This window comes from Sphingobacterium sp. UBA2480 (genome assembly GCF_002341965.1).
GTDB classification, from domain to species: Bacteria; Bacteroidota; Bacteroidia; order Sphingobacteriales; family Sphingobacteriaceae; genus Sphingobacterium; species Sphingobacterium multivorum.
In genome coordinates this window covers 576,716-807,401 of record NZ_DDPA01000007.1, presented here as the reverse complement: position 1 = coordinate 807,401, position 230,686 = coordinate 576,716, and the positions used below count along the sequence as shown (strand labels likewise).

Genomic DNA, 230,686 nt, shown 5'->3' with positions numbered 1-230,686 from the left:
TTACTTGGTGAAAAACGAGAAAATGAAGCCCGTCCCGTCAGAATAACATCAACAACGCTAAAAGGAAATGTGGTCTGATGGAACTGGTTCAGAAAACCCAATTTCAATGAATTAGCCCGACCAACCTTCCAATCGCGACGCTCCGTTTCATTAATAAGAACCGATCCATCATATTTTTTTTCCAGCCCTGCAATAATATTAAATAGCGTGGATTTACCACTTCCATTCCGACCGAGAATAACAGAAAGCTTTCCTTTTGGGAATGACATGGTTACATCATTTAAAATGATATCCTTACCGTAGGCAAAAGAAAGGTTGTTGATATGAATCGAATTACTCATGAATTCCAGTTGATTTCATTACGACGCATCAGGTAAATAAACAAGGGAGCGCCAATAATCATTGTAAATACACCGATCGGAATTTCAAATGGCATGACCGCCCTAGAAAAATCATCGATCAGTAGAAGAAAAGTACCACCAATACTGATATTTGCCCACACAACAATATTGTTATTGGGGCCAAAGATCATCCGGCTGATGTGTGGAACAATTAATCCAAATAGACTTATTACCCCTACAGCTGCAACGGCTGATGCTGTAATTAGTGTAGCTACAGCAATAAATCCCAGTTTCAATATTTTCGGATTGACGCCAACAGCAATTGCTTCTTGATCGCCCAAGGCTAAAAGATTCAGCTTCCAACGAAACAGGATCAGGATAGCCAATCCTATCGTTATCGGCAGAAAAGCATGCTGTACTTTCGACCAGGAGGCCGTATGCAGATTCCCCATTGTCCATTGTACAATAGCTTGTAATTTATAGGGATCACTGATGTATTGCAACAAGGTTAACATGGCTGTAAATACACCGGAAATAACCATTCCTGCCAATACCATCCCAATAATCGAGGTTTTCAAACCAGCATTTGAAACAAAATAAGTCAACCCCACAGCACATACACCAAACAAAAATGCGGATATATTGACCGGCAATAGCGGAAACAACATAGCCAATGCAGCCCCAAAAGCAGATCCCGAAGAAATACCCAATGTAAAGGGATCAACGATTGGATTCCTAAAAATGGCCTGCAAGATTCCGCCAGAAGACGCTAGAGCAGCTCCGACCATAAAGGTCAGCAGAATCCGTGGTAAACGTACCTGCCACAATATCGTATCCATATTATCCTTCAATACCGCAGTAGGGTGACCTAAATATCCCCCCACTTCCGATCCAATGCGTTGGCAGAGCTCAACAAAACCAATGTTCTGGCTTGAGCCCACCAATAGGGAAAACAATAAAACCAACAATGGCAGAACAACGAGCAATAACAGCTTTTTTAATTGATGCATCATTGAAGTAATCCTGCTTTACCGTAAAGTTTTTCAAAAGCGATAGCCATATCCTGGTCAAGTTGCTGTTTCGTATAATCCGAAAAACACCAATGCCTTATCTGTTTGGCAAAAAGCATAAATTTGACGGTATGTGGGTCGAATGGAAACGACGGTGACATCACAAATACCTGTTTATTTCGCACTGCAGGTAAGGCCGCGAGTTCCTTTAAGTTATAGACGTCTGCCAATGTAGAATTCCAAAGAATAATGAGGTCCGGATTCCATTTATAAATTGTCTCTGCGCCGACATTTGGGGCTTCCATTTCCAACGGACAGGCGTTAGCTGCGCCCGAAAGGCGGATCGCCATATCAATCAAACTACCACGACCGGATGTCGAAAGTACCCGACCTTTAGACCAAGCGTAATAAACCTTCTTCTGTATTTGATCCTTGGGAGCAGTCATTTTTTTGATCTCCGCCGAAACAAACTGAACAATTTCTTCCGCTCGCGCTTTCTTTCCGAGTAATGCTCCCATCCCTGTCAGTTCATTAAAAATACTTTTTTCATCCTGCGAAGAAAAAGTGAACACTGGAATTCCAAGATCTTCTAGTTGGGAAATATTATCCTGATCGGTATTGAATGTCAAAACAAGGTCAGGGTTTAAGCTCACTATGCTTTCCACATTATTTGCCTGGCCTGTGAAAGTAGGTGTCGCCAGTGTTTTTTGTGCGATCCTATCATCCAATTTGGATAAAAACTTATAGGTATCTTCGACCTGATAAACCTGTTCAGGAATACCAACAAGGCTATTTTCAGCACCCAACATGTAGACTTCATCAACAAGGGACGGAAATAATACAACCACACGTTGTGCCGTATGCGCTAATACCACTTCTTTTCCACGGCTGTCGACAGCTTTCACTTGATTGCTGACCGCACCTGCTTGCCGATTTTGGCAGGCGCTCACCAAACACAAACATGCCAAAAGCAATACAGATATAATACGATTCACTTTCATCTACTTATTTTTTAGGACTTGCTTACGCGGATCAACATGTTCATCTGTTCCGCTTAAATCTGCTTTCTTTTTATTTCTCGCCTGCAGTCGAATCAAATTCTCGGATAACAGTAAGGCTTCCTCCAATTGAATCGAGGTTCCATACTTTGCCAGGACCTGCTCATAGAGCCGTCCATCGTAAGGAAGACGAAGTGATTGGGCATCTGTTACGTTGAATATGGGCAGATGTCTGTTTCCAATAAAATAACCAAAATCTGCAAGCTGCACCAAATCTATTGGATTGAATCTTATGGTCAACGTAGGCTTGACAACCAGGATCGCCTGTAGCGTTTCCTGATGAAATAAAGCATCGCCATGACGCCATTCCGCACCTTGCTCCAATTGCGTAAAGATTGTCTTTCCGCCCGTTGTATTGCGTGTTAGGCGCCTTTTGTGGACTTCATACCATTCAAGATACACTTGATCGACTTCACTAAGAGCAAACTCATGCTTTGCTACAATTTTATCTATTGGTACAGGTAGCTCATTCATATTGTAAACCTATCTTCTTCATTTCGTTAACGGCACTGACACAGTTTCGTTCTCCGTCAAATCTATTTCCTCTAAACACAAATAACATGTCAACATATACAGTATAACAATGAAGCGCGGATCATTGCTATACCACTCTTTTATCAATTGGCCGTTATTTTACTTCAAGCGCCTTATATTGATCTTTTTTCGCCTGAACTCTTTCTTTCAACCAATCACACCAGGTATCAAGACCGTCACCATTTAATGTACTGATTGTAATAACTTCCAAATTGGGGTTCACCTCGCGCGCATCTTTCGTTACCGCATCTACCGAAAAAGGTACATATGGCAATAAATCAGCTTTGGAAACCAACATCAATTCGCTTGTTAAAAACATACGTGGGTATTTTTTCGGTTTATCGTCCCCTTCTGTGGTCGCCAATAAGGTCACGCGGTAATCTTCACCCAAATCAAACGCTGATGGACACAATAAATTCCCGACGTTCTCAATAAACAACAGGTCTATTCCTTCGATATCGATATGATCCAGGGCTTGTAAGATCATTTGTGCCTCAATATGACACATTCCACCAGTGACAATCTGCAATGCATTAATGCCTACCTCACGCATACGAACCGCATCACGTTCGGTTTCCGGATCACCCACCAAAACAGCAATATTCAGATCTTTGGCCAAACGTTTTCCCGTTTCTTGCATCAAGGTAGTTTTACCCGAACCCGGAGAAGAACATACATTGATCACACAAACGTCTTTCAGTCTATCGCGGATGGCTTTTGCGACAAAATCATTTGCTTTTAATAAATGTAGCGTTGTATTTTCACATTGAACCGAACCTACACGGTTACCTAAACTTTTAGGATTTGAAGTATTGTCTGACATGATAAACGATATTAGTCTTGTTTAAAAATTACTTTTGATATATAGAGTTCATTCCCTTGAACAATTGTACTAGAAGCCTGTCCGCAATCACAGACAAATCGATGAAAATGAACCGGAAAATTTTTCTGACAATGTTCACAATATGCAATGATATCGTTTACAACGACTTCCATTTCCATATCTTGGTATTGCGTATTTTCAGCAATAAAAGCATCAAATGCATTTTGGATCAATACAGGCTGGACGTTGGATAACAATCCTGCTGTGACCTGAATTTTTTGAATATCATCTACCCTAGCCTCATAATGCGAGGTCAACGTATCAAAAATATCCTTTACTATACTTAGCTCGTGCATTGGTATATTTTAAGAAATAAATAAATTTAGAAAAGAAATGACAGTTCTCTTTGCCTGTATGATGTAAAGAAAAGCGTACGCTTTAGCATGGAATTTTGATTTGCTCAAACAGCAAAAATCGAGCGATGGGTATATGCTCTAGATCAAGGGTATGTTCATACCGATAATCTTTCTGTTTTGGGGATGGCAGTAGTTCATGCCATAGCAAATCAACCGTAACCAACCAACGCTCCATCAACCAATCTTGTGCCACTTCGGCGTCCAATTCCGCAACAATGGATTGAAGCGATGGGTAAAGCGAACAAAATTGACTATGATCTTTATGAAAATGGACGATGTGTGTATGGTCCGCATTGTTGGAAGGATTTTTTGCAGATAAAAACTGGGATTCGACACTTTCACTTTTCAGTACAAGACTGTTTGCATTTAAATTCTTAAATGATAACAACAGTGCTGCAAACAGAAAAATAAAGTGCTTCCACATAGCTTTAACCTAACAATGTATCAAAGATTCCTTTGAAACCATTACAAAGTTACTACCGATCAAAGAAGAAAAAGTAGCACAAATCTTGAATTTTATTTCACAAAATAGGAAACACCCAAAGAAAATTCCATAATTCTTCATATATTAAATTAAAATTTGGTTAAAGTGAGATTAAAATGATATTAGAGGCAAAAATTGGTTCTTTTTTGGCTGCTATTCTCATTAAATAAATTGGTCCATGTCGTAGACCATAGCGATAAATATTGGTCAGGTACATCATAAAAAATCTGAGCCAATCTTAGCGCCGGAGCAAAAGGTTAATTTCAGGGTTATCTGGATAAATCTAAAATAACAAGAAGCCAGGTTCGCGTCGGACCTGGCTTCTTGAAAAACTGATATTCTTAACAATTAGCGATGCAGATCAAAACGGTCTAACTCCATCACTTTAGTCCATGCCTTCACAAAATCTTGTACGAATTTATCTTTTGCATCGGCACTGCCATATATTTCAGCAACAGCTCTCAGTTCAGCGTTGGAACCAAAAACAAGATCTGCACGTCCGGCTTCCCATTTTTTAACACCAGATTTACGATCTGATCCTTCAAAAACTTCCCGGTCCGGAGAGATTGCTTTCCAAGCTGTTCCCATATCCAATAGATTGACAAAAAAATCATTCGTCAATTGGCCTGGCCTATCTGTCATCACTCCTAATGCAGAACCATCAAAATTTGCCTGAAGAACACGAAGTCCGCCGATCAATACCGTTAATTCCGGAACAGATAGCGTAAGTGATTGTGCTTTGTCGATCAATAATGATTCCGTAGACACGGTGTAAGCACCTTTACGGTAATTTCTAAATCCATCCGCAATTGGCTCAAGATAGCCCATGGATTCTACATCCGTCTGTTCCTGTGATGCATCCATACGCCCCGGATGGAACGGTACGTTGACAGCATGTCCAGCTGCACGAGCGGCCTGCTCTATCGCAGCAACACCACCTAAGACAATTAAGTCTGCCAAGGAAATCTTCTTTCCGCCCTGTTGCTTTCCATTAAAGTCCTGTTGAATTTGCTCAAGCGCAGTAAGAACTTTTTGCAATTGTGTTGGATTATTGACTTGCCAATAACGCTGCGGAGCCAACCGTATCCGCGCACCGTTTGCACCACCTCTCTTGTCAGACCCACGAAAAGTAGAAGCTGAAGCCCAAGCGGTCGTTACGAGCTCTGCAGTGCTGAGCCCCGCGCTCAATAGGGTAGATTTCAATGTGTTAATATCATTAGCATCGACCAAAGCATGATCGACAGCAGGAATAGGATCTTGCCACAATAATTCCTCAGCAGGAACTTCGGCACCTAAATAACGCTCTCGTGGTCCCAAATCACGGTGCGTCAATTTAAACCAGGCGCGAGCGAATGCATCGGCAAATGCGTCTTGATTTTCGTAAAATTTACGCGAGATCTTTTCATAAATTGGATCAAAACGCAAGGACAAATCTGTCGTCAGCATCGTTGGCCTACGTTTTTTAGTTGGATCAAAAGGATCTGGAATAGTCGAATCAGCTCCTTTGGCTACCCATTGATGCGCTCCTGCAGGACTCTTTGTTAATTCCCATTCATTTTCGAAGAGATTTTTAAAAAAGAGATTGGTCCATTCTGTCGGTTTCTGTGTCCAAATAACCTCCAAGCCACTCGTGATCGCATCTGCTCCTACTCCACTGCCATAGGTACTTTTCCAACCAAGCCCTTGTTGTTCTATGCCGGCTGCTTCAGGTTCTTTTCCGACATTGTCGGCAGGACCTGCTCCGTGTGTTTTTCCAAACGTATGTCCTCCAGCAATCAAAGCGACAGTTTCCTCATCGTCCATCGCCATCCGACCAAAAGTATCCCGTATATCTTTTGCAGCCGCGATAGGATCTGGATTTCCATCTGGTCCTTCCGGATTAACATAAATTAATCCCATCTGTACCGCTGCCAACGGTTTTTCAAGATTGCGCGAATGTTGTTTACCATCTGCATCATCATCGGCAGATAATACACCGTGTGATTCCACTACGCCTTCTGAACCATGAGCATAGCGTACATCACCGCCCAACCATGTTTTTTCAGAACCCCAATAGACATCCAATTCAGGTTCAAAAGCATCCACACGTCCACCAGAATAACCAAAAGTCTTGAAGCCCATAGACTCTAAAGCAACATTACCTGTTAAAATCAATAAATCTGCCCAGGAGATATTTTTACCATATTTTTGTTTGATAGGCCACAACAGGCGACGTGCTTTATCCAAACTCACATTATCAGGCCAGCTATTCAGTGGTGCAAAACGTTGTTGCCCAGACCCAGCTCCGCCTCGACCATCGCTTACCCGATAGGTTCCTGCACTATGCCAAGCCATGCGGATGAATAATGGTCCATAATGTCCAAAGTCAGCAGGCCACCAGTCCTGCGAATCGGTCATCAAGGCATGCAAATCTCTTTTTACGGCTTCTAAATCCAATTGTTTAAATGCTTCCGCATAATCAAAGCCCTCGTCCATCGGATTTGACTTGCTCGCGTGTTGTCTCAAAAGATCTACACGAAGTCTATTTGGCCACCAGTCCTGATTTTGAGTTCCCCCTCCCGCAACGGCGTTGCGCATTGTACCATTATGAAATGGGCATTTGCTAATGTCTTTTTCGTTGTTGTCCATATGAAAAGAAAGTTTATTTATATAATATCTTAAGTGATCAAATTGTTTGACTCCCACTTTCATAAAATTACACAAATGAGATCCCACTTGTACATCGAATGATTCGATACACTATAATCAAAATCTATATACACAATATATAATTATATAAAATACTAAAAATCATCTTTTAATGAGCAGCTAGAATATGACGATTTTTGGAAGTCTGAAAAACAAAAGCGATTCTTTTACTATTCTATAATTAGGTTGTATCAAAAATATTGGCCATGAGTGAACTATCCACATTTTTGGTAAGTGCTTTTATAGGCTTGAGTCTGGCGGCAGCCACCGGCTTCCGGGTTTTCATGCCCTTATTTTTATTGAGCCTTGGCTGTCGGCTTGAACTGTTCCAGGTTGGCAATGAATTGGCCTGGGCGGGCTCACCTATTGTTTTGGCAGCGACAAGCATAGCCATGATCCTAGAAATAGCGGGATATTACATTCCTTTTATTGACAATATATTGGACAGCCTTTCAATTCCTCTCGCGACGATAGCAGGCACCTTACTTTTTGCCATACAGTTTGCAGATATTTCACCCTTTTTCCGCTGGGCTATGGCAATCATCGCTGGTGGCGGTACCGCGGCAACCATTAGCACAGCGCTAGCTGGCACCCGGGCAGTCTCGTCTGTTGGAACGGCAGGTTTTGGCAATTTTATGATCTCGACCATGGAAACCATCGGTTCAACCATTTTGACCATACTCGCCATATTTGTGCCCTTTATGGCAATTATAGTTGTTATAGGCCTATTCTATTTCTTTTGGCGATTTGGCAAAGAACAACTCAATAAAAAACTTAAAAGAACGGAGTAGCTTTCACAACATAACATCTAAATAAACTTCACACAGTGCCATACAAGCTACAATAAAGCCAAGCCTCACCAGCACAGACGTAAGCCAATTTAGCCAGACAAACCAACTAGGGATATTGTAAACATCTTATAGCCCTAGCTGATCTATAGCTGCGTAAACTCCAAATCCCTAATCTTTATACCTTTCAATCAAGCGAATACCTGGCAGGTATCATGTTATGCCTTTCGACAGTATTTGTTCAGTGCTCGTTCAGTGCTCGTTCAGTGCTTGTTCAGTGCTTGTTCAGTGCTTGTTCAGTGATCGCTCAGTGCATACTGAATAAACAATGATTGAATACTGTTTAAAAATTGATTAAAAATTGTTGTTACCTATAATCTGGTGTTAGTTCATTTCCGTTTTGAGATTATCTTGATCTAAGACCAAATAGGTTATTATGGCAATGATCAAAAATCGAGACAAATTCTGGGAATACTTAGAAAAGCAGTACGGATATAAGGACCATAGCGCCAAACAGCTATTCGAAATTCGTTTACTGTTCACTGCTTTTGGGCACCGGTTGGCGGTAAATTAAGAGACAGAAAAAGGACAGCAAAATTCGATGCTGTCCTTTTTCAACATCAGCTCTTACGCTGATTTAAGTCTACGCACATCAGCAGCCTTGATGTGCGCCCAGATCTAAAACTGGTTTTTACTAATCAATAACAACCTCTTGTGGCCGTTTCACTTTTTCAAGATCTTTTGGAAGGATAACCGTCAATACCCCATCCTCGAAACTTGCATGCACATTATCTGTAAGTACTTGTTCATTTAATTGAAATTCACGTTCAAATGCCAATCCATCCTGCTCTTTATAGATATAATCTATGGCATTGTCCTGGGTGTTTTCTGTACATGAAATCTTCAGTATCCCGTCATTTATGCTGACTTGGAATTGTTCTTTCTTACGTCCAGCGGCAAAAAGCTGCACTTCATAGAACTCTTGATTTTCGGCAATATTTACAGGAACAGCTTGCTGTACGCCAGCATTGTGCCCGGCTTCACTATCAAAAAACTGTTGTTGGAATTTTTCAAAGCGGTCTTTGAAATGTTGTCCGCAAAATTTATTATGATTTGAATATCCGTTGGTATAATGATTTCTTTTAAACATGTCTTTAATTTTTAATATTGAATAATACGTGTAAACTGATGTGGGATGAATTTCCTCGTCTTGCAATTTTTAACCTTAGTAAACTGGAACTATTGTTGCTTTCTTAGCACGTTTTTGCCCTTGTAATGGAACAATTGCAACCACAGTGTTATAATGACCGTGAACGTTCGGATATACCGGAGCCCTATCCATTTTGAATGCTTGTCTATCTCTTCTACGCATTCTTGCCGCGGCAAAGCTTCCTATACCAAAGAGAATTGTCCCAAACAACAAGAGCTTAAAGATCGTCCCAATAATCAATGTTGCTAATCCTGCTATTGCCGTAAGCACAATAAGGCGTGGCAATATAAATCGAAGTTTATTTTTCATTTGAATACATTTTTTTAAAAATGATTGCGGATTATATCTATTTTCAGCACATTGCACATAGAATTTTCCTAGATCATTTGGTATTTGTAATTAACTATTTGTTTTATCCAACATCCCTGCTGACAGATCCTCGCGTTCTGTTACTTGTTTACCATCAGGATATCGGCATAAAAAAAGGCGCCTTTATAGAAGAAGACGCCCAACAACAGTTTTTACTTTAAAATTTTTATTCTTTTTTTCAGAACCCGCATCGCCCTCCAAAACGACGCTTCCATTCCTCCCGCAAACGTTCCCTTTCCTCATCGGAAAGATCTTCTCCTTTTTCCATCTGAGGCGGAACATCCCGTCGGAATCGGCCACCTCCCGGTTTACCGAAGCCCCTGCCGAACAAGATTTTCGACAAGACAAAGAGTCCCAGCGCCTGCCAATAGGTAATTGCTTTCAGATTGAAAATATCAACCATTACTGTATTCCACAAATATTGTAGTAATGCTACCAACAAAAAAACACCAACGATGATAGCGACAACCATAAAAGCGAATTTACCCTTCCGCTGTCTTTTCATTCTTCCATTCATAGCTTAATCCTTTTAAAATTTTAATTCTTCATACAAACTTCGCAACCGTATTCTCAGGTGCTTCACTGCATACCCTTTTCGGCTGATAATCGTCTTTAGGTTCTCATTTTCCATGACTGCAATTTCCTGAAGAGTTTTCTCTTCCAGTTCATTGAGCACAAAAACCCGACGTTGTTTTTCCGGCAATTCCTCCAATGCTTTCATCAGCTCATCCCAAAAAATATCCTTAAATAATTTTAGCTCAGGATTATTGGAGTCATCAGCTAAAAGGAGCTGACGAATAGGAAACGTACTTTCGCTATCCTCGTCACCCGCTATAAGCTCATCAAGCGATTCACTTTTCTTTTTCCGGTAGCTGTCTGTAATCTTATTTCGTGTGACAGCATAGAGCCATGCTCCCGCATTCTCCAATTCGTCCATATTGGTCAAACGGCTAAATTGATACCAGACTTCCTGTAAGATATCTTCTGCATCCTCCGTTTTCTTTACCCTTCCCTTAACAAAACGTAGCAGCTGACTTCCATAAGTCTTAACGATATCCGTAAATGATCTGGAATTTTTTTCTGCCATATGATTTTGGTATGCAATGTCCATAGCAGCATAGACGAACTAGTCAAACTTTTACTTTAAATTATTTTCATGAATCTTTCTTCTTGCTGACTTCAACTTTCTGACCAATAAGCACACGTTCTCTACCGTCTTCTTTCGTATACGCTTTGTTAGGATAAAGATACGAGATAATCAGCTAATAGCTGATGCATTCAACCTACTTTATCGGGAATAAAACAAAACCTTCATGACTTCGCAGACACCAACAGCAATGAAAGCAAACTGAAGGTTCTTTCTGGCCAATAAGATTAGACACTTTCAGAAAAAAAATGATGCTGTGTGGTCTATTACTTCCACCGCTGCTGAATGACTTTACCTTTATCGGTAATAAAAATATAACGGTATGCTGGGAAACGCTGAATTAATTTTTTTCCTTCTTTCTCACCAAGTACCATGATTGAGGTACTGAGGGCATTTGCAATCTCGGCGGAAGGTCCATAAATCGTCACTGAAGTTAATCCCGTAGCTGGATAACCTGTCACTGGATTTATAATATGTGAATACCGTTTCCCATTGATCTCCGCGTATTTCTCATAGCTGCCTGAAGTTGCTACGGCCATTTCATTCAAATGAAGAACTTTGACCATTTGATGGGGTTTGAACGGATTGTTTACACCCACTTTCCAGGCGTCCCCCCGGGGTGGGTTTCCCCAAGCCGAAAGATCTCCGGAAGCATTAACTATACCTGCTTCAATTCCCTTTGCCTTCATCATGTCCCTGCCACGATCAGCAGCATAGCCCTTCCCGATCGAGCCGAAACCGATCTTCATACCGGGCAATTCCAGAAAAATTGTCGAAGATGCACTGTCGAGACGGATGTGTTGATAGCCCACCTTGGCGACAGACCTTTTAACCAGATCTTCCGTAGGCATCGTGGTCATACTACCATCAAATACCCAAACTTTATCCAAGGCAACAATACTAATATCAAAGGCTCCGCCTGAATTTTGAGCATACTGGATCGCTCGCTTTGTTAATTCAAAAACTTCCCTATCCACCTTAACGGGCTTAATCCCTGCATTGCGGTTCACCGCTGCTATTTGGGTTTGCGGACGCCATTCTGAAATCAGGTTTTCTATTCGATCTATTTCGGAGATGACTTCATCGATATGCTGATTTGTAATCGCGCTATCCCGATCTACCAAGCTGATTTCAAAAACAGAGCCCATAAGGGTAACCTGCCGCTTGACCAAGACCTGCGCAATCCCCGAAGTAATGGACACAAAGCAGAGCATTAAAAGCAGGACACATTGTTTATTGTTCTTCATGAGATTGATCCAAAAAGGAATTATAAAGTCGATCTATACCAAAAGTAGTCTTCGTGACGGGATTTACCATTGTACCATCAATTTACTAATAACAATCCGTTAAGATTTGTCCACTTTCTTTGTAGTCGGCAATAGTTTTGCCGACATGCGCCAGGAGAAGTTCATTTAAAGTATGTTCAACATCATGCTGCATACGCAATGCACCACAAAGCAATACACAACCTCCTTTTTCAAGCAATTCGACAAAATATAGCGCATCCCGACGGATCAGGTCCATGACATATTGTGGATTTTCCTCGCGCGAAAAAGCCAGTTCAAGCTGCTGCAGATGTCCCAGCTTTATCTGCTCATCAGCAAAATCCACATAGTGCGCAGTCATTTCATTTCGATGGCGAAAACCAGCATACAGACGCAAAGGCGTCCTACTTTCATTTTCTGAAATCATGCCAAGAAAGGGTGCTACCCCTGTACCATTCGCAATTAAAGCGACTGCATTTGCTGCTTTCGGGAAATGAAAACTTGGATTAACCATGACACGTGCCTGGAGGGTTTGATTCGGTTCCAATCGATAGAGGAAGCTAGAACCAAATCCATCAGGAAACAATTTCACCACGAGCTGCACCATTCCATCTTTGTAGCCGATCGAATAAAAACGTTCACGTTGATCTTGCGCGGGATAGATTGCCAATAAATCGCCCGATTGCATGTTAATTTTACTTGCAGGCTTCAGCACTAAAGTAAAGGTCGTGTTAGTCGCTGAAACAGCAGACTTCGCTACCACCTTAAATTTCGTCAGTCCGACAACTTTAGCACTATAAATAGCTGGTGCAGAAGCGAGTGCAATAGTGGCCTGCGAAGACCAGTCATGTATCCATGAAATAAGTTCATCAACATCCTTATCATTAACGGTATGTAAGTCTGTTAAACGCGAAGCCCAACCTTGTTTTTCTAGTAAACTATCAATTTCGCGCGCATAAGCACAAAAATCGGGATAGGCTTTTGAACCAAAGCCGAGAACCGAAAATTGTACATCTTGTTTTTGTGGATGGCTATTGAGCTTTTGTTCAAATTGAAGTGCATTGGAGGGTGCTGTTCCTAGCCCGTATGTCGAAGTAAACACAAGCAAGTGTTTTGCCTTTGGAAAGCACTGATATTGGTTCATTCCGAGCAGCAACGATTTTTGCCCATCCGCCAAGAGCTGTTTATGGATCTGATTGGCGAAAAACAGCGTACTTCCATTTTCCGTTCCGAAAAGAATAACAATCTCCGCTTCTTCAGGTTTATATTTATTCTTGATTTTTGTACGCGTGCGCTTGAATGTAATGACGAACCCTGTATAAATAAAGAACACAATATTCAACGATGCGAGCCCCAGTACAATAGCCCATATAATATTGGTCTTACCCGTATGAAGGTCCAAAGACAACTCTTCGGCCAATGCAGTAAAGGGGTACTTGACTTCTTTATGCAAGCTTCCATTCAACTGGTTGATGGTCAATTCCCGATCGCGAAGCTTCAATACAAAATATTCGTCAGGATCGCCTTCCATAAACGGAAACTCCAAGGTCTTCAAATCAACAAGTTTTGTATTTTGGAATATTGAAAATTTTGCCACCTCCAATTCGATATCTTCCTTCATCTTATTGGGATATTCGATGGTTTGATTCGGCTTTTTTAAGATTTCAATACGTACCAGGAATAAATAGGTACCAGTTAGGGCCAATATCAAAATTGGTATCAAAAATAAACGTCCTGAAACAACGTGGAAATACTGGGCAAAAAAGTCCCGATTGATTTTGGCAAAGAAGTGTCGAACGCCCTGTTGACGCTTAACAATCAGAACAATTCCTGAAATAGTAATAAGAAACAACAGAAATGAAACCACACCAATAATCACCCGGCCGGTCACTTTCAGAAAGAGCGAGCGGTGTAAAGCTGTAACCCATTGAATAAATTGGGACTTATTCAATTGGGGACCAAGCAGACGCCCGGTATTCGGATCAATATAACCCTTCACGGTATTGCCATCAGCGTCTATGGCATCAATACTCACAAATTGATTGTGATCTACCGAAATCGCTATGATTTCGGGATAAACCTTGCGCAAGGCTGTTACGGACTGCGCAAGGTTTAAAGTTTCAATATGTTCAACCCGATAAGGTGGAATTTTTTCGTTGACAGCGTCAACGGCCAATATTACGCCAGTTATCGATAATAAAAGTAAAAAGACAGAAGAAACAATAGCTAAGGCTAAATGTGCATACCTCCAAATAGATACCAGCATTTTTACCCCTCTTTTATTGTATTTTATTTAACTTGACAAGTTTGATGTATCCCTTGCCGTTCGCTTTTTCGGTAATGGCTTCTTTTGTTAAAGGGATTTCAACATCGGCAGTATGATATTTTTGTTCCTCTACAGCAGATTCAAAACGGAGTTTATACCCTTTGTTGAACTTCGATTCGTCAATATCCAATGTACGCATGGCACGGTCACCGCCACCAACTGACGCACCCGTCACCGCATTTAGCTTCTCTTTGGTCTTATTTTGAAACTTGTACCATTCCTTGATCGTATTATACCATTGCTTATCAGATCCCAATACGGCGAGTGTTTTTTCGTAAGCTCCACTAGGATTAATCAGTGAAATCACGACGTAGGCTTTCTCACCTTCGTAGGCATTCATTTGGATCATGCACTTATATTTAGCTGCCTGTGCGAAAGAGCTTAGGGCTGCCATTGAAAATAAAAGAGTGGCTATCGTTGTTTTAAATATGTTATTCATCTTCAATTGTATCTAATTTTAAGGTATCCGTAGTCCGTTCAGCGTTACCAATATTTCTATTATTTATCGGGATATTTCATCGATATGATTAGAAATACCACTGAAATACGATGTTGTCTTATTTCAAAAAGTCAAGCTGCACATTGGACTTAGCTAAGAAATCGTTCTCTTTCGCCAGGTCATAAGCTGTTTCATCGAATTCTGTTTTCAATTCCTTTTTTGCACCAAGCGAAACCAATGTTTTTAATATGGAATCGTCTTTAGCTAGGAGAGCTGCCTTATGTAGTGCCGTCGTTCCTTCTTTATCTTGTGCGTTAATGTCTACTCCAAGTTCGCTAGCTTTCTGGATAAGCTTCACATTCTCTTTGGCTACTGCCAAATGATACAATGTACTACCATTTTTTTGCGGAGCAATAACGTCCAATCCGTTCGTCTTAAGGATCGCTAATTTTTCTTTAAACTCATCCCCTTGTGACACATTTCCCTGACCACCTGGTCTGCCCCCCTGTGGCAATTCCTTGTAAGAATTAAACCAATAGAACGCTAAGTTATTGCCCTCCTTATCCAATACCTTGGTATCGGCTCCATTTTTAACCAATGCCGCAGCTACTTCAGGAGTTCCATTTGCTATTGCTTTAGTCAATGCAGATTCTCCTTTTTCATTTACAGCATTCACATTTTTCGCTTTAGTAAGCAGCAACTCGACCAATTTAGCATCTTTACCACTAGCAGCCACCATAAGTGCCGTATTTCCTTCGTTGTCAGCTTTTGCGACATCTACACCTTTATCCAAAAAATAATTGATCACATCCATATCTGGCCTACGAACCAAAGCATGCAGTACCGTAGCACCTTCCTTATTTACCGCCTTAGGATCCAATTTGAACTTTTCAACCAAATAGGTATAAACCGCCAAACCGTTAGAAGCTTGTCTAGAACCTTGAGTCGCAAAAAACAACGCATTGTTGGTTGGCTTTACACCACGGGCGATGAATTTCTCCATAAGCGCGGTATTTCCAAGTTTAGCAGCATAATCCGTTACCGTACGGCCCGACTCATCTTTATCTTGAATAGATAATCCTTTTTTTATGAAATAATCCGTCAATGCCAGGTCCTTGTCTGCAGACGCTGCAAGCATCATCAAAGTTGCACCACCTTCATATTTCTGTTTGGGATTCACACCTGCTTTAAACAAGGCATCATACACAGCAGTATTTGTATTTCCTGTTGAAGCTGCATAAGCGACAATTGGGTAACCATGGCTATCTTGGTAATTGACATCAGATCCCTTCGCTATTAAAAAATCGACCAATTCAGCATTTCCACTTGACGCTGCCCAGTGTAAATAACTACGGCTGTGATGTGTCTTCTTGGTTACACTATTCCCTTCTTGTTCGATCATGAATTTGACGACATCAGTCGGAGCACCATTTAATATAGCCATAGTGACCGGATCAAAGGATGCCGCATTCGGCTGAGAAGGGCTATTTCCTTTGCTGATTTCTGCTTTAACAACGGTCAATGTAGGTTTGCCCTTCCAGAACTCGCCGTTCATCAACGAGTTTGTCTGCGCCTGTGCGTAAGATGCAGCGAATAATAAAGCTGCCAAAAGTGTCTTTTTCATTCTTTTATTTGTCTTTTGAAGGTGATGGAGCAACATAACCTATTCATTCCCTACTCAATTATTCTGCAAATTGAGCTTTAATTATACGATAACACGGGTCGGAATATATCGTGTTGGTTTCATCAGAATATGTGTAAACGCGTATATTTTTAGAACATGGATGCGTTCCGAATTCGATGTTTGCAACAATTTCTGCATACAGACAAGCCCATGTTTAAAATAGACCAACTACTTTATTTAAATTAATTCTAAATTAATGCAAATCTAAAAAATATTCCCAAACCACAAAAATTAATCGTGCTAATTTTTATTGATCAATTGCCCTGAAAGGCTTTCGGCTTCATCCGAACAACATCTGAAAGAAGATTGTTAAACTTGCAAATGCACTAAAATTATCTTACTTTACTTAAAATAAAGTGGTATAATGAGCAAGGTAGTTTCCAATTTTTATACAATCAGCGCAACGACTGAACCTGAACATAAAATTTTCTATCGTCTGTATGTACCCGACGACAATCAAATAGTGGCAACATTACTCTTGGTTCATGGCATGCAGGAACATAGTGGTCGGTACGAAGAATTGGCCAGTTATCTGACTACACAGAATTTTGCGGTTTTAACCTACGATCAATTGGGCCATGGAAAAACGGCGCTACAGGTCGATCAATTGGGTTATTTTAAAAAGCATGGGGCTAAAAAACAACTTATTGATGACGCCATTACAATGAGTAACTTCTTACGTGAAACCTATCCGCAACTGCCTCAATTTATTTTAGGGCATTCCATGGGATCCTTTGTCACACGTTGTGTTTTACAAAAAATTGGTCGGCAATTTAAGGGGGCCATTATCGTGGGGACAGGCCAACGTCAAAAAGGATCCATAGCCTTTCGCCTTTTACTCACTCTTCTCAATAGTATTGCCCCTAAAGGAAGAAGTAAATTGATCAATCGCATTTTTGACAGACGTAATAATGCTCGGTTTAAGAACGAGCCTAACCAAAATAACAGCAATTGGTTAAGCATAAGCAAGACAAACCGTATTTCATTTTTGGAAGATCCTCTTTGTGGGGGATTGTTTACCAACAATGGGTTTCATACCGTATTAGACCTTTCCTTGCAAGCGACAGCTATCGAGGCTACCAAGAATATCCCAAAAAACCTACCAATTGTATTTATCAGCGGACAGGATGATCCAATTGGAGATTTTGGCATAGGCGTTGAAAAAAGTGCGGCACAGTTAAGGGCACAGGGACAGACCGATATAACCCTTAAATTATATGCAGGCATGCGGCATGAAATTCTTAATGAAGACTGCAAAATGGAGGTATTCCAGTTCATCAGTAGCTGGCTTCATCGCCATTTACTTTAGTTTTCGACCGTAATATTTCCGAATAGGCTCATCTAAATAGTTAAAGACTAATAAAGATAAAAAAATCAACAACAGCATTCCAATAACAATAATCACAGCCATTTGCTTATTCGATGGGTGATTGAGTTCTACATAGCTCATAAAAATCCAGATAAATGGATAATGAATGATATAGAGCGGATAGGAGATATCACCTAAAAACTTGCATAACTTCTTGACCCCTCCAAACACAGGCTGCCCTCCTATCCCCATTAGGAGTAGTAAAGGAAAATAGAAGATAACGACAATAGGATCAAAGTATTTACCATAAGCTTCAGAAAATGGAATAAAAAATACGGCGGCAAGTAGACCTAGAACACTGAAAAAAGGAAGCTTGTTGGAAATGGTCCAGTTCGATCTAAAAATAAGTAGTCCCATTGAAAACGAAAACCATAAACGAATTCCACCAGCCCAAAAGTTGTCTGCTCCAAAACCGACAGCTAAATAGCCCGAACGAAATGATTCGGCGCATAGCGCTGCTGCACCAAGGAGCACTATCCCCCAAAGAAACTTTTTTGGAATCCGTACCAGTACCAAAGCATAGGCTATATTAGCGATATACTCCCAAAATAGCGACCATGTAGGTGGGTTTAAATGAAAAAGATTAAAATAGCGTTCTGGTACAACCGGGTATGGAATCAACGTTATCCCACTGATGAACATCCCCATCTTTTGCAAAACAGAAAATGAGCCAGCCAAACTGCTGAATGGATCGTAAATAAATGCGAATAAACCAATCAACGTACCGATGATAACCAATGGGTGCAATCGCAGCAAACGCAAGAGAAAGAATCGTTTTAGACCGATTGTGGCCAGCTTCTGATCGTAGGCATAGGCAATGACAAAACCCGATAAACAAAAGAAAAAATCAACGGCTAAATAGCTATGTGGAATAAAACTATTGCGATAATCCGGTTGTGCAATTTCCATAAAGTGAAACAGGACGACTGCGATTGCGGCTACCCCACGCATGGCGTCAAGAAGTTCAAAATGTTTCTTCGTTTGATGTACCATATTTTTTATCGGCAGCGAAAATTAAGACCGACGAAGATCGAAGATCCGCTGCTAGCTATTGAAAATTCTATTTAATATTAAACGTTGGTGCTGGTTGTGGCGCAACACTGCTGGTTGTCCCTTCAATTTTTGGCCAGTCCTTATCCCAGACAATCTGATCCAAAAATAGCATCCGGCGATTTCCTCCCGTAGCCACACGAGGCTGTTTTGGATCTATACCATGATAGAGTATCCAATCTTTTCCCTTGTCGTCTGTAATAATGCGCGAAGTATGGCCCGTCCCCACAAATTTATCATTTCCTTTTAACAACAGTGTTCCACTCCCCCGCTGTGTAAGGTTGCGGCCTTCTTGATCCACATAGGGCCCTTTCAGATGGCGAGAGCGCCCCACAAGAACATGGTAGCTGCTTTTTTCTCCTTCACAACAGGAGCCTTTGGACCCGACAAAGTAATAGTACCCTTTCCGTTTATGAATCACAACGGCTTCAAAATCTCCTGCGGCAACTTTAAATTTTTTATTTAAATCGGGTACCGCTGTCCCATTTTTATCCAGTTCAACACCATATGTACCCTGCGTACTCGCATCGCTAAAACTGCCCCAGAATAGATAGTTCTGCCCATTTTCAGTAAAAAAATAAGGGTCTATTGAATTAGGCACATCGATTTCCTTGCTATCAAAAAGTTTACCTTGATCAATGAATGGTCCCGCTGGTTTTTCGGCAAGCGCTACACCTATACCGGGGTTGGGATCACCCCATGTGGAATAGGCATAATATAAAAGATACTTACCATTTAACTGCACCACATCGGGGGCCCAGATTCCGCCTTCTGCTTTCCAACCCGGTTTAGTTGGGAAAGCGGTTCCGATCCATGTCCAGTTTACAAGATCGGTGGATTGTAGAATAGACACCAGACGTTGTCCCTTTCCGTCGCCCCAATTGTCGGCTGTCCCATATGCATAGAACATTTTGCGCTGTGGATCTCTAACGACTGTAGGATCAGCAAGTATGGGCTCAAAAACCGGATTGCTATAGGTTTTATGCTGAGCCGTGGCATTTGCTATTTGTTCCGACGGCTTCACTGAACCTGTAGCGCTTCCACAGGAGCTCAACAGGTTCAGTACGACAACTCCGCCAATCCAATATCTGAACAACATTGCATTCAACATCTTATTATTCTATTTATATTATTTTCTATATCATAGGAAAAGCTATTTTGCTTTTCCCAATTTCTCTTCCAACATTTTGATAAAATACCCGCCAACAACAGATCGTGCTTTAAATCCTGCTCTTTTAGGACGGTCTGTATAAGTCCAATCCGACATGGGAACGCGATCGGTTGTTTCGTTCATAAAACGGTAGACTGGCTTCAAAAATGCCTCAAAGGTAGGCTTATCATCTGCCATAGTCGCCGTCCAAATAATCCAATCGGTTTTGGTATAAGGCTGACGGTTGTCCAGGGGAAGTCCGTATTTATTTTGTTTGCCGAGATAGTATTTAATTTCAGTTTCACGGATAGAAGGGTCGAAAATATCCATCTTAAGCAATTTATCCCAGACCATATTATACTTTTGACTCCAGGTTCCACTTTTATCAAAAGTTAACTTGTAGTGATCCCCATCTTCGGCCATCTTTTTCCATTTCATCGCCATTGCTTTTGCTTCGGTCAAATACTTTTTCGCCGTAGCCTCTTCACCAAGCATTTGGGCCAGATAACCGTAAGATGCAATACCCAAAATAGCTTTAATGGATAAATTGGCATTATGCGCAAAATGGCCTGCAAAATCATCTGTACACAACTGATTTTCGGGGTCAAGACCTTTATCGACTAGATAATCTACCCAGGTAGACAACACTTTCCAATGTTTTTTGGCATAAGCGGCATTGCCTTCCACCTTCGCTAAAGCATAAGTTAATAGCAGCATATTTCCCGATTCTTCGACAGGCATATCTCCACCGTAAGTTTGGCCATTCGCTAAAGGATAGGTCCCAACATCATGCGCAGCAAAAGGTTTTGTCCACTTATTGCTTTCACTATAATAAAAAATGGCGTTCATTAGTGCTTTTGCCAGTTCTGGATTATAGTAAAGGAAAATCGGAGCCGAAGGATAGGTTACATCAACAGTTCCTATTGACCCATTGCTATCATTTTCCTTGGACAGTAAAAGCAGATCGCCATTGGGTGCTTTTACAAGTTTATGAGCGGCGATTGCCTGTCTATAGGCCAAGGCACATAATGCAGCATAGTCCTCACCTCCGTTGCGCAAAGCTGTACCCCATAATTCGGCATCAAATTTATCAGCAGCCTTTTTGAGAACAGTATACTCTTTGTCGGCCAGTTCAAATTGTTTCTCAATGGAACTATTTCCATTGGTATTCCAATAAGGTCGTAAATTTTGTCCAAAATATTGGATCGAGTACAGGTCATCATAGCCCAACAAGATCTTATCCTGGTAGCTTGATGAGACATCAAAAGTTTGCATCAGTGCCAATTGTTGCCCTCCATTTGGAGAAGAGCTATTTTCACTCTTCAGAAAATTAGAGCGTAATTGATGGCTACTTCCGACCGCTGACTTTGTCTTTGATTTTGCACCTGCCATATAGAAATACCCCCAATCTATCCGTAGGTCGTCACCTTTCTTTCCTAGAACCTGCTGGCTTTTGCTTCCTGTCTTTACAAATTGGAGATTTCCGGAAATAAAGGAACTGCTTGTCGCATCTTGAAGAGGAGAATTCAGTGCCCAATTTGGTGCCGCCTCCAAATAAAGTTGTACCTGGTGTTTCTTGCCATCCTTCGCATGGACTGTATAGGAAAGATAATTTACGGGTCTAGCCATTAAGTCCAATTTATCCAAAAACATCGGCGCAGTAAATGTAATATTTAAGTCCACGGGCCCGCAGTTAAACGAATAATGTGTTTGTGTTGCCTGCACATTGGAAGTGATCTGATTCGCTTCATTGTCGAATTGAATACTACCTTCTTTTTCTGTAAAGAGTCCAAAATCAAAATATCCATTCGCTACCCTATTATAGCAATAACCCGCGAGTATATTTTTTCCTTTCTTCAATGTTTTTACGACATGTTCGGGCAGCTTGACCCGACTATTTTTACCTGTCGAATTGCCTGTATTAGCAACCTCAATACCGTTGACGTACAAAATAGCGTCATCGTCATGTGTAAATTCGATATATACGGATTTGCCCGTAAGATCCTCAGTCAGTTCAACTTCCCTTCTAACCCAAATTTTAGGTTCCTGCCAATCAGTCTCCACATTGGGTTCTTTGTCCTTGGTACCGAATGGCGCTGCCCCCATTTTCCATTGCCGTGCATCAAATGAAGGTTTCATCCAGTCTGAGGCAGGTTCGCTGACAACGTAACTTCCCGTCCAAGCCGCATGTTCGCCCATCCGGGCCAAAGGCAAGAGTTCAGCCTCTTCTTTGCCCAGGAAGCGATAGGGTTTTCCATCCACTTTAAGGACGCCCAATAAGGGAAAGGATTTTCCGGTCCAATGGCGTACAACATCTGCATTCAATTCGTTGCTATAGGACCAGGCACTTGTATTCGGGTCAATTGTTACTAAAGGATAGGCAGGCGCGCGAAGATCATTCTTAAGGACTTGTTTTTGTGCAAACGACGATACCGATTGACATACAATAGCCGTTGCAATTAGTAATTTTAATTTCATTGATTTCGTATAAAATAGGTTTAGGTTGACCGGTATATTTTCAGCGATAAATTTAGGCCGCAACCCGTGTTGCGGCCATATCGCTATCAATTATTTGGTAGGTGCATTATAAAGCGCCTGATGTGCAGCCTTCAATTCTGCTTCAGGCATTTTTACAACTTTACGATCATAAGTCATCAAACCATTTGTTTCTACTTCCACATCTGTTGTCTGTGTATAAACAGCGGCCGACAATCCCATCGGAATTAGACGTGTCAAATCATGGATAAGACGTTTGTAACGCTCCAATAATTCCGTTTTATTCTTGAAACTTTGGTATCCCCAGTTGTCTTTCTGTTGCCAAGAATGTCCGTCTATCGGTAATCCCAGACCACCGAATTCACCCAATGCAAGCACTTGTTTAGCACCAAACAAATTTGGATCAGGCATGGCTGCATCCGGATAATTATGGATATCCAAGATATGTCCAGTTTCCATAAAGTTACCACCACTGGCGCTATTTACGAGTCTTGACGGGTCATTAGCCACGGTCCATTCCGTAATTTCCTTCGTTTTGAATTGCCCCCAAGCCTCATTGAAAGGCACCCAGATGACAATACTTGGATAGTTGTGCAACACCTCCATAATGGTTTTCCACTCTTTCCGGTAGTAATTCTCAGATTCCTGTGAACGTACTTTATCCCGATTGCCACCTGAAATCTTTCCCGGTTGCATATCCCAATGATTTCCACCAAGATCGCCGCTAGGCATATCTTGCCAGACAAGCATACCTATACTATCACAGTACCGATACCAACGTGCCGGTTCTACCTTGATATGCTTACGGATCATATTGAATCCCATTTCCTTTGTTTTGACGACATCAAACTTCAGCGCTTCATCCGTTGGTGCAGTATGTAGACCATCTGGCCACCAACCTTGATCCAATGGACCGTATTGGAAGGTAAACTTATTGTTTAACATTAAACGTTGAACACCATTTTCGTCTTTCTGCATGGCTATTTTCCGCATGGCAAAATAGCTTTTCGCCTGGTCTACGACTTTTCCTTTTCGAATCAGCTGAATTTCCAGATCATAGAGTTTAGGGTTACTCGGCGACCAGGGCTCCAGATTGGGTACCGAAAGATCAAAGGATGTATTGGGTTGTCCTATTTGTTCTTTAATAAGCTTTCCGCCATCCAATGCACGCACCTTTATTTCGTCGCCGGCTTGGCTTCCCTCTACGGAAGCTTGAAAGGCCAAGACAGCATCGTCCAATCGCGGCGTCTGTTTGGTACTTACAATGTAAGCTTGTGGAACACTTTCTAACCAAACGGTCTGCCAAATTCCCGTCACTGGTGTATACCATATTCCATTCGGCTTGTTCACCTGTTTACCCCGTGGTTGTGGACCATCATCAGTCGGATCCCATACCCGAATGGCTATTTCCTGTTTCGCTCCTTTCTTTAGGAAGCTTGTCACATCCATCGAAAATGGATCAAAACCACCTTCATGTCTTCCGACCAATTGATTATTTACATACACATCACATTGCCAATCTACGGCACCGAAATGCAACAGGACCTTATTTTTATGGACAGACTTGTCCAATGTTATGGTATTGTTATACCATAAGGCTTTATCTTTTCCAACCTCTTTACCAACACCGGACAATGCCGATTCAATAGCAAAAGGAACAAGGATGTTGCCGTCCCATTGCCGAGGAATCTCTTTAGTACCTACCGGAGTGACAGCATATTTCCATAGTCCATTTAAATTCTGCCAGTTATTGGTTCTGATTAATTGTGGCCTAGGGTATTCAGGATGTGGCTTTTGGGCCGTTACTTTCTCGCCCCAGGGGGTTAATATATGTGATCCGGCGGGTTTCCAATCCTGAGCAAAGTTCAATTGTGCTGCCATCATCAAACTGGCAAAAAATAAGGTTTTCTTCATCATAAAAAATCGTTAAGTCATTTATTTATATCGTATTTATATTATTTCACCGTGGGAAAAGCAGCAATGCGCAAACGTGCTGCTCCCATTGGAATTAGTTCAACTTCCTGTACCTCGCTTTTGCTTTCCACGGGGCTCAGAGGCAATACCCCCGTTAACCCGTTTTCATCAATTTTCCACCCATCGATACGTTTCGCTTTCACAAGAATCGAAATAGGTACTGCTTCTGCGTCGAAAGGAAATGCATCTTTAGGCCATGGTCGTTTGACCACTTTTAGGTGGTCAACAGCTTGCAATTGATTTTGTACAAGTCCGTAATTCCAATCACTTGCAGGAAGGATTTCATAGGATGGCCACTTGGATGGATCTGCAGTCTCCTGCCATTTGGAATCTCCTATTGCCGAAGCCTTACTATCTTTTTTTACATAATTCTCTTTGATTTTAAGGGCATAGGTCAATGGTCCACGCTGGATACTCACTGAATTTTTATTGGCTGTCCATGTTTTCAGATCTATGGTCATTGGTAAGGAAAGTTCGACCTTGTCGCCGTCTTTCCACTGCCGTTGAATCCGAATATATTTTGCACCAGCTTCCACAGCTTGGCTTTTACCATTAACCGTTACTTTCGCTTGTTTCGCCCAGGCTGGAATACGGAGATAAAAGGGAAAATCAACCGTTTTACCCTGTGTTCCTATTTCAAATCGTAGCGATTCTTCAAAAGGATAATTGGACTCTTGCCGGATCTGAATAGCCTGCTTGTTTCCGACGTTGATTTCAGCCTTTGATGCGGCATAGAGTACTGCCGCAACACCATTATCATTCGTTGCCATATACAAATGCTCAGCATAATATGGCCAGCCCTGACTGTGATTATGCTGACAACAGCGTGAACTGAAGGGATTCATCATTAAAAATGGCCCGTTATTATCAATTCCAGGAGCATGATTATGGCTGTCGCTGATGGTCATATTTGGACTTGTAATATACCTTAAGGCCTTGAAATCTGCTGTTACGGCTGCTGGATAGGTATTGAAAGCGACTTCCTCCGCATGATCTGCCCAAAATGGGTCGCCTGTTATCCCAAGAAGGATTTCATTGGACGCCATCTGTTCGACCATACCACAGGTTTCCACCCCTTGACGGGGATCGGTATATCCTGGACGTGCATTTTCATCGGCACCGAACATACCGCCTGGAACCTGACCAAATACCTGCCTGACAAAATGAAAATTAGCGTAGGTCGCATTCAGGTCTTCACTCGATTGGCTTTTCAGATAATAGGTTGCCGGCTCTCTGAAACACTGCGCTACATTAACATTATGCCAATTCGGCAAATCATCTTTCTGGCACCAATTGGCGGTATTCCGATGGATTTTATCTGCTAAATCCATCAGCCATTCATTCCCCTGTGTTCTATTATAGAGCCAATAAACCGAGAGCAGATTGTCACCACCCCGACTATTTTCCCAATAGTCTTTAAGAAAAAAACTATCCGGCAAATTGGCCTGCCATTTAAAATAATTGGTCATCAAGGTTAAGACACGTTGGTCACCGCTATATTCATAATAAGATTGCAGGCACCACAACATCAACATATTCCCCCAAAGATCTGGTTTGTTGTTACGCAGAATCAATGGCCCAAAGTATCCATCAGGACGCTGGCTTTTTAGTGCGGCTTCCAACCATATCTTTGACTCCGCTAGGATTGTAGGATCTTTTAAGATGTAGCCCAGATTAGCATAACCTTTTAGCCAATAAGGAACTTCTTCCCAGCCATAATCTCCTTTCCCATCCGTACTTAACCAAGCATTATTTTTTTTGGATAGCCAAGCGCTAATTTCGCCCAAATGACCTGTGAGACCATCTTTTTGCAACGCTAGGTACTTCCCTAACCAGCCTTCAGGCACTATACTGCCTACCGGCAATTTCAGCAAGGCATTTTGTCTCAGCGGAGCCCTATTGTTCACGTATTGTGTATTCTTACCTGTCAACGGCAATTGGTTTACGGAAGTTGCTATTCTTGATTGAGCCGACGTAGCTAAGCCAAACCCCAACAATAAGCTTAAAAAGCCAATTCTTTTAATCATTTTTATTTTAGTTTCTTTGGTTCACTATCGTACAGCGCCTCGGTAATCCCATTTACCCGTAACCCTACGCGCGCATACACCGCTGCACTCTTGGTCAAAATATCTTTGATATCCAGTTCCAATTCGACATGGCCGGCATTTAATCCAGTTTTTTCCATCTTATATGTATATTGGCCCAAATCCACAAATTTTGTATCATTGACCAATAAGGTGACTAAATCAATCGTTCTTGAAGCATCTATCGTTTCGATATCAAAAGATGCTTTAAGGATATTTCCTTGTGTGTTATAGGTTATATTACTCATCATGTAGTAGGGTTTCACCTGATAATCCACTGTGGTATTGCCCTTCACATCAACTAGCAACGTATCGGCGCTGCTCACCCATGGTCCATTTCCACTGGTTGTCACCAATTTGTACTTTCCATCGAAAAGTTTCGTAGAAAACGAACCATCTTGAGTTAAATAAACATTAATAGGAGACCGAAATTGATAACCATCCTGCCAGAGTTGAAGATAGACCGATTGATTGGATCCTCTCAGCCCCAAAGGTTTGGAATTATAGGTTACATGTCCGCTTAATGTGCTTTGTGGTGCATCATAATTATCTTTGCCACAAGCAAAAACACCCAAGAGTAAACACAAACCGACTATTAATTTACAAAAAAAAGTTTTCATAAGAATAATGCTATTGATAAGGATTTCGGACTAGCTTCGGATTGTTGTTAATCCAATTTTGGTCAATGAAATTATAATAGTTCTGATATTTAAAATTTCGCGGATAGAGCGTATGGCTAGATTTCTGTTTCTCGAAAACCCACTTGCCATTGTTAGGATCCCCAGGAGCATATATTTTATACGGAAATAGGGCATAGTGCACCGCATTGTAATTATCAGCACTTCCGTTCCAGATTTCATGGGCGATGCGCAAACGTTTCAAATCCCAATAACGATGATCTTCGAAAGCAAATTCAACGCGACGTTCCTGAATGATATCATTTAAAGAAATAGTCGTCAATGCTTGTATTCCCGCGCGCTCCCTGATCTTATTGATATATCCAGTCAACTCAGCTTGCGGTTTACCAAGTTCAAGCCCCGACTCTGCAGCGATCAACAGAAATTCAGCATAACGAAAACGGACAAACCAAATATCCGAACCGCGCCCGCGTGTAGAGGCATCTTTATTTTCGTCAATAAACTTCCGGATATTAAATCCAGTTTTATTGACATACATATCGTTGGAAGTCGTAGGGCCATCCTCACTCGTAACAAGTCCGCCAAATTTATCATTTGAGGAACCAGGCGAACCTGTTACTGTCTTCCATGTACCATTTTCTTTATACCGAACCCCCGCCTGATAAGTTATTTTCGTTCCAGCAAAATCTGCTCCGGAGTAAATTACCGTACCATACAAGCGTGCATCCTTATTGGCAAAAAGATCTTCGGGATTTGTATAATAAACATAGTCACCAGCAGCAGTCTTCGTTTTCAGATCCCCTTTTCGATCATTTGTATATTCAAATGCTTCCACCAAATTGAGTACTGGAGTTACGAAATTGGCATCAATATCACCGCGGACAGATGAGGCTATATTATTATTGGTAAAAGAATGGGTCTCACCAGGATAAGCATAGTCTTTTGCCCAAATTACTTCATTGCTTGATTTTGAGGTTACGGCAAGATAAAAGTTCTTGCCCTTATCCGGATTTGCATTATACAGCGCATAAGGACTATTATTTATAATATCCAAAGCAGTTTCATAAGCTATTTGATAATATTTAGTTGCTTCAGACGCAGGGATCCCCACCTCATTCCCCGCTGTTTTCACGTCGGGAGTTTTGTAGTTATACTTTGCAATAGAGGCAGCATATAAACTTGCTCGAGCTTTTAACGCTAAAGCCGTCCATTTGTTAGCTCTCGCCGAATTCACAGTTTTGTCAGATCCTAACATTTTAGCTGCTTCAGTACATTCACTGATGACATAATTATAACTTTCAGCCTCGGTTGCACGCGACAACTGTAATTCTGCTGGATCCATTCCACTTGTATAATCATATACTTTATCACCCACCATTGGCACTCCCCCCAAACGCTTGATCATATTAAAATAAGTCCAGGCACGGATAAAGCGGGCCTCACCTTCAATGCTCTTTTTATTGTTGTCATCTAATGTTGATTGTCGGACACCTACAATAAATTGGTTTAGATTTCGGATCAATTCATAATCATACATCCGCCAAAAATCATTTGGAAACTCCTGCATATTGTTGGGAGAACCACTGGAAAATCCTGCTTCATCTAGCATCGCAAAGGAGCCGTTGTCGCCAAATTGCTGGCCCCAGCTGACTCTTCCATAGTAATTGGCCAACACTGACTTCACCATATTTTGATCTGAAAATATCTGATCATCGGTAAAAATAGCCTGTGATTCCCGGTCCAAAAACTTATTACAGCTTGAGAATGCACATACTAAACATACACCCCATAAAATAACCTTCCTCTTTATCATTTTCATTAAAAAGTTAAATTAACACCCACATTTATAACCCGGTTTGTTGGGTATTGAACACCCGAATCACTTGTGATTTCCGGATCGATCTTCATATCACCCAAATTATCTATACTGAAGAGATTCTGCATCATCGTATATATTCGTAATTTTTGGATTCCACGAGCTTTCATCCACTTGTCTGGCAAGGTATATCCAATCTGAAGATTTCTTAGTTTTATATAATTTACATTGGTGAGCCAAAAATCGCTATGCCAATAATTACTATGGTTTTGATTTCCGCGAATCAATGTTGGATACTTGCCGGGAATCAATGTACTATTCGGGTTGGTAATATCACTGAGCATCCATTGATTCTCCATGTAATATTGCGGATTATTTCCACCATCGTGGAAAGGGTTCATCGCTTCGTAATTGGGACGATAGGATGCAAATGCTGCTCCTGTCAAATCCATGGCCAGATCAAATCCCTTGAATTGTCCGCCCAGATTAATTCCAAAATTGAAATAAGGAAGTCCGCCTTGCCGATATCCTATTGGCCGCTGATCCAGCTCATTGATCACTTTATCCCCATTGATGTCTTCATATTTTATATCTCCTGGTCTCAAGGTAGAATTACCTTGACGGTCATTGTCTACATCGTAATTGGCAATTTCTTCCCAGGACTGAAACTGTCCAGTAGCATGTAAGCCCCAATTTAGATAGGCGTAGCGGTCAAAAATGGAGTTCCGATACTGATCCCAGGAATTCCCAAACCGGGGTTTATATTGTTCACCATCAATCTGACGGGCAAATGTAAAATTACCACCGACAAAGTAATTGAAATCGCCAGCCTTACTCCGCCACATAATTGAGCCATCGATACCCTTATGCATATCGGAGTTTAGGTTTTCATAAGGCAGACTAAAACCAACCTCATTTGGTATCAATACATCATTTCTGGAAGCCGGTAGACCACTTCTTTTCCTTCGAAAGAAATCCAAGCTACCCGTCAATCTTCCCTTTAATGTGCTAAAATCAAGCCCCACATTCAACATGTGCGCCTCAATCCAGGAAAGCGTTTTAACAGGAAGTCCACGGGGTTGGGTGCCAATAACATATTTTCCGTCAATCGTCGAACCTTTGGAATTATAGGTATATCCGCTCAGGTAACCAAAAGCATAATATTTCCAATCATCCAAATTGTCATCCCCCAATATCCCGTAAGATCCCCGAAGCTTAACATCATCAAGTATCTTCCGCATGCCATCTGTCCAAAACTTTTCAGAAGAGATCCGCCATCCCGCGGATGCTGAAGGAAAAAATCCCCATCGACTTCCAGGAGCAAACTTCCAGGATCCATCATAACGCGATGAAAGTTCTAAAAGATATTTTTGATCGTAGTCATAATTGACCCGACCTGCAAAGCCGGCTCTTGCTTGCGTATTTACTCCAGTATCATTATAGGTATCCATCGTTTGAAAATAGATCAAACTCAATGCATTCGATGCTGGTCTGTCGTGGACATAAATATCGGGGTTATCTCGTTTTATTGACTCCGCGGCTAATACAGCATTTACACCATGCTTTCCAAAACGTTTGTTATAATTTAAAGTGAATTGTGTTGAAATTTCTTCGATTTGAGCGATAGACCGCTCCCGCCAAGGGTTATCCATGCTAAATATGACTGGATAGGTATCCGTTTTTTCATCATAGCCATACAATTTGTAAGTGAACTCCTGATTATCCATCCACTTATTAGCCAAATAGTACCCTACCGTTCCTTTGGCAACCAAATCATCTGTAATCTTATACTCGGCATTAAAATTTAGTTGCATCACCCGCCATTTTTCCTGATATGTACCCGATAGATCATAATTCAGCATCGCAAAATTCGTCTCGGTATTGGCGGCAGTTTGTGTTGGATAGAGCGGATTGTCGTTGGCAAATGGCCGCGCAGTAGGTAAGTTGCGGTAAATGGCAAATAAGGCTTGCCAAGTATCGTCAGCACCGGGTACCCCAGGTTGTTTGCGCTGTTCGATCCGCCCGTTCAAATTAGCCCCTATTTTTAATCGTTTAGATACGCTCGCATCAATGTTCATCTGAACATTAGTACGTTTGAAACCACCATAATTACGGATAATGGATTGTTGGTCGAGATGCCCGGCACTTAAGTAATAATTGATTTTTTCGGACCCACCGCTCACATTTCCAGAAACATAGGTTTGCGGACTAGTTTTTAAGATATAATCGTACCAATCAAATGGGCGGTAACCTTTTTCCATCCCCTGCTGCCATTTTTCAAGATCGCTTAATGAATACTTGGGATCCTTCACACCAAGAATAGCATCCGATTGAATGTAGCTCTTTACATAGGTACTTGCATCTGCAGGCTTAGGAAAACGAAACATACTTTGCCAGCCGTAATAGGAATTGATATTAAAGGTATTGTTATCGCCACGCTTTCCTTTCTTTGTCGTTACAACCACCACTCCGTTGGCTGCGCGTACACCATAAATCGCTGCGGACGCATCCTTCAAAACCGAAACAGATTCGATGTCATTGAAGTCCAAATTATTGAATTGGCCTTCATCTTTTTGAACACCGTCGATCACATACAAGGGAGTTCCCATATTCCGGATGCTGATCCCCGTCCATGCGCCAGGGCGTCCATCCGACATCCGGCTATTGACCCCTGCAATCTTCCCGACCAAAGCTCCCGAGGTTGTAGTCGCAACAGATCTGGAAATATCCTGCGAAGAAATTGCCGTGATTGCACCAGTAACAGATTCCTTCTTTTGTGTACCGTACCCGACCACAACCACTTCGCCGATACGTGAATTTTCATCGTCCAATGTAATAGCTAAATCCGCGCTCGCGGCCACTTCTTTTGAGAGATACCCAACTGAACTTACAGTCAGTAGATCCCCAGCATTCACACCTGTTAGACTAAAATTACCTTTTGCATCCGTTGAAACGGCAGTGCTTGATTTGGATTTTAAAGCGACTGTCGCTCCTACGATCGGATTGCCACTTTTATCTTTAACCACACCCTTGATTGATTTTTGCAAAGCAATGCTTTCTGCAGGAACTGGAAATAAATCTGCTCCCTTTGCTAAAGGAATAAAACTGCTCGCATAGCAGAGTAAAGTAGCAGAAATTGGCAGACATTTAAGACCCTTAAACATACCTAGATTGATTAGTTTGTATAATTGATTTGTCCAAAATTAAGGTATATTCAATCGGACAGGCTTTCGTTTTTTCTCAAAAAACTGCCTATTTGTATCAAATAATTAATACAACCTAAAACGTTTTAAAGTCTATTAAACAGAGAAAGTACACCTCTTTTCAGTGGTATACTTTCAAACCAATCATTATTAAATATGTATTATTTTACTGAAAAACGATACAGGGATTTCGTTTGATATACTTGCCCCGGGTTCAGGACTGTTGTTGGAAAAGCTGGCTGATTCGGAGCGTCCGGAAAATGCTGCGGTTCAAGGCAAAAAGCCGTACGGAAGGAATCTTTTTTACCATTCTTCAATTGTACTTGTTCGTTCATAAAGTTGCCGCTATAAAATTGAATACCAGGTTCGGTTGTCAGAATATCCATGACCACCCCTGATTTATCACCGATCACATGTGCCGCTTTAAACCAGTCGCCATCTTTCTCTTTACTTAAGACAAAATTGTGGTCATAGCCCTTTCCAAAACTAAGCTGCTGGTCATTGGCATTAATATCTTTTCCTATCGGTTTCAAGGTTGTAAAATCAAAAGCTGTTCCCTTTACCAGTGCTAATTGCCCTGTGGGTATTAGTGTACTATCTACTGGTGTGTATTCATTGGCAAACAATTGAAGTTGATGATCCAGAATGGTACCACTTCCTTCACCGTTTAAATTAAAGTAAGCATGGTTGGTCAAATTGATCACCGTCTTTTTATCGGAAGTAGCACGATAAGCTATCATCAATTCATTATTATCGTTCAGCGTATAAGTCACCTCCATTTGGATGTTTCCTGGAAAACCCTCGTGTCCGTCAGGTAAGGTGTAAGCAAATGTAAGGGATGATTTATCTGACGATTTTAATGTCCAATTGGCAAAATGCACACCTTTAAAACCGCCATGCAGGGTATTAGGACCGTTATTTACCGCCAATGTATAGGTTTTATCATCCAACTTAAATTTGCCTTTGGCGATCCGATTACCAAAAGGCCCTACAATAGTACCAAAAAATGGTTCTTTGGGATTATTATAATCAGCCGCTTTAGAAAAACCCAAAACCACATCGCATAACTCACCCTTATTGTCAGGCACCCATAATCCCACTAAACGTGCACCAAAATTGGTAAAATAAGCTTGTACGCCATTTTTATTGCTCAGTTCATATAGATACGCCTGTTTTTGATCAATAGTTCCGCTGAACTGCGCGGTATCCATGAAGGCCGATAAAGAATCTGCTTTGGGAGTTTTAGAACCAGTCGGTTGCTGGCAAGACACACTAAAAGCAAGTATTGCAGAAAGACCCAGCAAGGTCAATTTTCCTCTCATTCGTAATATTTTAAAGGGTTTATAATCTTTGTTTAGATAGAACTTACGTCCTTTTCTAGATTTTTTATAATTTTAACGATTACAATCTATAAGCTAAAGTCTTAAATTTTTTAGAAATTTTAAGATTAAATTGTTTCATTTTAGCTCTATTTTGTATCAATAACCAAAAAATGATCATGATCAACCTGAAGCCTTTACGATTGCTATTTATCCTGTTACTCCCTTCCTTGCTATATGCGCAGCCCTACTATTTCAATCATTATCAAATCAATGAAGGTTTGTCAAACAATGCTGTCATTTGTAGCATGCAAGATAGTCAGGGTTTTCTTTGGTTCGGAACAAAGGATGGATTAAATCGCTTTGACGGTAACAATTTCAAACATTTTGATGCCACCCAATCTGGGAAAAACAGCTTGGGTGGTAATAATATCATCTCCTTGAAAGAGGACTTTCGAAAAAGAATTTGGATTGGAACAGATCAGGGAATCTATTGCTACGACCCCGTCGACGAGCAATTTAGACTACTGAGCAAACAATTTGAAAATGCGGACGTACCCGTCATTGTTACCGATCAACGCAAAAGGATCTGGTTTATATCCAATGGAATGCTCTATTGCCATGATTTGGTTAGTCACGCAATTCAACAATTTACAAAATCGGACCTCTATATTACGTCTATCAGCTGCACAAAAAATGGAACTGTATTTTTTGGAACTCCTGAAGGTAAGATCTTCCAGATAGGTTCTTCTGGAAAACCCGCACTCATGCTTGACTTTCAAGCAAAATATGGTCCTAAAGACTGGTTTAGTATTGAGAAAATAATGGAAAACCGCGATGGAGACTTATTGATTGGCACGTCGAAAACTGGGGTTTATAGCTACAATTTTAAAAACAAGTCCCTCAAGTCAATTCTTGGTCCGGACAAGCTGCATCAATTTCTCTATGTAAGAGATATTATACAGCCAAACGATCATGAATATTGGTTTGCAACGGAATCTGGCCTCTTCATTTACCAAATAGCGAGCGGAAATTACATCAACATTCAGAAAGAACAAGAAAACCCTTGGGGGATATCTGACAATGCCATTTATAATATCCTACAAGATAAGGATGAGGGTATTTGGCTGGGAACCTACTTTGGTGGGATTAACTATTATCACAAGAATAATAGTATAATCGAAAAATTTCTCCCACAAGATCGCCCGGGGAGCTTAAAAGGCTCTGTCGTTCGGATTATCAAAAAAGACATCAACCACGATATATGGATAGGCACCGAAAACGGAGGTCTATCTAAATTGGATCCTAAATCGGGTTATATCCAGAACTTCTCCGATAAACAGGGGAATCTGGCAAATAACAATATTCACGGTATTCTCCCTATTGGCGACAAACTATTGATTGGTACTTTCGTCAATGGTCTGGACATTTTTTCGCCAAAGCTTCAAAAAGTTATCTATCACATCGATCGTAACAGCAATGTATCAAGATCCGATCTCCAAAGTAATTTTCTTTTTTATCTCTATAAAACTCGAAAAGGAGAAATCATGGCTGCATCCACACGCGGCCTATACCGCTTTGATCTAGAAAAAAAATCTTTCCACCTTATTGATAATGTCCCAGAATACATGTTTTATACAAGCATTTTGGAAGATAAAAAGGGGAATATCTGGGTCGGAACGTGGCGTGATGGACTATTCTGTTATCATCCGACCACACGTTATTTCAAACACTATACGCATCATCAGAACGATCTCAATTCCTTGCCCAACAATAGGGTCAACAGTATATTTGAGGACTCAAAAAATCAAATTTGGATAGCTACCGAAGGTGGGATGGCTAAAAAGAAATCAAATCAGGATGGCTTTGAAAACATTGGCCTGGAAGAAGGAATGCCCAGTAATGTGACACTCGCCTTTTTAGAAGATAAACAAAATAACCTTTGGGTGAGTACTTCCAAGGGCCTGGTACGCTACCATCTTCCCAGTGGGAAAAAACGCATCTTCAACTTGGAGTCTGGCCTACCGACGATTCAGTTCAATTACAATTCATCCTTTAATGATGACAATGGAAACTTTTATTTCGGCACCATCAATGGACTGATACGTTTCAATCCCGAAAGGCTCAACCAAATCAACTACAAGAATCAAATTCCGATTTACATCACTAATTTTTACATCAACAATAGGGCGATCAATCAGTACACCGATACAAATATTCTGTCCAAATCAATTCTGTTCACGGATAAAATCAAACTGAAACACGACGAGTCATCCTTCAGTCTTGATTTTGCGGCATTACACTACCAAGCCCCCCATTCCATTCACTATAGCTACAAAATGGATGGTCTCGACGACAATTGGATAGACATTACAAGCAATCAACGGGCTTACTTCACCAAGCTAGCGCCCGGAAACTATGTTTTTACTGTAAAAGCAGAAGATCCAAATGGCAATACAATCCCCACTTTTGCTAGTCTTAAAATCACTATTCTTCCTCCGATCTGGGCAAGTATACCGGCCTTTGTTTGCTATGCTCTAATCCTTGTGGGGCTGATTATATTTGTTATTCATCATTTCAATGAAAAGATCAAACAACGCAATCGACAACATCTTTTAACCGTACAAAATCTACGCGAGCAAGAACTCTATCGCTCAAAAATCAATTTTTACACCGATGTTGCGCACGAAATACGCACACCGTTGACATTGATCAAGGCCCCCTTAGAGAAGCTTATGGACAAAGTCGATCACAATCCTGTAACCGACAAGCTACTATTGACCATGCAAAACAACACGGAGAAGTTGATTGCCCTTAGCAATCAGCTATTGGATTTTAGACAGGTCGAAACGGAAGGATTCAAATTACACTTTGAATCAGAAAACATAAGCCAAACGGTCCAGGAAATTATCAACAATTTTACAGTCACACTGCAGGCGCAGGACAAGCAGATGGTATCGCACATTATGCCAGATATCATAGGTCAAGTCGATATCGACGCATTCGACAAGATATGTTACAACCTATTGAATAATGCCCTGAAATATTCTTCATCCTATATTGAAGTGAATTTGAATATGGATAAACAGAAAAATATCTTTATATTGACCGTGAAAAACGACGGAGCTTTAATTCCTTCAGAAGAAAGGGAAAGAATTTTTGAACCATTCAATCGCTTAAAACAAAATAAGAATGTTCCTGGAAGCGGCCTAGGCTTGGCATTGACAAGGTCCTTAACGTTAAAACACCAAGGTACCCTGTTATACAGTACAAACGACCTCCAATTGAACGTATTTAGTTTGACATTGCCTTTGAATCACAATACAAACCCATAATTATGAATGCCAAATCCAATTTATTATTAGTAGATGATCATACTGAACTACTTGAATTCATTGCGGATGATCTCAATGAGGATTATCAGATAACAACGAGTTCCAATGGTAGGGAAGCGCTGGATTTATTAGCCACTGAATATTTTGATCTGATCGTCAGCGATGTGATGATGCCAGAAATGGATGGTTTTGAACTCTGTCAAAAAATTAAAGAAGATATCGCATATGCACACATTCCAGTTATACTCTTAACGGCAAAAAATAGTATTGAATCAAAAATTCAGGGTTTGGAGTATGGTGCCGACGCTTATATTGAAAAACCTTTTTCACCTGCCTTTTTAAGAGCACAAATCGCGAGTTTATTAAAGAATAGAGTTAAAGTCAAGGAATTTTTTATTAAAAATCCGATGTCGCAAATACAGCAAATCGGTCAAAATCAAAGTGAACAAGAGTTTTTGTTGAAGATTGAAGAAATCATCATGCAACACCTCGATGACCCACAGTTTAATGTCGATCGGATGGCCGATATTCTCTGCATGAGTAGACCTACCCTCTATCGCAAAATTAATGTGGTATCGAGCCTATCGCCCAATGAACTGATTAATTTAACGCGGCTCCGAAAAGCAGCAGAACTGCTCATCCAAAAGCAGCATAAAGTCTACGAAATTTCTAATTTACTAGGCTATAGCTCCGCGACTCATTTCTCTCGTAATTTTCAGAAGCAGTTTGGACAGAGCCCTACTGAATTTCAAGACGCCCAAACTGCTTTATCTAAATCATAACGATGCAGACAATTCTATCCCAACCAAAATAAGTGCCTCATTAGGGGAGCATCTATTTTGGTTGTTCAACTTGCGCAAGTGTAGCATATTGTGCCGCAAAAGTGAACATAAACATTCCCTCCAGATCATTCTTGCTTTTATCTTTTGCCCAACCTCCGAGCAAATCATTTGGCAAAAATCCTTCGTTCAAGAAATGCGTATAGCCATAATCCAAGTTTTCCTGAAAAGACTTCACATACATCCCAGCCTTACTATAATTCGGTAATATAGTGGTATAGCCTCTTAACAAAACACCGTTAAACCAGTTATTAAAACCGTCTGTCGCATACGTATAATGCTCAGGAATCTGCTGCCCTAACTTTCCAAAATAAGTAAAAGTCGCATCGGCCAGTTTCTTGCCATCTTCTAAATAGCTTTTAGCTTTCGTAACACGATATAAGTCTGCTGCTCCGGAAATCATCGTTCCACTATTATAGGAAAATGCAGTTCCGACGGCTTTTCTGAGTTCGGTATTTTTTCGGTATCGCACACCGTTGACCGTTTCATAAGCTATCGAACAATCTGGATAACAATCACCCATCATATCCGCATAGACACCTTTTTCATTAAGAAGATTTGCCTTTTGCCAGTCGTAAATCCTTTTAGCAAAACGGAGATAAAAATCGGCCTTCCGCTCTTTTTTAGCAATACGGGTTAGTTTATCTTTCTGATCGATCGAATGTGCAATTATTTGGTCTCCTTTGTTTTTATAGATTTCATACAATGTAACAAGCGGACTAATGATCGGTGCATTACTACAGGCATGCTTCGTTACATATCCTGGTCCCCATGGAATTCCGCCATGCTCTTTCCCTTTCTCATCCAAAGTACAATCCCAACCATCAAGAACATAAGCCGTAAGGTACTCCGCTTCTTGCAAATAGCGATCTTGCCCGGTCAAATGATAAGCTTCCAATAATTCCCGTACCAACCACATCTGATCATCATAGACGTTCAATACGCCCGTTACATTTGCTTTTCCTTTTTCTCGAACGCGATCGACAGCATACACTGTCCATTCTTTATGCTGCGTAAACGACGTTAGCGTAAAGGTCCCTAAATAATAGGCTGCATTTGCATGAAGCTTAGCCAATAAATCTACATAGCGGGAATAATACATTTTATAAAGCTTGCCGTTATCTACCTTCTGTTGCTTTTTCAAGCCACTCAACACAGCGTTTACAGCTTCTATGGCAGCAGAATACATCCATACACTAGCTGTTTCTTCGGATCGAACCTTCGTAAATGGGTTATAAAAACGATGCATTTTGAAATCTTCACCGGAAAAATAGACGTCCATTGATCGATCAATCAATTGGATTGCCCGTAAAAGATTCTGCTGGCTTTTATTTTGATCATGTACTGATCTTGGGGTTTGCATTTCTTGCGCATAAGCCTGTTTTACGCAGAGGGGTGATACTGACAGCGAAATTAGAGAAAGTGCCCAAAAAGGCCGGTTGGAAAAGAATTTGATCATGATACGGTTTTAAATTGATTAAGTAGTCTTTCATTCGCTTCGGTAGAGCGTGATAACTGTGTATGAAGATAAGCATTTTTTGGACAAAAAAAATCGCATTTTTTGAAATGCGATTAAACTATTTGCCCTTTTGCTTAGCTAACCAAGAACTTGCTCAGTCAACTAAGCTGCCACTGGTTGACGATGACGATTCACAAATTGCTTTTTCAACAGATACAATTTGTAGTGATCGTATAAACCGATGACTAAAAGAACAAAACAAACCACGTAAAATGTTTTATTTGATAGGTAAGTGAATGAAATACCGCTCACAAGTCCGCCAACGACATACGCGCTCACGATGCTCAATAGCAAATGGAATTTGTCGACCAATGCCTTATTGCTCCGGTTAGACTCCTTAGTGAACATCGAAATCAATATGGCCAAATCTGTCGTTAGCCCGGTCAAATGTGTTGTTTTCACAACAGAATTCGATATGCTCGCAGTCAAACCGTTTTGTAGCCCCATCGCAAAGAGCAATGCACCGACAAGTATCTCAGTTTCTTTCAAAGAATCCTCATAAAATACATCAAGATATATCCCAACAAATAATATACTCAATATTTCCAATACCAAGGGAATGGAATGTGTCAAATAGGAGCTAAAACGTCCTTTACCATGAATGATGATCAGATTAGAAAGCATACTCCCTACTAGAAAAAGTAAAATCCAAAAAAGCACCACAGCACCTTGGTACCAATTCCCTTTCGCTATCTCCTGTGCAAAAACAGCATAATAACCCGTTACATTCGAGGTAAACGAGAAAAAGACAATGACAGATGCGACATTGACCATTCCTGCAGAAAACGCGGTAATTCCCCCCAGCCTAATGTTATCTTGAATCGTCCTATGGTTACTATATTTTCTCAGCATACTTTTCCTTTCCTCCTTTTTTCAGCACGATACGTGCAATTCCTTTCGTCTGCATATCCAAATTAAGATGCAGCACCAACTGGTTTTTATTCAACTTTTGGATAACGAAACTCTCTATTAGCTCGTCATTCTTACGAAGCTCAAGAATATGGCCTCGTCCCTTCAAAAACCAATTGTATTGTTTGTCCTCATGATGGGCAATAAAATTTTTATCACCCATTTTTTCAAAATGCCATAATCCATCCTGCAGGGGTGGAAGGTGCGCGATTGCAGCATCTTTTATTCCTTCATGGATAACCGCCTGTTTTTTGAATGTTGGAGACTTCTCCACTTTCTCAAAGTACCAACCCTGCTCTTCCCACTCCCCTTCTAAAAGCCGCTCAGGGTTTTCATAAAACATAACCATTGAACTAGCCCCTAAAAGCAAAAAGGACAACAAGACAAAGTTGAATTGTGCCAATATTTTTCTCTTAATAATTAACATCCCATTTCTTGTTAAAAAATAAATCCGCCAAGACATTTCTGCCGGTTTTGTTTGTCCCGGGTTTTTCTACGATCGAGACATTCTTCTGCTTACTTTTACTCAAGTGAAGCAAAGCCCGTCCGACGTCAAAAAAATGCCTTGTTCTTTTTTCAAATTCATAATCTGTGGGAACCTTGACTTCATCAATCCGAGCTCCGCGCAAATAATGTTGTAAATAATTGAGATTGTCAGAGCCGATAATATCTGTATAGATATTTAGCTTACGATTTTCATAACGATGACAGATCATCTGGCAGGCTTTCAAAAAATCTTCTGATTGCAGCTTATTAAGCTGATCTTCCAGTGTAATCCCTAATAACTCACTAATCGAAGTACTGCTCTTATTGCCATAGACCAAAATAATGTCTAGCTCTTCAGCTGACGATTGTTCTATACTATGAATCACAAAAAAGAGCGAATCAATCGTAAAATCACTTGGAATCAATACACGCGTTGCCTTTGCCATATCCAATTATTTTTATACAAAATTAACAGGTCATCATGGCAACCGAATGAATCTGAAATTAACTTTCTATTAGAATTTTAGGACTTGTATTAAAATGAGATTAAAAATAAAATGTAGATTAAAATGAGATTAAAATTTAGTTCCGGCCTTGTAGTATAACTCTGCCAGTGCCTTCCGATAGTCCGTAAAAAGCTTCTCTTGCTTGATACGCATTTCAATCAGCTTGTTTTCCCTGCTATTGACAACAAACAAGGTTGATTCACCCAGCTCAAACTTATTTAATTCACCCTTAAGGAGCAATTCCTGGTTACTTATATTGATCGATTGAAGTTCAATCTGTTTACTGTAAGCATTTAAATCATTGTACTTTTTAACGACGTCATTGTAAATATTTCTTTCAGTCGCTACCTGCTCAAATCGTAGTTGATCTTGCTTAATCCGTACCTCTTTGAGCTTCCCACGTTCGGCGCGAATAAAAAGTGGAAATGCAAATTCAAAACCTAGCTTATAGTTCTGCCAATTAAAATCATACTGCGGTGGTACAAAATCATTTAAACCGCGACGGCTAGAAATGAGCGTACCAGACACATTCAATTTAGGTTTAAGCATTTCTTTTCGATAACGTTCTTCAAATAGCAGTTGCTGATTTTTACTAGCCAACTTGATCATTTCGGGATGAGCAATTTTTGCCGAATCCAGTAGTGCCTCGATCACACGATTATCCGGCAAAATAACTTGGTCTTCGAGCTTATGTGGTATGGCGTGATCGGGAAGTTCAACCGGAAATTGTTGATCATTCCACAAATGATTGGACAATACAATTTTCGCATTTTTAAGTTCTACTTCATACTTTGAAAGTTCTATCCGTCGTTCTTTTACGACGACCGAAGCTTCGATAGAATCGATTGCAGGTTTGTCCCCCAGCATAGTCTGCTCACTGATTGCGCTAAACCGCTGATCCGCTAATTTAACGCCCTCTAATAAAAGTTGGTATTGCTGGTAAGCAAAATACCAGTTCCAATAATCTGAAAGTGCCTGAAACCAAATGGCATTAATTTGCTTGATCTTTTCGCCTTCCAGATAGCTGATCATCGCCTTTGCCTGCTGTAACGTATTCCTTCGGCTATCGACGATTAAACCTTGCCCCAAAGGAATACTTAAACCGATTGCAGAGAGCCCCGCATTATTCGTTCGGGATTGTGGGTTTGTATATTCACCTACATTTCGATCATAAGCTATTTTCAGATCAGCTCCTGCTAACCAAAGTGGGATTTTCAACTCGCTATTCCACTGATTGTAATAATCCGTATGACCGAAATGCTTATTTTTAAAGCTCGAATTTAGTGTTGGATCAAACTTCCCTAACGCTTGTGTTACTTGGGCTTTTGCAGTTTCACTCAGTAGATTTACTTGTTTAACAATGGGATGATTAGCCATTAAAAGCTCTTCCATGTCATCAACTGTAAAAGTCTTCGGTGCTCCATATTCCTTTTCCTGAGCCAAAAGATGAGAATAGAAAAAAAAGCAGAACACGATAAAAATAAAATTCAATTTATTCATATAACAATTACTTTTTCTCACTTTCTTTTGGTTCTCGTTCCAAACTCGGGGGAAAACCATTCAACTGTCGCCATATCTCATACCACAAAGGAACTTTGTTTAAAATAACCCTTCCATAAGCACCTGAACCTTGGTTTAACTGGATTGGCCAAGGCTCGTCACCCTCAGGAACCGGATCGGTCGCGCGTATTAAAATCCTAAATCGACCATTCGTACTGCTCACTTTATCGATGACTGAAACTTTTCCGGCAAAGGTACCCACCGCGACAGAAGGCCATCCGGAAAATTGGATTGATGGCCAGCCATCAAATTGTAGCCTTACATCACTCTCCGGCTCAATCAATGGTACATCCATCGCGTTTACATAAAGCTCTACGGCCAGCAGTGGTTTTTTAGGTTGCAATGTCGCAACGGACTCCCCTTCCTTCATATTTTCACCGATTCCAGCTTTAAAGGTTTTTACTATAAAACCATCTTGTGGGGCCCTCACGACATATAATCCTCGTCGGACATCGATATTGGAGATCTCATTTCTCAGTTTAGCGATATCGCCCTGTACTGAGGCCTTGGAAGAAAAAGCGGAACTTAAATCAGACTGCGCTTTCGCTAATGATTCATTATACTTTGCACGAATGTTGTTTAATTCGATGCTCGCATTTGTTAGTGATTGTCTTGAATTTGATAATTTGTTATCTGCACTTACTACTTTAGCTCGATCATTTTGTAGATTTAAGCGTCTTGTTTCAATATCCGTCAATGAAAATAAACCGTCACGATACCCCTCTTCGTACCGTTTAAGCCGCTTTTCACTGGTCTCAAAAAAGCTCATGACAGCGACAAGTTCTGCACTATCTATTTTTACCACATTTTGTGCTTGAACCACCTTATTTTTAGCTGATGCAAGCTGAAAATCCAGCCCATTTTTCAATGCTTCAATCTGTGCTTGGGTAGCTTGCATCTTTTGATTAGCGGCATCTTCTCCACTCCTTTTGGCATGCAATTGTTCTTCTAATCTTACAGGTAGCATGGGATCAAAATAGGATTGTGCAGTCTCCGAAAGGACCAAAATTGTGTCACCTTTCTTCACTTCCTGCCCTTCGGTAACTGCCCAATACTCGATGCGGCCACCAATCTGATTTTGGATAGTCTGCGGTCTATCTTGTGGACGTAAAGCGGTAACCGTTCCTACTCCAAGAATTGTTTGCCGCCAGGGGAGAAAAAGTGCCAGTACAAAAACAATCCCAGATAACACAAGGATCCGCCCCAAAACTAAGGATCCCCGCTCTTTCAATAAGCTATCAACAGCATCATGAGAAAGATCTCTCCAAGAGAGCGTTGTTCGATTCGAATGATCCTTATTAATCAACATAAACCGCAGCGTCCTCCTCCAACGCAAGATCGGTTACAGCCGCCAGTTTGACAACTCCCGTAAGCATATCAAAAATCGTATTTAAGTTAGTCATCAGTTTTTCAATGGCATAACCAATTTGAACGATCACAACTTCAGCAGCTACAAATTGACCAAAAGTCATTTGCCGCTCGACAACAAAATAGGATCCAAGCAGGAGCATCGCTCCAAACAATAGCGTCCGAAGCAGGGCAGAACCTAGAAAAAAACGCTTTAAAACCTTAAAATGATCGTTTCGAGCCGATAAATATTTACTGACAATGGAATCTGTTGTTCTCGTCACTTCGTTCATTTTCATCTCATCTCCACGATAATGGTCGATTTGTCCGGCAACAGCTTCCAAATAGGCTACCGTCTCATATTTGTATTCAGACTCTTCAATACTTGTTTTCAAGCCTCTTTTATAGTATAAAACAAGTATCGTAATGACAGAAAAAATGACAATAAGGCCAAAGGCCAAAAATGCGGGATGATAAAAAGATAATAAAACCACACTGAAGAAAATTGTCACGACCGCGGCGATGATATCGATCAAAAGTTTGATAATTCCCTTTTGGATAATGATAACATCAAAAAATCGGTTGACCAACTCCACTAGGTTTTTTCCAAGTAACTCTTTAGGTTTAATTCTTGGCAGTCGATACGAAAATTCAATCGCCGATTTTAGAAAGATTTTCTGCTCCAAATACTCGACCAAGGTCAATTGTCCGATCAATAATACTCCACCCACGATCACGCCAAATAACACAAAAGCAATTAAGATATAGGTAGAGCTATACATCGCTCCATTGCTTAAAAAATTAAATATTGCTGTTATCCCTATTGGAATAGTCAAACTAAAAATACCGATCACAATAGCATAAATAAATATATAATTGATCGTTTTCCGTTCAGTATGTAATAGGCTTGCCAACCGCTGTAAGGGGGATGGTCCGCCTTGTATATGCCCCATAAAAATAGATAGAAGATAAGTTAGAAATGATGAATTTCGGCTAAAACAATAGTAAAACTCCGAGCGATCATTCAACTAGTCCGGTTGCTCTGTTTCCGATACTTGATTGCTCTTTAAATATAATCGTAGAACAAATTTGCCCCTCAACCTTACGGAGTGCATTAGCGACATTAAAAAAATTGCGTGTTTTCTTTTTATAGGTATAATCTCGCGGTATTATGATCTCATCAACAGACTGTCCCCTAAGATAATGCTGCAAATAATGACTGTTATCGGTACCCAAGATATCTGCAAAAATACTGAGCCCACGGTTTTTATAGCGCTGATAGATTACGCTGCAGCCTTTTAAAAAAGAATCCGATTGAAGTGTTTCCAGTTGATCTTCCAATCCAATTCCGAGTAATTCACTCGCAGAAGTACTGCTTTTATTGCCATACACAAGGATAATATCGATACAATCAGCCGTTGACTCTTCAATACTTTGACGCACAAAATGAAGGGAGTCGACTGTAAAATCACTGGGTATTAATATACGCGTTGTTTTAGCCATGCTTTTTTTTTAGCAAAGTTAAAACGCACATATGGCAACGGAATGAATCTAAAATTAGCTTTCCATTAGAAAGCTCGCAACTGTATTAAAATGAGATTAGAAATGCCATCTAAATTAAAACTACATTAGAATCGAAGGTAAGTGGGTAGTTCAATTTCTACAGTGGTGCCTTCACTCACAACAGAATTGACCTTCAATGTACCACCATGCAACTTAATAATATTTCTGGCCAAAGGAAGTCCAATACCATAACCGTCAATGCCACTCGTATTGGAAGCTCTAAAATAGGGATCGTAAATATGGTCCAATTCACGGGAAGGTATTCCGATACCTTTGTCTTTTATTAGAATAAAGACTTTATTGTCCAATGCACCCAAAGCAATGTATGCTGTTCTATCCGATGAATACTTACATGCATTGCTGATAATATTGGATAGCGCAAGCTGTAGCAAAATTGCGTTTCCATTCACCTTAAGTCGCATACTATCATCTGGTAACAGACTGAAATCTGTTATAATCTTAAATTTATCATTGATGGCCTTAACAGTCAGCTCGGCGTCCATCACGATCTGATCAATACGAACGGGGCTAAATGCAGTCGCATTATTAACAAAACCTGTACGCGCCAACAGTAAAAGTGCTTTTGTTTTCTTTTCCAAATGCTCTGCCGACTCAATGATCTTAAATAATGTTCGTTGGTACTCCGCTGTTGTTCGCTCTTTGGATAAAGCAAGATCTGCCTGTCCTATGATGGATGTCAAGGGTGTATTTAGCTCATGTGACGCATTGCTGATAAAGTTCTTTTGTGTTTCGAAAGAAGTTTCCAAGCGCGTCAACATCCGATTAAATGTGAGTGCCAGGCCATGAAGCTCACCTTTATATTTATCCTCATCCAATCGTTTATAGAGATTTTCAGAACCAATCTCCTGCACCTCTTTCATCATGGTCAATATGGGCTTTAAAAACGAGCGCTTCATAAAAACCGAAACAACGAATATAAAGAGAATTCCCAAAATCAGACTTATAATAAGGAGATTACGAAGATAGGCCAAATGGTGTGTATAAAAGTAATTTTCAGCAGAAGCGCCCACGATATACTTTCGACCATTTTGCGAGAAATATTTGGTTGAATAGAATTGATTGCCCGACTTGAAATTTGAGCTTCCGTTTTTATTGATTTTATCCCAAAGCTCTTTATGGAATCCCTGGCTTCTTACAATAGCACCATTGCTATCAAATTCCACCAAAAATTCATGCTGATTATTGAGATTTTCAATAAAATCAAGGCTCCACTGATCAGTTTGGGAGGCAGATTTACTATTCAGAAATTTCTCTGCAGCAATATTTCGCCGCAGGTCCAGCCGCTTATAAAAATCTGTAAAAGCAAAATTCGTAATGGAATAAAAAATAAAGCCAACAAAACAACTCACATAAATGACTAGAATTGCAATGAGATAAGTAAGCTTTCGGTTATAATTGTGCATGTTTAAATATTCAGTCTTCTATTTTTAAAACATATCCCATACCAATAACCGTATGGATCGCTTTTTTGCTCGTTACTTTTTCAATCTTTTTTCTCAGATAATTCACATAAACATCGACAACATTTGATCCGATATCGAAATTTATACCCCATATTTTGTCCAAAAGCTCCGTGCGCTCAAATACCTTTTTGGGGCTCTGAATAAACAACAAAAGCAAACGATACTCGGTACTTGTCAAATTGAGTTCCTGCCCGTCACAATAGGCTATTTTTTTATAATCATCGATACGCAGAAAACCATAACTAAATGTATCTTTCGAAGGTAGCAATTCACGTTGCGTTGCCTGTACGATAGACTGTTGTCTGCGGATCAATGAACGTATCCGAGCCTTCAATTCAATGAGCTTAAAGGGTTTGGAAAGATAATCATCAGCACCATTATCGAGTCCGAGCACCACATTCTCTGGAGTTCCAAGTGCAGTCAGCATCATAACAGGTAAATCTGTATAGCCCCACTGCCTGATCTGCTTACAAATATCCAGTCCATTAGTTCCTGGCAAAAGAATGTCCAGTAGCACAAGGGAGACATCTTGCTTCGCCAAGAGCTGTTCCAGACCTTCCGAACGCCCCAGATGAATAACCCTATAACCATCTTCGCCTAAGCCTTGTACGATCAAATCGGCAACATCCTGCTCATCTTCAACCAAAATAATTTTTTGCTCCTCCATATTCGTCATGATGTGTAGTTCGCAGTAAGGAACTACGATCCAAACCATAAAAATAACGTTTTGACTCAAGAGACACAAATCCCATTTTTGCCAAAATCCACACGAAAAGAATCTTGCGCTATTTTGCAAAAGCAAAAGCGCTGTGTTCATCGATCGTGAAACAGCGCTTTCGTCCTAGTATTTAATTGGTTCAGTTATAATTTTACTTTACCCATCAACGGATCCGTCTTACTTGATTTACCAGTCTCTATATGTCCAGCATAGCAGAATTTGACCGCATGATCTTCTGAACACGTTATTTCGATATCATACCAACCTTCACTCTTGCTGCAATCGATTTCAACCAAAGCAGGATCATCCTTGCGCATTGCCTTCGCATGGAAAAGATCATAGGAACAGTCTTTAAGATGTAAATCCCAATTTAGCGACTCTGATTGTACACAAAGAATAGGCTTTCCAGCAACTACTTTCGTATACACATCAATAGCTGGAATATGTGACTTTGCGCCTTCAATCGCACGATAGAAACCATTAGGGCCATGCAATGCAAATGATATGTACTCTCCTACAATTTTATCGAGTTCCCATTCATACGCTAATTGATCCCCTTCCCGTACCGTAAAATTCCAAACTTTACCCGCCGGATGGCCATCATACGCCACATAGGAAATAACATAATAAGGCATGCCCGCTCCCGCTTTAGCTGTATTGAGCCTTCTTTCCAAGGTTGAGCTGATGGAAAGCATCGTTGGTGTATGTTGTACTTTTAGCTGCAATTCATAAGGTAAAGCACAAGCATCCTTCCATCCCTGCTCTTGCATCTGCATAGCTACATGATACTGACCTGTCGATTTGATTTCCTCCAGTTTTTGGCTGTCGATTTTCACAAAATCTGTTGGGAGTTTTTTATTCCTGGCGGAGAATATACGTTCAACATACCCGTCTCTGTCTACCGGATTAAGCCTTGTTTTGGAAATGTTATCTACAGGACGAAAAGAAGTTGTTAAGTCGCCACAGACCATTCTTCGCCATTGACTGATGTTTTCTTCCCGTATCACCTTACCCGTTTTCTTCTCCAAAAAATATTCTAAAAATTGAAGACAGGAGGTGTGGTCAAAAACTTCGGAATTGACCCAACCACCCTTAGACCAGGGTGAAGCTATCACCATTGGTACGCGATAGCCCAAACCAATAGGACTTTCAAAACTTACATTATTACTATTTCTCCTTTTTCGCTCCTGTTCTAGCGTAACATATTCATCCGAAGTGTCGATTTCTGACACGGCACCCTGATCTTTGTTCGTGCTCAATGGCGGAACAAAAGGAGCGATATGATCAAAATATCCATCATTTTCGTCATAAGTTAAGATGAAAATCGTCTTTTTCCAAACCTCAGGGTCTTTGGTCAATATATCGAGGACTTCGGATACGTACCATGCCCCATACCAAGGTGAGCCCGGATGATCCGAAAAACGACAAGGTGCCACTAACCACGACACTGTAGGTAATTGGCGATCTTCAACATCTTTTCTAAACTGATAAAAAACATCTCCGGCTGGCACCTCAACTTCCTGCCGCTTTCCACCTTCTTTATAACTTAATTTATCAAGTTTGTGAAAGTTGGGATCAGCTAGATTAGTCACAAATGCATTGTGATGGATATCTTTTTCGAACTGGGATAGCTTTTCAAAATTCTCGGGCGTATAATGAATGACATCCCTTTTCAAATCCTCCAATTCCGCTTTGGCTTTGTGCAGCAATTCTTCTTTTGGATTTGTTTCCAAAAATTTATGCAGCTCTTTTACCCGTTCTTTCATCCACTGATAATGTGCCAAATGATATCTTACACCATATTGTTGGTGAAACTCCAGGTTGTTATCTGTAAAATTGGCCAACCAATCTTCCTCTTCTCCTTTAAAGCCTACTGGTAAACTTAGTTCATTTTGATAAACTTTCCACGAGACCCCTGCTTTTTGCAGTCGTTCAGGATAGGTTTTCCATTTGACATCCTTGTAGTTGATCTGACCATTGTCTACATGCGCAACAGATTCGGGATTACGGGGTTCTTCGCGCACTGTACCAGTCCAAAAATACGATCGATTAGCGCTCGTTCCCGTCAGTGAAGAACAAAAATGCTGGTCACAAATTGTAAATGCATCTGCAAAAGCATAATAAAAAGGAATATCCGCACGGTTATAATAACCCATTGTTAAAGGCATAGCCTTATATTCTGAATTGCCAGAGCTCTTTGCTTCCAACCAATTATCCATTTTCCCGTCATGACGAGCAGCAACCATATCACGCCAACCATGCGGAAGCGACCCCATCCAAGTCGATTTACTATTGACGATATCTAAATGGAAAGGTGCAAAATATGCACCTTCCTTATTTCCTTGTATCCATACAGGTAGACCATTCGGCAATTTCATCGCGCGGGGATCGTTAAAGCCACGTACACCCTTCAAAGTTCCAAAACAGTGGTCAAACGATCTGTTTTCCTGCATCAAAAAGACAACATGTTCGGCATCCAAAAAAGTTGATCCTTTTGGAGCTTCAATCGCCAAGGCTTTTTGTATTGATTCAGGCAGCCAGTTTATGGCGACTGTACTCCCTGCCAGCATGGCTGCTTTTTTTAAAAATACCCTCCTTGAATCCATTATTTTAACCACCAAGTCTGTAAATTAATATTGTCATTTCCGCCAAATTGTGATTTGATCGCATCAGATACATTCGCCGTATTATTATTGTACTCATCTTGAGGATACATCCAGCGATAGGCTGTTTTCACATTCGCCGATTTACGGAAACTCGGATATCCCGTGCGCAAATGATCAAAATAAGCCGAGTATCCCCCCTGATGAAATGAGCGCAGGTATTTCTGCATCAAGATACGTTCGAGCTTTTTCTCATTGGAGCTAGCCCCGTCAAGACTTACCGAATTTTGTTCAAGATATTTGGCAGCTTGTGCTTCATTTGTATAAGTTCCTATATTTTTCGCATACTTTTCATAAAATTTGAACGATGCCTGTACTCCTTTGGTATACGTTGCATTGAGATCGCCCGTTATCCAACCTTTCAAAATGGCTTCAGCCAAAATAAACTGCATCTCCGAACAGCCCAATAAGACCAATGGCTCAGCTGTGGGATCTTGATAAAATCGTTCGTGGACTTTCGATAATTTACCTAATACAGCTTTTGCATTCACCTGTGCATAAGGAACAATCGGATCTCCGCCTTCATAAGCCGTAAAGTCATTAATCGCTTTACCCGCTTCTTTACCCAGTCTTGTTTGTGTAGCGACGGCAAATAACCGCGGATCTTTCAGGTCCTGCAATCGTTGGATAAAAGTGGAATCCATATACATTCCCGATCCATAACCGCTAGAGTTAAATTCAGGATAGCGATTACCCTCTTGATTCAAAAAGATGAGTTGCCCATCTTCACCACCACCAACATCAGTGATTCTAGACTCATTGGTAAATATTTTTGAAAATTCTGTTGCTGCATTAAATGGAAGATCAGTCGTTTTCTTCGAAAGCGTCAATAGTACTTTTAGGCGAAATGAATTGACTAACTTGTTCCAATTGCCACTATTTCCACCATAAATAATATCCCCATTTATGGTGTTATTGTTCTTCTTCAGAATAATACTTGCTTCCTCGAGCTCCTTCAATACACCCACCAAAACGTCTTTCTGTGTATCGTATTTCGGCGCAAAAATTGCTAAATTTTCACCCTTTGCTGCTTCTGAATAAGGGACATCACCAAACGTTAAAGTAAGATTATAAAAATAATACGCACGGAAAAATTTTGCTAATGCCAAATAACTTTCAGCGCCAATACGTTCAGCTTCTTCGGTCATCTTGGTAATATTGCGAAGATTACCATATTGCTCAAAGCTTCCCCTTTGCCAATTATAAATTTGATTCGCATTTTCACCATCTGTTTGCACAATCATTTTCAAGGCATATAGTGGTGAGGTACCGTGCCAGGTCCGAAAAGCATCCCATTCTACCTTCGTCAATAAAGCTTGCGGGTGGGTTGTTGTCGCTTCATTTGGATTAACATTTACTTCCGTCAATTTCTGACAAGAAGTCATGATTGAAAGAGAAAAGAATCCAAGAAATATATGTTTATTAAATAATTTCATCGTACTACTTTATTAAAACTTAAAATCTAGAGAAAAACCAATATATCGCGTGGAAGGATCTTGTAAGTTTCCATCGTTTCCAACACCAAAATCAGGATCGATATAAGGTACTTTCTTCCACATAGCCAAATTATAGCCAAATAGTGATGCATTTAAGGCCGTAAGCTGTTTTAATTTAAACACCTTATTGACATCATAACCTACCGACAGTCTACGTAGTTTTACAAATGATCGATCAAATACATTGGCAAACAGTTTACTTTCAGACTCTGTAACTCTGGCCTGATAAGGATAATTTTGACTCCAAGCCTGCCAATCAACAGCTTTTGTATTACTTGTATACGTTCGGGTATCTGAAGTAATATTACCGTTCACGTCGCGGGTAAGCTCACCTCCTGTTACGATCACCCCATCTGGCACAAAAACTGGTTTCCCTGCATCGTATTGTTCCTGACGATATAAGACCGAAGAAGGATGCTTTCCACCCCACCACATTTTTTCTATGGTTGTCGAGTTCATCACGCCGCCAATAGATCCGTCGAAATCAAGATTTACCTGAAATCCCTTAAATTTAAACTGGTTTGCAAAACCAAATTGCCAGTCCGGTTGAAAGTAACCTAAATACTGTGGAAATGGATTTTTGGTCGGCATACCCGTATTCGGATTCAAGATAACCTTACCATCAGCCGATTTTTCCCAGACAGTACCATAATAGCTGTCTGCACGATCGCCTTTTTTAAGATTACCGTATTTCGCTTGGTTATTGTAAATTTCTTCCAAACGCTGAATTGCACGGGACCAGTTTACAGTCGACGTCCACGAAAATTGTTCATTTTTAATTATATTTCCTGTCAAAGAAATTTCCAGTCCTTTTGTACGGTATTTATTTCCATTCACCTTGCGCGAAGTAAAAGCGGATGCTTGGGAAATACTCAAATCGATAATCTGATTTTTATCAACAACATTATAGTACGTTACATCAGCCGAAAGCCTATTTTTAAAGAAAGCCATAGAAGCACCAATTTCTAAAGAAATGGACTGCTGTGGAAGGATATCAGGATTAATAATACCTGCAGGATAGGTTACTGATGGCGTCGAACCATAGGTAACATCTTTTTTATAAGTCGCAGCAATGCTATAAGGATCCAGATCAGAAGATACCGATGCCCAGGAACTGTACAATTTAACAAAGTCAATTTGCGCTGGCAGTTTAAAATAATCGGAGATAACACTACTTAGCGAAACCGATGGATAAAAGAATGACTGATTTGCTTTTGATAATGTGGAAGACCAGTCATTTCTTCCCGAAAAATTCAGATAGGTGGACTTAAACACATTTAAGTTTACCGACGCATAAGCACTTCGGATTATTTTCTCAGTTGTTGTATTTGTTGCCTTAACTGGACCTTGGGTATTGCCTAAGTTGTAGACAAATGGTACAACTAAACCATCAGTAGTTTGATAAAGCTCACGATAATCTCTTTTGAAAGTGGAAGATCCCGCATTAACGGTTACACCGAAATTATCAGACAACTGCTTAATATAGGTTGCTAAGACGTCCGCATCAAAATTGAGCTGCTTGCTATCCCAGTTTTTATAATCCCCATTCCGTGAATCGCCATAATTCATGTAAGACTTGGGACTCTGCATGTCCTGGAATAGATTTTTTTGTCTTGCTGCAGCACGACCTTTGATGGTAAATTCAGGTGAAATACGCCAAGTTAAAGCAGTCTGCCCGGCCAAAATATCCTGATCGTATACTTGGTTCAGCTCATTAGCTGCAAAATAAGGGTTGTTGTACCAAGCATAGTTATAGTTTGCTTGACGATAGCCTTCCTGTCCCGGAATATAGAGGTGATCCTTTAATTCCTGTCCATTTACATCATTTCCCATCCACAACAGAATCGTATACATATGATTTTTAGGTCCATATCCATACCTTGGATAATTTGGAGATTTCACTTTGTTATAGGATAAGTTAAGATCTAATTGTACCTCAGGAGTAAAACGGTAAGAGGTATTCAAATTTAATCCACCTGTAGAAAGCTTTGTATTGGGCACCTGACCTTTTTGATAGGCATATTTTCCTGTTCCAAATATGCTTACCTTTTCCGAACGATACGATAATGTCGCATTATTCTCGGTAATCAGTCCAGTTCCAAGGAAATCCTCTAAATTGTTATGTGCGACCCAATCAATCGGCACTCTTTCGTAACGTGACTTATCATTATACTTGGTTCCACTCACATCGCCCCACCAAGGAATCACTTCACCAGTTTGCTTATCACGAATCGGACTGTTCCATTGTGCCACCTTTATTCCGGAGTTCAATTTGGGTCCCCATGTCATATCTCCATCTGAAATCCCCCCATCAGCACCATCCCAAAACTCATATTTACCGTTGGATCCACTTCCGAACTCCTTTTGCGACTCAGGAAAAACTGTAAATCCAGCAGAAAACATATTACTGGTTCCAACCGAAAACTCCAGCCTATCACTTTTTGCACTTTTGGTTGTAATTAAGATCGCGCCATTTTTACCGCGCGATCCATATAAAGATGAAGCAGCTGTTCCTTTCAGCACATTGATATTTTCTATGTTTTGACTGGACATGTCGTAAAAATCAGATTCTACAGGAATACCATCTACGACAATAAGTGGGCTCTTACCACGCAATTGAAAAGATGGTGCCTGAAAAATCCCCGTTGGATTATTAACGATAAGACCAGATACTTGTCCCGTTAGCGCTGTACCAATGTTCATTGTTTTAGACTCTTTAAGTACGTCTAATTTGACTTCTTGGGTAGCGTAACCAATTTGCTTCTTTTGTTGCTTGATACCAATTGCCGTGACAACAACCTCATCCAACTTTGAATCATCCTTTTCCAAAACCACCACAAGATCCCCATCTGTAGCAGTTATTGTAGCTGTTTTATATCCTAAAGAAGAAACACGGATTTGGTCGCCAACCTGACCTTTCAGATTGAATTTACCATTAAACTCTGTACGCGTACTCTGTTTGCTGGTTTCATTGATGATCGTGCCGCCGTCAATAGGTTTGCCGTCCTGATCCTTAACAATCCCTTTAATAATAGCTTGATCGGCAATTTCGAGCTTGGTAGTTTCATTCGCAAAGTTTGCCCATACGCTATCGACATGTGCCGCATTCAGCAATGCAATAGCTAAGGTCACCTGAGCTGTTTTCCTAAATTGAGGTAGTTTAATAGGTTTCATTATTTTGAATTTTGCCCAAAAAAATGAAACCTATATTACTAGAAGATGAGTAGTATATTAACAATGCAATCTTAAAGATTGCTTAACTTAACATTAACATCGTTCGCGCTGCAATGTCTTATACATCAGTTTGCATATTGAGCTTCCGCGTGATTCGTCGAACCGCATAGATGACTATAATGAAAATAATCCAGTCTATCGCCGCGCTCGCTACATAAATGCTGTGTACACCAAAATATTTTGGCGCAATAATTAAGATAGGAATATAAAATACAACCTGTCGCAATACACTAATAAAAGTCGCAGGCTTGGCATGATCAATGGAAGGAAACCACACCATCGCCATAAAAATAAATGGAAGAACCAATAAAACACTCATGTAAATTCTGAAATCCATTAGCTGCTGTATTGAAAAAATCGCTCCTGGGATCATGATCGATATCACAGCAACGGGATGCAGCATCACCAGCAACCAGAACGGGAGCAGAATCAGCAGCCCAGTAATGGCAAATAAACGGTACGAATTGATACTTCTCGTATACTGCCCAGCACCATAATTCATCCCCGTTACAGGCTGCAAAGCCCGCATAAGCCCCCATAGTGGGGTATTTAATAAAATATAAAGCCGATTGATCGCCGTAAAAAACGTAATATCCATATTATTTCCGTAATTGGCCAATGCGTTGAAGACAACAATATTCTGGATTACAATCATGACCATCATGACAAAGCCGGGCATTCCTAATGAAAGCGTTTCTTTTAAAATCGATAAATCCCAAGATAAAGACCAAAACTTTGTTTTGAACGAAGCCTTTCCCCCGGCGTAATACCATACACCTAAAAATGTGTAGATGATCATCGATATATTGGTTGCCCAAGCTGCTCCTGAAACACCCCAACCAAAGTGTTCTATAAAAACCGGTTTAAGTAGGACATCAACAAGCAATCCTATTGCAATCATCCAGGCCGCAGTTTTCATACGACCCTCTGCACGAATAATCATGTTGAGGGACAAACCATAAATCCAGAAAAAACTACCCAATATGGTTGCTCGAAAGTAATCCACCCCAAGAGCCAATAAATCACCTCTACCCCCCATCATGTAGACTAATTTGTCGGCAAATGCATAGCAAGGGAGCGTAATTATAAGAGAGAAAATAATAGCCAAAAAATGCACCGTACCAAATGACCTATGTAATTTCTCCTGTTGATCCCCACCTATCCAAATACTAATTGCTGCCCCCATACCTGTTCCGATCAGGGTACCAAAACCTTGTGCAAATTGGGCTAAAGGATAGGTTACACCGACAGCTGCCAACGCTGTATTGTTAATCAGATGACCAACAAAAATACCATCCAGAAAATTGTTCAGACCATACAGGACCATTGCAATCACGGCAGGCCACGACATCTGCCACATCACCCTACTTAACTTACCGTTTAAGATCAGTTGTTTCTGTTTCTCCATAACCTATCGTAAACGTTAGGCCTGGATTTCTTCACTCTCACTACGGCGATCTGTAGCAGATTTATCTTCAGCAACTCCAGCTTTCCAATACGAATAAGCATAAAGCTCCTCTCTTCCCCAACCGAGATCCTTACGCAAATAATTGCGAATCTCCTTAACTGTCGAAAATTCAGCAGCTACATAGGCAAATTTATCCGCTACAGGCAAGGATCTGATCTTCACCAAATCCGCCAAAAGGCTACCTTCCTGTGGCGTATCATTATGTAACCAAATAAAATCAATAGCAGCCTTAGTCTTCAATTGCTGTATATCTTCGCTACCATGTACTTCAATCATACAGATTCCCTTTGCCAAAGGTGGCAAATCTTCTAAGATTGCCCCCAGAACAGGAATTGCAGTTGCATCCCCAACAAGGAGATAGTTAGCTGCAACTTCATATAGAGACGTCTTACCTGCTTTCATCAGAATCCCAAGCACGTCGCCAGGTTTTGCAGCCATAGCCCAAGCTGAAGCTGGCCCCTCATCACCATGGGCAACGAAATCAATCCATACTTCATTTCTATCAAGGTTGATACCGCGATGTGTATAAGTTCGAACTGTTGGCCTAATCGCCTCATCCATCGGCTTCCACTGCCCTCGTTCATAATCAAATTCTGGAAAATAAATGCGATCTACATGCTTTGGCGGAATCAAGATCTTGTTATTGACTCCGACGGTCGTATTAGCGATTTGATCTACACCATCACCAGTCAAATAAACACGAATATAATGTGGCGTCAGGTATTCTTTTCTACTTACAGTCAGGGCGAGCTGTATTACTTTCATTTCAGTTTTTCCCATGATTTTCTAATTACGTACATATTTGATCAAAAGACCATTATTAAGAATCTTTCTAAACAAAGGTAATTATTCGACTTTTATCAAACCCGATTCATGCGCTATTAAAACTTCCGTAAGAAGGAATAAAAGGTCCGTAAAGTGTAAAAAAAACTATTCCACATTACAAGGTATTTTTTAGCTTACTCGGTGGGATTCCAAATTTACGTTTAAAGGCATCCGAAAAATGGCGTTGATTTTTGTAACCAACCAAATCAGAAACTTCACCGATTGTTCGATCTTCATCTAAGATCAGTTTCTTGGCATGTTCCATTTTTGCGTCATGCCAAAAACCAAAAACAGTCGTACCAAATAGCTCCTTAAAACCTTTTTTCAATGTGAATTCATTGGTACCCACCAAATGCGCGAGATTGACTAGTGTACTATTGGTATCCATATTTTTTAGTAGAAACTCACGAACGGCATATATCTTATCGATATCGGCTTTTTTTAACGAAACTGCTACAAAATCCTCTTCCTGAAACTGTTCCAATTGAAGAAGCAAGAGCTCCATAATCTTTGCTTCCAGGAAAATTTTCTTAAAAATTCCCTTTCGTTGACAATTGATTACATCGTCGATAATTTCATACATATCGTGGGTAATCCGTCTATGCATATTGGTCAGCAATCCCGATTTACCACGGTCAATAGCATTCCGAAAATCTGCAAAGAATTTAGAATCTTCGGGCAGGAATCTTTTAAAAAATTCGGGCGATAAGTTTATTTCACATAACTGAAACTCCTGATTCCCCCACTCCATTTGACCACACATTGAATTTCCGTAAATAATATTATGCTGGTATGTCTCAAAATTTACACCTAAGGGCATCATTTCGCCACTCGCCTGACTATTGCCTTTTAAGGCAAAGTGCATTTCAACTGTTTCAAAATCACTTTCAAAACGAAACCGCATCCGTTTAAATAACTGTGCATGACCGTAACCAATATGAATACCATCGAAGAAAACCTCCTTATAAAAACCTTTTCCAAATGTAGTATCTAAATGTGTTACAGATTCATAAATTCCAGTGTCGACAGAAAAGTAGGTACTTGGGTAAGTCCGCTCCAATAATAAATTGGGTGAATCAATATCATATAATCTTAGTGCCATTTTTAATTCCTTTTAGGATTCAAATAGTCTTACGCACATTAGGCAATATACCTTAACAGAAATATTCCCTTCGACGGACATTTTACTCCTTTATGCAGACCCCATAACAATAGAATGCCTGCTATCTTTGACTAAAGTATAAAATTATTTAGAATCATTCTTAATTATTTGAAAAATAATTCACTATGGATACAAATAGAAATCAGGATATGGCAGACAACTTTCCACTCATCCAGGATAGCATTTATAATAACATCAAGATTGCCAATCCAAATGCAACGAAACATGACATTATTTTAGCCGCAGAAAAAGCGAAAGTCTTAGATTTCGCCTGGGAATTTCCAAAGGGGCTCGACACATGGATTGATGATAGCAGATATCCTTTATCCAGCATACAACAACAACAAATTCAACTGGCCCGTAAATTTTTAAGGGCATTGTCGTAATGACAATGCCCTCCTTATGCTATGCCGGGTAGCGTACTGGGGGAGCATAACTATTTATCACCTCAGTTTACAATAACCAGCCCTTTACGAGATCGTTATGTTTCTTGACCCATTCTTTTGCCGTAAATGCTTTGTCCTGGCTTCCCTGCATTTTTGACAACAAATCAGCCATTGTTGATTCATCGAAGTAGACTTTGGAGAAAAATCGGGCTAGCTCAGGCTGCTCAATGTTAAAGTTTCCCCGTGCAAAAATTTTAATTTGCTCGGCATCACCCAATGTCTTTTTGGGGTCATCCAAAAACTTCAATTTCATTTTAGCAAACATCCAATGCGGCTGCCAGCCAGCTACCACAATCCAACGTTTTGCTTTGATTGCATTTTGCAATTCCGTGATCATAGCTACGGTAGATGAGTTCACATGCTTATAATCGAGGCTATAATCTTTGATCACCTGATCCACGGCACGTGTTATTCCAGCCCCTTTTTCTATTCCAATGATCCGTTTATCAAACTCTTTTTCATGTTTTTTCAACTCTTCAATTCCATCAATTGTTACGTAATCCGGTACAACAAGTCCATTTCGCGCATGGTTATAACTCGTTCCAAGCTCTTCAATATTGGGGAATTTAGCCACTTTACTTCCATGGGTCAATGGCAGCCAGACATCCATATATAGATCTGTATCGCCATTGTTCATGGAGGCTAAGATCATATCTGGCGTAGCCCGCTGGACAACAACATGATATCCCTTTTCTTCCATAATAACTTTTGCGACCTCTGTCATTGCGACCCCTTCGGCCCAGCCATCGACCATACCGATATGAATAATATTTTTATTCCGACCTGTGCTGCATGACGCAAGCAACAACACCATCAGACACAATACCATACTTTTTATTTTCCTCATACTATGCTTTCTTTTTTACAAAGCCCTGCGTGATTCGATCCAAAATAATAGCGAGAATCACAACGGACAAACCACTTTCAAAACCAAGACCAATATCCAAGTTATTAATACCCTCAAGCACTTTTTCTCCCAAGCCACCAGCAGCAATCATTCCGGCAATAACAACCATCGATAAAGACAGTAATATGGTCTGATTGATCCCTGCTAAGATTGTTTTTGTAGCCAAGGGCAGTTCTACTTTAAATAAGATCTGACTATTGGTCGCGCCAAATGAACGTGCAGCTTCAACGATATCTTTTGGAACCGCATCAATCCCTAAAGTCGTCAAACGGACGGCAGGTGGCATAGCGAAAATAATGGTCGCAAAAGCTCCCGGGACTTTACCGATACTAAAAAATAACACCGCTGGAATCAAGTAAACAAAGGCAGGCATCGTCTGCATTAAATCAAGTAAGGGCCGAATGATTTTCGCTGCTAGTTTATTCTTCGCGGCCCACACACCCAAAGGAACTGATATAACCAAGGCTGTCAAGGTAGCGACCAATACCAGCGCCAAAGTCTCCATCGTTGCAATCCAAAATCCCATCAGATAGATCAATGTTAATCCCAACAATGTCGTCAGTGCGACCCCTTTCCCAGATTTCCACCAGGCTAATGCTGTAAATAATGCGATGATAATAAAAAAAGGTATCGTTGTTAACACCCATTCCAGTCCAATAATGGATGCATTCCCTGTATTTTTTATCAGGTTAAAAAATGGCTCTAAATGATCTGTCAGCCAATTGACGGCTACAGCGATGTATTGTCCTATATCGATTACTTTATTCATTTCTACTGATTATTTGCTTTCTCTTTTAATTCAATAATTTCTTCTTCATTATACTTTGTCGCTTCGATAATCAACGATGTCTGTGTTACGATCCCCAACAAACGATTATGTTCATTCACCACAGCGATTGGCGACCGGATCTCCGATATCAGGGGCAACATTTCTTCAACGGTCACCTCTTTTGATACGGTTGGAACGTTGGCATGTATAATGGATTCTACGGTGGGTTCCCTACGCTTTGCCGATTGAATGACTTCACTCATATGAACAAAACCAAGGAAAGTATCATGCGCATCGACTACGGGGAGAATTTCAATTCCTGTCGCCCGCATTTTCCGCAGCGCCCCCTCAGGGCCATCTTTTTTGAAACGTACAACAGTAGGTTTCTCAAACATCAGTGAACCTGCCGAAATGATCGACTTGCGATCCACTTTTTCAACAAAGGCTTTAACATACTCACTTGCTGGATTTGTCAAGATATCTTCCGCAGTACCGATCTGTTCGATGACACCATCTTTCATAATAGCAATACGATCGCCCAATTTGATCGCTTCATCGAGATCATGGGTAATAAATACGATTGTTTTTTGTAGATTATCCTGCAACTCCAGTAACTGATCTTGCATTTCTGTTTTAATCAGGGGATCCAGAGCTGAAAATGCCTCATCCATCAGTAGTACTTCAGGATCATTTGCAAGTGCCCGAGCCAGTCCAACCCGCTGTTGCATACCACCCGATAACTGAGAAGGTAGCTGTTGTTCAAATCCACTGAGCCCGACGACATCAAGCGCTTGCTGCGCTTTAGATTCCCGTTTGTCCCGTTCTTCCCCTCGTAGTTCTAAACCGAAAGCAGCATTGCTCAACACGGTATGATGTGGCAACAGACCAAACTTTTGAAAGACCATACTCATTTCTGTTCGACGGACTTCAAGAAGATCTTTATTATTTTTCCCTGTTATATCCTCACCATTGATATAAACCTTTCCTGATGTCGGTTCGTTCAATCGATTCAGACAACGGAGCAGGGTAGATTTCCCACTTCCCGAAAGCCCCATTATAACGAAAAATTCCCCCTCGAAGATTTCAAAATTAGCTTTGTTAATCCCAATAGTACAGCCCGTTTTCGCTAAAATATCCTTCTTCGAGAAACCCTCGTTCAGTAAGTGCAGAGCTTGTTTCTTTTGCTTTCCGAAAACAAGTACCAAGTCTTCAACTTTTACTTTTACCTTGCTTGTTTTATCCATTCTTTAATTTTTTTAAACATAAATAAACCAAAAGGGCATAAGTGATCCACTAAGGCCATACGCCTACGCTATTTTCTTACAAATAAAAAATATCCCTACAGTTGAGTCCGTTTGATCGAAATCTTACTCGTACAGTTCAATCAACTTATTAACTAACATACTTTACTCTCGGTTCGGTAAGAGCAATGATGAAAAAGAAACTAATCTTTTAAAGACGAAATGCTCCATTTATAAAGCATCTCCAAAATATACTTCAACAAGTATAACGAACAACCTAGGCTGTGCCAAAGGCACAAAGCCATAGCGGAATAAACTCACGCCATTCTGTCTTTTGACGATACAAAGGTACGAAAAATAAATTAAACGCATTTTTCACAACCTATATAGTTAAAATACAGCTAGTTAAAAAAACATATCGTAATATTAAAAATACGATCAGCGGGAGAAGCACTCGACCACTGATCGCATTTTTTAAGGTGTATTATTCTCCCCAGTTTGGATTTTGGGTAAGATTAGGATTTAATTGTCGTTCTTGGACAGGAATTGGATATAAATAGTCTTTCTTTTCATCGAAAACTTTTTTGATATGCGCATTAATAATCACATTTCCTTTATTCCCATTTTCCAATAAGATTTCCGAGCCCAATTTCAATAGCTGAATTCCCGAGGCACTCGGCTTGTCACCTTCATAAATCCAAACGTCATCTTTACCATCATTATCTAAATCAAACTTGCCTGTACCCGGAAAATACATCCCTTTAAATTGTCTCGTGACCAACTGGCCGCTTTTCCATCTTAAGATATCATCCCAACGAAAAGATTCCATCACCAATTCAATACGGCGTTCTCTTCTTATTTCCAATAGTACCCCCTTCATATCACCAACTACATTCGGATAGTCTTTCGCTAAAAATGCATCTGGATTTGATTTAGCCGCCTGCAGATTTAGATTTGGCATGCCTACACGATCGCGCAATAACTTAATTGATTTGTCCAAATCGGCCTGGCTCAATGTGCCTAACTCTGCTTTCGCTTCAGCATAATTTAATAAAACCTCGGCATACCTAAAAATCGGCATATCATTTTCAGAACGATTGAAGTTATCATACTTTACATCTCCCACAAATTTGATCAATTGATATCCCGTCACTGAATTCCCAAAGTTCGGAGCAACAGCAGCGGCACCTCCAATACGCTTATAGCCCGGCGTACGAATCGTCTGGCTTAGACGTGGATCGCGATTTAGGACCTCCTCCTTAAACGTCATTGTTTGGTAATTTGATTTATCGGTAAATCTCGTTCCATCTTTCATCAGGTAAGAATCCACCAAATTTTTATCCAATCCGGGTTTTCCGTAGGAAGCTGTAATCGTATAATAATTTACATTGTGCCAGATTTGCAAAGCATCCGAGAATTTCCGCGCTAAAATAACCTCTTGTGGCAAACTATTAACACTATAAAACAATGCACCATAAGAGTCTGTTCCCGCGGCATTGTATACGCTGTATTGCGCTCCCTCCATAAGCTTGCTGGCTGCATCGGCCGCCTTCTCCAACAGGCCGTTTGCATCGGGTAAATTAAATTCTGTATGATATTTACGAAATGTTCCTTCAAAAAGTGCGACCCGGGACTTTAAGGCCAATGCAGTCCATTTGGTCACTTTTTCATCACTTTTGGTAGCCGGTAGATTGGCAATCGCATAGTCCAGATCAGCGAGAATGTTTGATACAACCAAAGTTCTCGGATCCCTCGCCTTCTTAAGTTGTTCTTCGTCATTTTGATCAATGACCTTGTCATACCAGGGCACATCTCCAAAACGTTTCAGTTTATCGAAATAAAAATATGCCCTAAAAAAGCGCGCCTCGGCAGCATAGGGCGCAGCAGTCGTTTCTGAAACTGTATTAAAGCAATTCGCCAAAAAGTAATTGATATTACGAAGATTTGCCCAAGTCCATCCACCGCCACTTATCGGAACCTGTCTTTTTCCGGTCAATTCATCATCCAATGTTGTCTTAACGATATTATCGACCGATTCGTTATAAACTCCTTCGGCCGAAGGTAGTGCGGCATCGTAAAATGACTTTGTAAATAACGCCAAATCCTTTTCTGTTTTAAAGGAAGCCTCAGGAGTAACTGACGATTCAGGCAAACGTTCCAAATAATCTTTGCTACAAGCCATCATGCCACAGCTCAACAATGCATATATATATACTATCTTTTTCATACTATTAAAATGTTAAATCTAGACCAAATGAAAATGTTTTAGAGATTGGATATGATCTTCCGTTGACCTCTTGAGCCGACTGTTCGGGATCAATATATTTGGAACGGAGCTTAGTCGCAGTCCAAATATTTTCACCAGACACATAAATCCGCGCATTGGCCAATTTCACGCGCTTTAGCCAGGCCTGAGGAACCGTATAGCCTACGGTTAGATTTTTTAGTCGTATATAGGCCAAATCCTGTAAGTAACGATCCGATTTGACGTTCAAAGATCCACGATCATTCAAGGCAATATAGCCTCTTAACAATGGATAATAGGCATCTGTATTTTCAGGCGTCCAAATATCCTGTTCAAAATCCTTCGGCACAAACGAATAGTACGGTCTTGAGTATGGTCCCCAAAACTTATCTGCATTTGCTCCAGGCCACCAATGTTGTCGACCTATCCCCTGAAAGAAGGCCGAAATATCGAATCCTTGCCAATTTGCCCCCAAATTAAAACCAAATGTATAACGGGCTCTGTTGTTCCCAATGATCACTTGATCCCCAGGGTTCATCAATGTATTGTCTCCAGCATCAACCTTTCCATCCGGAACGCCATCCTTTCCACCAATATCAACAAATTTCAAATCTCCAGGATGAAGCTTGGACCAGTCTCCCGGTGCTGCCAATCGTTGTTTATCCACATAATCCTGGTTAACTTTCCAATTGTCGATTTCCGCCTGAGACTGAAAAAAACCATCAGCCTTATACCCCCAAATTTCGCCCAAAGTCTGGCCGACATAATAGTTACTTAGCAGCATTTCCTTATTGTCAAAACGTGTGATCTTCGCTTTAGAATCCGACAATCCCAACCCAATATTATAGCCAAAAGATTTTCCATCCAAGTCAAATTGATCACGCCAAGCCACAGAAACCTCCCAGCCTTTATTTCTTAGGTCTCCAGCGTTTGTCCGAGGCGACGCCGAACCAAAAACCGCTGGCAATGTTTTGCCCGGGATCAACATATCGAGCGTATTTCGAATAAAATAGTCAGCAGATACACTCAGTCGAGTTCTAAAAAATTCGAGATCCGTTCCGAAATTTAATGTATTCGTTCTCTCCCAGGTTAAATCAGCCGAAATTGGAGTTGGTGCACTCAGATATTGTGTTTTTGTACCATTGGTTATGTAATTGGACAATCCCGCATTCAACAATTGGATATAACCATACTCAGTAGCTTCCTGTGCGTTACCCAACGCCCCATAGGAGACTCTAAATTTAGCTTCATTCAAAACAGGCTTCAGATTAGCCATAAACGACTCTTCCGAAATCCGCCATCCGCCCGAGAAAGAGGGAAAAAAACCATATCGCTGACTGGATGGAAATTTAGACGTTCCATCGTAGCGACCATTCACCTCCAACAGGTACTTCCCTTTATAATTGTAATTCAACCTTCCAAAATAGCCTCGTAATGCCCAGGTATTTGCATTCCCGAGTAACTGCATTTGACCAGTCCCCAGCGCAAAATCATTCAAATCCTCCGACAGCAAATTAGTATGCGTACCGCCGATTCGTTTGTATCCTGTGGTTTCCTGGTTAAAGCCTACCGTGGCGGCAAACTGATGATCTCCAAATTGCTTGCTATAATTGGCGAATAGGTTGAGTGAATGTTTTGGCCTATTGATGATCGTTTCGGTATATGTATCATTTCCCAAGTAATTGATCACACCAGGAAAAACAGACCAAGGAGCGGACGTTCTTCTATTCCAGTTATGGATCGGATTATAAGTAAAGGTATAATTACCCGTTAAGGTCAAGTTTGGCGCCAACTGAAATACAGTCTCAAACATATTGATAAACTCATATTTATCCTCGCCACCTTTTGACTTTCCATGCAACAAATCTGCATATATACCATCGCCAATATTATAATTGTTCAGTTCCGTCCTATAGGTTGCGGTACCATCGGGATTCATGGGCACATAAGATGGTAAAGCGTGTACCGTTGTTGAAATAAAATTATTGTTATTATCTGGACTTGTCGCCCATCCTGGATAGGTGTAGTTTTGGTAATTCAGCTGGGTATTTGCACTTACCTTCAACCAAGGGGTAACCTGCGCATTTATGCGCGATCGAACATTATAAGCATCGAATTTATCTTGGTTAATTTTCATTAGCCCCCCTTTTTCATAAAGTCGCCCCGACACATAGTAATCAATTTTTTCACTACCGCCAGAGAAATTTAACGAATGTTCCATTGAGGTCTGTGTTTTTCGATACATCTCATTCCACCAATCTGTATTGCCATAATATACATATTGATCTTTTCCATTTCTATTCTGAACCACTACGGAAGGCAGACTAGGATCTGTTTTTCGTTTCAATAGTTCAGCATAGTCATCTTCTGTATATCCCGTATAACTATTACCGGTGGCACGAATAAAAGCTTCATCATTTAGTTTAGCAGCATCATAACCGCTCGTCATAAAATCTGTCCGCACCGTCAGTCCAGACCAACCAAAATTATTACTGTAATTAATGTTCATTTTTCCGGCCTTTCCTTTTTTGGTTGTTACGAGCATAACACCAAATGCCCCCCGAGCGCCATAAATCGCTGCTGCCGAAGCATCCTTTAAAACGGATATCGATTCAATATCACGGGGATTGATCGTATTGATATTTCCTGGAACTCCATCTATGAGAATAAGAGGTTGTGCATTAGCTGAGTTTATCGAAGCGAAACCCCGGATATTAACGTTTCCTTCCCCTCCTGGCCTGCCATTGGTAAAAGTAATATTCAAATTTGGTATTGCTCCCTGCAAAGCTTGAGTTGCATTGGCAACTGGGCGATTTTCAAGTATCTTCGCATCAATCTGAGTAACAGCACCTGTTAAGTTTACCTTTTTTTGCTTACCATACCCGACAACAATTACTTCATCAAGGGATTGATCTGTCGAAAGTAACTGAATGGTTAAAGGTATTGCCTCTACTTTTACGTGCTGTGTTTCAAAACCGATCATCGACAAGCGCAATGTATGCCCAGTTTTCCCTTCGATGACAAAAGCACCTTGTTGGTCAGTTTGCGTAGTTTTGCCAGTAGTTGAATTAAAAATTGACACACCCGAGATAGGTTCACCGGTTGCTGTTTTTACAATGCCTCGAATAGGCCCCTGAAATTTGGCGGAAATTTCAACATCCGGAATAGATGTCAGAAAGACAGGTTTGCTCTTGGCCCACGCGCCGAGAGACATCCCGATCATTACAGGAAGTAATACGTGTTTCGTTTTCATGAATTTGGTTTTGTTTTTCTTCGGTTACAAAGAAAGGTTATTTAATATTTGTAAATTATTAACAAAGCATTACTAAACAATTAAACGACAATTGGTTAAATTAATATTAAGATAATACAATTTTAACACGAAACAGAATGTCTTTTTTAATTTTTTAATAAAACAAAGAACCAATCAGTTTGACATAATGAATCAAAACACTATCAATCAACATGTTAAATAATATTAAACAAATAATATTCACAAAAACCTTATACGAAATAAAATGTAACATATTTGAAACAATACAATACAAAAAACAACAAAGCGAGGGATCACTTATTTCACAAAACACTTAAACAATTAGGTTAATTATTTTCTTCGTTTTAACGTAAAACTTCGTCATAAAAAATCCTTTATCCAATACATCTGTTTTCTATCGGTTTTAGTCAGGGCGAAAACATACAATTAAAAGCTAAAATTCAAACAGTTAGCATACCTAAAAACCTGTATTTACTACGGAATAAGATTGCTTTTTAAAAAGATTAAAATCAAGACCGTCACATTCAACTTAAATGGCCTATCAATAAGGAAAAAATGCAAAAGGCTCAACTTAACACACATCACAGAGAAGGAGAAAAAGCTACTTTGGTATTGATCAACCGCCAAAAATACCCAGGAATTTATAAGGGATCATTATTCGTCAGCCGGTCCCTAAGTCCATATTGCAGACATAGTCCCTTAACCTTTTCCGCAAATGCCTGTCGATAATAGCTAGGAAGTTTGCCGTCCGCACCAAACAATCGTTGATATTTTTCCACGAGTTGTGGATAGTGTTTTTCAACCGCACGCATAACCAACGTCCGATTGTCACCAGGATCAGAACCATACAAGGCCAAGGTTGCTGGAAAAATATAATTTGCATCAATGGATCGAAAAGTCCCAAACATCTGATCAAGATGAGTTCCGGTATCCGAAATAAAGGGCAACAAAGGCATTAAACTTACGCCACTACACAATCCCATCTTACGTGCTTCACTCAATGTATTCAAACGAAGCTCAGGCGATGGTGCACCTGGTTCAAATATGCTGGCAATTTCCATATCGATGGTTGAAAAGGAAAAAGTAATAAAAGCGCGATGTGTCAATTTACCCTGCAGATCCAATGGGAGTATCGCTTCAGCATCGATCTGCTTCAACAAATCAAAATCCCGACTTACTAGATCCGATTTGGTGATAATATGCACTGGAAAACGATAATGTAGTATAATTTCCAATAATTGCCGCGTCAGTAGCTCGGTTTGCTCAAATTGCAAATAAGGATCCGTTGCAGACGACAATACAATTATTCCATATTGTTTTTTACGGGCACGAAGCGCTAGGGCTCGGTCCAACAAATCCACCGCATTGCGCTTTACACTTAGCTTTTCGGCCATATTAATACCATATTTACTACCTCTGATATAACAATATAAACAATTGAACGAGCATCCGCTATAAGGGTTAACGGTGTAATCGTCAAGAAACCAAGGATCTCTTTGTTTTGTTTTATTGAGAATAGATTTGACAATTACAGACTGCATAGGATACGTTATATTATTGAACGATTTTATAGAACAGATTTCAACAGACTAAGTTAGCTCAAAATTACGCCTAGGCGACAAAAAATGCTATGAAATTATTCTCTCAATCGATTTTTCAAAACGCCTTTTGACTCCTGTCCAATTCCGTCCCACTAATTTGATTGTCGCTTTCTATTGAAATTACGAACATTTTGGCTGTTTAGAAAGCGTTCTTAACCATGTAGACTAAGAATCCATCGGATCCGTTAAAAGTCTTTCACGGCAAATAATTACAAATATTTCATTTTCAATGCATAATAAATGCATTTATTCATTACCTTTATGCTATTGAAACAAAACTCAACTCCAGCCATGTTTATCGGCGCTGTCAAATGGTTCGACAATAACAAAGGATTTGGTACTCTTGCGTTACCTTCCGGAGAAGAACTCTTTGTGCATATACGCAGGTTTAAAGTTCCTCCAGAACATGTTATTCAACCTGGAGAAGTTATTGTCGGAGACAAGAAACCTGACCCAAAAAGAAGCGGTTATCTCGCTCAGAACTGCAGGATTCTCAAAAGGCCCGAAGACTGGAAATTCGTCATCTCGCTCCTCGACAAAGAACACACCGTGCTCCTCCCCGATAGCCACGGTCGAGAACAAAAGCACAACTTAACCTCATTAACAGCAAGACAACTTCTAAGAATCCAGCCCAAAGAACATATATTGGCTATGCTTACCGCTAATTTTGATGTTCATTTCGATAGCTCGATTTTCATTCCTTATGCTGAATTGATTGACAAAAGCATTACCGGTGTTTTTGAGAAGGAGGCAGCTTGTGATCTACTTTCCAAGGTGTTCGAATACTTTGGAAAACATGTCTCGCATCAAATTCTATTTCGTGTATGGAAGGAAAGCATGTTTAGGTATATCGGCTATCCGGCAGAAGGCGACTACGAAATACCTGAACTTGTATTTAATCTGAATGCCACGGAAATCGATTGTGATGATCTTGCGAGAATCATCACGTATAGCTTTGGCAAATCTTTTTGCAGTGATTTTGTAAATGCTTTATTTGAAGACATAGAAACAATGGACAAAAAAGATATCGAACCTTTGTTACCGTATCTTGAGTTTTTGGAGAATGAGGATTCTATTGAGAAAATACAGACTCTTATGCAAGACTAGCTGAATCGAATGCCTGCCTAAAAATCCCTGTTTGATTTTTTTGGGAATATCATCAATTAAAGCAGAAAGCACAGAAATTGATGACTGAAAAACCTGTAAAATAGACAGCAGCAGCCTATTCTACAGGTTTAAATCGAAGTGCACTGAGACTGACCTTGTCACCATCACCTTCAAGAAATGAAACAGTAACGCTGTATCTTCCTGGGGCTTTAAATTTCATCCATCCCCATGGGTACCAATTATACCCAGAAGCAGCGGCTTGTTGATTCTGCACGATCTCTCCAGTCGAGTTTTCAATCTTCCACACCACTCTCCCCTGCCCCGTATAATTTAGATCAACTTGATAATAGCCTGGCTTAACAATGTCTATAGCATACGTTAGTTTACTTTGACCAGTCCATTGCCCTACTTGAACCACATGTTTCCATTCACCGAATTTCTCCATCCAGGATTTCCCGGTTTTATGGCATCCTTCAACTTCGGCAAAGTCTACAGGAAGAATTGTCTCCATCGCCGGATCGACACCCAACATTTTATCAATAAGAGGTGTCCCCTGCATAACGACCTCAATCACAGAAACCAGTGGATCTGGAGCTACCGATGGGATATTGATCTCCAACCATTTTCCATCGGTCGTATAATTTAACTTTTTCTTCCCATCTGCGTTTAAAAGATTGATCGACGTTATCCCCTTTGTTAGGCCCGGAACAAACAACTTTCCATTAGTTGGCCAGTGATAGACCAATAATGAAATTTTACGTCCTTGTACAGTAGCATCCCCCCAAGGCAAAGCGTGCCCCCAAGGTGAAGCTTGCGCACCATAAACGGCCGCTGGATACTTTCGGATCCACGCACCAGCACCACGCAAAGCTAAGCTCGCTGGCTCAGGAATAGTCCCATCTGGTTTAGGCCCAACATTTAACATGTAAGTCCCGCCCCGGCTAATAGTCGACAATGTACGAGACAAGATTTCACGGGCACTCTTCCAATTATTGTCGTACCAAGCATACCCCCAAGAGTCATTGGTTACATCGACTGCCTCCCAAAGACCTGGAACATTCTGCCGTGGTACTTCCATATCCCCCAAAGTAGAATAATCACCAAGTCCGTGTCCAACACGTCCCGACACGTAAGCCCCAGGTTGATTTTTATGAACCAATTCGACAAGTTTTTGGGCGTATTTCTTATCCATCCCACCAGGCGTATCGAACCAGACCAGTTCTATCGGCCCATACTGCGTCGTAATCTGGTTCACCTCAGGATAGCATTTCTCCCAAAAATAATCGTCAAATGTTTTCGGCTGACCAGCAGCATCTACCTTCGGACCTCCGTTTCCACCGGGATAAGTCCAATCCTGATTTTGCGAATAATAGAAGCCAAAACCGATCCCCGCTTCCTTACAGGCTTTCGCGAGCTCAATCATCGGATCACGTTTAAAATCGGTCGCCTCAACAATATTAAACGAATTCACTTTCGAATGAAACATCGAAAATCCATCGTGATGTTTGCTCGTAATCACGATATAGCGCATCCCCGCATCTTTTGCAAGCTGTACGATCGCCTTAGCGTCAAAATGATCTGGATGAAATGACGCCGCCGCGGCCATGTAGTCAGCGACGGGGATATTGGCCATGCTCTTGTTCATGAGCCATTCCCCTATGCCATAAAACGTTTTCCCCTTCCAGGTATTTGCCAGCTGCGAATAGATTCCCCAATGGATAAACATCGCATATTTGCCGTCACGGAACAGTTTCCCTCTATTTTGGGAAATGGAATTTTTTCCTCCTTGACCATCCCACATTTTTTCCATCTGTTGCGCCGAAACTTGCTTTGCAGACAATGTCGCCAGAGCGAGCCCCAATACGATACCTTTCATACCCATATTTCCCTAGACTTTGGGCAGATTATAGCCATTATGATAAACTTTCGCTAAGTACCCGTCCGCATCTTTATCATTGAAACTGCGCTTTTGTTTGTCCCAAAACAATTTCTTTTTAGAACGGTATGCAATATTTCCCATCTGTGAGAATATCGCAATATGAGCCCCCGCTTCTATCGGAGCATGAAGACCTTCTACTGATTTCTTTCTAACAGCTTCAACGAAATTAACCATATGCTTGTCCAGTCCATTGTCCTGCGAACGTTGGAAAGAGACAGCGTCCATTCGTCCTTTCTCGGGAATAACTTCCCAGCCTTCACGATTAACGACCAAGGTACCATTATTACCAATGAAAGCAACGCCGTGAGTCTTCTGATAAGGGCCCAAATCTATACCTGTCGCCTGCTCCCATTGAACATTAAATCCATCAAACTCATACACCGTTGTTAGACTATCTGGTGTTTCAGCGGCGTCGTCGGGATAAGCAAATTTACCGCCAGCAGCCATTACCGAAACAGGATCTGACACTTTCATTCCGATCAGCGCATAATCCAACATATGTACACCCCAATCGGTCATTAGGCCACCCGCATAATCCCAATACCACCTGAAATTGAAGTGAAAACGATTGGGATTAAATGCACGTTTTGGGGCTGGCCCCAACCATTTATCATAATGTACTCCAGTAGGAACATTAGCGTCTGCCTGAACCGGAATACTCTTCATCCAACCTTGATAAGCCCAAGCCTTAACAAGGCGTATCTTTCCCAATTTTCCGCTATGAACAAAATCCATCGCATCTCTAAAATGTTGTTGGCTTCGTTGCCACTGCCCTACCTGTACAACACGTTTATACTTTTTAGCAGCTGCAACCATAATTTCACATTCCCGAATGGAGTTGCCAATCGGTTTTTCGACATATACATCTTTTCCTGCCGCAACAGCATCAACCATTTGCATGCAATGCCAATGATCGGGCGTAGCGACAATAACAACATCAACGTCATTTGCTTTCAGAAGATCTTTATAATCGATGTAAGTCTTCACATCAATATTGCGTTTCTTTAGTTCCTCAGCGCGATTCTTCAAAACATTTTCATCGACATCACATAATGCCGTACACTGCACGCCTGGTACTTTCAAGATAGCGTTCAGATTAGACCAACCCATACCGTTGGTACCGATCAGCCCCACACGGACCGTATCAGCTTGAAAACCGAATACTTTCGTCTGTGCAAAAAGTGCCGATGCCGCCAACAGACTCGTATTTCGAATAAATTCTTTCCTCTTCATTGTTTAGTTTGGTTTATATTGATATTGCATATTCAATACTAGGAAGACGATTATCTTGGGCATCCCCCTAGTGAGATCACTAATATAAGATTTAGTCTTTAGGATGAAGAATATTAATCCAACAAAATGGCTGAAATAAAGGACTTTGAATACCGTAGATAATTTCTATATTTGTTAAAAACTAGCATAAAACCATGGACCGAAGAACTTGTCTTTCTCCACCAGCAAAATAACATAGCGCAATGTCAAACGAATAATGATATCTGATCAGGAGCAAATTCGGATGATACAAGGATTAACTATTTATTTAGCTTTTAAATTTCCCTTTATGGGAAAGACATTTTTTTTATGAAAAAATCATATTTAGTACTTCATACCGCGGTACTGCTCGCAGGCTTCACCGGAGTTTTCGGCAAACTCATTACCCTCAATCAGATACCACTCGTGTGGTTTAGGGTTTTACTTTCAACACTTATTCTTTTCGTTGTCCTCAAATTATTCAAGATTGAGCGATTAAAATCGACAAAAGATATACTGAATATTGCAAGAGGTGGATTATTGCTCACCATCCATTGGATATTTTTCTATGGAAGTATCAAGTTTTCCAATATTTCCATTGGCGTAGTGTGCTATTGCCTGACCAGTTTTTTCACAGCCATTCTAGAACCTATCATCAATAAAAAAAGATTTAGTGCGGCGCAGCTGATGTTAAGCATGTTGACCTTGATCGGAATCAGTTTAATCTTTCATTTTGATAGCTCTTATCAAGTGGGCATTATTTTGGGTGTAATTTCAACTATTTTCGCGGCCCTATATACCATCTACAATGAGCGATTGGTCAAACAATATGATAGTAAATTACTCAACTATTATCAAATGCTTAGTGGAACCATTGTATTGGGACTTGGACTGCCTATTTTCTATTATTTATTTCCCACCGAACGTTTTATACCAAGCTTTTCTGATGGGATCTATTTAATCTTGCTGTCTTTATTTTGTACGGTTGGTCTTTATGTTCTTTTTGCCGAATCACTCAAGAAGCTATCTGCATTTACGGTCAATTTGAGTTTCAATCTTGAGCCCATCTATTCGATTATCATTGCTTTTTTATTCTTCAACGAAGGCAAACAAGTCAATGCTTCTTTCTATGTGGGGCTCGCTTTTGTACTTGTTTCTGTTCTTCTTCAAACGCTGCGCTCTATCCAGAAAAAAACTTAATAATTTCTTACTCTGATCTGAATAGGCAAACATCGCATTGATTGCCTACTAGAAATGTTGTTTTAACGTTAAATGTAACCACCGATGGCCTGGGCCGACGCTATCCGGCAACAACATCGGATGGAAAAGCTGGCATTATAAAGAAAAGGATCGACTTTCATAAACATTTTTTAGGTAAATGCTGCCTTTGGCAAACGCGCAATATGTTGTCCGGCTTTCATGCCTGAGAATATACAACCGCCCAAGAAAGTACCTTCTAACGCTCGATAACCATGCATGCCGCCACCACCAAATCCAGCCACCTCGCCTGCTGCATACAAACCCGCTATCACCTTGTTATCCTTTGTTAGTACCTGCGAATGGAGATTCGTTTTGAGACCGCCTAAGGTTTTACGCGTCAACACATGGAGACGTACCGCAATGAGCGGTCCATTTTCCGGCGCCAGGATTTTATGGAGGGCTGCCACCCGACCTAATTTATCACCAAGGTAGTTTCGTGTATTTCGAATGTAATTTACTTGCGTATCCTTTGAAAACTTATTATCGACCTCCCGGTCACGCGCTTCAATTTGCGTTTTAATCGTTTCATAATCCAAAAGATCTTCGCCTGTCAAACGATTCATACGAGCGACCAGATCCTTTAGATTGTCCGAAACAATAAAATCAGGTCCCTTTTCCTTAAAAGCCTCAACTGGTCCAGGTGCATTTTTCCCAAAAATGCGTTTCAAAAATAACCTATAATCCTTGTTGGTGATATCCGGATTCTGTTCTGAACCTGAAAGAGCAAACTCCTTTTTGATAATCTTCTGTGTCAGGATAAACCAGGAATAAGAAAAGCCTGTCTCTTGCAGGTGCCTGAGTGTACCCAAGGTATCAAATCCAGGTAAATAAGGAGCTGGAAGCCTATTACCGCGGGCATCAAACCACAATGAAGACGGCCCAGGTAAAATACGGATGCCGTGCATAGGCCATATTGGATTCCAATTTTCAATCCCTTCCGTATAATGCCACATGCGATCGCGGTTTATCATATGAGCCCCAACCTCTTCGGCAATTCCAATCATTTTTCCATCGACATAGGCGGGAACACCTGAAATCATTTGCACTGGTGCTTTCCCTAATTGTTCAGGCCAATTTTCGCGTACCAATTGATGATTTGCTCCAATCCCTCCCGAAGCAATAACGACCTGATCTGCATAATATTCAAACGCTGCAAGAATATTTCTGTTGGTAGCAACACCCCTTGCTTTGTTATCATCTTCCAAAACATCGCCCGCAATTCCGAAGACCGCGCCATCTTGCGTTAGCAATTTTGTCACGCGATGTCGAAAGCAAAACCGCAGCAGACCTTTTTCCTCCGCAGCAAAAGCTTTATCCACAAAAGGTTTCACAACGCCAGTTCCAGTCCCCCAACTAACATGAAATCTAGGAACGGAATTACCATGCCCCGAGGCCGATCCGTCACCGCGCTCAGCCCAACCGACCATAAACATCAGCTTAATACCGAGCTTAGCGACGTAAGCAGCCTTCTCTTCCGTCGCAAATTTCAGGTAGGCCTCTGCCCATTGTCGCGGCCAATAATCCTCCTCGCGGTCAAATCCTGCAGTTCCCATCCAGTCCTGCCGAGCCAGTTCAAAAGAATCCTTGATGCCCATACGACGTTGTTGAGATGAATTGACAAGAAAAAGCCCACCAAAGGACCAATAGGCCTGACCACCAAGATTTTCAGCTGTCTCCTGATCCACAAGAAGCACTTTCTTACCAGCATTGGTAACCTCCATTGCTGCTGTAAGCCCTGCTAAACCCGCTCCGATAATAATCACATCAGGTTTAAATTGTTCAACTGTTTGCATAGATATTCTTTTACTGAACGGTTATCCCAATAAAAATGTAAGTACTAACAGGACCTACCACACTATATAAATCTACTAGTTTGTGTAGGAATGTACAAGAAAAAGTTAACAGAAATCTGCTGGCGCTTTTCAAAAAAAGGATCTAGCACTATATCATAAAAATAATAGAATAACCTAATTTAAATTATTTTAATAATAAAAAATACCGTTATAACTTTGTGCCATCAATCATTCAGATAATAGTAAGCATCCTTTCGAACAGATTTATTTAGTAAAAAAAGGCGCATCAGAACGACAAATAAAATTTAACAAGAGACATAAAAAATAAAAAATGGAATACAGAAAATTAGGAAAAACAGATTTAGAATTATCAGCAATTACGTACGGAGCTTTTGCAATTGGCGGCAACATGTGGGGCGGCAATGAAAAGAAAGATTCTATTGATTCTGTGAAAGCATCGATCGACAACGGTGTCACTACATTAGATACAGCCCCGTTTTATGGCTTTGGTTTGAGTGAAGAAATGATCGGTGCGGCAATTCAAGGTTATGATCGGACCAAAATACAAGTATTGACCAAATTTGGTTTGGTATGGGACGGTAGTAACCAAGGAAAAGGTGAATTTTTCTTTGACGCAGAAGAAGCTGGTAAAACTATTCCAGTTTATAAATATGCATCAAAAGCTAGTGTAATTCAGGAAGTAGAGAATAGCCTAAAACGCTTACGCACCGACTATATCGATCTACTACAGATTCACTGGCCAGATAGTACAACTCCGATTTCCGAAACGATGGAAGCCTTGGATCTTCTTTTACAACAAGGTAAGATCCGTGCTGCCGGCGTCAGCAATTATAGCGTTGATCAAGTTTCAGAAGCACGAAAAACCCTCAATATAGCGAGTAATCAAGTTGGTTACAGCATGCTGAACCGAGGTATCGAACAGGACCTTGTTCCTTACGCAAAGGAAAATGATCTGGGTATCATTGTATATAGCCCTATGGAGCGTGGTTTGTTAACCGGTAAATATTTCAATACTGGTAAATTAAAAGAAAACGATCACCGCAATGGTTATTTCCAACAATTTGATCTGGCCAAAGTAAAGACCTTCTTGGATACCATCAGTCCAATTGCCGCAAACAAAGGTGTCACGCTTTCCCAATTGGTATTACGCTGGACTAGTTTGCAGCCGGCGATCACTGTGGTCTTGGCAGGTGCCCGAAATGCAGAGCAGGCCATCGCAAATGCGCAGGCCATCGACATCACGCTTACCGCAGAAGAACTATCCTTTATCAATCTTGCATTAGCAAAAATTTAATATTCAACGATGAAAAAATTCAATCAGTTGACAGTACTCCTCATGGGGGTACTGTCACTCACAGCATTGCAAAGCAATGCGCAAAATAAAACACTGTTGGTAGACCCAACAGATAGTACATGGCATCATGCTGCTTATGGTAAGAACGACGAGATCGGAGCTGCCAATTTAATATCACCAAAATTGGTGCTACAGTCATTAAAACTTGTCAAAAAGGGAAAAACTGTCCCTCTTGCTGTCCCTGTAAACAAACAGCTCCCAGCTTTCCGCCACCGTAGTTTTAACTTGTATAATATACAACCCGGAGAACAGGCTGGTGCAACACTTGGTCCCAATAAATTCACTTTCAACGACGAATTGGTAAATGCCTGGACCGGTGTCGGCACCCAATTGAACGGTATTGGACATATCGGAATCAACAATATCTACTACAATGGCAACAAAGCGCAGGATTTCGTTACGGTAGAAGGCGTTAAAAAACTTGGAATAGAAAAAGTCCCACCACTGGTAACCCGTGCTATTGTCTTGGATATGACAGCCTATTATGGAAAAGATATCGTTCCCGGTGGTACAGAATTTACCGTTGAAGCCATTCAATCGGTGTTAAAAAAACAAGGGATCACGATCAAAAAAGGTGACATCGTCTTATTCAACACGGGCTGGTTGGAATTGATCGGCAACAACAACCAACAGTTCCTGGAAACTGAACCCGGTATCGGCATGGATGCAGCAAAATGGCTAGCAGATCAAGGTATCGTTGCTTTTGGTGGAGACACATGGGCATCCGAAGTATATCCAAACCCCAATACCAACGAGGAATTTCCAATCAATCAGTTTTTATTGGCCAAACGTGGCATATACAATCTTGAATTAATCGATACACGCCCCTTGGTAAAAGAAAAAGTCTGGGAATTTCTATTTGTCCTTGGACAGCCCTTATATGTAGGATCCACACAGGTCAATGTCAATCCAGTAGCGATCTATTAATTGCTTTTAAGATCAGTTCGGTGCACCTCTTTATGGCACCAACTTAGAACTCATTGCTCCAATGGGTCCATTCAAAAGAAAGAATACTTAATAAAACCTTCTTAACTTCGCAGACACCAACAGTAATGAAAGCAAACTGAAGGTTCTTTGTGGCTAATAAGATCAGACACTGTCAGAAAAATTAAGCCTATTTGGAAGACCGAAATCATACCTATCTTCCAAATAGGCTTTCCATTATACCTGCTTCATCCTTAAAGACTACAGCTTATCAGCAAAGCAAAATATTATTGCCTTATTGTCGAAAAGTTATCGATGATCTGCATCAGGACCAAGGCTTCCTCAATCGGAGATGGATTTGGCCCGATGCCGCTGAAATACTCTACCGCACGCGAAATCATCGGCAATTGAATATTTTCGGGATGGTCAAATCTGAATTCCTGCTCTCCATCCCCTGTTTCGATAACAACTGAATTTCCAAAAATGGAAAAACAAATACGACCAAGGCTTCCAACAATTTCACAACTGTCTACCTGATTTTCTTTGGCAACATTAAAACACCAACTTCCATGAAAAACAAGCTGATTATTAAATAAAATGGTCCCTGTGGTCTGATCGGCAACAGCACTGTCCCTATCCTGAATTAAGCTAAAACCATCGTATGAAATCGGCATTCCAAAAAAGTAAAGCATCAAATCCAATTGATGAGGGGCTAAATCAAAAAAGTAGCCGCCGCCCGAAACAGCAGGATCAGTACGCCAATCTCCGCCACTTTTAGTTACCAGGTCGGGCGTTCTGCTTTGCCATAAACGGAGTTGCACCGTCCTTAGCTGGCCAATTTCACCGTTTTCAACAAGCTCTTTAACCTTTAGAAACAAAGGCAATTGTCTACGGTAATGCGCAACAACCAATTTCCCGTTACTGCTTTTTACTTCCGCCAATAATGATTCAGCCTCTATCGCATTTAACGTAACGGGCTTTTCAACGTAAACAGATTTCCCTTTACGCAGGGCAGATAGTGCATACGCGAGATGAGAGGACGGTGGCGTTGCGACATAAATCGCATTGAGATCGATATTATCAAGTAAATCGTCAGCGTCTGAATACCATAGGGGTACCTGATGTCGCTTAGCATAATCAGCAGCTTTCGCCGCATCCCTTCGCATGACAGCCATTAGCTGACTATTATTTATCTGATTAAACGCAGGTCCACTTTTTTTTTCTGTGACATCACCACAGCCGATGATACCCCATACTATTTTAGGATTGTCCATAAGTATATTCAAATTATCACTAAAATTCTTACCAATTCTCCCTATATCTGGCCGTAATTACAGGACATACATGGAAGTACTGGTCTGAGTTCTTAGGGCTTTTCACGCCCCACAAATCGATTTTTACCCAATAGAAAACCGATCGCCCTTTCGATGTTTTTTCTTCGACTATCCGCAGTTTTTAAGTTAGAAATATAACGGATAATTTCCTTTTGCTTTGATGGAGACAATCCATCAAACACCTTTAGTGCATCATTATTTAGCGCAAATGCTGCTTCGAGTTCTGGATGAGGCAAAATAGTCCGGTCTTCCGGATCAAAAGCGATTGTTATGGTTAAGGTCTCGCCGATTCGTTTCGGCGAGTTCGCCAATATAACCGTGTTAATGTACAGTCTCCATTCCCCCTGAAATCGCAGCAAGGTCTGAACATAATCTTTTTCATTAACTTTTCCCTTCACAGGAATATAACCTTTGTTCATTCCCGCATCCTTAAATACGTTTTCCAGAATATCAGCAGGAACAAAAACAAAAGGATTGATACCGATAATTTCCAATTGTGCTTCAAAAGCAAACATGACACGATCAATTAGGTGATTAATTATACTTCAGAATAGCATCAATAAGTGCCAATTCATCCGCCGTAAAGTCTAGCCTGTCCAGGGCCTTGAGTGAATCAACCAGTTGCTCACTATTTCTCGCCCCTACCAAAACGGAGCTTACACGTTCATCTTTCAACAACCATGCAATTGCCATTTGAGCCAATGTTTGGCCTCTTTGTATCGCCAGATTATTCAACCGGTCTATCTTCTCCATCAATTCAGCAGTGATCATGTCACTTTTCAAAAAATGCTCTTTCGAAGCGCGCGAATCTGCCGGAATGCCACCTAAGTATTTATTGGTCAACAGTCCCTGTGCCAAAGGAGAGAAAGCGATCGCTCCGATTCCTTCTGCCTGCAGCACATCCAAAAGCCCCTCCTCAGGTGTCCGCACCAACATCGAATATTTAGGCTGATGAATAAGGCATGGTGTCCCCATTGCACGCAATAACGCAGCAGCTTTCTGAGCAAGATCAGGAGGATAATTGGACAAACCCACATAGCAGGCCTTTCCTTGATGAACAATATCTCGCAATGCGACCATCGTCTCTTCCAACGGTGTATTCGGATCCGGTCGATGATGGTAAAATATATCCACATAATCGAGCTTCATCCGTTTTAAGCTCTGGTGTAAGCTGGCCATCAAATATTTACGACTTCCCCAGTCACCATACGGACCCGGCCACATGGTATATCCCGCTTTAGTGGAAATTAAAAGTTCATCACGATAGCCCACAAAATCGCTACGCAATATATGTCCAAAGTTCTCTTCTGCACTTCCCGGAGGCGGACCATAATTATTGGCAAGGTCAAAATGGGTAATCCCGTGATCAAAAGCGGTCACCAAAGTTTTGCGGAACACCGCTTGAATATCGGTTTCACCAAAATTTTGCCAAAGCCCCAATGAAATGGCTGGCAAGAGAATGCCACTCTTCCCACAGCGTCTGTAGGGCATATGCTGATATCGGTTTGGATTGAACGTCACGTTACAAAGTTTATACCTGCAAAATACAAAACTATTTCCAACAGTCCAGCCTATTTCCCGTTTTCGTGTTCTTTCCTGAACCTCTTTTTAACATCATTTCATTTAATAGCTGCTCATGTTTATAACACCATATCGATTGACAACAGATCATGATAACCTTCGGAGAACAGCTTTGATGAATAATTGTTTTTACCTATAAACGTATTTATATTGCATATAAAAAGCAATTTATCTAAGTTTGGTCTTATCCAAAAGTAAGGGGATTAATTAGATATAACATGATCGGCAGATTCTTCAGAAAATTCTATTTACATATTGTCATCTGGACCATATTACTGCTTTTGCCCTTTATTACGTACCTCTACCAGCCGGATAAAATCGCGGATTTCAAGCCTTATTCGGCATTATCGCATTTAGTAAATATTGTGTTCCTGGCTACTCATTTTTACTTGCACTGCTACGTTGTTGCACCTACCTATTTTTTTGGTCGCAGAAAGATCTTTGTACTATTAATGGCACTTGGATTCGCCACCTATGTAGCACTGAACTACTGTATAGTCTATTTTAATCCAGATGGGGAGCTCGCTCATCTGAGCAAGGAAAATATTCTTTTCGTACGATTGGTCATCGGCCCGGGCATTATTTACTCACTCTGTATGATCACCTCTTCGATGATCTTTCTCTACGATGAGCAAGCCCGACAAAAGGAGCTCAACAAACAGATTGCGCTTGAAAAAACAACGGCAGAACTAACGATGTTAAAACTTCAGATCAGCCCACATTTCCTATTCAATACGCTCAATAATATCCGTTGGCTTATTCGTAAACAATCATCAGATTCCGAAGACACTATTGTTAAGTTGTCCGAAATGCTACGCTACATACTTTACGAAGTAGACGGCCCCAAAGTCGAACTTTTTAAAGAGATCGACCATATGCGCAATTTTATCGCCTTACAGACCCTTCGTCTTCCTATTCAAGGAAATGTGGCACTAGATATCGAAGACAGAGTCAAAAATAGAATGATCCCCCCATTACTCTTCATCCATTTTGTGGAAAATGCATTCAAGTATGGTGTGGATAGCAAAACTGAACCACAGATACAGTTTCAATTTCAGGAGACTCCAGGTGGCATTATCTTTATATCTCGCAATAGCATTTTACAACATACGGAACCGCGTCCAAACGAAGGGATAGGACTGACCAATGTACGCAGACGATTACAATTACTGTATCCCAACCGACATGACCTCAGGATCGGAAAAACCGATGCTGGAGATTTCGAAGTGACTTTAAAACTGATGACCGATGAAGATTAAATGTATACTAATCGATGATGAACCCTTCGCGCTCAACATTTTAGAAGACGACTTATTGAATTTTGAGCAAATCGAAGTCGCCCGTAAATTTAATGCGACGGCCGAAGCTGAAGACTATTTAAAAGATCACGCTATCGATCTGATTTTTCTGGATATTGAAATGCCCGATCAATTGGGTACGCAGTTTATTCGCGAACTCACCCCACGCCCCTTAGTTATCTTCACCACGGCCTATCACCAATATGCTGTTGAAGGTTTCGAGCTAAATGCCGTAGATTATCTGCTTAAACCCATTTCAAAAGAACGACTCGCAGCCGCAGTCCGAAAAGTGGAAGAAAGTATGCTGCTCCGTGCAAAACAGCTACCCGAACAGGATCATATTATCGTCAATGTAGAATACAAAAAGACGAAAATTTTCCTCCATGAAATCAGCTACATCGAAGGCTTGAAAGACTATGTGAAAATATACCTGGTCGACCGTGAATCGCCACTTCTTACGCGCAGCAACCTCCGAGGGATGGAAAAAATATTACCTACAGTCGATTTTCTACGCATACATAATTCTTTTATTGTCAACAAAAATCGTATTGAACAGATCGGTCAAAGCAAACTCACCTTACCCGAAACTGCCCTTCCTATCGGTAAAAAATATATTAAAAATATCGAACAGTTTATCTAATGCTACAGGTACAAATTGAATCGATACAATTATCCGTTCGTCTACACATTCGACGCTTTGGTCTACAGATGATTGCATAGCTAAAAAATCCTTTTCAAATTTGCGTACTGTCGAACAGCCTAATCCGCGTAGCCGATAGCATAGCAAAGAAAAAATGAAAAGATTTATAGCAATAGCACTAATGGCAACTGCGGTTGCTTCTGTACACGCTCAAGCCCCTGCAGGCGGTCGTCCTGCTTTCGCCATGTCCGAAGGCCAGCTCTCCGGCCAAATTGTGGACGACAACGGGAAACCGATCGCACAAGCTTCCGTGAATTTATTGAAGGTCATCAAGGATCAAGCTACAGGTAAAGAAAGGGAAATTCTCGTAAAAAGTACCAGTTCTTCAGAAAATGGAAAATTCAATTTCGCAGCCATTTCACCAAAAGAAAAATGGAAGTTAAAAATTAGCTCTGTAGGCTATGCACCGATTGATCTAGCTGTAGACTATACCGATGGAAAAACAACCAAAGATATCGGCGCGATCAAACTGGAAAATGACAACCGTAAGCTCGATGAAGTCACCGTGACTGGCCGCAAGGCATTACTCGAAATGGATATCGACAAAAAAGTCTTCAACGTAGAGAAAAATATCGTCGCGGCTGGCGGTACAGCAATCGATGTACTCCGCAATATGCCTTCTGTACAAGTAGATATCGACGGTAATGTAAAATTGAGAAATGCAGCGCCAACGATTTTTGTTGACGGAAAACCGACCACGCTTACACCGGATCAAATTCCGGCTGATGTCATTGATAAAATCGAGATCATCACAAATCCATCTGCCAAATACGACGCTTCTGGAAGTATGGCCGGTATCCTCAATATTATTCTGAAAAAAAATAAGAAAGCTGGATACAATGGTATGGTCACCTTAGGTGGCGACCGCTTTGGCGGGACCAACTTTATGGGTAGTTTAAATCTGCGTCAGAATAAATTCAACATCTCACTGACGGGAATGAATATGCGCATGCGGACCAACACCGAGGGCGACAGCCACCGTACCAGTACAATTAATGGCATAGAATCGACAGTAGATCAAGATATCGAGGGAAAAACAAAAGGTATGATTACCTTTGGCCGGCTTGGCGTAGATTACGACTTAAGTCCCAAAACAACGCTATCTGTCGCCGGAGTGTTGGTTCAGGGTAAATTTAAGCCTAATGAAAATTCAGCAATTTCCACCACTTCAGGGGGCAGTACTTCAATGAGCGATCGCATTTCCGAATCTGAAAGAAGCTTTAAACCACGTGGCCTGCAAGCTGGTCTCGTCCAAAAATTCAAAACTGAAGGCGAAGAATTGTCTGTCGATTTCAATTACTTTGGCGGTAATAACACCTCAAATGGTCTATATACGACCAATTATCGCAATGCCAGCGATGAGGTCAGCGGAACGCAGATCCAAAAAAACAACGGCTCCGGCAACAATAAATTTATGACTGTGCAGGCAGATTATGTCAAACCGTTCAAAAATGGCATGAAACTCGAGACCGGTGTGCGTGCCCAGATCAATAAACTCAAAAACCTCAACACGAATTCCTTAAAAGCAGTGGATAAGGAGGATTTTGAAAATATCACCGCAGCTTCAGCCAACTATAACAATAAAAACAGTGTCTATGCAGCTTATGCCTCACTTGGAGGAAATCTCAAAGACTGGGTATCCTATAAAGTTGGGTTGCGCGCAGAAAGCTCAACGTACGACGGCGAACTTTTGAACACAAATGAAAAGTTTCACAACAAGTACCCCCTTAGCTTATTTCCTTCTTTGTTCCTGAGCAAAAAGCTAACCGAAAAAGACCAAATACAGATGAGCGTAACCCGTCGTGTCAACCGTCCGAACTTCTTTCAGCTTATCCCTTTTGTTGACTACACAGACAGCTTAAATATTACACGTGGTAACCCCGATCTTGTACCAGAATTCACCACTTCGGGCGAACTTTCTTACAGTCGTACACATGGAAAAGGTACATTTTTGGCAACGGTATACTATAAATCTACAAACAACCTAATTACACGTTACCTGACACAGGAACTCAATCCGGTGACGAACAAAATGGATTTCATTAATACCTATATCAATGCCAATTCCAGCAAAAATTATGGGGCCGAATTCACGTATACCAATAATCTCAAAAAATGGTGGGATCTGACAGCAGACCTCAACTTCTACAATTCTAAAATTGAAGTTGATGAGAAAACACCGTCGGAAGGTATGTGGACAGTATTTGGAAAATTGAACAATACATTCAACTTACAGAAAAACTGGAACCTACAGCTTGCTTTTGAATATCAAGGCAAAACAAATATGCCAGTTACACAGGGCCAGACATTCGGCCCACCAATGAACCAGGCACAAAGCTCTTCCCAAGGCTATATCAAACCATTCTATGGTATCGACTTTGCCATCAAGAAAAGCTTCTTGAAAAATCAGGCTGCCTCCGCAACATTGGCCATCAATGATATCTTCAGAACACGTGGCAATACCATTGTTTCATCGGGTGAAGGATTCTCTCAAACCTATTATCGACTTTCCAATCCGCAGTTGATCAAATTGAATCTTTCCTACCGTTTCGGAAAAATGGATATGAACATGTTTAAGAAAAACAAAAACCAGAATTCAATGGAAGGCATACAAATGCAATAGCATGTGGATCATATCGCAATCAAAAGCGGGTATTTCCTACAAGAAATACCCGCTTTTTTATTCAACAGTGTCAAAGAACTAGACAACTGTATTGGAGATATTCTTCTTTTCAAGTATTGGAACAATTTCCAGTAGATCATCAATCACATAATCGGGATTTGCGGATTTGAGTTGAGCCACATTATGTGCACCGGTTGTGATACCGATACTTAAACCACAGCCTGCTTGCTGCCCCTCCTGTATATCGATAATAGAATCTCCAATCTTTACGACAACACCTGGATCAGCAATTTCAAATTTTTGCATCGCTAATTCAATCATATCTGGATAGGGTCTGTTTCGAGGCACATCAGACGCTGTAATTAATGCATCTACATCCTTTCCTACTTTCCAGTTAAGCTTTTCTAAAAGCGACTCCGCAGTTTTTCGGTCATATCCCGTATTCAACACACGTAAGATATCACGGTCTTTCAATATGGCAAAAAGCTCCTCAGCATTCGTATTTGGATAAATTTCTTCTACTTCATAAGCATGCTCCAGCTCCCCTAAAAACAACGTAAACATGCGTTGTGCCAATTCATCATCAACAAGATTCAGGCTATTTTTAAGTACTGTTTTGATCGCTTGTAACTTTTCCTTACCTGCGCCATGCGCCAATACTTCCGTTAATGTAAGTTCATAGCCTCCTACCGTATTTATTGCATTTCTAAGCGTCTTATACACAATATTATTTTCGTTCACTGTCGTACCTGCCATGTCAAATACGATCATCTTAATTGCTTCTTTCATTTGATTAAACCTAAAAGTTTAGCAAAAATAAAAAATTGTTAAATAAAACTAAACAATCCCGTATTAATTTAATGCTATATTTTAGTTAAGAAACTTGATTTAACGAATCGCAAAATAATAAGTCCAAGCGATAAGCAAGATTTGAAACGGAATACGAAACCACAAATAGTTTGGACCAGGTCCATCGAAAGTAGCCGTCTCATAATTTATATGCTTCAAGTTTGCCCGGATATTTGTGGGTAATACCAACAGAAAAAAAACCAGCAAAAGTATCCCAGTCATACGGCTTACCTGTGGAACAAATAGCCCAATAGCAGCAAGGGCTTCCAACAGTCCGGTTGCATAGATCATTTCCTTTTTAAATGGAATAAATTCGGGCAGCATCAAGGTCATTCCCTCCGTATATAATAAATGCCCCAATGATGTAAACAGCAACATAACGGCTAGTGCTATTTTGCCAGAAAAAAAATAATCCACCGTGCCTTTCAACAACAGGGTACTTAAATTGGAGACAACAAAGACAACGATCAATACAAAAAATGGTTTCATCTTTTTTATAACAAAAATAGGTACCCTTCTTTTTGTTATCAATGAACATTTGTTAATAAATGCCTTTTCTGATTCGGCTCAATGATTGCGGTCTAATACCAATATAAGAAGCCAGATATTTTAAGGGAATATTGCGAATCAGCTCGGGCTGCTCACGCAACAAATTGATATACCTGGTTTTTGCCGAATCTTCGAGTAGCGTCAGTTCCCGTTTCATTTTTTTTAGAAAAATGTCCTCAACCGCTTTCCGACCAATTAGATTCCCAACCGTTGTTGTTTGATATACCGCATGGAGATCCTCAAACGATATCCGCCATAAAATACAATCCGTTATTGCCTCGAGATGATACGATGAAGGCTGCTGTGTCAAGAAGGAATCGTACCCACTTACAAAAGAGTTTTCAAAAGCGAATCCAAAAGTAAAATCATAGTCCAGTTTTGGGATATTGAAACGTACAATTCCTTTTTCAATAAAAGATAAATACTGTTCAGTTTTTCCGATTTCCAAAATCAGTGATTTTTTTGGAAACTCCATCTTAACAAGCTTAGAAGAAAACACCTCCCAGTCCGTATCATTCATGACAACGAGCGATTCGAAATATTCTCTGATCTTGTCCATGATTCTTATTTTTTAGGAGCAAGATAAAAACTTCTGTCCAAATATAGCGTAATGATTATTTACTATTTAATCGATTATTTATTCCAACAAACATACGGTCTATTTTACCAAAAAATATTAACTTAAATACTATAAACTTTAATCATGCTTATTCTTAACGAAAACGGTTCAGAACGTTGGCCTGCCTTTAGAAAATTAGGTTTTCGATTTTCTTTTATTTTCATTTTGTCGTTTATTCTTGTTTTCAACAACGGCACTTATCCATTATATGGCTATATCAGCTCTCCCCTCAACCATTTTATGCAAAAGTTGACTCCCTGGTTTGCAGAAAATATATTGGGCTATTCTTACGACCACAGCATCTTCATCAACGGAAGTGGGGATACCTCCTATGCCTGGATATCCTTATTGATCTTATTCCTACTAGCATTAGTCGGGGCAGCTTTATGGTCCATATTAGATCGAAAAAGAGCGAACTATAGGATCCTTTTTTACTGGTTAACCACAGCAATACGTTATTATGTTGCTTTTATGCTCATCAACTATGGTCTCATCAAAGTCTTCTATATGCAAATGCAGCCGCCGAGGTTAACACAACTCCTGCAGCCATTGGGCGAGTATTCCCCCATGGGCCTCGCATGGACTTATATCGGTTATTCTCAAGGCTACAATATACTCATCGGTTCAATTGAAATATTATCTGGCCTATTGCTTTTCAGAAAAATGATGGTTTTGGGTGCACTTATTACGGTTGCGACAAGTATCAATATTATGGCTGTTAATTATTTTTATGATGTTCCTGTCAAAATGGTCTCCACAGCACTCCTGCTATTTTCCATATTTCTACTGCTTCCCTACTTAAAAGCATTGTGCGAAATTTTTATTTCAGGAAAACCTGTACAGTTACTTCCTATTCAACAACCCCTATTCAATAAAAGCTGGAAAAGAAAAAGTTTGTTTATCATCAAATTGGCCGTGTTACTTCTCTTTATAGTGCAACAGGGCATGGGCATATTAAGTACAAAAAAAATGATCGCTGAGTACCTAACGAAGTCACCACTATATGGAATCTACCGTATTGATCAAGCGGGAACACCACGCAAAACAATCCCCGAAAATTGGCGACTTATTGTTTTCGAAATTGATAACAATAAGGTCTTAATACGCAACACAGACTATAGCCCGCAAAGAGAGAGCGTTGTAATTGATGCTGCGGGGAAGAAAATCACCTTAAACAATTATCAATTTGATTATCAAATCAACCAAGATGGAAATATTCTTCTGACAAAAGCCTTCGATGACCATACAGCGCAAATTAAACTGATTAAACAAGACGTGCAAACTTTCGAATTAAAGCAGCGCAAGTTCCATTGGGTACAGGAATATCCCTATAATCGTTAGATAAGAATCGCAAAATTGAATAAACAAATCGTGCATTTAACGCCTCTCAGACCAAAATAACTATGTTTAATACTGCAAACATAACAACATGCGACGAACAGGTAGAGCATCTCGGTTTTTTATATCGAATGCGGAATATCAGAGTACACACCTGCCATATGCTCAAAAGCAAAGAGGTGCTGACCCTTATCTTAATACACTCGGGAGGAGGTATCCGTCAGATTGATCAGGGGCAACTTAATATAATGGGTTATCAAATTCATTTAATGTTCCCTGGTCAGTCAAGTTCTTTCTATTTTTTCAAAGAAACCGCTGTTTATCATTTTAGAATTCCCTGGCAAAATTTTGAAAAATTATGTCATACGCTTTCAATCAACATAAAACTTCTTAAAGATTATCCGATACTTCAGATCGCAGCATATGAATTTGAGAGGCTTCGCTATGAATTCGATAAGATCCGTGAGGAACTCTCTCGTTATCAGCCACTATTATCACTCATTTTATCACGTTTGGGTACTAGCTTACTAGAGATTAACCGCTCCTTAACCAAACACATCGATAATTTAGCACCATACACTTATCCAGCCATCCTCAATCGCTTTCTTGAATTAATAGAACTTCATTATAAAAAAGAACACCATGTCGCTTATTACGCAAATTTATTGAATATAACTGCAACAACTCTTTGGATACAAACACAGCAATACATGGAGACTACCCCCCTCAAACTGATTCATAATCGTTTGTTAAAGGAAGCTATGCACCTGCTGCGTTTGGGGGCCAATCCAATCAAGACTACGCTAATTGAATTGGGTTTTGAGGACTCCGCTACGTTCTCTCATTTCTTCAAAAAACAGACAAATATGTCACCTTCAGCATATCAAAAGAAACATTTACCACATAAAAAAACATAAAAATGGCTCCTACATGATATACATAGAGCCGTTATTTACTAAGAAAACAACACTATAACTATCTTTTTTTCAACGTGATATTATCCAATAATGCGTTTTCCGTTCCTATATTGATAAATCCGATCCGAACTATTTTTTTATTCGGATTGATCTCCTTGCCAGTAACAAAATCAACGGCCTGTTTTCCACCTCTCTTTCCTGAATCAGCTATTAAAGTCTTTAAAGTCGATAACTTTCCTGTTACGACAGCAACATCATCCACTTCCGCCTGAACTTTACCTCCTTTACTCCAATAGCCAAGCTTGAAGTCTTGTTGAGGATCCAAATAAACATATTGCTCTATTTTTTGACCCGGCGCAAGTACGACCGCTTTACTGCCTTTTTCTCCACGCCCTTCTTCGATGACCGCTGCTCCTTCCCAAGGTGCAAGACCAGCCTTGCCCTCAAAATCTGGATTCGGCAGTTCATTACCATCCTTTAAAGGCCAATTATAAGCCCGAATATAATCGACCTCCATATTGACTCCGCCTTCAGAACCATAGGCTCCAAGAAATACATTCAAAAAGTGGTTGGGTGAATAAATCTGATTTTTATTCGTATACTCCTTGATCAGGTCTCCATTGATATAATGTTTAATACTGGTAGGTGTCCATAATACCCCATGTGTTACCCATTGTCCCACATGTTCATACCCCTCCGCAATATGTGTAGCAAGATTACGTTGAAATACCCCTTTTTGATCGACATGTCCATGTATCACAAATTGAGCTGTAATATACTCGAAAACGTCTATTTCAAAAAGCTGTCCCTTGGGACGAATGCCTTTAATTCCGTCCACTTCAGATCCTTCTTGAAGATAATAACGAATATCTGGTCCTGGTGAATCAAACCAAAAAGCTGTATTTGTTCCCTTTGGATTACCCTGGCGGTTGCGTCTCACCTTAACTTCAAAGTACCCACCTTTGCTGTTGTCCAATAGATTTTCATTGGACTTCCAATCGTAGGTTTGGATGGATGAAATCTTTTGGTTGCCACCCTCCGTAAAAATCCGCTTGGGAATGGTATCATTGACATACAGATTGATCGCTGATCCATTTAACGTATAAGCCGGTTGTGGCAAACGATCATGCAACATTTCATCCTTGGATTTTTCATTCAGATAGTTCAGGGACGAGAAATAGTTGGTCGTCCATTTATTCCGATTAAGTAACTGATCGTTAAATTCATCCTGCCAATAGACTTCCATACCAATAGGAACAGCTCTTGAGCTTGGATTCCTTTGCTCCTCATCGAGTTCAGTATCATCCAGCTGCCACTTCTTGCTCGTATACACTTTTCCATTCGCCAAGGATTTTCCTGTAGCAGATTCTATCCAGATATAATAGGTCCTTTCAGGCTCCACCTGCTGAATATAATAACGTTTGGCACCTTCTGCTAATATCGCATTGGCTGTTTGCGGTTTCTTATTCGTTTTTGCCCAAAAGACTTTCGCTCCGGACATGCTCGGTTGATTATCCTTCGTGTCTACACGGATCCAACTCCGGGTACCCAATAGCTGTAATGGCACAGTTGACCTTGTCGTTTGGGCTGATAACCCTAGCACTGACATTACCTGAATACCCGCAAGAAATAGATATTTTTTCACAATTTTCTTATTTTATAAACGAACAAACTATAGTCAATCTGCTTACGAACAGACTATAACCTTACGATAATAACGAGAATTATCAGCATTGACAACTCTGATCAAAACGCAACCGTTTGTTCAATTTAGCGATTCCAACAAATTGTGGGTCAATAACGGTTTATCCATCCTTACGGCAGATAAAACAGTTAAATTATGTATATTGCTTTAAGCGGTTTGGTTTGACAATTCCGTCAGATACATCGATTAATTTTTAATACAACATGAATACACTAGATAATTTTAATCAGCCTGCAGATCTTGCGCAACATTGGGTTGATGCCTGGAATCAACACGATCTGGATACAATTATGCGACACTATAGTGAAGACATTGACTTTCGCTCCCCCATTATTCAGAAAATGGGTGTGAATACGGCGGGAAATATAAACAACAAAGAAGAATTAAAAGCTTATTTTAAAAGCGCACTGGAAAAATATCCAGAACTTCATTTTGAGCTTTACCACATACTTACGGGCGTAAACTCCATGGTAATTTTCTATAAAAGCGTCAACGATTCGCTTTCCGCGGAATATATGGAATTAGATGTACATGGAAAAATATGCAAAGTTTCAGCGCACTATAAGGGACTATAGTGAAAAATCTCCACAGGACGATCACTTGTGGAGATTTTTAGGTTAATTTAAGGTGATACTGATTGCCTGCTGGCTCAAAATTGGTTTCTGAATGAGCCGACCATCTTGCTGTTTCACGATAAGAAACTCTTGCTTACCTTTCCGGGATACTTCAATATCAAACACTCGGTCAAAGGCTTTTATTCGTCTAAGCCGCATATAGTTCCACTCCTTTGGCAGACTGGGACTTATACTAAACTTTCGAAAACCAGTGGGTACAATATGAAATAATCCTTCCGTTATAACCCGGCAATACAAGGCACTTTCGGCACTTAAATGCCGTTGTCCACCTTCAGGCCAGGCCTCAACCGGATAGGGTACATGATCCCCCAAAAGACGCATCGAAGAGTAATACTTAAAATAAGGCAGCGCCCTTTCGGTTGCTCCCGTCATAAAAAATCCCTTAAAGGCATATAAGGTTGCCCGATCCCAAAATACCTTATCTCCGGATTGTGTGAGGACACCATTGTTTGTCCAGAGATATTTTGATAATAAGGCGTCAATTGTTCCAGCACTCCGCTCGGTTATCCCCATGGTCATTGGCAAACATACCCAAGCCCTTAAGATGGTATTACCGTCGTAATAACGGTAGGTGGAATAGCCTTGCACATCAGCACCAAAATAACGCACAATCGAACGACGGAGTTCTTCGGCCCGCTTTCTGTATTGTTGAGAAAGATCCTCCTTCCCCAATTCATGAGCAAGGTCTGCCGCACTCTGATAAGCGCCATAGGCAATACTGTTTGTCGACAGATTAATTTTACCTGCCGGTGCTCTCCCTTCCAGTTCATCACTATCCGATCGATAAACACCTTCACTTGTCTTCTGACGCTCCAAATACTCAAAACACCAATGAATTAATGGCCATAATTCGACGGCAATATCTTTCTTTCCCAAGGCCAACGCATACCGGGATGCTCCATAGGCAATCATGGCCATGTCCCCTCTATCTTTAGCACCATTCCAATAACTATCGCCCTCTGCCACTATTGAGCTCGGAATTGGTTTATAATCCGAATTCATAAAACGGGCAAAATGACGAAAGGAATTGATGGCACTTTCATTCCCGTTACGATTGCCCAAGAAAGGAAAGAAAGGATTGGCATATTCAGCCTGATCATTTGCCCAAATAGCAGCGTAGTAGCTTAAACCTCCGGGACCGTGCATCAATCCACCCTTTGTATCATAAATACTTTCAGTTGCACGAATCTTAGCAAAAGCAAATGCTGTATTGATCGTATCATTGGGTGTTTCCAGCATGAGATCGTCGGCTAAACTTTTCACGAAATCCTCTCTTTTCTGCAATTCATAGGATGGAGAATACTGATAAACAGGCGTTGATATTTTCTTTCCCTCATACACAATATCAAACAGGTAACTTTGCTTTGGTTCGAGATTTGGCACTAGCGTATCGCGTAATAAGGCCTGTACAACATACGGCCCATAAACACTTTTCGCAGGATCGGACAGGAATTTCGAATACTTGTTCATCAGATCGATTCGCAGGGGTTTATTCCCTGTATTCACCAACTTAACGCGTTCAATCAAAACAGGTTTATCGACGGATGGGAATAACGTCCGCTGTACTTCCAATGGTGAGTTCGTCGTTGAATAAACAGCTAATTTTCCGTCAAGTACAAAACGTAGCGGATACTCATCGACCGCTACGCCATCTACTTTTATCAATAAGGACTTATTATCCTGAAAGGGTACGGTTAAACTTGCATGGGTATTGTTGGGAATTGTTCGTAACATCGGAAATACAACCTTCTTGTCCAATAATAGCCGGCCGTCGCGAACACCATAGTAAACGACAGCAGCCGATTGTAAACCTGCCATCTCCATATGATCTTCGTGATTCTCTCCTTGCTTAACCTTCCATTCAATTCTATTATCCTTTAATAGTGACCATTTTTTTGAATTTTGAGCTACCGTCAAATTGCACTGCAGTATTAAGCCAACGGCAATGATGCCCCAATAATATAATTTAATTTTCATAACGATCTATAGTTGAGTTGCTACGGTATATTTCATATCGCGGTCAATCTTCACCTCGATATAGCTGTAAGTAAAACCATTTTTCTGATCAATAAGACTTTTCTTCTTGATGCCATTACAATAAAGATAAGGGTGACTTCCCGGAAAACCAGCCTGCCAGTACTGTATCGCCTCGCCTCCACTGTACGACAAGGCAGTCTCCGATAGGCCACGTTGCGCTACCGTATACATTGCGCCACCAATCTTGACATTCGACACTTTAAGCCGGTCAATATCCTGAGGAAGATGGGAGCAAGTTTCTAAAGAATTACCTTTTACACCAGGGTTGATCCCCATCATATCCTGCACAACGTTACTGATCAGCACAAAGGAAACTTCGGGGTAATCACCATTGGTGCCAGTTAACGTAGCCATGGCATGCACCGTATTAATTTTGGATATAATATATTTCAGCCATTTCCAACCTCGTTCGTTCTGACCATATTTGAAAAACAATTCTGGAACATATGTGATTGATTCAATATTTTCGGGCAGCCCTTCTTTTGAGCCAAGTTGTGCATCGATATAATCCAAATATTTCAGATGCCTATGTGATCGCTGGTCGGTAATTTCTTTTAAGGGCAGAAACCAAGAATTTTCTTTTCCCCAACCAGACACCGGGAGATTATTTTTATCGTAGCCTCGGTTATACAGTTCCTTATTGTCTTTTATGCCCCATACTGTATTGAAATAGTTCCACAAGGTCTGGGCTTTTTTAGCGTAGTTCCTAGCCTGCTTTTTCTTGCCACCCCATGCAGAAAGTTTAGCGAAGGCCAAATAGGCTTGATACTGGCTACCAATACCGTCACCGGCTTCAATTAAGGTTTGGTCACGGTGTTCATTGTAGGTGGCCGTGCCTTTGAAAATATTACCCGAACCATCGCTTTCGGGCACACCATTTGGCGCTTTAACATCATGCAATGCCACAAAATCACTCACTGCTTTTGTGTTGAATAACAACAAAGCCGGATCGTTAAGATAGCGTTGATCTTTGGTCCAGTCATAGAGCTGGGCATTCTTTTCAACCAACTCAAACACTGCCGGTATCTCGCGGACAAAGTCATCGTCATTTCTGTAGTCCAACGTATAAGGGCTACCATCAAAATTGATCGCCCACAAAGGAAACCACTTTCGTTCCTTTGTAGCACTTGCCGCGAAGGAACGAAGCATCGTAAAATTCTCTTCTTCCAAACCCAACAGATGCGCTCCTATCGCTTGATGACAAAAATCACGCGAATAGAAGGCCGTTCGCAAAGGATATCCCGCCCAATAGGCCGGTTGATATAAAGCGCTGTCTGCGGATTGATTTTTCTTGTAAACATTCACCGGCCCCCGCGTTCCCGTAACAACAAAAGATCGTGCTTTTTGCTTAGCCCAGTCGAAGACCTCTTGGAGTTCCTTTTGGTCCGTATCGATTGAAATATCTTGCTTCTGAGCAAACACACTGACAGAAAGCACAGTCTGTACCGCAAATAATAAAAAGGTTTTCATAAGGAGTAGCAATTTAATAAACCAAGGATCTGCATTGGGCAGACCCTTGGAGGTTGGTTGATTAGTCGTAACTTGGATTCTGTTTCAACAATGCATTTCGTTGAATCTCACTGCGTGGAATTGGAAGTAAGTAATGCTGCGGAAAGAACTTCCGTTCCTGAAGCACCTCAATTTTATAACTTTTCTTCTTCGTTTGGTCATCCCGCACAATCGTAATTTTTCGCGCCGGTTTGTTTTCAGTCTGTTCAGCTATTTTCCAACGTCTTACATCAAAAAAACGATGATCTTCAAAGGCAAGTTCTATACGTCGTTCCTGCTGTATTTTTCCCAGAAGCGCGGCACCCGTGCTCGTAATCGCAGGAAGCACACCTGCCTTCCCACCACGTGCACGTTCTCTAATCTTATTGATGTACGTGCGAGCCACCTCTTCATTGCCCAATTGATACTGCGTTTCCGCATAATTTAGATATATCTCGCCCAGACGCATATAAATCCACGGTTGAGCACTTTTATCATTCCAGGGATTACGCAAACTTTCATCCATAAATTTACGGATCGTATAATGGGTCTTCGATGCATTCCAATCATCGATACCAAATTCGCTATCCTTACCACTATTCGCCCGGTTTCCTGTTGAGGATATATAAAACTCAATCTCTCTACCCCTAAACTGCTGACCGTCACACACAATGGAGGCATAGAATCTAGGTTCACGATTTTCCCAAGGTTTACCGTCCGCATAGGCCTGTGCAGAAGGCATAGAACCATCTTCCATCTCATAGGCATCGACCATGTCCTGAAGCACGCAGGTTCTTGACCAACCTGTAAAACCATTCGGAGAATCGGTCCAATCAAAAGAATGTCCAAATTCAGTATTGAACTGCTTCATGAAGATGATCTCTTTACTTTTGTTGCTCGTAAAAAGCTGTTTGTAATTTGGATCAAGCTGGTATTGGTTGAGGTCCAAGACAGCCTTTGCCGCATCAGCAGCTTTTTGCCATTTCGCCTTATCATTGGATGGATTCCAATATGAACTTGCAGCATACAATGTTACCCGCGACTTTAGTGCCAATGCTGCACCTTTAGTTGCCCTACCAAAATCCTTTCCTTCATAACTGAGGGGGAGCAACCCAGCCGCTTTATCCAATTCTTTCACAATAAAGTCTATACATTCATCGTAGGAATTACGTGGCACCATCATATCGCTGTTCAGATCGAAAGTTTTTGTGATCAACGGAACACCACCAAAACGCGAGACTAGATCCGCATAAAAGAATGCGCGAAGAAAGATCATCTCACCGTTCAACCGATCAACTTGCCCCTTGTCGGCTTTCAACTTATCAATATTATCAAAGAAAATATTGCAATTCTTAATCGCTTCATAATAAGCATTCCATGTGGAATAGTCCCCGAATTGGTCTGCCGTCACTTCTCCCCTGTTGTATAAATAAGGATTTCCCGAATTGAAATTGTGATATGCCTCGTCCGAAATATACCTCAAACCAAGATTTCCAAAACCGTCCCGTATTTCTGTATAACGCTTATTTACATACGTTTCGGTCAATTTCAGATCCGAGAATATAGCATCTCCAGTAAAAGAATCCAACGGTTTAACATCCAAATAATTTGAACAGGATGTCAAACAGCTTGCAAAAAAGATCGTTATATATAATTTTATCTTTGTATTCATCTGTCAATAAATTTTCTTTAAAAACTCAAATTCACCCCTGCACTATAAATCCGCTGTTGTGGATAGTACATACCACCTGCATTTGTTCCTTCAGGATCCTGTATCTTGATCTGATCGATCGAAAACAAATTAAATCCACTAATGAATACCCGTAAGTTTTTCATTTTGATTTTTTCCAGCACTTTAGGCGACAATGAATACGCCAACTCCACATTTTTCAGTCTTAAAAAAGAGGCATTCTTTAACCAGAATGTCGAATTCATGCTATTGAATGTATCGTCACGGTCGAAGGCTCTTGGATACAGGGCATTGGGTGTCTCCGTTTCAGAAATCCATCTGTTCTCAAAATAAGTTACATCTCTGTTGTAACTTCCCGGTTTAATGATCTGTTTTGCACGTCCCTGTCCTGACCACAAAATATTTAAATCAAAATTTTTCCATTTGGCTCCCATGGTGATACCATAGGTAATTTCAGGAATAGGACTTTCATAGATACGAACCATATCATTGCTGGTAATTTTTCCATCACCATCCACATCCATATACTTAATATCCCCTGGCATTGTATTCAGCAAATGTGGTGACGCATCAATCTCCGTCTGGTTCTGATAAATACCATCTGTCTTATACACTAACCAGGAGTCTATGCTGTGATCAGTCCTACGCTGCCATTCCGGCGTATTTTGTGCTTCGTCAAAAAAATGAATCTTATTACGTACAAAAGTGAAATTTCCACCCACTGAGTAGCTAAAGTCATTAACTCTATTGCGGTAAAGCAAACTACTTTCCACCCCTCTGTTTGAAATTTCACCAATATTTTGATCAGGTAGCGTTAATCCTGTATAGCGTGGTACAGAAGCTTGTTTGGGTGTTAAGATGTCCGTACGCATCGAATAAAAATACTGCAAGTCAAAACTCAAGGTATTCTTGAAGAAAACAGACTCAAAGCCTACGTTTTTCGTATCCACTTTTTCCCAGGTAATATTTGGATTAGCCAATCTTCCGACAGTAAAACCCTTTGTTCTTTTTGGGTCAAGACCAAACATGGCACCATCTCCAAGAACATAGGTACTGATATATTGAAAAGGGTCCACACGGTCGTTTCCTAGCTTGCCCCAGGAAGCCTTGATTTTCAACTCATTGACAAAAGGCACATTTTCCTTGAAAAAATTCTCCTGAGAAATACGCCAGCCTGCCGATACCCCCGGGAACCAACCCCAACGTGCATTGCTGATAAAGTTTTGTGAGCCATCTCTTCGCACTGTAATATCAGCCAGATACTTATCCTTAAAGCCGTAACTTACACGACCAAAATAATTCTGACGTGCCGAGATTGTTGCTTTTCCGTCATTATTTTTTTGATTGTCACTTCCCGCAAATAGGTAATCTACGGCATCGCTTAAAAAGTCTCTCCGATACGCCGAAAACCAATCACCTCTGTTCTTGCTCTGCTCATAAGCAATGAAAGCATTGACACTATGTGAGCCAAATTTCTTGTCGTATCCGACTTTAAAATTCCAGGTCTCAGTGCGTATATCATCGTTTCTTTCAGTGAGGTTGATATTTGCATCGCCCGTTGTTTCACGGATATTATCGTAATTCTTTGTTGCAGGATTATAACGATAAGCATCCCACATATCATTGAGCTTCTTTTCATGTCTATATTGTGAATCGAATGCTGCGTAACCAGAAAAACTTAATCCATCTAATAACCAAGGTGTTTTGAGATCAAAACCTGCTTTTGTATTGACAAAATTATCCTTTACACGCTGATAGCCGGTCTTACCCGAAGCCAGAATCGTCAAATTATTACCCCACGAAAGACCTGGACCGGGCAATCCATTCGGATAATAGTCAGGCAAAAAAGGATAGGCATGGAACGCTTCCCAAAAGAAGGTTCCCATATCGTAATTTGAATTATTCCGATTTTCCTGTCTGGTGGCTACCTCAACTAATACCGAAAGGTCTTTGGTTACCTTAGCATCCAAGTTGGTGCGAAATTGAACTGTCCTAAAATTTAGATCCGTATTTCTAAACCCTGGTTTCTGATAGAGGTATCCTCCCGAAACATAATAACGCACTTTTTCGTCTCCACCGCGAAGAGACAGAGAATGTTGCGTCTGTGGAGAAGATTTAAATACGGACTTCATCCAATCGGTGTTGGCATACAATAAGGGATCAATCGTTCCATCCAGGTACTTTCCTTTGATATCTTTATACTTTTCAGCACGCCCAAAATGTGCATTGATTTCATCATCATAAACCATAAACTGATAAGAATCCATCAGCTTTGGTGTCCTTGTATGTTCGGAAAAACCGTAATTACCATCGTAGGTGATGGTCGGTTTATCACCGTTACCGCGTTTCGTCGTAACCAAAATAACACCATTTGCTGCTTGGGCACCATATATGGCAGCCGACGCATCTTTTAAGACCGAAATTGTCTCTATATCACTTGGATTAAGCCGCTCTATTCCACCGCGATTGGCCACTCCATCAATGACATACAAAGGACTGTTGTTCCCCAAAGATCCCTTGCCACGGATATAGATTTGCGATTGATCATTTCCAGGTTCACCAGAGCGATTATTAGCTACTACACCCGGCATTCTTCCTGCTAGGGAATTGGACAGATTCGGTGCTGGAGATCGCTGCAGCTCGCTCCCCGAAACCTGGCTCACCGACCCCGTCAATGTTGCTTTCTTCTGTGTTCCGTACCCAATGACCACAACCTCTTCAAGCTGCGCGAGATCTTCCTGGAGAACGACATCAATAGCCTGTCGCTGATAGGCAATCTCTTGAGAAAGGTATCCCAAATAAGAAAATTGTAAAATACTATTTTCTTTTTCAACGACCAGCGAAAATTGACCATCGCTATTTGACTGCGTCATTTTATCCGTACCTTTTATGCGTACAGATACCCCTGCCAAAGGCTTTCCTTGCTGATCTTTGATTACACCCGAAGCTATTCTATCCTGAATCTTTGCTGTCGAACGTATAATAATGCGGTTTTCGCTGACCATATCCATTTCCAAGGATTCCTTGGCTAAAATTGGCAACAAAAGATCAGTCCATTTTTTATTGCGGACGTCAACATGCTTGATTTTAATCGCATTGATCGTGTTATCGTTGTAGATAAAATTGATCTTGGTCTGCTCTTCAATTGAAGTCAATAGATTTTTGAGTCGGATCTCTTCAAACCGTAAAGAAACTGTTTTCTGCGCTTTCGATTCTTTTGCAAATCCGGTGGCGACACATGCAAATAAGAAAATGATTAAAAATTTGGCCATTAACAACCATTTTAGATAATACGAGATAGGCACATGATAAAGAACATGTGATTTTTTTTTCATAATTTTGGTATTTAAGAAATAATCGATTGGCATCCTACTTTCCTAGGGTCCGATGCCATTGGTTAAAACATTTGGGTATTGCTCACTATGAGGGATACCCTTTTTTTTATATTACTTTACATAAAGTGTATCATTTTGGGTATAATAATTTAGTTTAGTACCTGTGCGCTTGATGACATTCAAGACTTCTTCACAGGTTGTTTCGTCAAATATGCCGGTGATGGGCTCTTTTGCGAGCCGCTCATCTTCGACGACAATAGGTTTACCGAACCAACGCTCCATTTTCTTTGCAACCATATCAAAACCTTCGCCATTGAAAACCAATCTATTTTTCATCCAGAGTGTTTCAGTAACTTCGGCATCAACGAGGTCAAGCTTTGCAAAGGTCACTTTTGGTTGCTGAACAACAGACTTACTCCGATGATCATTCGTTGATACAGGTTGATTGATCACAGACACTTTATTACCCGGCAGGAGTTCATACAGCTTCTCCTGCTGATTATCCATGACCTTTAGACGCACTTTCCCTTCGATCAGGGAGGTTGTCGTGGTGTTCTCATCAGGAAGCGCCCGGAGGTTAAATTTTGTACCTAAGACCTGTACCTCCGCATACGCCGTTTTGATTTTCAAGGGTAAATTGGGGTTCTTGGCTATAGCGAAATAACCTTCACCAACCAATTCCAGCACACGGTCAGTCTTACCAAATCCAGCCTTCAACCGCAATACACTTTCATTGTTCAGCCATACTTCCGAGCCATCGCTCAATTTGATCGATTTACGTTCCCCTTTGCCAGTAACAATGGTCTGCCATTCCGCATCTCCAGCGACCTTTTTATCATTTTTGATAAACCAAAAGGACCATACCCCAAAAACGATAAATAGGCTAGCGGCAATGGATAGTAACTTAACTTTACGACGACCTATAAACGGACGGACGGTTACATCCTCGACAGTGGTAAGCTCTATTGGTCTTGACTTTTCATAGCTTATTTCAGCTTCTAGATCTTCTTCTTCCTCATGCTTCTCCGCTAAATAGGCCAATAACTCCCTTTTATTTTTGTCGACACGTAGCAAGTCATCCAGCGCGATTCTCTCCTCGGATGTGAGCTCTCCTGCTAGCAACTTAGCCGCTAAAAATAAAAAGTATTGTTCCTCAGATGAAAACATGTGCATTCGGTCTATTTGGAGTAGAGACACCCGAAGAAACCAAAATCCCCAATAGAAAAATTATTTTTTTTCTTTAATACAGGACCACAGCTTTTCTAAAGCAATTTGAATATGTCGGTCTACCGTTTTCTTGGATATGCCCATCATTTCCGCAGTTTCCAAATACGTTTTCCTTTCCTCTTTCACCAGTTTAAAAGCCTCTTTCGTTTTCGGCGGAAGCCCCTCGACAGCCTGTTGAATACGTTGTATACTCTCTGTTGATATTAAAATTTGCTCCGGGGTATTTTTATCGATCAACGTATCCTGATATTCTGTTCCGTCAGTGAGTATGACCTGGCGGATGCGCAGGAGGTTAAGGCATTTGTTTTTTATCGCCCGAAGCAAATAGCCCTCGACATTTGCGATGTTCATGAGATCTGGACCCAGGTACCAAATTTTCCATAGGACTTCGGAAACCACATCTTCGGCTAGCTGCTTATCCTTGATAAAAGAAATCGCATTGGTTTTCAAAACTCCATAATTGGCCACGAAATAAGCCTTAAACGAGCTTTCATCTCGATCAATGGCAATATTCTTCTTATTTTCCGCAGATAAAGGTTTCAAATACATTGGTTACGTTGCAATTCGCAGCACAAGTTAAACAAATTCATTCCAAGAATGCAAAAAAAAATCGAAAGCTCAGTGCCCAGGTTTTCTCATGAGGTCAAGGCAATACATTGACCAGTCGTGTATAAACTATGGATCAGACAACTCAAATTTTTTCCACAAAGGTGTTCTGCAGCATGGGGCAAGGCAAGAAAAAAGCCGCTTGGAAAATCCAAAACGGCTTGATATATAGCGTAAAAAGTTTCGACATAGACTATTCATGCAACACCAAAATCGCTTTAACCGATCGGTTCAGAACTTCATTCACCGTACTACTTGCAAATAAACGATAAATCATATTATGGTTGCGTTTGACCAAACATAGAATATCGGTCTGATTGTTTTCCACAAAATCAACGATCGCATACGATGGGCGTGTATCATCCTCATCCACATAGTTAAAGTTGATAGTTACGTTAGGAAGCAACTGACGCATTTTTTTCTCCCCATTACGCACCAGCTTTTCGTCCAAATCCCTTTCTGAAACATGTAGAATTTCCAACTTCTTGGGGTCCGAAAGTTTTAAAATACGATTGAGCGCTTTGACATCACGCACAGACAATTTTGTGGTTTTGTAATCCGTTGCCAATGTAATGACCGGAATAGCGGACAGATTACTTTCAGGAGGTACAATCAAGGTCGGAATACGCAATTTTGTCACAGCCATACTTGCATTACTACCGACAATTTCTTTAATGCCCGTCGCCCCAGTGATTCCCATCACCAAAAAAGAAACATCGGTATATTCAACATACTTTGTGACTACATTACGCAGATAACCTACTTCGACAACAGATCTCACTTTAAGGCCATTGTATTTATTTTCCTGAACCACCTGATCAGTCCATTCTTGCAAAGCAGCTCGTTTTCTAGCGTAATAATCTTCTATAAAGATCGCGTTATAAGTACTGTTGTTGATCCCTTCTGTCGGGTGTATGGCGTGTACAACAGCAATTTCCATATGCAAACGAGAAGCCAAAGACAAGGCATAACGCAAAGCATGACTTGCATTGATTGAAAAATCAGAGGCAACGAGAATTTGTTTCATTTTTTAAGTTTTAATATTAAACTGCCAATAGCCATGTGTACAAAGTCAGTGGATGACAAAAACATTCAGGTAACAATCAACTAAATAAAAAGATGGAAGAATACAAATAGTATTAAAGCCAAGCCAATCGACACAGGTAAAGTAAGTACCCAAGCAAGACCGATACTTTTGAGTGTTCCTTTATTTAAATTGCTCTTTCCTCCAGAAGCTACCATTGAACCAGCAATACCACTTGAGAGCACATGCGTTGTGCTAACGGGCAAACCCAATACGGTACTAATACCAATTGTCGAAGCTGCGACAATCTCGCTTGAGGCCCCCTGAGCATAACTCAAATGTTCATTTCCTATTTTTTCACCTATTGTTATTACAATACGTTTCCAACCGATCATTGTTCCCAAACCTAGTGCTACCGAAATCGTTAAGATCACCCAAATCGGTGCAAAGTCCGTAAGATGTTTCAATTCACCCAACTTACGATTGAGCTCCAAACGATTTTCAGCATTGATATTGATCCGTTTATTGCTCTCCAATGTAGCAATCGATTTGACCAAACCTTCAACCTCTTTTCTGAATTTAAACGTCCCAGCTTTATCCGTTACACTTTTATCCATCAAATGCAACTTGACTTGCTCAATCTCTTCATGGACATGTGCAAACATCGTTCCTTGAACAACATTACTGGAAGCAATTGTCTGCAACACGATTTCCGTTTGATCGAGCGTTTTAATGACAGCCGCATCTGGTACGGAATGGTTTATTGCAAAACGGGCAGGAAGAAATGCAATTAAGATCAACATAAACAGCCCTACTCCTTTTTGTCCATCATTGCTACCGTGAAAAAAACTGACCAATGTACAGGTCAGTATAAGAATACCCCGTACTAAAAATGGGGGTCTGTCATCTTCTCCTTGTGGGATGTGAAAAAGTGCTTTATAACGGACGACATGCTTCAAAAAGAGCATCAGTAATACCGCTAGACCAAAGCCAATCAAAGGTGACAGAATCAAAGAAAGACCAATTTCTTCAGCCTTATGCCAATTGACACCGCTGCCACCGTAATACCAGGTGAAGCCTATACCAGCCCCGATAAGGGCACCAATCAAGGTATGTGAACTCGAACAAGGAATACCAAAATACCAAGTCCCCAAATTCCAGATAATAGCAGCCAATAATACAGAAAGGACCAGACAAGCGCCTACGGAAACCGGGAGTGCCATTAAGGTATCCAGCGGCACCAATTTAAGGATTCCCATAGCCACGGCTATTCCGCCTGCAAAAACACCTAGAAAATTCCAAAAACCAGACCAAGGAATGGCTACAATTGGTTTAAGTGCTTTGGTATAAATGACCGTTGCAACAGCATTCGCGGTATCATGAAAGCCATTGACAAATTCAAAGGCCACAACGGCAAATAAACAAAGGGCAAAAACAATAAGGAGTCCAGTACTAAGATCGGTTTCCCCTAAGAGAGGAATCATGTTGCAGAAAATGTGCATAGTATTCTTTCATAAGATTTATGGTTGTCCTTGCTGAGTTTTTCTTACTTGCTGAGTTTTCCTTAAGGAAAACTACCGCAGGAACAATCGCTTCATTCAGCTCAAAAATAATTTTCAGATGTTAACTTTTGATAAAGGATATATTACGTTATACAACAAGAAAGAAAAACTTAAAACACTGTTAACGAATCTTATTCCGTCGCTATTTTATTTCTCACAAATTTCTTAATTTTCAGGGAGCTAATACGGACTTTATAGGGACCTCATTCGGACTTCATTCGGATGAAAGCGAATAAAGACCGAATAAGTTCCGTAGAAATAACGATTATAAAACGGAATAAAATCAAATTTGACCACTAGTTTTTACCCAAATAAATATAGACAAATCAAAACCCCGTAAAAGACCAGCTGTGAAGTGAGAGTCGTATTAGACCAACCGTAAAGTAAAAGCCGTGTTAAACCTTTTGTAAACCTTTTTCAAGAATGGACATGGCTATCTGCAAAAAACCAAGCAGACGATTCAAGGGAATTTTGATCCGCCATTTACAGCAAAAACAGGACGATTTACCGATTCAAACCTACAGTCCACCGAAAAGCACAAACTTTTTAAATTTAAACTCGTTACTTTAGACAAAAATAAATTTAACACCGAATTAATTATGCCTAAATCCTCCTCATTAAACTGTTCCCTGACGAACTATGCTCCCTTACAGCGGATTACACTTCGTACGCTACCTTTTCTCGTCGCCATGTATTGCCTACTCTTCGCGCAACATGCAAAAGCTCAATCTTTAGACTGGTCTACAAAAGATATTGTATTTAAAAGTGAGGGTATTAAGTTAACAGGAACCATACTTCAGCCTCGCCGTGCCCATGCGGCCATTGTCCTTATCCATGGTTCTGGACAAGAGAAAAGGATGATGGAGTTTGCCTCATATTTGGCTCAAAACGGTATTGCTGTATTTACTTATGACAAGCGCGGAGTTGGTAAATCTGAGGGAACCTATGCTGGCCCTGAGGTCGGTACAAATAATATCGACTCTGCCAACCTCCACCTGCTGGCCAAAGATGCACAAGCAGCGGTAAAAGCATTCCATCAGCAACTCGGGAAGGCGAACATTCCAATGGGACTACTTGGATTCAGCCAAGCGGGATGGATCATTCCCTTAGCGACTAACCAAAATCCTTTGATCGACTTTTTTGTTTTGTACAGTGGAGCAGTTATCCCTGCCCGTGAGCAGCTCCGCTTCCAGTTCTTTACGAATGGAAAAAAAGATTTTTGGGATAAACATACGGAAGCCGATGCCCGACAACATGTGGCGAATGATCCGGATCGCTATCAATTTACAAATACCGATCCCATGACACCACTTAAAACGATAACAACTCCAGGGCTCTGGCTTTTTGGATCCAAAGATATCCAAATACCTGTAGGTTTATCCATTGAACATCTCAATGCACTTAAAGTACAAGGAAAGCCTTTCGAATATTGCCTATTTCCTTTATTAGATCACAATACAAGCCTTTCGGCATCTAGCGAACCTAGCACTATTGCATTGAACTGGATCAAAAGTAGGAGTAAAAAAAAGTCATAAAAAACCTCTTGACAAGGGTTCATGAACATAAGATTAAGCATTAAAAAAGGCCTAAATAAAAAACTTAGGCCTTTTTTCAATCAATTCAAATGTTTAACTCGCTGGATTAATGCAAATCCGCACGAAGCACTTTATTTTTGTTCAATGCTCTATTGGAATAGATGATATACAAGGTGCCGATGATGGTTGGCGTAATCCAAACCAGCGTTGAACCAAGCTGAATCCCGGCAACTAAAAAGGCAGTCACCGACGCAATCAATGCACCTACCATACGACCCAAGTGACTGACCAGCCAGCCATTTTTCTTTTCTTTGAAACTTTTAAACAGCTGAAAATCCCGAATACTCATAAATGCACCAAAACCACCAAAAAAGACATATAAAACAGAATTTGCCACCTGCTGTATTAATCCAATTAAACCAAGACATAACATACCAACCGATGCAAGCAGCATCGTAGCCGAAATAAGTTTGTCTTTCCAATCGGCCTGTTGTTTAATCTTACTGCGTAAAGTCAACGCGCGATTACCCGCCAGAATGAGATAGATGGTAAAGATACCGATCAAAAATAAAAATGTGTTTTCGTGGCCCGGCATTCTCGCAATAACGAGTGAAATTAAAGAACTAATCACCATCGCATAGGAAAATATGATCCCCATTTTCTTATGCCCTGCTCCTCCCTTTTTTACAGCCACACTGATCAGGCCGGTAATCAATCCTACCCCACCAAAAAACGCGTGAATGTAGATCAATGTCTTAATTGTTTCTTCCATAGTTCTTCTTTAATTGTTTTTAGCTAATAATGGTATTGAAGCAAAAAGGCTAATTAATGGTTATGCCATGTTTAAAATAGATAGACAGGAAACTGCGCTATGATGCCGTTTGCGACAATAGCCCAAATGTAAAAAATATCCTTTTAATTATCCAAATGTTTAAATAAAAATCATTCTTTTTCCTCACGGACGAGAAAATCATAAGAGTACCAGAATTTCAGGTCCCCATAGGAATTAAGGTTTCCTAGACTATAGCTAATGGGGTAGTCAAAGCTATTCTGTTGCAGTTCAAGTTCATTTTTATAATCAATGACAAGTTTTTTAATAGCGTCCAAACCTGTTGCGCGTCTAATAAAACTAGTTTGACGTCCACCACGCAAATAAACCAGCACATCGGAACGATTTAACACCGTTTCGTCGGTTTTTGTCAGAAATTGATTGTACAGCAATTTTTCCAATACGTTTTTAAGATCACCACGTGGAAAATCACTTTCTCCCATCATAATCGAGTGGGTACCATAGTTGACTGACGAAACATAGTAGGGATTATATCCTGATTTTTTTAACTTCCCTAGTGCATCCTTACTAAAAGCCTGTTCATAGTCTTTCAGATCCGCATGGAGACTAAATGTAATATGTTCTCGACGCAATAACAGGCTATTAGCTCTTTTTATCGTGGTAGAATCATGGTGACGGACCAATTTGAGTACACTATCTACGTCAGGGCTATTATTAAGATGGTAGCGTATCGCTCTATAATCGAAAAATGCCCCTACAGACGACTGCCTCAAAACAGCCGGTTCCCCCTTGCTTTTCTTAGCGAAAGCTCGCACAGCATCAAATCCAGGAATGATACGGATTGGAGCTAAAGTTGGCTGTGTAGAAGAAATTGTGCTCTTGAAAGGTTTATAATTGCGAAGGGAAGTTAGTTTTAGTTGCGGCGTAGTATCTTTTAATCCCCAAACTGTCCCCAAATAGAAGTTTTTATCTGTAGTGCCATCCACGTAGATCTGGCTAACCGAAAACCCGACGGAACGCCCTACAAATTGATACCTTTTAGCCATTGTTCCATCACCGATCTCCCTAGCGTCAAAATCACTATCTTCTTTGTCACAACTGGACAAAAAACAAATGCTTAATAACAACAGGAAAAGATATTTCATAATTTAAAAAATTAATCGTCAGCTCTGGTGCAGCACTTCGATCTCATCTACCCGTCGGACAATGGCCTTTAGATTCTTCTCAAAGATAGACAAAATTCCTAATCCAATATACATAAAAATAAGAATTACAACACGATACAAAGCTAAAGAAACATAATTAACGATCCATTCCGAAGAAACCAACCCGATGATCAAAACCATAATCGGTATTGTTAAACCAAGATAATTGCGATAAACGCAGTATTTGTTCCCTCGAGGCCGATGCCGCAATAGGTATACTGGAATATAAAAAACTAGTGTACCAATCATCCCTAATTTTAATCCCGTCCAAAAAGCATCTGCATCGAGCGGCACAAAATAATAGAACAATGTGAAGTACACGATATAAATTGCACTATGCCAATGCTTGACGAACTGTAAAAAATCAGCAGGAAATTTATTGATCTGTTTTCGTTGCAGATTCAATTCATAACTAGCTGCAATGCTTCCAAACCCTGCCTCTCCAAAACTGGCATAAGCGAGATCAATGGCTCGATTAAAATACATGCCGGCATCTGAAGACATCAGTTCCTCTACCTTACAGGCGAAGTGATCCAAAATTTCAAGTTGAACATCAACATAATGATATCCTTTAGAACGGATAAAATCCATCAGAATACCTAACTCCGCTTTGGTCAATTTCTTTTCTGTCATGATACAATTGGTTTCGTGTTCAAAATAACCTGCAACTTCTCCACAAAGGTCAACGCATCTTTCATTTTACTTATCTGCGCTTTTTTTCCTTTCACTGTCAGGGAGTAATACTTTCTTGCTCTTCCATCGACAACTTCTATTGCTGTATCCAGAAGTCCTTCCGCTTCTAGCTTATGTAATGCAGGATAGAGCGCTCCCTCAGTGAGGATAAACTCCCCATCTGTTAAGAGTTTTACCTGCTGGGTCATTTCATAGCCATACATTCTTTCCGTTCCAGACAATAGCTTCAGAATAATCGTTTGTAAAGTGCCTTTTAATAACTTCGTATCTTTCATTCGTTCATCTTAAAAAAGTAATTAAATATACCTAATTTTCTTATATATACAAAAACATAAAAAAACTATGATACAGCAGGTTGCATTTTAACTTCCATCATCAGATTTGGCCTTTGCACGGCCTTTTGACTGCACTGCTTCTACCCTGCTTTTGCCTTGCTTTTGGAATTCACCTAGCAAATCCCTATGAATCGCCCAGTCTTAACCTAGTTCACTAGGTAAACACAAGGTTTCAGCTAAGTGCTTACTAGGGACAAGAGCGAACAAAGGTAATGACAGGAGCGAATAAAGGCATAAGCAGGTCGGGAGCGAAAAAGCCGCTAGAGCTGGGAACTCCAAACGGCTTTGCACTAACAATTATATATAGAATGATATGATTATCCTGCTTTTAATAGATCAACAATAAGACGATCTCTATTTTCATTCAATGAGGGGTAAAACTGATTTAGATCAACCAATATAATTGGCATCCCCCTATTTTCGGGCTTATACAAGACATTATCCACCAAGTCCCGACAGAAAACCAACGATTCATTATCCGTAAACACTTCTCTTGACCTTTTGAGGAAACTATCAAAAAAACGTCTGGGATTATTGATGATTTTAAGATGCTCTTGGTTTGGAAAAACTGTACTGGAGAGATCTAGCCCTCGAGAAAATATAACGTCCTTTAATTCTGCATGACCAAAATTTACCAAGGGAGTCTTTAATGGTTTGGCTTTTTTGAGAATAAAAAGATTGGTGGAATATAAATCTTCTGTAAAAGGAATTCCATAAAACCATGAAGAACTGATCTTTCCTTTAAATACCACATGAATCAAATTCGTCCCGTCGAAAGTTGTTTTGTCAAATGTATTGTAAAGGAAGGACGACTTTTCAATTTTTAGATTTCCAATAATGGCTTTCGAAAAATCATTCGCTTCGAATGTACTTTCCATCCAAAGCCCAGATTCCTGAAAAACAACAGACTGAAAGTTACAGTCTACAAAGGTACAGCGAATGAACTTACAATCACGAAACATGGAGTTCATGAAGCTTTTCCCTTTTATCTTGCAATCGATAAAAGAACAGTTTTTTAAGACTTTGTGATTGAATTCAAAACTTTCAATCTCACTTTGCTGGAATATTTTATTAGTCAGTGCCATGCTAAAAATGATTAATAGGCTAAAATTTCATAGTAGTTGCATTTCAAATGGATATTTAACGGCCAAAATCTCCATTTATACATTGATGACAACGGGAAAGACAAAACGTCCTAAAGGAATTTTGACTTTTTTTATTTTTTTTATCCCAGCCTAAAACAGCCAAGACATAAAACATGTCGTTGCAAACTAACGATAGGAATATATTAGCCAGCCATTCTTCAACTGAACAATAAGCACAAAAAAAGCCGCAAGGACGGGGAGTCCTTTACGGCTTACTACCTATGAAAAACATTTACCTTACGTGTAAGGCACTATCTACTATGACAATTAAAATTAAAATGTCGCACATAAATCTGCAGCACAATAAATTAACAAATTAAGATCGGCTCATTTCTTACTCTACAAAAGTGTCAGAATTTGTTTCGGCATTTCTTGGATCCAAATATAAAGTCCTCGGTCAGCGATTCAAGCCTCCGTTTACAATTCGCCAAAAATGATTTACGATTCGTTTATTGTATTATTTTAATCGGCTGGTTAATTAGCCCTTTACTGCTATAAGAAAAAAAAGTATATTGGTGGACGCAATTAAAACTGTTTATGAAATTGATAAAAAATATCTTGGTAGTGCTTGTACCGCTTACCTTATTCAGCGGCATAACCTTTTCCCAAAGCAAAGAGGAGCTTAAAAAAAATATGAAAACAGCAGTATAGATGAAGAGCTCAAGAAGAAGATGGCTACGGAATAAGTCTTTCCCGATAGCCTCATCTTACCCCCTTTACACTATACCAATTCCTATTATGTCTTGGACTCTGCAGTTAATGATTTCCATTCTATTTCCATTGATGTTATTGTACAGGATGACATTCCCGACCATTATTCATTTTATATTTCACCTTTTAATATATCCCTAAACAATATGCCTTTATATTGTGGTATTCAATCTTCTGGTGGCGGTATAAGTGTTAAGACTGGCAAAGAAGAGGATATTAAATTTAATGCCATCTTTTCGCGCTGGTTTGAACGGACAAAAAAGCCTTAAAAACTACAGGATATTATGCTAGTTCGGATGCGGAGGGTGATTTTATCAGTGTCCGGAATATCGTAGGCTGGCACAAAGGCTCCTATCGCATCACACTAAAAAAGGAAGGTTATATCGCGGGTAAGGCTATCCCAGATACTATTAAGCCTAAAGAAATCTATTTCAGCTGGGGCGATTATGAACATTCCTGGGTCACTATGTATGTCGAAGATTTAAGCACAAAAAAAGTGGTCAATGTAGGCTCACTGGCCTTCCCGGGTAAAAAGATTCGGATGAAAGGGCATATTACATCGTTCTTGGAGCAATACAAGTATTTCATCGATTTTGCCCAAAGGTCGAGGGATCTTGAGGGACTGAATGTCATCCGATACGACAAATTACCTAAAGTAACCATTGTTCAAAAAAATCTACGCATTAATGGTAAATTGGTCAAGCTTGAAAAAGTGCCGACTTACCATAACCGTACACACAACCCCGAACAAAGTAAAGTTGCCGGTGAAATCCCTATTCTATCCAAGGATAGTTATAACCCTACGACCGGTGAACTGACACTCGAAACGGGCGTGTTTGTAAAATGGCCAGAGAAAAAAGATGTTAATTAAAGGGAATGCTTTTAATTCAGTCCAAAATTGACAATAAAGGAGTTTTCTTCTTTCGGGATCTTATCGGACTTATTTTTAAAAGGATCTCCGATCGAAGCAGCAGCATATAATGCCTGTGGTCGTCCTTTTTTATCGAATAATATAAACGGACGTTCCAAATGGGCCAGCACTGTTTTGTGTTGTCCGGTTACCTTCAATTCGCGTTGTGATACCAAAGGGTGGCGGGCAGCATGCCAGTGCAGGCCATCTGCTGAGGTAATCAGTGCCAAAGCACCAAACTGCGCGACCAATTTACCTGAATGCGCATAGTACTTGACAACTGCATAAAATTGCTTTCGCTGTTTATCATACCATAAAAATGGGTCTTCACAGGCCATGTCCGGCTCCGTGAATACTTGTGAAAGGAGTTTAAATGGTTTATCCGGTCTATCGCTTACCGCGATCCACATCGTCATATTGCCCACGTTGGGTTTTCGCGACTTAAAGATCATATAATATCGTCCGTCGGGTCCTTCTGTCACCGATGGATTTGTCGTCACCTCAAAAGTTTGTATCCCATCTGGCTCAATCAGCGGTTCTTTTACTTCCTGAAAATTACCCTGCGCAAAGTCGCTCAATTTATTAGCGACAAGTACACCGATCTTCTGCGTACAATTGTATTTAAGCCAATGTCCCCAGTCTGAATTGGGATCGACATTTTTGGCTCTAAAGGTCGAATCGAAGGCATTACTCATATAATAGAGGTAATATTTCTGACCAAATCTGCGTATTTGTGGATTGTGCATGGTATAGCGGTTCCATTTATGTTGATCTCCATTTCCTTTTAAAATGGTCTTCACATAATGGAAAGACCCAGTTGGCTTGTCGGCGGTTGCATAGGCGATTTCCGAATATTTTAACCAACCACTGAAACCATCAAAAATTCCATTCGCAGGATCATCATCCAATGTCCGTTTGCCATGTGGCCAACGCGCGTAAAACATATGGTATTTACCGTCCTCCCCCTGAATTATACTATTGCACCAGTGATAATATTGGCCGTCGATAAAAACTTGACTGGTATCAATCGTCTGTTGGAGCTTTGCCCCAAGATTAAGATTATCCTGTGCTTTAGCAACATAAACAGTTCCGGTACATAATACCCGCAATAGCAAGGTTAAAAAGAAAGTTAGTCTTTTCATCACATAATTTCGGCTAAATGCATTGTAGCATCTGTTTTATAACTGAAGGCAAATTAGCAAGACTTTACAACAAACTAGTCATCTCTATTGATTATTTATGAATCAGTATTAACATGATTTCGTCAACAACGGCTAAAAAACTATTAAAGACTTAATTTTACTTATCTTACCTCAGTTTACATCATCAAAACCTTTTGGCCATTTTAGGGACGAAAAGGTTTCGATCGTCTTTATTAGAAAGCGAAAACTATGCAAAAACCAATCGGTAAACCCATAAAACAGCAAACTATAACAGCAAACAAAAATAGGTTCACAAAGATTTTCATAACTGTTTTTTTCGGTACAGGCTCTCTTTCTGGGCTTGTTTACGGACAACAGACCACAAAAATTATTGCCAATCCTTTGGCATTGGAATATCGTTTTATGCCCGAAAGTCCCAGTAGACGGGAAGCAGCAGATCCCGTCATCGAGCTTTTCAACGGCCAGTATTATTTATTTGCATCGAAATCCGGAGGATATTGGCGCTCCTCAGATTTAAAGGATTGGCTGTATATCCCTTGCAAAAGTATTGGTAGTATTGAAGCTTATGCACCTACTGTATTAAATTACAACGGTACGCTTTACTTTTTGGCTTCCGGTGGAAAACCCCAAATTTATAAAACAACCAATCCTGATCAGGATCAGTGGGAACCCATACCGACCAAATTTACCATCGGCATGACGGATCCAGCCTTCTTCAAGGACGATACTGGTAAAGTTTATCTGTATTGGGGATGTTCAAACGTTGATCCCATCATGGGAGTGGAAGTAGATCCTAACGATGGTTTCAAACCCATTGGCGCCCCACAATTATTGATTCAACATCATGAAAAACAATATGGCTGGGAAGTGCAGGGCGAGCATAACGAACTGGGAACCCCCGGTTGGAACGAAGGGGCAACAATGATTAAACACAAGGGTGTATATTACCTCCAATACGCATCTCCGGGCACGCAATTCAGAAGTTATGCCGATGGTGTTTACACCGCCGATTCACCCTTGGGACCGTTTCGCTATGAAGCCAATAGCCCTTTTTCTTATAAACCCGGCGGGTTTATTGCAGGCGCAGGTCATGGACATACTTTTCAGGACAAGCTGGGCAACTATTGGCATGTTGCAACCATGAAAATTTCGGTGCGAGACTGGTTTGAACGACGTATTGGTCTTTTTCCTGCATTTTTTGACAAGAAAGGCCAGCTTTATGCACAAACAGTGTATACTGATCTCCCCTTTCAGCTCCCCAGTACCAAAGTTGACCTCGAGAAGAAGGATCTTTCTTTACCGTACAATCTTTTGTCTCGAAACAAACCCATTCAAGTATCCAGTGAGCTGGATAAATTCCCAAAAATTTACGCTAATGACGAACGGGTAGAAAGCTGGTGGTCGGCAGCTTCGGGCGCTATCGGTGAATATATTCAGATTGACCTTGAAAAAAACATGTCCATCAGTTCCCTACAAGTGAATTTCGCTGATCAAGATTTCCAGCTTAAAGCGCCCCAGTCTTACTGCTATCAATATTTGATCGAATACTCCAGCGATGGCAAAAAATGGTCACCGCTGATAGATCAAAGCAAAAACACAAAAGATCACCCGCATGAATTATTTAGCCTAGATCGCAAAGTCAACGCACGTTATGTCCGCCTGACCAATAAGAAAGATATTCCTGGTAAGTTCTCGCTTTATGATTTTCGAATTTTTGGTCATGGCCTGGGGCAAAAACCCAGAGGAATCAACAGCTTGACAGGACAACGTAATACGGAAGACCGTCGCCAGATCACACTGCATTGGCCAGCATCGCCAAACACCAAAGGTTATATTCTCCGTTGGGGTATTAAATCCGACAAATTATACAATGCAATCGTGGTCTACGACAACAACTTTGATGGTCGTAGTTTCAACAGCGATCAGGGCTACTATTTTTCGGTGGAAGCTTTTAATGAAAACGGCCATTCAGAACGGAGCAAAAAATTGCTCCATATTGAATAGCATCTAAAACGGCCTATCCCGTTGGATAAACGGAGAAACGCAATCCAGGAAATTACATTGGGTGAACTCTTGTCAATCGGATAAGGTCGAACACAAAATAGCATATAAGCCAAGTCTAAAAAAAGAGTCTTCTCATCGATGTGATGAGAAGACTCCTTAAAAATGTGAAATCTCGATCCGAAACGTTCACCGACGGCTTACTTAATCACAAACCAAGTTTGACTTTTTGCTGGTATATTGACCTCAAAGATCGCTTCCGAGGCTGCATTTAATGGTATTGTCCTACTGTTTTGATCTTGCTCAACCACTTGCACATTTCCTTTCAGTCCGGTATAGTATAAGTTGACCTTAATTTTTCGTGTTATCGCTTCGTCCAATGGATTATAGATCATTAGTAATCCCTTTTCTTTTCCCGCTGGATTTACGTGCAAAATAGCATCATAATCCATCCCGTCAGGACGTCTCACATGGATGATATCACTGTCCAAAACTTCACGGTGTTTCTTGTAAAAATTCACCCATTTGGTTACTACATTTTTCGTCTCTGGGGAGTCATAAAGCTGTGGTCCACGATAACAAGCCTGTACACCTGCGCCAAATAGATTGGCCAAGCGTTGCTCGTAATGCGGTAGGTGATCCTTCAAAGGCTCTATCGTTGCCTCTTTGCCGCCACCTTGGTATTCTACCAAAGGAACAAACATCCAGCCCATGGATGGAGCTTTAGCCCAGGTACCATCGAAGATATTTTGTCTTTCAACAATTTCCTGTTGTGCTCTCGGTAATGACCAATTCGCTTCGCGGTAGCCCATTCCTACTTTGTTGCCACCGTTCAAGAAATACATATCCGGAATATTCAGGTAGATTCCTTTTTCACGGCACCATTTGTAAAAGTCAGTGATCCGTTTAAATTGATTCCATTGCGAGTCTTTTTCATTATGATGTCCCGGATGGTCGGTGGCATAACACCAATCCCCTGGATAAGAGCCATCATGCTCAAATACACCCAGTCCCGAACTTTCATACAGGTTATACAGCTTTTTGAAGTAAGCCTGCCCCCATTCACTTTCAATACAGGGTGAACTTCCAAAGCGCGGATGCATCCCTTCGGGTAATACAACATCATTTTTAGCATCAATATGACGACTGGCAAGGAGCGAATAGCCCCCAAGTTCAATCCCTTTGCTATGTGCATAGCCAGCGAGCTCCTTCATGCGCTTAACATTCTCGGGAGAATCATCTTCGGCATTGAATCCAGACCAAAAGGTCATGATCACCATTTCAAAACCAACTTCCGCTGCTTGATCAATTGCCTTTTTAACCGACTCGTTATCCGAGCTCCGTACATGCATCAATATCGGATTTTCAGTTGCCCATGGCGCCATGGAACGCATCATTTTTCGGTATCCAAGGCTCTTACGTTCACGTTCCCAGCTATCGTTCAACAGTTCCCAAACGCGATAACTCGCAAACGCAGCACCAGAAGATACCCTCTGCTCAGGTCCCATTTTAGGTGCAACCTCCAACAGACAGGGCGTCTCCCGGTCATAGTGTACCTGTGTTGTATATAGGGGGTCTTTTTTCCATTCCACACTCGACGAATAAATATACTCTTCGCTCATCCCGCCAAAGTTATAATCCGTTTCCAACGTGATGTTTGGCAACAGCCATCGATTGCGTTGATCTACCGAACTTTCGGGTTCAAAAACCGCAAGCTGCTCACTTTTGAATTTATTGACAACGATGTCTTGCCCAGACTGGTTCTCCACCGTAATCCACTTGCTAAAGATTGGCATATCGTCATAAAGGTCATAATGCACCTGTACCGTGACATCTTTCATATAGGCAAGTTTACTGGACAAATCGCCGGCAAATTGGGATGGGAAATCACCGTATGCCCAAAAGCCTTCAACTTTCGAGCGACCTTCCTTTGTAGAAGCCTTACCATCTTTATTTCCGCCATTTGGATCCATTTTTCCGACACGGACCAACTGTATCTTGTCACCTGACTTTAGCGAAAGATGGCCGACGGTATGCCATTGTTGTCCATCCAAAGAGGCTTGTGCCAATAATTCTTTATCCGCTATTTCATATCTAAACCATAGCTGATCTGCTTTACCAACTTCGAAGGTTCCGTTATCGCGTTTGCCATCAAAAAAGACTACTTTGCCTTCGCTTGCTCGCCAATAAAGTCTGGGGCTACTATTCGTTAGTGTTAGCCCAAAACCCAATCCCCAATCGTTGGATTGATCAGTGCCTTTATTCATCTTGGCGACGAGTACCTTTGCTTCTTGAGGAACCGCTCTTTCAGCAAATACTGCCGCATTCTCCAGTGCCATAATCTCGCCCACTTTTCCTTCATTGACAAAGGAATTACGTGCATGTGATTTTGACACCATCAACTTCCAGTCGGACGCTAAACGCTGAAATTTATCTTCCAACAGCAATGATCTGTTTTGGTCACTTTTGCTCTTTGCGGCAAGAGCATCGATCGCCTGTTGATCCAATTTATAGTTAAATGTCAGCTCTTTGCCCGGCACTGGCCAGGGCATATCTTTAGGCATCCAGTTTGGTCTTTTTTTCCAGCCAAAACGGGGTTTTGTCTCTTCAATTTTATAGTCATGGAACTTAAAAGCCATGGGATTAGCCTTTAAACTCGGTATCCATTCTTTTAGTAAGTAATTATGTACTTTCTGTCCTTCCAATCCACCGACATCAAAGGTAAACCCATCGATTGTTACACTGGCTTCAGGTCGAATCGATCTTAGAAATGCTATATTTCCAGTCAATTCGTCCAAACCAATACTGGCTACATTTGGAAAAGTCGTAAATGTACGGCTGACCAAGCCATTGGAAAACACCAAATGACCTTCTTTCGTTTTGAAAAGTCCCGCTTTCGCTCGGGGAGTTCCAATTAACCAGTCTCCAGACAGGCTGTTCCTTTCTTTGTTAAACAGTGGCAGCTGCTGACTATAGCTCTGCGTTGCCTGCCCCAAGCATCCCAATAGACACAGGATATAGAGTTGTTTTTTTAAATATTTCATCTTTTTATTTAGCCAATACTTGTACCGTAGCTACTTTCAAGCCCTTACTCGATGCGTTGATTCGAATTGCACCCTGCTCTCCTTTTTTTGCTTTTACGATGACCAATGCCATTCCGTTATAGGCTTTACGCGAATGACTTTGGAACGAAGTAAAATCAATTGCGTTTCCATTATCGGTAGATACAATTTCACCTGCACCTTCGACCGAAAAATCAATCAGCGCATCCGATTGCGGCACCAGGGTTCCTTTTTTGTCAGTCACTTTTACCGATACAAAAACAAGCTCAGAGCGTCCACCATCTATTGTAGCACGATCTGCTTCCATCTGGAGCTTTTCAGCTTTTCCAGCGGTTTGGATTTCTGCTTTGGACCATTCCTTGCCGTCTTTATAAGCAATTACCTTAACCGTTCCCGGTTCGTAACAAACGCTATCCCATTGCAATCGGAAATCCTGTCCCGCAACCTTCTTCTTACGTCCTTGACTTTTTCCATTGACAAAAAGTTCTGCTTCTGTGCCAGAGGTATACACATGCACCGGTGTAATCTCTCCTTTTCTGCTTGCCCAAGTCCAATGTGGCAGGATATGCGTCACTGGCAGGTCTGGCCGCCAATGAGATTGATATAAGTAAAACCGATCTTTTGGAAAACCTGCAAGGTCTATAATACCAAAATAGCTGCTTCTCGAAGGAGGATTTTTCTTTTTCAATTCTTCCAATGCAGCTTCCAATTCAGCACGTTTTGCGGGATCCGTTCTAAAATTCAACAAATTGGTCTCCGCCGAATTATAAGGTGTCGGTTCGCCCAGATAATCAAAACCTGTCCAAACGTATTCTCCCAACAAGTTTGGATACTGCGCCAATATCCGGAACTGTGCATCCGGTGAACAGCCCCATCCCGGAGCGGCACGATCGTAAGAAGTGACCTGCCAGCCATCGTAATCGGTTCCAAAAAAATATTCTCCGCGGGAAGAAACACAGGAAGAAGTTTCACTGCCCAACGTCGGCATATGCTGATACCGCGCATCTTTATCCCAACGCCCCTGTTGACTAAAGAAGTAATTCACACCCATGATATCCAAAGCCGTTGCAGCGCCCGATTCACGGCCACCATCCGGGTCATTATAACCATTGGAAACTGGTCGTGTTGGATCTGCCCGACGAATAATATCGGCCAAATGCCGAGTCATGTTGACATCCTGTTGTTCAAGCACCTCATTACCAATGGACCATATAAATACCGAAGGATGGTTCCGGTCGCGATGTACCATGGCCAATAGATCGCGCTCATGCCACTCATCGTATAATTTATTATAATCTTTTGCGCGCTTACCTGTACGCCAAGCGTCAAAAGCTTCGTCCCAAATCAAAATCCCCATTTTATCAGCCAATTCCAATAATTCTGGTGCTGGTGGATTATGAGATGTGCGCAGGGAATTCATACCCATGGCCTGTAACATGTTGAGCTGACGTTCCAACGCACTTTTATTAAAGGCCGCCCCCAATGATCCCAAATCATGATGGTTGCATACCCCTTTTATGTCTACACGACGGCCGTTTAACTTGAAGCCTTCATTTGCTGTAAATGCGATTGTCCGTACCCCAAAAGGACTATAATAGGTATCACTAAGTTGACCGTCGACGATTACCTCAATCTTTTCTACATAACGATTTGGCGATAGAATATCCCAACGTTTCGGCTGACTGATACGCGTTTCAAGATTCAGTTTGCCACTTGCATTGGCATGAAGGTCTACAGATCCACTGGCGGTGGCCACCTGTTTTCCAGGTTTATCTTGAGCATCCAACTGGAAATAAGTCGCCTTGACCTCAGCATGTACTGGAAAAAAACGGAAGTTATCCAATGTTACTTCATTCTTGACCGTTGCATATTGATCGCTAACAACAGGGGTGGTGATTGAGGTTCCCCAATGTGCCACATGCACGGCGGAAGTACGTACCATCCATACATGGCGATAGATTCCTGCTCCGCTATACCATCTTGATTCCCAATTTTCCGTATCCAAACGTACTGCCAAAACGTTCTCACCATCTTTTTTTAGATAGGGCGTTAAATCCATACGAAAGGAACTATAACCATAAGGCCAAGTTCCTACATAACGGCCATTTAACCAGATTTTAGCATTCGCCATGGCCCCATCAAAATCCAGATAGACACGCTCTCCGGCTTGAAGGTTCTCGACTTTAAAATGTTTTCTATACCAGCCTATTCCTTTATAAGGCAGCTTTCCGGATTCACTGGCCAGTTCAATACGGAATGGACCCTCAATAGCCCAATCATGCGGTAAATCCAAGCTACGCCAAGTATCATCATTGCACTCGGTCTTATACAAATCATTAGGTTCAGCCAATTGATTGCCATCAGCCTGCAAACCAAAGCGGGAAAACTTCCAGTCCCGATCAAAAAGCTCCACGCGCGCGTTTCCCATGCGTGTTATTTCCTGCTGTTGTCCAAATAAGGAAAAGGATAACATTGCGAGGATCATTCCGAAAATTACTTTCATTTATTTTTGTTTATTCGTTGATTATTTAACAGTAAGGTCTATACAAACCTACTTCTTTTTTGCCTTAATAGGGTCGATACGCGGTTCCTTGCATTGTAATTTCGGTCTCGACGCCTACAGATTTTCCCGGCTGACCGCCACCAACATATATTTTGACAGCGCCACCTTTTTGTATCAACTCGCCTTTTTCGCTCACCAGAGCCAAATCTTCTGGTGTCAGGGTGAACGTTATTTTCTGCGAATGCCCCTTTTTGAAAAACACGCGCTGAAAGCCCTTTAAAGCACAATTAGGTACTTTATAGTTTCCTTCTTTCGGATGAACAACATATAATTGAACAACCTCATCACCGTCACGTTCGCCGCTATTTGTAACTTGTACGGTGACCTGAACATCAGTTCCTGTTTCGACTATTCTAGGCGTCTGTAATTGCTTATATTCAAAGTTCGTATAGCTCAGTCCATAACCAAATGGATAACGGACCTCACCTGTAAAATAACGATAAGTTCGGTTTGCCATGGAATAATCCTCAAAATCAGGTAAGTCCGCATCACGTTTATATGTTGTCAAAGGCATACGTCCGGCAGGATTATAACGACCAATCAGCACATCCGTAATAGCATCTCCGGCTGCCTGTCCGCCGTACCATGCCTGCAATAGGGCGTCTACATGCTGTGATTCCCAATCGAAGCTCATCACTGATCCCGACATATTGACCAATACAAGTGGTTTCCCTGTTTTTTTCAGCTCTTTTAAAAGGGCAGTCTGTACTTCAGGAGAAGCCATCGTCGATCGGTCGCCATTCACAAAAGCACCATACCCCGCTGCACCAGCATCGCCAGCTTCACCTTCGTAGTCTGCAGTTATACCACCAACGAAAACAATAACATCTGCCGCTGCAGCCTTTTTAACAATTTCTTCAAATGAAGGACCGCCATCAATTTTTTTCATGATTTCGGTTCCCGCAAGATAGTCTATGGCGATTTGCTTTCCATAACGTTTTTGTAGGCTGCTCAGCGGTGTGACAATTTCCGAAGGCGTACCAAAATAATTTGCTAACTGTGCGTGTCCGTTATTGGCGTTGGGGCCGATCAAAGCAATTCTTTTTATTTTATTGGGGTTAAGGGGTAGCAAGTTATGCTCATTTTTCAAGAGCACCATCGACTCCTGCGCCATTTTATATGCATGTGCCTTATGCGATTTACTTTCGATAACTTCGCGACCAATCTTTGCATAAGGTACCAGTGCTTGTGGATCGAACATCCCCAATTGAAACCAGATCTGCAGAAGTCGGGCTAATGAAACATCAATATCCTTTTCGGATAATGCGCCTTGTTTTACCCCCTGTTCTAACAATTGATAGAGATTACCACATTCGAGATCTGTTCCGGCCAAAACTGCAGCACTGACAGCCGCTGTATTATCCGGATGTGTCTTATGTCCACTTGCAAAATCATTGATACCGCCACAGTCCGAAGTTACGTAACCTTTAAAGCCCCACTGATGCCGCAAAATTGTATTGAGCAACACATTATTGCCACAGCAGGGCATTCCATCCAGTCGATTATAAGCGCACATGATTCCGTGTACTTTTGCTTTCATTACCAACTGACGAAATGCTGGCAGATAGGTATCCCAAAGGTCATAAGCGGAGACTTCTGCGTTAAAAGAATGTCGATTATGTTCGGGGCCGCTATGCACAGCAAAATGCTTAGCTGCCGCAACCGCTTTCAAATACTGTGGATCATCACCTTCCAATCCGCGCACGATAGCCGTTCCGATCTGCCCTGTCAAATAAGGATCTTCACCATAAGTCTCCTGGCCCCTCCCCCAGCGTGGATCACGAAAAATATTGATATTTGGAGTCCAATAGGTCAGTCCGCGATAGCGTTTACCTGTTTTTCCAGCTTTGAGATCTTCATTGAATAATGCGCGACCTTCTGTCGCCGTATAATCCCCCATCTGTTTGACTGCTGCCGTGTTGAAGGTAGCTGCCATGCCTATAGCCTGCGGATATACAGTTACTTTTTCTTCTGTCCGTGCAACACCGTGTAGCGCCTCATTCCACCAATCGTATGCCGGAATGCCCAATCGTGGAATGCCCTTAAACTCGTGCTTCATCATCTGCACTTTTTCCGATAGGCTCATTCGCGCAATCAGATCCTGAATACGTTCCTCGCGACTTCTTTTTACATCAAGAAAAGCGTAACTTTTGCTTTGTGCCATTGTCGCTTGCTTTCCCCCAGCAATAAGCAACAAAAAAAGGACATTCAGTCTCAAAAAACAACGGTTAAATTTCATTTTTATAGTTTTATTTTCTCAGGTATACCTTTCTAATTTCTCAAACAGCAACAGTTCCCCTCTGCATATCTAGACCGCAACTATCAAGTAAATACGATCTCCTTTTTTCGTTGCTATACGTAAGCGATCGCCCTCCAAAGGCTGCATTATTTTTCCGTTTTTGCGCCAGGAAATTTTACGTCCGGGCCAAGGGTTGTCAAGAATCAAGTTCCGTCCTTGCTCACTTAAGATCTCGACGTAGGTGACAACTCCATTTTCAAGTTTTGATGACACAAGGAAGGCGCCTTCCACACGTAAGTTGCCAAATTGCCCATGCTGTTGTTTGGGCCATACAGGAAATAATTTTAGCACCTGCTGATGGACGCCACACAACATCTGATTAATGGTTGTCGGTACAGTACTACAATTTTCTATACCATGCGGGTTGTTCAGTTGAAACCCATTGGGATAAGTATGTTGGCTATATCGGTGCAAATGATACAGTATACTATCCGCACTGTAGCCTACCCGAACTGCCGCAGGGAAAAAACTATTGGTACCATTATTATCTGTCCAACGCCCCATTTTTTTGATCGTATTACGCGCAATGGTAATCCAACGCGGATCACTTTCCAGATCAATCTGCATGGCCGGAAAAATATGCTGTATGCCCAATGTATTATCATTCCACCATGCAGGGCCCTTTTCGGTATAACGAAATACAGGTTGACCATCTCTTTCCTGAACCGGAAAAGTAGCAAGATTCTCCCTGACCTGCGTCCAATTTGCCGCCAGCTGGCGGTCCAAGTCCAAATAGGCCCTCAGATCGGCAGCCAGCTGCAGTGTTTGCCTGACCAGTCCAAGGCTTAGAATTGGATTGCTATCCCCGACTGTCCCTTCGTGAATTGCGTCGTTAAAAATCACATAACGACCATTTTCATCTTTCTTTACATAGTTGCTCCAAAACACAGCTGCACCACGCACATAAGGATATATTCTTTCCGCATACTTACGATCGTAAGTCGTATAAAACGCTGTAGCCATATTGGTTACACCATAGGACACATTGCTTTTCTGACCAAAGAATAAGCCTTTACGCTCTACCTGCCCCCCTTGGATATATCCACCGAATACGCTTTCCATGATTGCATTCTGACGAGTTGTTTCCATCCCTTTCGGGCCTATTCCCACCGGATATAGCAATCCATCCGAAATCCCGGTTATTTCTTTTGAGTAGAACTTACCCCGTTCCATAAAGTCGAGCAGCGGTTGCTCATACGAACCAGCAGCACCAAGATGGTTGGAAGAATAAAGTCCATAGTAAGGGGCCATATAGTTATAATTCAAATGGTAATCACCATTCCAATTGGGAATCTCGCGGGTAATCCATGTTCCAAAGATGGGCGGGGCAAATTGAGGATCGCGGCTACGGGATCCCATCACATAGTGAGATAGGTAATACTGTTTTTCGATCACTTTATCGGGAATTTCAACATAAGACTCGGACCAAAAGTCTGCCCACCACTTTTTATGTTCACGTTCGAGCTGCTTTACATTTTTTAGATCTAAACCATCCACGGTCTTAAGCCCCTTTTCCACACAATTCTTACTTTTGAAATTGGAAGATAAGGCACATACATAGGTTAGCGACTCGCCTGCAAGTAAGTTGAAAGCAGGTTGCTGCTGTGTGATTATTCTTCCAGCAGCTGCAGCCTTTGTCGGAATATCGACCAGCTCCTCAAAGCCCCTGCTGATCAATTTTGTTCCATTTCCTCTCGTCTCCTGCTGTGTGACAGCAGGGAAAAGTGATTCAGCTGGTGGATTGTTTTTAAATTGGTCTTCGGCAGGGAGAAGCAGATTGATCTGCCCCTTGATTTGTTTTTTACCTTTGTTTTGAAATTGTAAAATCAAGCAGTCATCTTTCGTTGAAACAAAGGATCTGATCTCCAGCAACGTATCTCCTGCCTGAAAGGTTGAGGTTGCAATTGCTGTATACAGATCCACATTAACCTCATAACTCGCTTTCTTTAACATTGGAACGGCAACTTCTACTTTACCCAATACGGCCGGGTAGGATTCGTTAAATGCAGATTTTAACCGCCAAAAATCATTTCTTGCCAGGTAATAGGTCTGCTTATCGGGCGTACCTGCAATTGCTACTCCTGTACTGCCATTACCCAACAATGGGGCATCCACGGCAACTTGGGATGGTATCCGTACCGCTGGTCGATCGAAATTGGCTACATATTGTGATACAGCAGCTTTACTTTTTTGCAATAGTCCTTGTTGTACAGCGTTTTGCTGCGCCTGACCTGGCGCGTAAAAACTAAAACCAAGGAAACAGGTTAAAAAAACGAGCTTAAGATTTGGCGATTTCATGATAATGCTTTAGTTAAAAGACGACTCACTCCCACCGTTCCCTAGAACAATTGTAACAAAATCATTCGGCAAGCTTTCTAAAAGGAATAGCAGGTAATTCGACTTATCTTAGTAACCAACTTTATAATCTTTTTTAAACGCCTGACCTTGCCAGGCTTTCTTTGTTGTCCAGTCTTCCGATTTACTTGTCCAGAATGGATCATTTGCCGGCAATCCCAACGGTAAAAAACTAAGGGTGGTCATATATAAACTTCCCGTGGAAGTATAGGTATCCGCAACTTCCGGCTGTGCGCCGCAGAATCCCAGCAATAACCATCCATTTGGACCAAAGTTTGAACAGGAATCGAACATTCGGCGATGCATAGCCGTCATCGCGCTTCTAATCTGTCCCGGAGACAGTCCTTCGGGATACTTACCCATTAGCGCCACCTGTGCCAAAGCCTGAAAAGCACCAGTTCGATAGGTTATCGAACGACCAAATGGCGGAAAACTTCCATCGACACCAATCATCCGTTCCTGAAAAGTGGCATAGCGTTGCATACGTTTTAGCACTAAATCATATTCCTTGCTACCCGTCTCCTTTACATCCACGAGCGTACGATAGATATCGACCAGCATCGGCTGAATGACAAAGCTATTATAATAATCCATGGCAAAATGAGGTCCATCACTATACCAGCCATCGCCCAAGTACCACTCCTCCATTTTCTTCAGTGCTATATCGATACGCATGGGATCAGCATCTTCACCTATCCGTAACAAAAAGGCTTCTGTCAATGCCGAAAATAACAACCAATTGTTATAGTAGGCGGCGCGATTGCGCAGACTTTTAAAACCTTGATTTTGTAGTTGCGTCCAAAGGTTCCCAAAGTGCTTGAGGCGCTCTTAAAAAGCCTTCTGCCATAAATGCCGCATCGACAATCGGCTGTTGCTCCTCGCTGAAATCCAAGCAGTCGGGATTCGTTGGATTCACGGCATTGGCAATTCCCTTTAACAATGCCAGGCGCAATTCTTTACGCTGTTTCCCCTCTTGCGTATTGTCATCAGGAAGCGACAACCAAGGCGCAACACCGGCCATGGTACGCCCCACAGCTTCCAGGTAGGTAACCTGCTCAGCCTTTAACATATACCCTGGAGCCTTTTCCAGCGGCATATTCTTTTTCAGTGTTCCCGAAGCGAGGTTATGGATCACCGGAGATACAATTTTGTAAAGTAGTCCTGTCCAATATTCACGATCTTGATTTCCTTGTTCAATTGTTGCAGGAAGAGTAGTAGTCTGCTGAGCGACTACGTGTTGAGCTATCAGGGCATAGAACACGGAGGTTATGCAGGCAAGCAATCTAACATATTTCATTCGTCTGGGTTTGATCTAAGCGATTGGTTATCAATTCTGTTTAGATTTACATCATGTTTACAGTACATAAATCTAAACAAAATACTAGACTCCTCCCAAAGCAATCTTTTTCTTCTTCCCAGTGTATTCAAATGGACCTGGAGCTGGATTTGTGTGTTTTCGGGCTTTACCGAGAAAGTCCCGGTCAATCTGCAAATGCTGTCCATTACGATCATCAAATGGTAAGTTTGAAATTACGGTAGGCTGCAATGATCTTGAAGTGACCAAAGCCCTCTTTTGCTGCAGCCATTTTGTCCGGAATGGGAAATCCAAATAGACCCGGCCCTGTTTTTCGACTAGATTGACAGCAGTAACTTCATTGGTATCGATCAACGCATTTATTTCAACCGCACCTTTACTGGTATATGCTTTCATGCGTTGCTGGGCATCAGTATGCACCTCGCCCATGCGCGCATTGTTTTTATGGGTTGAAATTCCTACACTGCCTTTTAGGTAAACATTTCCATTGAGCAATACGGGTAGATAGGCATTACTATAGTCACTGATATCAGCTCCTTTCACAAAAATATTGTTGACAAACTGTACGTCACCACCGGGATTATCCTTTAATGCAGCAATTCCAGTCGCATGAGGTTTCAGATACGGCGTCAATCGACTATCATAAGCAACTACATCTATTTTTCCTGCAAAGAGATTATGGGCAAAAGCAGCCCCTTGTGCGTTCATTAACAGACTCTTTTTGGAAAGCATGATATTATTAGCCACTAATGCCGGGCCATGTGTTACTTCCAAGAATACATCAAGATCATTCTGATAAAGCAAATTGTTCATAATTTGTGCACCTTGGGCCATCCAGTCCAGCCAGATTCCTTTGTCTGTACGAAAGATACGGTTATTTCTGATACTGACATCAACAGCGCCATGAAACTTAATTCCTGCCATCTCTGCTCCCGTAAACAATCGTTCGATGTGTATATCATGAATTGTATTTTTTTCGATCGTACTAAAAGAGCAGCCCATACTCCCCACAATTCCTGCCTGTTCGCAATAGGCTATCTTATTATTCCCTACATAATGACCACCTACATTATCTTTATCCCAACCAAAAGCCAAGGCTCGTTTTATGGTCCCAACGTAACCTTCAGCTGATTCGGTATCCTTATTGTCGAATGCATCACCGTATTTCCCTAAGGCTATCCCTACACATTTCGAGTACTGTATGGTATTGTTGACAATACGCCATCCCTTACTCCAATGTGTTCCCAGAAGTCCTTCCTGTTCGGCCGTTGGGGGTGCCCAATTGGTCGCCGCCTGTTCCATCACAAATCCATCCACAGTGATATAATTGACAAATGGGCGATCGGGATAGAAGACCCGAGGCCGTACATTGATTTCTACCTGTTCCTGATTCGGATCAACCTGTGGAAACCGCGCCCATATAGACGTCTTTTCGCCATCAACCGAAGCCCACCATCCCCCTTTTTGGGAATGATCGGCGAATAACTGCTCCTTGGAAGATGCTTCCATCAGCCAATGACCATGGAGATAGACAGCACCTCGGTGATATTTCCGCTCCTTGGGTGTCGGCCAAAACCAGTCGCCACGAATTTCCTCCGCATAGGGATTGAAGGTACCAAAGAAAGCATTAGGCAGCTCCAACTGCCAAATATCGTCATGCAATAGCTTCCAGCCCTTTACTTCTTCCGACCCTTTGATAACGACCTTTTCACCTTTTGCGGCGCGATAGGTAATGGGCTGTTGTGCCGAGAGGCCAGCGCGCGGTGGAATGATACTTTCGCGGTATACCCCCTTGTGAACGGTAATGATATCACCTGGCATAGCAAGCTTCGCAGCAGCCATAATGGTACGGAGTGGTTTCGTCTGCGTACCGGTCTGCCCATCATCTCCCACCACAGCAACATGATATTCTGTTGGCTTTGCTTTGGTTTGTGCTGACAGAGTCATTGTCCCTAAAAGGAAAACACATGTTAAGAAAGAGGTCACTTTCATTTTATTCAGTTTAGTGCTATTTAAGCTTAATATCCTTTAGCTCTTCTCAATGTTGTTAAGAGTTTCTTATCCGAGCCATCTTTATTTAAACGATACAAATTCCAGCGATCTTTATCCAATTCCTCCAGTCTGAAGCTTTGTGTAGGATCAACCAATTGTTTTTTCACCCAGCTTGGGAAAGCACTCGCTGCACGGGCATTTTCCCAGGTACGAATCACCTTGAAAATAGCGTCTTTCTGTGGACAGCTCTCTACCTGTTTTTGATTCAGCTTTAGGCTATAGGTCGATCCGGTACCTACGGACATTGCCTGGATATGTTCGTACTCTTCTACAGTGGACTTTTCAGTAATCGGAAAATTTCCGCCCATTCCTACGGGGAAGAAATTGGCCTGACAGACATCTCTTAAATCTTTCCCCTGACTTGTTGCGCTACCCCACTCCCGTGTCTCGGCATCATATAGATTTTTACCGCCACCTACATTCCATATACTTTGGTAATGCCATGAGCCTTCAGACAAAGTTGCACCTGTAAAACGAATGTCAGCTAGCCCATGCTGTTTCGCCCGATCAAACATTTTACGGAAAAAACGTTTTGCCGAATAATAGCCATGCCCATTGTTAAACAAGAATTCCTGTCCATCAAAATCGTAATATCCCAAACCATTTATGGCACAGACATCGGCATAGTAAGCCGCAATTTCATCCTGCAACTGCATATTCGGAATTAAGCCATCATAACCGTAGTTGATGGTTACCTGCAATTTATAGAGTGTATCTAAAGCCTGATGAGCTGCCGCCTTGCTATCCCAGTAACCACGTTTTACATTCAGCAGACGATACGGCTTCGTATCACTCACCCCGAGATAATGAATCAGTTCCTTACCAATTTTAATTATATTTAAACTCTTGACGTGCCCTTCCCAGCTGCCGATTTCCTCCAAATGCGTCGGGTCATCAACATAAATTAGTGTATCCGTTGAATTGATTGCCTTAGCTAGCAAACGTTTTTGCTGATACCAAATACTGTCACTCGGAACGGGACTCGCATCTTTTGTACCCGGAGCCAAGGCATTTGTGATCGGTGTACGACCAATAACCAAATTGTGCTTGGCTGCCAACGCCGCATATTCCTTATGAGAAAGCGCTTTCCCATCGGAGAACTTCAGGGGTTTACGTTCGAAGTTTTTACCGTCAATATAACCCGCATTACCGCGATCAGGCCTTAAAAATCCTTGATCGTATAAACTGATTGCCTTGAATCCAAGTCGGTTTGCATAAGCGATCATATTGTCGTATAGATTTCCTTCTGTCAGCACATCCGGTACAAAAGCCGCTGGATCTTTAATCCATTTTCCATTAACGGTTGGATGTGGTAAACCTTCTTTCAGGACAATATCCTGTACCACATCTAGCAAGGCCGTACTATCTGGGCTACCCCAAAATGCAATGGAAGAGCCGATGTAGTCAACTCCAGGTAAGGGTTGAACCTGCAGATGGTTGGGTTTATTAGAAGGCATATTGGGAATTAACGAATAATAAACTTCCCGCGGGCTTCTGCGATCCCGAGATTGATAAGTAATTGAAATTCGTCCATTTTTATCGACCTCAGCTGCATTCCCATACATAATCCTGTAGTAGGGTTCTTTGTGCGCATAAAAAGCGACATCGCTGATACCGTTGCCCCCCAATGTGAAAACCTGTCCTTCATGCAGATCATTTGGTAAGGGAAAACGTGACGCATCTGGTGAGTGGATAATATATTGGAAAGGAGCCGCGTCACCTTGAATATCTGCGGTACCGCCCAACGTATTGTCGTTTAACGCCAGCATGCCTATTGCATAATTGACAGCTTTACTTGTATCACGGCTCACACCAATGATCTCACCCAATAAATTCGTGATGTTTGTATGATACGAACCCCACTGTATGGCTTCAATTTCCTTCGAATTTGTCAGTGAAAGGAGCTTCATCTTAAAGTACTTTGCCTGCGGCAAGATACTGATGCGTGCTGTAGAACCGTTGGGATAGCGCAAGGTCATGATTTTATCCGTAGCGGAATAATTTGCTTGTTCTGGATAGCTGTATACCCTTTTCTTCGCATTATACAGAACCATCAAAGGAGAAGGTTTATCTGCCGGGCTAAATTCCCGGTTCGATTTCTTTGTAATATTCTGCATGCTCGTGATATAACCTTTTTGGTCAATAACGATCTTAAAATAATTGGTTTTTAATGTTGTTTGGCTATACCCCATTGTTGACAAAGCTGTCAACCCAAGAAATAACAAGCTAGTTTTTAAAAATTTCATTTGTTTTAGATTTTAACATAGTATACCTTTTGCATCCGCACTATAACGCAACTACGACTGTATCGCCTGCTTTAATATTGACCTTTTTATTCCAGTCCCAAAAGGCATTCTCACCTAAAGGTCGAGCTGCTTCAGCGGCATCTTCCGCCAGTATGCTCACATTTGCATCGTAAGCGGTTGGATTATGAAGTGTTACAGCGAGTCCCTGACTGGTTTTCTTGACAGTTTTAACTAGAATATGATCAAAAGCATAGGCTGTTGCTTTGTCCTTGCGGACATAAACGCCCGGTATTTCCAAGGCCATCAGCGCTCCATTTGTTTCATTCCAGCCGGTTTTACCTCCATCCCCGCGTGAGCCTCGGCTATCAGCATCGCAATAGGTCAGACGCTCAGTGATCTTACCATTGGGTTGAATGCCTTCGGCATGTGCGTGGATCACATCGCGAATCAGATCAGCATACAAGCTTGTACCGGTTTCCCGAAAGAGTTTAAATAAAACATCACCCGACTGCGTACAGAACCCGGGTGCACCATGTTTATTTTGTGTACTCGCCCAAACCGCCCCCGTTAGATTAGCCCCCAATTTTGCTAAGGCTGTATTTTCGGGCAGCTGATAAGGAAAAGACACTGTCCATGAAGCTGTATAATTAGCTACGTTTTTTGCTTGCTCGAGATATTTGCGATCGCCAGTTTGTTCAAAAAGAGTCATCAGCGAAGTCGTTAACGCTATTGCGGTCTCTGAGTCTGCATTTTGCAAAATATCACCACAGGCACCTGAAGTAAAACCTACTAGCGCAAACTCGTCATAATACTTTTTGGCGGCCTCTTTTGCCACAGCAAGGTAATGATCATGATGAAAATAAGAAGCTGCCAAAGTCAGCCCTGCAACGGCCATGGCCCCACCTGTCGTGTTATAAGCAGCAATTTTACCCGATTCAATCGCTAGGTAATTCCCCCACGTTCCCTCTTCCTGCCAGGTTTTCACGAAGGCATCCGCAAGTTGTTTGACTTTATTTTCCCATGTACTATCGATCAGAGCAGACTTACCCTGCTTTTTCAAGAGCATAAACTGCTTAACCATCCAGTATAGTACATCGGCATTTTTACGGGTCAAACCGATCCCTGGATTTAGCTTTGCTCCATCACGATAAATGACCTGACCGTCTGCGCCAAGCACATCGTAATAATAGCTACTTGCTCCACGGCCTCGCGGTAAAGCAAAATTGAAGGTATGACTTACCCTGTCAAAATGCACTTTATCCGCCATAGCAAGCATAGGATACGTATTGATCAATCCGCCAACCCAGCCATAGGACATCCAATCGGCATTTTCGGGACAGTAAAACCCAATATTGTCTTTTGTATAATAACGTTCGTCAATATTTTTTGCCATACGTGTAAAAACCTCACTCATGGGCATCAGATTGCGGGGCGCAGTTTCTTTGACATGAAGTTTGCGTTCTTGCATAAAGTGTGCATAGAGTTGCGGAACATCCATTGCTGGAAACACAATTCTTGTCACACGGATCTGTAATTCATCACCTGGAGCTACACTTATCCCACGATCAGGACTTTCACTAAAGCCAATAAATTCAGGTTTCCGAGACCGTACACCAGGAGCACTGACGACAAAACTGGCCAAGCTCCGATCTCTACTTTCTTCGATAATGAGTGCATGATCTTTTACCTCATTTTTCCAGGTTATTCCCTGATCGGTAAACAGGAAAACACCCTGCTGTTGCTTTCTGTCCAAGTAAGCCATCAAGGGTGTACTGGTATTGCTGATATTAACTTCCAGCTGGGAATTGGCCCCAAATTCGGGTGAAAGCTGTGGAATCGGATTGGAGGTAAGCGCTAAATCTTTTCGATAATAATCCGTTTTGTCCAAACCCGTTGCATATTCCCGGTTAACGATGCGTTGACGATTGCCATTATAAACAACCGCAGGAATCATCACAAAATTGTCACTCGACCAATTATAAGCATCAAAAGCGACTGCTACCCCAGCATCCTTCATCGCTCTTTTCGCCTTAAAGGTAAATAGGTAGGTCACCTCATTCGCTCCCTTTTTCTGCAAAACCTCCTGCTTGACATCCCAATTATCCGAACGCCCTCTTATTGTCGAACTATGTACCAATTTTGCTCCTTCATATTGGCAATCCAGCAATCTGAACAGCACATTTTTATCCCGCTTTTGGGGGAGCCAGTCTTGCGAAAAACTATTTAGCGCTAATGCACAGAGTAGAAAACTTCCTACTATCTTTTTCATTCGTCTATTATTTTTACTTTTCTTTCAATCTTACCGAAGAGTTGGACCGTATACACGGCCCAACTTTCACCACTTTAACACTAAATTACACTATGAATAAACCAACTTATTATTTTAAAGGATCAAAGTTCCACCTTACACCGAATTCTGTTCGATTTTTGAATTTCCTTTCATTCTGCTTTCTAACGGTTCCCACATTTACAAAGGTAAACTTGATTATTATGCATCTCTATTCGTCATAATTGATGGCAGGAATAAATTTCAATATAATAAATAGGGATAACCACCAATAATTTGCCCTATTGTGATGTTTTTTTGCATTCAATATTTTACAAGCAAGATTTTCAAATTTTACACTTTCATATTTTTTTTCTTATCTTTAACTGAGCAATGCAACCGGTTGCTATTATACATTAATTTTCACCATCATTATCCTAATACTATGATGCAGCATATTTATGAAAACTTTACTTTCCCACCAGATCAATCATTTACGGTCCGTAGTGAAGAACTGGAGATCAAAAAATACACTTCTTTAAAGTCGCATCTTAACTTTGAGATTGCTTTATTGGAAAACTGCATGGGAAAACGGTTTATAGGAGACCATATTGAAGATTTTGAAGGTGACGAATTGGTTTTATTGGGTAGTTACCTACCGCATTGCTGGCAATATTACAATACCATTGATAGAGATAAACCAGCTAAAGCCTCCATCGTCCACTTTTATCCTGATTTTCTAGGGAAAGATCTGCTAACCAAGCCTGAAGCGATCCTGCTCAATCAATTGTTTATCAATGCTGCAAAAGGTGTCTTATTTTCTGGTCCCATTGTTATAGAGGCGAAAGAAATCCTTAACCAGATGTTGTCTACTTCAGGGTTGTCTCGCGCTGTATTGATGTTACAACTTTTGGATAAATTGGCCTTATCCAGTTCATATAGGACTTTATCTTCACCATCGTTCAATATTATTGAAAATTCAAATGATGCTAATCGGATCAACCGGGTTTTCGACTACATATTCAAACATTTTAGAGAGGATATTACACTACAGGATGTCGCTTCAATTGTACCCATGTCTTCATCTGCCTTTTGCCGATTCTTCAAAATGCAAACCAATAGAACCTTGGTGGATTTTATCAAGGAAATACGTATTGGTCATGCAGCCAAATTATTGTTGGAAGGAAAATACAATATCACAGAAACCTGTTTCAAAAGCGGTTACAATAACATTTCCAATTTCAACAAGCATTTTAAAGACGTAAAAGGCAGTTCTCCCCGTGACTTTCTAAAGCAGTATCGGACACCCGAGGCTAGTTGTGTTTAAACTCGTAAAAAAGCTTCGTTTCGGCCCATTTTTGTCCTGCTTCCGTTCCGCGCACACCTTGTTGGTAGGCATTCATACGTACATTCCATTCTGCACATTTTGGACTGTAAGCCTCAGCTTCTTTACCCATTTTATTGAGATCGGCTCCTATCGGAACCCTAACCGTCATAACAATTAATTTATCAAACCGATACAATGCAATCTGCTGATAACCTGCTTTTTTAAACCCGGCCTCAACCTCAGGCCATACCCGATCGTGATAGGCCAGGTATTCCTTTAGTTTTTTTGGATTGTCTACAATATTGACCACAAATACATGCTCTTCATAATCTGGTAAATGGGACGGTGCTTTCTCCCCTTTACACATCACAAATAGCACCGAACTACATAGTATTAGCAGGCGAACAAGCAATTTCATCTTTATTTTCGTTTAATTTTTCATTAAATGAGCTATATGCTATTGAATCATCCCATCGCTATGCCTAATCATTGACTGATGAAATTATTGATGGATGACGTCAATTAAAATAAATATAGATCATGATCATAACGATCGCCAATCCTATCCAGGTCAGCCAAACTGATCGAGATTGACCAGACTCGCGATTAGGCGTTCGGTCAAACAGGGTCGGTATTTCCGAATGCTCCTTGGATTTGGTCGAGAAAGACACGGCGACAATGACCACGCTCAAAGCTACAAAAATATAAAAAGAAAGCATTAAAAAATGAGGCCAGTACCCTTGATAAGGATAATTCATTACATGGCAAATACCCAGTATCAAACAGATCAAACCGCCACCATATAGCACAACCTCTGCGGCCGTACTATTGATTCCGCGCCAGATGACTCCCCACAGAAAGACCACCGCCAATGGTGGAGCAAGAATCGAAACTAAACCCTGTGTGAGATCAAAAAATCCTTTTCCGGAATAAGAAAACAGCATCGCGATCGCAATACCTGCCAATGCGACTAAGACAGTCACCCATTTTCCCATACGTCTTTGCTGATTACTATCCAGTACTTTAAACTGCTGGACAACATCCAATGTAAACACCGTACAGAATGAGTTTAAACTCGATGATACGGTATCTACGAGCGACGCAATCAATGCCGCAATACTTAATCCCAGTAGACCATGAGGCATCAATTGTTTGATCATGGTAATATAGGCATTGTCCGGTGCGGTATCTTTGAACAATACAAAGCACATGATGCCGGGCAGAATAAATATAATCGGCATAATAATCTTAAGTGCCCCAATAAATAAGGCACCATATTGTCCTTCTTTTAAATCTTTCGCTGCCAGCACCTTCTGTACGATCGTCTGATCGGCACACCAATAATATATTGCCACTACAGGGTATCCCAAAACAATACCTACCCACGAATATTCGGGATTGGAAGCCGGCAAAAATAACTTCCAGTACGACGCTGGTGTCTGACTGATCAACGTTTCGAGCTGGCCGATCTTTTGAAAGCCCAAGAAGGTCAGTATAATCGACGATATGATAATGATTACAGACTGGAAAACCCCGGTACGAACCACAGCCTTCAATCCTCCAATTGCCGTAAAACTGGTTGCGATGGCACCGATTATTAAGATCGCTGTAAACAACTGACAACCAAATATCCCTGATATAAGCAATCCTCCGGCATACAAGGCACTCCCCAGCCAAACAACCAAAATGGAAATAAGGCTATACACGATCAGGAAATTGTATGATCTTTTACCGAAGCGAATCAATAGAAACTGGGGAATTGTACTAATCTTGGCTTTCAGATAATAAGGCAAGAACACCATAGCCAACAGCATCAAAAAGATCCAAGCCAACAATTCGAAGTTGCTGGCGACTATCCCATGAGAAAAACCAATACTTGCAAATCCGATCAACATCGTGGGTCCAGCATTGGCACCAAAAATGGAAAAACCAATCTGCCACCATTTCAGAGAACGCCCACCAAGAAATATGTCCTGCTGATTTTTCTCTCTCCTAGAAAAACGAAACCCCACATACAAAAGAACCAACGCGTATGCTATTAAAACCAAATAGTCAATGTAATTAAATGTTAAGTTCATGATCAGGTTTGTTTTTTCTGTATTACATACTAACCAGCGGATTATATCCAGGAACATCTGCTTTCATCCAGACCTGTTCCCTTATTATTTTATTTTCTTTCAAACAATACTCCCAATTGATCCGAACAGGTAATCCTTCTGATTCAGGTAAATGAAAATGTCCTTTTTCCAATGATGGTTTAATCAAGAAATACTTTTCTAAACCATACATCAAGGAATATAGGTACTCGATCATCCCACTTTCACTGGCCGTAGTCATTAAAAAGCTCGAATATAAAGAATAACCACCAGAAGAAAGCTGCAAATTGCGACTGGTACATAAATCTCGTACTTCCATCCATTCCTTTATTCCCCCGAATTGTGTCGGAACAGGCTGTAAATGTTTTACCCCACAGTTGGCCAACATGGGAAATATCTTGGATGTGCGCTCGGATTCACCATAAGCAACTGGAACGGTTGTCCGCTTACAAAGCTCTTCAATCTGATCATATGCCGCAGAATGTATCGGTTCCTCGAGCCAGACTAATTCTTTTTCACCAATGGCATCCAGAAATCTAAACACTTGTTCGCAAGACCAGATCTGATTGACATCCACAGCGATCTGCATATCTTTTCCCGCCAGTTTGCGTACATGTTTCACACGTTCAATATCGGTAGCTATATTTGTTCCAAAATCTTTTCCGATCTTCATCTTATAGCAGTCCACTCCAGCATTCAAAAAGAGTGCGACTTCCTTTTCCAATTCTTGCAGCGTATAATTGGTGCCACCACCACTTCCATAAATCTTCACGGTGTTGCGATTTCCGCCAATATAACGGTACAAAGGCAGTCCACTTCGTTTAGCCGCCAAATCGTGTAAGGCCATATCGACCTGCCCTAGTAGCGCCGATGCCGCCCCCTTGAAGCCTTCATTTCGAATGGACCAATACAGCTTAGGAAAAAATTCCTGATAAGACATGCCTTCGCAATGAAATAATATCGGAAATAGGCAGGTCTCCAAAATATTGGTGTAACTATTATACACGGGTGCTTCACCGACAAAACCCTCGGTATCTTCAATACGGATGATCGATAGACCAAAGCTCGGAAAAGGCCCCATTGTTGCGTCCTGGAAAGGAGTTATGTTGGCTACAGGTTCCAAAACTCGAATACTGACTTTTTGGATATTAAAGGTTTCCAGATCTATACTATTCATCTATTATTATTAAACGTTTGGAGGATTTCGTTATAAATATCTTTTGGCAATATGCCTTGGTTGATTGCATTGAGGGAACGATGCAGTTCACGCCGATTGGCAGCTCCTATTACCATTTTAAAGGAGGCATTAATATTCAATAAAAATCGTAAAGCCAATTCATCCAGCGATAGGTTATATCGTTCAGCAATAGTCTGTATCCTTTTTGCCTGTTCAACCCTCAGCACATCCAACCACTCGGGCACTAGCAGGGAAAAATCTTGAAATTTACGTCCCAATAGCCCCATATTTAGCGGGCTCGCGGCATAGTATTCCATTCCCTTCTGCTCACAGATTGGGATGGAGCTATGAAGTGCATCTATGTTACATGCGTTTAATGTATTGTATTCCATGAGTACATCGAATTGTCCTTCGATCAGGTATGGCATAAACCAGCTTGGAGGGTTCCCTCCTATTCCAATCTTTTTGGCCATCCCCTGCTCCTTAAAACACTGCATATCCGAGACTACTCGATCCGCACTATCGGCCGTCAAGACAGCAGGTTCGTGCAGAAACAGCACATCTACTTGCGCCACCCCCAATGTCTTTAAACTGTCCTCCACACTTCGCTGCATAACAGCAGTGGAATAATCATACCGCGCTTCGGTTGCCACATAGCTTTTTAATCGTCCTACTTTTGTACTAATAGCAGGTTTTGGACCTTTCCATTGCAATAAAGCCTGTCCCACAAAGTATTCCGCGTCGCCGTAAGCTGCGGCCGTATCTAATGCACAAATTCCATAGGATAAAGCCTCATGTATAGCTTGAATGGACTCCTCGGGTTCTACGGCTCCCCAAACACCGCCCAAGCCTGCAGTGCCCAATATTATTTTATCTATTCCCGGATTGTGCATTTTATTTCAGTCAAAATTTATAGCATCTAAATTACTAAGAAGCAACCATATAATCTTTAAGATTAATGGTCAATACCTTGAGTGCTTTTGTGATATGATACTCCACACCTTTAAGCGAAATCCCCAGTTGCTGGGCGATATCTTTACCACTGATATATTGCTGTCGACTCAGTTCGAACACGGCCCTCGTCTTTAAGGGCATTGCATCGAGTGTTTGTTGCGTTATTGTCTTAATTTCCTGGAGGAAAACCCGCTCTTCATTGATTTCGTTTAAACTGTCTATGCGAAGCTGCAATTCCCACTCATCCCAGTTATCCAGGGGTTCTATCAATTGTCGATGAATCCGCTGGTGTTTCAGGTAATCCAGCGCCTTATTTTTTATAACCCGTAAAAGAAAGCACTTGGGAGACAAGAGCGTCTCCGCTTGCATCCGTTCCCAAGTTGCCAATAACGCATCGGCAGTGATATCTTCCGCTACCGCATCAATATGGACAAAAGACTTTGCGAATAGAAAAGACTGCTGGTGATATTCTTTAAATAATTGATCAAAATGTTGTGCTATCTGCTTCATTACATAACTAAGGCCATAGGAAATATCAAATCCCATTTATTTATGTAAAGTTTCAAATATGCCGGCTATACAACTAGGTCAAATTTGACCATTATCAGTGTTTTATTTGCAGATGTTTCATTTTTGTCGTTCTAATTGTTATAGGGTCCCAACTACGATGTTAGCGTTAAAATTGGAGTGGTGAAACAAAAATAGCTGCGCACAAAGAAGTCCACAGCTGTTTTGAATTGTTAAGGTTGTAAGCTTTTACTTTATTTTATCCAGGATCAATACTGCACCCGCATTAGGTTCAAGTGTCAGATTGAACGAATTGTTTTTTAATGTAAATTCCGTTCTTTCGACTATATTTTTAGCCAATCCCTGCTCATCTTGGCTCCACAACTGCGCTTTGAAACGATTAGGTGTTCCAAGAAAGGAAAGATCAATTTTGATATCCTGTTTTACCTTTGCTCCAAGCATCGCAACGTACCAGCGATTACCCGAGCGACGTGCGATAATACCGCATTCACCAATAGCCGATTTTAGTACTTTAGTTTCATCCCATGTGACGGGAAGGCTACGATAGAACGCTACTGCGTTTTCGGATTCATCGATCAACGTTTCGTGTTCTCCTCCTGCTCCCCCCGCCTTATGTGGCGCATCTGCCGGGCGATCGTACCAATAGATAAACTGCCATGGGCTGTACAACATCACCGCTTTAGCCATTTGAGCAGCCTTTCCCCCCATTTTGGTCATTACGCGAACAGCATGGTAACAGTTGGTATAATCACCAGCGCCCGCAATAGAGCGTGTAAACATCGTAATTAGACTTTGCTCGGTGCTCGGTGATTCTTCGTCACCACGGATACCTTCTTGGGTAATGAGATTGGGAAAAGTCCGTGAATATCCAGTAGGCCGGTATTCATCGTGTACATCTACCATTAACTTATATTTGGCGGCCTTACGGATCGCTTCATGTAACCAAGCTGTCGCTTCCTGGCTGCCAACGTTAACAAAACCAAATTTAAGTCCTTTAATACCCCATTTCTGATAAATAGGCAGGATCTGATCCAATTGTGTTTCCAAGGCCTTTTTATTGACATAAAGTAAAATGCCTATATTTTTCTTACGCGCATAATCAATTATCGATTGTAAATCCAATGGACCTTTAGAACGTGCGGGATCGACATCTACACGAGAAGCATCTGACGCCTTAGATTCTTCTGGGCCATACCATCCCGCATCAAACTCAACATAGTCAATCCGGTTGCGCACTGCGAAGTCCACTGCAGCAATTCCACCAGCTGTCGTTAATGTCACTTCCCGTAATACTTTACCTGGCTTTATCCAGGAGCTATCCGTTATCTCATTCGGCTTATTTAAATTGAGGACGAAATAGTTATTCTCGACCAATTCTCCCGCTGTCTTTCCAACCATCACGTAGCGCCACGGACTTTCATAGGCTGCTTTATCAAGGTCTACAGGTCCAGACAATGCAGATTGAACGATATAACTTTTCGCGTCAGCCTTATAAGTAAACTTCATGCGTGCAAAATCAACCAACGCAGCCTCCCCAATCGCCATAAATAATTGCGGCGCGGGATTAACCACCAAAGGTCTTTCAAACTCACCCTTTAGCTGGCTCAATGTCGTTCTTGTATAGGCACTTTGTGCCGCTCCCGCGACCCAGGTTGTAGCATCGCTACTAAAATGGAAAGCCGTAGATTCGGATTTTATGGTTAATCCAGAAAAGTCATTATTGTCAAATCCATATTTTAACGCTATTCCTTCATCGTAAAGCCTCACATAGAGACGCATTTTTTTATGATTTCCGCTGGACTGTAATTGTAACTCAAGTTCATTATAGTCGTCTTTGATGTTTTTACGTTCACCAAAAAGAGGCTTCCATGTCTGACGCACTGTCTTCCTGTCGCTCTTTATCAGCTGCCAGTTACCTTGGACTATAGTTTCGGTCCAGTCAAAATCTAAGATCTTGATGTCCGTCAACGTTTGGGAAGCTGATGATAAATGTATCGTATTGTTACCCGAAGCAAGGTGGAGCTCGCCCAAAAGAACCTTATTCGGGCTTTCCAATTTTAATTTTTGCCCTTGCACAATTATAGCACACGACATAAATAAGGTTATTAAAACTGATCTAAACATAAATTAGCGTTAAATATATTGAAAAAGAGAGTTTATAGTAGAGCCCCCCGCTATAAGTCGAATTACACATACTTCACCCTAGTAAATATTAGAAAAATTGATCAATATAGGTATCGCATTAAACACATAACCCGCTACTCGATACTGTATAAAATATATTTATTTTTATAACTAGGGTAAAAACGTTAGAAATGCTCGCTAAATTTAAAAACCAATAAAACAGGTATTAAGTGTGCTATTGCACGTGCCTATGATAAACGTTATTTTGCATTAAAACCAAAAAGATGATAACCCTTAAAAAATTAACAAGTCTCTGCTTCTTGGCAATTGTCCTCATGACAAATGCCAATGCCCAAAAGAAAACCAAAATCAAGGAACAGCTCCCTTCGGGTTTACAGGACCGTCAGTATTGGTCCAATCTGCTCTATAAGATGGCTTCACCGGTGATTCTTAATTTAGCCAACGGAACACTTAAACAGAACATGCCTGTGGAAGTGCCGCCTGGCAATAAACCAGATTTTTATAAAAAAGTCACCTATCTGGAAGCTGTTGGCCGTACAATGGCCGGGGTCGCACCTTGGTTGGCACTGCCTGATGACAATAGCGAGGAGTCGAAATTACGTAAAAAACTACGTGATGCTTTATTGATTGGAATTCGTAATGCGGTAGATCCACAGAACCCAGATTACCTTAATTTTAGAGCAGAAAGCCAACCCATCGTAGATGCAGCCTATATGGCACAAGCTTTCCTGCGCGCACCAAAAGCACTTTGGGAACCTTTAGATGAAGTAACGAAACAACGTATCCGAGAGGAATTCAAGGCATTACGGACACGCACTGGAGCATACAACAATTGGCTATTATTTGCAGGTATCAATGAAGCATTCCTTTCCACAATCGGCGAACAGGCAGACCCTGTGCGTGTGGAGTTTGCGAAAAGAAAAATCCTGGAATGGTACCAAGGCGATGGTTGGTATAGCGATGGTCCTAGTTTTAGTATGGATTATTATAATTCTTACGTTATCCACCCGATGCTTGTTGATTTTTTTCAAATATTAACACGGTCCAAAAAAGTAACCCAAGACGATTATAATCTTGCGGTGAAACGCATGGTCAGGTACGCAGAATTTTCGGAACGATTCATCGCACCTGACGGCAGCTACCCGCCCTTCGGAAGATCCATTACCTATCGTACTGCAGCATTCCAAGCTTTAGGTCAAGTTGCACTTATGCACAAGTTACCCGAATACATAGATCCAGCACAAGTAAGATGTGCGGTCTCGGCCGTAATGCACCATATGTACGATCAACAAAATAATTTTGATAGCGATGGATGGCTTGTCCTGGGCTTCTGTGGATCGCAACCGGACATTGCTGATAGCTACACTTCTACAGGAAGTTTGTATATGGCAACATTAGGTTTTCTCCCTTTAGGCTTACCTACAGACGATCCTTTTTGGGCCAATCCTCCTGCAGATTGGACAGCAAAGAAAGCCTGGTCAGGACAAGCATTCAAAAAAGACTACCATGTGGAATACTAATATAAAGTAACTACGTAGTGTTCCGTTCCGAACAATTAGAACCAGCTCCGGATCAGGAATAGAGCCTGATTCCTACAAAAATATTGATCAATCTAAAAATAGAAAAAATCTGTTTTGGGATTGATCAATATCTAAAGTAAATAACTCTACTTACTAAACTGATACGAACACAATCCAAATACGATCCAAAGGATTCAATTTTGTCCTGTCTCCAAATTGACTTTCCGAAGTATCTCAAATACCCGTTCCTTACGTAATAACCACATACCTAACTTTTCTTCGGCAACACCATCCAAAAGTCGGTATGTAAAGACAATCCCCTTCCGTTCATCCAACTGAACCCCCAAATATTTCAGCGCAATACCATCTTTATACAGTATAGGACAAATTTCTGTAATATGTGAGGACAATAAGAATACACTGTTCTTGTATCCTTTCAAACAGTTGACTAACTCCAGGGTTGCTTCACTGGCATCACTATGGTTTGTCCCCTTGAATAGTTCATCCATGAGAACAAACATTTGTTTACCGGATGCCAATAATTCCGCCAAATGTTTAACCCGTAATACTTCGTTAAAAAAGTGACTTGCACCTGCATTTATATTATCACCTAAATTTATGGTCGCCGATATTCCATCAAAAAGTACCGTCTTCATCGCATCCGCTGGAACCGGAAAACCAAGATGTGCCAGATAAACGCAGCTTCCAATTGTCTTCAACAAGGTAGATTTGCCCGTCATATTTGCTCCGGTCAGATACCAAAGGTTGTTTTCTTTTTTTATTTCGACATCATTTTTAATGGCATCTTCAATAAATAAATTATAAGCTCCACGTATGGTGATTATATCCTCTCCCCCTGTCTTTTCCTCAATTTGAGGAAAAACAAGATTCTTTCCTTTGATACTTTTCGCAACACTGAATAAGGCGTCCAAATGATACAAAACACCAAAAATCTCACGTATCGCATTTCGTCTTATATTTCTAAAAAGATAATCGTATTTGATCATCAGCTCCTTAGAAAATTTGTTACTCAGCAACTGCTTAAACTCATCCCGATCGATATCTTCCAAAACACAATCTACGTGCTTACGATATTCTTTGAGAATAGCTAAACTATGACCATCTGATTTTGCAGATGCTAAAAAAATAGCAAGACCATGCGCGATCTTTGCTATTTCGTGAATAGATCGCTTAACAAGTATCTCGCGTTTTTTAAAATCCAAAGACAAAAAATTCGTTGACACCATTTCCAGATAATAAGTAGCCCGAGAAGGTGAATAGGGTTCTCGCGGCAGAGACAAATATTGCTCAAGATCCTGCATCATATACTTATCCAGTAGATCCGAAATCTCAACTTCTTGCATAAAAAGAATTAAATGCTGTCTGCATTCTATTTCCCATTTAGAGGAAAGAGGTTCAAGAAAATAACTATACAACATATCCCGCCCACCTAGTGTAACTGTACAATCGAAGAAATCGACCATATCCTTATACCTATTGTTGGTAACATTTAAATCCGTTAAAGTTTGCTTGTCAACGATCGACATAATTTATTTATTGTGGCTCTTTCCTTAAACTTACTCAAAGTCATTGTCATTAACAAAACTGTATCAGGATAATTATGTAGTTTACAAAAGACAAAACCTTCACGATTTCGCAGACTTCAGCAACTATGATAGCGAACTGAAGATTCTCTTTGGCCAATAACATCAGACACTTTCTTAAAGAAAGCCTAGTATCGTCAAATGATACTAGACTCTCTTAGAATTAGCATTTACTACACAGTAGGCTTGGCCCTACTTATTGGTAAACCTAAACCAATTAAAGTCAGCAAAACCGTGTACCCCTTCCGATGTTTTGCTATAATTGAATAATGCAAAACGGTTTGCTGTCCAAGGTAAGCCTAGTTGCATCGTTAAATCATTTCCAATGACATAAAAATTATCACCATCAGTACTATAATAAAATTTCGCAATGCCCCCCCTGTCAGTGACGCGTGCCCGCACCCATAGTTTATCACCAACGAAATTTTCTTTGCTTTCAATAATCTTGTCATCATTGCTCATGATAATTTTCCGTTTGCCATTGACCTGCTCCACAGCCACAAAAGCATATGGGAATTCAAAGATGCCAAAGCCAGCCACGTTGCCATTTTTCAATCCTTTCACATCGATTTCTACAGTACCTTCTGAACTTGGTCCCTGCACCCGCTGTGTTAAGGTATTACGGGCAGTCTTTAAAGAATCCGCACGAGAGGCATGTAAGCGCATATATCCCTTACGTTCTTGAAGCGACCATTTGCTATTGTCAGGGTTATGATTCCATTGCCATTGCAATCCTAACTTTGTCCCATTAAACTCATCAGTCGTAGCCGGAGTTTTTATTGGATAAGTCTTTCCGACATTGGGCTTTTTGTAGGTAATCACGTCCTTGTTACCGGTTCCCAGCATAGGCCATCCATCCTCCCATTTTACAGGTAAAAGATGAGGGACCCGACCTATGGCTCCACGATCCTGCATAATAATAAACCACCAGTCCCCATTTTTCAGCTGTACCATACCACCCTGATGTAGACCGTTGTCAGGATAAGAACTGTTATCATTGAGAATCAATTTATGCTCATAGGGCCCATAAATATTGTCTGAGCGCAAGCAGATCTGCCAGCCCTGTGTTCCACCTGCCGGACAAGTGATATAGTACTTGCCGTTAATCTTGTACATATGCGCTCCTTCCATTCCAAAATGTCCGCCGAGTTCGTTCGCATTCTTGAAGCTGCCCTGCCAAATTTTGACTTTATCACTCTTGACCGATTTAACATCCGCATTCAACTCTGTTAAATATAATGTACCTTGACCATGTACGACATAGACTTTACCATTGTCATCAAAGAACAAACCCGGGTCATACAGGTACTCGGGGAAAATTGTCCGCTTCCAAGGTCCCTCAGGCTTGTCCGCTTCGCAGATGGAAAAATTTCCTTTTTCACGTCCCCAACCATATGGCGTACAGAATCCAGCATAAAATTTCCCATTATGATACTTCAATGTTGCCGCCCATGAACCATTCAAATACAATGTACCGCCTTCCATATTGTAGCGCGGATCTTCGGTATAGTGATCCAAAGCATAGCCTACCATTTCCCAGTTGACCAAATCCTTCGACTTCACTATTGGAGCTCCTGGCACATAGTGCATACTTGTCGAGATCATATAAAAATCATCCCCTACACGAATCACATCAGGATCGGGCCAATCGCCCCAAAACAACGGATTGGTGAATGTACCATTGCCATTGTCAGGACTCCAAACCTGCTGTGCCGACGCTTGTCCAAAGAGTGACAGTGTCAAAGCCAAAGCAAGCCCCAACTTTGTGGATGACTTAACATAGCGCTTCGTTATAATCGTATTCATATTTATTTTTAATTCCTTGTTATAAATTATTGAAATAGGGTCACTTCAGCCAATCCTGCCCGTCCTTCGGAGACCTCCAAAATACTGACCCGTATAAATTTCAGCACCTTATCCAATTTGACCGGTTTAAAATCCCAGCCCGTACATTCTTTTTCATACAACTCTTCCCATGTCGTTCCATCTAACGACCCTTCAACTTTATAGCGATATTTCGAGCTATCTTTTTGCAAACGTACACGAGTACCGACCACCTTGGTTGCTTGATCCAATTCAAAGGTGACAACCTGAGGGAATTTATCCTGATCCGCAATCCACCACGAATAGTCGTCGCCGTCGGTCACCTGAGTGACCGGAAAATCAGGATGTGCTGACGTTGCTGTTAACTTTTTGAATTTTACTTTTGGTCGGGCCAACAGTTCTTTATCCCATTTCGTGGGTTTAATAACCGCATGATCTTCTTCATTTCCGCAAAAGACCGCGTGATCACCATCAGGGATTTCGTTGGATACAGGCCGGATCGATCTGATAGCTTTACTTCCACTTTCCAAGCCTGCAGCTGATGCGCTGATATGAATTGTCCCACTTTTTTTGCTGGTACGCACAAAAGCAAATCCAATACCGCCTTCTACCACCTGTGGGTTCACTGCGATACGCGCCGAACCATCCCCGATTAAGTGTCCTTCACCTGTCACCTGAATACGGATCGCTGTCTGTGCATCATGCAGCAGATTCCCCTGTTTGTCACAGATTTTAAAATATACCGGAATCATATCTGACCCATCCGCAACTGGCTGAATGCCATATTCCGGTAGCAGGACTTCAATATGATGCGCGGCACCGGCTGTTTGCACCGCATGTTGCGCCACCACTTTTCCTTTTACATAGGCTAATGCCTTCAATTCTCCGGCTTCATAGCCACCTGCATCGAAAACAAAACTTGGACTTCCGCCTTTTTCCACGATGTACGGGTAGGCCTTGGCCCGTTCATCACGGGTTTGCCGTCCGATAAGTTTTCCATTCCGATAGAGTTCGACAGCTTCACAATTTGAGTACACCGTAATCTCCGTACTTGATGTTTTCAGTTTTTCTGGCGAATTATAGGAGGCTATAAATACCATGGGGCCTTTGAAAATCCCCTTTTGAGCCAGCTGATAAGGACGCATACTTTGCATCATGTAATAAGCAAACTTAGGATATCGGTTTACATCAACCACACCGGAATACATCGTCTCTTCCTCGGCACCACGTGTATAATCGTTATAACTCCACATAAAGTGCCCACCCATACGTGGGTTGGCATCCAACATACACCAATCGAAATAGCCATTTCCATTCAGTTGATGTAATCGGCTACGCCCCTGCCGCATTTGTTCATATTCATTTTCAGTCATACTCACCCTTGGCTTTTCCCCTACACCATCACCCCATTCCCTTGTCAATAAGGGTTTGACTGCGATTTGGTCCTCCAGATAATTACTCATCACATTGCCATCTTTGGGGTATTTGGAAACCTGTTTGTAGAAAACATCATAATAAGGTTCTGTTTCTTCGTGACTAAAATAATCACCGGCAGTATAAAACTGATCACCAGGGTATTCAGCATGTGCAGCTTCCGCAATGCGCTTCACCACCGACAGGGGGTAACTGGTTTCATTTAATGCGGTCTCCCAAAGAACAACAGAAGGTCGATTTCGGTCACGGCGGATCATACTACGCGTGATGGCTTCCAAACGATCTGCAAATTCGGGAGCCTTATTAAAATATTGCCATCCCGGTACACATTCGACAACCAAGAGCCCATGACGGTCGCAAGCTTCCAAAAATGCAGGGTCGTGTGGATAATGTGCTGCCCGAACGGCATTATATCCACCGCGTTTCATATCGATCACTTCCCGTTCCTGGACAGAATTAGATGCTGCATCACCGACATAAGGATAAGCTTGATGCCGATTGGCCCCAACCATATAAAGATGTTCGCCATTAATAAAGAACCCGCCATCTTTGGTATACCGAATCTGGCGGATACCTATTTGCTCGGTACGGCGATCCACTTCGACTCCATCGGCTAGGTACACCCGATTTTCCAAGTTATAGCAGATCGGACGATAGGGATGCCACAATTGAGGATTTTTGACTTCTATCTGTTGGTCTATCCGCCGACGTTCTTGCGGTTTCAGCTCAAATGGTAGCTGCTGCTGGCCCACAACCTTTCCTTTGGTATCTTTCAGTACGGTCAAGAGATACCCCTTCTTGGCCACTTTATCATCATTTTTTAGCTCAGTATTTACAGCAACAGTAGCGCTGCTCTTATCCACCTTCGGATAATGCACAAAAACACCCGAATTTTGAGTCGCATCAGGCTCCAGTTCATCGGTAATGCGCAAGGGATCGGAAACAATCAATTTGGCATCCCGATAGATTCCGCTATAATAATAGAAGTCAAGTCTATCCTGCGGCTTACCCGGAGGTGTCAATGGATCGTACTCAGCTGACACCCGAACTGCAATCACATTGCTTGTATGATCAAAATGAAGCTGATCCGTGATATCCAATGTAAAGCCAACATATCCACCACGGTGCTTACCAACGCTTTTACCATTGACAAACACCTCACAGCTGTTCATCACCCCTTCAAACTGCACAAAGATCTTCTTGCCACGATACTGATCTGATAGTTTGAAATAGCGCCGATACCAGCCTATCCCATCGTAAATAGCATCTCCACCATTATGTTTCTTTTCAAGCTGCATGACATGCGGCAACACGGCGGGGATCCATTTGGAGTCATCCAGACCAATTCCCTCTCCACCTTTGAGGTCGCCGCGATAGAATGCCCAATTCGTGTTCAGTTGATATTCGATACGGCTTGCAGGCTTTTTCCCGAAACTCTGAAAAAAAAGTCCCAGCAACAGAAAAAGCGCGACAGCTAATTTTTTTAAAAGCTTATTCATTCTTTACAAGTGTTGATTATTTATTTTTTCTTACCTCAGCAGTATTAGGATAAGGTACGATCTCCAATGCGTGTAAAAGTGCTCCGTTTTCCGTCTGTCTCAGCCCAAAAGTGAGTACATTTTTCTTCGAACCAAAGTTCAGCCAACATTCTGGAAGAAAAAATTCACGTTGAGGTCCTGCCTCCCAATGACGTCCGATATTGTGCCCATTGAGCCACATATAGCCGTTGCCCGAAGCATTGACCTTAGCCATCCAGGGTACCCATAGGTCTTTCGGGAGTTTGTCCAGATTAAATTCAACACGGTACCAGGTAACAAGTCCGTCCTGTTTACCTTTGGGCTGTACTTGATTACCTTTGCGTGGAATTTCATTCTTTGCATCCAGAGACACTGTCGTCCAGCTTGTATCATCAAAATCGGGTAAATTCCAGCCTTGCTGTATGCCGGCAAGATCCGTCGAAAACTCCCATTCCAAGGGATGCGTAAGTGCTGTTTCACTGAGCGAAAGTCCCGCTTGATGAATACCTGCCAGCTCTTCCATCGGTACATAACCATGTGCGTGACCAAGGTTTTCATAAGCTACAACAATCTCATTTTCTCCAGCTTTCAATAGGCCGGCAACATCAAAACGGTTGTCGTATTCGTCCGCGCGAATACGCTCAAAGGCATTGCGTGTTGTCCAGCTTTGCGCATCCGCACGGTCCGGAAAAAGCCGCTTAGCGGGCTTTCCATTAACAAGTACCGATACAATATCCCGTGTATACATATTGAACAGTAAATAATGTTCGCGTTCAGCTTGTTTTGGCGTCAGGACCACATGGCTGCGATAGCTACTGTATCTAAAATCGTTGTTGTCCATATCAGAAAGACTGACCAACTGTGGCACCGTGTTCCAATCGGCCTGCCCTATAGCGTCCTCAGCCTTACGGGCTGTACTGACACGGATTCCTGTCGGCACTTTGGAAGGTCGTTCAATGGCATCAGCCTTCTTTGGCCACCAATCACCCTTATTCGCCGATTGCCCCTTTGCAACAACCAATATTTTTGATTCCAAACCTGCAAGATCATAATCTACTTCAATTTTCTCCATGTGCTGAACCTGATTGACCAGCTGATCATCAGTTTTAATCAGTACTTTTTCTCCATTTTGATTGATATTATAGATCGGATCTTTCACAAGATTGACACTGTTTGGCAATAGGGTCACTTTTCCCTTGATTGCTTGTTTCGGATCCGTATTATGCAGAAATATAAACTTTGTACCATCGCTGGCTACTCTCACTCCGCCAAATAGTGATTTTGGAGCGCCTTGCAGTTCACAAGGTCCTCCTTCCGTGCGGACCAGTTTGGATTCAAACTGTTGAATGAACGCACCGATTTCTTTAGCAGCAAGGTATTTCGGTCCAATGGCGCCATTTTCATGGATGGCAGCGTTATAGTCATAACTTGTGGTCATGCCCCGTGCTCCCCAGCCATCAAAATGTGTACCGCCAAAAAACATATAGTAATTGATGCCTGTTCCGCCACCTAACATAGTCATTAAACCGATAGCCTTGAAATGTCGGTCGTCGGAATAATGCTCTTCACTTAATCTCCCCGTGACCAGCGAAAACCATCCACCTTGTAACTCGGTCACAAACCCCGGAGCGTCAGGTTGCTTTTTGCGCAGATCCATCATCCGATAAGCGCAGCTTGGCGCATCCGATGGACCGCTTACATAGTAATTATCACAATCAAAGACCTGAGATAATTCGGGATCTTTGCTTCCCCTGGTTTCATTGGTCAGACAGGTGAAGACCGGAATATCCATCCCACTTTTATGCACCGATTCATTAAGGGCCTTCAGCACTTTATCTTTTCCGGGACTCCAATGCGCATCGTATTCATTTTCAATCTGGATCATGATAATCCCTTTTTTACCCTTTTCCTTACGCGTGATCTGTTCAGGCACCAACTCTTTGCATACAGCATTAAACCAATGCTGGGACCAGGCAATATGCTGTTCGTCGTTGCCTCGCAACCAAAAACCTTCCAGATTATCGGGGCGGTATTTGGCTAGCCATCTTGGGTAACCACCGCCAGAAAATTCAGCGCAAATAAAAGGACCGGGACGAACAATAGTATAAAGACCAAACTCTTCCTGCGCCATTTTTAGCCACCTTTTGAGGTCGGAAAAATCAAATTTGGATTGATCCTGCATATCTCTTGGAATATGGCGTTCATGCCAATTCCAAGGTACATACGTTTCTACCGTATTGAAACCTGCTTCCTTTATTTTTTTAAAACGATCACGCCACAATTCTTCGGGACAACGAAAGTAATGGAAAGCCGCACTATAGATATAAACGTCTTTTCCCTCAATGGTCATACAGGATCCATCGTAACGGATCCGCTCTGGCTGGGCAAATTTTTTGGTCGGACGCATCTGGTCACCATTTTGTCCAAATGCCATCGAAGCATAAAAAATAATCGAGCAGAAAGTCAAACGCAACACCAATAAGAGCGTTTTCTTTCTACTACAAGTTAATTTAAACATATTCATAATTGATTTAATACTAAGGGCTTGTTACGGCTTATTTTTACTTTTTTTATCTGATCCTTATAGCGAAGTGTAATTGCGACATCTTGATCAGCCGCTAATGTGACGGAGGTTAATGTCCCCTTACTCCATTTCAGATCAACAGTTAATCCCTGACGGGCACGCAAACCTTTAATTTCACCATCGGACCAAAATGACGGCAATGCAGGCAATATATGAACCTCTTTATTATGGCTTTGGATGAGCATCTCGGCAATTCCGGCAGTACCGCCAAAGTTTCCGTCAATCTGAAAAGGTGGATGTGTATTGAATAGGTTGTTTAATGTTGTCTTGGCGAGCAATGCCTGTACATTTTTACCTGCTTCTTCGCCGTCGAGCAGTCGCGCATAAAAGTTAATCATCCAAGCCCTGCTCCATCCTGTGTAGGAGCCATTGCGGTTACTTTCGTTTTCATTATAAAACCGACGACGGGCAATCGTTTTTCGCGCGGCTTCAAACAGCTCCTTCTTATCTGAAGTAATCGACTTCCCCGGATAAAGTCCAAAAAGATGGGACATATGACGGTGCCCTGGTTCGACCTCTTCGTAATCTTCAATCCACTCCTGGATTGTCTGATATCGTGGGCTGATTCGGATTGGGGGCAATTTAGCTAACACATGTTTCAGTTTTTTAGTAAAATCCGTTTCCTCTCCAACCATTGTCCCTGCAGTTAGGCAGGCCTCAAATAACTCACGAATAATCTCGATATCCATGGTAGCACCGTAGGTCAATTGAAATTCTTTTCCATCGGCCATGCGATACCTATTCTCGGGAGAATTGGATGGCGCTGTAACAAGGTAACCCTTATGATCTTCCACGAGATAACCCAAAATAAATTCAGCAGCTTCTCTCATGGAGGGATAAGCCTCCTGTTTTAGGTAGTTCTTATCGTTGGTAAATAAATAGTGATCCCATTGATGAAGCACCAGCCATGCTGCGGCAATAGGAAATGTTCCCCAGCCGACACCATCTGCAATTGCTGTACGCCCAAATGGGTCCGTTAGGTGGTTCATCGTCCAGCCTGAGGAGTTGTAGGTTTTACGGGCTGTTACCCGTCCCGGTTCACGCAAAGCTGTTATCAGATTTGAGAATGGGACAACAGTCTCTGAGAGGTTACATACTTCGGCCGGCCAATAGTTCATTTGGATGTTGATATTCGTATGAAAATCGGAACTCCAAGCTGCATTCATGTCTTTATTCCATATACCTTGTAAATTGGCCGGGAGAACACCTGGGCTACGCGAAGACCCCATCAACAAATAGCGTCCATACTGAAAATAAAGACTGATCAAAGAAAGATCCTGACCGCCCTCTTTTATTTTTTTTAGTCGTTGGTCCGTTGGCAAATCCGAAGGTTGTCCAATATTAAAGACCACACGGTCAAAAAATTGACGATGATCGGCAATATGTCTGGAAAGAATCTGTTCATAATGCTGCTTTTGAGCCTGATCCAATAATGCTCGACAACGGGCCAAAGGATCAATACGATGATCAAAGTCCAATTTTGACACATCATAATCTGTGGCTGCCGTAAAGTAAAAAAGGACCTCATCCGCATCCTTGACAAAAAAAGAATTTGCATTGGTTATCATGCTTCCGCCTTTGTGACTCCCCTGGACTAGTCCTGCAAATTTCATATGTGCGCCTACCTCACCACCATCTTCCATTGGCAGATCCACCACCTGCCCCTGAATTTTCAGCTCATGGTCAGATAAAGGTGTAGCAACCGCATCCTGTTCACGTGAATAGGAAAACCGGAAGGTCAGCTTTCCAGGCTTGTCTGCCGATAGACGAATCACAATCATATTATCGGGCGCTGAGGCAAATACTTCTCTGGTGTACTTTACGCCATTGATACAATAGCTCGTTGTTGCAACCCCGGTCTGTAAATCAAGATCGCGACGGTAGTTCGTGACCTGTTCCCGCCAAAAGCCTTCCGTTCCAAAATCAATGCGAAAATTCCCGAATGATTGATAGGATCGTATACGCAGGGGACTGCTCTTGAGCTCCTTTTCAGACAGCGCAGCGGCTTTTTCGATCTCTCCGGCGACAAGTAAACGTTGAATTTCGGGAATTTTGCCCGCAGCAGCGGCATTGGCATCCATCTTGGAACCACCCCACAGGCTTTCTTCATTGATCTGGATATTTTCCTTATTCCAATCCCCATAAACCATCGCACCCAAACGTCCATTGCCTACAGGAAGGGCGTCCTCCCAAACTTTAGCCGGTTCACGGTACCATAAAACGTGATCCTGATGCTGTGCTTTTAGCTGCATGCCAGAGAGCATCACTATGCAGCCCCATAAATATACTTTCATTTAAAATCTATTCAATGAGCATATACTGCTCGTTTTATATGTTATTTGTCTGCTTAAACTTTCCCACTAGAACATCAAGTATAGCAGGAAAATTCGTTTTTATTGTAGCTATTGAAGTCTTAGCGTTGTCCATACACCAGTGTCCGTTGTCCGTCCCATGCTACAGCTTCAATGCGTGTTGCACCAGTAGGATAGCGCACCAAAGTCGTACTTCGATCTTCGGAATCTGTCCCCACCATGGCAACTTTAATCAGATCTGGCCCTTGATAGGTTTCAAAAACCGTTACATTCTTCCATACGCTATGGCTAATTTCCCCAGTCCCTTTCACTGGGTCGACTGAAACCCCCTGATTATAATTACCAGCAACAGGCAAACGTTTTTGAAAAGCATCCACGCTATTGGAAGTCATATAATAAATAACGGGACTTGCCGGCTTCTTATAGCGCTTAGCATATTGTTTCAATTGATCACAGTCCGCTTGAGAGATTGTTAATTGTGCACGAGCATAGTCATCCATATCCTTATCAATAGGTTTTAACATCCCAACCTTCACAAAAAAATCACTTAGATCCTCTTGAACAATATCGCAGACATTCTTCATAAAATTAAGCTGCAATTGTCCATCACTCATCCCGGATTCATTTGTATTTCGCACAATTTCGGCAATGTCAGCGTACCAGTCGGGCTTACGCCAAGGTGTACCTTCTGTAACACGATAGTAGAGCAACAATTGCCAGAGAGGACAAAGCTTCACAAAATGATCGCCACCATTTTCATAACCTTCCATCTTATCCTGACCCCGTTGGCAAAGCCACTGTTCCCCTTTGACAACACCATAATTTAAAAAAGAATTGAAACGTCCACCCAATACATTATTATTGTCACCATCATTGACACGTTCATGTTCCAGAGGCATGTTATTCGGCGTAAAATGATAACGCACCAAAGCAGAATAAATATTGTTGGTAACCTCTGTCGTGCTTACCCATTTCAATCCTGGCCGTATTTGATTAACGTGGCCCAGTTCATGTGCAATAGCCCAGGATCCACCGGTTTTTGCTTTCTCAGGATTCGCTAGCTCATTCATAAAATCACGCGCAAATCCCGCGCCCCAGCCATCTGCAAATAACCCCGATTCAACAGTACGAGCAAACATGTGGTTTTTGGGAATTCTATTGTACTTGGTCAGCCCCATAATATCATACTCCATTTTGGTTATTTCGTCATAGACATTGATCAGCTCAAGACCATCAGTACAATACTGTTTTAGTTCAGCCGTTGTATAAGCCAGATTAATGTAATTTCCTTTGATATCGAAAAAGCCCGAAATTGACGCATTTAGCAATCTATTCCAATCTGCCGCAGTATGCATTGCCTTATCAAAATAACCATTCACCTTTGCGCTCGGAATATGTATTTTCAACGACTGAATATTCTTGTAGTTATCTGTAAAAAAATTGATATACCCCAATCCGCTATTGGTTAGTTTAATCTTATTCAATCCAGTCTGTAAAGGATAATACCCATCTGTATTAGTCGTAAAATCATGGACACGAAGAGAGATAGGTTCACCTTTCGTATCACCAACAAGGATCACAACATCCGATCCCGAGGAAAAATAGATTCCTGTTGGATTCTCAAATGGGTTATAACCGCTGGTTTTCAATGACCGAGCTGTTGTTTCAATCGTCGGATAGGCTTGATACTCCTGAACACGAAATTCCCTCGGATAATTATCATGTAACATACTTTGCGCTATCGCCTTGAAGAAAGGATTTTGCATCGCCTTAATCTGTTCGGCTGTTACCCCTTTTTTCAGTTCACTACAGATTTTATCGGCGAAGATATTAGCCAGTTCTTCCAGATCCTCGCCTTTTCTATAAAATTCCATTTCTGAGCAACTAACAAAGTTGTTTTTACCAGATTTGACCGCAAATTTAAATGCGAAAACATCTTTCAATTGTTTTTTAAATACGATTGTAGAGAGTTTATTTTCCTCTTTAAAATCATATTCGTCTATCTTTTGATACTCCGTATTCCCCTTTGGAAGATACCAAAGTTCAAACTGGCCAAACAGACCATTATCTCCACTCGGCCTAGGTTTATAAACTAGATAATCGACATTTTGGGCATTAGCGAATTGGTAGGTCAACGTTATTGGAAATTCAGTATTACTCCACGGAGAGTGATAAATCGTTGACTGATCACCATCAAACGAGTTCTCTATCCCCTCGCCAGGCTGTCCTGCAGATGCTTCCCCTTTAACCACCTTCAACTGTGTATCGCCTGCAATACCATCAGGGTTTTCTGGTTCGTAACGTGATGGAACAGGGTCTTCTGTTAATGGTAATTTACTCTTACACTGCAGCAGAGCAGCAGACAACAATAAGAGTAAGAATATTATTTTTTTGTTCATACAATGCAAAATTTAAGGTTTACAGCTATAATTAAGCACTCCAGTTTTCACTAGAGTGCCCAATTACAATCTTATTTGCTTTCAGGGTCCTCTATAACAAACCAAGCTTTATGCAACTCGATTTCAGCCATATTGAACCAAGTATTCCCGCCTCTACCACGAACTGCATTATAGCGAATTTTGGTAAAAGTTTTACCTTCCTTGGAAAAGATAGGCGATTCAAATTTGGCCCCACTAGCACTAGGCAGTTTATCGGGAAGGACGCGTCCAAGCTCAACCCATTCTTTTCCATCATTACTTCCGGTTATAGATACCTCGTCCGCATTTCCTCCACTTCCTCCATTACGATTCCAGGAAATATACTTGACCCCTTCAACGGGCTCCTTGAGATTAAATTGAATCCATTGCGGGAAAGGAATGTCCTCATGCCAATTGGTATGATAGAATGTTTTAAGGTTTCCATCAATGAGATTAGCCAATTTCCCCTCTTCTGGATCAGAAGCATTGGCCGAAAGATCACCGACTTCAAGCTCAATTTTTTCGGAATATTCTGTTACAACCGGAGGTTTTCGCAATGCCGTGCAACTGACTTGAAGTCCACTAGAGTTAACCATACCTCCATCGGCCACAGTATTTAATGTAAAAGCATATTCACCATCTTTTGCCAATAAGTTTTCAATAAGTAGGGAGTCTGCGAAATGGCTTACATTTGTTTTTACTAGTTTCCCTGTTTTTGGTGATTTATAGCTAATGGTTACGTATAGAAAATTTCCATCCTGAGGATTTTCCCAGTGCAACATGATACTGCCAACTCGAGCTTCTGCCTTTAGATTTTTTGCATCCGAAGGGAGAGCTATCTCTCTTTTTTTACTACAAGAAGCCAATGTTAACAACATCAATGCTGATAATATTATCGTATGTATCGTTTTCATTTGTTGATCGTTATTTATTACACTATCTACCTAATATCCTGGATTTTGAACAAGCTTCGGATTGATATTCATTTCCTTATCTTGTATGGGTAGAAGGTAGTTTTTAGGTCCAACGAACTTCCATGCCAATTCAATTTCCGTTTCTTTAAAAAAGGCTTCATCTGTAGCTCCGTTTAGATTCATGCCTTTCGGATTCTTACCCATATATTGTTCGGCAACTTTCCAACGTTTAATATCCCAGCCAAACTGCCCCTCCATAAACAATTCGATACTTCTTTCTTGATGGACGATTTGACGAAGCTTATCCCTAGTCAAAGTTGCAACATTCGCCCAGGACTCATCCACTGTTGGAATACCCGCTCTTTTACGGATTTTATTTAAATACTCCTTTCCAATATCAAGTTTATTGCTCTCAATAGCTGCTTCGGCAAGATTTAAATAGAGTTCGCCAAGACGAATCAAGGGCCATGGATAATTTGTAAATCCATTTCTGGTATCATAAGAAAGTCCCACTCCTTTTTTGATCAGATAACCAGACATACTATAGTTGCGCGAACGATTTCCTTTGCCGTGTGGATCTTCATTTCTATATTTAGTCACGATTCTTTTCTCGCCATCACGTGACATTTCATACCAACCGTTATGGAAAGAAATCCATGAATAGAATCGAGGTTCACGCTTCAAATGCAAATTGGCCGTTAATCTTCCATCATAAAGTCCTGTCGAATAATATTGTTTCGTCGTAAAATATTGTGGGTCCTCATCAATGGGCAGCCCATTCTCCGAATAAAACATTTTCACTGAAGCCAATGTTGGTGCGAGATTATTCCATGAGGCACCATCATCTGTCGGATGACGTGGTGTGGCATTGTTCTGATAATCATAAAAACCCTCGGCCCGAGTATCCGCCCAGATCATCTCATTTGAATTACGGTCGATAAAGGTCATCCTTAAGCTCCATTGTGTTGCGTCTGACGGATAAGGAAATTCTTCTGTAGGCGTTCCTTTGTAAAGCGTATAACCGTTCTTTTCTGCATAATTAACAGCGTCTAGGCAAGCAGTGTACGCTCTTTCCCATTTGGCAGGATCCTTTTTCAAATTCATCAATGATTCATTGCTTTCGGGATCCTTAAGGCTATTGCCATAAAACTCCTCGTTTCCATTGAAAAGTGGAGATGCAGCATACAGCAGTAAGCGGCCTTTCAATGCTTTAGCCGCAGTTTTTGTTGCACGCCCATAGTAAGTCGTGGCCTGCTTTTCTAAGAGATCATTAAATGCTTCATCATAAAGAGAGGCAATCCAGTTGACACATTCATCAAAAGAACTGCGCTTCGGATATTCACCCTCACGAATATCCAGCGCATATTCATTTTTGGCCAAAATAATAGGGCCGTATGCTTTCAATAGGATAAAGTGATAATAGGCAATCAAAAATTTCGCTTCAGCTTTATAGATTACTTTAAGTTCTTCATCCATATGAGCGACTTTGTCCACATTGTTGATCAGAGTATAACAGCGTCTTATCCCACCATACATTCTGCTCCAGAAAGTAAAATTCCCCAAATTTGAAGCAGAATACGTCCCTAAGAGATACTCTAGGTCGTTGGTCGTGGCAATCTCCGAAGTCTGATATATGTTAGCCCCCTGCCGCTCTTTTGGCATAAAAGAATAACAGGAATATAAATAACGCTCGGCAGCATTTTTATCTTTAAATGCATCTTCCTCAGTCGGACGTTCATCGGGCACGACATCCAAATAATTACAGCCCGAAAAACCCAAGACCAATAGCAACAATAGTATAATTTTATAGTTCATTTCAATCAAAATTTAGAAGGTATCATTTATTAAAATTCACCTGTATGCCCACATTGGCTACGCGCTGTGTTGGATACCCCAACCCATTGCCTCCCCCCTGCTCTGGATCCCAATATTTAAATTCGGAAAACGTCAATAGATTCGATCCACGAAGGTAGATGCGGAACATCCGGTGGTTGTATCCGATCTCGGCATTTTTTAGCTTGATAAAAGCTCCATCACGCAACCAGTAAGTAGAGGCTACCGTATTGTTGCGGTTATCCATCTTGCTTAAACGTGGATATTTCGCATAAATATTGGGATTAGCACCTTCACTCCAGTAATCATCAGCAATAAACTGTAACACATTTCTCGTACCGTCCGTACCAAAGGGATGGAATCCGCTCATCACGATAGAAGCGTTCGCAACTCCTTGAAAGAAAAAAGAAAAATCAAATTTCTTATACCGGAAAGACGGACCAAAACCGTAGACAATCTCTGGAATTTCTGGACTTCCTACATATTGACGGTCATTCGCATCGATTACGTTGTCAAATTCTCCATTGACATCAGCCACATTATGGTATTTGATATCCCCTCCACGAATGAATCCGCCGATATTCTGCGTTGGACTATTTTTAACTTCCGTATCATCAATAAATAAACGGTCAGCAAGGTATAATAATGGAGTCGAAGTGGAATGGCCTACACGCGATAAATTAGGGTACTTGGCAAACGACGGCTCATCATATTCAAGAATTACGTTCTTGGCATAGGTAAACGTACCTTTGATACTTGCCGAAAAATCACTTGAAATTTGCTTTGCATAGTCAATCGAAAGATCAAATCCCTTGTTTTTGACACGCCCCAAGTTACCATATACCTTTGTTGTCAGATCTATCCATTTATCTTTGGGACTAATTCCCACAAATTCTGGAATACTCCTTCTTTCCATAAAGATATTTCGACGAATTTCACGGAAAAAGTCAACCGTAACGTTTAGGCTATTTTTGATACTTAAATCCATCCCTAAATTGATCTTTTCACCTATCTCCCAGGTGATATTAGGATTAGCAAAACGCAAATATTTGGGTCCATTTTTAGTGATATTCTGGTCTCTTCCTGTTGTATACCCTAAGTCTCCATTTTCCAAAGCGATGTCGGATAGGTACAAATAACGATCACCACTGATCTGATCATTCCCGACCAAGCCCCAAGATCCTCTAATTTTCAAATTGGTCACTGTCTCCGCCCATCGCTTGAAATAATCTTCCTTACTAATGACATATCCCAATCCGACCGATGGAAAAAATCCAAAACGGTGACCTTTGGCAAAATTCTCCGTTCCATTGTAACCAAAGTTTACTTCCCCTAAGTATTTGCTATCGTAACCATAAGTCACCCTTCCCGCAATTCCCTGTTTACGTTTTGGTAGGGATTGAATAAGCCCCGAAGGACTATTTACATTGTACTCTTCTTGATTATAGAGAAGCATACCTGTCACATTGTGGTATGTACCAAAAGTACGATCATAGTTCAACATACCTTGGATATAGATTTGTCGATCTCCTGTTGAACTATTGTCTGTATTCAGTGTGGTGACCTGCTCGGCCCCTACGCGACGTAATTCATACTGTGTTATAGCTGACCTATCAGGATTCCAGCTATATTTAGCAAGTTCAAATTGATTATATCCTCCGGAACGGGACGTATTTGTCGAGCTCCAGTTTTTGAAGGAAAATAATGCACTGGCAGAGAGTCCTTCCGTAAAAAAGTTAAGCTTCTGATTCAGTTCAACTTGTCCAGTCACTGTACTTTGGAAATTGTCACTGTATCCACGTACCATTTCCGCATAGGGGTTACGGTAGCCATTATTATATGCACCACCACTTTTCCCGCCCCATTTGATGTAACTATATTCGGGATCATTGGGATAGCGAATCGGAAAATCAACGGGGTTGGCTTCCATGACCAAACCAAATACATCACTTGCACCCATGTGCGGGCCATGATAGTCGCGTAGTTGCGCATTCAATTTGACGGTAGCTTTCGTCGTTGGTGTCAGATAAACATTGATATTATTCTGTAGGACATAACGGCTTATTTTAAGGTTATTATCATAAGAAAAGTCCTTCACATCTCGCAACATTCCTGTCTCCCTATTATAGGATACGTTGCTAAAATAGTCCATTTTCTTACCACCACCGCGCACGCTGAAATTTACGTTTTGATTTATTGCTCCTTTTCTAAATAATTCATCATACCAGTTGACATCGGGAAAAACATAAGGATCTATTTTCCGTGCTGTACCATCAATTTTATCTTCTGGGTATAAAATTTCGCCTGTTTTTCTTGTTGTAACGGCCTCATTAAACATTTCCATGTATTTGACTCCATTCACAAACTGGGGTACCGTCGTTGGGGAGGTAAACGATGTCTCAAATCGACCATTGATAATTGGCTTATCAAGATCCCGACCTGATTTGGTCGTGACGATCATCACCCCATTAGCCCCACGAGTTCCATATAGTGCTGTAGCCGTTGCATCCTTTAAAATGGAGAAACTTTCAATTACTTCTGGATCTAATACATTTAAATCTGTCGCAGATGCCTGTACACCATCAATAACGATTAATGGCGACGTCATTCCACTAAAGGTAGAGATTCCCCTGATCCAAAAATCCGCTCCATCTGCCCCTGGTTCACCAGAACGTTGCACAGCAACAACACCAGCCAATCGTCCTGCAAATCCCGTAGAAAGATTCGAACTCGGAACGCGCAGGTCATCTACTTTCACTGTTTGCACAGCACCGACAATACTCGCTTTTTTCTGCGTTCCGTAACCAACAACGACAACTTCGCCGAGGTCCCCTACCTTTTCATTAAGCGTAATGGTATAATTATTGTTTTTTCCAACTGTCAATACGTATTGTGCATAACCGATAAGGTCAAACTGAATTTGGTCTCCCTCCTTAGCCTGAATTTCAAATTCCCCTTTTCCATTTGTAGCCGTAGCAGAACCATTGTGTACTTTAACCGTAACTCCGATGAGTTTATTACCTTTTGCATCGACAACATTACCCGTTACTTTCCGCTGTTGTTCTTCCAGCTTTTCGACAATGGGGCGAACAGGGATGATATGATCACCTTTTTCGACAATAACCCGAGTTCCGCGAATGACATAACGTAAACCATTTGCAGCCAACACCCGTTCTAGCGCCTGCTCCAATGAAGCATTCTCCAACTGAACAGTGACCCGTTCGTTCGGCTTAAGGTCTTTTTCTAAATACAAAAAATGATAGCCCGACTGCTTGCTGATCTTGGCAATAATTTCTTTCAAGGTAGATGTCTTTGAATTAATGCTGATCCGTTGCCCAAACACATTGGCATTCACCTGACTACTCATTAATAGAATAATAAGAAAGGTAAATTTGGTCATAATGAAATACTTAATTAGGGCATAATCATACCAATAGAAATATGCCGTATATTTTTTATACATTTGATTTAGATTTAAATAGTAATTAATTGGTATTTAATGCATTTAGATCGATGCTTAGGCATTCCGACCAGAAGTGCTTCCAACACTTCTGGTTTACCTGATTTTGATCGATCTGAGGTCTAGGGTTTAGTTTTTATATCAATTGATAATCTGTACCTCCTTTCTGTTTATTTTGAATTTAACACCGCTCAGTATTGTCAGATCTTTCAAAAAATCAATTAGGGGGACATTTTTAGGGAATGTACCACCTATCTTTTTGTTCCTAACTGGCGAATTAGATACTACAGATATATTGTACCAGCGAGATACGGTCTTCATCACATCCACAAGTTCCATGTTATCAAATACGAAATATCCTTCTTTCCAAGCCAGCAAATTGTCCGTATCAAACGCTTGCGATCTTACTTCTTTTCCTTTAGTATCAGCTATGACTTCAAGCCCAGGAGTCAATTTATAGGCATTATGATCCATATAAAAAGTCACGACTCCTTCCATCAGGGAGGTTTTTACCAGATTTTCTTCAGCAAAAGCCTGCACATTAAATTTTGTTCCCGTGACTTTCACTTCCGTACCGCCCGCGATCACACGGAATGGGTGTTTTTTATCCGAGCTAACTTCAAAGTATCCCTCGCCATCCAAGGCCACCGTCCTTACAGTTTGCTTTGTAAATGTCGTTGGGAATTTAAAGGTCGCACCAGCATTCAGCCATACTTTTGTGCCGTCTTCAAGGGTTAAGTCAAACTGTTTTTGACTTGGCACTTTAATAGTCACGCTATCGGCAATCAGGTCTGCCGTATTTTGTAATGCTAATTTTTCCTTTACATCCGCAAAAGAAGCCGAAGCGCCCAACTGTAATTGCTTGCCATCTGGCCCAATCAGTAAAACCTCATCACTGACGTAGTGTTTTGCTTGGGCAATAGGATAATAGGTTATTGGCTGAATTTGGCTTAAATAAAGGTAAAGGAAGATAAAGAAACAGGCCAAAGCCGCCGCTATAGCTGCTGCAACAGGGATATTGATCCATCTTACTCGTGCTTTTGCCTTACCTTGCGCTTCAATCCCCGCTTTAATCCGGGCTTTCATCGCTTCCCGATGGGCATTATCCTTCCAGTCCCAGGCATCTCCAACAGGATATTTCAAGATTAAGTGCTCCAGCTTTTTTGTTTCCTTCGCAGAAAGACGCCCTGCGGCATAGTCAGCTAGAACTTTTTTAAGTTGTTCATCTTTACGCATCATCTCTTTTCTCAGATTTTTTAGGTCTATATAGAAAAGAGCCTTAAGTGTAGGTTAGGTAGTAGAAAAAAATTAAAAAAATAAATCGGTAAGCAAAATGGCCAAAAGTAGCGGTTCATATTCCTTATCCACCTTCAAACGAATAAGCTTCAACGCGTTACTAATCTGCTTTTTAACTGTCTTATCCGATATATTTAATTTTTTTGCGATTTCCGAATAAGACATATCCGCATGGCGGCTAAGAATAAAAATTTCCTTCATTTTATGGGGCAACTTATCGATTTCCTTCTCGATCAGATCATCCAGTTCCTTAAACACGATCCATTCCTCAATGAAGGAAGAGGCTTCTTTGTATTGGTTGGCGTAAAAGTCACGATAGCTATCGCTGACAAGTTTCCGTCTCAATTTTTTAAATGCCAGATTTCGACTCATGATAAAAAGAAAAGATTTAACCGATTTGATCTCGGGAATCTTTTCTTTCATTTCAAGAAGATCCAAAAATGTTTGTTGCACCACATCCGCAGCTTCATCTTCATCCAGAAGAATGCGCATCATCTGTTTGAACAGACTTTCCCAATACTCCTGATAGAGTACTGCGATATCAAACTCGAAAGTTGATTCGGCATTATCGAAGATGGTAAATCGGCGCATGCTGCGAATGGAATTTTTATTGGTTACAGCACAATCTTAGCAAACAAAATTTTCATTTCAAAATCAATTTTCATATTTTTTATTAGGATCTCTCCAATATTACTACGTTACTTCCACTCAATGCCCCATTCTATTTTCCCAAATTCAGCACCTCTCCTTTCATCCGCGTATTGTATCGTACAATTACTTCTGGCTTATCATCGCCATTACTGTCACAAGAAAATGCTACTGCGGAACCACCTTTTGGCAGCATGGCAGTCCCTTGTACAGTCAGATCAGCAATGAAACCATAATTTTTGTCTGTCAATAGTGCTTTTCCTTTATGGTCCAATAGGATATATTGGTCCTTTTCTAATTTCCCTAAGATTTTAACAATCCCTTTATCGGTTTTAAAAGATGGATTTTCGATGATACCGTCACCTTCTACTTTTATCCGTAAGGCAAATGAGCTCTCTTCCGGAGACTCCCAAGACCAGTCTGCTCCACCAGGTTGTCCCGGCTGCATCGAAGATAGGTCGCAATGGAACCTTTTAGACACATATAAAGGATACAACATGAATTTGGTCTCATCTATCTTTTCCAAATGCCATTCGGTCTTTGGATCCTTCAACCTGAGCTTTTGTTCGGCTGTAAATACATCGGCAAGCCGCAATTGATCCCAATTTTTCATACTTTCCAGAAGCTGATCGATCTGTCCATGTTGCTGTAAAGTCTTCATATCAATACTCATGGCATATCCAGAATCAAAACCTGCAGATTCGGAGAGTGCCCATTCGAGATCTTCTAGGGAAGTAGCTTCAAATTTACGATCTGCCAAACGTACCAAAAACCAGCCAAGCATGCGCGGAAACAGGTTCCGCTGAAAGTAAGCCTGATTTTTGATCCGATTTTCCACCTGTCCTGCACGCATCTCCTCTCCCCAGGGCTCGCCCCAGTTCATCCGGGTGTGAATATGCCATAGATAATGATCGAGACGACTAGCATCATTGATGATATCCGTCTTATTCGCAAGGCCTTGATAAAAATCAGAAACGAATTTGCCCGTTGCATAGTAATCCTGTCCTGTATACATACAGCCTTCAAGACCATCAAATGAAATCTGCTTCACCCCCGTTTTATTAAAAATGGCCGCTAATCTGTTGGCGTACTCATCCTGAAGTGTTAAATCTGGGAATAAAGTCTTATAGGGATAGTCCCACAATTTATAAACGACTTTTTCTACTCCATGACTTGCCTTATGGGTACCGAATGCACCTCGCACGCAATTTGTCAATACCCATTGTTCGCCATTCTTTTCGGCCTTAGCATAGGTGATCAGTTCGTCTTCGATCTGGAGTGTATTGAGTGTCAAAGGCAGCGAAAATAACTCACTATGCTGAACTATAATCTGCTGTTGGCTATCATCCAGAGCAGCCGTAAGCTTTAATTCGCCTTGTTTAAGCAAATGCTTACTTGGGACTGGTGTCACATAAGGATCGTTTGTTGTCGTAAAATTAGAAAGTGTGTGTATACCGATATGGATTCCCCGCTGTGCAGCCCTATCGACTAACTTCTTCATACCCGCATCGGATTCTGTACTCAATTCTTTGCGCCATTCAAAATGCCCCCAGTTCAGGAAGGGATCAGGATGGTAGAGATTTTTAAATCCCGCACGTTTTGTTTTTTCCAGTGCAAAATCCAGATTTGCCGCAGAGAAATTGGTGATCAGATAGGAGCCCATAGCATTACGAGATACCTTAGCCCATTCACCTGCAATCATTGGATGGGGCAAGCCCTGCTCCACTTCAACTTTTCCTATCCGTGACAATATCTGACTTTTTTTATCTCCGAAAAGTGCAACTTTGGCCCCTACAATTAAGCCATCGGCGCCTTCAACAGGCAAAGTCACCATATGATTTAGGCCTTTGACATTTTGCACTTCTTTGGTACTTCGATTCTTTGCAGACAACTGAAACACAGCTCCGTTCCCAGCATCTACTGCTGCAAAATGACCAAAGGAAATACTGGCCACTGAAAGATTGCTGTTCTGTCCTTGGTAGCCAAATTTTGTACTGTAAGCCCCAACATAATCTTCTGGAATACCTGCTACAGTTTTAACATGTAATGCCTGCATACCGAATGCAAGATCCTCCCCTTGGGCCACACCAACCACTTCTCCCACCACTTCATGAAGCTTGATCTTAACCGGCCCAAACACCAACAACTTATAGGCAGGCGATAACTTGAGGACTTCATATGTTATGGCTTCCTTTTGTTGGCCCACCTTCAGTTCCACAGCTTGTCCATCTTCCATTGTGAGCGAAAAGCGATCACCATTGACCTTTAGTGCTTTCGGTTGTATAATTTTATTGTCTTTATAGACAGATACGATCGGGTATTTACCAGCCTCCAAAAGCTCTTTACCAGCTACCTTAATGGAGGTATAGAATCCCTTTTGGTCAACATTTACGTGTGTTAACGTCGTTTTTAGGTCTTGCGCCATTGCAGGATTGCCAAATCCTGTCATCATCAGGCCAGCTATCAACGTAATATTTTTCAGCGTATCTAATTTATTCATATGTAAGTAATCATCTTTGTGTTTATTTCAATTGGACGAGGCTCCTATAGCAGTCGATTAGTTGTTCGGTATCAGTTCAACATCGAACCTATAATTCACTGTTCCACCAAACCACATGCTAAAGTTTGTTCCCCAAACATTGTTATATAGACAAAAGTGTAGCCCTCCACGTAAATCAGGTTGCTCTGTGGAATAATTCAACAAATCACGTTTGCCGATTGCCACCAGTAGGGCATCTTTGCTACGGATACGAATTTTACCGGCATCCGTTACAATATCCACGTAGTGATCTAATCCATGCATCTGTCTATTCCCGCCTTCAACAACATCCAGTACACGGACAGGCTGGCCTACTTTCTCAACGAGCATGTCCACTACTCCTTCTGGATAGAAGCTTAACCAATAGGCTTCCGGGAGACGGTTGGCAGGTTTATCCACCAAAGTATAATTCAGTTCGATATGTTTTGTTTTCTCATTGAAATGATAACTGCTATAGATTTGTTTAGGAAGAACCTGCTGTTCAACTTTCCCAGCCCCAGTTAAAGCCAATTGGCCATATAACTCATTTTTGGCTTTATTATAGACTGATTTTTGAAGGGTAGCCACTAAGCTGCGGCTTTCGGCCATATCTGGAGTCAGCCCTGGTTTTCCAAAATCCCGAATTGCCCAATCCACTTTTTGGGTGATATAAGAATCCCTGAAACGTTCAAAATCTCCTGCCGAAAAACTCTGATAACTGAGCTCTCCCATTTTCATCCGAAAACCTCTTTTATTGAGTTGGAACGATCCGTCTTTTGAAAATTGCTGTGACGCATCCACGCCTTCAAAAGTAGGTTTAGGGACTAATGCCAATTGCCGTAAAACATTTTCGGCCTCTGCACGCAGGTCTTTAGGCAGATATTGCAACGATTGATTGATATGGGCTTCCTTTTCGGTCCATGATGCTTGCATCTTTTTAAACGCTGGTAAATTCAAGGCGGCTTGAAAATCAGTAAAACGATAAGTATCCCAATGTTGAAGATGTGTCTTTACATCCAATCCCCAGGTATGTTCTGCGACCAACCCCAATTTAATCGCGAATCGAATAGCAGCATCGCTATTTGGATTGATACGTCCATCTTTCACCCAGGTTTCATAACATCTGGCCAATGCCCTAAACCGGGCCATCATCAGGGGAGAACTACCGAAACCATGTATCCAGGTATCACCAATCTCTTGTGTCACCATTGGCAGTTTATCCTTCATGGGGCGCACAACCGCAGCTATATCACTGAGTGTCGAAGCTTGCAGTGTAGCGTTGGGATAGCGTTTCTGAATAGAGGCATAGATTTCTTTGACTTGTTGTAGGGTATGTGGTCCGTGGTTATCCCCGGTGAAAGCAATGACCATAGCGGTCTTTCCATCAGGCAATAGCATATCACTACCGTAATCCTTTTGGTACATCAAGGTCACCTCACTTCCCTCAGGGCTTTTCCAGCGACACAACGCCGGGACGTTAGGAACTTTACTTGCGGGATTCACACCGACCTGCAAAAAATCTATTCCATTCTTTCGAAGCAAGGGAACAATCCCTCTGGTATGTCCGGGAACATCGGTCATCTTTGCGGCGCTTGTTTGTTTACCATACTTCTGATCCAGCTTCCTGGACAATTGCAACATTGTACCAAACAGGGCTTTGTTGAGGGATTCAGATTCTACGGTGTAGGGAATTGCATTCCATACGATATCTCCGCGACGAATTGCAGCCTCCAATTTTGCTTTATTTTCCGGACTTGCCTGTTCCAGATAGGTCGCAATCAACCAAGAACCTGTGGTCCAGACATACCGCTCTTTGGCTCCGGAATTCCGAAGTTCTTCAGCAACAGCAATGGCTTTGGGAATAAATTCGTTCATATAACGCTGCTCTACCACAGAACTAAGTTCGGTAAATCCGATATCGAGATGTGTCTTGAAGATCAGGTGTACCTTTTGTACAGCATCATTCGGTGTCTGTCCAACGGCAAAAAAGGTCGTGAGCACAAGGAGACAGGAACAATAAAATTTTCTGCATTTCATGGATTATAGTCGGTTTATCTTTTACCAAATTTCGATTATTTCTTATGAAGACGACCGAACATCGCCTATCCCTAGTCAGGAAATAAGAATAATAGAAAAAAGCAGTCTTTTACCATATTAATTTTAAGGTTTGAACTAGGGATATATGGTATTCAAACGACTTATTATATAGGCTTTAACATCAGAAACATTCCTTGTTTAAATCAATATGAAACGTATTAAAATTTTATTCTTTCTATCGGCTTTTTTTTGTCTTTTAAGTGCCAACGCAGTATCTCGTCCGCTGTACAGATTCAGCACGAAATACATGAGCTTAACCATCGACGACCGCGGTTACATTGTTAACATTATCGGAAAAGCCAATAAAAAAGATTACGCGGTAAAGGGACATGCATCCCCACTCCTTACCCTGGACAAAAATGGTAAAATTTTGTTACCCCAGACCGCGAATTATGAGTCCACAAAAGGAATACTAACGTTGAATTATCCCCATTCCTATAGGGCAGCAGTAAAAATTGACCAGCGCGGCGATTACCTAAAATTTCAATTTCAGTCACTGAACACAGGAGCTGAAATTGACAATATCATATGGGGCCCCTATCAGACCAATATTCATAAAACAATCGGCGAAATTATTTCTGTCGCACGGGACGATGAATACGCCGTCGGGATTATGGCGTTGGATGACAACACAACGAGTGGGCCTCCAGTTGCTGGAGATATGGGCCAAGGTTCTTATATCATCCATAGCCCCGACCCTGTTAAATTTCCGATTCCATCTTCATTGAAAGTAGGGCAACGATTTCGCATCGGCGGCGATGGAATTAATGACGTAGCGTTTTACTCACATCCCGAAGAATACTATCGATTTATGAACGGCAATGGTGCTGAATATATACCGGAATATGGGATTTCGCTCACCTTGCATGCGCGCAATAGACGTAAAAGACAAACCATATTCTTCCCTCACTTCAATGATTTTCCATCGATAAAAGCACCTCGGCATATGGATGTTGAACCCATTCCCGTTGATTTCAGCACATCCGGAATTGCGTTCTACGCATGTCCTGATACAAAAGGATTGGATGTCATCGAGCAGATTGTACGCAAGGAAGGGCTCCCTTATGTGACACGCAATGGAAAATGGGTTCGTCGGCCAGAGAATTTCAAAGTTGACCTCGCCTGGTTCGGCAAGCATGACAGCTTAGTTTCCTATGCCAATCAACTCAATCTGAAGGCGGTACAGGATGAAGGTTTAGGCGAGTATTATGTTAATCCAGCGGACCGCTGGGCTGGTAAAAAAGTGATCTTAGACGACAAAAAACAGCCTATTACTGCACTAACAGCACAAACCAATCCGCAAGGGATCGCCTATGGTCTGCATACGCTAACGGAATTTATCCAATCCCATAGCAGCGACGTGCATCCTTATGCCAATGACAGCCTTTGCACCGTACTAAAGACCATATTGGCCGCAAATATTGGCCCTAATGATAGCTCAATTATAGTCAAAGACACCTCCTACCTCAATGAGCACGGTGGTTGGGATGATAATGGTACCAACGTACTAAAAATCGGTAAAGAGCTACTGAAATATAAAGGATTAACACGAAAAGCGCCTTTTATGCTGACCGGAGTAGAGCGTGGAGCCTTCAAAACCATTGCCACAGCACACCAACAGGGTGATACCGTCGCTAAATTACAAGTGAATTGTTATTCAGGATTTATCCCCGACATGCGACTGCAAGACAAGTATGCTAACTTTTACGCAAAACTGCTTCGCGATGGGGGCATGAACTATATCGACTTTGATGGTTTTGAGAGCTTTGTCTACACAGGACAGGGACAATATGCTTTCAAGCGGTTTATGCGAAAACTTTTCGATGATTTTAAATCTTTGGGAGGAGACTATCTTCAGGTCATGGGATCGTGTGTATTTGAAGGAAACTGGCATTACATGACCACCTGCAATATTGGTGGTGGCGACCACATGTTCAATCCCCGTACCAATAAATGGGGCATTGAAGGAAAAGACATCCGGTATTCGTGGGCTTCCAATTATTTTCCGCCAACTTTCGGCATTCAATCCCTTAAACCTGACTGGACTGTGCAAATGGTCGAAAACCTACAGGCTAAAGCCATTGCTTGGGATGCGACTTATATGTTTGGGATCAGCGAAGATGTTGTTGAAAAAAATCCCCATAAGAAAGAGATTTTCATCACATTCCGGGCATGGGAAAACGCACGTGAAGCAAACGTTTTTTCTCAAAAGCTTAAACTAGAAATGCAGAAAGAGGAAAACCAATACCATTTGGAGCAGGTTGGTACCAAGGCATGGAAACTCTATTTGATACAAAGCGATGGTAGAAAGCAGTTCGTTCAAACTTTAAGAGGTAAGTTTTAATTGAAATTATAAAAAAATAAGGGCTTGTACAACTGACATGTACAAGCCCTTTTATTATTTTGAAATTTGATTTCTATGAGGCGATATTGAACATATTCAAGCTCACAGAAGATAAACAGTTGCTATTGTAATGGGTCGAAGGTTCCACCCCATTCTTTATTTTGCGGCAACTGATCTGGTTCAATCGAAATCTGTGCTGGGTTTAGCGAATTGAACCAATGATTGAGACTAAGCTTATAGGATTGATTCGTAGAGCCCGTTTTATCCAAGTTTTGGATAAGGACGGCTGAGAACTTCGCTCGCACAGCAGCGGTCATAATGTTATCAGTGTTACCAGGTAGTGCCTCACCTTTATTTAACATCAATAATAGTCCTTTTCTCGTATTCTGAGCATTCAAAATATCATAACGTTTCCATCTTCTCAAGTCACTGTATCTAAACCCCTCAAAGGCAAGTTCGACTTGACGTTCATTGATGATTACGTTACGGAGGTCGACTTGCCCAATCGCACTGATTCCATAATTTGCGGCCGATCCGGGAGCAATTCCTGCCCGCTTACGAATAGCATACAATGCGTTTAGAGCTTCATTACTACGCCCTGTCTCGTTTGCCGTTTCAGCAAGATTTAAAAGGAGCTCCGCATAGCGCATTGGTGAAAACCAGCTTTTCGCATTAGCGGCTACTCCAACAAGTGCATTTCTGTCCAATAAAGTATCTAAGCCCTTGCGTTGAAAAAATCCCGTTACACCATTTTCATCCCCATTTTGAACCAATGGTGAAATTCCTGAAAACATATTTACATCTCTAGCCGGGAGCACGGTATTGGGCGATGCAGTCGCCTTCCAGGTCCAGGCTTGCCAATACGTACGCGACCTAGGCGCGGTCATACCAAGCACATTAACATCAGGAGTTGGATATACCGTACCGCCACACCAAATAGTCGCATAAAATCGATCGTCGCGATTGGTATAAAAATCTGTTAAAAATTGCTTATTATAGGCAGGATCTGACAATTGATTTTGATCAAATTGCATTGGGCTACCATCTCTTTTGGGATAAGCAATCAACAGCGGTAATATAGGTTGATCGTTATTTGTACTTCCATTCGTAAATGAGATAGGTCTAATTGGAGCAAAATTCATGTAGTTATCCGGGTAATAATACTGTTTGGTCATAATCTGTTCTTTGTTTCGTGAATACCAGATTAACCTATAATTTTCAAACAAGCCAAACCCTCCGGCATCTGCCGCCTGTACTGCCGCCTTAGCCGCGTTATAGGCGTTGGTCCATCTCCCTTGATCATTTGTCGCATTAAATAATGGGCTAGCATACCATAAAAGGATTCTTGCTTTAAGACCTAACGCTGCAGCACGATTAATTCTACCATAGTCGGCACCACTATAATTTGGAGGTAGGGCAATAGCAGCCTCATCTAAATCCTTTATTATCTGTGCGACACATTCAGAGGTCTTACTACGTGGAACTCGCAGTGAATTGATATCACTTCCATCCTGTGTGTGTAAGATCAACGGTACTCCTCCAATTGAACTGACCATATCCCAGTATTTCCAGGCACGCCAAAATTTAGCTTCGCCAATAAGCCTACTTTTGGTGCTCCCACTGATTACGGTCTCCGGTAGATCCACTAATTGATCCATAAAATAATTCGCTTTGTCAATATATGTATAATCCAATCTTGTAAAATTGGTTGCAACATCGACAATTCCTTGTTGAAAACTACCGAGATTACCTCCAGACCCATTGATACCTTCATCTGCGCCCGCACCACTTCCAAGAGGCCAATTTGGCATAAGGCCACCATATATATCGTTCAAGTACGCCTTGATCAATACCGAATCTGTCCAGACATTTTTTGGATTTATAGCACCCGTATTCTCATAGTCCAGTCCTTTTGTACAAGATGAAGCTCCTAATACAATAAGTAGAACCCCATAAAAAGCCAACTTAAATTTATTTATATATTTCATTTTAATTTCCTTTAATGTTAAGATTTAGAATGTTACACTGACTCCAGCATTGAATGATTTAACAATCGGGAATGAAGTCCCCCCATCCATCTCAGGATCATAGAATTTCTTATTGAATTTACTGATCACGAATAGGTTAGAACCCGACACATAAAACCGGATTTTATCCGCGTACTTTTTATACCAATGTTGTGGAAGGTTGTAGGCAATATTCAAAAATTTCAAACGGACAAAACTGGCATCAGCCAACCAAAAATTACTTCCACTTGTGTTAACAGTCCTTACATCATCATTTGCACTATAGCGATAGGGCAACCAAGCGCCAGTATTTTCAGGACTCCAAGATTCATTCGCCCAAGGACGCCACATCCTGTTCCATTCTACACCGCCACTCAAATTATTAAACGACTTTTTATACCCCAATGAACCGTTAAAGTTGGCTGTAATACTTAAGCCTTTCCAATCCGCGCCTAGGTTTAGTCCAAAGACTTTAGGATTATTGCTTTTATTCAATACCGTGATATCATTCTCATTAATGGTATTATCACCATTAAAATCTTTGTAGGCAAATTGTCCAGGTTTAGGCGCATTACCCTTAAAATTATATCCTGGATGAGCAGCCAACAACGCGTCAACATCGGCCTGTGTCCGAAGCATGTGATCTACCGTATAACCTGTAATCATATTTGCCGACCGACCGTTACCGATCAAATTCTGATAGTCATAAGTTATATTTAAGTCTCGTATTGTATACCATGAATCACCATACGTAAAGTTTAAACCAACATTATAATTCAAATCTCCTGTCCTGTTAAAATAGTTTAAACTAAGGTCTACACCATTCGCTTTCATTTCTCCATAATTGACTGATGGTAGCGGTCGGCTGAATGTTGGTGGAGTAGACTGGATTCTCGTGCTTAAAATATCATAGGTACGCGTAGCCCAATATTCAGCTGTAGCATTGAAATGTTTCAAGAAACTAATATCAACACCGAAATTTTTGTTCAGATATTTCTCCCAGGTAATATCTACATTTGGCAGAACATCATATCTTATGCCTGGATTAAGTGTCGGAGTTTCACCGAAAAAAGCACTGTTTCCAGTTACATATTTATCTTCATATTGCCAACGTTTGGCATTTGCATCATCTCTTCCTCCATTTGGATCAATTGCGACGAAATCATTACCTGTCAACCCGACCGATGCTCTTACTTTCAACGATTCAATGCCATTTACATGACTAAAGAAATTTTCTTTAGAAATCACCCAAGCTGCAGAAACAGAAGGGAAAAATCCCCAGCGTTTATCTTTTGGAAAATTGGCCGAACCATCATAACGATAGGCAAAATTAGCGACATACTTATCTGCATAATCGTAGGCAAATTGTCCGATATAGGATTTACGTCCCACTGTCGGCAGAAAGCCATACGTGTTACTAATGCTCTTGGTAGGAGTACCATTTACAACTCCCGATCCCCCTGTAGAAGCCCACCATTGATCCGTCATATAGATTGGAAAACCATTGATGCTTGCATTTATACCATCATAGCTTCTTTCCTGACGTTCGTAAACCAAAGCCGCATTCACATGATGTTTTCCAAAATCTCTTTCAAAATTCAGTTGCAAATTTGTCTGTTCCTCTTGATTCCAGGAAGCTAGCTTCTGTATACTTGGAGTGTGATAAGTAAGACGCTGCCCTACGATGGTATTCAAATCCCATATAACAGGTTCTATCTGTGCTAATTGGTAATATGTAAAAGGGTGTGAATATATTTTCTGATTGCTGTTGTTGAAGGTTTTGATGTATCCTACTTTAGCACTTAAGCCTTCAAGAAATGGCATTTTATAGGTTAGATTCAAATTTGCTATCGCTTTCAAACTTTCCGATCTATTGTAGCCGGAGAGACCTTGTGCTTCACCAGATTTATTGGAAATCCAGAAATAATCTACAGGCAAACCGCTTGCCGTGAAGGAAGGCATATAAGGTTGCCATAGTAACAATTTAGGAAACATATCTCCAGACCAGTCGCCTTCAGGCGCATTAAATTTATTATTGTTTAAGCTTAAGCCTGCAAACACAGACAGGTTTTTGGTTAAATTTCCGGTGATATTACTTCTAACATTGTATTTTTTTTCGTTCGTGTTCTTGATAAAAGTTTCTTGATTTACATAAGAAGCTCCGATAAAATATTGGAGTTTGTCAGTACCGCCTGTCGCGCTTAAGTTATGCGTGGTGGTAGAAGGATTTACATAGACATCTTTTAAGTGGTCAAAACCATATCCCACACCGCCACCAAAATCTGTATCTTTAAAATAAGCTTTTGCAGTTTCAGTCCAAGGCGTATTTGCTGGTCCTCCTGCCTCACCCCAGATTCTGTTTTGGATCTGTCCCCACTCCATAATATTGGTTAGTTCCATATTTTTCCCACGGACATCCTTTCCCGTATTGACAGAATAATTGATCGCTACTCGTCCAGCTTTACCACGCTTGGTCGTAACCAAGACAACCCCTGCACCTGCACGGGCACCGTATGCTGCTGTTGTGGCAGCATCTTTTAAAATAGAGATTTCTTCAATTTCATTGGGACTTAGATTATTGAACTCAGCGGCATCAATGGTTACTTTCCCATCAATAACGTAAAGGGTTGGTGAAGCGTTCCATGAACTGGCTGTTCTAATTTTGATGTTCGGTTGTTCTCCAGGCTTACCACTCGGTGTCGATACATATAAGCCGGCCATACGTCCTGCCAATAAGTTTCCAACTGATGTCGTTGGAATCTCCACATCTGTTTCCTTAAATTTAACAGAAGCCACCGATCCTGACAGAAGTCCTTTCTTTTGGGTTGTGTAACCAACAACTACCGTCTCATTTAACTCAATAGTAGATGCAACCATTTCAATAACAACACCTTGTTTAGCGGTTGTAATCAACTCTTTATAGCCGAGCATGGTTGTTTTGAGATTGGAACCATCCTTTACAGCAATGGTAAACTTACCGCTAGCATCCGTTTTAACCGAATTATTACCCTTCCCAACATGGGTAATAGTAGCACCAACAAGCGGAACTTTTGATTGAGAATCGACTACAGTACCCGATATCTTAACCTGAGAAAAAACAGAATAGGACTGTAATAACATGAAGACAATTCCGAGCAGCCGTAGATGCTTTTTGAAGATTTCTTTCATAATTTTTAGTTTTTGGTTTTATTGGTCCATATTTTATAATATGCCCATTAAGAACAAATAACGGCCGAATCGATCTTCTAAACCACGCTAATCTTAGCAAAGACCTATGTTTTTTTTACCTCTAAACGACTGCTTTAGGAACAACAAATACAAAAAACGCCCGCCACACATTGAAGTGGGCGGGCGATCCTTTTAAACTACCTACCTAATATGATCATCTTTTTATTTCCCTTTCACCGTCCAGCCGTAATCAATGTATTCCCATTTAAACTGGTCGCCGTTGATATCAACCTTTAAGTATCCTTCCTGAGTACCGTTGAAGGCTCCGCCCCACCAACTCGCACATATCGCTCCTGCAGTAATGAACTGTACACCTTTCACCTTGATTTCTTCATAGAGATGCTGGTGTCCTTGTAAAACAAGCTTCAGATTGTGACCCGCAAATAGATCCAAAATCGCTTTTTGGTTGGTAAATGTATCTGCATCCGTATAGTGTCCATCCAATACAGGATAATACAAAGACAAGAACGGTACGTGTGCAACAACAACAATAGGTTGCGTTTTTGGCGTTTCAGCAAGTACCTGCTTCAACCAAGCTTGTTGCTCCTCGCTCACACAATACTTACCATTACATACCTCTGTAGAGTTTAACACAATAAAACGCCAACCTTTATGCACAAAACTATGGTAACTCTTTCCAAAAACAGATTCGAAAAGTCCAGCCCCATCTTTTCCGTCATAATGCCAGAAACGATCGTGATTGCCAATGGCATAATACCATTTCAGCTTAGATGCATCCACTTGATCCTTATACTTTTGAAACATGCTCTTCGCTAAAGGCAACTGTTCTGCCTTATAAGCGTCTACATCCACATTGTCGCCACCGTTGAGGACGAAGTCTACTTTTTTGCTTTTGGCATTTTGAATTGCTTTATCAAGACCTTCAAAACAATGTGTTTCTGCACTGGTGTTAAGGTGTAAATCGGTAAAAAACGCGAATGAAAATTTCTGTTGAGCATGTACTAAGACTGTTGTAACGAACAGACTTATCGTTAAAAAAAATGATTTCATGTATATTGTATGTTATTTATATGTTACTTCCAACCAAATACCTGTTTAAGATTTGGATTGAGAATGATCTGTTTCGCTGGAACCGGACGATAATAATACATCGGTTCTACAAATCTACGGACATTGACATCTGTCACCATTGTTCCACCATTGACACCATTTTTAAGATAAACACCGGCATTACCACCAAAATTTCCAATGGTATAGTAGACAAGTGGTACGCCAAGTGAATTCTTTTCTCGATCGGTAGGAATGGTCTGTCCATCAGGAATCAATTTGATATCGGCAACGCCATCCCCTGTCATGTCGTAATTACCCACTCCCGGAAAATACATACCTTCTGGGATACGTTCAAGCAGTTTACCTGCATTCCAGCGCATAAGGTCATCATAACGTGAATTCTCGAAAGCAAACTCCACACGTCGCTCGCGTCTGATTTCAAAAATCACACCTCGGAATGCTCCCTTCACATTCGGGTAATCAGCTGCCAATTTAGGATCAGGGTTTGCATTTGCCACATCCATTTTTAGATCAGGCATCCCTACTCTTCTTCGCAACAGATTAACAGACTTGTCGAGATCAGCTTGTGTCAACGTTCCTAGTTCAGCCTTTGCTTCAGCATACATCAATAGAACCTCAGCGTAACGGTGCACTGGGAAATCAACTCCATTCATAATAATTTGATCGGATGAATTGACATAACCTTTCAACTGATGATAGCCTGAAAAGTTTTTGTTCAGCTTTTGCACATAATTTGATTTATCGGGCTGTCTCAACCATTGCGGATATACCAACGTTTGCATCAGACGAGGATCGCGATTTTCAAATTCCTGAACATACAGTTTCTTATCGTAATTGGGGACATCCGTAAAACGTGAACCATCTTTCATCAAATAAGTCTGTATCAAATCCCGTGAAGGTGACTGTTCATAATCACCAAAAACATAACCGTTAAGCGCCTGCCCCCTATTTTTGTTTTGATCAAAAGCATTCAACAAGATCACCTCTTTATTTTGGGAAAGATCTTGTGATTCAAATAATGCGGCATAGTCCTCGCTCGGCTTGCCGGTAGAATATATACTATATTTATTGGTAGCAATGATTTGTGATGTCGCTTTCTCTACAATATCAAAGTAATTCTTCGCCGTTTTATCCAAATTTAACTCATTGTGATACAACCGATAGGTTCCTTCATGCAATGCAATCTTAGCCTGCATCAACAATACAGCATCTCGACCTGGTGTTCCAAGCGCGACTTGTTCTTTAACATTTTTTGTTGCGAAGTCCAAATCTGCCATGATGCTATCGACAACTAATGTACGAGGCGATTGCCCATCACGTAGAGCTTCGTCACTTGGGGTTAATGTTTTGCTGTACCACGGCACATCCGAATACTGCTTTACCATACCATGGTAAAAAATAGCGCGATAGTAACGTGCCAAACCTGCATAATGGTTTTTAACATCTCCTGCTACATTCGCACGCTGATAGTTTTCTAAGAAGTAGTTTATTGTACGTAAACGTCCCCAAGACCAATCCCCTCCAGCTGTTTCTGACGTTGGCTCTGTTTTGCTGGTCATCATTGTCTTAAGCGTTACGGCGGCTGTTGTCGCCGCATTATCTGAACTCTGATCTCCCACATAAGTCCAACGATCGTTCATACTCAACATCCCATTGATATACAGCGAAAGATCTTCTTCGGTATTAAAGAAAACCTCAGGTGTGATCGAAGTTTGGGGAAAGCGATCCAGAAAATCTTTCTGGCAAGCCGCCATGGTTAATATAAAACCACCGCTTATAAGTCCCAATATTATTTTTGATTTGACATTCATCTCTGTGTACTGCTAATTGTTAAAAATCTAAGTTTAAACCAACGGAAAACTTACGTTGGAATGGATAGGCCCAAGCACTACCATCAGTCCCATTGTTGATTGCTTCGGGATCCACATATTTTTTGATCTGTGAGAATTCAAATAAGTTTTCTCCCGAGAAAAAGATGCGCAAACGTTGAATTTTCCATTTTTCCAACAACTCATGTGGCAAGGTATACCCGAAAGTGATGTTCTTCAAACGTAGATAAGAGCCATTCAACATATACTGCGTATTGGGAATAGCCAATCCTTTTCCATCATTGACATCGGCCAACCAAGATTGTAATACCGGATAACGTGCATCATGATTAGCATCCGCCAATCCTGCATTCAAGTACGCCTGGGAGTGTTTTGCGCGCTCTTCTGGTGTATCACTAGTTTCTCTATAAAAATCCAAGTGCCATGGGTATATATTTGCATAAGGTTGTTGATAAGGTCCCCAGAATAAATAATGCCGCGGATAGAAATCTCGTTTTAAAACTCCTTGCAGAAATACCGAAGCGTCAAATCCACCCCAGTTCATGTTGAGGTTAAAACCGATACGGTAACGATCTGCAGAATTTCCAATTACCTGAAGATCTTTCAAATTCGTTTCAGTCAGCCCTCTTTCAATTTTACCATTTCCGTCGATATCCTTAAATTTTGGCCAACCATTCACAATATTTAAAGCTCCCCAAGGCACTATACCTGATTCATCCAATGCTTTGATTTCATCGGCACTTTTAAACAGTCCATCACCCTGCAAGCCATAAATTGTCCCGAATTCATAGCCATTGAAATATGTCGACAGCAGACGTTCATCGTTTTTGAATTTTGTAATCTTAGCACGGGAATCAGACAAAACAACCTTCGCATCAAAAGAAAAAGGCTTATTGGCTAATTCAAATTGATCCTTATAAGTCACTGAAAGCTCCCAACCCTTTGTACGCAAATCAGCTGCATTCTGCCTTGGTACGCTTGTCCCCAGTACACCTGGAAGCTCCCGTCCGGCGGTCAACATACCGGTTGTATTACGGATGTAATTATCGTAGCCTACAAAAAACTTATCATTGAAGAGCCCCAAATCAGCTCCAAAGTTTAAAGTAGACACATTTTCCCAGGTATATGAGTTTGGATCAATTGTCAGCGGAGGCGCCCCATTCACGACATATTGTTGATTTCCATTAATAAGGTAGCCTGAAAGGCTGGTTCCCATCGTTTGGATATAAGAGAAGTCGCCTACATTTTGATTTCCCAAACTACCGTATGACGCTCTTAACTTTAGATTGGATACTTTCGGTTTTAATGATTCGAAAAAGGATTCATTGCTAACAATCCAAGCCCCTGAAACGGACGGAAAAAATCCCCAGCGACTTGCTTTAGGAAAACGGGAAGAACCGTCGTAACGTCCTGTACCTTCCAAGATATAACGCTCATTAAAAGTATAATTCAATCGTCCAAAATAGCTTCGCGTCGCATAGGAACTATAACCAGCATTGAGTGTCATTTCTCCCGTAGTCAATCCCAAATAAGGTAAAGTAGAAGAAATTAGATTATTTCGGTTGACATAAGTGGATGAATAAATATACTCTTCTTGGTTATACCCCACCATTGCACCAAAATTATGTTTGCCAATTGTTTTGTTGTAATTCGCATATAGATTAAATACCGTATTTTTCATATCGGCTCGGGATTCATTCACATAGCCGGTTCCTCCCTCTTCACGGATATCATTCGGACCAAAACCAATCTTGAATTTTTTAGCATAACCATTGCCTTTGTAGTATTCTCTTTTAACACTTGCATCGCCAGATATTTTTAGATCGCCATTTAAAAATGTGCCTGTCGCATTGAACGTATTTTGGAAACCAAACGTGTCACCATTGCTTTTTCCACCGTCAGATAGACGAGCAGCCAATCGTCCTGCATCCGTATTTGCCCAAGTGCCATCCGGATTTTTCGCAACCTGAATAGGCGTTAAATAATAGATATCGGTTAAACTTGCCGCCGGACTTTCACGATGTGTATTATATAAGCTAGTGTTATTATCCAATTGCAACCATTTGAATGGAGCAATATTAATTCTTCCCCGTAGTCCTTTACGTGTCCAATAGTCGACTGCCAATTTACTTAAACCATTTTCCTTCGTATAGTCACCGGACAAATAATATTTAAAAGGAAGTTCATTCACCTTCGCTCCACCCGAAAAAGTCAAATTGTAGGACTGCGAATGTGCTGCGTTGTTTAGAAAGTACTTATTCCAATTGTTGTTTCCCATATAAGCCCAACGCTTTGGATCTTTAGGATCTATACGTACATCTTCTAAACTGGGATTATCAGAACGTTCCTTTGCCCATTGGTAGTGTTCGTCGCTATAATTGACATAGTCCCAAGGGGTATTATTTGTTGATAATTCCAGAAGTTTAGAGAAGATATACGGATCAGTGACTGGATCGGGCATTTCTGTTGGTTTTCCCCAAGCCGAATTTGTATTAAAAGAAACGGATTGTTTTCCTAGTTTTCCCGATTTAGTGGTAATCAAAATTACACCATAGGTCGCTCTGGCACCATAAATTGCTGATGAAGCTGCGTCACGCAAGACCGTGTATGATTCAATATCCGTGGGATTCAAGCGAATTAAATCATTCGCATCAGTAGCTGGGACACCATCAATTACAAACAAAGGTGAGCCACCATTAATGGAAGTCGTTCCACGAATATTAATATTTGGGATTCCCCCAGGTGTACCATTACCATAAGTAATATTTAAGCCAGGGCTTACCCCTTGCAGACCTTGCATCACATTAGAAATAGGCCTAGATTCCAAGACTTTGCCCGATATCTGATCTACTGCACCTGTAAGGTTCTTCTTTTGTTTTGTACCAAAACCAACCACAACAACCTCGTCCAAATTAGCAAGATCATCTTCCAATTGTACGTCCAACTCTTTCTGACCTTGATATAGTATCTCTACGCTTTTATAGCCAACTGAGGTAAATATCAACACTTGTTCTTTTTTGAGTTTATTCAACTCGTAGGTTCCTTTGTTTGATGTTGACATACCCGAATTCGGCCTGCCTTTTATAGAAATCGTTACCCCTCGAATAGGTTCCCCTTTTCGATCCGTTACCTTTCCATGCGTTTCAAGCTCTTGTGCATGAACCACACCCGCAAGACAAACAGCACCAACTATCAGTCCCAGCCGATACCTGAAATTGCGATTCCTCCCTAAGGATTGAAATTGTTGTTTTTTCATAAATATTTATTATTATTAATTGAAGAGCAAAATAAATATACTAATATTAAATTAATATTAATCAAAGGTTATATATTGGTTTAAATTTAGTTTTTTACAGGTTATATTTGATAGGTCCAACCTCGGGTCTACCGTCCTTCATTGAATAGACGACTGAAGGACTGGCATCCCTAATCCGTTTTGTCTATTTTTTTCAATATGTTATGTGATACATAAAAGCGTCCCACGACACTATTCAAAAAAATAGATGAACTATGCTGCATTCGTTTCCCAAAAAAGCTGCCCGGTTATGTGTTGAAGACCGATTTATGATGATTTTAATAGTAGAATTTATAGCCCGGAATACAGGCTTTCAGGACGACAAAAGGTTAAGTAAAAATATCAGGACTTTGTTGTTAAAATTACTTGGAGGTATTCTAGGATCGCGGAGAAGGTGAAAAACAATAAAAAAACACCCGAAAGCATGGGGTACTCCGGGTGTTTTAGCCATATTATTAACCTATTTTATGAAAAGTGCCCTTGAATGGGCAACACTAAAATAGAAAATAACTTTGTATAAACAAAATAAAATTTAAAAAAATCATTTTTTATAAATCACTAAACCGGTTAAACATGGAAATTTAGCAGCACGGCTAAAGGATTTCAAGTCCCCTTTTTGTCTAGGAACAAGTTAAAATCAAATTAATATTATCTTAATATATTATAGGGATATTACAGGGGGTTAACAGGGGTATAACAGGGGGTTAGTAGGGGATTTACCCCTACTAACCCCCTGTTAATACGCTGTAAAAAGATTGTTATTTCCCTATTAATTGGGGATATGAAGGGAACTTGATGCATCCCTTCGCTATCCTTGTGAGATTTTGTTTAATTTTAAATCGATCAAGTAACTGTTAGCTATGACCGAACGTGAAATTCTGAGACAACATATCGACAAGACCGTCCAGTTGAATGACGAACAATTCGACTACTTCTTTTCTTTTTTTAAACCGATCTCCTTTAAAAAGAAACAACAGATTATCAGCATAGGAGATCTGGTCGAACAAGAGTATTTTGTACTAAATGGTTGTTTAAAGACCTTTTTTACCAACGATGAACAAAAGATGCATATCTTACAGTTTGCCACACAGACCTGGTGGGCTTCTGATTATAATGCATTGCATAATCAGAGCAGGGCTACAGTCAATTTAGATTGTGTAAGCGAGGCAGACACGCTCTGCTTATCGAATGCGGACAGGGAAAAAGTATGTAAGGAAATTCACGAAGTTGAAACCTTTTTCAGATGGCGTTCAAATAAAGGATACATTGGGCTGCAAAAAAGAATAATGTCACTGCTGAACAACAATGCGCGGAGCCGCTACGAGGAACTCATGCAGCAATACCCTGAACTCTATAATCTCGTTCCCAAACATTTGATCGCAGCATATCTGGGCGTTTCCCGCGAAACACTAAGCAGGCTATACCAAGCCAAATAATGTGATCTAGATCACAAAAGCAAAACCATTCTCCAAATTGTGATGTATATCACATAGGGCTCCGGCAATTTATCCCCTACTTTGTACTATCGTTTTAAACATATAATTTTTTAACAGACTTGGTTATTTAATATGAAAAAAGACAAATTAAAAGTATTGGTTGTATTGACATCACATGACCAATTGGGTGATACAGGAGAAAAAACAGGTTTTTGGGTGGAGGAATTTGCAGCGCCTTATTATGTTTTACAAGATGCAGGAGTGGACGTCACCATAGCATCTCCAAAAGGAGGGCAACCACCAATCGATCCTAAAAGTGCGCTCCCAGATTTTCAAACAGAAGCAACCAAACGTTTTGATGCAGATAAGGAGCTCCAAACAAAATTGGCAAATAGCTTAGCCTTGGATACGATCAATGAACAGGACTACGATGCGATTTTCTATCCTGGGGGCCATGGTCCTTTGTGGGATTTAACCAACGATAAGACATCCGTTGCATTGATCGAGTCATTTTGGGCCCACAACAAACCTGTCGCCGCCGTATGCCATGCGCCAGCTGTATTTCGCTATGTCAAGGATAGTAATGGTCAGCCACTGGTCAAAGGTAAAAAAGTTACCGGATTTTCAAATAGCGAGGAAGAAGCGGTTCAATTAACGGCTGTTGTTCCCTTTTTAGTAGAAGATGAACTCGTAAAATTGGGTGCACAGTACAGCAAAGGGGAAGATTGGCATAGTTATGTAGTCAAAGATGGCCATCTCATTACCGGGCAAAACCCTGCGTCTTCGGAAGAAACTGCTAAAGCTTTGTTTACTCTATTGAGCAATTCCTAGCAATAAACTAATCAAAAAATAAGTAAGGACTGTTGTCATCGAAACAGTCCTTGCTTATTTTTTGACAAAGCATCAACATCCTCTTCCAATTGAAATCTATCATCCTTGTAACTCTTCAGGATAAGAACTATTTGCAAAATGACTTCAATCTTTGTCTTCAAGTTCAAACAATTCTTCAACACTACGCTCAAGCACATGGGAGATTTTTAACGACCACCAAATTTGCGAGCTGTTCCTGTGAGTAGTTTTTTATTAATCGATGGATTCTTATCTTAATAATACGAATGATAACAGTTCCTTTAAAGAAATAGGCTTTTCAAAAAAAAGCCAGCTGCATGCAGCTGGCTTTGGCCGTTTATATTTTTTGTGAGCAATATTTAAAAACCGGCTCCATTTATCTGTACATTCTCCCCTCCTTTATTGAGGTTGGCTGCATCTTGTTGGATTTTAAAATATTGTGCCGCTGGGCAGGCCATCTGCGTCATCCGTCCCGCATGCATAGGTACTTCGATCACTTGCTTTGCGTCATAGCGGAGTAAAGTGCTGTAGGACCAAATCGCTTCCAATACTTTCGTTTTTGTTGCCTGCACAGGTTTTCCTTCATTGGCCACCTGATCAATGGCGTTCACTCGTTTAAACTCCCCCAATCCACCCAAGGTATATCCTGCACTTTCAAACGTAGCTTCATATTTCTTGCCGTTACCCTGTATAGCAAATTTTAATATGCCTGGACCAACAATTTCCAATGTCATCAGCACCTTTTCGCCAGGATACCAATAATATTCGTCTTGTGCCGGTGCATTTTGATAAAGACTTGCTTGACCAGAGCTGTGTGCTGCCCTTCGCAAAAAAGGTCGGAAAGCCCGCCTGTCTTCGGTCACATTTCCTTTTTCATCTTTTATAACTTCCCAGGTAAGGCCAATATCCGTTTCTTGTCCCCCCATGTTACCGCCCATATAAACAGAGGGGTTATCCAGGTATTGCTTTGGTTTGCTCGGGTTCAATCGCGCCGGATCAAATTCCATCTTTGGTAAGGTAACTTCGGCCTTAATGCCGACCCAGACATCTGTACTGGAAACGACTTTTCGATAGTAGGCTCCTTGAAAACAAGCTTTTGAAGAAGCCGGACGCACCTCATTTTTGAGATACTCATTCCCATCAACACCTACAACCGGAAATTCTGGTTTAACAAATTCATTTTTTGCACTGCAGGCGGTCAAGCTTAGTAAAAAAAGTAAGCGTATGTGTTTCATTATTTCTTCGGATCAATGGGTACAAAAATTAATGGGGTCGGTAGGCAGGAAGCGCCCGGAGGAGAATAGGTGAATTCAATTTCCTGTATTTCCATCTTCGGGTCGGGCCAATAAGTTTCGATTAGAATTGCCTCTGGATAACCTTTTGTAATCAGCGCATTTTTGGGATATTGCATCACGGTCTTTTGCCCATCTTTACCCACAAGTTCCATGGTCAGTCCCATGCCACCACACCATTGGTTGTCTCCGGAACGGCTGTTCCAGCTAACCAAAGCTAATCCTTTTCCGTCTGTACTCTTCCATTTGATCTTTGTTTTATACAGCACACCATAGTTTCCGGCATTCTTGGCAAATTCTTTTTTCGCACCAATCGTTCCCGTGATCCATGGATCGTCCTGCCCGTCGGCCACAATCAGCTGCACTGCTCCTTTTTTGGTATCGAGCGTATCCGTCGGATTAATCTGATAATTAGAAATCGGAAAAATACCGCGACCAGCGTTTGCGTGACTATGAGGAATCAAGGTCTTGATCCGCGGAAACACTTTTGGCCCAGACTCATCTGGAGCAAATTGAATGACAGCGATCTGCGCCGGCTGGTCAACCACAAACTCATAAAACCCATGGACAAGTTCATCGTATTGTACCAGCTGTTTTTCCAGTTTTTCATCGATAGCCATTACTTCTCCTGGTTTAAGCACTTTCACCTGATTGTTTACAGCAGATAAAAAGTAGTCCTCAAGCCCCTTCTTTCCAATTTCAAAATAGTTTGAACTCGGTTTTTGTGAAGCATACTTCAGCATGCGAAAATGCATATTTTCATGGCCTAGATTTTTAATGACCGCTGAAATCTTACGCGGCATTTTTTGTGGTTCTTTAACACCATTGACGTTATAGACATACAACCTAACAGCCCCAGGGTCAACCGTCTCCTGTAATGCAATAGCCTCAGGAACACGAATATACTCGGGATCATCAGATATGATATACTGCGGTCCCGGTAATACGGTCTTTGTGTAAGGCAACTTAGGAAAGTCCGTTTTTAGAAAATCCTCCAACAGGACGATATCGCCTTTATTTGCGCTGACAATCTTTTTGGACACGCTACTTAAATCATTTTTTTGTGCAAATCCAACTTTACACGAAACTAAACCTAACATCAACAATAAGCTTGTTTTGATGTGCTTGTTCATAATTTTATTTTTTTACGAATGAATACAATGTTCCTCCACTGCAATACAAGCTGCATGAAGGAACAATTATTTTAATTTGAATCGGCATAAATTGTAAACTCCTGCGCAACGAGATAACCAAAGGTCGTCAACATATACACCTGAAGCCTTTGTCCATTTTCTGAGGTTCCCATACAGATGTCGCTGGTTGCATTACCGTTGGTACCGCCAGTAAACAGTTCCGACTCATAAACACGCAATTGGTTATAGGTAGGTGAACTCAGTGTGGTACCAATGCGGGCTCGATCGCTAATATCATAGACATACATCTGCCCGATCTCATTGCTTCCAAACAATTTGACCTGAGCCAAAATATCTGCACTGTTAAAACGCTGAAAGGCGATACCACCATTCATGGCAGTACCGGTAATTGCCGGGAATGCTGCTAGCCGCCCCCATGTACTTCCCGAAACATAAGCAAGTTCGGCGTTAGTGCTCGCGATCAGTTCGGCGTTAGCGCCGACCCCTAAAGGAAGATATTCCGGAAGGAAGCCCAATGATGTCGCACCATCCTTATATTCCAGGACATCGGCAGCGGTAGATTTTATCTGGCCATTTTCGACTGTCCAACGCAGGAGGTAACGACTGGTTGCAACCGAAGCAAGTAACTGACCGTTTCCGTCCATATCCCCTACCCAGTTAAGTTTACGACCGATATTGCCATCGCCGGCAGCTACCGCAGTAGGTTTGCTATAAGGTAGATCCAATAACTTGACCGGACTGGTATCAAAAACATCTTTGTATTTGTATAACACAAAGCTCTGTCCATTCGGCGTATAAGTTCCTAGCATAAATCGTCCTTTTTCATCGCTCACACCTTGGAAGATCAAGCGACCTGCGGGGAAAGGATTTGTTAGGTTATGGGAATAAGCTCCTGTGAAACGGTTGTACACCTTGAATACAGATGGTGAAGTCCGGCTCACAATCACCAAGTAATCGCCACTCACAAAACAGGACGTTTCACTATTTGCAGTGAAGCCCAAGTCTGCCGCTTTCTTCAGGAACAAGCGTCGACTAATGCCCACCCCTTTTTCAAGTTTGACAGGTTCTTTAACAACCAATTTGAGCTGCCGCTTGATATTTCCGGCTCCAGAAATCGTCAGGGGTACTTCTGTACCGTTTGCCAAATTGACCTGACCACCGCTTGCTATTGAACCACTTGAATGCTTATTAATAATGTAACTCAGCGTAGATTGTGAAAGATCCATGCCCGGCACCACATAAAACGTCACCGTATTCCCATTTAGGATCCCCTCAACCTCATTGACCTTTTGTTCGCTGTCTTTGAATGTAATTTTGACTCCCGAAATATCCGTATTGCCTTTCTTCTCGGCAATGACCACATAGTCCTTTGCGTCACCGTTTCCCGCGGTAACAGTAATTTTCTTAGGTAATGTCAAGTCTGTAAATCCATTTAATCCCGGCGTCACCTGGGCATCAGCCGGAACGGAAGCACGCAACATCAGTCGCGAAAGATCCACTTCATTGTCCGAATCGATCGGATAATAATAATCTACGTGCAAATACACCGTATCATTGCTGATCGTACTCAGAAAAAGTCGATCTTGCCCTTTCCCATCAATCGTAGCGTAAAAATCCATCAATTGATTTTTCACATTCCGCTCCAGATAATTAGGCTTTTGACATCCTCCCAAAAGGATCGCACAGGCCCATAAACTATAAAATTTTATTTTGTCCATTGTTAGTCTTTATTATTTTTACCAACCTTTAATTTGAGTCAACGCACCATTCAACTGCACTTCATTTTCAGGTATGGGCAGATAATATAATTTTGTACTGAAACTTCTGTTGGTTGCGTCTGCTGAGACAACCTCGTATGTTAATCCTGTTCCGTTCGGACTGATCTTATGCCCTGTAAACTTCACATTATCCAACAGGAGGTGAGCTTTTCGCCAACGGCGCAAATCCCAAAAACGGTGTCCCTCGAAAGCGAGTTCAACCTTACGCTCATGCTCTACAGCGGCCATTGCCTGATTATTGTTGGCAAGGCTAAGAGCATTAAGTCCACGTTTCTGGCGGAGCTGATTGATGTAGGTTGTTGCTGAGGCAAAATCGCCCAATTGCGCTTTCGCTTCCGCCATAATCAACAAGACCTCGGCATAGCGCATTTCGATCCAGCTTTGTGTACTCTTATTTTGAACGAATGTCGTGTTTGTAGGATCAAGCATTTTGCGTACATAGTATCCCGTAACGGTACGTTTGGGGTCGCCACTCGCGCCAAATGTTGTAAATCCTTCTATCGCATCGGTCGTCGACGTATTCAGTGTTCTTCCTTTCCAGGTTGCACCATTGTACAAGATCGTCGCATAGAAACGAGGTTCACGATTTGTATAGGGAGCCGCTGCCTGCACAGCATTCTGCCAGGAGAATTTGGATCCGTCGGCCATTTCAAATTCATTGACCAATTCCGCGGTTGGTACACCATAAACCAATGTATTACCCGGGGCATCCCGAGGTGGAGCATAACCCAGGTCGTATTGATGCGTTACATCAGGTGCTGCAAAATCTACCCGAAAGATTGCTTCCTTTGTATTTTTATTGGTAAAAATGCCTGCAAAATTATCGTCCAAGGCATAAAGTCCCCCATTAGCCATATCGATGACTTTTTGCGCTGCATCGGCTGATTTTTTAAAATACTCCGCGCTCCTCGCCTGTGAAATGCCCGTCAAAGGATCCTGATTGAACTGCTTGAGATCATATTTAGCAATAGAGCCTGCATACAGTCCTACACGTGCCATCAAGGTATAGGCCGCGCCCTGGGTAGCCCGGCCAGCAAGATTGTTGAGCGGAAGATGATCCACCGCATATTGGAGATCCTCCAGGATAAAATCATAAACGGCTTCCTCACTCGAGCGTTCGTGATCTTTTTCAATATACTGATCCATACTCTTGAATAGAATCACGCTTCCATGGATCTTTGCCAGCCAGAAATAAGCATATGCTCTCACGAACCTGCCCTCAGCCTCATAAACCTGTTTTTGAGCATCGGAAAGGCTGGACTTGGTGTTAATCCCATTGATCATTTCATTGATACGACGGATACGTTCATATCCGCTCGCCCAATAATTCAGGCCTACACTTGCGGAAGAAAACTGGTTTGAGTTGGATACAAGAATATTGACGGTACCATTCCCAGCCGTATTTGAGGTAAATTTCATTCCATCGGCTAAGGCATCCATTGCATTGTCATAGCCTAAATTGGGAAATTGACCAAACTGGAATTTTTTAAATTCAGCATAGATACCCGACACATATAGTTCGGCCGAATTGGGGTCAGCCCATACTTTCTCTTCTGCGATCCGGTCCTGTGGAATTAGATCGACAGAACAACCTTGCAACGCCATAAACAATAGGCCTAAAAATGAAAGCTGCCGACAGCTGGTATATAGAGTTGATTTCATCTGTAATAATAATTTTTAGGAGATTAAAAAGTAACGCTTAAACCAAATTCAAAAATCCGTTGCTGCGGATAAAATCCATTATTGACATTTGGCATTTCGGGATCGAGGTATTTCAAGTAATCCCATGTGAAAAGGTTTGAGCCCGAAGCAAACACGCGTACATGTTCAATCTTCGCTGCATTCAGCAATCCTTTCGGGAAAGTGTAGCCCAACTGCACGGATTTAAGCCGCAGATAATCTCCTTTTCTGATCCATCCTGAATTGGCATTTGCATTGTTCGTCGACATGCCTGTTGCTTTATAGGCACTCATACGTGGAAATTCGGCATTCGGATTGTCTTCACGCCAGGAGTTTTCAACCAAGAAATAAGGGGAGTTTCCATAGTTATAAAAAGGACGCGTAAAAGGTGTATTATCCTCTACCCCTGAAGTTCCTGACGATCCTTCGTACGCTCCCGCGAGGGCAACATCAACTCGTGCGGCACCTTGCAACAATGCCGAAAAGTCGAAGCCTTTATAAGCCATATCGAAATTCAAACCAAATGTTAATTCAGGTACGTTGGAGCGTCCAATATAGGTCATATCGTCCGTTCGGGTAATCCGCCCGTCGCCATTCAAATCTTTAAATTTGAAAAAACCAGGAGCCATAAATCCCGAACTTGGTGAAGGTGTGTTACGGGCTTCCTCCCAGGTCTGCACCATCCCCTCTTTGACAAAGCCGACTTTTGTTCCGATCGGTTTGCCGATGAGACTTTGCCAAGAAGGAATCCCATTGGCTTCATCGAGTTTCAGATACCTGTTTTTCGCCCAGTTGATATTCCCGGTCAGACCCAATTTAAATTCGCCAAAATGGTCGTTATAACGCAATTGCGCATCGAACCCACGGTTATCAACTTCGCCTATATTGGCCAAACTCGGAAAATATCCACCCATCGACGCTGGATAAAGGTTTCCTACCTGTCCCAAAATACCGGAAGTATAACGGTAGAACCATTCGAAATCAAAACCAAACTTGCCATTTAAAAACCTTGATTCAAAACCCACGTTTGATGTGGTTGATTCTTCCCATTTCAACAAAGGGTTTTGAGGTGCATTGGTATATAAAGCTTTGACCGGTTTACCGTCTATGACAATGACTGGTGTTGTATTTTGCGAAAGGGTATTAATGTAAGGGAAACTACCCACCTGCGCACGATCATTGCCAGTACGCCCAATAGATCCTTTTAATTTAAGGAAATCTGCAAAAGGGACAGCTTCCTTAAAGAAGGACTCATTTGAGACAACCCAGCCCAATCCAATGGCCGGAAAAGATTTCCAGCGGTTTTCCTTGGCAAAGTTAGCGGAGGCATCCCAACGCGATACCAACTCCACTAAATAACGATCGCGGAAAGCATAATTCAGTCGCGTCACAAATCCCGCCCGTGCAGATTCCGCATCACTGGAACCTGTAGACTTGATAATATCTTCCTGGGAAGCCGAACCATAATTTATTTCCTGAATAATACTGATCGGAAAATTACTTGCGCCGGCACCAAATTGATTACCACGCGTCTTCGCATATTCATATAAGCCCAAAACACCAATACTATGTTCACCAAAGGTTCGGTTATAATTTAAACTCGCTTGCCAGGTGCTTCGGTAGCTAGCCGCAAAACTCTGACGAAGGGATGTTTTGGTGATCCCGGGCAATGTGGTCATGGCTACGAAATCGCCTGCAACCTGATCCCGCTGTCTTCCCATCGTCGGATACGGAGTCAGCCAAGATTTGGATTCATCCGAATTATAGTCGTACGCACCCTGAACTTTTGCCAGCAAACCTGTTACTCCTGGAACTTTAAAATCGATGTTTGCAGTTCCCTGAAAGATATTGCTTTTGAGCTTCTGATAGCCCGAATTTGCTACGGAAGCAATTGGATTAACCCAGCCTGCTCCGGCCTGATACGCTACTGGGAGTCCATTTGGAGCATACATCGGCAGATTGGGCAGCATCCGAACAGCCTGGTAAAATGGATTCATATAGGCGGAGTTATCGGGTGAAATACCCGGTAAATTGGTATTCTGATTACGCAAACCAATGTTCAAACCGACCGTCAGGTATTCATTAAGCTCACTTTTAAGGTTTGTACGAATGTTGTAGCGTTTGAAATTGGTATTATCGATCACCCCATCCTGGTTCATGTGACTGACCGATGCAAAATACTGCGTTTTGCTCGCTCCACCAGAAATTGTCGCGGCATGATGTTGCGAATAGCTATTATTATCTGCCAATAGTCCAATCCAATCGGTGTTGCCAAACAAAGGATTGGTATTGGTTCCATTTGAGACCGCATCGATAAGTTCCTGCGTGTAGATGTATGGTGCTTCAGTTTGCTTCGTATTTCGAAGAAAATCATTGTCCAATTCTGTCCCTTTATTGTACCAGTTCATATAATCCGGTCCATTGAGGAATTTTGGAAAGCGGGTATTTTGGCCAATGCTATATCCAAAGTCATAGGTTACTTTGGTCTGCTCCTTTCGTCCATTTTTTGTTTTAACCAATATAATACCATTGGCAGCCTGTACACCATAAGCCGCTGTGGAGACGGCGTCCTTTAAAAAAGAAATAGTTTCAATCTCACTTGGATCCAGGTAAGCTAGGGTAGAAAGTGGGCGCTCGATATCATCGACAATCACCAAAGGACTTCGATTACCACCATAAGTCCCCACTCCGCGCAGATATAATGTCGCATTGTCTGCTCCAGGGCGTCCTGATTGTTGCAATGCTGTCAATCCGGGAACACGCCCTACAAGTGCATTGGTCAAGTTCATCGACGGGGCTTTCTTGAGCTGATCACCTCCAATCTGTACGACAGATCCAACGACGTTGTTCTTTTTTTGCGTACCATAAGCCACAACAACCACTTCATCAATCTGACGTTCATCGGGCTGCAAAACAAAACTCTGTGCGCCGGCAACTGTAATCTTTCGCGACTGCGACAAATAGCCGATATAACTTACCTGAAGTTCGGCTGGCAATCGGTCCACCTGCAGCGTAAAACCTCCCTTTTGATCCGTCCGCGTTGTTGCAGAAGTTCCCACTACTTTAACCGTTGCCCCAGCAATAGGCTGTTCATCGCGATTGCGTACGGTACCGTTTACAATGGATTGGGCAAAGCTTATTGCGGATTGCATAAAAACAATAAGTAATCCCAATGCCTTAAAAAGATACCTGCGTTTTACATGTGTTGGTTTCATAATTTAGGAATGAAAAAATAGTGTTATGTTAAAAAATAGTATTTATGGTCACTCGGTTACCTCACATGAACAGACGTTTTCCATTGGATAAAACACGCAACGTTCTGACACCGACAAGGCAACGTATTTTGGTTTACAATTATTAGGTATATTATTTATACAACACTAAATAAGAAATAAAATTTTAAATATTCAAATTATTTCTAATTTTTTTTATTAATTCAAATAGACTAAAGAAGAAAAAACATAAACATAATTTGGGATGATGAGATATTTACTATATTTACCCAAAAGTTAACGTAACCAAGTTATGGGCATAAAATTTTTGAGTGATTTACATGATGCGAGCTATAGCGGTGTAGCGTATAAAAACATTTTACTTAAAAAGGAAATTTTAACCTTTTTTGCGACCAAAGGCCCCTCGACCATTCCTGAGTTGAGCAAGGAATTCAACATTAGCATTCCCAAGATCAACGAATGCATCAATGAACTCATCGAAGATGCATTGGTACAGGACAATGGAAAATCGACTTCGGGAATTGGTAGAAAACCAAATTCCTACGGTCTACTTCCGAATGCCGCATTTTTTGTCGGCGTGCAGGTGAGCCATGATCATCTCAGTATTGTGGTCATGAATATGAAAAAAGACATTATTGCCAGTCAGGAGGAAATTCCACATCGTTTGGAGAATAATCAGGAATCACTCCAGAATATATGCCGGGAGATCAATCAGTTTATTGCCACCCATCAGATTCAGAAAGACAAAATATTGGGGGTAGGTATCAATCTTTCTGGCCGTATCAACTATCGAACAGGTTATTCCTACAGTTATTTTAATTTTTATGAAGATCCTTTATCGAAATATTTCGAACAGGAGCTGCAATTACGTACCTATCTTGAAAACGATAGTAAGGCGCTTGCCTATGGGGAATTTTCCAGCGGAATTTTAAAGGACGAGAAAGATGCACTTTTTGTCAATGTGGACAATGGTATCGGATTGGGCATTTTGATCAACGGAAAGATCTATTATGGGAAATCGGGTTTCTCGGGTGAATTTGGGCATATTCCAATTTTTGACAACGATATCATCTGTCGCTGCGGAAAAAAGGGGTGCCTCGAAACGGAAGCATCTGGTTTTGCACTTAGAAACCGTGTAATAGCAGCACTGCAAAATGGTGCAACGAGCATACTGACAAAAAAATTTAATGATCTGGAAGATATTCGGCTGGGCGATATTATCCATGCTGCAAAAAAAGATGACAATCTCGCTATTGAGTTAATCAATGAACTTGGGGAAAAATTAGGTCGTGGACTTGCCACATTGATCAATATTTTCAATCCAGAAATCATCATCGTCGGTGGAATTTTAGCCAAAAGTGAGGAATACCTGATGTTACCGCTGAAGAATGCTGTCAATAAGTTTTCATTGTCTATTGTTAACAAGGATACCAAACTTGCTTATTCAAATAATGGAGAAAAACTTGCGGCCTTTGGAGCCTGCCTTCTCATTCGGGACCGTCTGCTTTCTATTATCGATTAACACATAAGACGTGGATTTCCGTGAAATCCACGCGCTACTTTATCTTTCCACAATTTCCTTCACAACCTCTCCATATTGATCTTTCACCTGCTCTTTCCGTTGTGCAAGGTATATCCACTTCTTAAACGTTCCGATAAATACAATCGCCATCAATGACATCGCTGCTACGGCCAAGCCCGCCAGTAGGTACTGTCCTTTAGGCACATATCCTTGTACCACCTGAAGATAGCCGGCCCAAAATGTAATCACGGCCATAAAGACACCGGGAACGGCTGCAAACAAGACATATTTTCGTCTATTCATCCGGATGAGCATCGTTGTACATACAATCAGACCACAGGCTGCCAAGAGCTGATTGCTAATACCAAATAATGGCCAAATGCTACTTACGTTACCGGTATAAACCAAATATCCCCAGGAAAACGTAAACAGGGCGCTGCAAATCCATACACCTGGTTTCCAGTTTTTATCGCTAAATTTAGGGAAAACAGTTCCTAGCATTTCCTGTAGAAAAAAACGTCCCACCCTGGTACCTGCATCAATCGCTGTAAGAATAAAAACAGCTTCAAACATGATAGCAAAATTATACCAATAGGCCATTATATCGTTCATAAAAGGAACCTTATCGAAGATATGAGCCATCCCTACAGCCAACGACACTGCCCCGCCCGTCCTACCGTGCAGATCTACACCTATTCTGTCTATAAAATGTGGTAAATCCACAGCTGAAAGATGGGGGTGCTGCGTTAGAAACTGTGCATAATCGGCTACCGGCGTATTGATCGCAAAATAATCACCAGGCATCAACGTACAAGCTGCAATCAAGGCCATCAAGGCAACAAAGCCCTCAACAAGCATGGCGCCATACCCCACAAACAAGATCTCACGTTCATTACCGATCATTTTGGGCGTCGTCCCGGTTGCGATAATAGCGTGGAACCCTGATATGGCTCCACAGGCAATCACAATAAAGATAAAGGGCAAGACAGGTCCTGAAATTACAGGTCCGCCACCATGGATAAATGAGGTCAAGGCGGGCATCTGAATTGTTGGTGCAACAAAAAATATTCCTACCGTCAGCATAATAATTGTACCTATTTTGAGATAGGTCGACAGGTAATCTCTCGGAACCAATAATAGCCAGATGGGCAATACTGAAGCGAAGAAACCATATACAGCAATACCGATAGAGATCGTTTTCACATCCCAGTTGAAAAGTGCGTGAAAAGTTGGAACCTGCATCAGGTGATGACCGGCTATAATACCTGCAATAAGCAAGATACCACCAATGATACTCGCCAAGGTCACCGAGCCCTCCCGATAGCGCATCATCAAGCCCATTAAAATAGCAATGGGCATTGTCAGTACAATCGTAAATAAAGACCATGGTGCCTCGTGCATTGCACTGATACAGGCCAGCGATAGTCCGGCCAACGTTAGGATCAAAATAAAAAGTACGGCGATACCAGCAATAGTGCCAATAGGTTTACTGACCTCCTTGGAGGCAATGGTTGCCAAACTTTCGCCTTTATGTCGTACAGAAGCGAAAAGCACGACCATATCGTGCACACCGCCACCTAATACACAACCAATTAATATCCACAGAGCGCCCGGCAGATAACCAAACTGTGCCGCGAGAACTGGACCAACTAGTGGTCCTGCCGCAGCTATCGCGGCGAAATGATGGCCAAACAACACTTTTTTATCGGTTTTCACATAATCATGGCCATCAGCAAACTCCACCGCCGGTGTCTGGCGACTTCCATTCAACCTGAGCAGCTTATTTGCTAGAAACAAGCCATAAAAACGATACGCGATCGCAAAAATCAATATCGCTGCGAAAACTAAGGTCAACGCATTTATTCCATTGAGAGCATCCATAGCAATTAAGTTACACGATTATTTTTGCTTTTTCAAACACCTCATATACCTTCCATAAGGCACGAGGCACATGAAAGCATCCCTTCCATTTTCCGCCTTTGAGATCGAGCAATACCTCACCTCTTCGATTGAGGTAGCCAAACCATTCGCCATGTTCGGGATCCCTAAAATGTGTCCAGGTATATTCATGAACTCGTTCAAACCAACGTTTAGCCTCTTCATTACCCGTCAGTACCCAGGCTTTCGCCATACAGACCAGTGTTTCACAGTGCACCCACCATAACTTCTGGTCCCATTCCAACTGCTGGGTTGGTTTACCCTGCGCATCCATAAAGTAGAATATACCTCCATATTTCTCATCCCATCCATGCTCCAACATACGAAGACCAATATGCATGGCTTTTTCAATCAACGCTGGTCGCTGCAGTCTTTCTCCTAGATCCATCATAAACCACATGGCTTCTATCGCATGTCCCGGATTGAGCAATCTTCCTTCAAAACTATCCAGCAATGAACCATTGGGACTTACATTTTCAAAGACAAGCCCCTGCTCCTCTTTATAAAACACATCCATTACCTCGACCACGATATCCTCAATCAATTCCTGCACCAGATTAGGTTCCAATAAATGCTCCAGTTCGATGGAGAGGTTGCTCAAGATCATAGGCAAAGCAAAATTCTTTGATGGACGTACCCCTGGAACAGCCTTATCGTATATCCCCTTCGTATGTGTTCGACGTTTCAATATATTATGAAAGGTATCTTGAGCAATTTCCGCGTAACGCTGCTCCTGAGTTGCTGTATACAGGGCACCAAATCCCATAGCAGCAAAGCAATCGGAAAAAACATTATAGGGCTGCACAAGCGCCTTCCCTTGCCGATCAAGTGAAAAATACCAGTTCCCCTCTTCGTCACGTCCATGTTTTTCCATAAAGCTGGCACCATGAACTGCAATATCCAACCAGGATGACCGTGTTTCAATTTTGTTGTAAATACTCGAAAAGAGCCAAACTTGCCGCCCCTGCAGCCACATAAACTTATCCGTGTCAAAAACTCCACCTCTTCTATCCAGACAGGTAAAATAGCCACCATACTCCCTATCGAGCGAATGCTCCGTCCAGAAAGGAAGAATATGATTAAATAATTCGTCTTTATAAATTGTACTGTAATGATTCATATATAAATGAATTTGCTCTTTAAAGGCCATTTAAAATCTCTGGCCTACTCTTATCAATAATGCTATTTCTTGTTCTCTGACTTCTTCGAGATTGCTTTTGTCGTCATTTCGCGTGCTGTAAACACGCGATCCCTATCACCAATTGTGGTTCAGTGCATATTCTCGGTACCGATTGTAAAGGTGTCCCGCCTGTAAATAAGCGGATTGCGGACTCATAAAGTGAGAAAATTCGAAAGTAATAGCCTTATCATAACCAGCCTTCGCTGCAGCTTCAAGTTTTAGCCTTAGTTTATCAAACTTGATCGGAAGAAATTTGATCGGCATATCCCGGTCGAAAGATTCGGCATTCGTCCAACAGGCCATACCATATTTATCAGCCAATTTCTTATTGACCTCAAAGAAATCGGGAAGCTCATCGTAATTAATGTGTCCATCCTGAAAGGCCACTACGTCGACAGCTCCTTGTATACCTTCAAAAATTTCGCCCCATTCCCTTTCATGTTCCAATACCGAAACTGCATCGGCTTTACTAAGCTCTGGAGAAGCAGCAAGCACGGCTTTTTTCCCATCAATCCAGGGCGATATGAATGTCGGCAAGCCCCCACTGACGGCTTTGCACTGTAAACCAAGTGTACGAAAAGCATGAACAGCCCCTTTCGTTTTACGGCTGATTTCCGTACTGATATACCATCCACCGAAGCTTTTATAATGCCCATATTTAGCCCAGACCTCTTCAATTACATATTGATTGGCATCGATTTCGTGACTCAGATCTCCTGTCTCCCAATAAATACCGCTGTCATAAAGTCCAAAATAGAATTTCATCTCATACTTATCTGCAAGCTGCAGATAAAGCGCTACAAGATCCAACGATGGTTTAAAACAGCCATATTTGTCCATCAGATAAGCCGATGGATAGGTTATAAATTTACGATAGCCACTGCGAATCATAATAACAGTGTCTATACCAATTGCCTTCATATATGCAAAATCCCGATCCCACTCTTCCGGGCCCCAATTTTGGTGCGGAATATCGTGGGAAATCTCGTCAATAAATGTCCCTGTAATTCTCATAAATATTTCTTTTCTTTTAATAATTGTACCCATTTTATGTAGGCACTTGGTATCAGATGGATACCATCAGCAGAATAAACTGCGTTAAGTTTTCCCTCATTGTACTGAAAAAGTGGACAGAGGTCGACAAATGGAATATTTTCATCTGCTGCAAGCTGTCTTAGTTTTTCATTTAAGATTGGAACCAGCACATTTCTACCTTTTGTATAGGGCTCTTTTGTGAGTTCTTCATTGATTGGTAAAGCACTCTGAAGATAGATAAGGGTCTTTGGTGAGATCTTTTTTATTCGTTTAATGATACGCTTGTAGTTATTGACCGACACTTCCTGCGGAAGCTTTCTGAATTGGTCATTAATGCCATCCATCAGAAAAATTGCCCGCGGACGTCCGCGCAACACCTCATCGATACGCGCAAGAATCCCAAACGAATTATCTCCGCCTATCCCCCTGTTCAGTACAGGATATCTTAAATCTGCAAGCAATTCCTGCCATTCTGCCCGTTCAGTAATACTGTTTCCCAAAAACACGATTGCTCCTTTAATGGTTGGACTTTGTTCGAAATAGGCCATTCGTTGTTGATAATACCAGTTGGCGTAACTGCTATCTATTTTAATCTCCTGAGCTGAGAGGGGCTGGGAAAATACCGATAGATATATTCCAATTAGGAAGCAACCTTGGAAAATACGATACACCTTAAAAAATTCCAATGATCTCATAATAGTTTTTGCTGTTTTAAATAATTGGCCCAAATCAAATAGCTGGCCTGCTTCAGATGTAAACCATCAATTGTTAGCTCAGCTTTTAGTTCCCCATTACCGTCCGCCAATATCGGCTGTAAGTCTACAAAACGAACTTGATGTGCCGTACATAAATCTTTCAAAGCTTTGTTCAGTAGCACGATCTTGTCATTCCGAACCTCTTCATAGATTTTTGGCAGTAAAGATTCATTCACAGGTAGAAGTCCCTGCACAAAAAGCGCTGTATTTGGCGACTGCTTTTTAACCTGCTTTATTATCCTTTCTATATTCGTTGAAATAATGGAAAGCGGTATTCCTCTTTTCATGTCGTTCACCCCACAGAGCAGAAATATTTTTCGTGGTCTGGACGCTAATATCTCGTCTAGTCGTGCTAAAATACCGTAAGTCACATCACCGCTAATCCCCCGATTGATCACATGCTTACGTTGGAGGATTTCTTGCCATTTTCCACCTTCGGTAATGCTATTACCAAGGAAAACGATTTCGTCCTTCTGGTTGGGCATCGCTTTAAAAAACTCAAGCCTTGCGCGATAATGCTGATTATCAAACGTAGAATCAATGCCCTTTGATTGCGCTAAAGTCAATGCCGGTAAAAAAAAAGGCAACCATAAGGCCTTCCAGTTCCTATAAGTAAGTATGTTCATATGCATTAATTATTTTCGTCGGTATGCTCTTTTTCGGGTTTTCGCAATGGCACCCACCAGGAAACCAAAAAGGCCGGAATAGTAGAAATCAACACCCAGATAAAAAATTCTTGATAGCCCAAATGATCACTCAGCCAGCCGCTGATCATCGAAGGAATCATAAATCCCAGATTAACAAGTCCACTTCCGAAAGCGTAGTGTGCCATCTTATATTTACCTGGGGCAATATTTTGCATGATAAAAAGAATAATTCCGATAAAGCCAAAACCATATCCAAAGTACTCGATGGCGACAGCAGTAGCTATGAGATAAAGGTTTGTCGGCAATGTGATCGCAAGAAAGGCATAAGCTACAAATGGAATATTAAAGAAGGCACAAAGGATCATAAGTGTCCTGCGGTCTAAGCCCTTTTTGGATACAAAATGCCCTGCGACAATCGACCCCAACACAAAAGCTATGGCACCAAATACACCATAAAGCAATCCAATTTCCGAAGTACTCAGGCCAAGCCCACCTTCGGTACGTTGTGCTTTAAAAAATAACGGAGTGATCTTAATGGCCTGCCCTTCAGCAAAACGATAAAAGACAATAAAAAGTAAACTAAACCAAATATTCTTTTTCTGAAAAAATGTTATGATAACGTCTTTAAGCGTATCCATCCCCTCCTTTAAAGAAGTGGATTTGGGAGCTTCGTGGTGAGCAGGTAAAGCACGTATACTGTACAATCCAATCGCCAACATAATAAATCCATAAGCAAACATCACCACCATCCATGCGGATTTAATACCGATTTCCTGCTCCAATTGCCCCGCCAAATAAACGAGTACACCTCCAGAAAACACTTTGGCCACATTATAGAAGGCACCCTGCCAGCCGACATATTTTGCCTGTTGTTTTGCATTCAGTTCATTCAAATATACCCCGTCGGCTGCGGTATCATGTGTGGAACCACTAAATGCAATCAGGGTCAACAAGGCAATGGAGAAGCTAAAGAAATGATCCAACTGCAGCGTAAGACCAAGCAGACCAAAGAGTAGTCCCGTGAGCAGCTGGGTGGTATAGACAAAAAATTTCTTGGTCTTATACAGCTCCAAAAAAGGACCCCATAAGGGTTTTATTGTCCAGGGCAGCATAATCAAAGAGGTCCAAAAAGCAATCTTTGCGTCCGATACCCCCAAATTTTTATACATAATGGAGCTCGCACCCGAAAGGGCAACAAAAGGTAGCCCCATGGCAAACCATGTTGTGGAGATCCAAAAAATAGGCGGAAGTGCCTTACGCCCTTTGCGAAGCTCCATCGTTTGTTCTAATAATTCATTCATTTTATGACTTCCAATAAAGTTTTAACCGGCTGCTCACTATCGTCAACAGCGCCACGATTCCAGTGAATAATACACCTCGCATCACTCCCCCAAAAACACCCTGTGCCCCCATCTGATCAAGAGCGCTCTGTAGTCCCGTAAGCGCCAAAAGTGGGATCAACACTAGATTTCCTGCGGTATAGGCGACCATCGGATTTTTACCAACCAGTGCTATACCTCGAAACAGCGATTTTCCAAAAGCAAGTTTCTCGATACAACACAACATTGTTAGCGCATAACAGGCTAAGCCCGTAGAGACAAAATAATAGCTGTATGTGGAATAATCCTTTTTTATTCCCCCCTCATACGCTTCGAAGATCAGTCCTAAAAAAAGCAGATAGCTTCCGAGCACAGCCATTTTTGCCTGTAGTGTCAGTACTTCGCCCTTCCGAAAAACATCTGAACAGAAGCATAGTGAAAAGATCAACATCAGGGTAAGTCCGATATTGATATCGAGATAACGCATATAGAGATTGAAGACATTCAGCCCAATGAGAATGGCACAGAGCGAACCTTGTAACGCTAGTTGAGACCGCCGCATCCTGGGTTTGTCGGCCAACGACCTATCAGCAATAATCCACTCGCCGACAACTGTAGCCGGAAGGATAATAAAGAGGTATTTGAGGTAATAAAATTGATAAAGCCAAGTCGCAGGGCTGAGTTTGTAGATAAATTCGTTGATACTACCGACTTCTTTCGCGCCCAAAAAAACGCCCATAATAAATGGTAAAATCGCCATACGTAACCAAATGGATTTCGCCGTCAGCCACCACCACAGTGTTCCAAACAAAGCCATATTGGCCAGTACCAGAATAATAATATCTGTCTTCTCGAGGGTAAATTTATCCGTTTGTGCATACAGCAGATATAGCATCCCTACAGATAGCAACAGGGCCGCTACGTGAACAAGTCTCGCGGTCCGCATCGGCAAATAGGACGTTAAATCGGCATAGAGGGCAAAGAGCAGGACAAAACCCACGATTGACAAGAGATACTGCGACGCAGCAGGCTCACCACTCATAACCCAAGCGCGCATATAAAAAGAAAATAAGGCGAAAAAGAATAAGGCAACGAAACGTTTAAAAATTGTACTCACAATACGCCCAGCGTTTAGGTTAGCCACTTTTTTCCGCATAGCCAATGGGATCGCCGCCCCCATCGTAAAAAGGAAAATCGGAAAAACCAGATCTACCCAGGTTATACCCGCTATACTGGGATCAAATACATGCTTGGGCGGTGGCACCTGTGCATGGTACATCCAAGCAGGAAGGCTTCCAAATGAAATGCTCGATGAAAGCACCATTAAAAGGATGGCAATTCCTCGCAGCACATCTAAACTATCGTTTCGCTGCTGTGGAGTCGCTGTGGAATTTGGTAAAATTGGTATCATCTCGTTTTTCTATGCGTTAGGAAATCAATTTTTTGTTGTTATAAATTGGCCGGTAAAATCCACTGGCCGTTCAAACGGCTTTAGGATATCATCCAACACAACCGCCACTTGAGCCCTTGTTAACACTTGATTTTCTTTTGCTGCAATGACGGACCAGATTTTATCTTTATCCAAAGTGGGATCGACTTGGAGCAATAGAGCCACAAAAAATCCTGCGGTCACATCGGCGCCCGAGCCAGCGACTTTATCGGCCGCTGGATAATAACTACGCATACCATCGATCAGATCCACTTCGCTTATACGGTGTTCGGGATAGAACCAGGTCTGATTGGCCCATTTGTATGGCACACCTCTGCCTTTAAGAATACCTGTTGCTCCAATACGTTGGATTGCCTGAAAAAGGCTATCTTTTGGATCAATATCGATAAAGGGCATCAGGTATGCACGATTATCCAAAAGTACTTGTTGCACTTGCCGCAACGAAAGTTCTTTGGGGCTTACACCTTCTTTTGCGGACAGCGCCGCAAGTACTCCGGCAGCTTGACCAATACCCAATACCACTGGCTGAAGGCGGGTGGCTCCAGCCACAATATTGCTCACACTGATGCTTTTTTCAGCAACGATAAAATCCGTTACTTTCTCAGGAATCAAACTTCCAAGGGGCACATTATAAGAAGGTACCCGAATCTTAACAAAATCGATTTTGGGTGCATTCGGGTTCTTCAGGTGATGATGATCGATGGTATAGTCGCCTACTATCCCACCAGTGCGGTATAAGGGCAGCTCCTGCTCATAAGGACGCTGCACATAGGGCAATGTCAAATGGACCAAGCCCTTAGCGCGTCTAGACTCGCGATGATAAGCAATAAAGGGAAGTTTATCGGCTGTATCATATTCATCATCGGCAAGCCCCAAGTTTTTAAAACCAAGCTGATTTTGAAGATGATATACAAAACGTAAGGAATGATCTTTCGCCTTTTGCAACTCCAAAGCCCTCGCCTTTGGCGACATTTCGATAATATTCAGGTAGATATCATTTCCATCTTTAGGCCAGTTTATCATGTATTTTCCATTCGGCAATTTCCCATAGGTAATCATTTGATCACAATTGATGATAGGCGTATCACTGTGTGAAGCAGGATCTTTAACATCACAGGCATGTTCAAATTCTTTAGGATCATAACCCTGAGGTTTCTTTAGCAATCTCTTTGGATCAGCACCATAGTCTTTCAGAATAGCGACATAAGTAAGGTCTTGAATTATTGAATTGGCCTTTTCGGGGGCAAATTCTTCTTTCGTATCGTAGCGGCTATCCATACCGATGCTGTAAGCAACACCCGCACGCGGCAAGAGATCACCCAATTCCGTCGCATCGACTAAAATAGAAGCGTTTACGGTTTTCTTTTTTCCTTCCTGTTCAATGGCAACGGTCCAGCCTTTAGCCTGTTTTTTCAGGTCTAAAAGGGTACTTTTATACCAAACGTCAATATTTTTTTCGGCTCCAACCATCTTTTTTAGCAAACGGTTACCGACCGAAGGTTCAAATAGCGTATTGCTTACCCAGCCTGTTTCCACGGCCTTTGGACCACCATAATAGGCATAAAGCTCTGTCCTAAATTCGCCCCATATTCCCGAAGGCATACGATGGTTACCGTCAATAGCGGAGACCCCAGCGGCAGTGAGCATACCACCCAACCAGCTTGTCTCTTCCACCACAAGGACCTTACTTCCCAAACGGGCAGCCTGCAAAGCCGCAGAAACACCGCTTGCGCCTCCCCCAACAATCAATACATCGTATGAAGCAACAGCCTGCCCCTGCGAGGAGAGCGTGACAGAAACCAATAAAATAGAAAAAAAAGATTTAAACCAATTCATATGAAGTTAATTGCAGTAAATAATTTGAAAAATACGCGCCGAATACCGACGTAAGAACCAGAGATACACGGTTTTGTTGTCGGACTAAAGGATCAGTATAAGGTGAATAAAACATAGGTTATCGATTAATGGATCAGACGATTAAAATAAGCGAAATGAACCGGAATGGTTTTAGCCCAATAGCCAGAGGTATGAGCGCCGGGCTGAGCAATATAAGTGGCTTTGATCTTGAGTACATCACAACTATCCCGAAGGGACTTATTGGCCCCATATAGATAATCTTCAGTACCACAATCAAAAATAAATGTCTTTTCAGTCCCTACGATCTTATGGACATTATGAATGGCACTAAAACGATCGAATAATGGATTTTGATCGCTGTATTGCCCTAAATGTTGTGCTAGACTTGTCTTCTTGAAAGCCGAATGTCTCAGATTGACAACTCCCGAACTGCTACCGGCACTCTTAAAAAAAGATGGATAGTTAAAAAAGAGCCAAAGTGCACCATGCCCCCCCATGCTCACACCCGTAATAAATGAGTTGTCCCGATCCGTATGATATTTATCCTGTATGTAAGGCATTAATTCCCCTGTCAAAAATCGACCAAATTGTGCTCTGCCTTTTTGTGGACTGTCTAAAAACCAGCTCGTACCAAGACCATCAGGACATACAACGACAAAGCCATATTGATCGCTCAATGCCTGAAAATCGATAAATCTTGACAGGCTTTTATAATTCGCCCCATGGCTATGCAACACATATACAACAGGTAACGCACGGTTGTCCGGCTTCATCTTTGGTGTATAAACGTAGCCAGAATCTACTCCAGAAAGATGAGCAGACTGTAAGGTATAAAGCTTTTGTCCTTTGGCCAACATGCTGCCGACCACACATAAAAGGCATATGATTAAACGCATTGGTATAATTGAGTCAGTCTTTAGATTTATAGTGAAGCTAAATTAATAATAAAATTTATAATAAAAAAAGTATTTAATAATTTTTTTTACTTAATACAACTACATTACACTATTTTATAACGAACTAATTACGGATAGACCTCTTGGGAAATAAAAAAGAGCATTGAAAGTTTTCCAATGCTCTTTTTATTCCCAAGATGAAACACCTGGTAATGAATTGACTTACTTATTTCGTAAACCTTATTTATTCTCTATTTTATCCGGCATTTTACCGTTGCTGTTTTCAACCAAGGTGCGGTAAAACGTACATCGACCGTTTCTCCAGATTTACCCAAAGCCTGAACATAAGTGATCATCTTTCCGTGATAAACGCGCTGCTTCTTGTCCGTATAATCGCCCATATCGGCATTATTTCCAGCTTCCATTCCAAGTAGACGCGCATTTCCCACGATGTCACAGGTAATTTCATCCTCCGATATTAAGACAGGAACGCCCTTTTCATCCAGGATCTGCAAAGCAATCTGGATCACTCCACCAGCTTCGACTTGCTGATTACCCAACATGACAGCTTGAATAACTGCGGGTCTCTCGCTGGATTGAATCGCATGCCGAACGACCTCCTTGCCATTCGCATCCAAACCCACCACCTCTAGCTTTCCTGCTTTATAAGGAATGTCCCAAAAGATGATCCCTGTTTTCTGATCGTAGTTTTTCTTTTCGCCCACCACTTGAGCATCCAATTCTAAGCGCGCGCTAGCACTATTGGTATAACAGACCACCCTGATCTGCTGGCCCTCTTGGTAGTTCCAGACTGGCCAGGCGTCCATGGAAGGTGCCTCATTTTTCCGTTGCCCCTGTTCAGATTCCAATGCAGACCAAACATCTGTGGCTGCGGCACCTCCCTGCAATGGATAAGTACCCAAGTAAGCCATCGGTTTATCCAACCACAGTGATTGACGGTAATAGCCTCGCGGCTTGATAAAACCTGCGAAATCCAGCAGTCCTGAATAAAATCCACGTGAAGGCCAACGCCCCGACTCTCCGAGGTAGTCAATACCTGTCCACAAAAATTGGCCAAATATATGGTTGTTGTCACGCACCGCAAGCCATGCTGGAAGATCGTGTCGATTCTCGCTTCCAAAAATTACCCGTGCTGGATAGCGCTGATGATCCTGCTGATAACGACTTTCGGTATAATTGTATCCAGCAATATCAAGTGCTCCCGGATAGGCTGTTTCATTCGACATCGCTACCCCGGCAAGCCCTGCTGTAACAGCCCTACTTTTATCATATTTTTTTACAACCGCTACCAAGCGTTTGGCGATATCCCCCAATCGCATCGCATCTGGTGCATCCTTTTTGTAACCACCATACGAGGCCTGCGTGAAACCACCTTCCTTCTTCTCGCCGTTAAGGACAGGATGTGAATAAGGGTCATTTGGATAATCCACTTCGTTGCCTATGCTCCAGGCGAAGATCGAAAGGTGATTGCGGTCTCTTTTGACCATATCGGCCAGATCCTGCTCTCCCCAGGATTCAAAAAAGTCGTATGATCCCTCAAAACCCGGTGTCCCGACATTCCATCCCTGTAACCATTTCCTCTTCGGGTACTCCCACTCGTCGAAGGCTTCGTCCATAACAAGTAAACCGAGCTCATCACATAAAGCATAAAGCGATGATGCCTGCGGATTATGACTGGTTCGAATGGCATTAACCCCCAAAGATTTTAAGGTAAGCAGTCGGCGGCGCCATACTTCAGTATACATTTCAGCTCCCAATACCCCAGCGTCGTGATGCAAACAAACGCCTTTGACTTTCATCCAGGAATTGTTTAAGGCAAAGCCCTTGTTCGGATCAAATGTAAAGGCCCTAAAGCCTGTTTTCACCTCTGACTGATCAATCCGCTTTCCATTTTGGCTTACGATGGTCCGCAGGGTATATTGTGTGGGTTGATCCAAACTCCACAACGATGGATTCGATACTGCCAATTGCTGTGTTACAGTTGCCTTATTCGCGGCCCCGACCTGCACTTTCTGCGACTTTTTGGCAACCACTTTTCCTGTTGGATCAAGCAGCTCCTGCTCCACTTTAATCGGGGCAGCAACTTGCGTACTGTTGACAAGGGCTACTTCTGTATTTAAAATACCTTTTCCTTGTCTTAGTTCTGGATAGGCATAGACTCCCCATTGATCGATATGCAGCGTATTCGCCTTTACAAGCCATACATCGCGATAGATTCCTGATCCTGTATACCATCTTGAATCGGCGCTTTTACTATGGTCGACCTTAACAGCAATGGTATTTTCCTTCCCAAACTCAATGTATGGTGTGATATCGTACGAAAAGGAAACGTAGCCATTGGGCCGCTTTCCAACCGATTTACCATTGACAAAAACTTCGCTTCGGTTGTAAACCCCCTCAAAATATAGAAACAACCTTTTCCCCTGATCTTCCACTGGTATGGTCAGTTGTTTTCGATACCAACCAATACCGCCCGGTAGATAGCCCGTCGCACTGGCGAGCGTTGGGCTCAGTGGATATTTGACGCTCCAATCATGGGGCAAACTAATGGGCTGCCAGCCTGCGCGATTCTTTTCAGCGCCTGCCTGTCCTTCAATATCGCCCAAATGGAAACGCCAATCCGAATTCACACGTTCGGCGATACCAAATCCGGGCTGTGCATATAAGCTATTCATACCCAAATAACTTGACACAGCTAAAACGGCCAGATTTCTTATTATTTTTTTCATTGTACTATATGCATTAGGTTTAGTGATTAAAGTGTAGGAACGACAGGCAATACATGGCCCTGATCATCAAAAAATAACCGGTCCATGCACACCTCTCGATTAAACCCAGCTGCATCGCCCATATCGATACCTTTGGGATAATTAAAACGATGATATACAATATACCATTCATCTTTACCTGGAATCTGCAAAATAGAATTATGTCCTGTACCATAAATGCCTTTGGCAGGATCCTTTTGCAAGACTAAATTATTTTCAGGAACAGTGATCGGTCCATCTGGAGAAGTCGCGGTTCCATAACGTACCCGATAATTTTCACTTCGGGTGTCGTCCTCCGACCAAAAGAAATAATAAAGACCTTTTCGGTAGACAACATAGGCACCTTCGCGGAATGTCTTATCCGGAGTGAGTACCTTGACTGTATTTTTTTTGATCGAAACCATATCTTTGTTGAGTTCAGCAACAGCCAGATAGCCATTTCCCCAATACAGATAGCTTTTTCCTGACTTGGGGTCATTGAAAACTGCAGGGTCAATTTCCTGCCCTCCTTTTACACCTTCTGGTTTGAAATCGATCAAGGGTTTACCTGAATCTTTAAATGGGCCGGTTGGCAAATCCGCCACCGCAACACCAATCTTTTGGGCTGCTGTAAAATAATAATAGTACTTATAATCGTTCTTGATTTTCTTTTCCGTAATTGTAGGTGCCCATGCATGTCGAGGCCCCCAGGCAACATCTTTTTTCAGATCCAAAATCACACCCTCATCTTTCCAATGACTTAAATCTGTTGAAGAAAACGTTTTAAAATAATAACCACCCCAACCGTCAAAGCCATCACTCGTTGGATAGATATAGTATTTCTTTGTTTTATTGGAATAAAGGACATCCGGATCGGCATAAAAGCCATCCAATACTGGATTCTTTCTGAATGTGAATTCCATATCTTTGGGTTTCCCCCATTTGGTAGTCAAATCCAGAATTTCTTGTCTTGAAATAGGAATGATGGTCCCATGCCGTGGATGAAAATCCATGTCAATTTGATGGTCGATTACTTTAAAACGATCAAGGTCTTCAGAGGTGCAGAATTGATACTTCCCCTTACCATAGACATCATACATCAGGATATATTTGTCCGACTGATTGAGTTTAAAGACACTGGATCCTTCCACAGCATCATTGGTCTGCTGTTTATAGCCCGGTTGTTCAATCCACTTACTCGAAGTCAGTGAATCGGTTATCGCCAGCTTAATGCCATTTCCATGTCCTTCGGTCTTGTAAAAAAGGTAGAACAAACCATTCTTTGCAATAATATCGCCATCGATACAGGATTTACCATTTTTTGGAAGAAACAGCACGTTAGGTTCGGTTTCAAAATCTGTAAAGTCCTTGTTTGCATAAGCATAGTAGATGATATCTGGACCATTTCCGTGCTGCATGGACCAGTACACCATATATTTGTCCACCGAAGGGTCAAATATAGTCTGGGGCGCCCATACTCTTTTCAACGCTTCCTGACCTTTGAAACGCTGCTGTATATCGATTGCCTGATGGGACCAATGCACAAGGTCTTCGGATTTTAGCAGGATCAAACCCCGATTAGAATCCCAGCCTTTGGAGGAAGTCATGTCGGTGAGCACCATATAAAATGTTTTTCCATCTTCGCCACGGAGAATATGCGGATCACGTACACCGCCGGTTTTACTGATTATCTTCGAATCCAGGATAGGTTGATTATCATTCAACGCGCGATAGGTATAGCCATCTGTGCTGATCGCAAAACAAACAGCTTCGTCTACAACAGCATTCCCTTTGAAATAGGCAAATAAGTAACCTGCAAAATCTTTGTCGGTAGGTCCGCTGCGATAAGCCTGTGCAAAAACACCGCATGTAGCATGTATTAAAAATAAGGTAACTAAGATTGAAATTCTGTTTTTTTTCATGAAGATTTAGTTGAAGAAATAAGCATTGGCTTATTTTCGCGTCTATACATTTTTGCATCTCTAAAAGCCACGGGATTTGATCCCGTGGCTTCGTAATCTGACCATTTAACTTGTCGTCAGTACCTATTTTAAAGCTATTTTTTGAACGGCAGTATAGTAGTACTCTCCCGATACCGTAGCTTTCACCCCTATTCGGGCAAACACATAATCGAGGTTTTTCAAATTGTCCGGCAACTCTCCGACAATCCTCGTCGGTTGACCGAAAGCAACGTTAGCCAAATTGGCGTCCACACGTAGCTCGCGTTGTACCTGATCTGTCAGGACAGATTTACCGAGGTAAAGACGCACAAACTCCAAATTTGCCGTACCTACTATTCTGTTCACCGTAAAGTTAGCCGAAATACTGTTATTATTTTTTTGAAAAGACTCGTTTGTCACCGTAAAATAGGGTGTTACAGGTACATCAATGGTCGTATTGCCCTTCACTTGTACCAAAACCGTATCAGTTGCCTGTTGCAGCCATGGTGAATCTCCTTTCCGCACCAATTTGTATTCGCCATCAAAAAGACTAACAGAAAAAGAGCCATCCTGATCAAAATATACGGGTATTGCTGAGCGAAGCGGGTACCCATCCTGCCATAATTCCAATTGAGGGCCGTTATTCCGAACGCCAATCGCCTTCCCCTCATAAACAACGCGTCCTGAAAGGGTTGATTTTGGAGCTTCAAAATTATCATATTCGCAACCTACAACGAGTAGACTTGCAAAAGCTATCAATAAGCTTAAAAATTTTATTTTCATGGTTCAATTAGATTAATGGAATGGATTTCTAACTATTTTAGGATTTTTATTGATGACATCCTGACTAATGGACGCATAATAATTGGCCATACGGAAAAAGCGTGCCTTTCTGAAACGCGCAGGTCTTACCCGTTCATAGATATACTTACCGTCATCGGCATGCCCTGGACGCACGACACGATAAGCATATAGTCCATATACAACCGCGTTGGGATCATTTTCAGATCCGTCCCACACCAAATGTGCAATACGCCACCTTTTAAGATCATAGTAACGATGATCTTCGAAGGCAAGTTCGACACGGCGTTCATTACGGATGATATCCATCGTTAGGTTACTGATGCTATTGGCCGGAAATCCTGCTCTTTCCCGCAACTTATTGACATAAGTTCTTGCATCTACAGTCTGCCCCAGCTCAAATGCAGCTTCTGACGCGTTGAGATAAATTTCACCCAGACGAAACCACGGCCACCAGTTAGCAGCTGATGTACCACGTGTGCTGGCCGCCGGCGCATCACTGACAAATTTCCGGATATAGAAACCGGTGTTGCTGACGTCCTGTGCATCATAAAGCGGTCCATCAAAGCCGGTCCACAAACCACCACTCGCATAATTCTGTCCCAGTTGTGGTGCTGCAGTAAACTGGTAGGCTCCATTTGCCCCCCAAGTTGCCACTCCAGCCTGAATACTTACAGCACGTCCGCGGAATGAAGTTCCCGGATAAATCACCGTTCCAAACAAACGGGCATCTTTATTTGCAAAAATATCGTTGATATTTTGGTAGGCTACGTAATTTCCTGCGCCGTTTTTATCATGTAATGTACCTTTGCTACCGTCTAGATAATCAAAACTTTCTACAAGGCTCAATGAAGGCGAAATCGTCGATGACGACTCATTGTCTTCGGTCAGACTTCTGACGATATTGTCATAAGCAAAGCGGTGAACTTTTAAACTCGTTACAAAATCCTTTGCAAAGATGACCTCAGCACCAGTTTTCTTATTGAGCATATCATAAAAATTGGCACCTTTATCGGCATTCTCATTGTAAAGCGCATAAGGACCGTTCATAATTTCCTTGGAGGCAGCCAGCGACTTGGTATAATACCCAGTAGCCATATTGGCAGGAATTCCCACTTCTCCCCCTGCAGTCGTTATCGGTGAGGCCATCAGATTATTATATTTCGCGATGGATGCCGCATAAAGCATTGCCCGACTTTCCAAAGCTAATGCCGTATACTTGTTGGCTCTGGTCTTACTGGCATTATAGACGGCGAGATCTTCCTTAATCTCTTCCAGTTCTTTGTAAATAAAATCGTAGACTTCATACTCTTTGGCACGTGCCACCTGCAATGGTGTTGGATCGCCGCTAAAGTCATAGATAAGTTGCGTAGTGACAATCGGAACCCCTCCCATGCGTTTGACGAGTTCGAAGTAAACAAAAGCGCGGATGAAGCGTAATTCGGCTTTATACTGCTTGCGTTGTGCATCAGACAATTGTGTACTGAACTGATCGATATTTTCTAGGGAAAGATTCAGATCCCGAATAAGTCCATAGTCCCAATAGCGACCGTAATCGTCACCAAATTGGTAATCGTTACGCCAGTTTTGATCGCGATGCCCCGACCACATCGCATCATCCAATTCGGTCATTCCTCCTGTATTGAAAACACCATGTAACGTTGGCATTCTATCGTAATAATTGGCGACGAGTGAAGTCAACAGTTTCGGATCATTCCAAAGCTGTGCATCGGTAATCAATGATTTTGAATCCCGGTCAAACCAATCGTCGTGATTGCAGCTGCTCAACGAGGACAAGGTCAATAAAGCAACGCCTATGTAGGTAAGTTTAAATCGTAGTTTCATGTTAAAAAGTCATATTAAATCCAACCATAAATACCCTTTGCTGTGGATATACTACTGCTGCTCTCGCTTCGATCTCGGGATCAATCTGGTAGTCTTTGACATTGTCAAACGAAATCAAGTTTGAAGCATTGATATAGAACCGTATTTTTTCGGCCTTAATCTTTTGAATCCATGCTTTTGGCAGATTGTATCCAACCTCCAGGTTGCGGACTCGGAGGTAACGCACATTGGTCAACCAAAAATCACTGTTTCGACTATTGGGACCTGAGTTGCCGTTACGAATCGCAGGGTAGCGTCCCGGAATCCATTCGCTGTTTGGATCATAAGGGTCTTTGCGATGCCATCTATCTTCCAGCAGGTAGGCTGGAGAATTACCACCACCATGGAAGGCATTACGTAACTCATAATCCTGAAACCAGGATTGCACCGCACCACCGGCCAAATCAATATTTAAGTTGATACCCTTCCAGTCAAGTCCTATCCGGCCACCGAAGCTCATCATCGGTGCCCAACCTGTCGGATAACCAATCGGACGCTGATCCATATCATTGATAACACCATCGCCGTTTACATCTTTATAAATCAGATCACCAGGAAGTTGTGTCCTATTGTTCTGACCATCATTATTGATCGGATGGTTGCGGATCTCTTCTTCCGACTGAAATCTTCCGACAACTTGGTATCCCCACCATACGCCACCCCAGCGGTCTTCAATCGAGTTACGGTATTCATTCCACGAATTACTGAAACGAGGCTTATAGGTTTCTAGGTCACGATAACGTGAAAAAGTCATATTCCCACTGACAACATAGTTAAGTTCACCGACCTTATCGGTATAGGTAATGATACCTTCCGCACCATAATAGCCGTTTTTGCCGAGGTTTTCATTGGGAAGGTCATAACCGATTTCAGCTGGTAATAGGACATCGTATCGTTTTCCAGGATATCCAGTACGGATAATTTTAAAGATATCGGCCGTCAATGTCAGCTTATTATTCAACAAGGTTGCATCGACCCCCATATTATAATTGGTATTTTTAACCCAGGAGAGGTTGCGCACTGGTAAACCTCTAGGCTGTACCCCGGGTACATAGGCTCCGTCTAAGACAGCACTTCCAGCCGCCCAATTATATCCGGCAAGGTAATCATGCATTCCCACACCCTCTTCAAGTCCAGTTTGCCCGATCGAAGCACGGATTTTAAGGTCACTCACGACGGATTTCAAAGGCTTGAAGAACCCCTCATCCGAAATACGCCAACCTACTGATGCTCCTGGAAACAATCCCCAGCGTTTACCCTCATAATATTTAAAGGACCCGTCATAACGGCCCAGAACTTCCAGAAGATACTTGCCCTTGTAGTTGTAATTGATACGGCCAATATATCCAGCCCGAGCCTCGTAAGCCCATTCATCGGCCAAACTATTGAGCTCCGACAGTCTCAACAACGGGATATAATTGTTCGAAGGATTTGCGCCCAACGCTTTATACGTCCGGTCCCAGTCTGAGCGCTCATAGCCTAACATTCCTGCGAAAGTGTGATCGCCGATCTGCTTGTTATAATCGATCTGGAACTGCGCAAACCGAGAAACAATCTCCCTCGTGGTATCGTAACGCCAGCCAGCATCACTTCCACCAGTTCGCTTATAGGCATTATTTTCGTATCGATATACATCATAGGTATATTGGAAGCCTTCAAATTTATTATTGGTATAATTGTAAGAAACAGTTCCCTTTGCCGACAAACCAAAATTTGTCTTATAGGCCGCAAAGAGATTCACGTTTCCAGCAAGGTATTTATTGTCTTTATAGCCGGCGATATCGCGACTAAAGAGCGCCGGGTTATAGGGAAAATCATTTGTATGATTGATATACTCTGGATTGTCATTTGCATAAGGGCCTACCGTCGGTCTATTTTTCATAATAGCCAAAATCGAGGAGAAGTAGCCATCTCCACCTGGTAAGCCAACATCCTGGGTTCCCTCATGTCTTCCTGAAATCTGTGTACCCACTGTAAGTCCTTTGAGTACCTCAGCTTCCATATTGGCCTGAAAATTGGTTCGCTTATAATTGAAATCCTTGATCATTGCATCCTGATTGAGGTGGCCCAATGACAGGAAATAATTTGATTTTTCACTTCCACCGGTGACATTGGCATTGATGTATCGCTGTGGGATATTCTTACGGATCACCATATCATAATAATCATAGCCTTGGTAGCCAGGCTCTGTTCCAGCCTGCCATTTAGCCAACTCCTCGGGCGTATAAACCGTCTTCGGATCGCGGTTTTCATTCTGCGCAGCCTCAACCAATCCACGCGTGTATTGTTTCGCGTTTGCCATGGTCGGAAAACGTGTCAAATTCTGCCAGCCTTGGTAGCCATTAATATTGATTTTTGCACTTTCTCCTTTTGCTCCTTTTTTGGTGGTAATAAGTACAACACCTCTAGAAGCACGGAATCCATATACTGCCGCTGCGGCATCTTTCAAAATAGAGATACTCTCAATATCTTCGAGATTTAGCGAGTTGAAGATATCTGCTCCGGAGCCATTCTGTGTACCGACCCAGTCCGTACCTTCCTGACCTCCGTAGGCAACCCCATCAATTACATATAATGGCGAGCCCATATTCCGGATTTCAATCGCTGCACCACGACCGGGACGCGCGTCTTTGGCACGCACGGAGATCCCCTGCACCTTTCCTGCCAAAGCCCCAGCAGTTGTCGTCGATGATGACCGTACAATATCCTCTGATTTAATATTGCTTACTGCCCCCGTAATATTACGTTTGGACTGTTTACCATAACCAACAACGACGACATCCTCCAAAACATTTTCATCTGCCTCGAGCTGGATTTTTAAATTTGTTGTTCCATCCAATGGAACTCGGCGAGTCTTATATCCAACAAATGACACAACGAGCGTTCCTTTGTTGGCATTCAGCTCAAATTTCCCCGATTTGTCTGTTGAGGTTCCCTTTCCCCCTTCTAGAAGGAGTACACTCGCACCAACGATAGGCTCGTTTGCTTTGTTGAAAACTTGTCCCGTAACCTTCTCCTGCGCATACAGCAATGTTGGCATCACACTCAACATGGTGTAAAAAGAAGCAATCTTTAAGTTTTTCATAAATTTAAATACGAATTAAACAGTAAATAATACAATCTAGCCGGACAAGACAATATGATGGTAAACTATGGTCTACTTTGGTTATTTCTTTTGCATCGTTGCCACCCCTACCTAGATTTTATAATTGGATAATACCTCAAACTTAGCCCATTTTGCAGCATTACATCATATACAAATCCGTCAAAAATCATATAATTTTCAGTCAAAAACAGCTTTTATAATATATTTAAGGCATATTTCCTGTTTGATGAAACCTGAGCCTGCTTTTATCGGTCTGCCATGGCGAGGCTGTTTTATGCGAAAAAAAATGCCCCTCGCCACGGAGGAGTAGCAGGGGCATTATGAGCTTTTGTGTATTCTTTTAATACGTTACCCGGATCTTATTGTCGGCTCGTTGGTATTCGGAAGGTAGCTGGCCAAACTCTTCCTTAAAGCACTGCCGAAAATAAATCGCACTATTGATTCCGACCATAAACGACACTTCAGTCACATTATATTTCCCCGTCCGAAGTAGATCCGCAGCCTTATGGATACGTATCTTGCGAACCAGCTGATTGATATTTTTACCTGTGATCCCCTTCAACTTGCGGTATAAGGTAGACTGACTCATATTCATTCGGTCAGCAAGGGCAGCAGCGTCCAATACTTCATCCTGCATATGCTGCTCGACAATCTGCATAAAGTCCTGAACAAATTCATTTTCCCGCCACAGCTCCTCAGGAGGTTTTTGCTCGGTATAATCATCTGAATAGGGTGATTTGCTGTTTAAACTTTCCAAAATCAGTTCATTGATCTGTTTCTGTCGGCTCAATAGGTTGTCGATACGTTTGAAGAGTAACGCTGCCGTAACAGGCTTGATCAGATAGGAGTCTATCCCCAGATCATAGCCCCGTTGCCGGTCTGCATCGGTGTTTTTCGCCGTCAATAGTAGCAGTGGAATATGACTTGTACTGCGTTCCTGTTTGAGCTGCTGTACCAGCTCAAAGCCATCCATATCGGGCATCATAATATCACTGATCACCAGATCAGGTATTCGTGCCATCGCCGTTTTATAGCCCGCAGCTCCATTTTCAGCAAGTACCACATCATAATGCCTTTGCAGGGTAGTTCCCAGATACTCCCTGAGCTCCGAATCGTCCTCGACCAGTAGAATCAGGGGGCGCTGCGAAGCCGTGGGCCGTTCGCTTTCTTGTGCGACAACTTGATCTACTTTTAGCTTGACCGTAAATGTAGTGCCTAGCCCAAACGTACTACTTACCTCTACCTTTCCATGATGTATTGCAACTAGTTCCTTGACCAAAGCAAGGCCAATTCCTGTACCTTGCGTACCTGTGCCTGGAATCTGATAATACTTTTTGAAAATCCGCTCAATATCTTCTTCGGCAATACCAACCCCCGTGTCTTCTACAGACAATATGGCCCAATGATTTAGATCTGCACCTTCGTAGCGCAGGCTTAGTTTAATATAGCCCGACGCTGTGTATTTATACGCATTCGACAATAGATTGTCGACAATCAATTGCACAATTTCTGCATCAAACGACGTACGTATATCCTCGGCAGGGAGCTCGGACGATACGCGAAGACCAGGTTTGTGATTCAATGTTTTATATTTATGTGTCAGATCGGCGAGCATTTCGCCCAAGGATCCTGCTTCGGGAACAAAGGGTTTAAATTGCGATTCTACCTTCCGAAACTCCAAAAGCTGGTTGACCAATGTGAAAAGTCTATTGGCACTTTTCTGAACCGTCTGAACCAACGCACGGTGTTTCTCAGCAAGCTGCTTTTCTTGCGACAGATCCTCAAGGGGACCCAGGATCAACGTCAGGGGTGTACGTAATTCATGGGTAATATGCGTATAGAAGTTCATCCGCTCGGCATGCAGCTGTTCGTCTTGTAGATGTTGCCGTTCTTTAAGTTTGAGTTCCGATTCGGCTTTCATCCTTTTGAAATAAAAGGATATAATCACATATCCAATCAGAAGCACGAGTAGCATATAAAATGCCTTAGCAGGTAAGCTCAAATAAAAAGGTGGCGCGATGTTAATCAGCAGCCGTTGATACTCTTGCGACCACTGACCGTTTTTCATTCGCGTACGAATGAGCAGCTCGTGCTCACCATAGGGAATATTACGAAAATCGAGGCTTGTCTCATTGCCCAAAAAAATCCAGTCATTATTGAGTCCTTCCAATTGATACCCAAATTCGACCAATCCATCCAAAGCAAAATCCATGACAGCAAGTTCGATGCGAAAACTATTTTCATCATAATTGAGCGTAATAGTCTTTTTGCCCGAGGGATATTTATCTACCTGCGCATTGGATTCGCCCGATTGAAAAACAATAAATCGGCTCACACTTACAGGTGAACTAGGTAAATCGGATGGAATAGCTGTGGGATTGAAATAACACATCCCTTCTTGCATCCCAAAATACAGGCGTCCTTCTGCATCCTTTCCAACGCTTCCGTTGATAAAGCCACCCAAGGGTAAACCAAAGGATTGGTCGTAGTGGAGAAAACGCCTCTCTTGCGGGACATAGCGCAACATCCCCGATTTGGTTGCGCACCAAATATTTCCGGTATGATCCTCAGCAACTCCATTGACAAACAGCCAAGCATTACCTTCCGGGGGTAACAATACTGCGAGATCACCGATTTTCTTACCTGCATCCTGCATGGCCAATCCGTGGTTTGTAGCGATCCAAATATTATTATCTCTATCGCGTAGCAAATGATTGATTGTATTATTGCGCAATCCACTCTTATTGTCCATCTTACGAAGCAGTTTACGGTCGGAATTATATACATAGAGTCCTTGCCCATAAGTTCCTACCCACATATTGTGCTGACCATCTTCCACTAGCGTTCGCGGTGCATAATCACCAAGCATAGGCTTATTGATCAGAAGCTTTTGAACATGGTGTGCCACTCCATCGTATATAAAAAGACCTTGATGGGCAGCAATCCAAATGTGCCCCAAATGATCCTCATATATCGCACGAACTTCGGTCACCGACTCCCCTAAATCGATCATATGCCAATCGGAAGATCCAGCATATTGGACAGCAATCCCGCCCTTCCGCAATCCCATCCATACATGCTGATGCCGATCCTTAAATGCCGTAAGTATAAAATCGTCGGGCAATCCGTTTTTTTGGGTAATTTGTCCCAACAAACGGCCTCCAGCATTCATTTCTACTATACCCGAGCCCTCAGTTACCAGTCGAGTCCGATTTTCACCAGTTAATACATTACTTACTGTTGCCAATCGGTCAGGTAACATATTGTCTGAAGGAAAAACACTAAAAAAAGAAGCCATATGCGAAACAACCCCTACACCTCCACCATATAACGCCAGCCAAATATTTCCGAACCGATCCGGAGTGATATGCTGGACCATGGTATTATTACCTTTGCCAAGATCAACAAGCTGTATGTGCTGCACGCCTTCAAAACGTTTATCAAACGTATATTTCGGCTGCAACAAAAATAGTTGCGATGACTCGCCTCCTATCCATAAGGTATTGCCAATTTCCTTGATTGCGTAGACAAAAGGTTCATTCCCATTTTTTGCTAATCCTGCCAAAGGGACTTGCTGTAATTGACCTGAAGCCGGATGATATACAGCCAACCCTTTACGGGTTCCAATCCACACATTCCCCCCCTGATCGCAAAACAACACTTTAATTTCATTATCAGGAAGTTTACCCAATGTATTCTGATTAGTCAATCGTTTCAGTGACCGACGGGCGGGATCCAAAATTGTCAGGCCTTCATTTACATGCCCAATGTAAAGCATGTTACTGCGATCTTCAGCTAAGGACCAAACACTATTCTCGGGAAGTCCGGGACAATTTTTCTTATTGAAATGATTAAACTCTTTGGTTATTGGATCGAAATGCTGTACACCTTGATGATAGGTGGCCAGCCACAGTTTTCCATCTTTCCCTTCAATCATATCGGTTATATCATTTGTCGCGATGGATTTCGGATTAGTAGCGTCATGTGTGTAATAGCTAAATTTATTTGTACGTAAGTCAAGTACATTCAGGCCATTGGACCGCGTTCCGATATACAATTTCTTGTCGGTATAAAGCAAGGTATTGATTTCATTACTATTGACCGATAGCCCATCCGGCTTGTCTGTTGCATAAAATGATTTAAAAGACTTCCCTGCATACCGGTTCAATCCCAGCTCGCTGGCTATCCACATAAATCCGTCATCATCGTGCACAATATCCAGCACCTGCTGATTGGTCAGACCATCTTGAAGGGAGAAAAAATGGACGCGATTAGGCTGTCCATAAACGTGGGCCAACTGACAAAAGAAAACAATGCTAATAAGAAAATTTTTCATAGCTCTACCACCACCAATAAATTAACAACACCAACCTACTTTATTGAAAGGCTTCTCTGCAAAATATCAAAGCAGTCAACCCACAGGCAACTTTTTACGATCTTGTTTAAAACAGCAGTAAAATAATTATGCAATGAAAATATTCAAGATATAAACATACTATAGGCCTATTCAAATACAGGTTATTTTCAAGTTAAAGATAAGAATAAATATATAAATGTCGAACAAACATTTATAACAATATTAGGAGAAATGCTTTGCTTATAATGCTAAGAAGTACAGATCAACCAAAATTGCCGGCCGATACCTGAAATATTGGTATATTGCAGCAAAATCTAAAACTACTTGTGAATCACAAAAAACACATTTATGAATAAAATCTTCTCAACCTTACTTGTATCCTGTGCCCTGTACCTGCCGACATTAAGTTTTGCGCAACAAAAAAACATACTTCCTCAACTTATTCCGTTTCCTCAACAGCTGGAAGCCGGGCCGGGCCTTTTTCAGCTAAATGGTCAAGAATTGGGCTACGCTATTGATCCAGCATTTTCTTCTACGTCACTGCCGGCATGGATCAACCAATCGCTATTCGGTCAACTGAACAAAAAAAGCGTGAAGAAGACAAACGCCACGCTGCAATTGATCAAAGTCCAGGGCCTCTCAAATGAAGCGTATGAATTGAAGATAGATCAAAAAGGTATACAAATAATCGCTTCTTCAGAAAAGGGCGCATTTTATGGTTTACAGACAGTCCAGCAATTGTATCTACTTTCGGGAACAACAGGTAAGTTTGCTCTTCCCTATGTAACCGTAAAAGATCAGCCCGCTTTCAAATGGCGCGGTGTTGAGCTCGATGTAGCCCGCCACTTCTTTCCAAAAGATTATATCTATAAATTCATTGATCTGCTTGCAACCTATAAGTTCAACAAATTTCACTTGCACTTAACGGACGATCAAGGCTGGCGCATAGAAATCAAGAAATACCCTAAACTAACCGAACAGGGGGCTTGGCGTACTTATAACAACCAAGATTCGGCCTGCTTTGTGAAAGCCAAAGAGAACCCCGACTTTAATCTACCGAAGGAACTGATCCGCACAACAAACGGAAAGGAAGAATATGGTGGTTTCTATACACAACAAGATATCAAGGACATTGTTGCCTATGCGGCCAGTCGCCAGATAGAAATTATTCCTGAAATAGACATGCCCGGACATATGATGGTGGCTACCAAGGCCTATCCTGAACTCCTATTGGACAGCCAATCCGCGGGCTGGGGAAAGCAATTTTCTGTCCCCATCAGCCCCTGGAAAGAGAGCAGCTATACCTTTGTTGAGAACGTACTAGGCGAAATTATTGACTTATTCCCTTCGCATTATATTCACATCGGAGCCGATGAGGTCGAAAAAGACTCCTGGTCAAAATCAGCAGCGGCTCAAGCTTTTATGAAAGAAAAGCAAATAGCGAACTTACATGATCTTCAAAGTTATTTCGTCAAACGAGTAAACAGTTTTATTCGTTCAAAAAATAAACAGAGCATTGGTTGGGATGAAATATTAGACGGTAGTTCGGACACGAGCATGATGGTGATGTACTGGCGTGGTTGGGTAAAAAATGCACCGATAGAAGCTGTAAACCGTGGTCACCGGGTCGTTATGACACCTACAAACCCGCTATATTTTGATTATTTACCCAATAGCAGCAGTCTGGATGCCGTGTACAATATGAATGTCGAACCTACGGATATTTCCAGCCAAAAAGCACCGCTGATCCAAGGTGCTCAGGCCAATATCTGGACAGAAATGATTCCTTCCACCGCCCGGTTGGAGTTTATGATTCTCCCGCGGTTAAGCGCTTTATCAGAACGTGTATGGACCAACAAACCGCTGTATGATAGCTATAGAAATCGAGTAATTGCGCACTTTGGACTTTGGAACAAAATGCGTTTACGCTATCGTATGCCAGACCTCACAGGATTCGCCGAAACACAGGTTATTGTTGACGGACAATCTGTTCTAAAGGTTGTAAATGAACTTCCACAGAATCAAATACACTATACAACGGATGGTAGCCTTCCAACACAGCAGAGCCCAGTATTGAACGGTTCGCTCGTGGTTAAAAAAGAAGGGCCAATTCGTTTTGCAACAATCTCCTCTTCCGGTGCAAAAAGTGAACTTTATCAGGTTGATTTTAAAAATGATACCTGGAAAAAGAGCGTAAAACCCAATGAAAATAGCATAGCCCCAGGGCTTATGGCAACACTTTTCAATGGAACTTTTGCCAACACTTCGGCCATTACAGGGCCTGAAGTACGCCGGGAAGTAATCAGCAATGTGGCGCTGAGCGATACCATCAAAATGCCTTCTTTTGGCGCAAAAATTAGAGGCTATCTCTATGTGAGAGAAAAGGGAATCTATAATTTCTACTTCACCTGCGATGATGGTGGTGTCTTGCGAATCCATGATCAGCTCGTCGTCAATAATGACGGACAGCATGCACCGATTATGAAAAGTGGACAGATTGCTTTAGAACCAGGCTACCATCCAATTGCTGTAGATTTCCTTGAAGCTGGAGGCGGATTTACCCTAAAACTTCAATACAGTCTCAATGATTCAAAGGTAATTGATATTCCCAAAGAGTCCTTTTTCCATAAAAAGGATTAATAATCATTATGAAGTATAGAAACAACCTCAGTATGGTCAATTCCATCTGGGGTTATTTTTTTTGGCCTGGGGACTTTGTTTTATTTATAGAATGGCATAAGTTTTGCTCAGCTGTAACCATAATGTTACTAACTATGAAAAAGAACTTTATTCTCCTTGCTCTAGCGACCCTAGTGTTCTTAAGCAGCTGCAGCAAAAATGATGGTCCCTCCTCACAAAAAACACCTGTCACAGTAAAAATTACGGATGCTCCAGGTTACTATGACGCGATCAATCTTCACATCGATGCGATCGAGATCCGAACTACTTCGGGTAGCACAACGATAGATGTCGCCGCCGATCCATTTAATATTTTGAATTATACAATGGGAAAAGATACCGTCATAGCCGGACAGGATGTTCCTTCTGGTATGATCCAAGAAATTCGGCTCAAACTTAATGACTCAGGAAATGAAATTTGGGTCAATGGCGTTGTACATCCGCTAAAAACACCTAGCGGACAGTCCTCTGGCGTTAAACTTAAAGTACAAGATGAATTAATTCCGGATGTAGCGTACACACTTCTTTTGGATTTTGATGCGTCAAAATCGATTGTAAAGACGGGCAACGATCAATATCTTCTTAAACCCGTTATTCGCGCCATCCCAGTGGCCACATCTGGAGCAATCACTGGCACAGTTAGTCCTGCGGAATCACAAGCCAATGTATTTGCTATTACCGGTGTAGATACTGTAGGTACGTTGGCAAACTCAGCCGGAAAGTTTTACTTTCCTGGTATGCCTGAAGGCACGTACAAGATTGTTGTCGAACCTTCAGTAGCTGGTTACATGAACAAAAGCATTGAAGGCGTACAAGTGGCCAAAGGAAGTGTGAAAGATTTAGGAATTATTTCTGTACAATAACATACGATCGGATTAAAGTATCTGATAAGAAACCTATCGTAAAATTGGACATGCCCCAAATAGTTACCACTATTTGGGGCATTTTAATTGTAGCGGTCTTCTAATCCATCCACGAAAATGTGTTGATTCAATTTTTAGATCATCTCGCCTACAACACTTATTGATCAATAAGTATCTGAGACTGATGAAAGTGAAAGCATATTGGCAAAAAGACGATATGCTCCCGCTACTCCTGCAGGCAGTTGTCTAAATAGAGACAAACTATTGTAGATATAATAACCTTTTCCTGTTTTGCGAAGCAGCAACAAACCATCTTCATGCTGATTATTTGCGTTTTGCCCCCGTAGTATTGGTTCAAAGTCTGCACTCCATTTTTGCGGTAAAAAAAGTGCCCTGTCCTGCACCCAATTTTGAAAATCATGCTGCCTAATTACATTGGGGTAGTTCAATATACGATGGGATGGGTCCAAAAATGAAATGCGGGTTTCTGTATTTGTAATTCTTTCCTGAGAAACAGCTAAAGGATAAGTCCCAACCTCAGTCAAATGCAAATCATATGGCGTATTATACTGCCCTATCAATACACCGCCCTGCTCCACATAGTCACGGAAAAGCTGATGAAATTCCGCAATTAAGGGATGAGTATTGTAAATCCGTACTCCCAGGACCACTGCATCAAAATCGAAGAGATTTATTTCACCAATGGACTCAAATGGAATAATATCCAATTGCTCAACAAGTTGGCACAAGCTCCCTCCAAGTTCATCATTCATCCCCGAAATATAAGCAACTTTCCGGGCCGTAATATCCACTGGCAAGTTCAGCACCCGTAGTATTCCCTTGGGAAAGTAAGTTACTTTGTTAATATGCGGATAAACAATACTTTTAGCTGTGAACGGATATATACCTGAACTGGTCTCAATCTCAAATCCAATCTCTTGAATCTCTTCCTGTGATGCTGCTGAACTCAACTCAAAATAAAGTTTTTCCGCTGCATTACCTGCGATGTTGAGATCAATTTCTTTCGGAAATGCGCTCAATCCGTCCGGAAGCGTTAACCTCACTTTAAAAGGTAAGGATTCGGCTATATTGGATTGCAGCTCCAAAGCAACTAAACGTTGGGTCGCTTTAGACAGCACAACGATATCCGAATCAAATGCTGCTGTTACCGGGGGAGCTACGACAACGGGACTACCTGCATGTCTTACAGGAAGCTTAATCGCGATCGGTAAGCCGGCAAATTCCAGTTCCAGATGAACCAACAATTCGGTCCCATATTGTGTCAATACAACATCAGCAGACGATTCTGGTGTATAATTATGTGCGTCACCATTAGCATTAAGCCAAGTTGGAAAAGAAGGTAAAATTGTATCAAGAAGCTGACCATTCAAATGGATCATTTTCGATGGAGACGAGGGAAGATCTATTTGCCTTGCCCCCCTTATAAAAGGAACATTTACCGCTGTCAACTGCAAATTAGACTCCACTGGAATATGCGCATGCAAGATCATATTAACCTCGGTTCCCGGCACCCATAGGGCGTTAGAAGCCTGTACTTCTAATGAGACACCAGCAAAATCAAGTAGCAGACGTTCTACCTCAGCTCGTTTTTTATGAATAATATTATCTTCGGGAACGATCTTCATCCAAAATAAAATCGAAGCAAGCTCCAATGTAAGCTCTGCCGTATCAGACTCACATTTTGCGATAAGGTCATCCACCAACCGATTGAATACATTTGCATAAGAATCTTGCACTGAACAATGCGTAAAAATAGTATTCACAGCCTCTGAATTGATCGATGCACTTTTTAATACTTCAAAATACTCGATACTAGAGTGATGCTGCGCCAAACTTCCCATGGCCTGAGAACGATGTCGATTACGACTTTCTGCTGCAATTTCACCATAATGTAAGTCAAAAGAGCCATGTCTTATAGGAATATCCAAAGAAATATATGCTGGCAAAGGTGTTACTTCTCCGCCGATATCTTTAACACCACTCTCCTGATATACATTCCACAGCAATTGCTGAGCTTGCCAAGGTGCTAGTTCTGCTAACTGTTCGCTGTAAGCTGTTGGATCAGCGGCCAGATCAAAAGCTTTCGCCATTAGGATTGCTGAGGCCTGATGGTGCCCATGCGAGTCAGGGACATTCGGCGAAAATCGCGTTACAATTACAGTGGGACGAAAATAACGGATAGTCCATACCATATCTGCCAGTACACCATTTTCATCCCATCGCGCCAACGTCTCATCGACTGATTTTGCAAAGCCGAAATCCTTTGCCCGTGTAAAGAACTGTTTTGTTCCCTCAATTTCACGTGCCGCAAGTGACTCCTGCACCCGAAGTACCCCCAGATCCAATCCCTTTTCTCTACCTATAAAATTCTGTCCTCCCTCACCTCGCGTAACAGAAAGGTAGGCAGTATCGACCACCTGATCCTGCGCTAGAAATGTCAATAATTTATTGTTTTCATCGTCTGGATGGGCACCGGTATATAAAACACGATCCGAAATTTTAAGCATAGATAGCCCGCGCATCATCATTTGTTTTTTACTTGAAAAAGCTTGATTTAAATGCTGCGTTTGTGCCTGTTGTGCTAAAAATTCCATTGCCATATCCTTCCTGCTAAATAATTCTTCGGTTCAAATATAGGAATATTTTTCAATAATCTACTAAATAGATAGATTATATATCAATACACTTTAAAACCAGTAGAAATAAGCATTTTAAAATAAAAAGGCAAGAGACAATTTAATCCAATCGTGTTAACACACCTTCTTTATGACAGTAAAATTCATAACTAGCCTTCCTTCTAAAACGTATAACCTTTTCGATATAGATACTATTATGTTTTTTGCTAAGGGCAAAATACTTTTGCTGAAGTTTGAGTGGTAAACCAGTCCAGTGGATAGATCGTTCGAGTTCTAAGCCATGCGTCTGACTAAATTCCAAGACAAAATTTGTGTCTCGCCAGCTCAATGCAATTTCAGTTTTATTCTTCGAGCGACCTAAGGCTATCAGCACGTCATTCTGATCGACAATCTTACGCGAACTACCTGCCAGCAATATCGCCCCTGAAACCACCATAGCACCATAACCTATTTTTTTAAATACCTGGTCGCTGAGGTAGGGTAATATAAACTGAACAGTAAATGATGAGACTATTGTTGCAACGGCAATTGCCAGGCCCAGTCCCAGCGCTGCCTTAGAATACAGACCTAAAATAATATAAATAATAAGTTTTACGAGATGTAAAAACACTTCATTTGCAGCACGGGTGGCAATAATCTCCTCTTTGGAAAGCCCCATTTTCAAATAAAACCGATTGAACAACAAGCCGATTGCACCTGTAATTCCTGAAATAAAGCCCGAAAGAAAACCTATAATTGCCAAAAAAGATTTCGAACACTTACTTTCCGAAGATAACGCTGCATTTTTTGATTTAAACAATTGAGGGATATTTCCCATGAGGAAAAAAGCAACAATCAACTGCAAATAGGAAGGTTCTATATATTTAATCAGATATCCACCTAATAGTACAGCCGGAATTGAAAACGGTACAAACCACAGAAAGATCTTCCAGTTGATATGCCGCTTAAAAACAATTATTCTCGATACTGAGCTGGTAAACG

At 41.5% G+C, this 230,686-nt stretch carries 153 protein-coding genes (2 of these 153 cut by a window edge); 27 read left to right on the top strand and 126 right to left on the bottom strand.

The features are described 5' to 3' along the window. From B3600_RS16460 to katG, 8 genes are all read right to left on the bottom strand, one after another. Positions 1–341: the 5' portion of an ABC transporter ATP-binding protein gene (locus tag B3600_RS16460; RefSeq protein ID WP_286753729.1), read on the bottom strand. Its footprint begins 502 nt before the window's first position; 341 of the gene's 843 nt are visible here — the first part of the coding sequence; it begins with the start codon at positions 339–341; its stop codon lies off the left edge, out of view. Then, positions 338–1,354 (bottom strand): FecCD family ABC transporter permease, encoded by a 1,017-nt coding sequence (locus B3600_RS16455; protein ID WP_236586027.1) that lies wholly within the window; start codon positions 1,352–1,354, stop codon positions 338–340. Before B3600_RS16455 ends, B3600_RS16460 begins: the two co-directional genes overlap by 4 nt. Continuing rightward, positions 1,351–2,352, bottom strand: coding sequence for an ABC transporter substrate-binding protein (locus B3600_RS16450; RefSeq protein ID WP_286753728.1), 1,002 nt, complete (start codon positions 2,350–2,352; stop codon positions 1,351–1,353). The genes B3600_RS16455 and B3600_RS16450 overlap by 4 nt, the downstream gene beginning before the upstream one ends. After that, positions 2,353–2,883, bottom strand: coding sequence for a hypothetical protein (locus B3600_RS16445; RefSeq protein WP_286753727.1), 531 nt, complete (start codon positions 2,881–2,883; stop codon positions 2,353–2,355). Positions 2,884–3,037: 154 nt separating this feature from the next. Further along, positions 3,038–3,766 carry a hydrogenase nickel incorporation protein HypB gene (hypB, locus tag B3600_RS16440; protein WP_112376082.1) on the bottom strand — a complete coding sequence of 243 codons (729 nt, stop codon included), beginning with the start codon at positions 3,764–3,766 and terminating at the stop codon, positions 3,038–3,040. 11 nt (positions 3,767–3,777) lie between these two features. Continuing rightward, on the bottom strand, positions 3,778–4,122 hold the full coding sequence (locus B3600_RS16435) for a hydrogenase maturation nickel metallochaperone HypA (protein WP_046675411.1): 345 nt from the start codon (positions 4,120–4,122) through the stop codon (positions 3,778–3,780). Between the two features lie 82 nt (positions 4,123–4,204). Continuing rightward, positions 4,205–4,606 (bottom strand): hypothetical protein, encoded by a 402-nt coding sequence (locus tag B3600_RS16430; RefSeq protein ID WP_070567895.1) that lies wholly within the window; start codon positions 4,604–4,606, stop codon positions 4,205–4,207. Between the two features lie 408 nt (positions 4,607–5,014). Continuing rightward, the gene (katG, locus tag B3600_RS16425) at positions 5,015–7,294 is read right to left on the bottom strand and encodes a catalase/peroxidase HPI (RefSeq protein ID WP_286753726.1); all 2,280 of its coding nucleotides are present in this window, start codon (positions 7,292–7,294) and stop codon (positions 5,015–5,017) included. 266 nt (positions 7,295–7,560) lie between these two features. Here katG and B3600_RS16420 point away from each other — a divergent pair, with 266 nt between their 5' ends. After that, the gene (locus tag B3600_RS16420; protein ID WP_286753725.1) at positions 7,561–8,145 is read left to right on the top strand and encodes a DUF4126 domain-containing protein; all 585 of its coding nucleotides are present in this window, start codon (positions 7,561–7,563) and stop codon (positions 8,143–8,145) included. A gap of 691 nt (positions 8,146–8,836) precedes the next feature. On the opposite strand, the gene B3600_RS16415 is transcribed toward B3600_RS16420, so the two are convergent. The 8 genes from B3600_RS16415 to B3600_RS16380 form a co-directional block, all read right to left on the bottom strand. Beyond that, on the bottom strand, positions 8,837–9,292 hold the full coding sequence (locus tag B3600_RS16415) for an Hsp20/alpha crystallin family protein (RefSeq protein WP_286753724.1): 456 nt from the start codon (positions 9,290–9,292) through the stop codon (positions 8,837–8,839). A 75-nt stretch (positions 9,293–9,367) separates the two neighbouring features. Continuing rightward, positions 9,368–9,661, bottom strand: coding sequence for a hypothetical protein (locus B3600_RS16410; RefSeq protein WP_286753723.1), 294 nt, complete (start codon positions 9,659–9,661; stop codon positions 9,368–9,370). A gap of 238 nt (positions 9,662–9,899) precedes the next feature. Then, complete coding sequence (locus B3600_RS16405; protein ID WP_286753722.1) at positions 9,900–10,238, bottom strand: hypothetical protein; 339 nt, start codon at positions 10,236–10,238, stop codon at positions 9,900–9,902. Between the two features lie 12 nt (positions 10,239–10,250). Beyond that, complete coding sequence (locus B3600_RS16400) at positions 10,251–10,808, bottom strand: RNA polymerase sigma factor (RefSeq protein WP_201303555.1); 558 nt, start codon at positions 10,806–10,808, stop codon at positions 10,251–10,253. Between the two features lie 326 nt (positions 10,809–11,134). Beyond that, on the bottom strand, positions 11,135–12,115 hold the full coding sequence (locus B3600_RS16395) for an FAD:protein FMN transferase (RefSeq protein WP_286753721.1): 981 nt from the start codon (positions 12,113–12,115) through the stop codon (positions 11,135–11,137). Between the two features lie 85 nt (positions 12,116–12,200). Beyond that, entirely contained in the window at positions 12,201–14,399 is a 2,199-nt protein-coding gene (locus tag B3600_RS16390; protein WP_286753720.1) for a PepSY domain-containing protein, read from the bottom strand. 13 nt (positions 14,400–14,412) lie between these two features. Next, positions 14,413–14,898 (bottom strand): DUF2271 domain-containing protein, encoded by a 486-nt coding sequence (locus B3600_RS16385; RefSeq protein ID WP_070567915.1) that lies wholly within the window; start codon positions 14,896–14,898, stop codon positions 14,413–14,415. Between the two features lie 118 nt (positions 14,899–15,016). Then, on the bottom strand, positions 15,017–16,522 hold the full coding sequence (locus tag B3600_RS16380; protein WP_286753719.1) for an ankyrin repeat domain-containing protein: 1,506 nt from the start codon (positions 16,520–16,522) through the stop codon (positions 15,017–15,019). A gap of 424 nt (positions 16,523–16,946) precedes the next feature. Here B3600_RS16380 and B3600_RS16375 point away from each other — a divergent pair, with 424 nt between their 5' ends. Further along, positions 16,947–17,891 carry an alpha/beta fold hydrolase gene (locus B3600_RS16375; protein ID WP_286753718.1) on the top strand — a complete coding sequence of 315 codons (945 nt, stop codon included), beginning with the start codon at positions 16,947–16,949 and terminating at the stop codon, positions 17,889–17,891. Here B3600_RS16375 and B3600_RS16370 read toward each other — a convergent pair. From B3600_RS16370 to B3600_RS16330, 9 genes are all read right to left on the bottom strand, one after another. Then, complete coding sequence (locus B3600_RS16370; protein WP_286753717.1) at positions 17,883–18,944, bottom strand: acyltransferase family protein; 1,062 nt, start codon at positions 18,942–18,944, stop codon at positions 17,883–17,885. The genes B3600_RS16375 and B3600_RS16370 overlap by 9 nt on opposite strands. A 67-nt stretch (positions 18,945–19,011) precedes the next feature. Beyond that, complete coding sequence (locus tag B3600_RS16365; protein WP_286753716.1) at positions 19,012–20,100, bottom strand: family 43 glycosylhydrolase; 1,089 nt, start codon at positions 20,098–20,100, stop codon at positions 19,012–19,014. Between the two features lie 54 nt (positions 20,101–20,154). Beyond that, complete coding sequence (locus tag B3600_RS16360; protein ID WP_286753715.1) at positions 20,155–22,629, bottom strand: glutaminase family protein; 2,475 nt, start codon at positions 22,627–22,629, stop codon at positions 20,155–20,157. Between the two features lie 90 nt (positions 22,630–22,719). Then, complete coding sequence (locus B3600_RS16355; RefSeq protein ID WP_286753714.1) at positions 22,720–24,564, bottom strand: glycoside hydrolase family 2 protein; 1,845 nt, start codon at positions 24,562–24,564, stop codon at positions 22,720–22,722. A 38-nt stretch (positions 24,565–24,602) separates the two neighbouring features. After that, the gene (locus B3600_RS16350; RefSeq protein ID WP_286753713.1) at positions 24,603–26,648 is read right to left on the bottom strand and encodes a beta-L-arabinofuranosidase domain-containing protein; all 2,046 of its coding nucleotides are present in this window, start codon (positions 26,646–26,648) and stop codon (positions 24,603–24,605) included. 2 nt (positions 26,649–26,650) lie between these two features. Continuing rightward, positions 26,651–27,325: a DUF3823 domain-containing protein gene (locus tag B3600_RS16345; protein ID WP_046675395.1), complete on the bottom strand. Its 675-nt coding sequence runs from the start codon at positions 27,323–27,325 to the stop codon at positions 26,651–26,653. 10 nt (positions 27,326–27,335) lie between these two features. Beyond that, entirely contained in the window at positions 27,336–29,156 is a 1,821-nt protein-coding gene (locus B3600_RS16340) for a RagB/SusD family nutrient uptake outer membrane protein (RefSeq protein WP_286753712.1), read from the bottom strand. A 5-nt stretch (positions 29,157–29,161) separates the two neighbouring features. Then, the gene (locus B3600_RS16335) at positions 29,162–32,323 is read right to left on the bottom strand and encodes a SusC/RagA family TonB-linked outer membrane protein (protein WP_286753711.1); all 3,162 of its coding nucleotides are present in this window, start codon (positions 32,321–32,323) and stop codon (positions 29,162–29,164) included. Between the two features lie 200 nt (positions 32,324–32,523). Then, positions 32,524–33,684: an aldose epimerase family protein gene (locus tag B3600_RS16330; protein ID WP_286753710.1), complete on the bottom strand. Its 1,161-nt coding sequence runs from the start codon at positions 33,682–33,684 to the stop codon at positions 32,524–32,526. Positions 33,685–33,860: 176 nt separating this feature from the next. Here B3600_RS16330 and B3600_RS16325 point away from each other — a divergent pair, with 176 nt between their 5' ends. Next, positions 33,861–37,016 carry a sensor histidine kinase gene (locus B3600_RS16325; protein ID WP_286753709.1) on the top strand — a complete coding sequence of 1,052 codons (3,156 nt, stop codon included), beginning with the start codon at positions 33,861–33,863 and terminating at the stop codon, positions 37,014–37,016. A gap of 2 nt (positions 37,017–37,018) precedes the next feature. Beyond that, positions 37,019–37,798: a response regulator transcription factor gene (locus B3600_RS16320; RefSeq protein ID WP_046675391.1), complete on the top strand. Its 780-nt coding sequence runs from the start codon at positions 37,019–37,021 to the stop codon at positions 37,796–37,798. Between the two features lie 52 nt (positions 37,799–37,850). On the opposite strand, the gene B3600_RS16315 is transcribed toward B3600_RS16320, so the two are convergent. The 16 genes from B3600_RS16315 to B3600_RS16240 form a co-directional block, all read right to left on the bottom strand. Further along, a complete protein-coding gene (locus tag B3600_RS16315) occupies positions 37,851–39,314 on the bottom strand; it encodes a glycoside hydrolase family 76 protein (protein ID WP_286753708.1) in 1,464 nt (487 codons plus the stop codon). Positions 39,315–39,476: 162 nt separating this feature from the next. Further along, a complete protein-coding gene (locus tag B3600_RS16310; RefSeq protein ID WP_046675390.1) occupies positions 39,477–40,226 on the bottom strand; it encodes a YoaK family protein in 750 nt (249 codons plus the stop codon). Beyond that, the gene (locus B3600_RS16305) at positions 40,210–40,710 is read right to left on the bottom strand and encodes a hypothetical protein (protein WP_046675389.1); all 501 of its coding nucleotides are present in this window, start codon (positions 40,708–40,710) and stop codon (positions 40,210–40,212) included. Before B3600_RS16305 ends, B3600_RS16310 begins: the two co-directional genes overlap by 17 nt. Continuing rightward, entirely contained in the window at positions 40,697–41,215 is a 519-nt protein-coding gene (locus tag B3600_RS16300) for a hypothetical protein (RefSeq protein WP_112376064.1), read from the bottom strand. Before B3600_RS16300 ends, B3600_RS16305 begins: the two co-directional genes overlap by 14 nt. Before the next feature lie 129 nt (positions 41,216–41,344). After that, positions 41,345–42,775, bottom strand: coding sequence for a TolC family protein (locus tag B3600_RS16295; protein ID WP_070567938.1), 1,431 nt, complete (start codon positions 42,773–42,775; stop codon positions 41,345–41,347). Positions 42,776–42,782: 7 nt separating this feature from the next. Then, a complete protein-coding gene (locus B3600_RS16290; RefSeq protein ID WP_112376063.1) occupies positions 42,783–44,144 on the bottom strand; it encodes an HlyD family secretion protein in 1,362 nt (453 codons plus the stop codon). Beyond that, positions 44,134–45,135 carry an ABC transporter transmembrane domain-containing protein gene (locus tag B3600_RS16285; RefSeq protein WP_286753707.1) on the bottom strand — a complete coding sequence of 334 codons (1,002 nt, stop codon included), beginning with the start codon at positions 45,133–45,135 and terminating at the stop codon, positions 44,134–44,136. The genes B3600_RS16290 and B3600_RS16285 overlap by 11 nt, the downstream gene beginning before the upstream one ends. A 67-nt stretch (positions 45,136–45,202) precedes the next feature. Next, positions 45,203–45,685, bottom strand: a complete 483-nt coding sequence (locus B3600_RS16280) for a hypothetical protein (RefSeq protein WP_112376061.1) — start codon at positions 45,683–45,685, stop codon at positions 45,203–45,205. Between the two features lie 125 nt (positions 45,686–45,810). Further along, positions 45,811–47,169: a HAMP domain-containing sensor histidine kinase gene (locus B3600_RS16275; protein WP_286753706.1), complete on the bottom strand. Its 1,359-nt coding sequence runs from the start codon at positions 47,167–47,169 to the stop codon at positions 45,811–45,813. A 10-nt stretch (positions 47,170–47,179) separates the two neighbouring features. After that, complete coding sequence (locus tag B3600_RS16270; RefSeq protein ID WP_236560243.1) at positions 47,180–47,944, bottom strand: response regulator transcription factor; 765 nt, start codon at positions 47,942–47,944, stop codon at positions 47,180–47,182. A 146-nt stretch (positions 47,945–48,090) separates the two neighbouring features. After that, positions 48,091–50,553 carry a phosphocholine-specific phospholipase C gene (locus B3600_RS16265; protein WP_286753704.1) on the bottom strand — a complete coding sequence of 821 codons (2,463 nt, stop codon included), beginning with the start codon at positions 50,551–50,553 and terminating at the stop codon, positions 48,091–48,093. Further along, positions 50,553–52,046 carry a SusD/RagB family nutrient-binding outer membrane lipoprotein gene (locus tag B3600_RS16260; RefSeq protein ID WP_286753703.1) on the bottom strand — a complete coding sequence of 498 codons (1,494 nt, stop codon included), beginning with the start codon at positions 52,044–52,046 and terminating at the stop codon, positions 50,553–50,555. The genes B3600_RS16265 and B3600_RS16260 overlap by 1 nt, the downstream gene beginning before the upstream one ends. 12 nt (positions 52,047–52,058) lie before the next feature. Continuing rightward, positions 52,059–55,280, bottom strand: coding sequence for a SusC/RagA family TonB-linked outer membrane protein (locus B3600_RS16255; RefSeq protein WP_286753702.1), 3,222 nt, complete (start codon positions 55,278–55,280; stop codon positions 52,059–52,061). A 118-nt stretch (positions 55,281–55,398) separates the two neighbouring features. Next, positions 55,399–56,748, bottom strand: a complete 1,350-nt coding sequence (locus B3600_RS16250; protein WP_070567951.1) for an MATE family efflux transporter — start codon at positions 56,746–56,748, stop codon at positions 55,399–55,401. Between the two features lie 15 nt (positions 56,749–56,763). Beyond that, positions 56,764–57,588, bottom strand: coding sequence for a siderophore-interacting protein (locus B3600_RS16245; RefSeq protein ID WP_070567954.1), 825 nt, complete (start codon positions 57,586–57,588; stop codon positions 56,764–56,766). Between the two features lie 160 nt (positions 57,589–57,748). Then, a complete protein-coding gene (locus B3600_RS16240; protein ID WP_046675379.1) occupies positions 57,749–58,735 on the bottom strand; it encodes a helix-turn-helix transcriptional regulator in 987 nt (328 codons plus the stop codon). A 185-nt stretch (positions 58,736–58,920) separates the two neighbouring features. Between B3600_RS16240 and B3600_RS16235 the strand changes: the two genes are divergently transcribed. Continuing rightward, positions 58,921–59,181 (top strand): hypothetical protein, encoded by a 261-nt coding sequence (locus tag B3600_RS16235; protein ID WP_046675378.1) that lies wholly within the window; start codon positions 58,921–58,923, stop codon positions 59,179–59,181. Positions 59,182–59,248: 67 nt separating this feature from the next. Here the strand turns inward: B3600_RS16235 and B3600_RS16230 are convergent, their stop codons facing one another. From B3600_RS16230 to B3600_RS16205, 6 genes are all read right to left on the bottom strand, one after another. Next, complete coding sequence (locus B3600_RS16230; protein ID WP_088162284.1) at positions 59,249–60,088, bottom strand: glycine betaine ABC transporter substrate-binding protein; 840 nt, start codon at positions 60,086–60,088, stop codon at positions 59,249–59,251. A gap of 1 nt (position 60,089) precedes the next feature. After that, positions 60,090–60,917 carry an ABC transporter permease gene (locus B3600_RS16225; protein ID WP_046675376.1) on the bottom strand — a complete coding sequence of 276 codons (828 nt, stop codon included), beginning with the start codon at positions 60,915–60,917 and terminating at the stop codon, positions 60,090–60,092. A gap of 2 nt (positions 60,918–60,919) precedes the next feature. Beyond that, positions 60,920–62,161, bottom strand: coding sequence for a quaternary amine ABC transporter ATP-binding protein (locus tag B3600_RS16220; protein WP_046675375.1), 1,242 nt, complete (start codon positions 62,159–62,161; stop codon positions 60,920–60,922). 481 nt (positions 62,162–62,642) lie between these two features. Continuing rightward, on the bottom strand, positions 62,643–64,385 hold the full coding sequence (locus tag B3600_RS16215) for a RagB/SusD family nutrient uptake outer membrane protein (RefSeq protein WP_070567962.1): 1,743 nt from the start codon (positions 64,383–64,385) through the stop codon (positions 62,643–62,645). A gap of 4 nt (positions 64,386–64,389) precedes the next feature. Next, positions 64,390–67,656, bottom strand: coding sequence for a SusC/RagA family TonB-linked outer membrane protein (locus tag B3600_RS16210; protein WP_286753701.1), 3,267 nt, complete (start codon positions 67,654–67,656; stop codon positions 64,390–64,392). 662 nt (positions 67,657–68,318) lie between these two features. Beyond that, positions 68,319–69,218: an SPL family radical SAM protein gene (locus B3600_RS16205; RefSeq protein ID WP_286753700.1), complete on the bottom strand. Its 900-nt coding sequence runs from the start codon at positions 69,216–69,218 to the stop codon at positions 68,319–68,321. Positions 69,219–69,518: 300 nt separating this feature from the next. Between B3600_RS16205 and B3600_RS16200 the strand changes: the two genes are divergently transcribed. Beyond that, positions 69,519–70,385, top strand: coding sequence for a cold-shock protein (locus tag B3600_RS16200; protein WP_286753699.1), 867 nt, complete (start codon positions 69,519–69,521; stop codon positions 70,383–70,385). 115 nt (positions 70,386–70,500) lie between these two features. Here the strand turns inward: B3600_RS16200 and B3600_RS16195 are convergent, their stop codons facing one another. Together B3600_RS16195 and B3600_RS16190 are read right to left on the bottom strand one after the other, a co-directional pair. Further along, on the bottom strand, positions 70,501–72,261 hold the full coding sequence (locus B3600_RS16195; RefSeq protein ID WP_286753698.1) for an alpha-L-fucosidase: 1,761 nt from the start codon (positions 72,259–72,261) through the stop codon (positions 70,501–70,503). Positions 72,262–72,273: 12 nt separating this feature from the next. Further along, entirely contained in the window at positions 72,274–73,557 is a 1,284-nt protein-coding gene (locus B3600_RS16190) for a Gfo/Idh/MocA family protein (RefSeq protein WP_286753697.1), read from the bottom strand. Between the two features lie 348 nt (positions 73,558–73,905). Here B3600_RS16190 and B3600_RS16185 point away from each other — a divergent pair, with 348 nt between their 5' ends. Next, a complete protein-coding gene (locus B3600_RS16185) occupies positions 73,906–74,775 on the top strand; it encodes a DMT family transporter (RefSeq protein WP_204991028.1) in 870 nt (289 codons plus the stop codon). 170 nt (positions 74,776–74,945) lie between these two features. Here B3600_RS16185 and B3600_RS16180 read toward each other — a convergent pair whose 3' ends face one another. Then, positions 74,946–76,628, bottom strand: a complete 1,683-nt coding sequence (locus B3600_RS16180) for an FAD-binding dehydrogenase (RefSeq protein WP_286753696.1) — start codon at positions 76,626–76,628, stop codon at positions 74,946–74,948. Positions 76,629–76,959: 331 nt separating this feature from the next. Here B3600_RS16180 and B3600_RS16175 point away from each other — a divergent pair, with 331 nt between their 5' ends. Together B3600_RS16175 and B3600_RS16170 are read left to right on the top strand one after the other, a co-directional pair. After that, complete coding sequence (locus B3600_RS16175) at positions 76,960–77,943, top strand: aldo/keto reductase (protein ID WP_046675368.1); 984 nt, start codon at positions 76,960–76,962, stop codon at positions 77,941–77,943. Between the two features lie 9 nt (positions 77,944–77,952). Then, positions 77,953–78,930 (top strand): cyclase family protein, encoded by a 978-nt coding sequence (locus B3600_RS16170; protein ID WP_083296044.1) that lies wholly within the window; start codon positions 77,953–77,955, stop codon positions 78,928–78,930. A 284-nt stretch (positions 78,931–79,214) separates the two neighbouring features. Here the strand turns inward: B3600_RS16170 and B3600_RS16165 are convergent, their stop codons facing one another. From B3600_RS16165 to B3600_RS16155, 3 genes are all read right to left on the bottom strand, one after another. Next, positions 79,215–80,201, bottom strand: a complete 987-nt coding sequence (locus B3600_RS16165; RefSeq protein ID WP_286753695.1) for a Gfo/Idh/MocA family protein — start codon at positions 80,199–80,201, stop codon at positions 79,215–79,217. Between the two features lie 92 nt (positions 80,202–80,293). Further along, positions 80,294–80,776 (bottom strand): YdeI/OmpD-associated family protein, encoded by a 483-nt coding sequence (locus B3600_RS16160; protein ID WP_286753694.1) that lies wholly within the window; start codon positions 80,774–80,776, stop codon positions 80,294–80,296. A 19-nt stretch (positions 80,777–80,795) separates the two neighbouring features. Next, positions 80,796–81,752, bottom strand: a complete 957-nt coding sequence (locus B3600_RS16155; RefSeq protein ID WP_201640178.1) for an aldo/keto reductase — start codon at positions 81,750–81,752, stop codon at positions 80,796–80,798. Between the two features lie 308 nt (positions 81,753–82,060). Here B3600_RS16155 and B3600_RS16150 point away from each other — a divergent pair, with 308 nt between their 5' ends. The 3 genes from B3600_RS16150 to B3600_RS16140 all read left to right on the top strand — a co-directional run bounded on the left by B3600_RS16150 (position 82,061) and on the right by B3600_RS16140 (position 86,463). Then, positions 82,061–83,101 carry a sensor histidine kinase gene (locus B3600_RS16150; RefSeq protein WP_159333108.1) on the top strand — a complete coding sequence of 347 codons (1,041 nt, stop codon included), beginning with the start codon at positions 82,061–82,063 and terminating at the stop codon, positions 83,099–83,101. After that, positions 83,091–83,780, top strand: coding sequence for a LytR/AlgR family response regulator transcription factor (locus tag B3600_RS16145; protein WP_286753693.1), 690 nt, complete (start codon positions 83,091–83,093; stop codon positions 83,778–83,780). Before B3600_RS16150 ends, B3600_RS16145 begins: the two co-directional genes overlap by 11 nt. A 154-nt stretch (positions 83,781–83,934) precedes the next feature. Beyond that, on the top strand, positions 83,935–86,463 hold the full coding sequence (locus B3600_RS16140) for a TonB-dependent receptor domain-containing protein (protein ID WP_286753692.1): 2,529 nt from the start codon (positions 83,935–83,937) through the stop codon (positions 86,461–86,463). Positions 86,464–86,541: 78 nt separating this feature from the next. On the opposite strand, the gene B3600_RS16135 is transcribed toward B3600_RS16140, so the two are convergent. The 3 genes from B3600_RS16135 to B3600_RS16125 form a co-directional block, all read right to left on the bottom strand. After that, on the bottom strand, positions 86,542–87,252 hold the full coding sequence (locus B3600_RS16135; RefSeq protein ID WP_159333110.1) for an HAD family hydrolase: 711 nt from the start codon (positions 87,250–87,252) through the stop codon (positions 86,542–86,544). A 99-nt stretch (positions 87,253–87,351) separates the two neighbouring features. After that, positions 87,352–87,801, bottom strand: coding sequence for a DoxX family protein (locus B3600_RS16130; RefSeq protein ID WP_286753691.1), 450 nt, complete (start codon positions 87,799–87,801; stop codon positions 87,352–87,354). Between the two features lie 52 nt (positions 87,802–87,853). Further along, positions 87,854–88,420, bottom strand: a complete 567-nt coding sequence (locus tag B3600_RS16125; RefSeq protein WP_286753690.1) for a Crp/Fnr family transcriptional regulator — start codon at positions 88,418–88,420, stop codon at positions 87,854–87,856. A 144-nt stretch (positions 88,421–88,564) separates the two neighbouring features. Here B3600_RS16125 and B3600_RS16120 point away from each other — a divergent pair, with 144 nt between their 5' ends. Together B3600_RS16120 and B3600_RS16115 are read left to right on the top strand one after the other, a co-directional pair. After that, the gene (locus B3600_RS16120; protein WP_286753689.1) at positions 88,565–89,821 is read left to right on the top strand and encodes a hypothetical protein; all 1,257 of its coding nucleotides are present in this window, start codon (positions 88,565–88,567) and stop codon (positions 89,819–89,821) included. 62 nt (positions 89,822–89,883) lie between these two features. Next, positions 89,884–90,735 (top strand): helix-turn-helix domain-containing protein, encoded by an 852-nt coding sequence (locus tag B3600_RS16115; RefSeq protein WP_286753688.1) that lies wholly within the window; start codon positions 89,884–89,886, stop codon positions 90,733–90,735. A 58-nt stretch (positions 90,736–90,793) separates the two neighbouring features. Here B3600_RS16115 and B3600_RS16110 read toward each other — a convergent pair whose 3' ends face one another. Beyond that, a complete protein-coding gene (locus B3600_RS16110) occupies positions 90,794–92,380 on the bottom strand; it encodes a glycoside hydrolase family 16 protein (protein WP_286753687.1) in 1,587 nt (528 codons plus the stop codon). Between the two features lie 263 nt (positions 92,381–92,643). Here B3600_RS16110 and B3600_RS16105 point away from each other — a divergent pair, with 263 nt between their 5' ends. Then, positions 92,644–93,015: a nuclear transport factor 2 family protein gene (locus tag B3600_RS16105; protein WP_286753686.1), complete on the top strand. Its 372-nt coding sequence runs from the start codon at positions 92,644–92,646 to the stop codon at positions 93,013–93,015. A 42-nt stretch (positions 93,016–93,057) separates the two neighbouring features. Here B3600_RS16105 and B3600_RS16100 read toward each other — a convergent pair whose 3' ends face one another. From B3600_RS16100 to B3600_RS16065, 8 genes are all read right to left on the bottom strand, one after another. After that, a complete protein-coding gene (locus B3600_RS16100) occupies positions 93,058–95,052 on the bottom strand; it encodes a hypothetical protein (protein WP_286753685.1) in 1,995 nt (664 codons plus the stop codon). Between the two features lie 6 nt (positions 95,053–95,058). Then, a complete protein-coding gene (locus tag B3600_RS16095; RefSeq protein ID WP_286753684.1) occupies positions 95,059–96,582 on the bottom strand; it encodes a hypothetical protein in 1,524 nt (507 codons plus the stop codon). Positions 96,583–96,643: 61 nt separating this feature from the next. Next, positions 96,644–98,272, bottom strand: coding sequence for a RagB/SusD family nutrient uptake outer membrane protein (locus B3600_RS16090; RefSeq protein WP_286753683.1), 1,629 nt, complete (start codon positions 98,270–98,272; stop codon positions 96,644–96,646). A gap of 17 nt (positions 98,273–98,289) precedes the next feature. Next, positions 98,290–101,625 (bottom strand): SusC/RagA family TonB-linked outer membrane protein, encoded by a 3,336-nt coding sequence (locus B3600_RS16085; protein ID WP_286753682.1) that lies wholly within the window; start codon positions 101,623–101,625, stop codon positions 98,290–98,292. A gap of 111 nt (positions 101,626–101,736) precedes the next feature. Beyond that, positions 101,737–102,792, bottom strand: a complete 1,056-nt coding sequence (locus B3600_RS16080; RefSeq protein ID WP_286753681.1) for a FecR family protein — start codon at positions 102,790–102,792, stop codon at positions 101,737–101,739. Positions 102,793–102,852: 60 nt separating this feature from the next. Further along, positions 102,853–103,401, bottom strand: coding sequence for a sigma-70 family RNA polymerase sigma factor (locus B3600_RS16075; RefSeq protein ID WP_286753680.1), 549 nt, complete (start codon positions 103,399–103,401; stop codon positions 102,853–102,855). 250 nt (positions 103,402–103,651) lie between these two features. Beyond that, positions 103,652–104,485, bottom strand: coding sequence for a universal stress protein (locus tag B3600_RS16070; RefSeq protein ID WP_046675350.1), 834 nt, complete (start codon positions 104,483–104,485; stop codon positions 103,652–103,654). A gap of 80 nt (positions 104,486–104,565) precedes the next feature. Beyond that, positions 104,566–105,966 carry an inorganic phosphate transporter gene (locus B3600_RS16065; RefSeq protein WP_286753679.1) on the bottom strand — a complete coding sequence of 467 codons (1,401 nt, stop codon included), beginning with the start codon at positions 105,964–105,966 and terminating at the stop codon, positions 104,566–104,568. Positions 105,967–106,643: 677 nt separating this feature from the next. Between B3600_RS16065 and B3600_RS16060 the strand changes: the two genes are divergently transcribed. Beyond that, positions 106,644–107,579 carry an alpha/beta hydrolase family protein gene (locus B3600_RS16060; protein ID WP_286753678.1) on the top strand — a complete coding sequence of 312 codons (936 nt, stop codon included), beginning with the start codon at positions 106,644–106,646 and terminating at the stop codon, positions 107,577–107,579. Between the two features lie 106 nt (positions 107,580–107,685). Here the strand turns inward: B3600_RS16060 and B3600_RS16055 are convergent, their stop codons facing one another. The 5 genes from B3600_RS16055 to B3600_RS16035 form a co-directional block, all read right to left on the bottom strand. Further along, the gene (locus B3600_RS16055; RefSeq protein ID WP_286753677.1) at positions 107,686–108,351 is read right to left on the bottom strand and encodes a hypothetical protein; all 666 of its coding nucleotides are present in this window, start codon (positions 108,349–108,351) and stop codon (positions 107,686–107,688) included. Between the two features lie 170 nt (positions 108,352–108,521). Further along, positions 108,522–109,514, bottom strand: a complete 993-nt coding sequence (locus B3600_RS16050) for a hypothetical protein (protein WP_070568012.1) — start codon at positions 109,512–109,514, stop codon at positions 108,522–108,524. A gap of 18 nt (positions 109,515–109,532) precedes the next feature. Continuing rightward, positions 109,533–110,207, bottom strand: a complete 675-nt coding sequence (locus tag B3600_RS16045) for a hypothetical protein (RefSeq protein ID WP_286753676.1) — start codon at positions 110,205–110,207, stop codon at positions 109,533–109,535. Next, the gene (locus B3600_RS16040; RefSeq protein WP_046675346.1) at positions 110,204–110,542 is read right to left on the bottom strand and encodes a PadR family transcriptional regulator; all 339 of its coding nucleotides are present in this window, start codon (positions 110,540–110,542) and stop codon (positions 110,204–110,206) included. The genes B3600_RS16045 and B3600_RS16040 overlap by 4 nt, the downstream gene beginning before the upstream one ends. A gap of 377 nt (positions 110,543–110,919) precedes the next feature. Further along, a complete protein-coding gene (locus B3600_RS16035) occupies positions 110,920–111,687 on the bottom strand; it encodes a pentapeptide repeat-containing protein (protein ID WP_046675345.1) in 768 nt (255 codons plus the stop codon). A gap of 803 nt (positions 111,688–112,490) precedes the next feature. On the opposite strand from B3600_RS16035, the gene B3600_RS16030 reads away from it, so the two are divergent. Together B3600_RS16030 and B3600_RS16025 are read left to right on the top strand one after the other, a co-directional pair. Beyond that, entirely contained in the window at positions 112,491–112,727 is a 237-nt protein-coding gene (locus B3600_RS16030; protein ID WP_286753675.1) for a hypothetical protein, read from the top strand. A gap of 197 nt (positions 112,728–112,924) precedes the next feature. Then, positions 112,925–113,329, top strand: a complete 405-nt coding sequence (locus B3600_RS16025) for a hypothetical protein (RefSeq protein ID WP_286753674.1) — start codon at positions 112,925–112,927, stop codon at positions 113,327–113,329. Positions 113,330–113,340: 11 nt separating this feature from the next. Here B3600_RS16025 and B3600_RS16020 read toward each other — a convergent pair whose 3' ends face one another. Continuing rightward, positions 113,341–114,510 carry a glycoside hydrolase family protein gene (locus tag B3600_RS16020; protein WP_286753673.1) on the bottom strand — a complete coding sequence of 390 codons (1,170 nt, stop codon included), beginning with the start codon at positions 114,508–114,510 and terminating at the stop codon, positions 113,341–113,343. A 249-nt stretch (positions 114,511–114,759) separates the two neighbouring features. Between B3600_RS16020 and B3600_RS16015 the strand changes: the two genes are divergently transcribed. After that, on the top strand, positions 114,760–116,535 hold the full coding sequence (locus B3600_RS16015) for a family 43 glycosylhydrolase (protein ID WP_286753672.1): 1,776 nt from the start codon (positions 114,760–114,762) through the stop codon (positions 116,533–116,535). A 197-nt stretch (positions 116,536–116,732) separates the two neighbouring features. On the opposite strand, the gene B3600_RS16010 is transcribed toward B3600_RS16015, so the two are convergent. The 9 genes from B3600_RS16010 to B3600_RS15970 form a co-directional block, all read right to left on the bottom strand. Then, positions 116,733–119,576 (bottom strand): hypothetical protein, encoded by a 2,844-nt coding sequence (locus tag B3600_RS16010; RefSeq protein ID WP_286753671.1) that lies wholly within the window; start codon positions 119,574–119,576, stop codon positions 116,733–116,735. A 4-nt stretch (positions 119,577–119,580) separates the two neighbouring features. Then, positions 119,581–122,097, bottom strand: a complete 2,517-nt coding sequence (galB, locus tag B3600_RS16005; protein ID WP_286753670.1) for a beta-galactosidase GalB — start codon at positions 122,095–122,097, stop codon at positions 119,581–119,583. A gap of 64 nt (positions 122,098–122,161) precedes the next feature. Continuing rightward, positions 122,162–124,396 (bottom strand): glycoside hydrolase family 3 C-terminal domain-containing protein, encoded by a 2,235-nt coding sequence (locus B3600_RS16000; RefSeq protein ID WP_286753669.1) that lies wholly within the window; start codon positions 124,394–124,396, stop codon positions 122,162–122,164. Between the two features lie 69 nt (positions 124,397–124,465). Then, positions 124,466–126,754: a glycosyl hydrolase family 95 catalytic domain-containing protein gene (locus tag B3600_RS15995; RefSeq protein ID WP_286753668.1), complete on the bottom strand. Its 2,289-nt coding sequence runs from the start codon at positions 126,752–126,754 to the stop codon at positions 124,466–124,468. A 108-nt stretch (positions 126,755–126,862) separates the two neighbouring features. Next, the gene (locus B3600_RS15990) at positions 126,863–127,531 is read right to left on the bottom strand and encodes a DUF2264 domain-containing protein (RefSeq protein ID WP_286754003.1); all 669 of its coding nucleotides are present in this window, start codon (positions 127,529–127,531) and stop codon (positions 126,863–126,865) included. 52 nt (positions 127,532–127,583) lie between these two features. Continuing rightward, on the bottom strand, positions 127,584–128,108 hold the full coding sequence (locus B3600_RS15985; RefSeq protein ID WP_286753667.1) for a DUF2264 domain-containing protein: 525 nt from the start codon (positions 128,106–128,108) through the stop codon (positions 127,584–127,586). An 84-nt stretch (positions 128,109–128,192) separates the two neighbouring features. Continuing rightward, entirely contained in the window at positions 128,193–130,118 is a 1,926-nt protein-coding gene (locus B3600_RS15980; RefSeq protein ID WP_286753666.1) for a right-handed parallel beta-helix repeat-containing protein, read from the bottom strand. A gap of 26 nt (positions 130,119–130,144) precedes the next feature. Then, a complete protein-coding gene (locus B3600_RS15975; protein WP_286753665.1) occupies positions 130,145–132,424 on the bottom strand; it encodes a hypothetical protein in 2,280 nt (759 codons plus the stop codon). A 40-nt stretch (positions 132,425–132,464) separates the two neighbouring features. Beyond that, positions 132,465–134,693 (bottom strand): hypothetical protein, encoded by a 2,229-nt coding sequence (locus tag B3600_RS15970; RefSeq protein ID WP_286753664.1) that lies wholly within the window; start codon positions 134,691–134,693, stop codon positions 132,465–132,467. A 442-nt stretch (positions 134,694–135,135) separates the two neighbouring features. Between B3600_RS15970 and B3600_RS15965 the strand changes: the two genes are divergently transcribed. After that, on the top strand, positions 135,136–136,017 hold the full coding sequence (locus B3600_RS15965) for an AraC family transcriptional regulator (RefSeq protein WP_286753662.1): 882 nt from the start codon (positions 135,136–135,138) through the stop codon (positions 136,015–136,017). On the opposite strand, the gene B3600_RS15960 is transcribed toward B3600_RS15965, so the two are convergent. From B3600_RS15960 to B3600_RS15935, 6 genes are all read right to left on the bottom strand, one after another. Beyond that, on the bottom strand, positions 136,004–136,435 hold the full coding sequence (locus tag B3600_RS15960) for an L-rhamnose mutarotase (protein ID WP_286753661.1): 432 nt from the start codon (positions 136,433–136,435) through the stop codon (positions 136,004–136,006). The two genes, B3600_RS15965 and B3600_RS15960, sit on opposite strands and share 14 nt — an antisense overlap. Before the next feature lie 100 nt (positions 136,436–136,535). Then, entirely contained in the window at positions 136,536–138,095 is a 1,560-nt protein-coding gene (locus tag B3600_RS15955) for a sodium:solute symporter family transporter (RefSeq protein ID WP_286753660.1), read from the bottom strand. 22 nt (positions 138,096–138,117) lie between these two features. After that, a complete protein-coding gene (locus B3600_RS15950) occupies positions 138,118–139,290 on the bottom strand; it encodes an enolase C-terminal domain-like protein (RefSeq protein ID WP_286753659.1) in 1,173 nt (390 codons plus the stop codon). After that, complete coding sequence (locus B3600_RS15945) at positions 139,287–140,183, bottom strand: aldo/keto reductase (RefSeq protein ID WP_286753658.1); 897 nt, start codon at positions 140,181–140,183, stop codon at positions 139,287–139,289. The genes B3600_RS15950 and B3600_RS15945 overlap by 4 nt, the downstream gene beginning before the upstream one ends. Positions 140,184–140,217: 34 nt before the next feature. Then, positions 140,218–140,790: an RNA polymerase sigma-70 factor gene (locus tag B3600_RS15940; protein WP_286753657.1), complete on the bottom strand. Its 573-nt coding sequence runs from the start codon at positions 140,788–140,790 to the stop codon at positions 140,218–140,220. A gap of 210 nt (positions 140,791–141,000) precedes the next feature. Next, entirely contained in the window at positions 141,001–142,866 is a 1,866-nt protein-coding gene (locus B3600_RS15935) for a glycoside hydrolase family 97 protein (RefSeq protein WP_286753656.1), read from the bottom strand. Between the two features lie 314 nt (positions 142,867–143,180). On the opposite strand from B3600_RS15935, the gene B3600_RS15930 reads away from it, so the two are divergent. Beyond that, positions 143,181–144,437, top strand: coding sequence for a DUF2264 domain-containing protein (locus tag B3600_RS15930; RefSeq protein ID WP_286753655.1), 1,257 nt, complete (start codon positions 143,181–143,183; stop codon positions 144,435–144,437). 194 nt (positions 144,438–144,631) lie between these two features. Here the strand turns inward: B3600_RS15930 and B3600_RS15925 are convergent, their stop codons facing one another. The 13 genes from B3600_RS15925 to B3600_RS15865 form a co-directional block, all read right to left on the bottom strand. After that, complete coding sequence (locus B3600_RS15925) at positions 144,632–145,984, bottom strand: MutS-related protein (RefSeq protein ID WP_286753654.1); 1,353 nt, start codon at positions 145,982–145,984, stop codon at positions 144,632–144,634. A 249-nt stretch (positions 145,985–146,233) separates the two neighbouring features. Then, a complete protein-coding gene (locus B3600_RS15920) occupies positions 146,234–147,847 on the bottom strand; it encodes a glycoside hydrolase 43 family protein (protein WP_286753653.1) in 1,614 nt (537 codons plus the stop codon). A gap of 26 nt (positions 147,848–147,873) precedes the next feature. After that, positions 147,874–150,798: a glycoside hydrolase family 2 TIM barrel-domain containing protein gene (locus B3600_RS15915; protein ID WP_286753652.1), complete on the bottom strand. Its 2,925-nt coding sequence runs from the start codon at positions 150,796–150,798 to the stop codon at positions 147,874–147,876. A gap of 16 nt (positions 150,799–150,814) precedes the next feature. Continuing rightward, positions 150,815–153,334, bottom strand: a complete 2,520-nt coding sequence (locus B3600_RS15910; RefSeq protein ID WP_286753651.1) for a beta-galactosidase — start codon at positions 153,332–153,334, stop codon at positions 150,815–150,817. 2 nt (positions 153,335–153,336) lie between these two features. Then, a complete protein-coding gene (locus tag B3600_RS15905; protein ID WP_286753650.1) occupies positions 153,337–155,694 on the bottom strand; it encodes a glycoside hydrolase family 95 protein in 2,358 nt (785 codons plus the stop codon). A 119-nt stretch (positions 155,695–155,813) separates the two neighbouring features. Further along, positions 155,814–158,111, bottom strand: a complete 2,298-nt coding sequence (locus B3600_RS15900) for a M60 family metallopeptidase (protein WP_286753649.1) — start codon at positions 158,109–158,111, stop codon at positions 155,814–155,816. 71 nt (positions 158,112–158,182) lie between these two features. Then, positions 158,183–159,043 carry a discoidin domain-containing protein gene (locus B3600_RS15895; RefSeq protein ID WP_286753648.1) on the bottom strand — a complete coding sequence of 287 codons (861 nt, stop codon included), beginning with the start codon at positions 159,041–159,043 and terminating at the stop codon, positions 158,183–158,185. Positions 159,044–159,073: 30 nt separating this feature from the next. Then, positions 159,074–160,858 carry a RagB/SusD family nutrient uptake outer membrane protein gene (locus B3600_RS15890; protein WP_286753647.1) on the bottom strand — a complete coding sequence of 595 codons (1,785 nt, stop codon included), beginning with the start codon at positions 160,856–160,858 and terminating at the stop codon, positions 159,074–159,076. A 22-nt stretch (positions 160,859–160,880) separates the two neighbouring features. Further along, positions 160,881–164,339, bottom strand: a complete 3,459-nt coding sequence (locus tag B3600_RS15885; protein ID WP_286753646.1) for a TonB-dependent receptor — start codon at positions 164,337–164,339, stop codon at positions 160,881–160,883. A gap of 138 nt (positions 164,340–164,477) precedes the next feature. After that, positions 164,478–165,575, bottom strand: coding sequence for a FecR family protein (locus tag B3600_RS15880; protein WP_286753645.1), 1,098 nt, complete (start codon positions 165,573–165,575; stop codon positions 164,478–164,480). A 69-nt stretch (positions 165,576–165,644) separates the two neighbouring features. After that, positions 165,645–166,223, bottom strand: a complete 579-nt coding sequence (locus B3600_RS15875) for an RNA polymerase sigma factor (protein WP_286753644.1) — start codon at positions 166,221–166,223, stop codon at positions 165,645–165,647. 130 nt (positions 166,224–166,353) lie between these two features. Next, a complete protein-coding gene (locus B3600_RS15870) occupies positions 166,354–168,780 on the bottom strand; it encodes a hypothetical protein (RefSeq protein WP_286753643.1) in 2,427 nt (808 codons plus the stop codon). 57 nt (positions 168,781–168,837) lie between these two features. Then, on the bottom strand, positions 168,838–170,835 hold the full coding sequence (locus B3600_RS15865) for a DUF5054 domain-containing protein (protein WP_286753642.1): 1,998 nt from the start codon (positions 170,833–170,835) through the stop codon (positions 168,838–168,840). 208 nt (positions 170,836–171,043) lie between these two features. Between B3600_RS15865 and B3600_RS15860 the strand changes: the two genes are divergently transcribed. Continuing rightward, entirely contained in the window at positions 171,044–173,239 is a 2,196-nt protein-coding gene (locus tag B3600_RS15860) for a hypothetical protein (RefSeq protein ID WP_286753641.1), read from the top strand. Between the two features lie 122 nt (positions 173,240–173,361). Here the strand turns inward: B3600_RS15860 and B3600_RS15855 are convergent, their stop codons facing one another. From B3600_RS15855 to B3600_RS15835, 5 genes are all read right to left on the bottom strand, one after another. Further along, a complete protein-coding gene (locus B3600_RS15855; RefSeq protein WP_286753640.1) occupies positions 173,362–175,227 on the bottom strand; it encodes a RagB/SusD family nutrient uptake outer membrane protein in 1,866 nt (621 codons plus the stop codon). A 24-nt stretch (positions 175,228–175,251) separates the two neighbouring features. Further along, complete coding sequence (locus B3600_RS15850) at positions 175,252–178,413, bottom strand: SusC/RagA family TonB-linked outer membrane protein (RefSeq protein ID WP_286753639.1); 3,162 nt, start codon at positions 178,411–178,413, stop codon at positions 175,252–175,254. Between the two features lie 222 nt (positions 178,414–178,635). After that, complete coding sequence (locus B3600_RS15845) at positions 178,636–179,484, bottom strand: metallophosphoesterase family protein (RefSeq protein WP_286753638.1); 849 nt, start codon at positions 179,482–179,484, stop codon at positions 178,636–178,638. 23 nt (positions 179,485–179,507) lie between these two features. After that, a complete protein-coding gene (locus tag B3600_RS15840; RefSeq protein WP_286753637.1) occupies positions 179,508–181,316 on the bottom strand; it encodes a RagB/SusD family nutrient uptake outer membrane protein in 1,809 nt (602 codons plus the stop codon). 19 nt (positions 181,317–181,335) lie between these two features. Further along, positions 181,336–184,590 (bottom strand): SusC/RagA family TonB-linked outer membrane protein, encoded by a 3,255-nt coding sequence (locus B3600_RS15835; RefSeq protein ID WP_286753636.1) that lies wholly within the window; start codon positions 184,588–184,590, stop codon positions 181,336–181,338. Positions 184,591–185,489: 899 nt separating this feature from the next. On the opposite strand from B3600_RS15835, the gene B3600_RS15830 reads away from it, so the two are divergent. Both B3600_RS15830 and B3600_RS15825 read left to right on the top strand, forming a co-directional pair. After that, entirely contained in the window at positions 185,490–186,065 is a 576-nt protein-coding gene (locus tag B3600_RS15830; protein ID WP_070568033.1) for a Crp/Fnr family transcriptional regulator, read from the top strand. Between the two features lie 132 nt (positions 186,066–186,197). Next, positions 186,198–186,896: a type 1 glutamine amidotransferase domain-containing protein gene (locus B3600_RS15825; protein WP_286753635.1), complete on the top strand. Its 699-nt coding sequence runs from the start codon at positions 186,198–186,200 to the stop codon at positions 186,894–186,896. A gap of 377 nt (positions 186,897–187,273) precedes the next feature. Here B3600_RS15825 and B3600_RS15820 read toward each other — a convergent pair whose 3' ends face one another. The 5 genes from B3600_RS15820 to B3600_RS15800 form a co-directional block, all read right to left on the bottom strand. Beyond that, positions 187,274–188,149 (bottom strand): hypothetical protein, encoded by an 876-nt coding sequence (locus B3600_RS15820; RefSeq protein WP_286753634.1) that lies wholly within the window; start codon positions 188,147–188,149, stop codon positions 187,274–187,276. Further along, positions 188,149–189,339 carry a copper amine oxidase gene (locus B3600_RS15815; protein WP_286753633.1) on the bottom strand — a complete coding sequence of 397 codons (1,191 nt, stop codon included), beginning with the start codon at positions 189,337–189,339 and terminating at the stop codon, positions 188,149–188,151. Before B3600_RS15815 ends, B3600_RS15820 begins: the two co-directional genes overlap by 1 nt. A gap of 71 nt (positions 189,340–189,410) precedes the next feature. Then, positions 189,411–191,078 (bottom strand): DUF5018 domain-containing protein, encoded by a 1,668-nt coding sequence (locus tag B3600_RS15810; RefSeq protein WP_286753632.1) that lies wholly within the window; start codon positions 191,076–191,078, stop codon positions 189,411–189,413. Positions 191,079–191,096: 18 nt separating this feature from the next. After that, positions 191,097–192,800 (bottom strand): RagB/SusD family nutrient uptake outer membrane protein, encoded by a 1,704-nt coding sequence (locus B3600_RS15805; RefSeq protein WP_286753631.1) that lies wholly within the window; start codon positions 192,798–192,800, stop codon positions 191,097–191,099. 23 nt (positions 192,801–192,823) lie between these two features. Further along, positions 192,824–196,033 carry a SusC/RagA family TonB-linked outer membrane protein gene (locus B3600_RS15800; RefSeq protein WP_286753630.1) on the bottom strand — a complete coding sequence of 1,070 codons (3,210 nt, stop codon included), beginning with the start codon at positions 196,031–196,033 and terminating at the stop codon, positions 192,824–192,826. A 310-nt stretch (positions 196,034–196,343) separates the two neighbouring features. On the opposite strand from B3600_RS15800, the gene B3600_RS15795 reads away from it, so the two are divergent. Next, positions 196,344–197,573: an ROK family protein gene (locus B3600_RS15795; RefSeq protein ID WP_197084111.1), complete on the top strand. Its 1,230-nt coding sequence runs from the start codon at positions 196,344–196,346 to the stop codon at positions 197,571–197,573. 39 nt (positions 197,574–197,612) lie between these two features. Here B3600_RS15795 and B3600_RS15790 read toward each other — a convergent pair whose 3' ends face one another. The 15 genes from B3600_RS15790 to B3600_RS15720 form a co-directional block, all read right to left on the bottom strand. Then, positions 197,613–199,454 carry a carbon starvation CstA family protein gene (locus B3600_RS15790; RefSeq protein ID WP_286753629.1) on the bottom strand — a complete coding sequence of 614 codons (1,842 nt, stop codon included), beginning with the start codon at positions 199,452–199,454 and terminating at the stop codon, positions 197,613–197,615. Positions 199,455–199,464: 10 nt separating this feature from the next. Further along, the gene (locus tag B3600_RS15785; protein WP_286753628.1) at positions 199,465–200,631 is read right to left on the bottom strand and encodes an AGE family epimerase/isomerase; all 1,167 of its coding nucleotides are present in this window, start codon (positions 200,629–200,631) and stop codon (positions 199,465–199,467) included. A gap of 135 nt (positions 200,632–200,766) precedes the next feature. Further along, entirely contained in the window at positions 200,767–201,705 is a 939-nt protein-coding gene (locus tag B3600_RS15780) for a DUF4434 domain-containing protein (RefSeq protein ID WP_286753627.1), read from the bottom strand. After that, positions 201,702–202,421 carry a GDSL-type esterase/lipase family protein gene (locus B3600_RS15775; RefSeq protein WP_286753626.1) on the bottom strand — a complete coding sequence of 240 codons (720 nt, stop codon included), beginning with the start codon at positions 202,419–202,421 and terminating at the stop codon, positions 201,702–201,704. Before B3600_RS15775 ends, B3600_RS15780 begins: the two co-directional genes overlap by 4 nt. Next, a complete protein-coding gene (locus B3600_RS15770) occupies positions 202,418–203,107 on the bottom strand; it encodes a GDSL-type esterase/lipase family protein (RefSeq protein WP_286753625.1) in 690 nt (229 codons plus the stop codon). The genes B3600_RS15775 and B3600_RS15770 overlap by 4 nt, the downstream gene beginning before the upstream one ends. A gap of 5 nt (positions 203,108–203,112) precedes the next feature. After that, positions 203,113–204,429: an MFS transporter gene (locus B3600_RS15765; protein WP_201638927.1), complete on the bottom strand. Its 1,317-nt coding sequence runs from the start codon at positions 204,427–204,429 to the stop codon at positions 203,113–203,115. Between the two features lies 1 nt (position 204,430). Further along, on the bottom strand, positions 204,431–205,858 hold the full coding sequence (locus B3600_RS15760; RefSeq protein WP_286753624.1) for a DUF5009 domain-containing protein: 1,428 nt from the start codon (positions 205,856–205,858) through the stop codon (positions 204,431–204,433). Between the two features lie 24 nt (positions 205,859–205,882). Next, positions 205,883–207,733 carry an FAD-dependent oxidoreductase gene (locus tag B3600_RS15755; RefSeq protein WP_286753623.1) on the bottom strand — a complete coding sequence of 617 codons (1,851 nt, stop codon included), beginning with the start codon at positions 207,731–207,733 and terminating at the stop codon, positions 205,883–205,885. Between the two features lie 125 nt (positions 207,734–207,858). After that, positions 207,859–208,650, bottom strand: a complete 792-nt coding sequence (locus tag B3600_RS15750) for an alpha/beta hydrolase (protein ID WP_201638924.1) — start codon at positions 208,648–208,650, stop codon at positions 207,859–207,861. Positions 208,651–208,901: 251 nt separating this feature from the next. Continuing rightward, positions 208,902–211,400, bottom strand: coding sequence for a sugar-binding domain-containing protein (locus B3600_RS15745; RefSeq protein ID WP_286753622.1), 2,499 nt, complete (start codon positions 211,398–211,400; stop codon positions 208,902–208,904). Between the two features lie 26 nt (positions 211,401–211,426). Then, positions 211,427–213,340 carry a family 43 glycosylhydrolase gene (locus B3600_RS15740; RefSeq protein ID WP_286753621.1) on the bottom strand — a complete coding sequence of 638 codons (1,914 nt, stop codon included), beginning with the start codon at positions 213,338–213,340 and terminating at the stop codon, positions 211,427–211,429. 123 nt (positions 213,341–213,463) lie between these two features. Beyond that, positions 213,464–214,141, bottom strand: coding sequence for a DUF3823 domain-containing protein (locus tag B3600_RS15735; RefSeq protein ID WP_046675306.1), 678 nt, complete (start codon positions 214,139–214,141; stop codon positions 213,464–213,466). A 12-nt stretch (positions 214,142–214,153) separates the two neighbouring features. Continuing rightward, positions 214,154–216,004, bottom strand: coding sequence for a RagB/SusD family nutrient uptake outer membrane protein (locus B3600_RS15730; protein WP_115050423.1), 1,851 nt, complete (start codon positions 216,002–216,004; stop codon positions 214,154–214,156). 1 nt (position 216,005) lies between these two features. Next, on the bottom strand, positions 216,006–219,128 hold the full coding sequence (locus B3600_RS15725; RefSeq protein WP_070568055.1) for a SusC/RagA family TonB-linked outer membrane protein: 3,123 nt from the start codon (positions 219,126–219,128) through the stop codon (positions 216,006–216,008). Positions 219,129–219,489: 361 nt separating this feature from the next. Next, positions 219,490–223,485, bottom strand: a complete 3,996-nt coding sequence (locus B3600_RS15720; RefSeq protein WP_286753620.1) for a hybrid sensor histidine kinase/response regulator transcription factor — start codon at positions 223,483–223,485, stop codon at positions 219,490–219,492. A gap of 369 nt (positions 223,486–223,854) precedes the next feature. On the opposite strand from B3600_RS15720, the gene B3600_RS15715 reads away from it, so the two are divergent. Continuing rightward, positions 223,855–226,146 carry a family 20 glycosylhydrolase gene (locus B3600_RS15715; protein ID WP_286753619.1) on the top strand — a complete coding sequence of 764 codons (2,292 nt, stop codon included), beginning with the start codon at positions 223,855–223,857 and terminating at the stop codon, positions 226,144–226,146. Positions 226,147–226,280: 134 nt separating this feature from the next. After that, the gene (locus tag B3600_RS15710; protein WP_286753618.1) at positions 226,281–227,048 is read left to right on the top strand and encodes a DUF4382 domain-containing protein; all 768 of its coding nucleotides are present in this window, start codon (positions 226,281–226,283) and stop codon (positions 227,046–227,048) included. Positions 227,049–227,212: 164 nt separating this feature from the next. Here B3600_RS15710 and B3600_RS15705 read toward each other — a convergent pair whose 3' ends face one another. Continuing rightward, positions 227,213–229,669, bottom strand: coding sequence for a PIG-L family deacetylase (locus B3600_RS15705; protein WP_286753617.1), 2,457 nt, complete (start codon positions 229,667–229,669; stop codon positions 227,213–227,215). A gap of 136 nt (positions 229,670–229,805) precedes the next feature. Continuing rightward, positions 229,806–230,686: the 3' portion of a sulfite exporter TauE/SafE family protein gene (locus tag B3600_RS15700; RefSeq protein WP_286753616.1), read on the bottom strand. The gene runs 148 nt beyond the window's last position; 881 of the gene's 1,029 nt are visible here — the last part of the coding sequence; its start codon lies beyond the right edge, outside the window; the stop codon is at positions 229,806–229,808.

Coding starts and splice junctions, on each gene's coding strand:
- B3600_RS15705 (WP_286753617.1), bottom strand. CDS start 229,669: ATGGCAATGGAATTTTTAGCACAACAGGCACAAACGCAGCATTTAAAT.
- B3600_RS16225 (WP_046675376.1), bottom strand. CDS start 60,917: ATGAATAAAGTAATCGATATAGGACAATACATCGCTGTAGCCGTCAAT.
- B3600_RS16410 (WP_286753723.1), bottom strand. CDS start 9,661: ATGAAAAATAAACTTCGATTTATATTGCCACGCCTTATTGTGCTTACG.
- B3600_RS15960 (WP_286753661.1), bottom strand. CDS start 136,435: ATGAAATTGCTTGTTCGCCTGCTAATACTATGTAGTTCGGTGCTATTT.
- B3600_RS16320 (WP_046675391.1), top strand. CDS start 37,019: ATGAATGCCAAATCCAATTTATTATTAGTAGATGATCATACTGAACTA.
- B3600_RS16290 (WP_112376063.1), bottom strand. CDS start 44,144: ATGTTGATTAATAAGGATCATTCGAATCGAACAACGCTCTCTTGGAGA.
- B3600_RS16215 (WP_070567962.1), bottom strand. CDS start 64,385: ATGAAAAAGATAGTATATATATATGCATTGTTGAGCTGTGGCATGATG.
- B3600_RS15955 (WP_286753660.1), bottom strand. CDS start 138,095: ATGAACTTAACATTTAATTACATTGACTATTTGGTTTTAATAGCATAC.
- B3600_RS16255 (WP_286753702.1), bottom strand. CDS start 55,280: ATGAAACCTATTAAACTACCTCAATTTAGGAAAACAGCTCAGGTGACC.
- B3600_RS15720 (WP_286753620.1), bottom strand. CDS start 223,485: ATGAAAAATTTTCTTATTAGCATTGTTTTCTTTTGTCAGTTGGCCCAC.
- B3600_RS16325 (WP_286753709.1), top strand. CDS start 33,861: ATGATCAACCTGAAGCCTTTACGATTGCTATTTATCCTGTTACTCCCT.
- B3600_RS16315 (WP_286753708.1), bottom strand. CDS start 39,314: ATGATCAAATTCTTTTCCAACCGGCCTTTTTGGGCACTTTCTCTAATT.
- B3600_RS15985 (WP_286753667.1), bottom strand. CDS start 128,108: ATGAAATATGTTAGATTGCTTGCCTGCATAACCTCCGTGTTCTATGCC.
- B3600_RS15875 (WP_286753644.1), bottom strand. CDS start 166,223: ATGCGCCGATTTACCATCTTCGATAATGCCGAATCAACTTTCGAGTTT.
- B3600_RS16265 (WP_286753704.1), bottom strand. CDS start 50,553: ATGGATTCAAGGAGGGTATTTTTAAAAAAAGCAGCCATGCTGGCAGGG.
- B3600_RS16095 (WP_286753684.1), bottom strand. CDS start 96,582: ATGAAAACCTTTTTATTATTTGCGGTACAGACTGTGCTTTCTGTCAGT.
- B3600_RS16065 (WP_286753679.1), bottom strand. CDS start 105,966: ATGATTCCTCTCTTAGGGGAAACCGATCTTAGTACTGGACTCCTTATT.
- B3600_RS15890 (WP_286753647.1), bottom strand. CDS start 160,858: ATGAACTATAAAATTATACTATTGTTGCTATTGGTCTTGGGTTTTTCG.
- B3600_RS16230 (WP_088162284.1), bottom strand. CDS start 60,088: ATGAGGAAAATAAAAAGTATGGTATTGTGTCTGATGGTGTTGTTGCTT.
- B3600_RS15780 (WP_286753627.1), bottom strand. CDS start 201,705: ATGAGAATTACAGGGACATTTATTGACGAGATTTCCCACGATATTCCG.
- B3600_RS15725 (WP_070568055.1), bottom strand. CDS start 219,128: ATGAAAAACTTAAAGATTGCTTCTTTTTACACCATGTTGAGTGTGATG.
- B3600_RS16270 (WP_236560243.1), bottom strand. CDS start 47,944: ATGGTTTGGATCGTAGTTCCTTACTGCGAACTACACATCATGACGAAT.
- B3600_RS16220 (WP_046675375.1), bottom strand. CDS start 62,161: ATGGATAAAACAAGCAAGGTAAAAGTAAAAGTTGAAGACTTGGTACTT.
- B3600_RS16200 (WP_286753699.1), top strand. CDS start 69,519: ATGCATTTATTCATTACCTTTATGCTATTGAAACAAAACTCAACTCCA.
- B3600_RS16060 (WP_286753678.1), top strand. CDS start 106,644: ATGCCTAAATCCTCCTCATTAAACTGTTCCCTGACGAACTATGCTCCC.
- B3600_RS15810 (WP_286753632.1), bottom strand. CDS start 191,078: ATGGACAAAATAAAATTTTATAGTTTATGGGCCTGTGCGATCCTTTTG.
- B3600_RS16335 (WP_286753711.1), bottom strand. CDS start 32,323: ATGTTTAAGGGTCTTAAATGTCTGCCAATTTCTGCTACTTTACTCTGC.
- B3600_RS15850 (WP_286753639.1), bottom strand. CDS start 178,413: ATGAAAGAAATCTTCAAAAAGCATCTACGGCTGCTCGGAATTGTCTTC.
- B3600_RS16360 (WP_286753715.1), bottom strand. CDS start 22,629: ATGAAATTAAAATTACTAATTGCAACGGCTATTGTATGTCAATCGGTA.
- B3600_RS15925 (WP_286753654.1), bottom strand. CDS start 145,984: ATGTCGATCGTTGACAAGCAAACTTTAACGGATTTAAATGTTACCAAC.
- B3600_RS16350 (WP_286753713.1), bottom strand. CDS start 26,648: ATGATTAAAAGAATTGGCTTTTTAAGCTTATTGTTGGGGTTTGGCTTA.
- B3600_RS15900 (WP_286753649.1), bottom strand. CDS start 158,111: ATGAACAAAAAAATAATATTCTTACTCTTATTGTTGTCTGCTGCTCTG.
- B3600_RS15765 (WP_201638927.1), bottom strand. CDS start 204,429: ATGAATGAATTATTAGAACAAACGATGGAGCTTCGCAAAGGGCGTAAG.
- B3600_RS15905 (WP_286753650.1), bottom strand. CDS start 155,694: ATGAAAGTATATTTATGGGGCTGCATAGTGATGCTCTCTGGCATGCAG.
- B3600_RS16330 (WP_286753710.1), bottom strand. CDS start 33,684: ATGAGAGGAAAATTGACCTTGCTGGGTCTTTCTGCAATACTTGCTTTT.
- B3600_RS15775 (WP_286753626.1), bottom strand. CDS start 202,421: ATGAGATCATTGGAATTTTTTAAGGTGTATCGTATTTTCCAAGGTTGC.
- B3600_RS16015 (WP_286753672.1), top strand. CDS start 114,760: ATGCAAAAACCAATCGGTAAACCCATAAAACAGCAAACTATAACAGCA.
- B3600_RS15855 (WP_286753640.1), bottom strand. CDS start 175,227: ATGAAATATATAAATAAATTTAAGTTGGCTTTTTATGGGGTTCTACTT.
- B3600_RS15840 (WP_286753637.1), bottom strand. CDS start 181,316: ATGAATGTCAAATCAAAAATAATATTGGGACTTATAAGCGGTGGTTTT.
- B3600_RS16370 (WP_286753717.1), bottom strand. CDS start 18,944: ATGGTACATCAAACGAAGAAACATTTTGAACTTCTTGACGCCATGCGT.
- B3600_RS15830 (WP_070568033.1), top strand. CDS start 185,490: ATGACCGAACGTGAAATTCTGAGACAACATATCGACAAGACCGTCCAG.
- B3600_RS15915 (WP_286753652.1), bottom strand. CDS start 150,798: ATGAATAAGCTTTTAAAAAAATTAGCTGTCGCGCTTTTTCTGTTGCTG.
- B3600_RS15770 (WP_286753625.1), bottom strand. CDS start 203,107: ATGAACATACTTACTTATAGGAACTGGAAGGCCTTATGGTTGCCTTTT.
- B3600_RS15815 (WP_286753633.1), bottom strand. CDS start 189,339: ATGAACAAGCACATCAAAACAAGCTTATTGTTGATGTTAGGTTTAGTT.
- B3600_RS15995 (WP_286753668.1), bottom strand. CDS start 126,754: ATGAAATCGCCAAATCTTAAGCTCGTTTTTTTAACCTGTTTCCTTGGT.
- B3600_RS15785 (WP_286753628.1), bottom strand. CDS start 200,631: ATGAATCATTACAGTACAATTTATAAAGACGAATTATTTAATCATATT.
- B3600_RS16195 (WP_286753698.1), bottom strand. CDS start 72,261: ATGAAAGGTATCGTATTGGGGCTCGCTCTGGCGACATTGTCTGCAAAG.
- B3600_RS16285 (WP_286753707.1), bottom strand. CDS start 45,135: ATGGGGCATATACAAGGCGGACCATCCCCCTTACAGCGGTTGGCAAGC.
- B3600_RS15885 (WP_286753646.1), bottom strand. CDS start 164,339: ATGTATAAAAAATATACGGCATATTTCTATTGGTATGATTATGCCCTA.
- B3600_RS15930 (WP_286753655.1), top strand. CDS start 143,181: ATGATAACCCTTAAAAAATTAACAAGTCTCTGCTTCTTGGCAATTGTC.
- B3600_RS16050 (WP_070568012.1), bottom strand. CDS start 109,514: ATGAAATATCTTTTCCTGTTGTTATTAAGCATTTGTTTTTTGTCCAGT.
- B3600_RS16125 (WP_286753690.1), bottom strand. CDS start 88,420: ATGGACAAGATCAGAGAATATTTCGAATCGCTCGTTGTCATGAATGAT.
- B3600_RS15750 (WP_201638924.1), bottom strand. CDS start 208,650: ATGCGTTTAATCATATGCCTTTTATGTGTGGTCGGCAGCATGTTGGCC.
- B3600_RS16165 (WP_286753695.1), bottom strand. CDS start 80,201: ATGGACAATCCTAAAATAGTATGGGGTATCATCGGCTGTGGTGATGTC.
- B3600_RS16450 (WP_286753728.1), bottom strand. CDS start 2,352: ATGAAAGTGAATCGTATTATATCTGTATTGCTTTTGGCATGTTTGTGT.
- B3600_RS16140 (WP_286753692.1), top strand. CDS start 83,935: ATGAAAAGATTTATAGCAATAGCACTAATGGCAACTGCGGTTGCTTCT.
- B3600_RS15970 (WP_286753664.1), bottom strand. CDS start 134,693: ATGAAAAAGATAGTAGGAAGTTTTCTACTCTGTGCATTAGCGCTAAAT.
- B3600_RS16400 (WP_201303555.1), bottom strand. CDS start 10,808: ATGGCAGAAAAAAATTCCAGATCATTTACGGATATCGTTAAGACTTAT.
- B3600_RS16055 (WP_286753677.1), bottom strand. CDS start 108,351: ATGGAAGAAACAATTAAGACATTGATCTACATTCACGCGTTTTTTGGT.
- B3600_RS16245 (WP_070567954.1), bottom strand. CDS start 57,588: ATGGGAAAAACTGAAATGAAAGTAATACAGCTCGCCCTGACTGTAAGT.
- B3600_RS15965 (WP_286753662.1), top strand. CDS start 135,136: ATGATGCAGCATATTTATGAAAACTTTACTTTCCCACCAGATCAATCA.
- B3600_RS16190 (WP_286753697.1), bottom strand. CDS start 73,557: ATGAAGAGGAAAGAATTTATTCGAAATACGAGTCTGTTGGCGGCATCG.
- B3600_RS15745 (WP_286753622.1), bottom strand. CDS start 211,400: ATGAAAAAAATAATAAGAAATCTGGCCGTTTTAGCTGTGTCAAGTTAT.
- B3600_RS16365 (WP_286753716.1), bottom strand. CDS start 20,100: ATGTTGTTCAGATATTGGATTGGCGGAGTTGTCGTACTGAACCTGTTG.
- B3600_RS16415 (WP_286753724.1), bottom strand. CDS start 9,292: ATGTTTAAAAGAAATCATTATACCAACGGATATTCAAATCATAATAAA.
- B3600_RS16340 (WP_286753712.1), bottom strand. CDS start 29,156: ATGATAAAGAGGAAGGTTATTTTATGGGGTGTATGTTTAGTATGTGCA.
- B3600_RS16185 (WP_204991028.1), top strand. CDS start 73,906: ATGAAAAAATCATATTTAGTACTTCATACCGCGGTACTGCTCGCAGGC.
- B3600_RS16145 (WP_286753693.1), top strand. CDS start 83,091: ATGAAGATTAAATGTATACTAATCGATGATGAACCCTTCGCGCTCAAC.
- B3600_RS16180 (WP_286753696.1), bottom strand. CDS start 76,628: ATGCAAACAGTTGAACAATTTAAACCTGATGTGATTATTATCGGAGCG.
- B3600_RS15805 (WP_286753631.1), bottom strand. CDS start 192,800: ATGAAATCAACTCTATATACCAGCTGTCGGCAGCTTTCATTTTTAGGC.
- B3600_RS16130 (WP_286753691.1), bottom strand. CDS start 87,801: ATGAAACCATTTTTTGTATTGATCGTTGTCTTTGTTGTCTCCAATTTA.
- hypB (WP_112376082.1), bottom strand. CDS start 3,766: ATGTCAGACAATACTTCAAATCCTAAAAGTTTAGGTAACCGTGTAGGT.
- B3600_RS16090 (WP_286753683.1), bottom strand. CDS start 98,272: ATGAATACAAAGATAAAATTATATATAACGATCTTTTTTGCAAGCTGT.
- B3600_RS16205 (WP_286753700.1), bottom strand. CDS start 69,218: ATGCAGTCTGTAATTGTCAAATCTATTCTCAATAAAACAAAACAAAGA.
- B3600_RS16435 (WP_046675411.1), bottom strand. CDS start 4,122: ATGCACGAGCTAAGTATAGTAAAGGATATTTTTGATACGTTGACCTCG.
- B3600_RS16170 (WP_083296044.1), top strand. CDS start 77,953: ATGAAAAAATTCAATCAGTTGACAGTACTCCTCATGGGGGTACTGTCA.
- B3600_RS16250 (WP_070567951.1), bottom strand. CDS start 56,748: ATGGAGAAACAGAAACAACTGATCTTAAACGGTAAGTTAAGTAGGGTG.
- B3600_RS15945 (WP_286753658.1), bottom strand. CDS start 140,183: ATGCACAATCCGGGAATAGATAAAATAATATTGGGCACTGCAGGCTTG.
- B3600_RS15740 (WP_286753621.1), bottom strand. CDS start 213,340: ATGAAAAAAAACAGAATTTCAATCTTAGTTACCTTATTTTTAATACAT.
- B3600_RS16395 (WP_286753721.1), bottom strand. CDS start 12,115: ATGAAGAACAATAAACAATGTGTCCTGCTTTTAATGCTCTGCTTTGTG.
- B3600_RS15975 (WP_286753665.1), bottom strand. CDS start 132,424: ATGAAATTTTTAAAAACTAGCTTGTTATTTCTTGGGTTGACAGCTTTG.
- B3600_RS16385 (WP_070567915.1), bottom strand. CDS start 14,898: ATGAATAACATATTTAAAACAACGATAGCCACTCTTTTATTTTCAATG.
- B3600_RS16240 (WP_046675379.1), bottom strand. CDS start 58,735: ATGGCACTAAGATTATATGATATTGATTCACCCAATTTATTATTGGAG.
- B3600_RS16105 (WP_286753686.1), top strand. CDS start 92,644: ATGAATACACTAGATAATTTTAATCAGCCTGCAGATCTTGCGCAACAT.
- B3600_RS15940 (WP_286753657.1), bottom strand. CDS start 140,790: ATGGGATTTGATATTTCCTATGGCCTTAGTTATGTAATGAAGCAGATA.
- B3600_RS15735 (WP_046675306.1), bottom strand. CDS start 214,141: ATGAAAATAAAATTTTTAAGCTTATTGATAGCTTTTGCAAGTCTACTC.
- B3600_RS16375 (WP_286753718.1), top strand. CDS start 16,947: ATGAGCAAGGTAGTTTCCAATTTTTATACAATCAGCGCAACGACTGAA.
- B3600_RS16070 (WP_046675350.1), bottom strand. CDS start 104,485: ATGAAACAAATTCTCGTTGCCTCTGATTTTTCAATCAATGCAAGTCAT.
- B3600_RS16275 (WP_286753706.1), bottom strand. CDS start 47,169: ATGCACAATTATAACCGAAAGCTTACTTATCTCATTGCAATTCTAGTC.
- B3600_RS16075 (WP_286753680.1), bottom strand. CDS start 103,401: ATGTATTTGAAACCTTTATCTGCGGAAAATAAGAAGAATATTGCCATT.
- B3600_RS15920 (WP_286753653.1), bottom strand. CDS start 147,847: ATGAATACGATTATAACGAAGCGCTATGTTAAGTCATCCACAAAGTTG.
- B3600_RS16000 (WP_286753669.1), bottom strand. CDS start 124,396: ATGAAATTTAACCGTTGTTTTTTGAGACTGAATGTCCTTTTTTTGTTG.
- B3600_RS16420 (WP_286753725.1), top strand. CDS start 7,561: ATGAGTGAACTATCCACATTTTTGGTAAGTGCTTTTATAGGCTTGAGT.
- B3600_RS15880 (WP_286753645.1), bottom strand. CDS start 165,575: ATGATGCGTAAAGATGAACAACTTAAAAAAGTTCTAGCTGACTATGCC.
- B3600_RS16355 (WP_286753714.1), bottom strand. CDS start 24,564: ATGATGAAGAAAACCTTATTTTTTGCCAGTTTGATGATGGCAGCACAA.
- B3600_RS16115 (WP_286753688.1), top strand. CDS start 89,884: ATGTTTAATACTGCAAACATAACAACATGCGACGAACAGGTAGAGCAT.
- B3600_RS16010 (WP_286753671.1), bottom strand. CDS start 119,576: ATGAAATATTTAAAAAAACAACTCTATATCCTGTGTCTATTGGGATGC.
- B3600_RS15935 (WP_286753656.1), bottom strand. CDS start 142,866: ATGTCGTGTGCTATAATTGTGCAAGGGCAAAAATTAAAATTGGAAAGC.
- B3600_RS16045 (WP_286753676.1), bottom strand. CDS start 110,207: ATGACAGAAAAGAAATTGACCAAAGCGGAGTTAGGTATTCTGATGGAT.
- B3600_RS16020 (WP_286753673.1), bottom strand. CDS start 114,510: ATGAAAAGACTAACTTTCTTTTTAACCTTGCTATTGCGGGTATTATGT.
- B3600_RS15790 (WP_286753629.1), bottom strand. CDS start 199,454: ATGGATGCTCTCAATGGAATAAATGCGTTGACCTTAGTTTTCGCAGCG.
- B3600_RS16305 (WP_046675389.1), bottom strand. CDS start 40,710: ATGTTAATTATTAAGAGAAAAATATTGGCACAATTCAACTTTGTCTTG.
- B3600_RS16120 (WP_286753689.1), top strand. CDS start 88,565: ATGCTTATTCTTAACGAAAACGGTTCAGAACGTTGGCCTGCCTTTAGA.
- B3600_RS16175 (WP_046675368.1), top strand. CDS start 76,960: ATGGAATACAGAAAATTAGGAAAAACAGATTTAGAATTATCAGCAATT.
- B3600_RS16295 (WP_070567938.1), bottom strand. CDS start 42,775: ATGAATAAATTGAATTTTATTTTTATCGTGTTCTGCTTTTTTTTCTAT.
- B3600_RS16080 (WP_286753681.1), bottom strand. CDS start 102,792: ATGTTTTCATCTGAGGAACAATACTTTTTATTTTTAGCGGCTAAGTTG.
- B3600_RS15825 (WP_286753635.1), top strand. CDS start 186,198: ATGAAAAAAGACAAATTAAAAGTATTGGTTGTATTGACATCACATGAC.
- B3600_RS16040 (WP_046675346.1), bottom strand. CDS start 110,542: ATGAAAGATACGAAGTTATTAAAAGGCACTTTACAAACGATTATTCTG.
- B3600_RS15760 (WP_286753624.1), bottom strand. CDS start 205,858: ATGATACCAATTTTACCAAATTCCACAGCGACTCCACAGCAGCGAAAC.
- B3600_RS16135 (WP_159333110.1), bottom strand. CDS start 87,252: ATGAAAGAAGCAATTAAGATGATCGTATTTGACATGGCAGGTACGACA.
- B3600_RS16100 (WP_286753685.1), bottom strand. CDS start 95,052: ATGAAAATTAAATTATATTATTGGGGCATCATTGCCGTTGGCTTAATA.
- B3600_RS16210 (WP_286753701.1), bottom strand. CDS start 67,656: ATGAAAACGAAACACGTATTACTTCCTGTAATGATCGGGATGTCTCTC.
- B3600_RS16085 (WP_286753682.1), bottom strand. CDS start 101,625: ATGAAAAAAAAATCACATGTTCTTTATCATGTGCCTATCTCGTATTAT.
- B3600_RS16160 (WP_286753694.1), bottom strand. CDS start 80,776: ATGTTTGCTTTTGAAGCACAATTGGAAATTATCGGTATCAATCCTTTT.
- B3600_RS16445 (WP_286753727.1), bottom strand. CDS start 2,883: ATGAATGAGCTACCTGTACCAATAGATAAAATTGTAGCAAAGCATGAG.
- B3600_RS16300 (WP_112376064.1), bottom strand. CDS start 41,215: ATGGCAAAGGCAACGCGTGTATTGATTCCAAGTGATTTTACGATTGAT.
- B3600_RS16380 (WP_286753719.1), bottom strand. CDS start 16,522: ATGAAAAAGACACTTTTGGCAGCTTTATTATTCGCTGCATCTTACGCA.
- B3600_RS16155 (WP_201640178.1), bottom strand. CDS start 81,752: ATGCCCTACAGACGCTGTGGGAAGAGTGGCATTCTCTTGCCAGCCATT.
- B3600_RS16310 (WP_046675390.1), bottom strand. CDS start 40,226: ATGCTGAGAAAATATAGTAACCATAGGACGATTCAAGATAACATTAGG.
- B3600_RS16455 (WP_236586027.1), bottom strand. CDS start 1,354: ATGATGCATCAATTAAAAAAGCTGTTATTGCTCGTTGTTCTGCCATTG.
- B3600_RS15865 (WP_286753642.1), bottom strand. CDS start 170,835: ATGAAATGCAGAAAATTTTATTGTTCCTGTCTCCTTGTGCTCACGACC.
- B3600_RS16345 (WP_046675395.1), bottom strand. CDS start 27,325: ATGAAAACTTTTTTTTGTAAATTAATAGTCGGTTTGTGTTTACTCTTG.
- B3600_RS16280 (WP_112376061.1), bottom strand. CDS start 45,685: ATGGCTAAAACAACGCGTATATTAATACCCAGTGATTTTACAGTCGAC.
- B3600_RS15730 (WP_115050423.1), bottom strand. CDS start 216,004: ATGAAACTACGATTTAAACTTACCTACATAGGCGTTGCTTTATTGACC.
- galB (WP_286753670.1), bottom strand. CDS start 122,097: ATGAAAGTAATTTTCGGAATGATCCTCGCAATGTTATCCTTTTCCTTA.
- B3600_RS16150 (WP_159333108.1), top strand. CDS start 82,061: ATGATCGGCAGATTCTTCAGAAAATTCTATTTACATATTGTCATCTGG.
- B3600_RS15860 (WP_286753641.1), top strand. CDS start 171,044: ATGAAACGTATTAAAATTTTATTCTTTCTATCGGCTTTTTTTTGTCTT.
- B3600_RS16390 (WP_286753720.1), bottom strand. CDS start 14,399: ATGCTGGTATCTATTTGGAGGTATGCACATTTAGCCTTAGCTATTGTT.
- B3600_RS15820 (WP_286753634.1), bottom strand. CDS start 188,149: ATGAAACACATACGCTTACTTTTTTTACTAAGCTTGACCGCCTGCAGT.
- B3600_RS15870 (WP_286753643.1), bottom strand. CDS start 168,780: ATGAATAAATTAGATACGCTGAAAAATATTACGTTGATAGCTGGCCTG.
- B3600_RS16430 (WP_070567895.1), bottom strand. CDS start 4,606: ATGTGGAAGCACTTTATTTTTCTGTTTGCAGCACTGTTGTTATCATTT.
- B3600_RS15910 (WP_286753651.1), bottom strand. CDS start 153,334: ATGTTTAAATTAACTTGTAGTAGAAAGAAAACGCTCTTATTGGTGTTG.
- B3600_RS15835 (WP_286753636.1), bottom strand. CDS start 184,590: ATGAAAAAACAACAATTTCAATCCTTAGGGAGGAATCGCAATTTCAGG.
- B3600_RS16405 (WP_286753722.1), bottom strand. CDS start 10,238: ATGAATGGAAGAATGAAAAGACAGCGGAAGGGTAAATTCGCTTTTATG.
- B3600_RS16035 (WP_046675345.1), bottom strand. CDS start 111,687: ATGGCACTGACTAATAAAATATTCCAGCAAAGTGAGATTGAAAGTTTT.
- B3600_RS15710 (WP_286753618.1), top strand. CDS start 226,281: ATGAAAAAGAACTTTATTCTCCTTGCTCTAGCGACCCTAGTGTTCTTA.
- B3600_RS16025 (WP_286753674.1), top strand. CDS start 112,925: ATGTATGTCGAAGATTTAAGCACAAAAAAAGTGGTCAATGTAGGCTCA.
- B3600_RS15895 (WP_286753648.1), bottom strand. CDS start 159,043: ATGAAAACGATACATACGATAATATTATCAGCATTGATGTTGTTAACA.
- B3600_RS15845 (WP_286753638.1), bottom strand. CDS start 179,484: ATGAAATCATTTTTTTTAACGATAAGTCTGTTCGTTACAACAGTCTTA.
- B3600_RS15715 (WP_286753619.1), top strand. CDS start 223,855: ATGAATAAAATCTTCTCAACCTTACTTGTATCCTGTGCCCTGTACCTG.
- B3600_RS15795 (WP_197084111.1), top strand. CDS start 196,344: ATGGGCATAAAATTTTTGAGTGATTTACATGATGCGAGCTATAGCGGT.
- B3600_RS15980 (WP_286753666.1), bottom strand. CDS start 130,118: ATGAAAGTGACCTCTTTCTTAACATGTGTTTTCCTTTTAGGGACAATG.
- katG (WP_286753726.1), bottom strand. CDS start 7,294: ATGGACAACAACGAAAAAGACATTAGCAAATGCCCATTTCATAATGGT.
- B3600_RS16235 (WP_046675378.1), top strand. CDS start 58,921: ATGGATACAAATAGAAATCAGGATATGGCAGACAACTTTCCACTCATC.
- B3600_RS15800 (WP_286753630.1), bottom strand. CDS start 196,033: ATGAAACCAACACATGTAAAACGCAGGTATCTTTTTAAGGCATTGGGA.
- B3600_RS16260 (WP_286753703.1), bottom strand. CDS start 52,046: ATGAAATTATTTAATAAACATATATTTCTTGGATTCTTTTCTCTTTCA.
- B3600_RS15950 (WP_286753659.1), bottom strand. CDS start 139,290: ATGAATAGTATAGATCTGGAAACCTTTAATATCCAAAAAGTCAGTATT.
- B3600_RS15755 (WP_286753623.1), bottom strand. CDS start 207,733: ATGAATTGGTTTAAATCTTTTTTTTCTATTTTATTGGTTTCTGTCACG.